This window comes from Arenicella sp. 4NH20-0111 (genome assembly GCF_040366405.1).
GTDB lineage: Bacteria > Pseudomonadota > Gammaproteobacteria > Arenicellales > Arenicellaceae > Arenicella.
This window is the reverse complement of sequence record NZ_BAABWF010000004.1, coordinates 115,344-346,029: the sequence shown is the minus strand read 5'-3', so window position 1 is coordinate 346,029 and position 230,686 is coordinate 115,344. Positions and strand designations below refer to the sequence as shown.

Below are 230,686 nucleotides of genomic sequence, written 5' to 3'. Positions count from 1 at the left end.
AAGCTGGGTTAAGAAAATTCTTTCCTGTTCCACCAAAGACTTCTTTACCGATGACAATACCAAAAGAGATACCCAAGGCTGCTTGCCAGAGTGGCAACGTCGCAGGAACGATTAAGCTAAATAAGATTGAGGTAACAAAGAACCCCTCATTGATTTCGTGACCACGAACCGAGGCAAATAGGACTTCCCAAAAACCACCAACCACAAAAACGGTTGCGTAAATAGGGAACCATTGCCAAAACCCAAGCCAAAAATTGTCCATGATGCTGCTTGGATCATGCCCAAGGCCAAACATCGCTAAAATGTCAGCTCGCCATCCCATTGCGGCGACCAAATCAGGATTGTTAGCCAAAACGCTATTCGCTTGAAGGCCGACATTATAACAACCGATGAATACGGCAGGCATCGCAGCGAGCCACACAAAAATCATCACTCGTTTTAAATCGATGCTATCGCGAACGTGGTTACGGCCACGGTTCACGTCAGCTGGCGAATAAAATATAGTGTCTACCGCCTCGTAGAGTGCATAAAACTTTTGATACTTTCCACCTTCGGTAACGTGAGGGTGAATGTTATCTAATGTACGTCGCAGAAAAGACATATTAACCTTCCCTCTCGATTTGCGTTAATGTGTTGCGCAATACTGGCCCAAAATCGTGTTTTCCTGGATCGACAAAGGACAGCAGCGCGAGATCTTCCTCAACCAGCTCTAAACACCCGAGTTCTTGCGCAGAATCAGTGTCTTTTACTAACAGCGCCCGGATTAACGGCGTTGCCAAAATATCTAATGGCATTACTCGCTCAAAAACCCCGATCGGCACTATCGCTCTTGGCGAACCGTTCTGGGAGCTAGTAATATTGTAAGTCTTGGGCTTAATAAGGTTTGAGAAAAAGACACTGCTGGCAGAAAACTTATTTACGCCAGGGGCTATCCAGCCCATGAATTCTCGCTCTTCATTTTCTTCGATAATGGAGATTTGATTGTCATAACGGCCGATGAAGTCCCGTGCACCGTCAGCCACGTGACCATTGAATACCGACCCACTGATGACGCGCTTAGAACCGTCTGCCGTTCTACCGTCAATCAACTGACTGACATTAGCGCCCAAACGGGTCGAAAACACACGTGGAGAGTTCACAAGAGGACCGCCCAACGCGACGTAACGCGTGGCGTCCAAAGTGCCTGTAGTAAAAAAAGAACCAATGGCTATCACGTCCTGATAACCTAAGGTCCACACCGTTTTTTGCGAATGAACTGGGTCAATGAAATGCACGTGAGTGCTGGTCAAGCCAGCTGGATGCTTTCCAGCAAACTCAGTCGCTTTCACATTGCTACCTTCAACCCCAGGCAAATCGGCTCCGGGAGCCTTGCATACGTGAACCGGCACGCCAAACTTATTGAGGATGCCGAGCCCTAGCGAAAATTCAGCCGCTCGTTCACTAATTATCAAACTGGGGTCAACCGCCAATGGATTGGTGTCCATGGCGTTAACAAAAATGGAATTCGGGGAGGCCTCTAATGCCGGCACTTTACCGTATGGCCGCGTTCTAAAAGACGCCCAAACTCCGGCCTTTTGCATCGAGTCACGAATGGAATCCAGTTCGATCGTGTTCAGATCGGCACCTTTCGCCACCTCTTGCAATTCAGCATCATCGCCTTTGACATCAACGACAACGGAAACAAGGGCGCGTTTCGCACCACGATTGATCGCAGAGACAGTTCCAGCTGCTGGGGAGACTATCAGAACACCCGGGTTCTTTTTGTCTTCAAATAGCGGGGTTCCACGTTTAACAGTGTCGCCTTCTCGAACCAGCATGGTCGGCTTTAAGCCAACGTAGTCTTCACCGAGAACACCGACGGATGAAACTTCAGCCGCGGCATCTATGCGCTCATCTGGGCGCCCGCGCAAGGGAATATCTAGCCCTTTCTTTACTTTATAAAACAATGACTACCTCACCGTGTATATCAATTACTTGGTGCTCACTTCATCGTGGATTGAACGTTTATAAAAGCACTCATTTGAACGTAAAATCACCAATCTTCTGCAATACCAAGCATGTAGTTTTGGTCGAAGCTATGTAGCAACGAACTCGACAGCCCAAAACCGTCTGCGGGCGCGATATTATACAACTTTGAAGGCCTCAGCAATAGGCATATAACTCTAATGCACCCGACCGGACAATATTTATCATTTATAGACACAATGACAAATTAAATACGAATATTTTGCGGGTAAAAAATAACTCAACATCGCTCAACCCTCACGACAAGTCAGAAAACTGTGCTAATCTCATTTTTAACTTAAGACAACAAAAACGTTTCGCATTTCTGTCTGCTACTTCTATGATTGATGTCAGGAACACCAAACGACAAAACAGCCCCTTATGAATCTAGAAAAAGTCATCTTCGCTTTCTTTATAATTTTGGCTCTTTCAGTCAATACCAGCTTTTTTATCTCAGGCTTGGTTGCCCCAGACTTTCTTCAAGCCATTGAGTTGGCGCTAGCACTGGTCGTGAGCTTAATATGTACCGTGTTAAAGTTTGGTGATAGAACTCAATTCGGATCGACCGTTCTAGCATCGAGCTTGGTCGTGGATCTTCTGCTAATCGCCGCCGCTGTTTTATGGGGAGTCGCAAGCCAAACTGGTCATGAGTCTCTCTCTACCGCTCAAACCGCCACAATCCTATCGCTGGCCGGTGGTGCGCTGATAGCCAACTTATTGTCGGTCATTCTTCTTATCATAGAGACAAGCCAATTGCGTCGTTAATTCTGTTGTTCGGGCGTTAGTAATGGCAAATATCTTTTTCCTGGTTTTGCGGCGCATGCGTGTACCGCTGATCCTTCTGATTATCGTCTATTCTGTGGCCACCATCGGCATGACGCTGATTCCAGGTGTCACTCCTGAGGGTGAGACATGGCGGATGAGCTATTTCCACGCATTCTATTTTGTAAGCTACATGGGAACCACAATCGGTTTTGGTGAAATACCCTACGAGTTTACCGACATGCAACGAAGCTGGGTGTTAATGTGTATTTATACATCCGTTATTGCGTGGCTTTATGGAATCGGTAGTGTCCTGAGATTAGTTCAAGACGAAACATTCTTACGAGCCGTTTCAAGGCGTGTATTCCAACGTAATATAAAGCGATTAGACAGCGATTTTTATATCATTTGCGGATATGGAGAAACGGGAGAGATGATAAACCGAGGATTATGTAACCTCGGTATTCAAACGGTTGTCATTGATCAAGACGCTGAAAGAATTTCAAGCTTGGAGCTAGGCGACTTTTTAATTCCGCCGATCAGTCTGATCGCAGACATAACCAACCCTTCAAATTTGGTCGACGCGGGCATAAACAACCCGCACTGTTGCGGAGTAATCGCTCTGACAAATCAAGATCACACGAACTTACAAGCTGCGGTCGCGAGCAAGCTGGCAAATGAGTCTGTGAGAGTGATCTGTCGCTCCGAAATCGAGGATGAAGCCAAGAACATGGCGTCCTTCGGCACCAACCTTATTATAAACCCTTACCTTATCTTTGCTCAGCGGCTCAAATTACTGACATCGAGCCAACAATTGCATCAACTTCAAGGCTGGTTCATCAATCAATACAGCGACAAACAGACGCATTCGTTAGCTGATCAAGACGAAACATCCGCGCCAAAGACGGGCAAGTGGATCATTTGCGGTTATGGCCGACTCGGCAAAGCGATCCACAAGGCAATTGAGGAACTCGTGGATGACGTTACGATCATAGCAAGTGATCCCATCGCCTCCCGAGCACCCGATGGCGCGATAGTTGGAAGAGGTACCGAAGCCGATACGCTGCTCGAAGCGGGTATTGATAGTGCTGACGTTATCGTAGCGGCCACCAACGACGACGCAAATAATTTATCAATCATCATGACCGCCAAGCAAATCAAAAGCGATATATTCACGGTTGGCCGGGTCAGTAAGGAAACCAATCAAATTTTGTTTGACCGCGCTAATTGCCACTACGTAATGCGTCGGAGCCTTGTTGTAGCTAACGAAGTCCTCACTTCAATCACTCGCCCATTGGTGACCAAATTCATTAAGTTTTCAAACTCATTGACGGAAGATGAAACGGCCGAACTTGCGAATAGAATACAATCATTGTCTTCTCATTGTGAGCCAGTAACATGGCGAATGGAGTTAAACACAGATTCTTCACCTGAACTGGTAAACTTCATTAACAGTGGAACAAACATCACTATAGGAAAGCTGTGCGAAAACCCGAAGATTCCGAACTCCAGGTGCATTCCACTGCTTCTTCTAAGAAATGGGGTTAGCCAAGTATTGCCATCCGCTGATCAACTTTTAATGGAAGGCGATGACCTACTCGTGTGCGGACCTAGAGGTAAAGTGCTATTACCTCAACGACTCCAACACAATACTGAATTGCTGGATTCTTTAATCAACAATAATACTAAACACATACCTCTACTAAGGTGGCTTGCAAGAAGAAAAGCCAAGACCGACTAGAGCGAAATAGTGAGACACAACATAAAATGCAAAAGTTAGACCGCCTATTTGAAAACCTTAACCATGTCATTTTAGGCAATCCAGACGCAACGAAACTGGCCGTGGTCTGTCTTCTGGCAAGGGGACACCTGTTGATAGAAGATATTCCGGGCGTTGGTAAGACAACACTCTCGCACGCGCTAGCTAACCTATTTGGGCTTCCGTATAAACGTGTTCAATTTACCAGCGACTTATTGCCGTCCGACATTATCGGCATGACGATATTCGACATGGACAGCAAAAAGTTTCATTTCAAGCGAGGTCCCATTTTTACCTCCCTGTTGTTAGCGGATGAGATCAACCGTGCCACCCCGAAAACGCAAAGCGCTCTGCTGCAAGCGATGGAAGAACAACAAATTTCAGTTGAAGGAAAACAGATTGACCTAGCATCAGCTTTCTTTGTTATTGCTACGCAAAACCCACTAGAGCAGAGTGGCACTTTCCCACTACCAGAGTCTCAATTGGATCGATTTCTGATACGACTCTCTCTCGGATACCCAAGTGCAGAATTTGAACGTAAACTGCTTCTTAAACAAGGAGGCAAAGCAATAGCTGGTTCCCAAACTCCGGTGTTCTCGTCTGACGAGGTATCCCTGTTGTGTGAAGAGGTGGACAAAGTCCACGTGAGTGAAAACCTGGTTGTGTATTTGCAAAAAATTCTAGCAGGAACCAGAACCTCAGGACGATTTGTTAACGGTTTATCACCCAGAGCTGGTCTTCAATGGCTGCAAGCCGCGAAAGCACTCGCCTTCATTGAAGGCAGGGACTCAGTATTACCCGATGACATAAAGTTTCTAGCAACGCACACCGCCGCGCACCGCTTGCATTGCAATGATGGTGCGAATTCATCTGAGGAACTGGCAACTCTGATTTCCACCATTGACGTCATTTAAGTTAAAACACAAAAATGTCCGAGTTTAAAATTGGCCGCCGTGAATTGTATATACTGCCGACCAGAATGGGGTGGTATTTTGGCCTAATAATGACAGCTCTCTTTGGAATTGCCGTTAAATTCGACAACCAAGCCGCATTTATGATGCTGTTTGTTCTGGTGTCAGTTGCCCTGATTGGCATGATTTATACTCACAACAATGTCATCGGTTTAACGCTTTCTGGTCAATCCAGCCACTCAGTATTTCTCGGTGAACACGCCGAATTTCCGCTTACAATAAAAAACGAAGGCAATAAAGAAAGAAACGCTGTCTGGGTGGTAAGTGGCGGCTTCCATCAAGTAATGCAACTTACGCCGCATAGCGAGCAACAAGTAAGATTAAAGCTGCCCACCGTGCAACGAGGATACGTTAACTGTGACCCAATCAGCCTTACGTCTCTGTTTCCTATTGGAATATTCTTTTGTTGGACGAAACGCTTCGTTTCCCAAAAACGGTGTTTGGTCTACCCTCAGCCGTTAGATCTAATTTCTCTTCCAATCGATAGCAGCGAAGCGGGAAAGCAAGAAAATCAAAGCTCTGCTCGGCACGGAAACGACGACTATAGTGGTATGAAGCAATACCAACCTGGCGACAAAATTCGAGACATCCATTGGCCCTCAGTGGCAAAGACCAACAAATTGGTCACGGTTGAATACGAAACTCTCAGTCCAAGTTCTATTAATTTAAGTTGGAATGACCTACCCAAACACCTGTCGGTTGAAGATAAACTAAGTCAACTCTGTTTTTGGGTGGTTGAGTCAGAAAAAGTAAACGCGCGCTACCAGCTGGAAATGCCGAACAACACTATCGCCTACGATAACGGCAAAGCCCACTTTCATACTTGTCTTAGAACGCTTGCGTTATGGGGCTTGGATGAAATTAATGAAGAAACGCCGACAGCGACTAAGAAACCAAAAAGAAAAGCACGCTTTAAGAATTTAGCTCGCACGCGAAAGAGCAGTAGAGGTGCCTCGTTATGAAAAGCCTCCTGGCAAAGCTAAAACTAAAGCTGCCACCTTTACCAGCAACCCCACCAACTCACGCGCCTCACCGACAAACCTTAGCACAAATGGGAGTCGTGATCGCCTTAGCGCTTGCATTGCATTTTAGTATTGCCAGTCTCGTAATAGCGCTATTTTCATGCGCCGTATTCGCTGTTAAATGCGTGATAATTTGGCGAAATATGAATAACCCTCCTCAATGGATGGTCATGATTCTTACGGTATTCAGCGTAGGCCTCATTATTTTTTCATACGGTGGCTGGAACGGACAAACCGCAGGAATAAGCTTCTTAGTACTGCTCGTTTCCCTCAAGTTTTTGGAATCCAGAACCGTTCGCGACTACTTTGTCGTTTGCCTTATACTTTACTTTCTTGCGGCCTCTAGTTTTCTCTTTAACTCCTCATTAACCAATATTGTATTAGTCATAGGCTACACAATTGCGATAACAGGCCTGTTGTTTAAAATCACCAACCCTGCGCAAATTAGTACGATTAAAGCCGGGATGGCCGCAAGCAGCCTAATACTTAAATCAATCCCGCTCGCTTTATTCCTATTTTTCTTCTTTCCAAGAGTACAAGGTAGCTTTGGCTTTCTCCCCACTTTAGAAGATGGCAGGAACTCACTTGATAACGCCTTAATCGCTGGGGAAATGGCCAGCAGTGCATTCAGTAACGAACTTGCATTCAAGGCTGAGTTTTTAGGAGAAATACCACCAACTTCTCGTTTATATTGGCGTGCGAAAGTAATGGATGAAGAAGTTGATTTCGCGTGGAAGATTTCAGACAACGTTGATGCAGACATAGTCAGCCTTAACAATGCCCGCGAGATGCGAGAACAAAGTTCAAAAGTACCCGCTGAAACACGCTATGAAATCCTGCATGAACCTACCAGTGACGTGTATCTGCCTTATCTAGACTACGTTGCAAGCTATAGCAAAGGCCGACTAGGTCATGATTACACAATTAGGATAAATCAGGCCGACAATCGATCGTACAGCTACAGTGGTGCGTCAAACTTAAGGCCCTGGTACCAAGCCTCTCAGATAAATAACGTGTCGCTGCTAAGCACTAAAAGCCGTCCTAGCGCCCGGACTCAAGCCCTACTATCGAAAATTCAACAACAATGGACAAGCGAAGGTGAAAGAGCGGAAGCTGTTTTTAACCATTTTGCGGATAATGAATTCGTATACTCGTTGACTCCGTCGGCTCTTGATAGCGACGCTCCGCTGGATGATTTCTTATTTGACAGCAAAACCGGGTACTGCGAACATTACGCAAGCGCATTCACAACCCTACTTCGTTGGTTGCGAATCCCGTCCAGAGTTGTGGTTGGGTACCAAGGTGGAAACATAAATTCGACCGGAAACTTCGTTGAAGTACGATACTCCGATGCTCACGCTTGGAGTGAAGCTTATATTGATGGATCTTGGGTCAGGTTCGATCCAACCGCAGCCATCAGCCCAGAGCGCATAGAGTATGGCATGGAAGCCATTATGGAACTTTGGGACACGAATACTTTTGGAACCAACGCATCCGGACGCGCCCTAACCAACTTTTTAAACCCGACCGGGACCGCGCTAGCATGGAAAAAGCTTGCAGAATCTTGGTCTAACGTCCAATTTCAATGGAAAAAATGGGTTGTCGATTACGACTTTAATACTCAACGAGAATTACTTGAGAAATTTGGTATTGAAGCTCGAAACACTCTGCATATTTTGGTGATAATTCTGTCTTCAGGAGTTTTCCTAATACTTGGATTCTACTTTTGGCAGTTAATCCCTAAACGAGAAAAACGCTCTGAATTGCAAAAGCTTTACTTCCGGTTTTCAAAGAAAGCCAAGGGCGCAGGCATCGAGCGTCATGTCTCAGAAACACCCTCTCAATTAGCCAAAAGACTAATTACAAAATTTCCATTGCTGGAGTCACAAATTCAAAGTATCACAGACCAGTACCTAGCACTGACTTACGGTGCTGCACCCAACGACATGGATTCTGAAGTAAAATCCCTTCGAAAGTCCATTAACAAGTTAAAGCTATAATCATCCGATTCTTATCGATTTCAACATGAAAATCCTACATAAAAACCTACTTGTCGCTGGCCAGATTACCGCTGAAGATTTCAAATCATTCAACGAGTCAGGCATTACTACGATCATTAATAATAGACCTGACGGCGAAGAGCCAGGTCAACTACCTCATGTAGAAGCTGAGAGCTTAGCGAACGAGCATGGTATTAATTATATTTATCTTCCAATGGCAAATGGACAACCATTGGGCGAAAACACCGTTGGAGACTTCAGAAAAGCACTGCTGGAAAGCGATGGAAATGTTTTAGCACATTGCCGAAGTGGTATGAGGTCATCATTCATATGGGCATTGGGAGCGATAAGCGATGGGGAAGTTACCGTAGAGGACTCAATAAAGGCGGCTCAAACAGCCGGCATACCGCTGCAAAATGCTCGAAGTGTTTTAGAAAGCGTGCGACCACAAACGTAATTCAGACATCGTTATATATCCAGATTCACGCCCTCCCCCGGCAAAACCCAAGAAGGACGCTTTTTGAGCACTACGAAAACTAAGCCTGCGCCAAGCTCGGCTGCGGACAGACGACAGGCTATTATCTCGGCCCCCATTGGGCCAACTCTGGTCACCTTAACACTTCCCATGCTTTATGCCTTGGTAGCAATCATGAGTTTGGGGCTGGTTGATAGCTATTTCGTCTCGTTTTTAGGAACTCAAGAGCTGGCCGCGATGGGCTTTATCGTTCCGATCGCATTCACCATGACCAGTGTTTCGCTGGGTCTTGGCATGGCCATTTCATCATTAACTTCCAAGTTAATTGGAGCCAACCGAATCAATATGGCAGCGAGGCTAATAACGGACGGTTTTTATCTGACTATCATCACGTCAATTGCCCTGAGCGCTCTATTAGCTTGGCAATTGGAAGCCGTTTTCAGACTGGTTGGAGCAAATGAGGAAACCATGCCGGCAATCATGTTGTACATGAGAACATGGCTTGTTGGGTGTGTGTTTTTGATGTTGACTCAGGTCTGCAGCAGCACATTCAGGGCCATTGGTGACACTAAAACATCTGCCAGCATATCAATCATTCTTACACTGATTAACCTATGCCTCGACCCTTTATTAATATTTGGGTTTGGGCCGATCCCCGCCATGGGAATCAAAGGTGCAGCGTTAGCTACTGTAATTGCCGTCGCCATTGCGACGCTACTGAGCTTTTACTACCTAGGATTCAAAGAACGCCTGTTATTGTTAAAGCTTCCGATACTTACAGAATTTATGGAGAATCTAAGGCAACTCTCTCACATTGCGCTGCCAGCCATGCTGGCGAATGCCATTGTACCGATCACGGGAGCTGTCATTACCTCTCTTGTGGCTTTTTACGGCACACATGCTGTTGCAGGCTTTGGCGTGGGAGGTCGAATTGAAGCCGTTAGCTTAATGGTCGTATACGCGCTGTCTGCAACGTTACCGATGTTCATAGGACAAAATTTGGGGGCCGGTGAAAAAGAGCGAATATCCATCGCTATCACACTGTCATTCAAGTTTGTTTTTACCCTACAACTTCTCGTCTACCTGGTACTTGCACTCTTCGCCCACCCCATTTCGACACTTTTTTCTGATGAGTCTTTAGTACAAAACGTAATCTCTGATTTCCTAATTATCATCCCACTTAGTTATGGGTTTGGCGGAATGATCATATTGATTAATGTCGCAATGAACGTTCTAGGTAAACCCAGAATTGCATTGTATATAAATCTGATTCGGTTACTCCTAATTTATTTACCCCTTGCTTATTTAGGCTCTTATTTATTTGATTTAAAAGGGCTTTTAATGGGTGTGGCGTTCGGAAACATACTTGCTTTTGCTTTGGCATTTGCACTTTTAAAAAGCACATTAAAGGAGCTCGACATTCAGCTTTAACTCACTGTCCTGACCAGTGAGGGACTGAGAGGATGCGTCAGCATAGTTAAACCGTCGCAAAAAAAAGATTCTTTTTTTTGAATCCAATTCGAATCCAATGACATCTAAGTTTATAGAGACACCAATAACGGTGACCTCTAGACCTAACAGGAGTCATCATGAAATCGAATAAATTAAAAGCGTTACTTAGCATAGTCAGTATCAGTTCCACTCTTCTTATCGCATCAATGGCGACAGCGTCAGTGAGTAAGGTTTACCAACTCAAAGGAGAGGCCGTTTCGGGTTCTAAAATTCCGGTGATTGAAGCAATATCACCTGTTTCATTCAATAAAAAGTACTCTTCACTAAGTGACGCAGAGAAAGCAATTTTCAATGCCAAATTTCATGACCTTAATGCTAACGATACGCCCCCGTTTCCTAGCATGGGGTTGCGTTCTATCTATAAGCCGATTATCAAAGCAAACAAAAACATCAATGCAACCGGTTCACTACATCTTACAGCGACTATCAACGCCAATGGTTTCGTGGAATCCGTTAAGGTTTTAAATAGCCCTAACGTGAAACTAGCGGCACACGCGGAAAAGGTTCTCCGCAATACTCAGTTTGACCCCGCAAACTGCAACGGTATCGATTGTGAGATGACATTCCCATTTGAGATTACATTCAAGTAGGGATAAGCGGTGGGGCCGCGGCCAGCTTTTTAGCTGGCCGCGGCTATTTCCGTTTTAGAATTAAAAACTCCTGTTATTAGTTAAAAAGGCCCGCTAAAAGCGGGCCTTTTTAATTCTCTTAATATCGTCAGCAAACTTTACGAGCTCTCACCCTTGTGAAAAGCAACCGCCTTAGCCACAAACTTATTAGTCTGCTCGAAACCGGCCGTAATCATCTTTTCACCATCACGATTTAACAGCTCATCCATGTTTGCTCTTACGTTTTCAGGACTTTGCTGATCTGGACTCAGATAAATCCCATCTGTTTCAAAGATTTGAGTCGCCGCATACCCGCCCGCGCCTGCGCACAAAATCAAACGATTAGGAGACTCCTTGTCACACAGCGTGACCAATCCCGCTGTGACTGATTCTACCGACATGATTTCCATCACTTGTTTATCCTCGATCAAATCTTCCAGCATTCGAGTCCCAGCCGTAGGAGATAGAGTGTTCACCTTGATGCCGTACTTTTGCCCTTCAATGACAAGCGTATTCATCAAGCCAACCACAGCCGCTTTTGCTGCGCCGTAATTAGTCTGACCAAAGTTACCGTACATGCCACTTGAAGACGTGGTCATTACGATTCTTCCGTAATTTTGTTCACGCATTAAATCCCATACTGCTTTACAGCAATTTGCTGTCCCCATTAAATGCACATCAACCACGGTTTTGAAGTCATCCATCTCCATCTTAGAGAAACTTTTGTCGCGCAAAATGCCCGCGTTATTGATCAAGATATCAACTCGCCCCCATTTATCTTTGGCCTGTTTAACCATTTCTTGTACTTCGTTGAAATTGGCAACATTGGCGCCATTTGCAATTGCCTCACCGCCAAACGCTTCGATTTCAGAAACCACGTCCAACGATGCTTGGCTAGATCCCCCGGTTCCGTCTCTTGCCCCGCCTAAATCGTTTACAACCACCTTGGCACCGCGTCTCGCTAGCTCCAGTGCATGACTCTTACCTAGCCCATTTCCAGCACCAGTAACTATTGCAACTTGATCGTTAAAACTAATCGTCATTTTAATCTTCCTATTATTCTTTTAGCTCAATATTGTTTAGAGTATGACCATGGTCAACCATTCTGCGATTAATGCTGGGGTTTCTGATCCTTCTATTTCAACAGTCATATTACTCTTGAATAGGAAATGCCCAGGCTTTTTCTCGGCCACCGACATCAACACTGCGTTCCCTCGAATACGAGAACCTATGCGAACAGGCTGCAAAAAGCGCAATTTATCACACCCATAGTTAACGCCCATTTTTGCGCCTTCGACCGAGATACCACAACCGTTTTCGGAGAAATAAGACATCAGAGACATCGTATAAAAACCATGCGCAATCGTTCCCCCAAATGGTGTTTGGGCGGCCTTTTCCTCATCTATGTGAATAAATTGATGGTCTCTGGTGACGTCGGCAAAGATATTCACATCCTCTTGCGTAACCTCTAGCCAGTCAGAAGTTCCAATATTTGTGCCAACCGCACTCTCGAATTCGTCTTTAGTTAATATTTTTGCCATGTTTCCTCCTTAGCAATATTAAACAATAGGGACAATTGCCTTCAGCAATTGAGATTTAATTTCTTCAGGGATCGAGACCGACCGACCACTCTCTCGTTCAACAAATACGTGCGTAAACGCACCCAATGCGCAGGCTTGCTCTTTCTGAGAGAACACACCAAATTCATAGCTAACCGAGCGATTACCCAATTTTTTAACGCGGAACCCAACTTCGATATTACCCGGATAAGCTACCGGGCTATAGTATTCACATTGTGAGGCCACCACGTAAGCAATCACTGGGCTTGTTTCGATCCGTAGCCCGCATTCCTCTATCAAAAATCGGTTAGCTGAGGTATCAAAAAAGCTGTAATAAACCACATTGTTTACATGACCGTACACATCATTATCGTGCCAACGCGTCGTGATGGGGTACAAATGCGCGAAATGTGATCTAAGAATTTCCTGTGCCATATTCGATAAACTGCTTTTAACAATACCGATCAATACGCGTCAGCGTAAATATTAATCGCGTCGCTCATTTCAATTGAAACAGGATTATTAACCAAAAGTCGACCCTGTAACATGGCTTGTTCGGCCAATCGCTCCACATCCCCCAACTTTACACCTACGTCTCTAAGTCGAGTTGGTATACCGAACCTCTTCGCCAGACGGTTAAAGTAGTCGGCCAATAGGCCTCCTCCACCCTGTGTTATGGTTTCACCTAAAATCGTGCTTGCGACTTGGCTATAGAGGTCATCTGCAGAGTCGCTATTAAAATTGAGGACATGTGGCAGCACTAACGAGTTACTCAAACCATGGGAAACATGAAACAGACCACCGAGCGGATACGCCAAAGCGTGAACTCCACCTACCGGCGCATTGGCAAAGGCTTGCCCTGCCAGCATGGAGCCGTAGAGCATTCTTCCTCGTGCTTCGACGTCCTGCCCATTGCGCACTGCGTTCTCGATACTTGTTGACATCAATCCCAAGGCTTGAATCGCCAAAGCGTCTGACATTGGATTCTTTAATCGTCGGCTTGTATAAGCCTCTAACGCGTGAACCATGGCGTCAATACCGGTCGTCGCGGTAGTGTGTGCAGGCAAGCCCAGCGTCAATTCTGGGTCCAATATAACTCGATCAGCGTACAATATTGAATTTACGATGCCAGACTTTGTACTGTTACCGGTTGTTACGATTGACACCGCAGTGACCTCGGAGCCTGTGCCAGCCGTTGTTGGCACTTGTATTAACGGAAGGCGACCAGATCTAAATTGGTCTACGCCATACATATCTGAGAGCTGGAGCGACTGGGCAGATGGGTGTGCGAGCACTGAGGTCAACTTGGCAACATCCATCGGGCTGCCCCCACCAAATCCAATGATGGAATCGCAGCCTTTTGACAATGCGAGTTCAACGGCGGCAACAACTTGCGTATCCAGTGGATCAGGAGTTACAGAATCAAATATCTCCACCGTTATATCGGTATCCGCAAATGTTGATAAAGTTTCTTTTACCAGCCCCAGTTCAATTAACTGTTGATCCGTTATCAGTAGCGGCTTGCGAGAATTCAGTGCATCAACACCCTTAGCTAACAAGCGCTTAGCTCCAAGACCAAATTGAATGCTCCCAACGCTGCTAAAAGAAAAATCACAAACACGATTATCGAAATTCATACTTTAGTTTAAACAATATTGGGTTTGCATAAAAAAGGCCGGTGCGATATTTATCGCACCGGCCTCGATTGGTCCTAATTTAGACTAGAAGTCTTTAGTTACAGTTACACCATAAGATCTAGGTGCTGTGCGATAACCAGTGAAACTACCGGATTGAGCAACCGACGCAAACGCACTGATCAAAGACGTATGATCTGTTGCATTTCGTACCCATAGAGAGAATCCCCAATCATTTTGCGTACGTACACCCGCCGCAATATTCAAGTTCTCTGAACTACGAGTGAACTGTCTGATTGCTAAGTCACCAATTGGAGTATCGTCTTCGTAGAAAAAGTCAGCTCTAACGTAGGCATCGTTGTTACCCAACTGGAAGCGATAATTGGCCGATGCAGACAGGCTGGTGTCTGTAATGCCAGCTGGGTCTTCTCCGGTCAAATCAACAACCGCTCCAGTAAGTGGGTCACGACCCGCGCCTTCGAATGAATCGTAAGTAGAATCAAGTAACGTACCCGCTAACTTGAGCTCTAACGACTCAGTTGGATAGTACGTCAAATCAAATTCAACCCCTTTAGTGGACTGTTCACCGGCGTTTGCCAAGTTAAATCCCGTGCCAACGAAAGCGTTAGATTGAAAACCTTCGATTGATTGATCAAACAAGGCGACGTTAACCGCAAAACGATCAAATTTTGCTTTTAAACCAATTTCGTAAACGGTAGCTTCTTCAGGCGATGCAAACCGCGTTCCAGAGATTAGATTTGGAACACCTAAGCCCGCTGACGTTATCCTGCCGATATCAGATGCAAACGGACGTGAATCTCGGCTTAAGTTCCATGAGGTGGCTTTAAAACCAGTGGATACACCACCGTAAACATTTACGCTGTCACTAAGATCGTACGATAAGCGAACATTGTAGGTAAGCTCATCATCATCGGTTGAACCAGATTCCACTGAGTTAGGGAAATCAACAAAAGGCGTCTGAAACTGCAGAGCACGTAAGCCAGCTAATGGCGTTTGATCAGCAGGAACGCCCGCTGCGATTTGCGCAGCAGTGGCTACAGGAATGCCTTGCGCAGCCAAGGATTGAATGATCAAACCACGCCCAAGCGCAATCAAGTCAACCGAACCAAATAGGTCGGTTTTAGGCTGAGCGATTGTGACGTCTTTCTCATCTTTCGTGTAGTTCAAACCAACCGTCGCCGTTAACGAATCAGTGATGTTGAAATCGAGTTGGCCGAACAGTGAAATAGCTTGGTTATCCAGAGTGGAGTTTTCGATCGTGCCATCGCCTGGACGGTAAAAAGAACCTGAAGGTAAGCCAAGGGCCGCTTCGATACTGCCGATTGCACCCGGAGCTCCAGCTGCCGCAGACAATACGTCAGCGTACCCACGGAAACCATTACCCCACGTTAAGGTGTCTTGACTTTCAACGGACTCATCAAAAAAGAAGCCGCCAATCATCCAATCAAGCTTATCGCCATTGGTTGACGTAAAACGGATCTCTTGGGTCAACGTTTCAATTTGGCTGTCAGTCGAGTTTGACGCTAAGTCACCACTGGTGAAATCGGTATCAATGAAGAAAAATGTGTCTAAGTCACGAATCGAGGTAATTGACGTTAGTTGAACGTTCTCAAATTCCTTATCGATTTGCATCGACAGGCCTGCATTGTCTTGCTCATTCGTTGAGTCAACGTTACTGAAAAACGTTAATGCTTCAGGGTCGTTGGGGACGATATTGCCACCGACGGCTTGAATAGCGGCCACTGTGGGTCCAGCAACTAAGTTAGCCGCAAAACAACAACGTTCATCAATGGTGTCGAAATCAGCAATGAATCTAATTTCCGTTGTATCGCTAGGATTAAGTAAAAGTTGACCACGTACTGACTGACGGTCACGATTGTTCATGTCTTGGCCAGTTACCAAGTTTGTCGCATAACCATCTCTTTCATTATTGCTGGCAGCAATGCTGAACGCAGCGGTGTCAGAAAAAGCACCTTCATAGTAACCCTTTAGAACCAGCTGACTGTAATTGCCAACCGTCGCAGATACACGACCGCCTGATTCGCCAGAAGGCTTTTTAGTAACGACACTGATTACACCCGCAGAAGCGTTCTTACCGAAAAGTGTGCTTTGTGGACCACTAAGTACTTCAACCCGCTCTAGGTTAGGTAGATCAGAAATTGCGCCAGCGGATCTAGATCGGTATACGCCGTCAATGAAAACACCAACTGATGGCTCAATACCGGCGTTGTTTGCGCCGTTTCCGAATCCGCGAATAGAGAAGTTAGTATTCGTAGAGCTTTGTAGTTGGCTTACTCGTAGAGTGGGTACAACACTTTGCAGATCGCTGATATCAAGAATTTGAGCTTGTTCTATTGTTTCAGCCGATGTAACTGATACTGCAATTGGAATATCTTGAAGAGTTGCCGCACGCTTAGTAGCCGTTACAACAATTTCTTCAAACACGGTTTCGCCATCTTGCGCGATACCCGTGGTTGGTGCTACTACCGCTGAAACCGCTGCGGCAATTGCTAATTTACGGAATGAGATTTTCATTTACTACTCCTCCTAGATGGATTCGTTAAGTTGTTATTATGTTGCTGAGTACGGTGGAATACCGTCGCAATTATCGCGACAAACGGATTCAAGTGGAAAGACCCTGCCCGCAAAATTCGGCGCCCTATCTCTCATCGGACCCGATATGCAGAACTACCCTACCGCACCTCAACCTTCTTTTTACCATTTTTAACGTGAATTTCAAAAACATATTGTCCATTTTTTTTGTGAATACAGCACTTAAATCCAAAATATATGATTAATCATTTAAAACGCGCACGTTAATTAACAAACGTAAAGTAGTCGCATCTTTGTGTTGTTTATCTAAAAAGTACCGTAACACATTGAGAATACTAAACTGTTAGCTCTAGTCTACCCCTTGATTCATGAGCTATGCGTCATCATCGGCCTCTAACTCTTCCGTTAGCGCTGCAATATCCTTAACGATGTACTTGCCCGATCTTTTATAGTAGATGTCTCGCGCCTGCCACTCCCTAAAAATCTTATTGATTCGTTGGCGTGACCCCATACTCATCCGCGCAAAATCTTGTTGACTGAACTTCATGTCCAACACTAACCCTTCATCAGACGGCTTTCCAAACATCTCTAGTAGATACAATAAGCGTCCCGCAAGTCTTGCCCTAAGAGGGAGAAACAACATCCCAGCGATTAGCTCATAAAGTAACTGAACACGCCCCATGTGATCTTCTAGTATATTTTTATAGAAACTGGCCTCGGTACCGACTACCTGTTTGACGGCATTTAACGGCACGACCAACAACGTCGCAGGTGTTACGGTTTGAACCTCTATCACCTTTGTCATCCCAATGATGGCACCTTCGCCAAACCATTGGCCACTTTTCATGCTTGCGAGGATAAATTGACTGCCAGCGTAACCCACAATTGAAACTTGCACTGTCCCTGAAATGACGTAATATAAATTATCTTGTACATCGCCCGGCATGTACAAAAACTCTCGATTTTTATATTTTTTTTCCTGCGCTCGTTGCGCAATTTGATCTACTACTTCAGCGTCCAGTCCTTTGAACCAATCAGCTTTATTCAATATTCCTATAATATTCTCGCGATCCAAGTGAGCCTCGTGTTGCTATTCCTAAAAAGTAATCTAGGTGACATTAGCGAGTTATTGAGCTTGATGCAAGGCCGAATATCTTATTCGAAGAAAAGTCCCTGCCAACTCGCGGGCGCAATACAAAACGCAGCAACCTTCATTACTGATAAAACATCTATCCAGAGCATGGAAGAGTTAACGAACCATGAATACCTAAAGCGGAAAGCCAATCGTTCGATATTCCCACCACCTTAGCTTTAAGTCACAGACCAATTAGGTTACTAGCAAATAAATGAATTACCGTCGATGATGTTGACGAACAACAAGAAAAGAATGAAAAAACCACTCATATCTAATCATGCTCTACTGTCACTAGACATTTTCACTCTCAAGGACTCAACAAAAATGCATTCAAAGCTGGACCTTTTTGCCCATGGTCTTGCCCATTAAAGCCAGTTTACGCCTTACTTCCTTTGGATCGGCTGCCAAAGGTCGATAAATCTCGACGCGATCCCCCTCTTCCAGAAGATGGTCAGGCGCTATTTTTTGAGCATACACACCAAACTGAATTTTCTGGGGATCAATCTCGTTTAGGTCTGCGCACTCGTCTCTTAAGCCGGACTCCTCAAACAGATCCAAGGCACTGGTTCCGCGTGGCACGTTTTTTTCAATCAACCATTGCTTTTCTCGTTTGGCATACACTATTGATACGGATATTGTGTGTCGCATTACCTAGCCTCATCGTAAATATATTCCGCACGCTTCCTAAATGCATCGACTTGCGTGCTGACCACCGTTTTAAACACTTTTCCAAAGAGTCGATGGGTGATTGGATTTTCAAACGTAAATTCCATCGACAGTGATACCTTACATGCCTCATCGCCAAGCTCTTGGAGCAGCCACTTTCCAGATAGCTTTTTAAACGGGCCAGATACTAAACTCATACTGATGCTTTCATTTGGAATCAATAAGTTTTGAGTTGCAAACGATATTTTTAAATGTCCGTAAGCGATTTTCAGCTCGGCTTCAACTGAGTTAAAATCTTCATCCAACACGATCACTTCATCACACCAATTTAAAAACTCTGGGTAAGATCGTATATCATTTATCACGGCATACATTTGAGCCGCGCTATACGGTAGCAGGGCAGACCTTTGAACGTTCATGATAAATACTAGTCTGGGGTTAAATCAAATCGCTAGCTTGGATATGCCAAGACCAACAACAAAACGACGCCGATTATAATCGGAGCCAGCGTGCGACTGCAAAACCGCCACAAAGAAAAAGTAAAAGAATACCGTAAACGCATCGTTTCGCGAACTAGAGTTCTAGGCAACACCCAGGATACGAACAAAGTAATAAGTAACGCGGTCAGAGGAAGTAATAAGTGAGTACTAAGAATATTGAATAGGTCAAAATATCCGTGATAATACTCCTTAGAAAAGTAAAAGAATCCAAATTGGTTACCCTGCAACGCAAAGACCGATAAAAGGCCCAACGCCCAAGCCACAGACCCTGCTAACCAAGCGGCAGCTCTTCGGGGTAGATTAGTTCGATCTACAAGCATGGCAATGGTTGGTTCTAATAGCGCGAAGCCAGACGTCAAGGCAGCGATCAACAATAATAGAAAGAACAGGCTAGCTACCCAACTTTGATCTTGTGGCATCTGAGAAAATGCCACTGGCAAGGTTTGAAAAATCAAACCTGGACCCGCATTTGCCTGCAGCCCAAACTTAAAGACAATTGAAAATATGAATACAGCCATTGCCACAGCAAACAAGGTATCGAAAACCGCGATGGCCCCCGCCCCTATCAGCAGGGGCCTATCGTCACTGAGATAGGATCCGTACAGAATAAGTATGCCAATACCGATACTCAAAGAAAAAAGAGCCTGGGTTAGTGCACTTACCACCAGCTCCGGCGTTATGTTCTGCAGCGAAAAACTGAACATAAACTCCTTGGCCGCAGCAACGTTGCCCACGTCGCTAAGATTGAAATAAAGCCAGATAACGAATACAGCACACAGTGGCATTAAAAAGCGCACAGCCCTTTCTAAGCCTACCCTAACTGGTTGAGACAAAACGGAGACTACCATGAGCACAAAAACCGAATGCCAAAGGATCATTTGGTCGGAATTTCTAAGCAAAGCGCTGAAAGAATGCCGTACTATTTCCGCTGGCGCATCTATTAAGCTACCACCGAGCGATTGCATTAAATAGAACAGTATCCAGCTGGCAACGACACTGTAAAATGAAAATATCAGGAAGCCAGTGATAATGCCTAACCACCCTATGCCCTGCCAGAGGGTGGAATACCGATACTCTTTAACAATACCTGCAATACTTCGTATGGGGCTCTCCCGCCCCAATCGACCAATAGCCAACTCTGACAGCATTAATGGAAATGCCACCAGTACGACGCAAAACACATAAACCACTAAAAAAGTTCCACCGTGCAGACCTAACTCGTAAGGAAACTTCCATAAATTCCCTAAGCCGATGGATGATCCGACCGCAGCAAACAGAAATGCGGTGTATGAGCCCCACCCTCTTGAGCTACTGTTCTGTGAACGCTTACTTGTTGACAACGTAGTTATCCTAATTGGTTTTGTTTTTAGCCCAGTAACGCTATTATCGCCTGTCACTCACTAAGAGTTACTCCTAAAGGGTAACTCTTACAAGTCATCGCAGTATACCCCAGAGCAAAAATTAACCAAGTTATGGCTAAACAGAAGAAACAAGCACCCAACACAATCGCAAGCAATAAAAAAGCCCGCTTTGAGTTCTTTATTGAAGAAGAATTCGAAGCGGGCATCGCCCTGGAAGGTTGGGAAGTAAAGAGCATGAGAGCGGGTCGAGTTCAGTTGACGGAAAGTTACGTCATTATCGATAAAGGAGAGTTGTTTCTTTACGGAGCCCATATGACTCCATTGGCTACCACGTCAACACACAAGCCGGCTAACCCAACTCGAAATAGGAAACTGTTGATGAAACGCTATGAAATCGGTCGACTAATTGGCCAGGTAGAACGCGCTGGCTATACGCTTGCGCCATTGACGCTCTATTGGGTGCGAGGTAAAGCAAAACTTAAAATAGGCCTAGCCAAAGGTAAGAAACAACACGACAAACGTGCATCAATAAAAGATCGAGACTGGAAACGCGATCAGCAACGAATTTTAAAAGGCGGCTAGTTAATACACATTAAAAAAGGCTCCCTTGAACAGGAAGCCTTTTTTACAGGAAGAAAATCCTCAATACAGTTGCGCTACATATAATCCGTCAGACTAAACCCAAAGAACTTAATGCAGACAGTGTTTACAAATACAAGCAGGAGCACGAGAGGTATAACCGTACCCAAAGCGCCGTTTACGTATTTCTGAGTAAAGGACCCTTCAAATTTATCATCGCCTATTGCGAGTTCGGCATTGAGATTCGCTTTCTTCCAATGGAATATGGCGAAAAGGCAAATGATCAGCCCATTTAAGGGCAAAATCGTATCGTAAAAGACATCAATCACAATATCAAAGAAAGACTTAGTCGCGCCTCCATATGATGTGAATTCAGTAAAATACGTCACCATTCCAAACGACACGGTGCAAGCCAGTACCAACAAAATAGCGCACGCACCTAGGCTTAACACACTCTTAACACGACTGAACTTTAATTCATCCTGAAAAGCCGATAGCGGAACCTGAAGAATAGATACTTGTGACGTCAATGCGGCAAAGAAAACCAGCAGAAAAAAGGTGGCCGCAAATGCGCTCGCTCCGACGTAACCAATCAGAGACTGAAGTGACAAGAATATCTTGGGTAAAAAGGTGAACACCAAAGATACCGATGACGAAGACAGCTCACTCGTATCCGTGGCAGGGTTAAACACAAAAATGGCAGGTAAAATCAATAAGCCAGCAAAAAAGGCAACGGACGTGTCAACCAACGCAACCATCTTGGCTCCACCAGCAATACTTTCTTTGCGGCTGACGTAAGAACCATACGTAATTAAGATACCCATACCTAACGAGAGTGAAAAGAAAGCCTGCCCTAATGCATTACTGACAACCTCAGGGTTTATCTTAGACAGGTCAGGAATCAAGTAATACTTAACCCCAACCAACGCGTTGGGTAAAGTAAGAACAAAAATGGTGAGTATTATTAACATCACGAATAACGTAGGCATCAACGCCTTAGCCAATCGTTCAATGCCATTCTGCACCCCAGAATTCAACACAAAGCCAATAACCACGGTGAGAACAGCCAAATACCCAAACACTGATGGACCATTAATAAATGTTCCAAAAAAGGCTGGATCAGCCATTTGAGCTAAGTTCCCACTTACAGCGCCAACAAAATAAGCCAACAGCCAAACGGTCAAAACTTGGTAAAAAACGGCGATCATAAATGGCGTTATTAACGCTAGCCATCCACCGATTTTCCACAAAGGGTTTCCACCCGATACTGAATTATATGCGCCCAACGGGTTCCGTTGTGTATGCCGCCCTAATGACATTTCAGCCATCATAACGGGCAAACAAATGACCACGATAAAGAACGCGTAGACCAACAAAAATGCTGCGCCTCCACTTTTCGCTGCATTAACGGGGAAACCAACCAGGTTCCCTATTCCGACGGCTGAGCCAGCAGCCGCTAAGATAAAACCAAGTCGTGAGCCAAACTTTTCGCGTTGATTAGGCATTTTTATAGTCGCAAAGTTATTCAGTGATTTGTAGGTAGCCAAAGTCTAACTTTTGACTGAGTTGACCACAAGGAAGTTCTGCTTGGGATTCACACTTAATCATTTTCGAAACGCTTTAAATAGACACAAAGATCGCAAAGATCTTGTCAACTGCTTCGTACTAGACCCGAATGTTTGTTTGAGAGGCTCAAGGATTTTCGAATACGATAGGCCCACCGACGGCCTGAATTGGAGTCAACCTACCCGCTTTAGAAACCCACGCAGCAATCGCGAGCTCAGTTACGCTGACGTCAGGCTTCATTAATTGGCCTCTCCATTCATTCTCGCCAGAAGAAGCAAACGTCGCAAAATCAAGAACCACAAAATCGTGTGTCAAAGTCTTACCTTTGTTTTCGCCTCGCGTAACAGACTGTGTGAGTCCCATTCCCAACAATGCAATTGACAGCTGTACCCTCTCAAGCTCAGCCGATTGCTCGAATATAGCCTCAAAAGAACCGTCAGCGTCAAAGGTCAAAGTTAACTTTCCTGACAAAACCATCGGATCTATGGGCAGACCTGTCGATTTTCGCCAGCGTCGCCACTCTTTTCCATTTAAACGAAGACCTGGTGTGTACACCGTGTTTTCACCATACTCAACCGCGTATCGACGCTGTCGCTGGGAATTGGATCGCGAGGCATACGGGTCAGCCCACCCAATATAGTTCCAATAATCGACGTGAAATGCGACTGGAATAAATGATTTCCAAAGACCTTGTTGTGCTTTAAGTTTAGAAAGCCATCGATCAGCTGGCGGACAACTACTGCACCCCTCAGAGGTATAAAGCTCAATTAAGGAAACTTGATATTCAGAACTCTCGAAAACTTCACGCGCAGAAGCATCAATGCTCAGCAATGCGCCAGTAAAAGCAAACATAATGCTCTTAAATTTCATAAGAATTATTCTTAGAAACCGGTAACGCCGGAATTCGGTTGCTCAGGTAATGAGCTAGTGACGACCGACGCGGTAACGTCTGCAATATTTTTTAACGCCTCCATTCGAGCGCTGTTTTTTCGGGCCAGCATAATTATCTCACGTTCCGGACGGGGCTTATTGAATGGAAGAAAAGTAATACCATCAACTCGAGTCCTAGAGGCTAATTCCGGTATCAACGTCATGCCGGAACCCGTGGCCACCATATGCAGCAAAGTATCCATACTGGTTGCTCTAAATCGCTTATCTTCCTTGGCACCGGCCGAGAAGCAAACATCAATTGCTTGATCTCTCAGACAGTGCCCATCTTCTAACATCAGCACACGTCGATTATCCAGCGCATCCAAGCCCACGGGTTCAATCGCATTGCTAATCGGATCGGAGGAACTCACCGCCAACAACATCGTCTCCACATATAGGTCAAATTGCTTAAAAGGCTGGTCCCAGTCAAGCTTAGCCATTATGGCTGCATCAATCTCACCTCTATTCAATTTCGTCAGCAATTCATCGGTTCTTAACTCATAAAGATATATATTTGCGTCAGGATAGGATTCGGTGAGAGCGGGCATGATCAGTGGGAGCAAAAACGGCCCCACGGTCGGAATCAACCCTAAATGAAAATCACCAGACATCGGATCAATATTTTGCTTTGCCACTGAACGTATTTGATCGACAGTCTGTAACGCTTCTCGAGCATATTGGACTATTTCTTCACCGACTTTAGTAAAAAGAACCTGCCTGGTTGATCGCTCGATTAGTTCTGAACCAAGCTCGGTTTCTAACTTCTTAAGTTGGCCGCTCAAAGTTGGCTGACTTACAAAACATCGTTCGGCCGCTTTGCTAAAATTATTCAGATCATGAACTGCAACTAGATATTGTAGGTCTCGTATGTTCACCCTGTTTTAGCCTCGCATAATTTGTGTATTACGGAAAAAAGAAACTCAATTATGACTAAGGTTTTAATGGCTTAATGAGGCCATCAAGACCTTCGATTTTCAATGCTAAACACAATCCCATAAGCTCACCTAGCTCTCCGTTTGGAAACTCATTCTTTTGAAACCAAAATAAGTAGGCCTCCGGCAAATCAATGATAGGCCTTCCAGCGTACTTTCCAAACGGCATCTTCCAAGTTGCTAACTTCTTTAAATCCTCAGCAGTAAAACCGAGGGCAGCGTTTACTTCATTTATCGTATTTGTCATAAATTGAAATACCTTGGTAGGATCAATTGATCCTACCAAGCTTATAGAACGGGATATAATTACAAGTCTTTCAAATATTTTTCCAAGTCATCAGATCCACCGATATTGACCCCGTCAAAAAACACTTGAGGAACCGTCGAGTTTCCTGATATGGCCTTCACACTGACTGAAGTAGCGTCCTTCCCAAGCACTATCTCTTCAAACGGAATGCCTTTTATTTTCAGCAGTGTCTTTGCCTTCGAGCAATATGGACATCCAGGCTTGGTTATCATAGCCACCGACTGTGGCTTAACCGCCTCAGGGTTAATATACTCAAGCATAGTATCAGCATCTGATACCTCGAAAGGATCGCCAGGCTTGTTCGGTTCAACGAACATTTTTTCAACGACACCATTTTTTACCAACATTGAATAGCGCCACGAACGTTTCCCAAAGCCAATATCTTCCTTTCCAACGAGCATCTTCATACCGTCTGTAAACTCGCCATTCCCGTCTGGAATAACGGTTATATTCTCGGCCTCTTGATCCTCTTTCCAGGCATTCATCACAAACGTATCATTGACGCTCATGCAGATGATATCGTCCACTCCATTGTCTGATAAAGTTGAGGCTAATTCGTTATAACGTGGAAGATGAGTGGATGAACAGGTTGGCGTGAACGCACCTGGTAATGAAAAAACCACAACGGTCTTATCTGCGAATAAGTCGTCGGATGTTACGGCTACCCATTCGTCGCCGTCTCTAGTGCGGAAAGTGACGGCTGGCACTGCTTGACCTTCCATTTGAGTGGAAGGAGTGTATTGATCTGTCATAATAGTCTCGCTGTTCTATGTTGTTCTCGATAAAAGAATCATACGCAACAACAAACAATCAATACAATAGATTGTTTTTATAATATCGTTCAATAAAATAGATCGAATTAAAATTACTTGATCGATTGATAGGCAGACAAGGCCAATGTTCTAGCATCCTTATGGTCTACGATCGGTTTCGGATAATCCAAACCCAATGTAATTCCTGCACTAGCGAGAACCTGATCGGGTGCTGTCCATGGAGAGTGTATGTATTTATTGGGTAACGTGCTGAGTTCTGGTAGCCATTTCCTAACATAGACGCCATCACCATCGAATTTCTCACCCTGAAGTATGGGGTTAAAAATTCTAAAGTATGGCGATGCATCAACTCCGCATCCAGCAACCCACTGCCAACTGCAGGTATTGTTCGCGACATCAGCGTCAAGTAACGTATCCCAAAACCATTCGGCACCCAGCCGCCAATGAAGCAGACAGTGTTTGGTTAAAAATGAAGCTGCGATCATTCGAACTCGGTTGTGCATATATCCAGTATTCCAAAGCTCTCTCATACCGGCATCAACCACGGGATAACCCGTTTGGCCGCGTTGCCATGCCTCAAGAAGCTCATGATTGTTCCCCCACGGAAAACAATCAAACTTAGAATTAAACGGGTCTTCTAACATACTCGGAAAGTGCACTATCAAGTAACGACTAAACTCACGCCAGCCAATCTCTGATAAAAACTTATCCCCCCAAGATTGATCAATCGATTGTTCAGCAATACCTTGGTGAATATCAAAAAGTAGTTGATTCGGACCCATTTCGCCGAATGCTAAATGCGGAGATAATAACGACGTATTATCTTCACTGGGGATGTCTCGGCCCAGTTCATAGAACCTAATTTTTCTATCTAAAAAATCAGCCCATTTGATGTGCGCTCCCGTTTCGCCTGGATTCCAATGGTCGTCAAATCGAGATGCCCAATTGGGCGATTCTGGTCGCAATGCCCAGCTTTTAATGTCCTCAGATTCGATAGCATTGCTACCGCTCACAAACTCAGGGATTGGCTGAATAGGCCTGGGAGTTAGCTTAGTTAAGCAGTGTCGCCAAAATGGGGTAAATACTTTGAATGGAGTTCCTTGCTTGTTAACAACCTCTGTGGGCTCAATCAAAAGTTGCCCGTTGAATGACCGATTACTAACCTGTTTTTCTTCCAGGAGTGATTTTACGCGTTTACCTTGATCTATACCGCTGGTTGAGTAAACACGATTCCACGTAACTAACTGTGCATCAGTCTCTTCAACCAAATCAGTTAAAACACTAACCGGATCACCGGTGCGCAAGACTAACTGTGCACCTCGCTCCTTTAAACTTGACGACAAGCTTACTAGACTATGATGCAACCACCAATAACTTGCGCTCCCTAAGCCCTCTGGAAAAATAAAAACAAACGTAACTGGGCCGGACTGTGCGGCGAACGTCACTGCGGGGTTATCAAGCAAGCGCAGATCTTCGCGGAACCAATGTAGTGTATTCATCGTGTTGATTCTAAGAGTCTAAGATGAGACTAGCGTGAAGTTTCACCAGTTATTTTTGGCATAACAAAAAGAGAAATTAGAGAAACGATCAGCATCAATAAACCGCATAAGTAGAACAGTTCTTGCTTACCATAGTCTGTCCAAAGGTACCCACTTAGAAAACTGCCTATGGCACCGCCTAGCCCGAACGTAAGGCTACTGTACAACGCCTGCCCTCTAACTTGGTAAGCTCCGACAAAGAATCGATCTATCAGCTGAATCATCACGATATGATAAAGGCCAAAAGTAATTGCGTGCATGGCCTGCGTGACAAACACAACGATAGGAAGGTATGGAAATGAAGCTAACAAGGTCCAACGTACCATCGAAACGATGAATGTTAACGTCAAGAGAGAGGATAATCGAAATTTCTCGAGTAGACGAAAAGCTATGATAAATACGCCAATCTCAAATACTACCCCAGTAGTCCATAGCAACCCTATCTGAGAATTAGAGTACCCATACTCTAATAAATATAGGCTCAAAAAGGTTTGTAAAGGAGCATGGCTCACTTGCATAAGAATGCAAAAAAACATCAACACAAGTACTCGGAGATCAATAATAGCCAACAAACTAACCGGCTCATTGTCACTCAATTCCGAAGAACGGCTTGGACCATTCATCAACATGCTTGACAAAAACAACGCGCCTAAGGCGATGGCACCAGCGGGCAATATCGAGGATGGCCCGGTAAAATCCATTAAGACACCGACCCCAAAAACGGTAACGATAAATCCAACCGAACCCCACAAACGTACTCGACCATAGTCTCTTTTGTCATTAAGATGGTTCAATGTTGCCGCCTCTAGCTGAGGTAAAGAAGCATTCCAGAAGACACAATAGCCGAACATCACACCGGCAACTGGCCAGAACCCGTTAACAGAGTACATTAGCAGGTAGATTGCGAAAGTCATCAATGTTGCAACCTTCAGCAATACCAGAACATTGCCATTACGAATAGAAATTCGGTCAGCTAACGTCGCCCAAATGTTAGGCGCGACCATTTTTGTAAACAAAAATATGGCCATTAACTGACCAATATCCTTGGCAGAGAACCCCTTATGATCTAAATACAGACTCCAATACGGCATAATAATACCGATTGTCGCGAAGTAAAAAAAATAGAAGTTTGAGAAGTACCAAGTACGCATACTCGGAACCTTCAACACCAAAGCGGGTTTATATTCATACTCGCCAAGTCAACAACATAGCGTTCTCAATACAAACCTGAATTTAGCTATCTGCACTAAACTAGCTATCGGCACTAGTAGTCATAATCATCAGCTTCCATATCGAGCTGAATTAAATTGTCGCGATAGTAGCGAAGCTCTTCTATTGACTCCTTAATGTCTTCTAATGCCTGATGAGTAGCTCTTTTATCAAAACCATTAAGGATACTAGGAGACCATTGCCGGGCTACTTCCTTAAACGAGCTCACATCGATATTTCTATAATGCAGCCATTTGCTTAACTCAGGCATGTATTTGTAAAGGAAACGGCGATCTTGACAGATACTATTTCCGCACAAAGGTGCTCTGTTTTTTAAGGTATGACGTTGTATAAAATCCAACGTTTCGATTTCCGCTTGCCGCTCTGTCACACGTGAAGTCTTGACTTTTGTAACGAGCCCAGTACGGTTATGAGTTCGAGTATTCCACTCATCCATACCGTCCAATAATTCGTTTGGCTGATTTATTACTATCACGGGCCCCTCGGCGATAACACGCAGGTCGCCATCGGTGATAATGGTGGCCATTTCGATGATCCGGTCTTTTTCGGGCTCTAACCCTGTCATTTCGAGGTCCATCCAGACCCAGGCATTGTGATGTGGTGGCACTAGCCAGCTCCTAACTATGTAAAATAGTGGTATAGTTTTGATAAATATTAGGAGCCGAAGGATACTATGAACGAGAGTCTCGATAAACTGCTACACGCTCAGTGCCGTGCAATTAAACAAAATGAAAGCCCTCTGAATCTAACTGAAATTGAAGACCTACGAGAATTAACACCTCACTGGCAGTATTGTGCGAATGAAAATGTGTTATGCCAAACCTTCCGCTTCGAGAGCTATAGAGCAACCATAGACTTCGTTAACCTTGCTGCAGCTGTGGCTGATGCTCAAGATCATCATCCGGAAATGGAGGTTGGTTACAATCGCTGCAAAATCAACTATTCAACACACAGCGTGAACGGAATCACACTGAATGACTTTATCTGTGCCGCGAAGATAGACGAAAAGCTTTCCTAGAGTTTTCGGAGCTTCAACGTCGTTCAGGTAGACTTCGAATGCAATGAGCAACAACAGACAAATGCCAGCACCACCAATGTACTTGTCGCCACTGCCGCTCCATTATAGTCCGCCGAATTTTGATTATTGAAGCGCATTCCGTTCCCTTTTTAAATGCACAGGCACAAAGATTGAATCATCTCTTTCTAAAGACAACAAGCTTTGGCAGGGTCTTTTATTTTCACTTACGCTTAAGAACCTCTTAAGTACGCCCCACACTCCGCTGCCTAACGATCTCATATAAACAGACTCCCGTCGCAACAGAAACATTTAGGCTTGAAACGATTGAACCCGCCATAGGTAAGCTTACTAGAGAGTCACACTTTTTTTCAGTGAGTCTTCTCATTCCCTTACCCTCAGCTCCCATCACCAACGCCATAGGGCCGCTGAGATTTGCAGCAAAGATAGAGTTCGTTGCCTTATCAGACGTGCCGATTACCCAAACACCCTGCTGCCGAAGAGAATCTAAAGACCTCGAGAGATTGGTCACACGAAATATCGGCATTGTTTCTGCGGCACCACTGGCTACTTTTTGCACAACCGGCGTCATTGGACTGGCATTGTCCTTGGCGACAATCACACCGTGTGCACCGGCCGCGTCTGCTGTTCTTAAGCAGGCCCCGAAATTATGCGGGTCTTGAACTTGATCTAGCACCAAAAATAGGAGTTCCTTGTGACAAGGAAAATTATCAACGAACGACGCTAAATCTCGTTCGGAGCCGTCTTGCTTCGGAGTTACCTCTAAGGCAATGCTTTGATGCTGGTCAGTACCTGTCCGCTTAGCCAACTGCTTTTTATCCAAAGAGTGAACCACTATTCCTAGGGATTTAGCTCTTCCAATTAACTCATTCAATACTGAATTGTTTGGATTAAGTACGACCCACAACGCTATCGAACGCTGGGGGCTATACTCCAATACCGCGTTGACGGCATGATGCCCAGTAACCCACGTAGTTTGTTTTGACATAATGTAAAAATCGCTGCTATTTACGATGACGTTTTGATTTTCCAGCACCCAAATTATCCTTGCTTCCATGAGCATAAGAACGCTTAGATTTGGATGAAAACTTACTTTTATTCGACGAGCGCTTCTGCTTGCTAAACTTTTCGTTTTTGACTTCGGTTAGTGAAAAATCAATACGACCTTGCTCCATATCAACTCGCGAAACCTGAACTTCCAGTTTATCTCCCGTCCTATAAACCTTCCCACTGTGTTCGCCAATGAGTTGCCGCCTCTCGCTATCGTATTGATAGTAGTCTTGCCCGAGTGAGGTTATATGAACCAACCCATCTACGTAGAACTCTTCGAGTTCAACAAACAACCCAAATTCGGTAACACTACTAACCAATCCGACCAGACGCTCACCTATTTTGTGACTCATGAATTCACACTTTAACCACTGTATCGCCTCACGAGTGGCGGATTCCGCCCGGCGTTCGGCCATGGATGTCTGCTCAGCCGCTCGCACCATCGAATCAAGTTTTTCGTCAGTATCTATTAACTGCGGATCCGACAATAGACGACGAATTTGCCGATGCACCAATAAATCAGGGTAGCGTCGAATGGGCGACGTAAAGTGAGTATAGGAATCAAAGTCCAATGCAAAATGCCCAGTATTTTCAACATCATAGCGAGCTTGCTTCATGCTTCTTAACAGTGATGTCTGAACGATTTTTGCAGTAAGAGGATCAGATATATCCGAGATAACCTCAGCAAAATCCTTTGGCGTTGGCTGTTTCCCACCCTTGAGTAATAATTTGAATTGACGCAAGAATTTACGTGTATCTTCAATTCGGTCTTCATCGGGCTCATCATGAACACGGTACACGCCAACGGCGCCGGAGTCGTCCAACATCAGAGACGCGCAAATATTGGCAGCCAACATACATTCTTCAATCAACCGATGTGCATTATTACGAACTCTGGCTTCGACTCGTTGAATCTTGCGATCTTCATCAAAAATGATTACCGGTTCAGGAATCTCAAATTCAATTGCCCCAGTCAATCTTCGACGACTCCCGAGTAGCGTTGAAACATAACTTAGATCTTCGATCACCGGGTGCAGCGCTTCACTAATACCGCATTGAGATTTCTCGCCTTCCAACAATTGAGCGACTTGCGTATACGTTAACCTAGCATGAGAGAACATCACGGCTTGATAGAAATCATATGAATCAATTTCCCCTTCCGCGTCTATGATCATGTCACACACAAAACACAGTCTATTTACCTCAGGATTGAGTGAACACAATCCGTTAGAAAGCACCTCAGGTAACATGGGTATCACATTGTTTGGAAAGTAAACAGAGGTACCACGCTGCCATGCCTCAAGATCAAGCGGACTACCTTCAGTGACATAGCTGGAAACGTCGGCTATTGCCACAACCAATCGACTTGAACCGTCTTCGTTCCTTTCACAATACACCGCATCGTCAAAGTCTCGAGCATCTTCGCCGTCGATGGTGACAAGAGGCAATGATCTAATGTCTTTACGATTCGAAAACTCGTCTTCACTGACCTCAGTACTAAAACTTTTTATTTGACGCTCTACATTAGAAGGCCACAGATGAGGCAGTTGGTGCTTACGAATAGCAATCTCTATCTCCATTCCTGGCGACAAATAGTCACCAAGAACTTCTACAACTTCCCCTATTGGTTGAAAGTGCTTGGTCGGAGGCTTAGTAATCTTTACTGAAACAACTTGACCTGGCTCAGCGCCCTTTGTGTGCTCTTGCAATACAAAAATGTCTTGCCCAATACGTTGATCGTCTGGCACCACAAAATGCAGATTACTTTCGGTAAAGTATCTTCCAACTATCGTTTGATTACCACGGCTGACTACGTCAGTGATCAATCCGAACAATTTTCCTCGACGATCTCTGCCGGTAATCCTAACGTTGACCACATCGTTATGCAGAACTTCTCGCATTTCGTGTGAACGCAAAAACACTTTTTCTCTGGTTTGATCAGTGAGCACATAGCCATGACCATCTACATGCCCAACCACTCGTCCTTGGTGCTCAATGATTGCATGCTTCATTGCCCATCTATGCTTACTGAGCTGACTTACTTTCCCTTCATCTCTTAACTGCTCTAAGATGGCAAATGTTTCTTGCCGTCCTTCTTTTCCGACTCTCCCCAGCGTTTCAGCAATCGCTTTTGTGTTAGCAGGTTCAGTGCGGTTAGTTAGATACTTGAGCACTATTTCTGTGCTCAAGTTTTTATGTTTTCTATTTTTATTTTTTAATTTCTTTTTATTCAAATTCCATTCTTTTCCTAAACCTTAGATCACATTCACCGTTTTTGTATAAACGGCCTACTGTGCGTAAAGGTCTTTAAGTACGATTGTTTCTGACCTATCTGGTCCCGTAGAAACAATATCAATTGGCACCTCTACCAACTCGGCGAGGCGCGCTATATAATTCTGCGCGGCTTGGGGTAAGTCATCAATTGACTGACAACCCACCGTATTCTCTGTCCAACCAGGCACTGTTTCGTATACAGGCTCACATGCCTCAAGCGCGTCCGCGCCCACTGGGGCAACCTTCAACAGATCTCCTTTGTAACGGTAACCATTACAAATTTTTAGCTCTTTTAAACCATCAAGGACATCTAATTTTGTTAAACACAGTGACGTCAAGCCGTTTACCTGTCGCGAACGGCGCATCAAAACGGCATCAAACCATCCACAACGCCGCGATCTACCCGTTGTCGCTCCAAACTCATGACCTTTTGTTCCCAGATGGTTGCCTACTTCACACCCTAACTCCGTAGGAAATGGGCCTGCGCCAACACGAGTAGTATAAGCTTTTACAATACCTAGTACCTCGTCAAAAGAATTGGGTCCCACTCCACTGCCTGCTGCAGCAGACCCTGCGGATGTATTGGAAGAGGTAACAAAAGGATACGTACCGTGATCAATATCTAGCATCATACCTTGAGCCCCTTCAAACATCATAGGCCTTCCTTCTCTTGAATAATCATCCAACAACTGCGTCACATCAACAGTCAGGGGTGCTAACCGTTCTTTGAAGCCTAACATTTGATCAAGCGTTTCTTTAAAATCCAGTTCTTCAACTCCGTAATAATGTTTCAATGAAAAATTATGAAACTCCATCACTTCAGCTAACTTGCTGGAGAAATCGTTATCATCAATAAGGTCACCAAGACGAATACCACGCCGCGCTACCTTGTCTTCGTAGGCAGGCCCAATACCTCGACCTGTTGTTCCTATCGCCTTTTTACCCCTCTTAATCTCTCTTGCTTGATCCAGCGCAACGTGATGAGGCAAAATTAATGGGCAGGCCTCAGATATTCCAAGCCTTTTCGAAACGGGCACGCCATTCTTTTCCAGTTCATCGACTTCTTTAAACAGCGCATCGGGGGCCAATACTACGCCATTGCCTATCAAGCAATGCACTCCTTCTCTAAGTATTCCAGACGGAATCAAATGCAATACAGTCTTCTTACCATCAATAACTAAAGTGTGACCCGCGTTATGGCCGCCTTGAAACCGAACAACGATTTCAGCGGTTTCGGTCAGTAAGTCGACTATCTTTCCCTTACCTTCATCGCCCCACTGTGTACCGACTACAATTACTTTTCTACTCATTTTGATTCTTTTCTTTAATCTATTAACACGAAACAGCTCCTAAACTTCAGAGCTCGACTGCACTAAGCTAATTTAACTAACGTTTTAAGGTCTGCACTAAAACCGGTGGCTGGTCTGGAACGCCCAAAATGGGCCCCTATATGGTCGTAACGACCACCTTTCGCAACTGTTCTGCCGCGACCAGGGATATAGGCTGAGTGCTTAATACCCGTGTAATACCGATACCCTGCAACGTCAGCTAGATCTAGATGAACGCTAACTTTAGGGTAAGCACTTTTAATATACCCAACAACCTCATCTAATTCAGATATCGCATTAGAGATGGCAGGCAACTTAGGTAATTCGGCTTCCGCTTTTAACAGTATGGTTGCATCACCCTGTAATTTAATTAACGTTATAAACGCATCAAGCAAAGACTGACCAAGTTGACGGTTCAAATCGTTTAAGTCGGGTGTGGATTTTCTTAGAAGAACATCTCTGAGACGCATTTCCTCGGCTTCTGATATTTTAGAATCCTTGACCAAGGCACGATAAATATCAACGTGCGCAAGACTGATCGTAACGTCGTTAATATTAGCCAAAGCAAGCGTTTCTAACATAGCACTGATGACTTCCTTATCAGCACTTGTATCAGACACTCCGAATATCTCAACGCCACATTGCAATACTTCGCGCTGGCCACCCATTTCCGCAGGTTGCGCGCGTAATACCGTACTGGTGTAACACAGCCGATTAACGTCGTTATTGGAAAGGTAGTGGGAATCTATCCTGGCCACTTGAGGGGTGATATCAGCTCGAATTCCTAGCATTCGATTGCTTTGCTGATCCATAAACTTATAAGTTTGAGTATCTAGCTCTTTACCAGTCCCGGTTAACAGTGCGTCAACGAACTCCATCACTGGAGGCATGACAAGGGAAAACTCTTTTGCTGTAAAATCATCGACAATCTTGCGACGTAACATTTCCAGCTTGAGAGCCTCGGTAGGCAGTATTTCCTCAACACCTTCTGGGAGCAACCAGTTAGCGTTATTGACCATGGCTTATCGCCTTCTTATCGAGAGTCTGGTTAATTACGAGCGGATTATACTGATAAGTGAAGAGGTAATACAGTAGCAAGTTCGGGAAAAAACATAAAACGTCCCATCAAGATTGCTTCTTGATGGGACGCTTAAAGACAAATCTAAAGAGACTCTATTTAACTTGGCTGTTAAAGTGCTTGAAGAAATCAGAATTCGGATCTAGCACAATAAGATCACCCGACGAATTAAACGTTTCTCGATAGGCATTCAAGCTACGATAAAAATCGTAAAATTCAACATCTTGCCCAAAGGAATCAGCGAAAACCTTAGTAGCTAATGCATCAGCCTCACCTCTTATCAACTGGGCTTTCTTTTCAGCTTCGGCAATAAGTTCCACTTCAGTTCTTTGAGCACTGGCTTCGATAGCAATCGCTTTTTCTTCACCTTGCGCTCGACTTTCATTTGCGATTCGCTTTCTTTCAGATCGCATTCGGCTGTAAACATTTGATTGTATTTGATCAGCCAAATCAACACGTTTAAGCCTTACGTCGACAACTTCAACACCAATTTCTATCGCTTCTAAATCGAGCGCTTTTTGGACAACACTCATGATTTCGCTGCGATCACCAGCAACCACTTTCTCTGTAGTTCTTTTGGCGATCTGTTCTTTAAGACTATTATTGATCTTCTGTTCTAATCGATTTTCAGCATTTTCCTCGGTTCTAACTGCTTTATAGAATTTTTGTAAGTCCTTGATTTTCCATTTAACAAAACTATCAACGAGAATTTCTTCTTTATTGACTGTCAAAAAGCTCTCAGGATTACTATCCAATGACTGAATACGTGTATCGTATATTTTGAAGGTATTCATTAACGGAATTCGGTAGTTCAAGCCAGGCTGTATCTCCTGACCTTGGAACTGCCCAAACCGAAAGAGCAAACCACGCTCCCAATTCTTTACCGTAAATAAACTGCTGGCGATAACCGCTAAGCCGAGCAATACAATTCCTATAACTAAACTTTGTATATTTGATCGCATTATCGACCTCCTCTGCGAACCGACCCAGTCGAAATTTCATCAACTTCCGTGAGACTGCTCTGACGAGTGGCATCACTAGGCAAAATATTATCAGTAATGGAACGACGTTTTCCTGCATTACTAGAAGATTTCTGATCTATGATCTTATCTAACGGCAAATACGTTAGCGTATTTCCATTACCGGAACTTTGATCGATCATCACCTTACTACTGTCAGCAAGCACGTCTTCCATCGTTTCGATGTATAACCTTTTTTTCGTAATATCTGGGGCCTTCTTATATTCGGTCAATATTCGATTAAAACGTTCTGCTTCACCCTCGGCTTCAGCAACTACCTTAGCTTTATACGCTTCAGCTTCCTGCAAAATACGTTCCGCCCTACCCCGTGCTTTAGGAACAACTTGGTTAGCGTAGGCTTCGGCTTTATTTATGAGCGTAATTTGATCCTGATCAGCTTTAACTACGTCTGCGAACGCATCACTTACCTGCGTTGGTGGCTTAACATCTTGGATTTCAATAGATTGTATTTGAATACCGGACAGATAACGGTCGAGCACAATTTGCAACAATTCTTTTGTATCTCTATCTACTACGGGGCGATCGGTTGTCATTAGCGCGTCCATTTCGGTTCGGCCAACGACCTCTCGCAACGCACTCTCTGTCGCACTCCGAACAACCTGCTCTACAATCTGACTGCCAATTCGCGCATCGCCCTCAAAATTACCGACATTGAACAGCAAGTCCTCTAAGGACTTGATCGTGTATTGGACGGCCATGGTCACGTCAACCACATTTTGATCTCGCGTGAGCATTAAAGCTTCATCTGGTCTCGATGTATTTGCTCTGTACCCAACTTCAACGGTACGAACAGCCTGCGTATCAAAAACGACCTTTTGATCAATCGGCCAAACCATAAAGTTTAAGCCAGCCTCTTGGTGAGTTTCACTCAACTTCCCAAAGCGGAGCTCTATGCTTTGATGTCCCTCGTCTATTTGATAAAACGATTGAAATAGCCAATAAATAAATACAAATGCAATGAACATGAACAGCGGCAAAACTGTGCCGCCAGCACCTGAACCACCGGAGCCTCCGCCGCCAAATCGCTTTCGTAGATTCGTTACAATCTCGTCAATATCAGGGCTTTGCCCACCACTGTTTCGGTTACCGTTTCGATTACCATTTCCCCAAGGATCTTTGTTGCCATTGTTCCCTGAGCCCGGTTCATTCCAAGGCATTATTTATTCTCCGCAAAAGCGTGTTTGTTTAAGTCTGTATTCTAACAAAAGTAATACTGATTCACGTGATTACAAGCGTTTGATGTCATTAATATTAGGTTGTTTTTTCAACCACCCCATATCGGCTGGAGACAAATCACATTCAAGGTGAAATCCTCCCATGTCATCAACACTCTCTGTCTTTACTACATTTTTCTGGTACAACACAGCTCGTAGCTTACCATTATTCGCGGGTAACACTATCTCACATCGAATATGAAGCTTACCCAAATGCTCGGCAATCGCGCCGAGCAGAAGGTCTACACCCTCTCCCGTTTTAGCCGAGCACCAAACTCTCTCTATTTCACCGTCGCTATTTCGCACCACTTTTGGAGGCGAACCAGTAATATCAATCTTATTGTAAACCATTATTGACGGTATATCAGAAGCCTCAATCTCCTTTAATACCTTGTCTACTTCTGAGATGCATTCTTCTCGATAACTACTAGAGACATCCACTGTATGCAACAACAAGTGCGCATTAGCGACTTCTTCCAAAGTAGAATGAAATGCTTGAACGAGTGAATGAGGTAGATCCCTAATAAACCCAACAGTATCTGAAAGAATTGAAGCGCCAAAGTTTTCTAATTCAACTCGACGCATGGTCGTGTCGAGCGTAGCGAAAAGTTGATCTTCCGCATACACTTTAGCGTCAGTAATTCTATTGAACAAGGAGGATTTTCCGGCATTCGTATAACCCACCAACGAAACTGTAGGCACTGGCACTTTGGCGCGAGATTTTCTGCGCAATTGGCGTTGTGAAGACACCGTATCGAGACGTTTATTCAACGACTTTATGCGATGACCAATTAGCCGCCTATCAGTCTCGAGCTGCGTTTCACCAGGCCCTCTAAGGCCTATCCCACCTTTTTGTCTTTCGAGGTGAGTCCACCCTCGAACGAGGCGTGTGGCAATGTGTTGCAGTTGAGCCAGCTCGACTTGTAACTTTCCCTCGTGGCTGGTTGCTCTTTGCGCAAAAATATCAAGAATCAGTCCAGTTCTATCGAGCACCCTCACTTTTAGAGCCCGTTCTAGGTTTCGTTCTTGTATAGGAGAAACCGAATGATTAAGTATGACCAAATCGATATCGTCAGATTCAATTTGACTGCGAATCTCATCAACCTTACCTTTTCCAACAAATGTCGCGGGGTCAGGACGACGACGAAACGCCGTTAATGTGGTAACAACAACGGCCCCTGCTGACTGGGCTAGCAACTGAATTTCCTCTAGGATTTCCGTATCCTCATGAGAAGTGTCTCGTTGATAAATTATTAGAGCATTCGGCTCAGCTTTGCTCTTTGATATTTCAAACAAATTTAATGGAGCTCGTACTCTCTTTATAACGGATGATGGATGATGTCTTTGGGGTGACTTATTACTATCGCGGAGCTAAGCGAGAGAGGCTAGAGCCGCTTATGCGAAAACCTAACCTAATCGATAACAGACTAACCTGAGACATACTCAATCTGTTCGAGACAGAGTATGGGTAACCCAAAGTTGGCCCAGCCGAAAGCGCTTAATCTGCGTTTTCGAAATCTATCTTGACGGCCTTGGCCGGTACCACCGTTGAAACAGCGTGCTTATAAATCATCTGATTTACAGTGTTTCTCAAAACAATCACAAATTGATCAAATGATTCAACTTGTCCCTGGAGCTTAATACCGTTGACCAAGTAAATAGAAACCGGAATTCTGTCCTTTCTCAATGCGTTAAGGAAAGGGTCTTGTAGCGCTGTTCCTTTGTTCTGTGCCATTTTTATTTTTCTCTTTCTACAATTTTAGTTGGCGATAAGCCAAATATTACTTTTACAACCACTTGGTATCTAAACCCAAATACTTTCATCAACGTGTACTTTGCCACCTGAAGCTCGCTAAGCTACAGATTTCAACAGTTTTGCGTAAAGTTAAAACAAATCACCAGAATGACCAGAGGCAACTAAACGCACTAAAATAAACCCCCTGATGTGGAGCTTGATTATAATCTACCTAGACTGAACTTTTGTGAGTTTAGTCGATTTTATTTAAAATTTCTTTGTATTTGCTCTATAAGTGACTGAAAATTAGCAGTTTTCATTCCCACATCCATCCACCACAAAACATTCGACTGATTCCTCAACCAAGTCAATTGCCTTTTAGCGAGCTGACGAGTAGCTGCGACGCCTTTTTGCCGCATATCGTTATAACTAAGGTCACCTTTTAAATACTCAAGCATTTGGCGATATCCTATCATTCGCATTGCTGCGGAACTAGGGTCAACACCTGACGATAATAGACCGGCAACTTCGGCCTCGAGCCCTCGCTCCAACATCACATCAAAACGCATTTCAACACGACGATGCAGCACCGACCTCTCAGTAAACGCCAACGCTACCTTTATCATTGGATTGGGTATAGGCGGCTTGCGCAGCTTATTGTGCTCTGCAACCGGCTTTCCGCTACTGATAACAATTTCTAGCGCACGTTGAATACGCTGCGCGTCATTGGGGTCAATGCGCGCCGAACTGACAGGGTCGAGTTCAACTAGCTTTTGATGCTGCGCGGGCCATCCAGTATCTGCGGCAGCTTGCGATATTGAATCACGCAATGCTTGATCAGCTTTAGGAAGATCACTTAACCCTCTTTCAAGCGAACTGAAATAGAACATAGTGCCACCAGCAAGCACAGGAATATTTCCACGATCTGTTATCTCCCGAATTTCTCGTGTGCAATCCGCGTAAAAATCCGCTACTGAGTACGTGTCGTTTGGGTCTCTGACATCCACCAATGCGTGGGGATACTTGCGTAAAAAATCAGCGTCAGGTTTAGCCGTGCCAATATCCATACCACGATAAACTAAAGATGAATCAACGCTAACGATCTCAGACGGGAATGCGTCAGTGCACTGTGCGGCAGCGTCAGTTTTACCAGTAGCCGTCGGACCCATTAAGCAAACTATCGGCAATTGTTCAGCCGTCAATCCGTTTAAATCATTGACCACGCTTAAACCACCCATCTAATTGCCCAAGCGTCATTTGTATCCAGGTTGGGCGCCCATGGTTGCACTGCCCACTACGCTCAGTCGCTTCCATGTCTCTGAGCAAAGCATTCATCTCTGAGATAGACAATAATCGGTTAGCTCTGACTGAGCCATGGCAAGCCATAGAAGACAATATTTCGTGTATGGTGTCTTCGATTCTAGTGCTGTGCTCATGCGCCACTAGGTCCGAAAGAACATCTCTAACGAGCTGCGAAACATCAGCGTGCGCTAACATATCAGGCACACTCCGTATCACTAAAATAGTTTTATCCATTTGCTCGATTTCTAAGCCGAGCTCGCTAAACAAATCTTTCTTGCCTAACCAAGCTGTAATTTCTGACTCACTGACGTTAATCGTGACCGGCACCAGAAGCGGCTGTAAGACTACATCTGACCCTAGACGAGCTTCCTTTAATCGTTCGTACGTTATCCGCTCATGCGCCGCGTGCATATCGACTAGAACCAAACCCTCTTTGTTTTCCGCGAGAATATAGATGCCTTTCAATTGTGCTAACGCGTACCCTAACGGGGGAACATCTTGATTTACCGGGGCTTGCTCATTAGGCGATTGAGAGTAGTCAGCAGTTTGCTCTCGAAAGACAGAAGTAGCGCCTTCTCCTGAAGGTCGAAAAACCGAGTCCGCGATGGCACGGTATCCGGATACTTGTTCTCTGATCTGATTTTGTGTCAGACTCCCTACTCCTGAAACACGGCGATCACCTTCCACCAAACCAGTGTGATAAGAAAGCGTATTCTGTTGAGTAATTTGTTCGCTATGACCCGTCATCGTGGAAAAAACCGGCTGAGGGCTAGCCGCACCGTTCTCTGCATCCACCGACAAGCTTCCAGACTCACCAGCTGAAGCACCTACCTGCCTCTGCAATGCTCTAAAAACAAAACCATGAACGTTGCGACTATCTCTAAAACGAACCTCATGCTTGGTTGGATGCACATTCACGTCCACTCCAGCAGGATCCATTTCGAGATACAAAACATACACAGGGTGACGCCCATGGAACAGTACGTCTTGATACCCCAACCTAACTGCATGAATAATAGTTTTATCCCGAATAAGCCGACCGTTCAAAAAGAAATATTGCATGTCGGCTTGACTTCGCGAAAAACTAGGCAAACCAGCCCAGCCTGAAATTCGCATATCTTCGCGCTGATCTTCAAAATAGATACTGTTTTGAGGAACATTATCGCCACACACCATCTTCACTCTTCGAGGATCATCCGAGTCGACTCGAGGCAAGTGCAAAACGGTTCTCCCGTTGTGCGAAAGTTTAAACGCAACGTCAAACCGAGAAAGAGACATTCGCCTAACAATCTGATCTAAATGTTTAAATTCAGTATTGTCCGTCTTTAAAAACTTACGCCGCGCGGGCGTGTTGTAGAATAAATCACGAGTCTCTATCGTGGTGCCAACGGGGCGGGCAACCGGCACAGGGTCGCTGGTCACGTTATTACCATCGCTTGACACCATCCACCCTTGATCGGCGGATCGTTCCTTGCTCTTGATTGTCATCCGAGTTACCGACGCTATACTTGGCAACGCCTCACCTCTAAAACCTAGCGTCGCTATCTGCTCCAAATCCGTAAGGTTTTCAATTTTGCTTGTGGCATGCCTCGAAAGCGCCATAGCTAGGTCATGCTTTAGTATTCCATGACCGTTATCCGATATTTTTAAGCGCTTTACACCTGCGTTTTCAATTTCAATCTCAATATTAGTAGCCCCAGCATCTAGGGAGTTTTCGATCAATTCCTTAAGCATTGACGCAGGACGCTCAATGATCTCACCGGCCGCTATTTGGTTGACTAGTCGCGCGTCTAGCGCGTGAATTCGGTGTTGTAAAGTCTCAGCCGACATTCGTGATATATCTCAATGTTAGTAACTGGTTAACCCTAATTGGGTATCGTTAAAACTTGCCCAAGTCGAACGGTGTTGGTCTTGAGGCTATTTGCTTTGCGTATTTTAGCTACCTTTGAATTGTAAAGCTCGGCGATTTCAGACAAGGTATCTCCCCTGCGAACCTTGTGGGTTATCAACTTCACCGGCACGCGCTTTGATACACCAGGAATGAGCAGTTTCTGCCCTTTTCCGAGTGTATCTCCTGTGAGGCCATTGACGTTTTTAATTGCTCTAATGGTAACGTTATATCTCGACGAAATTTTCGATAGCGACTCTCCATTTTTAACAACATGAACATGTGGTTCTATTGAAGCAGATAAACTCTCGCCTGATTGTTTTTTAGCCGACGGCCCCGCTTTGCTTGGCACTTTAAGCTTTACCCCCAACATGGCCGTATTGTGAGAGATTCTATTTAATCGCTTTAACTCTCGAAGGCTTACACCATACTGTGCCGCTATGGTAGATAGGGTATCTCCTCGTTTTACCTTATGGCGTGAATAACGTTCTCCAGCTGGCACAGTTGACCTTTGAGGGGACGGAACGCTCTCAATAGCAGGTGAGTCGTAACGCTGATTACTTGCATAGGGTGTCTGCTCAAAATAACCTTCTACAGCCAAATAAATTGCATTTGCTATTCGAGCCTGATGTTTACGAGAGCGCAATTTACGTTCTTCATTAGGGTTAGTTATAAAACCTGTTTCTACCAAAATTGAAGGTACATCAGGAGATCTTAATACAGAAAAATTAGCTTGCTCCACTCGCTTGCTATGAAGCCGTCCATGCTTAGCAAGTTCCGATAACACCCTGCCACCAAGATTGACACTTTCGCTGATCGTGTTAGTCATCGAAAGGTCGACCAACACTTTGGCCAAAACATCATCCTTATCAGCCAGACTCACTCCCCCTATCAAATCAGACGCATTTTCCTTCTCAGCCAAGGTTGCAGCCATGGCGCTGGTCGCCCCTCGTTGAGAGAGAGCGAACACCGACATTCCATTCGCGCTTTTCTTACCAAAAGCGTCGGCGTGTATCGAAATAAACACATCAGCACCCAAGGTACGCGCTTTCTTACGTCGATCCTTTAGTTTTATATAGTAGTCACCAGTTCGCACCATAACCGCCTTCAAACGAGGGTTTTCATTAACCCGGCTAAACAATTTTTTCGCAATCGCGAGGGTTAGCTTTTTCTCGTAAGATCCGCGATGACCAATGGCACCAGGATCATCTCCTCCGTGTCCCGCATCAATTGCGACAACGAATTTACGATTTGAGGCCTTTTCTTTCCTCGTTACATCGCCTGAGACTTCAACAGACCTTGGATCCAGATTAGTTTTGCGCTCACGATCGGTCACCGGCGAATCAGCGATGTTGGACTGTGACTGAGGCATTTCGATCTTAGCGCTACCAAGATCTACGACAAGACGATGCCCATATAGCTCATTAGGAGTTAATACGAAGCTCGTGACCTTTAGCTCCTGCTTTAAGTCAAATACGACTCGGAGCGTATTCCCTGAAGGTGAACCAGACCTGATAGAACTTATATGCTTGTTAGCGCCATCTATGACAGGTATTCCACCCGTCAATACGGTATCCGCAAGATCCACAACCAATCGACTTGGATTTTCCAGCTTAAAGGTTTTATAAGCAACGTTTTCGGATACGTCAAATACGACGCGAGTACTTTCTGGTGAATGCCAGACACGTAAATTCCGGACTTCCTGAACCCCAAGAACCTCAAAAGAAGAAAGTGCAAGTAGCAATAAAGCCCAGACAGATAATAGATAGGCCAATGGTCTATGCGCCTGCATTTTTCGTTTTGATCGGTATTCGGTATTGCTAGCTAGTTTATGGCCTTGCACGGATCTTTGGCGCTAAAAGATAATTTTTATAGTACGGTAATTACAACAGCTTTTAGTAAAAAGCGCGAGCAATATGACATCCTTTAAATATTTAATTTTGATAAAAAAAAGCTGAGAGCCTAACTAGGCATCTCAGCAAAAGGAGTCATGCTGACCTTCACAAGGTCAGCTCAAAGAGGGTAAGTCTTTGACGTATCGCTTAGCTGCTAACCATTTCAACTCCGCGACATCAACAATATACCGCTTTTAAATTAGCAAAATGTCAATTAACGTCACATTTGTATGATAATTAAGAATATTTGAGAGAGCCCAATGCTTAACGAATAAAAGTTGGTAATTCACCAAAAACCCAACTATTAAATGGTCGATTCAGAGGGGTGCCCTTCACTAAAGAAGGCTTTCGGCAGCTCTGTAAGCCAATTAGGAACCGTTTAAGCCGCATTCAATATTTTACTGACTTTAGTAAAACTGAAAAACCGAGCTGGCCATAAGGGGATGAAGATTGGCCAGCTCGGCTCTGGGTCAAAAAGAGGTTTCAAACTAGAAACACTCTCAATCAAAAGAGGATAAGTCTTTTGACGTTGTCGAAAGCAACCATTCACCTTCAACAACTTGCTGGAGTGTACGTAGATTGGTTTTAGAATACAGCGCTCATACCTATTTATGCTAGACGTCCGGTGACTCGCTACATTTTCAGAACAATGTTTCGTTGCCCCTCAGATACTTCGCCAATAATTTTCAAATAAACGTCAACGTTAGCTGACGGCAGATGGCCTTGACCTTTTTCCGGCCACTCAACGATAAATAGAGAATCCGTATTCCACAAATCACCAAGAGCTAAGTATTCAAGTTCATCGGCCTCCTCCAACCTATAAAGATCCATATGATAGATTATTCCGTTCTTTACGGGGTACTCTTGGATTAAATTGTAGGTAGGGCTGGTTACATCAGACGCAACGCCTAATCCCTTGAGAATTGCCTTGGTTAACGTTGTCTTGCCAGAGCCCATTTGCCCATGAAGATACAAACACCCAGGGAAAGATAATCTAGATGCTATCTCCCTGCCCACCAATTCGGTTTCTTGGATAGATTTAGCTAAAAACTCATTTTTCATAATCGGCCACAAGACTAAGATACGTTATCATTCGAATTATGACAGGAACGCCAGAACGATCACAATCTAAACTCACTGAACTGGACCTACGCTCTCTTGCCATCGAAATCAAACGATGGGCAAAAGAGTTAGGCTTTGATGATGTGGGTATCACAGATACAGACCTGAAAACCCACGAAGCTCGACTGAACAATTGGATAGCCCAAGGAATGCATGGTGAAATGGACTACATGCACAAACATGGAACCAAACGAACCCGACCAGAAGAACTGGTGGAGGGGACCAAAAGAGTCATCTCCGTTCGCATGGACTACGCGCCAAGCGACATAAAACAGGCTGAAACTTACCTTTCGAAACCTAAAATTGGCTATGTATCTCGCTACGCACTAGGCAGAGACTACCATAAGGTTTTGCGCAACCGGCTTAAACACTTAGCAAAAAAAATCAATGATCGCATAGGTGAATTTGGGTACAGAGTATTCACTGACAGCGCCCCAGTCATGGAAAAGGCTCTGGCCGAAAAGGCTGGGCTCGGCTGGATTGGTAAGCACTCAAATCTATTGCATTCGAAAACTGGATCGTGGTTTTTCTTGGGCGAGTTGTACGTGGATCTGGCTTTGCCTATCGATAAAGCAGCCACCAACCATTGTGGAACTTGCACCAGCTGCATTGCCAGCTGCCCAACTCAAGCGATCGTTGGCCCTTATCAAGTTGACGCTCGGCGCTGCATATCCTATCTGACCATCGAACTAAAAGGGTCAATACCTGTGGAATTCAGGCCCATGATTGGCAACAGAATCTATGGATGTGATGATTGCCAAATTGTATGCCCCTGGAACAAATTTGCGCAGACAACAAAAGAGAAAGACTTCACACCGAGAGACAACCTAACGGATCGTGAGTTAGTAGAGTTATTTAATTGGACTGAAAATGAGTTTCTAAAGTCAACTGAGGGGAGCGCAATCAGACGCATTGGCTATCAAGCTTGGATACGGAACATCGCCGTCGCGCTGGGAAACATTGCGCCCTCCATAGAGATAATCGCGGCTCTAAAGAACAAAGCCGTCGAGCTAAACCTAAGCCCCATGGCGCTCGAGCACATAAATTGGGCACTGGAACGCCATGAAAATCCCCGTTGACCTAGTAAACTAAGCCAACTCTTCTTTCAATTTAAACTTCAAAACCTTTCCTGCTGGATTTCGTGGAAGCTCATCCACGATATGAAGTCGAAGTGGAAGCTTGTATTTAGCTAGTTGGTTCTCAGCGAATGAGCGCAACTCATCCAACGTCAGATCTTGGCCTTCGTGCAACGCAACAACCGCAGTAACGGCTTCACCCCATTTTTCGTCCTCCAAACCAATCACAGCAACTTCGGCTATTTTTTCGTGTTTGAATAGGACACTTTCCACTTCAGCTGGATAGACGTTCTCCCCACCTGATATCACCATGTCCTTCAACCTATCACAAATGTAGAGAAACCCATCATCATCAAGATACCCCACGTCACCAGAATGAAACCAACCCTCATCGTCAATAGCGCTTGCCGTTGCCTCAGGCCGATTCCAGTAGCCTTTCATGACATTCGCGCCCATTATGCAAATTTCACCACGCTCATTAGCCGCAACTGGCTTATTATCGTCATTAACCACTCTAACGTAAGTATGCATGGGTGCCTGCCCAGCAGACCCTAGTTTGGAAATGCTCCATTCTGGTGTCAAAAAAGTTCCAAAAGGAGATGTTTCAGTCAATCCGTACCCTTGGCAAAACGGCACACCACGTTCAGCGTAAGTTGTCAGCAACGACTCAGGTGGCGGCGCAGCGCCACAAATAAAGGTGGATACACTTTCGAAGTTGGTTTTCTCAAAATTTGGGTGCTGCATCATAAACTGAAACATGGCTGGCGCGCCGAACATATGTGTCACGCTCTTTTCGCTAATGGCATTCAAAACCGCTTCGGGGTCAAAAGCGCGCATCAAAACTAGCTTTGAACCGATGGAAAAATTTTGCAGCGACAGCACATTTAAACCACCTATGTGAAAAAGTGGTGCAACCGTCAAAAGTACATCATCTCTCGATCCGCCGAACGCTAATTGCGAGTTGATGTTGTTCCACATTATATTTCCATGTGAAAGCATAGCCCCTTTGGGAAGACCGGTCGTACCGGAGGTATACATGATTAGACAGATATCATCTTCACTCACGGTTACCATCTCATCGATGACTACAGCGTCATTAATGCACTCATCAAAATTAACCCAACTTTCTGCAGACTGAGACACCGATAAAAAGTTTCTACAACATAAAGAGTCTCTAGCACCTTCGACTACGGGCTGGAGCATTTCATCAACCACTAAAGTATGAATGCCTGCGTCGTTAATTATAAATCCCAATTCTTCTGCCGTTAGCCTGAAGTTTAGTGGAACGAAGATTGCTCCAATCGTATTAGCCGCAAATATTGTTTCCAAAAATGACGGTTGATTGAGTCCCAAAAATCCAACACGATCCCCCCGACACACCCCCTTTTCTTTTAAAACCGTCGCCGCCTTTCTCACACGCTCGCTGAATTCGCCATAGGTCCAAACACGACCTTCAAACTCCAAAGCATCTCTTTCTGGGTTGAGTTCTGCACGGCGCAATAATGTATGCGCTAAGTTATATTCTGGTTTAACAGAAGCCATTAACATCTCCTCCTCGGATTTCTGTTTACAATTAATTATTTTTAGTGATTTTGCTTGAAGGCAACAGTTCCAATAAAGCATGAACCGTAGCTTCCACACCAGTTTTTACTGCTGGTTCCGGCGTAATTTTAAAAAGTGGACTGTGGTGACTGGGTATTGGAGCACCACCCGCTTTAGCCGATTTAAAATCAGCTTCTGGTGTTCCACCAACACCAAAATACACACTTGGAATGTATGGCTCTGTCGTGAAAAACGGATAGTCTTCCGCACCCATCCCTTTGTTTGGTTTCTTACTAATGATTTCTTCGCCCATCTCTTTAATCCAAAGGGCTCGCAATCTTTGCGCTAACTCTGGGTTATTGTTAGTCGGAGGTACACTTTCATTAGAAACGATTACCTCAGGCAATTTATCATCAGGAAGACCCGCCACGCGCCCCATGTTCTCAGCAATACGTTTTATGCCATCAAGCAACACCTTACGCGTTGCTTTGCTGGTATTTCTTACGGTTAGCTGCAAAACTGCTCTGTCTGAAATGATGTTATGTTTCGTTCCCGAATGAAAAGAGCCAACCGTTACGACCCCAGGGTCTCGCGGCGGTAACTCTCTAGATACCAATGTTTGCAAGGCAAGGACAATTTGCGAACCAAGTACAATCGGATCTTTTCCAGCGTGCGGGCTGGCGCCATGAGCACCTACACCATGGATAATGATATCAACCGTATCAGCACCGGCATACGGACTTCCGTCTGTAACTGCTATTTTTCCCGCTTCCAAGCCAGAAGAAACATGAAATGCAAGCCCGAAATCCGGCGTTCCAAAACGCTCATACAAGCCATCATCCATCATGGCCTTCGCACCCAACACCCTCTCTTCAGCTGGCTGAACTATGAGCATTAACGTTCCAGACCATTCATCTTTCATGGCCTGCATACGCCTTGCGGTACCAACTAAACTCGTTATATGAACGTCATGACCACACGCGTGCATCACGAAAACATCATTACCAGTAATGGGATCTACTTGTTTTGCAGTTGAAGCGTATGGCAAACCCGATTTTTCTTCTACCGGCAATCCATCCATATCGGCACGCATACTGACCAAGGGACCATCTCCATTCTCTAATATAGCAACCACGCCCGTGCCACCTACATTTTCGGTAACATCAAAACCGGCATCCCGAAGCTCCTTAGCCATTCTGTCGGCCGTCTTATTCTCTACCGTACTCAACTCTGGGTTTTGATGAAAATGCTTAAATAAAGGCGCTAAGTGAACTTTGTAATCTGTATTTATTTGCTCAGTCAGTCCTGCATGCTCCCCACCATGTGCGAATATCGACCCTGACAACATTAGAGAGAAACCGACACTGGACAGTGTTACCAACCTACATTTTTTATTCACATCTATCTCCATTGTAATAAGTTAGACGCCACATACTGTTTGTGACACGCTCATAGCTTATATGAGCAGAAGGGATTGGTAAAACACGATTATTATTGTCGCCCTATTCATGAAATGAATAAATGCACAGAAACACACTCTTGCGGACAAAAAAAAACGAGTAGCTCACGCTACTCGCTTTTTTAAATCATGCTACCAGACCAATGTCCGGCAACCGGTTTAACCTACTCTGCCACAACAGTGACGGCAACCTTAAAGCTAACTTCTGAGTGAACAATCACATTAACTTCGTAATTGCCAATCATTTTAAGTGGACCGTCGGGCAACTGAACTTCAGCTTTTGCGATGTCCATTCCTTGGGCCGCAAATGCTTCGGCTATTTCAATTACACCAACTGAGCCAAACAACTTACCTTCATCACTAGCTAGGCCAGTGATTTCAACTGACTTTCCAGTTAGTTCTTTTGCTCTAGCTTGTGCCGCTTGAAGCTTATCAGCTGACGCTTTTTCAAGTTCAGCACGACGCTCTTCAAAGATCTTAATGTTTGCTTCAGTAGCGACTGTAGCAAGACCTTGAGGAACCAAATAGTTACGTGCGAAGCCTGGCTTAACATTTACCAGATCGCCCAAATTACCAAGATTCACAATCTTTTCTAATAGGATTACTTGCATGATGTTCTCCTATTTATGGCTGTCAGTGTATGGCAACAAAGAAAGATAACGAGCATTCTTAATCGCAGAAGCAAGCTGGCGTTGAAAACGAGCAGCAGTACCGGTGTTGCGACTAGGTATGATTTTACCTGACTCAGAAACAAAAGATTTCAAAGTAGCTAGATCTTTATAATCGATATGAGTTGCGCCTTCTGCCGTAAAACGACAAAAGCGACGACGCATTTGACGAAAACCGCCACGTCTTTTCTTAGGTGCATTACGTCTCATTACTCTGCCTCCTCTGTTGTGGTTTCTTCGGTTGCTTCTTCAGCTTCAGCGGCCGCTTTTTCAGCCTCTGCTTTAGCAGCGGCTGCCTTTTCGGCCTTTGCAGCTTCTTCTGCTGCTTTCGCTTCAGCTTCGGCGGCACGAGCAGCATCACGCTCTTCGTCACGCTGACGTTCTGCTTCGACTTCCTTCATCATTATTGATGGCTCGGTCTCAGCACCTTTCATCTTCAACACGAGGTTTCTGATGATTGCGTCATTAAAACGGAATAGATTTTCAATTTCATCCAGTGTTTCTTGGCTGATCTCTACATTCATCATAATGTAGTGAGCCTTGTGGATTTTGTTGATTGGGTAAGCTAACTGGCGGCGACCCCAGTCTTCATAGCGATGAACGGTTCCACCGCCCTGCTCAATAACGCCTTTATAGCGATCGGCCATTGCGCTGACCTGCTCGCTTTGATCTGGATGTACCAGATAAACAATTTCGTAATGTCTCATTTGAGCTCCTCACGGTTAAAAAGTTTCCCACACAAACAAAATGCTTACAAATTGCTTGGTAGTGAAACAAGGAGTATGACCATCCAACACCTAACATAAGATATTGAAAAGTCTAGAATTTTCATGAACACCATAAGACAACATTGTGCCTAAGGCGAACGCGAAGCCGGATTCTATCCGAACAAGTCTAAAACTGCAAAGAAAACAAAAGCAAAAGCTCGTAAAATAGACGATTATGACCATCCAAGAATTTCAACAGTCAATGCATACTTATTATAAATTGCCAGAGACCATAATTTTTACCGAGTTAGATGATGAGGCCGTGCTTCTGGACTTAACTTCGGGCAGTTACTTCGGGCTAAATCATGTTGGAGTGAGACTAATAAAGAGCATCGTTGACGGTATGAGTGCTGAGGATGCCATCGTCTCGATAACCAATCACTACCAAGCGGCCCCAGATACGGTCAAATCTGACATCGCGAATCTATTGAATGAAATGCTAGAAAAGAACTTAATTGTGATTTCTTAAATGACACGCACGTTACACACAGACAAAATCAAGCTCGAAAAATACGCTTTAGTTTTAAGAAGCCTTCAACATGACCTCAGTGATGCAGCGGCCAAAAGTAATGAATCAGTGAAGCTAAATATCACAGACCTGAAGGAGTTAGATTATCACGGAATAACGGCGCTTATATGTCATCGCCAATTACCATCCCACGTACGTATTTCTGACGAGCTGAAATCGACACTTAAGAAAAGGACGCCCTTAATGGTCGCCAATGAGAGCCTTAGAAATAGAGAGCTCGAAGTGCTATTTAGCGCATTGGATCGAGCTAAACTAACTAACTTCATCGTATTTAAGGGCGGAGCGTTAGCGCATACCATCTACGAACATTCCTGGGATAGAGCTAGAACCGACACAGATATTTTAATCGATCAAGCAGAGTTAACTCTTTTTTCAGCTGTGGTTGAAAAACTCGGCTATTCTCGGCTTTTCGCCATAAAAGGCAATTATGTGTCATACCAGTGCACGTTCGGAAAAAACCTTATTGGTTCCGCTACAATTAACATAGACGTACACTGGCGGATCAGTAACCGCCAAACACTGGCCAACGCTTACTCACTGGCAGATCTAACACTTGAAGGTCAACAACTGACGAATTTCCTCACCAATCCCATTATTCCAAGTTTTGTTGATTCATTGCTCATAGCCTGCTTACACAGACTTGGCCACCATCACACGGAAGAGAGATTAACCTGGCTATACGACATTCATCTCTTAAGTGCCAAGCTCAATCCCGAGGATTGGAAAGTCTTTGTGAGAAAGGCTCAACTAAAACAACTCACGTCCATATCCTTAAATGCACTGGATACCGCAATATCGTATTTCTCTACCTCAATACCCCACCAGGTGCTCGAAGAGCTCAATATTAACGCCGCAAAATACGAGCCAAGCCGAATATTTCTGAATAGAAAAGCATCAGCTCTATCACTCTTTATCTCCGATGTTAAAGCGGTAAAAGGCTTAAACGGTAAACTCGGTTTTATTTTTGAAACTTTTTTTCCTAGCCCTGATTACGTGAGAAAAAAAATGCGCACCAAATCAACCGTGAAAGCCTACGGCCTAAGGGCGACGCAGGGGATTAAAAGATGGTTCAGCACTCATTAAACACCGCGCACTGTTAAATGCACCATCAAAAACCACTGCTTAAGTGTCAGGTGACTAACCACTAAGCTAACTATTGCGCTAACAGTTTGGACAAATATTCAACTATTTCTTCTCGCAAGTCAGTCAACCCTAGCAGATCACGAGGATAGGACAACTCGATAACGGGTATCTTTGTCGCGACGTATTGCGCAAACTTCGAATGCCTTCGCATGATTTTCCTATCAAACAGCTTCACGCCAACGGTATGGCGTACAAACTGCAACATAGCCTCGGCCCGAGTGAGCTCTTTAAACGAGATGGATGACGACGGGGTCGGATTCAGCCGTACTATAAAATCCACGCTTGCCGCCTGTTCAATTTGCGTTGGAGCTATTGCATTTTCAAGTTTAAGCTGCGGAAACTCAGTTGACACTTGAATGCCTGCTCGTTTTGGATCATACAGAATCGGGGCGATATCATCAGATAACTGCTGCCACCCATCCCCAGCTTGCCAAGCCAGTGTCGACTTTCCGGCGCCGGACTCTCCGACAAACGCCACGACCCCAGCTTTTGTCCGAACCGCGCTAGCATGAAGGCAATAAGTCTTTAAATATGCCAACACGATCATCATTGCAGGACCGGTCACGAGTTCTACGTTCACCATATTCGCAAAGCCACCATCCCTAAGAAGATGAATATGCGAATTTTCTAAATTCATCTCGCACACCAATTCATCATCGAGTTCGATCGTAGCAAACTCATCGTCACGCCGATAGGTAACGTCTCTCTGCCGGTCACCAAACGGCGCTGGCCCCTGATACCCGATCGGAGGCCGGCTCGACTGAACGGAACGATCTAAGTGCTCCTGAACGGTCATCGAAGCTTGCACGACCGTCTCGACAGACGCTTCCTCAACGTGAAATGATGACAATATCTTACAAGGCGTTTGGAACACAACCGAGAAGCCGGCAAAGCGATACAACTGCGCTTGCGACCAATCATAGGTGTTTTGTGTACTGACTATTATCATTGCATTAGTATTAGCACAAACTGTGCGGTTATAGCTTGCCCTTCACCCTTCTTAGAATTATATTCACTTCGACCACTACAAAGCATAGCCAATTGAACATGGCATTTGAAGTTGTTTAGCTAAAACAAATTAATTATTAACTATATCTACTTGTTTATAATAAAGATACTTTAAAAAAACATTGTTTGATATCCGCTTTGATAACGCGGATAAAAGGCCAGCAATTAGATCAGTTTTCTGTAAAACCCCCACCAACCTAGACCTGCTACCTTCTAAACCTTCCTTTTTATGGCCACAATACTTGAACGCTACAACAAATTGAGCCGATTGCCCGGCGGTAAGTTTATCTTTGCAAGACTGGTTGGCCTCTCGGCCCCATTCTTTTCAAAAATAAAGCCAATATTCTTAGACCTAAAACCGGCATTCTGCAAAACACAGATGAAAGACCGAAGATCAGTCAGAAATCACCTGGGCACAATAAACGCGGGTGCACTTTGCTCACTGGCTGAAATGACTGGCGGACTCGCATTAGACACCACAGTCTCACGCTCGATGCGTTGGATCCCCAAGTCCATGACTGTCAACTATGTGGCCAAGGCGACAGGCACCATTACAGCACTGTGTGAGTTTGACCCCAAAATAGTTAAAGAAGGCGACGTTATCATTCCAATTGTCGTCACCAATACGCTGGGGGCTGTCGTTTTTACGGCCGACATCACTTTTTATATCAGCCTGAGAAAAGGAGGTTAGAATGACAATAGATGGATTAACCAATTGGGGCGTAATCGCTCCGGGTAAGATTGCTGAGAAGTTTTCCAAGGCACTGCAAGGAACGAACAATGCTAATTGCTACGCTGTCGCCAGCCGCAACCCCAGCAAAGCAGCCCGATTTGCCAATGAACATGGATTCAATAGAGTACACGACAGCTACCAAGAGCTCGCTTCGGATCCCTTGGTAGATGTCATATACATTGCGTCACCGCATAACTTACACGCAACCCAGACCATCATGTGTCTGAACGCCGGTAAACCGGTCATCTGTGAGAAGCCACTGAGTGTTAACCTAAAGGAGGCGCAGTCGGTGATCACCGCTGCAAGCCAAAATAACGTCTTTTACATGGAGGCCGTTTGGACCCGCTTTCTCCCAGTTTATAACGATATTAGACGTTGGATTGATGAAGGCAAAATCGGTGAGGTACAAATGATAGATGCCTCTTTTGGTTTTGCCATGGGGTACGACTCGAACCACAGAATCAACAATCCAAAATTGGCCGGCGGCTCTCTTCTAGACCTAGGCATCTATCCGATAACTTTTGCCGACTGGATTATGGATGCTCACCCAAATTCTATTTCCAGTGTGGCAAAAATTGGCCCCACGGGAGTCGACGATAAAAACGCAATTCAATTGTCGTACTCAAATGGGGTTATCGCCACTTTGAAATCGTCATCGACGACCATACTGACAAACCAAGCCTGGATCCTGGGAGATAAAGGACGAATTGAGGTTCCAGACTTTTGGTCCGCTGAGTCTGCAATCCTGACGGAGAGCAACGGACAGAAAACAATTGCATCGCACACTCACGATATCAATGGGTATGAAGGTGAGATAGGCGAGGTTCAAAGATGCCTAGACTTAGACTTGTTAGAGAGCCCAATAATGTCTCACACACATAGCTTGAGGGTAATTGGCATCATGGATGAGGTGCGACGCCAAATAGGTCTGTCCTACCCCTTTGAATAGATAAAACACACCAGGGACCACACCGAGTTCTCGCCAGTTAGACGGCTAATTTGGAAATAAAGATTGAGCGGGAGAACATCAACAACCGCAAAATGGAGCTACTTTTTGATAAAGCTACGCTTCATGGGTTGCATGTTAATCTCTTCCGTCACCACATGCCTGGGCTGCATCAGAGCGTGAATAATTGCTTGCGCGACATCATCGGGGTTCAAGGAAAAATCAGTTTCTCCCCGAGGTTCAAAATCAAGCTCATCGAAGAAATTAGAATCAACTGGTCCCGGGTTTACTAAGAACGTTCTGATATTGCTGGTCGAACAATCGGCCCTCAAACTTTGAGCAAATCCTCGCAGCGCAAACTTTGTCGCACAATAGACAGCACCCGCCCTTGCGCCATTTAAAGATGATTCGCTGCCTACTATCACGATATCTCCTTCTCCTTGGGTCTTCATTTTAGGCAGGTAATGCTTAGCCAACATGATATTAGCGATCAAATTCGTATCGACCAATCTCCTAATATCAGCGTATGAAAATTGTTCTAGGCCACCAAACTTCCCATAACCAGCATTCAGCACAAGTACATTAATGTCCTTCGGTAACCGTTCCATTTCTTGCGGTAAAGAATCCACATCCGACAAATCAAATTCATAACCCACAAAGTTTTGCTCGACATCAATTTGCTTTTCAAAGTGGCGAGCCACGCCGGAGACGCGCGCATTCGACTCCAGTAACTTTTCAGCAAGCGCTTTTCCGATCCCACGGCTAGCACCGGTAATTAGAGCGTTTGTATCAGGCAGATGACGTTCAAAATGATCAGCCATATTTAAATCAGCTTCCATAACTAGGGTATGTGTATATTGAGTCGCTCGGCATGTACGCTCTACACAGCGTTCGAACATACTCGATAACCTCATTCTCTATGCTTTCCCTATAAATGACCAAACCATCGCTTTCTGACAGGCCTGAGCTGAATAGCCAGTGCTCTGGATATAGCCGTAACATCGTTTTATAGAAGTCCTTGGGTAGCCGAAACCCGCCCAACGTGACACTGTCGATTTGAGTCGGATCCAATTCACTAAAGACCAAGTCTATCGCCGCTGTATAGTCAGTTTGGTAATCAGCGTGCCAAATAATAGGATCAAATCGTAAACCTACTCTCCAACCAGCTCGCTGAAGCTTTTGCATTGACTCGACTCTTTTTTTAAGACTAGGAGCGCCTTTTTCAACTTCTTTAGCAACGCGTTCCGGGCTTAAGCTGTATGCTACAACCACATTGTTTTGAGGCTCTATTTCTAATAGCGATCTAATTTGCGTACTCTTAGTTCGTAACTCTAATACGGCGTTACTCAACTCTTTAAACTTTGGAACAAAGAATTCCGCGAACTTAGTAACAGGCTCATACGCGAGGCTGTCACAGTCATAGCCAGAAAAAAACCAAACCGGCTTTTGATCATCCTTATGCTCAATCGCGATGGCCTTTATGTCTCGATAGAAGTCTTCGTAGTTAACGAATAAAAGATAGTTCGCGCTTCGTAGCATTCCTTGCAGGAAGCAATATCGGCAGTCATACACGCAGTTCAACATATGCGAAAAATAATAGTGAGCTCCGCCTCCTGTCTCATACTGTGCTGGAGTTGGAAGCACTCTTTTCCCTAATTTCTCAGCCAAAACCAACGAAGGATTTTTCTTCTGAATCCTAAAATTTTGACGAGTCGCATTAAACACCTCACCGTAATGATCAACCAGAACCCGATCAGCCTTTGGATATCGTGTCAGCACAGATGCCGCGCGTTGATTTTCGACTAATTTACTTTCGAGATAGACCGTATCAACCACATTAACCTCCGCCTATTTTCGGTGTGAATTTTAATAGGATATCCTCCAACATGCGAATCGCCTCACTAACGTTTGAAACACGATTCAAACGCTGCTCCAAAGAATTCAATTCAGATTGATTCAAAACATGACATACCTTAGACGATAGAGCATCAAATTGCTTCTTTTGACTGTGAGTAGCTCTAATATCAGGGAGCAATAACGGCGCGGGAAGATCTGGCATATCACGAACTAGAAAAAGCAACGACTCTAGAAAGCCAACGATTTCCTTAACACTACCATTCATCAGCTCCCCAATAACCTTTGCATTTAAGCCTTCCAAACTACTTTCTGGGTTGTCGGACACGACCTTCATAGACTGGACTAACTCTGTCGCTGAAAATCGTGCAGCTGATCGAAAGAAAGCTGCCGCCTCCATATCAAGCCCTCCATTATCTGGATACTCGCCACTTGGCGCATTAACGCTCAAACAGCCGGACGATTCACTTATCCGTTTTGCAACCTGAGGCGGATAGAATGTTTTCTGGCTAAATAGGTCTCGGCTAGACGTCACCACAAAAGTCGTACCCACTGCGAAATCCGAGTGTCCGGCAATTCCAACATTAAGCCAAATATTATTCCGAGAAATACCTCTGGCACCCAGCCACCCCACTGCAGAAGCCATGTCAATAGCTCCGATACCAGAAATCAACACGCAAACATTAACTTTGTCATCGCCGATTTTAGTTAACCCTTCATAGGTTGGAAAAGGCTTGTCGTTTGTCTTTTTAAGCCGAAAAGCATCCACCAGACATTTCACCTCGCAATTGAGGGCTGCAATCACATGGATAACAGGTGTGTTCTGCTTGATTGGATCGATCACAATTCGAATTCCTGAACTAACTCTTCACAATGAGATAAGAGATCAACATTTCTATGCTTTTCTGCGCCTTTCATCAATATATTCACCTTTTTTCTCAATATTTTTATCGTGCTTTCTCGTTGTTGAGATGTGATTTTGAGTAATGAAGAATCGGCTCTTAGCAACTTAGCCAAACTCTGCACACGAAATCTATCCATCCCCCAATGCGCACGCGAAAGTTGGTCCTCATGTCCCCCGTACTTAATAATGCTTGGGGTCTCGACGTAAGCAACCGGATAATGAGCAGTGATTCTAAGCCACAAATCGTAATCTTCACAGGCTGGTAATCGTTCGTCAAAATCGCCAACATGAGAGAATATAGACTTATGGATAGCAATGGACGATGGTGACATGGCGCAAAGAGGCAAGCATTTTTCAAAAATATGTCCACCGTTCTTTTGGTGCTTCGTCATTTGATTCACTCTAAGGCCATTACGAACCCATCTCTCTTCTGTGTGACAAACCAACCTACCGCTGTCCTTTATTTTCTCAAATTGTCGAATTAGCTTTTGTGGTAACCATTCATCATCGGAATCTAGGAGAGTGACCCACTCTCCGCGAGAAACGGCTAATCCTTTGTTTCTTGCTGCGCTAACTCCACGGTTAGTTTGGTAAAAATAACGAACTGCGGGATACTTTGCTTGAATCAATCTTTGAGTGTTATCCGTAGATCCATCATCCACAACTATTACGTCCAAGCCACTCACACTATCAGGTAATTTTTGAGAAAGAACAGACTCCAATGCTCTCGCCAAGGTCCGCTCTCGATTATAGGTCGGTATAATTACAGTAACAATCATTAACAAGTATCAACATTTTTACAACAAACAGTGAGCCCAAAATACAACAGTTGTTGTAAAAAACACACAAAGTACGGAATTTTGCACAACTTAAGTTACTTATAAGTTAACGGAACAATCGGTAATGAGGCAGAGGTTAAACTACTTGCATGAAACGTAAATGAGTATTTATTTTCATAACTCTCTCTTCTTTTTGTTATTTGCCGCTGCCTAAAAACAGCGGCATTTCTTTTTGTGTTGTCTAAATTAGAGTCCAGTGTAGAGTACCTAGACTCAGATTCAGACACTTTGCTCGGCCACTGAGCTTCCAGAAATCGCTTTCTAGAAAATACCTCCCAGATTAGTTTCAGTCGACCCACACGCGTGCGTTACGAAACATTCTCATCCACGGGCCGTATTCACCCCAATCATCACTTTTCCAAGAATTGGTTGCCGTACGAAAGATACGCTCGGGGTGCGGCATCATAATGGTAATGCGACCATCCGTGTTAGTTAACCCAGCAACGCCCAAGGGGGATCCGTTAGGGTTTGCTGGATAGGCCTCGGTAAGAGCACCGAGATGATCGACATAACTAAGAGCCACAGTAGACTGATTTGCGGCCCCAGCATACTCAGCCCGCCCCTCTCCATGAGCAACGACGACCGGCAAGACAGACCCTTGCATACCAGCCAAGAAAATCGAATTAGTGTCATCTGAAACTTTCGACTGTACCAGTCGGGCTTCAAACTGTTCAGATTCATTTCTAACAAACCTTGGCCAATGTTCAGCGCCAGGAATAATTTCTTTTAGAGTGGACATCATCTGGCATCCATTACAAATACCGAGCGAAAAGGCGTCTTCACGTTCAAAAAACGATGAAAATTCAGCTCTAATCATTTGATTGAATAAAATTGATTTGGCCCAACCTTCGCCAGCGCCAAGCACATCCCCATAGGAGAAACCGCCACAGGCCACTAAGCCCTGATAATCACTGAGCTTGACCCTGCCTGCCGCTATGTCACTCATTGTGACATCAACCGAGCTAAAGCCTGCTTGGCTAAATGCGGCCGCCATTTCAATATGCCCGTTGACACCCTGCTCTCTCAAAATGGCAACCTTAGGCAAAGTACCGCCGATGTAAGGTGCCGATATATCAGCATTTGTATCAAACGTGAGTTTAGAAAAGAGTCCAGTATCTGCCGTATTTAAAATACGATCAAATTCCTGTCGAGCGCAACTTGGGTTGTCCCGTAAGCTCTGCATATGAAAAGTAGTTTCGGACCATCGCCGGTGCAAATCAATTCTTCGACTCTGGAGCACAGCTTCACCGTTGAAGCTGATTTTCACATTATCTCCATCAACTGGATGACCAAGCGGCGTCACGTGCTCAGATAATCCGTGTTTTTCTACCACTGAATTAAATGCATCCTGTGAACCAACCGGCACCTCAACCAATGCCCCTAATTCTTCATTAAACAGTTCAGCAAGCGCATCATCACCTTTAACTGCCAAATCTAGGCCGCAACGACTTGCAAACGCCATCTCAAGAGCGGCGACAATCAATCCGCCATCGGATCGATCGTGATAGGCTGTAATCAAGGAGCCTGATACAAGTTCTTGTACCGCTAGAAAACCTTTTTTTAGCAGGCTAGAGTCGTCGACATCGGGAGTCTGAGTACCAACTTGATTGTAAACTTGCGCCAATGTTGAGCACCCTAAGCGCTTATTTCCGCCAGAAAAATCGATCAAATACAACGACGAATTATTCAAACTTAAAACGGGAGTAAGAGTCTTATTGGTGTCGACCACAGGTGCAAAAGCACTTATCACACAAGACACAGGCGATGTTACCGACTTGGTATCACCCTGATCATCTTGCCACACACTTTTCATCGACATAGAATCTTTCCCAACAGGAATAGAAATTCCTAGCTCAGGACACAACTCCATACCAACGGCTTCTACGGTTGCGTAGAGCGCCGCATCATCCCCTTCATGACCACCGGCCGCCATCCAATTTGCCGACAATTTCACCTCAGAAAGGCTTCTCACATTAGCCGCGGCTAAGTTCGTTAGCGCCTCACCAATTGCCATTCTGCCACTGGCTGGCGCATTAACCGATGCTATTGGAGTTCTTTCGCCAAGCGACATGGCTTCGCCAGTAAGGCCGGTATACGCCGAGGTCGTCACCGCCACATCAGCAACAGGAACTTGCCATGGACCGACCATTTGGTCGCGCGCTATCATCCCTGTGACACTTCTATCCCCGATGGTGATTAAAAACGTTTTATCCGCAACCGAAGGAGCCGTCAACACCTTATCTAAGGCTTGGGACACAGACACGTCAGAAAAATCCAATTCTGGTGCCTGTCTGTCAACACTATGCACTTCGCGCAACATTTTGGGTGGATTTCCAAAAAGCGTTTCCATCGGTAAGTCGATAGGCGTCTGCTGCCGTAGTGTTCCATCTTTAAAATGCGGGTCTTCTAAAACAAGTACTTCGTCATTAGTTGCTTGACCAACGACGCAATACAGGCAACGCTCACGCTCGCATATCTGCTTAAATTCATCAATACGGTCAGGCGAAACCGCTAACGTGTAACGTTCTTGCGCTTCGTTACACCAAATTTGCATCGGCGACATGCCTGGCTCTTCGTTTAACACTTCGCGCAGATCAAACTTGCCTCCGCGCCCGGCATCTCCTACCAATTCTGGTAAGGCATTGCAAAGCCCACCCGCTCCAATATCATGAATAGAAACGATTGGATTTTCATCACCGTATGCCCAGCATGAATCAATCACCTCCTGACACCGACGCTGCATCTCTGGATTCCCTCGTTGTACAGAAGCAAAATCCAATTGTTCGGAACTTTGACCCGACGCCACACTTGAGGCGGCGCCACCGCCCAAGCCTATCAGCATCGCAGGACCACCTAAAACGACAATATACGAACCATCAGGAATAATGTTTTTATTAACATGCTGGTCTCTAATATTTCCCAAACCACCTGCGAGCATAATAGGTTTATGATATCCACGGATATCATTTTTATCTTTTATCGCCTGCTCATAAGTCCTAAAATATCCCGCAATATTGGGCCGGCCGAATTCATTATTAAACGACGCCCCGCCGATGGGGCCCTCAAGCATTATTTGAAGAGGAGACGCAATTCGCGCGGGCTTTTCCTCCGGTAGCTCCCAACTCCTGCCTGCTCCTGGTATCCTAAGGTTAGACACTGAGTAGCCGGATAGGCCAGCTTTAGGTTTCGAACCACGCCCTGTTGCGCCCTCGTCTCGTATCTCGCCGCCAGAGCCGGTCGCTGCACCAGGGAAAGGGGAAATCGCGGTTGGGTGATTATGAGTCTCAACCTTACACAAAATGTGGATGTCTTCTTCGACAGATTGATACTCTTTGGTTGCCGGATTCGGAAAGAACCTTTTTCCACTAGAACCTGCCAAAACAGAAGAGTTATCAGAGTAAGCAACAATGGTGCCCTTAGGGTTCTGAAGATGAGTCTCTCGTATCATTCGGAACAAAGAATGCTCTTTTGATTCGCCATCTATTATCCAGTCTGCATTAAATATCTTATGACGGCAGTGCTCAGAATTTACTTGCGCAAACATCATCAATTCGACGTCTGTTGGGTTTTTAGCTAGTTGAGTGTATTGCTCTCGCAGATAGTTAATCTCATCACTCGATAAGGCTAAACCGAGTTCTGTATTAGCCGACTCTAGTGCTGAAATTCCATGCTCTAAAAGAGGCACCTCAAATAATGGAGAAGGAAGTTCTTGGCGAAACAGGCCTTCGGCCTCATCCAATGTTTTTACTACAGATTCAGTCATTGGGTCATGAATAAGCGCCGCCACACGCACCAATTCATTTTCATCTAAATCTGTTTCGCCATCAAAGTAAAATGCTATTCCGCGTTCAACCCGTTTAACTGAACTAATATTACAGTGCGAGATGATGTCCGTTGCTTTCGTAGACCAAGGCGAAATCGTCCCAAACCTAGGCAATACATACAGACGCTGCCCCTTATGCTCGACGTCATTCATTCGAGGGCCATAGGTGAGTAATCGACCAAGGTTTTCTGAATCGACATCAGACAAACTACTAACGTTTTCAGACAATTGCGCAAGATGTTGATATTCAGTATCAACTGATTTAACTTGCGGAAATTGAGATTGTATTGCATTCAACAACTTGTGAATACGGAAATCAGAATAGGCTTGACTGCCACGTAATCGCAACATGATTATGTCCAGAAATATAAAGTGGAAAAAATGCGAAACGCCAGATTGTCTTTAGACTAATCTGGCGTATCAAAAACATACTAAGACGTGGATATACTAAAGGTCTAATCCGAGTCTTTGAGCGACTTGCTCATAGGCCTCAACGACACCACCTAACCCCTTTCGAAAGCGGTCTTTATCTAGCTTTTCGCGAGACGTTGCATCCCAAATTCGACAACCGTCTGGCGTGAACTCATCACCAAGAAACACATTATCTCCTTGGCGGCCAAACTCTAACTTAAAATCGACCAGAATCATTCCAGCATCCGCAAATAACGTTTGCAACACATCGTTAACGAGAAACGTCTGTGTTTTCATTACTTCGATTGCTTCGTCATCAGCCCAACCAAAAGATCGAATGTGATATTCATTAATCATAGGATCATGAAGAGCATCATTCTTCAGAAAAAATTCAAACGTGGGAGGAGACAAATCCACGCCATCATCTAACCCCAAGCGCCTGCAAATAGAACCTGATGCAACGTTTCTGACAACGCATTCAACCGGGAACATGTCTAGCTTTCGCACTAACGCTTCAGTATCCGACAGAAGCTCAAGAAAATGCGTTGCAATACCCTGGCTTTCAAGGTGTTTCATGATGAAAGCATTAAACTTGTTATTCACCATACCTTTGCGATCTAACTGCTCAACTTTTTCACCGTCAAATGCTGACGTGTCATTCCGAAACTTGAGTATATATGCGTCTTCACGATCGCTAGCAAACACAGACTTGGCTTTACCACTGTAAAGTTCTTCACCCCTAATCATTGAGGACCTCATGAATAGTTTTCATGCACATTCGTGCAACTAATTATTTAAAATTTTGTTTAATACATTACGGCCATAGTCAGCCCCTACTTCTTGGCCAGATCGATTCAGCACACTGACTACAGTCTGCCCTTTTCTTTCCTCAGCCTGTAGCGAGCAATATTCTGAAGCTTGTGCTTTTCGCCGGTTAAATATGGACCAACCTCCTGCACGCTTAACTTCAACCTCGCCATTTTCAGCAATCTCACCGCAACCGATTGAAATTCTGCCGGCCTCTTTGTTTCGACTGAATACAGTCAGCTCAGACTCGACTAAGCTCTTAGTAAGGAATGCCCAGGCACTGTCAAAATCTGCTGGAATCTCGAGTTTGGTGGAATCATCAGACGACGTTAAATTAGCAGCTTCAAGTGAGTTCTCATCAGGAGACTTTGGCAAACTAGAATCAATGGCAGCTGCCAACGTGGGCTCGGATGTCGACTCAACTGAAATCGCTTCATCCACCTTCGAGGCGGTGCTCGAAGCATCATCATTATTTTGCATCTCAGCTGGTGACAGAACTAATGATTCTCTCGCAGGTGAATCTGGCTGTTGTTGCTGATCAGAAACTTCATTAGCGCTTTCCGCCGTCGTAGACTCCGGTGCCGCCACGGCCACTTCTTGTGCTACTGGCGCAACAACGTCTGTGTCTCTCGGGTCTGGTTTCTTAAGCGGCGGCAGAGCTCTCGCAGAACGGTAGTCAGCACTATCGTCAACCGTATCTATTTTTTTCCCAGATTGGCACGCGGTCAACCCGAGCGCCAAAGACACGATTAGGGCCCTGAAAAACAAGTTCATTGGCTCAGCTCGCACACTCAAAGATTTAACGTCTGAATCCCTTAATTTTAGCAGCAGTGTTTTCAATCTAGTTAACCTGTTTTCAATAATTATTGTTCTGTGTGTCAAACTCTTATTTTCATATTCACAAAGCTTAGCTACAAAACGCCAGCTCGAGCCATCGCATCATCAATGCGAGGTCTTTGTTCTTCAGAAACAGCCGTCAATGGCAAACGGAGAAAATTGGCTCCGAAACCAAGTTTCGCGACGGCGTATTTTACTGGAATCGGATTGGACTCTACAAATAAATCATTATGAAGACCACGCAAGGTCTTATCGATTCTTTCAGCTGTTTCAAAATCACCTTCCAAAGCGGCAGCACACATGTCAGCCATGGCCTTAGGAGCAACATTAGCGGTGACTGAAATATCACCCTTAGCTCCTAACTGCATATACTCAAGTGCCGTAGGGTCATCGCCCGATAATATTGAAATTTTATCACCAACAAGATCTAAAAGCTCCTTCCCGCGACGCAAGTCCCCAGTAGCATCCTTGCAACCCACTATATTGTCTATTTCTGCAAGACGAGCAACGGTATCATTATGTAGATCTGCCACAGTACGACCGGGCACATTATATAGAATTTGAGGTAATGGCACTGATTCAGCAATCAACTTAAAATGCTGATAAAGACCTTCTTGCGTGGGCTTGTTGTAATATGGCACAACTAAAAGAGCCGCATCGGCACCCAACTCATCAGCTTGCCTTGTCAAATAAATAGCCTCATGCGTGGAGTTCGCGCCGGTGCCGGCTATTACGGGCACCCTGCCAGCCACTAACTTCACCGTAGCATCAATCACTTCTAAATGTTCATTAGGACTTAACGTTGAAGATTCACCTGTGGTGCCCACTGAAACGATTGCGTGCGTTCCGCTGCTAATGTGGTGCTCTACCAATTTTCCAAGCGCCACAAAATCAATTGCGCCTGAATTATCCATGGGTGTAATAAGAGCGACGATACTTCCTGCTAATTTCATGTTTGAGATGCTAGTAGATACGTAAATATTAATTTCTATTCGTTACTTTCTTGCTTAGGTTCAACAGATTTGGCTGCGGCTTTACGACGAATCAAACGCAGCAAATAAGTAATCGCACCACTAACAAAGTAGATGCTACCTATTAAAAGAAAGAACATTGGCGGATCAAGATAGATGATTGCTATTGCAAGCACCGTGACAATGATGCCAACAAAAGGCATTTTATCCTTAAATTCGAAATCTTTAAACGAACGATATTTAATGTTACTGACCATCGCTAACGCCAGTAGTACCATCAATATGGCAAAAAACACATTAATATTTTTGACATTAATATACTCGCTATAATCGCTGCACACCCAAACCACCGATGCGACCATGGCCGCAGCACCTGGACTTGGGATTCCTGTGAAGAATTTTTTATCGCTCACCTTGGAAACGTTAAAGCGAGCTAAGCGCAACGCTGCGCAAGCGACGTAAAGAAAGGCGGCCAATGAGCCAAATCGGTGCAAATCAACCAGAGCAAACTCATACATAACCATTGCCGGAGCGACTCCGAACGACACCATGTCAGCCAAACTGTCGTATTCCGACCCAAAATCACTCATCGTATTGGTGAGCCGAGCCAATCTGCCATCCAGTATATCCATCACCATGGCCATATAGATCGCCAAACAAGCCGCTTCAAAGTGCCCTAGCCTTGCTTGCATGATCGCGTAAAAACCAGCAAACAGCCCCGCCGACGTAAAAAGATTCGGCAAGATATAAAAACCTTTGGCTGGCTTTTTTGTTTCCATAAGGATTGAGATCTCGTTTGAAAATCGTTTTGGACGGAACCTAGGGTTCCAATTAAGAGGCGAATTATACCCACAGTTAGCAAAATTTGCTGATATAAACCACCCAAAAAGCAAAAAGCTCGAGACCGAAACATTAGCCAGCTCGAGCCTTTTGAAAAAAAATAAAGAAAACCACTCAGAATCCACCGAAAACCAGCAACGCCAACAAGCTCTATTTATTCCAAGACAAGGTCTGGCGACGACGCCTACTCCGGCTTCAATTCGATGCCTGGCTGGATATCATTCGTTTTATTCAGAAGCTTTAACCCGCATCACATCCATAAAAAAGCCGGGATTGGGCCGTGCCTTTTGAGCCTCGTCACCAATTAGACTTTCATCAGAGTACACCAAAAGATTATTTAAAAAGCTGCTGATTTTAAACGTTTTTTATTAAGACAAGCGTTGCCAACAACCACCATAGAAAGGAGGATAACTCTACAGGGACGGTTAATACTCACTCCTCTTGAGCATCACATGGCAGAGTTCGCACCACAGAGATGGCGAAACAACAATCAGACAAATGCCGTCATCTCCAACAGCAATACCCCCCCCCTCATTCACCAAGAAGGGGCATGAGTCAAATTTTCAAGTTGACTCGAATAGAATTCAGCACTCACAAAAAGCTAATCTGGCACTACTAACGCTTGCTCTCCTGACGCCAAACCAATAGCCCCAGAACGCGCCACTTCTATAATCTCGCCATTTGAGAGACTGTTCAACAATTCGTCGACCTTTTCACAACTCCCGCTCATCTCAACGATAAACTTTAATTGCGAAACCTCACTTAGAGATGCGTTAAAACCGCGAACAATTCTTTGCAATGCGTCAACCTGGCCTTCTTCAACCTTGATCTTTACAAGCACCACTTCGCGCTCCAAATGTCCAGCAATGGTAATGTCTTGTAAGGCTGCGACATCAACGAGCTTATTTAATTGTTTTTCAATTTGATCAATCTTTCGGTCATCGCCCGTCGTCACTATTGTCATCCGAGACAAAGTGGAATCGTTTGTAGGAGCAACCGTTAACGATTCAATGTTATAGCCCCTCGCTGAGAACAAGCCCGCCACTCTAGAAAGTGCGCCAGATTCATTTTCCAGCAACACTGAAATTATATGTCTCATATCACACCTATTTTGACAACGTTTTTGAGCCAGGACGCATTCGCATTTCATGATGCCCTTTACCGGCCTCAATCATCGGGTACACGTTTTCTTTTTGATCTGTAATAAAATCCATAAACACAAGACGATCTTTCATTGAGAACGCTTCTTTCAACGCACCTTCAACATCGCTAGGTTTCACTATCTGCATTCCAACATGACCGTACGCCTCAGCAAGCGCCACAAAGTCAGGAAGGGAGTCCATGTAAGAGTTTGAATATCGTTTTTCATAAGAAAACTCTTGCCATTGACGCACCATCCCAAGGTAGCGATTATTTAAATTTATCACTTTCACTGGTAAATTGTATTGCTTGCAGGTAGCCAACTCCTGAATGCACATTTGTATGCTTCCTTCTCCGGTGATGCATGCCACATCTGAGTCACGGTGAGCAAATTTGACGCCCATTGCCGCCGGCAATCCAAAGCCCATGGTTCCTAAGCCACCTGAGTTTATCCATTTATGTGTATCGGAGAAACCGTAGAATTGAGCAGCGTACATTTGATGTTGACCCACATCTGATGTGACATAAGCCTCACCCCCAGTTACTTCATGGAGTTTTTGAACAACAAACTGCGGTTTAATAACGTCGTCTTCTTGCTCGTACCATAGACTGTCGAGTGACTGCCAATCTTTGATCAGCGACCACCACTCACTAATTAGCTCAGGATTTATGTCCTTAGCTCGGCGCTCAAGTTCAGTATTAAACGCCGTCAACACCTCCTTAACGTCCGCCACAATTGGAATGTCAGCCTTGATGTTTTTATCAATGACTGACGGGTCTACGTCAACATGAAGGATCTTTGCATTTGGAGCAAAATTACCGAGAGTTCCAGTTATTCTATCGTCAAAACGCGCGCCCAAAGCAACAATAAGATCAGCATCATGCATTGCCATATTAGCTTCGTACGTGCCATGCATCCCCAGCATACCAATGTAGTTCGGATCAGAATGCGGATAGCCTCCCAAGCCCATTAATGTATTTGTGCATGGAAAACCCAACCGTCTTACAAACTTTCGCAGTTCTTCCTGGGCGTTTGCCGCAACAATCCCGCCACCACTATAAACAATCGGACGCTTAGCATTTAGAACCGCCTCTATGGCTGTAAAAATTTCGTTCGGCTGCGACTTTCGCGCCTCTGGATAAGAACGTAATTCCAACGACTCTGGGTATAAAAACTCAGTTACGTCGGCGGTAATGTCTTTTGGAATGTCCACCAGCACCGGACCTGGCCGACCTGTGGTCGCAATGTGAAACGCTTTCTTAATGGTCTCGGCGATATCCTCGACTTTTTGAATCAAAAAATTATGCTTCACACAAGGCCGGCTTATACCCACTGCGTCAATTTCCTGAAACGCATCGTAACCGATCAGCGGCTTCATCACTTGTCCTGACAAAACAACCATTGGAATTGAATCCATGTAGGCAGTCGCTATTCCGGTAATCGCATTAGTGATACCAGGTCCCGACGTCACCAACACCACTCCAGGCAGACCTGTTGATCTCGCGTAGCCATCTGCTGCATGTGTCGCCCCTTGCTCATGGCGAACCAAAACATGCTCGACATCGTCCTGCCGGTGAAACGCATCGTAAATATGTAAGGCTGCTCCACCTGGATATCCAAACACGTACTCAACGCCCTCTTCTTTGAGGCTTTTAACTACTATATCTGCGCCGGTTAACTGCACGATGTCTCCGTCTAGGTTGGTTACGCATTTCACCCGCTGACCCGAATTAGCCGCTACGGAAATGCTTGTTGATGACACTTTTGAAAGCCGATACAAAAAGCGCCCTGAATCGGGCACGTTTATTAGAGGCGATTATAAACAGTGAATAGAATAAAACCCACCAAAATCGCATATTTTTTAACTTAAATCTTCTGCAAGAAAACAGACAAAAAGCCTGATAAAATAAGGCATTAAGGCCGATTTATTGCTAGCACAATATAAAACATTCATAACACCAATAAACCTAACAAGAAAAATAACCTAAAACGTCAATTTCAGATAGAGTCCTTACTGACCAATCGAACCAATAAATGAAGACATACTTTATATCAGACCTACATCTTACGCCCGAACAACCTCACGTCATCACGGCATTCACTAAATTCATGTCTGAGAGTGCGCCGAGCGCTGACAGAATATACATATTAGGGGACTTATTTGAGTTCTGGATCGGAGACGATGCCTCATCTCTACTCGGCGCACAACCAATACTGGATCTGATGAAATCGGTCAGCGAGCACACGCCCTGTTACTTTATTCCCGGAAATCGAGACTTTCTTGTGAGAGATCAATTCAGCCAAGACAGCGGATTTGAAGTACTTAAAGACGAAACAGTAATTGATCTATATGGAACGCCCACACTTCTACTACACGGCGACAGCATGTGCACCGACGATGTAAAGCACCAAGAGTTTCGCGACACAATGATGACCAACAAAGAATTTTGCGACCACTTTTTGTCACTGCCCATCCAGGCAAGAATCGAACAAGCTAAGCAGGCTAGATCAGAGAGCCACGAACACAAATCTGAGGTGAGCATGGAAATTATGGACGTAACCTTATCGTCGGTCGATGAGCTTTTTAAAAGATACAACGTGACACAGATGATTCACGGTCACACTCACCGCCAAAAAGTCCATCAGCACAACAACAATACTCGATACGTCCTAGGAGACTGGGGCACGACCAACAGCGTACTGACGGCGACTAACGAAGGCCTAATCATTGAAAACCACCCAATTTAAGCTTCAATGAAAATGAAAATCACCATGAGATCCTCGTCATCGACTAAGGCGAGCTCTCAGTGGTTGGGTTCGCGGGTATTATTCGGTAAAACTTCTCGCCGTCCTTAATAAAGCCCAAATGGCTTCTGGCGCGTTCCTCCAGCGCTTCCTTTCCCTGCCTTAGCTCTTTTACTTCCGCATGCAAGCGCTCATTTCGATGCGTCAAATCATTATTTTTTACTCGCAACCCCTCAGTTGTTCGCTGTAACGACCACAACTGAAAAACGCCATGAGACCCAAACCATAGCTGCGCTTGCAAAACTATCAACAAAAAAAATAAAACGCTGGCCAAAATTTTCATGACGTAATTGTACAGCGATGTACTATGGAGTTATAACCCTTAAACGTGAAACATAGTTAAAGGCGAAAAGGAAATCAAAGAACGAATTAAGAAAAACCTTAAGGAAACCAGCTCAACTTATTGAATAAAAATAGAAGTTAAGCTAAGCTCGGAGGGTTAATGTCGCCAGACTGTGGGCTTTACCCATTCTCTCCTGAGATTCTTCGAGCACCCTAAAACTCTTCAGTTTTAGATAAATGTAGAATTATTGCGGCTTGAACCTATTTTTCATACACAGACAACAACTAACCATTCGCTAGAACATATTAAGGAGCACCTCATGTTTTTATCCGGCTTAAGTAGATTTGCCACCACACTGGCTACAGCGACAATTTTGCTGAGTTCATCAAGCATTCAAGCAAGTGAAGATGGTCCATTTTTTGGTAAACGAGCAACTGGCAAATGGACAATCGGAGCCAAAGCCGTCAACATTGACCCACAAGAACCTGCCGCAAACGACGCAAGCGGAACAGGCATTGTATTGGGGTACGAGTTCGACAAAAAGGTAGCGGGTGGCACAACTTCGTTTGAACTGGAACTGATATCAGGCGACGAGGAGCAAATCTCTCTTATAAATGGCGTTAATGAGCTACCCACCTTTCCTTTTCCCACTACTAATGGCCCTATATTGGGGACTTATGAAGCACAAATTGTCAACGCATTCTTCACCTACCGAAGTGCTGGAGACTTGTATTTCAAACTTAAAGGCGGACTTTCATATGTCGACTTGGACATAGATTTCGGCCAATTTGTGATTGACCGAAGCAGCGAAGATACCTCTCTAGCAGGAGGCATAGGCATAGGTTATCGCTTTGGTGACCGAGGAATGATTGAACTGGATTACTATAAGGATTCTGGAAACGTCGACTTAGGCGTTGCCAGTTTAAACGCCTTACTCACTTTCTAAGAATACGCGAACCATCTTGCGTTACTAACGACAGTTTAGATAAAAAAACCGCCATCTTGGCGGTTTTTTTATACTTCTATCCTTTCGGCGAGCTTAGAGCTTTAAATCCTCGATTATATCCAGAGGGTCTTCCAATCCAACTGCGATTCTTATCAATCCCTCGCCTATCCCCACGGCCTGTTTGTCGTGATCGGACCAACGAGCATGCGTGGTCGTGTAAGGGTGAGTTATGGTGGTTTTACTGTCACCCAAATTGGCTGTAATGGAAATTAGCTCAGTGTCGTTTATTATAGAAAAAGCTCTATCTCGTCCGCCCTCAACTTCAAACGAAACCACGGCGCCGCCTTTAGATTGTTGTTGTTGAACTAGCTCGCGCTGAGGATGACTATCCAATCCAGGGTAATTAACCTGCCTAATCCCTTTGTGTCCGTCTAAGAACTCAGCCAGCTGTAAAGCGCTGGCGCATGCGTGATTAACTCTAAGACTTAATGTCTCAAGTCCTTTGGCAAACACCCAAGCATTGAATGGGCTCATCGACGGTCCGGCGGTTCTCATGAAACCTAACACCTTTTCGCCGACAAATTCGGAATCGCCGACGATGGCGCCACCAACACAACGCCCTTGACCGTCAATAAACTTGGTTGCTGAATGTAAAACAACGTCGGCTCCCAGCTTCAATGGTTGTTGCAAGATGGGCGTACAAAAACAGTTATCTACAACAACTCTGATATCAGGGTTATGGTCGTGAGCAATCGTAGAAATTGCAGAAATATCGCCAACTTCCATTAATGGGTTGGTCGGCGTCTCGAAAAACACCATTCTGGTATTCGACTTAAGAGCCTCTGACCATTCTTCCAAATTTGTAAGCTCTACAAACGTAACTTCTACGCCGAAACTGGTCAACAGAGAATTCAAAAGAACCTTGCTAGCACCAAAAATAGAATGAGACGAAACGATATGATCGCCGGCACTTAACCCAGCCATGCAGACTGCCAACATCGCCGACATTCCGCTGGCGGTTCCAATACAGCTTTCACCGCCCTCTAGAGCGGCTAACCTGTCTTGAAAAACACTGAGTGTTGGATTGGTAAAACGAGAATACACATTTCCTGGCTCTTCATAGGAAAAACGCGCTTTCGCCTGCTCGGCTGAATCGAAAACGAAACTCGATGTCGCAAAAATAGGCTCGCTGTGCTCGCCAAATTGTGAGCGTTCATGCCCAGATCTTATCGCCAACGTTGCTGGCCTATACGTTTTTCGACTCATAGAAGATTAACCAATTATAGAAATCATATGGAGATTCTAAGACGTTGAGTAAACAAGCTTTCTTGTCTATTTCATTAGAGAGTACGGTTAGCTGGACTCGTCCATCTGGCTCATGTCTCTCAACCTCGAAGGCATTGCTTCATCTGCACGCTTAGCATCATCACTTCGAAGTAGCTCTAACGCAGAAAAATACTCGTCATCAACGTCTCCAGTAACGTACTCTTTACTAAAACATGATGTATCAAACTTTGTGATCTGCGGGTTGCCTTCTGACGCAGCGGCGATTAAATCGTGAAGATCTTGGTAAAACAATCTGTCAGCGCCTATGCTCTGCTCCACTTGTTCAACCGTGCGATTGCTTGCCATAAGCTCATCGGCCGCAGGCATATCGATACCATACACATTTGGATATCTAACAGGCGGGGCAGCAGAAGCAAAATAGACATTATTTGCGCCCGACTCTCTTGCCATCTGAACGATTTGCTTGGACGTTGTGCCCCTCACTATTGAGTCGTCTACCAACATCACATTTTTGCCTTCGAACTCTATACCGATCGCGTTCAATTTCTGCCGAACTGATTTTTTTCTCTCTTCCTGGCCGGGCATGATAAACGTTCGCCCAATATACCGATTTTTAATAAACCCTTCTCGATAGGTAACACCCAATACTTGAGACATTTCAAGAGCCGCAGTTCGACTGGTATCGGGTATAGGGATCACCACGTCAATGTCGTGATCTGGCCACTCGCGCGCAATTTTTTTTGCTAACTTTTCGCCCATTCGCATGCGTGTTCTATATACGGATATGCCATCGATCATTGAATCTGGGCGAGCAAGATAGACTTGCTCAAAAATACAGGGCGCATAGACAGCATCGTCGACACATTGATGGTTAGCAATCTCACCGTCAATGGGTAATATAATACACTCACCAGGCCTTACGTCTGCTAAGACTGTGAACCCTTGACTGTCGAGCGCAACACTTTCTGAAGCAACCATATACTCGCGGCCATGAGCCGTCTCTCGATACCCATAAATCAACGGCCGAATACCAAACTTATCTCTGAAGGCTACAAGTCCAACGCCCATGACGAACGCAACAACACCGTAGCCGCCATGACAGCGTTTAAAAACCCCTTCAACAGCTTTAAATATATGCTTGTTTTCTAGTTTGTAAGAACCTTCACCAAGGTTTCGATAAATCTCATGGGCAAAAACATTAAGCAAAATCTCTGAATCTGAACTTGTGTTCACGTGTCGAAGATCGTCACGAAATATACGAGAGCGAAGCTTGCTTGCGTTTGTCAAATTGCCGTTGTGGCCCAATGCTATTCCGAACGGGGAATTTACATAAAATGGTTGTGCCTCGGCGGGAGAACTTGAGCCTGCGGTTGGGTAGCGACAGTGCCCGATACCAATATTTCCTGTAAGGCGCTGCATATGCCGCTTAAAGAAAACATCCTTAACAAGGCCGTTATCTTTGCGCATATTGACGAATCCATTCTCATCACAGGTCAGTATACCAGCAGCATCTTGCCCCCGGTGTTGTAGTACAGTAAGACCATCATACAAACTTTGCGCAACCGGGGATTTCCCGACAATGCCTAATACACCACACATAGAGCGTTTCTCATTTTGTGCCTTAGAGGCTACGTTGATCAGTTTTGACCTCAATCATCACATTACATGAGCTGAGGAGTGCGCCGAATCTCGACCGCGCGAATTTTAACCTATTTATTACAGGTTTATAACGAATAAAACAGATCAGGCGAAAAAAATTTAAATCTCAGCACCACCGGTCTTAATGTGCTCTACGCCTTTATCAATTAATTTATCTTTTAACTCACCGTCTTTTAGCGGCTCGTCACTTTGCCAGAGTTTGGGCAATACTTGTTGTGCGAATTTAACAGCCGGCATCAAGTGTGGAACGAGCCTCGACTCATTCCAAAAGGCACTTGAATTCATGCCAAGAGCTTGCATTAACACCAACATAACGGCCGATATTGCGATTGCTCTCACGAATCCGGTTGCAATACCGAGGACTCTGTCGACCCCTTTGATCGGCCCGCGCACCACAATTTTAGTTACCACATAGGAAATTAAGGCGAAAACAAACAGCGTACCGATAAACACCAAGGCAAAGCCAGCTGAATTTCTGATTCGCCCTTCACCTAAACTCGCAAATTGAGCCAACCACTCCCCTGCTTGCACACAATAAGTATAGCCAAGCCAAAACGCCAAAATCCAAGATATGATTGATAAGGCTTCTTTCACAAATCCACGCATAACGCCAACGACGGTCGAAATGATAAAAATTGCGAGTAGTATTAAATCAAAAGCAGTCATAGATAATCTATCAATATATTTAAAGAGTGCAATGGTACAGACCTTGCCAGGGGGAAGGCTACAAAAAGAAGGTCAATTTTCAAAAACTATTCCAAGAACAACCGAATTCACTGCTAAGGGTAAACACGAATAAAGCCGCGCTTACCCATTATTTTTTCAAGTCTGTCATTCTCATTTCCAGCCTTATTTCGTGACTCAAATGGCCCAAGCCATATTCGAGTTCCGGTTTTCTTTCCCCTATTAGTATCTACGATCGTAGTTTGCGGAGAAAACCCTTTGGTCTTTAACTCACTCACTAACTTTGAAGCGCCATTTTTGTCAGTCAAAAGCTCAACTTGAACCACCCATCCTACATCAAGCTTTCGCACAGGTGATGACGAACTAACAACCTCGGGCTTTTTACTTTGATGGGTGCTTTTGGCTACCTTATTGCTATTAGCATTGTCTTTAGCGCCGCCATTCTCTGCCCTCGCTTGTTGAGGTTTTTCGGCCTGACTCTTTGTCCCGCCCCCACTGTCTGCAACTTTGGTTACCACAGCCGCTGCAATCTTACTTTCAGCTGCCTGATCTTTGGCCTTTTCAGGGGGCTTCTTCTCGTCTAGTTTTTCTGGCTTATTAGGCGAACTCCCTACAGGAGTAATTTTTGACACGTAGACCGATTCTTCAGGCTCTTCAAAAATTTCATTTTCCCCCTCTAATTCGGCTAGCACTTCATCTTCAAATGTAGATCGAAGTACGGCTTGATTATCAGCTGACGTAACCATTTCATCGGCAGGACCTTTTTGCGCCTCGCTGGGGGGGCCAAGCAGCCAGGGCAACACCAACACTCCAAAAAATATCAGAACCCCCGCACCAGTGATCCGATGCTTTAAATTTATTTCGTCGGCAGACGCACTCTTGGATTTGGTCTTTTTTTCCATTCGCTTACAAATTCTAATTATCATTATCGTCCGCGGACAATAAGTCCGAAGAACACCTAATTATATCACCTGCGATATAGAATGATCCAAAAACAACCAAACAGTCATCCTCTCGCAACTGAACCATAGCCGCTTTATACGCTTGGGTCACATTATTATGAATCGAGGCTGAACCACCACTGAACAGAGAACGGCTGCCTCTTAACACAGATAACAAATATTCGGCACTTGCCCCGCGGGGTGCGTCGATCCCTGCGAAATGCCAAACATCGATCTGATCGGATAAAATCTCAAAACAAACACCAATTTCTTTATCCTTAAGCATCCCACACACACCAACAATACGGCCAGCAATATTTCGAGCAGCAAGAAAATTCGATAACCTCTCGACCGATGCTTCGTTGTGAGCGACATCCAACACAATCAGTGGATGTTCAGAAATAATTTGACAGCGGCCAACAAGTGCAGCGCGACCGATTCCACTAGCAATACTTTCTGTGTTTGCTAACAAATGCGGATCTAAAAGCTCCAATGCTCTTATAGCTAGGCATGCGTTATCTAACTGGACTCCTGACTGTCCAAAAGGAAGAGGTAAATTCCCAACCGTAGAATGCTCAGAGCTATACTCCCAACTATTGGTCTCTACTAGACTGCCTCTGAACTCCTGTTCGAGCACATTCGGAACGGCCTTTATCGACGCAAGGTGGTTCATCATTGACTTTTGCGGTTTCCTGACGCCAACGACACAAGGCGCCGATTCGCGGGCAATACCTACCTTCTCGAAAGCAATTTTTTCCAAGGTGTCGCCCAACCAGTCCGTATGATCTAATGAGATACTGGTAATGATAGCTATGTCTGAATCGACAACATTCACCGCATCAAGGCGCCCCCCAAGCCCCACTTCAAGAATCGCTATATCAACATTGGCCTGTGCAAAGATAATACAAGCCAAAAGCACACCGTACTCGAAATACGTTATCGCAACGTCGCCTCTCGTTTCTTCAACCAACCTAAACGCCGACAGTAACGCCTCATCCGCCACATCGATCCCACCAACATTAAATCGCTCATTAAAATGTGATATGTGCGGAGATGTAAACTTAGCTGCGCAAAAGCCAGACTCAAGCAGCAGGCTCAATAACAATTCAGACGTTGATCCTTTGCCATTGGTGCCAGCAACGCTAATCACTTTGAACGGCACACCTGCTGGAAATAATGACCTATAGACGAGATCTACACGCTCTAGTGACAGGTCAATTTCCCGCGCGTGTAATGTCTGGATATAGTCGACCCATGCTTCGACCGAATCTGAATCAAACATGAGGTTGCTGGTCTGCCAGAACTGAATTCCGTTCCGCGTCGGAGATACCTACTTGCCTTACGAGATTGGCTAATTTCTCCATAGACTTTCGACCAGGGCTCAACTCTACACCGCTGTTTACATCCACAGCATAGGGTTTTAGAGAACCAACGCGGTTACCGACATTATCTGGGCTCAAACCACCAGCAAGGACTAATTTTTGCTTCAAGGACTGCGTCGGCCACAAATCGGCACTCAATACTTTGCCTGTTCCTCCGTGCACTCCACTGACAAATGGGTCCAATAAAATCGCCTGGGCTCCCGGGTAAGCCTGAGCTTCTCGCTCTACCTGGCCGCGTGACTGAGCTCGAATAGCTTTTACAAAAGGCAAATTAAGAGCCTCAATCATGTCAGGAGATTCACAGCCATGATACTGAATAAGATCTAAACCAATGTCGTTGTAATAATCGCTAACTAAGGATTCATCAGCGTCTACGAACACTCCCACCAAAGTCACAAAAGCGGGAACTACCGCTCGGATGTGTTTAGCTTCCTCTACCGTGGCTAATCGAGGACTGTTGGCGTGCAATATGATTCCGACGGCATCAACACCTAACTTTATCGCTGACTGGACCTCATCTGGGCTTTTCATCCCACATACTTTTATTCTGGTTCTTATACTCATCTAAATTATCAAGTTACACACGCGAGGAAGCCTACCAATACGAAACTGTTTTGAATGCACTCGGCAGGTTGTGTTCAGCTGGGTAGTCTACTCCGGTCAAATACAGCCCATGAGGAGGCGCTGTAACGCCCGCCTTTCTGCGATCTCTTACCTCCAGTAACTCTGTGAACCAAGCTTTCTCACGCTTAGAACACCCTACCTCAATCAAGCTACCTGCGATATTACGAACCATGTGCTGAAGAAATGCGTTCGCTTTCACATCAAACCACACCCAATCGCCGGATCGAGCCAACTTAAATGACTCAATCGTTCTCACGGGCGAATGCGCTTGACAACCTGCGGCTCGAAATGACGTAAAGTCGTGCTCACCGATCAAGTATTTACCAGCATTTGCCATCAATTGATCATCCAGGGGCTTATGTTCATGCGTAGCTAGATTTCGGTATAACGCGCTCTTTATTGGTGAGTTATAGATCACAAACCGATAAGAACGACTTAAGGCAGAAAATCTGGCATGAAACTCCTCAGACACCTCCTTAACCCAAAGAATTCGTACATCTTCTGCCATAAAACGATTCGAGCCACGACACCAAGCAAAAAGAGGACGCTCCACTTGCGTATCAAAGTGTATTACTTGATGGCGGCCGTGCACACCGGTATCGGTTCGTCCCGCTGTAATTATTGATACTGGCTCAGAAGCGACCTTACTCAGAGCTGCTTCGACTTCTTCTTGCACTGTTCTGACATCATGCTTTTGGGCCTGCCATCCACTGAAGCGGGAGCCATCGTATTCTACACAAGCTGCAAACCTCATTCAAAACCCTCTCTCTTTCACAATAGTGCGCGACATAGACGAAAAAAGAGCTCATAACCCTTTCGGATAGGAGCTCTTTTTATAAACTAACACACACTCAATCCTAATTAAGGTGTATGGACGTAAAGTTTACTGACTAGCTGTTCATTGAGTCCAACAATTCCTTAGAATTAGCAATCAACTCATCGCTATTTTCGGGATTTGCAACTAACTCTTCTAAAATTTTACGAGCACCATCGTCATCACCTAGATCGACAAACACTTTAGCCAACTCATACTGAGTTTGAGCCTCATCGTAATCCGGATCAATAACTAAATCGCTCACTTCAGGAACTTCACTAAACTTCCGTTCCTCACCAGCATCATCTAGATCATCGTCGACACTTTCGAAATCCAGCACTAAATCATCCTCGCTCAACTGCTCTATATCGTCAGCGTCGTCGGACAAATGTAATTCCACCACGTCTTCATCATCGCCACTGTCGGTGTTGAACTCCAAAACGCTACCATCATCGCCCTCAACGGCCAACGCATCAATTTCGACCTCATCCAACTCGCTGATTTCCGATCGTCCATCATCAAAATTAATCAATTGAATCGACTCATCTTCATTAAGCGAATCAACCACTAATTCAGAAAGTTCAGGGTCTTCCGCTTCCGACTCATTTGAACCTAAAGCACTAGGAGTGGCCTCTTTTGCTGCAGAAGCACCCGTTTCGCCGACTGAATCAAAGGCTAGAAGGTCGTCGTCACTTCCACTGGAGTCCGGAGACTCTGTTGGACTCTCGATGTCAGCAGCCAATTGAGCGTCGGAATCGCTGTCACCAGCATGATCTACAACATCAAAATCATCGCCTGAAAGCGAGAACAAGGGGTTCTCTGGGACCAACTCCTTACCCATGTCACTTATTTCCTGCCACTCATCACCCGACATGGTGTCGCGATGCGCAAAAAGCTCTTCAGCAATACGTTCGAATCCTTCCGCGTTCTTATTCTTAAAGTACAATCCTAACAGTTTACGCTTCACATCCAATCGATCAGGGTGAGCAGAGATACCGTCCAGTAGCACTTCTTCCGCCTGTTCATCACGTCCATAGGCAATGTAAACGTCAGCTTCTGCAATTGGGTCTACTTCATCGGCTTGTACAACCGCATCACTGTCGCTGTACACAGTCAAAAAGGACGTTTCTTTATCGGCTGAATTTTCAGAGTCTGGGCGGACACTATCAATCATAGAGGCGGTCCTTGATGTCGACATTGAAGCTGACATCCCAGAAGCCGTGTCCAAATCCACGCTCTGTGAATTACTTTCAATCGACAGCATGCTTATTTCAAATTCTTCATCGGCTCTACGTCGTCTCCACAAAAACAAGCCCAATCCACCGGCAAGCAAGGCCCCTAAGCCGCCCAATACTGGCACCAATCCACCAATTTTCTCGAGAAAAGACTCCGAATCACCTGGTGCGTTAGATTTTGTTACAGGCGCTTGAGTTACTGGCTCGACGTCTTCTATAACTTCTTCGATAACACTTTTAGTTTCGTCACCACTTGCTTCGCCTAAGTCGTCAAGCGTACTTTCAATTGAACCATCTGCGTCCGCGAGCGCGTCGGTACTTTCGCCAATTGTCGCCTCGTTCGATGTCTGATCGTCATCTAAAAATTCACTAAGTGCGTCATCAACAGAACCACTCGCGTCTTGTGTGCCCTCCGTCAAGAATTCATCGATATCAGAGGTAGCATTAGCTAATGGCGCTTCTTCGATCGACTCATCAAGAGCGCCACTTTCGTTTTGACTAGCTAAGGTGGATTCTAGGCTGGCTAGCTCGGTGTCTTCAACATTTAGACTCATCAGCCTATTCATGTCATCCAACTGGCCTTCTAGGATAGAAATTCGCTCGGATAGTTCCTGATTTTCCAGCTCACTTGACGCAAGTGAACTTTGAAGTTGAGATATCTCTTGTCTTAACGCCACAACTTCGCCATCTGAACTGCTTCCTTCCGATGAAGAGACAAACGCGTCTAGATTGTCCGAAGCCCCGACTTGAAAACTATCACTGCTTTCACTTGAACCACTGCTTGAGCTATCAGACCCAAAGAGGTCTGAATCAGACGTGTAGGTGTCTTGACCTACGCCAATACCAGAGTCACTTGATTTTGAAACCAGCAAGCCTGGATCCCATTCGTTGACTTGGTCACGAAAAAACGTTTTGGCGGCGGCTACGTCCGTTGCTCGGATTTGATCTAGATCCCCAATCTTAAGAATAGAACCTTTGATCAATCCATTTATATTTCCACCGATGAAAGCATCCGTATTTTCTTCGAATAGAACCTTCATAATGGAATAAATGCTCAAATCAGGAACTTCTCGTTGCAACTCCTGAGCAATCAGGCTCAATGACTCTCCGGCTGCGACAGGACCATACTTGGCGTCATTGCCATCATCTTGAGACCCGTCATCTTGATAGCTAGGCTCGGCAACGGTTTCGGTCGGCAAAACCGGCGTTTCAACGACTTCCGGACTTGCATCTTCATAGCTCTGACTACTTGCTTCAGAATCATCGTATGTTTCATCGACCCCGACCGTACGAGGTTGTGAAATAGATCTCGGCGTTTCCGCAGCATAGACTGGTGGATCTATGAGTGCTGTGTATTCACGTAAGAAATTACCGCCAGACCAACTGACCTTGACTAAAAAGTGGATAAACGGCTCTTTTATAACAACATCATCGCTGGAAACACGAAGTACGGCATCTCCACCGCTTCGCTCAACATCTAATTTTATGTTTTTTAAGTATTCTGGATAATCAACACCTAACTTTTCAAACTCATCACGGCTAGCCAATTCAGCCTTGAGAGTGGAAATATCGTCACCGGGCCCGACACTCACGGCAATCACACCATCCAAGGGTTGATCTAAGTTTGATGAAACATCCAACACTCCCAAGCCTAACGCGTGCACGCTAGTCGAAGCTAAGAACAATGATGCAGCCAACCCTGCTGCTCGAACTGTGTGCTTCGCTTGTTTGCTAACGGAGTCGAACACCGAGCTAGCGATTTTGGAGAAAGATGGATGATTTTCGAGTTGTGCCATATTGCCTTCCGACCACTTTGCCTCCTTGGAGCTGTAGTGCTCCGAGGTAAGGTTATTCCGGTCCTGTCTTTGGTTGGGTTTGGTGTTCATCTTATTGCCTATTGCCATTCTGCACTCAAAACTCCTGGTTTCATCTGTTGCAAGCCTTTGAATCAGTTGGGTAAAAGATTGTTTTTGATACTTTTAAAATTATTATTTCCCATCAAAAGCAATCATCCGATTTAGTAAATGCAACCGCAGAAGTTCAATTTTTATTTTATGTTTTAGGTAGTTAGCGACTTATTGTAACAATTTACATCACTTATTAGCAACTTGTACAGTGTCTTCTTACAACACTGGGCATTAAATGCGAGTGACAAAGTGCTCGAGAGACCACTTTGTCGCACTCTTAAATGACTTAATTAAATATGATCACGAATTAGACACTCAGCGATTTGAACACTGTTGGTGGCTGCGCCCTTGCGAACGTTGTCGGCGACGACCCATAAATTAATCCCATTTGGATGAGAGATATCCTCTCGAATTCGCCCTACGTAAACCGGATCGGTGCCTGCAGCTTCAGTGACGGCCGTTGGATAGCCACCATCCTGACGATCATCGAGCACCACAATACCGGGTGCATCCTCTAACAATCTAGTAACTTCTTCTGCGGTGATCTTAGATTTGGTTTCAATGTGGCATGCCTCAGAGTGGCCATAAAACACCGGGATTCGTACAGCCGTCGGATTTACTTCAATGGATTCATCGCCCATGATCTTCTTGGTTTCCCAAACCATTTTCATCTCTTCCTTGGTATAACCGTTATCCATAAAGACATCGATTTGCGGAAGCGCATTGAACGCAATCTGTTTTGGGTAAACGTCAGTTTCAATCTTTTTAGCATTCAAAAGGCTAGCAGTCTGCCCAGCCAGTTCTTCCATGGCATCTTTTCCAGTCCCAGACACCGCTTGATAGGTACAAACATTAACGCGCGTTATGCCCACTGCGTCATGAATTGGTTTCAGGGCGACCAGCATTTGTATTGTCGAACAATTGGGGTTAGCAATAATATTAGTTTCTCTGTAATCCGCTATCGCATGAGCATTGACTTCAGGAACAATCAGAGGCTTATCTGTGTCGTAACGAAAATGAGATGTGTTGTCGATCACCACGCAGCCAGCAGCAGCGGCCTTTGGCGCGTACTCCGCTGATATTGATCCGCCCGCAGAAAACAGACCTATATGAACTTGAGAGAAATCGAAATCAGCAAGATTTGTGACGCGAATACTTTTCCCCTTAAACTTCTTCGTAGTTCCAGCAGAACGTTCGCTTGCTAGAAGGTACAACTTATCAACAGGGAAGTCGCGCTCCTCGAGCACTTCCAATAGTGTTTCGCCAACAGCACCTGTAGCCCCAACAATTGCAACATTAAACAGGCGTGAATCGGATTTTTCGCTCATTGTTCTCTCTTATAAATTAGGTAGTTATATCCAAATAGAATTGCCTTATACCGACCTACTACCAAAACAATTAAATTGACAGCAGAAGTGCTGCGCGCTACGGTGAATGCACGAAGGTGCAGACTTTAGGCGGACAAAGCTGCGGGATTTTATCACGCAGCGCTAACCCAAGGTAGGCGCTGAAAGACTAAACACGAATAAAAAGAGAGGTAAATGAGCAAGCACATTCCGCGCAGCTGCCAAGGATTTGCACAAAGACCAAAATTCAAGGCTTTTTGGACGTTTATTGCGTCTGAACTAGGGTCATCGCAACTATCTTTAAATGACTCTGCAACAAGACTGGATGAACTTTTTCTAACCAGCTCCTCGCATACCATGTTTCTTAAAGGCCTTATTAAGGGAAGCTTAAAGAATCCAGGCGGCAACTTAAACCAAAGCATCGACATGCATCAGCTTTTAGACAGTTTAGGCGCAACCGCTTATTCATTGAGAGCTGAAGAAAATGACGACTTATTCGACATTGAGCTGCTAGAAGAGATTGCTTGGCTAATTTCAACGCATTACTCTCATTGCTTCGCAACAAAACTGAACAGAGATAAATCTAATCAACAAGCGAAAAAGCACAAGACAACGGCGCAATTGATTTTTATTAAAGACTATCTAATAGCCCGCTAATAGCCCGACGAAACCGAAAAGTTTAATCGAAATCAGAAAACAGTTCAGTAAGTTGAGCTTCATCAATCATCGCGACACCGAGAGCCTCGGCTTTGTCAGCCTTACTGCCAGCATCAGTGCCGACAACAACGACTGATGTTTTCTTTGACACACTACCCGTAACCTTAGCACCCAATGATTGAAGCTTTTTCTTGGCATCAGTTCTTCCCATGGATGAAAGCCCACCAGTTAACACAAAAATTTTGCCCGATAAGGGCAAGTCATCAATGTCGGGGAGAGTAGAAACGTCTATTTTTTGATACCTTACGCCGTTGTCTTCTAAGTCTTTGATCACTTTTCGATTATTTACATCACCAAAAAATTGCACAATATTCTTTGCCACAATTGGACCAATATCGGGAAGCGCCTCAAGCGCAGCTTGATCTGCATCAGATAAGGCCTCTAAACTTCCATAGGTTACAGCTAACTGCTCAGCCGTTGTCTCTCCAACCTGAGGCACACCCAAGGCAAAGAGTAGCTTGGCAAGCTCCGGCTTTTTACTGCTCGAGATGGCTTCCAGCAAATTCTCTGCCGATTTCTGAGCAAATCCATCCAACGTCAACAATTGCTCAATATTAAGTTTATACAGGTCGGCTACCGTCTTGACGAAAGACGCGTCAACAAGCATTTCAACGATTCGCTCGCCTAACCCATCAATATCCATCGCCTTTCTCGATACAAAATGAGCAATTGCCTGCTTAACCTGCGCACCGCAAATCAGACCACCTGAACATCGAGAAATAACGCCCTCACCTTCTAAAACCACATCCGAACCACACTCTGGACAATGACTTGGGAAGGTGAACTCCACTGAGTCACTAGGGCGCTTCTCCAAGTTCACCTTCACAATTTGTGGAATAACATCGCCGGCTCGTCTGACGATTACGGTATCGTTGACCCTGATGTCTAAACGCTTAATCTCAGACCTATTGTGCAGAGTCACATTTGATACTGTGACCCCTCCGACAAACAGTGGCTCTAAACGCGCGACCGGCGTGATTGCCCCGGTTCGACCCACCTGAACCTCAATATCGCGCACACGAGTACTCTTTTCTTGAGCTGGGAACTTATGCGCCAAGGCCCAGCGAGGAGCTTTCGCTATAAATCCTGCCGACCTTTGCAAATCCAGCCGATCGAGTTTATAAACGATGCCATCTATCTCGTAGTCCAACTCAGCTCGCTCATCGGAAAGACGTGAAAAATAGTCTAAGCAGCCATCGACACCGGCAACCTGTTCTATCAGCGGGCAGATAGGAAAACCCATTTCACCCAGCTTTTGCAAAGATAAAAAGTGTGTTTCTGCAAACGAAACATCACTATTGCGACCAATTGAGTAGATAAATATATCGAGTGGGCGTTGCGCTGTTATGCGACTATCAAGTTGTCGTAAACTTCCCGCTGCGGCGTTCCGAGGATTGACAAACACTTTCTTGTTTTCACTCGCTTGCACTCTATTAAGCTCGGCAAACCCGGCGTGCGGCATGAATATTTCACCACGCACCTCCAACTCATCAGGGGCCGTACTGGGAAGGCTTAGCGGCACAGAGCGAATAGTCTTAACGTTCTTTGTGATGTCCTCCCCAACCTTACCGTCGCCGCGAGTGGCGGCATAAACAAGCCTGCCATGCTCATACATAATACTAACCGCCAACCCATCGAGTTTCGGCTCAGCAACGTAGTCCAAACGCTCAGCTTCATCGAGGCCAACTTCCTTTAATAGTCGCCTATTAAAATCATGTATGTCCTCATCTGAAAAACCGTTACTCAACGACAGCATTGGTAAGCGGTGTTGTATTTGAGTAAATGACTCTAAAGGCGACGACCCAACGCGTTGACTAGGTGAGGATTCGGAACGTAACTCAGGGTATTGCTCCTCCAGTTCGAGTAGCCGCTGCATTAAGCGATCATATTCGAAATCCGAAATCGAAGGATTATCTAGCGTGTAATAGAGGTTATTGTGCCGCTCTATTTTTAACACTAGATCACCATACTGCTCATTTATTGCAGCAGGCACATTAGAATTTTCACTCATTTCATTAACCTAAATAAGAACACCAATAACTCTTTAAACCATCAAAGAATTAGCCAAACTAACGCGTCATCAGGGCTAAAACAGTTTTTTAGCAACCGCATCACCCGGCGATAGGCCATCTTGCTGCATGCTATACGCAATATCAGATATTTGCTGCATTAAGGTTGAATACGTGCGCTGTGTCATGCCCTTACCTGCACGATCCACTACTTTTCCATCTAACCAGACAGCCAAATCGTTAGCGTCCTTTACCATCTGCTGAAACACAACCTCAGGATCTCTGGTCCCTGGCACATTCATATAGACAACCAAATCGTGAACCGGAGTTGCGGACGCCTGACCAGTTGACTGAATGCCAAAGTGTCCGTCGCCGTCAGTACAGGCAAGCCTATACAGCACCGTAATGTTGTTTTTCTGGCCCTCTGTCTTCATGAATATTCCATTTTTATCATTCGACATCATAAGGTCGCGAGCACAGCTCTGAATGTCCGCCATTCGAAAACCAGCCTTTGATTTGGGCACAACGTTCAAAACAGCCATTGAATCATAACGACGGCCTATTTGATCCAGCGCTTGAGCCTGCTTTAATGCCGAATCGATATCCATGGAAAATTCGAACGGAGCATCGTAACGATCACAGAATTGAAGGACCATTTGCTGAAAATCATGAAGCTCCTTATCGTTCATTGCGCCTTCTCTGTCGCACAACTGAATTGAAATTCCGAGTTCGAGAAAACGCGCAGTTGGCAATTCGAACTCCACGTCTCGCCACATGTCAGTAAGCTCATTCAAGCCATAAATATGTACTTTTCTATGAAACTTAAAATCGTGTTCCCGAAACAATGAAATCAATCCGCTCTGCTCAATCGGATTAGGGTTGAGTACTTTCGCAACCAAATCAGTAATGACGGAATCCGCGTCAGAAAACACTTCCGCCACAACCTCCTTCTGAGGCTCATCGTTTGTCGGCGCAGGATCCGAGGGCGGGAGTTTCGGCTCCAGCTTTTCAAAACCTACGTCAGAACCTTCAGGCTGCTCACTTAACGGTTCAGATTTTGCGGCGCTCGGACGAGGGGCGTTTAATGAAGGCTTCTTTAATGATGAAATCGCGGTCTTGGCTCTATTGAGAACCGAGTTCGACTTGGTAGGCGTATTTTCTTCCGAGACGTTAGCGGTAGACGTCTTAGTTCCAGTCGACAGTGAGGGAGACCCGTCGTCTGAACTCTCACTGCTCTCTGGGGACGATGAATCATCAACAGTAGGTGCAATAGGCGTATCTGCAAACTCATCGTTTTTTCGAGCTCTGGCAGGAGACCGTTGTTGATAAATCGAGTACGCCACAATCGCCGCGAACAACAATAGTCCAACCAAAAAGAATATTAAATATAGATCTGTCATGCCTAGGAGTGAAAATTCATTAGATTACAAACACCCTTGCCTATTGAGCAACCATGGCCGCTGCTTTCGCAACATCCACGGCAACCAAACGCGACACCCCTGGTTCAGCCATGGTGACACCGACCAGCACGTCAGCAACCTCCATGGTAATTTTGTTATGCGTAATAAAAAGCAATTGGGTTTTCTCCCCTAACTGCTTCAGTACGCCAGCGTAGCGCTCTACATTAGCGTCATCCATCGGCGCATCAACTTCGTCCAACACACAAAAAGGAGCCGGATTAAGTTCAAAAAATGCAAACAGTAGGGACACCGCCGTTAACGCTTTCTCACCTCCAGAAAGAAGATGAATGGTACTATTTCTCTTGCCTGGTGGGCGCGCCATAACCCCAACACCGGTATTCAGAAGGTCGCTTCCAGTAAGCTCCAAATAAGCACTGCCGCCGCCAAATAGCTTTGGAAAGAACTCTTTAAAGCCCTCGTTCAATTGGTCAAACATATCCTTAAAACGAGTTCGAGTTTCCTTATCAATCTTATTGATGGCAGCTTCAAGGGTCGCCATCGCTTCAGTCAAGTCCGCATGTTGCTTGTCAAGATAGACTTTCCGTTCCAGGCATTCTTCATACTCATCAATCGCAACCAAGTTGACCGCGCCAATGCGTTCCACCTTGCGAATAACGTCCTGTAACGTTTTTTCGATCTCTATTAAATCAAAATCTTCAGGCAAATTCTGCTGCAACAAAAGCATGGCTTCTTCGTCTTTATCAAGCCCTTCAGCGATCGTGTCACGTCTGACCAGCAACTCTTGGCGAGACATACGAATTTTTTCCAAGCTATCACGAACGCTCTGAGATTGGCGATCAAACCCCAATCTCGCTTGATCCGCGTTCTTCATCTGGTTTTCAAACTCGGAAGCGTCATTACGAGCCTTGGTCAATTCACTCTCCACACCCAGTCGTCGCTCTAAAAGACTCTGAAGTTGCTCGCGAAGGTCTGTCGTGGGGTCCTCATCAGACTCAATTAAAGCAGACAATTCAACCCGCCGAGCCGACTGACCAGCTAATTGTTGAGTTAATCGTTCAATACTTTCCAACAAACTAGCCTTACTCGATTGAGCTCGTTCTAACTCAATTTGCTTTGATTGTCGCTGATCTCTGGCTGCCTGCTCTTGCCCTCTGGAAATATCAAGCTCAGAGCTTAAGGTTGACCGTTGATTTGTCAGTTCTTCTCTGCGGACTTCAAAGTTCATCGCCAGCTCTTTAGCGTCTTCCATCAGCTTTTGTGCATGGCTCACGGCATCTTTTGCTGCAGCCAGTTGATCAGCCAAACCCTGCTGCTCTAACACCAAGTTATCTCTCTGCGTAAGCAGTTCCGCGCTTCGAGCCTCGATCCCACTTAATTTATTTCGAAGCTCACTACGTTGATGGGACTTACTGCGAAAATCGTTCCGACTTTGCTCGCGAGTAACTTCCAACTCTTTGATCTGAGCTTGCGCAGTTTCGACTTGAGATTGTATGTTCTGCAAATCATGGCTTGCAATATCAACTGAGTCGCCTAGTTTTTCTATCTGTGCTTCCCGTTGAAGTAAACCGCCTTCGGCTTTATCAACACCAAAAGAGGCCCAATTTGTTCCAATCCAACACCCTTCACGGGTCACTATCGATTCATGAGAGCTCAATAAATGCCGACCTTCAAGCGCGTCTGCCACACTGTCCGCGGCGTATACGCCATAAAACCAGCCTTCAACCTGAACATTGTTTCCGCTTACCTTTTCGGCCAGCAAATCGAGTTTTTTAGGGCCAGGTTCTGTTGGTGCAGAACTGTGGTCTACCAACCAAACTCGGCCATCTTTAAAATCTTCAAAGTCGTTTGCTAACGCCTCCAACTTCTGAACTGATACTGCGTTTAGCTGACGGCTCAACACGGTATCCACCGCTAACTCCCAGCCAGTTTTTACCACCAATTGAGATGCCAAACGTTGATTGTCCTTTATCCCCCTCAGTTGCATCCATTTATTGATCTCTTTATTGTTTTCTCCGAGCGCAGCAGCTTGTAACGCTTTTAATGAATTGAGTTGAGCTGAATCATCTTGAAGTTTGTGTCGGACAAGGTTATAGCGTTCACGATTATCATCAAGTTCAACACGCATGTTGACAACTTGCTGATCCTGCTCTTGAAGAGAACTCTCTAACTCAGAGCATTCACTGTCGATCAGTTCAACCGACTCCTTTAACTGCTGTATTTCTTCGATATTTAACTTTTCATCAATGTCGCCTAACGTAGAGGCTACCTGTTCGCTTCGTTGTGAAAAATGATGTATCTGGCGTTGCTGTTCCTCAATCCTAGTCGATTGCACTTCACGTTCTCGCTCTGGATCGGCAGCGTCTCGGTTAAGTTGCTGCCATTCCTCTTGCCAGGCCTGAAATTCTTCGTCAGCTTGCTGGAACTTAGCCAAAGCGACTTCGTACGCGTCTGACAACTCTTCGACCATCGGTTCTAACTCAAGCTGCGACATTTCAGCTTGCTCTAACCGAGTTTGATCCATCTCCAGATGCTGTTGAGCCTCACGCTCAGTCTCTGCCAAACGATCGAATTCCTCTTGCTGTTGCTGCCGTGTTACCCGAGCATGCTCTATAGACTGTTCTAAAGCGGCGATCTCCCCCCCCACACCATAATATTCAGCCTGTACAACATTGAGTGCCTCAGTCAACTCCGCTTGTTGTTGACGCATCGCTTCTATTTGCGATTCCACATCTCTTTGCTCAGAAACTTGAGCCTCGAACTCTGTTTGCAAGCGCTCCAGCTCGACATCCTTGGTTTTAACCTGATCGTGTAGGGTGGACCATCGGAGTGTTTTAAGCGTGGTATCGAGTTCTCGTTGCTCTTCCTTTAATTTTTTATATCGTTCTGCTTCATTGGCTTGCCGCTTCAGTCGCCTTAACTGCGTCTCCAATTCAGAAATAATATCTTCAACACGACTGAGGTTGTCGCGTGTGTGACGAATTCTATTTTCAGTTTCGCGCCGCCTTTCTTTATATTTGGAGATACCGGCCGCTTCTTCGATCAACACTCGAAGATCTTCTGGCTTGGATTCGACAATACGCCCGACCATTCCTTGCTCAATAATCGAATATGAACGCGGCCCTAACCCGGTACCTAAAAAGATGTCTTGAATATCTTTGCGACGGCATCGGCCTTTGTTAATGAAGTACTTCGATCCCCCTTCTCTGGTTAGCTCACGTCGAATGGCAATTTCCGCAAACTTGCCGTAAGAGCCCGGCGCCTTTCCATCTGAATTATCAAATACGAGCTCGACATACGCTCGGTTTACAGGTTTTCGCGCAGCGGAACCGTTGAAGATGACGTCATCCATGCTGTCACCCCTTAGGTTTTTGGCGGAAGATTCACCCATCACCCAACGAATCGCGTCAATTACGTTTGACTTACCACAACCATTAGGCCCAACAATGCCTATAAGATTATTGGGCACGGACACCTTTGTGGTGTCTACAAATGATTTAAAGCCCGAAAGTTTAATGTGTTTTAAGCGCATTAATGGTCCTTAGCCGACCCTAAAATTTCACTGATTACTCAGACTGAATAGACCCTAAAGCTAACTCAGTCGCTATTTCAAATTGACCAAAATTACAGTGGCGTAATACCGATCTAGGCAGACAGCGCAATGATCGGAAGTAAATCCTGTAATACAGCTGTTTTCAATGAAGAGTTGGCGTACGAATTCTTATTTATTATTGGCTCACCGCAGCCGCGACAAGCCTATATTATGTTTAGGTTAATGCGTAAGAGTAAGTTAAAATTGTCTGAGTTGAAACCATTGTTTTGTGATTGTTCACTATTTTAACTACTCAGATACCGTCGAAAATCACCAGAGTATCAAACTCCTCAATAATTAATCGTAGATCTCATGCTTAGCCACGCTCAAATTCAGCAATTTAAGATAGACGGGTACCTAGTTTTACCCAACATACTGGACAAAAAGACATTATCTTCATTGAGAATGACCACTGAACAACACCTGACTGACAGGGTGCAACCCTATGAGCTTGAAACTGACGTTAGCTACCCTGGCGCGCCACTTTCCGTTAGCTCTAAGGGAGGACAAACAATCAGACGCCTAAAGATGGCCTATCAACGCTCTGAAGTGTATGCGCAAATAGCACAGCACGAAGCGGTTACTTCAGCCATTAGACAAATAATAGGAGGAGATAAACTGCTGATCAATCCGAATCATCACAACTGCATTATGACCAAGCTACCAGAGTTTAGCTCTGTTACACATTGGCATAGGGACACCCGCTACTGGAACTTCAATAACAAGTATCTAGTTAATGTTTGGGTCGCACTTGGGCGAGAATCCTTGGATAACGGCTGCATGAAGATTCTTCCCGGCTCTCATCGCTGGGATGTCAGAAAAGAAGCTCTCGATGAAGCACAGTTCCTGATTCAAGATCACCCAGACAACGCCTCTAGACTGGAAACGCAAAGACTCGTTGAGCTAAATCCTGGAGATGTCTTACTGTTCAGCGCTCATTGCTTCCACGCGGCCGGTAAAAACACCACAAGAGCGGCGAAATACTCACTCGTATTCACCTATCACAATGAACTGACTACACCAATTGTAAACACACATTCTGCGAGCAGTCCCGCGATCGAGCTCTAACGAATTAGGAAAAACAGTACACTGACGTTACTTCGCCACCAAAAACCTATTTGAGCCCCGCATCACTCTTCTTAACTTTGGCCAAGAAAGGAGCGGTCAAACTTGTCACGTAAAGATAGTCGTCGGTTTCAACTAAGCCGGTAGTCGCATACAACCTACCGCTGGGTGCCTGTAAATTTTGAAGTACTTCTCCATCTGACGAAATACCGATAACCATGCCGTAGTCCTGAGGTTTCGGCTTCATGAATTCAGGCAGTCGTATGATGACCTTTCGCCAGAAGGGCTTTGCGGCGTATTTATCAATGTCTTTCGATCTCGGGCTCATCACGCCAACCCAAAAAACGCCCTCGCGCCCAGCACTTATATTATCTGGAAACCCAGGAAGCCCATCGAGTATGACCTCTCGATCTCCCTTTTTAGGCCCATCAACCCAAAGTTTCCATACCCTATATTCACCGGTTTCGTTCACCAATATAAATTGGCCATTAGGATCAGAGGCCACGCCATTAGCAAAGTTTAAGCCCTTTAAGACAATTCTGGATGTATTTGAAACAGGGTCATATTCCACAATTCTGCCAGTCTTTCCATGCTCAACTATGTCTAATATGCTGGCAGGGAGAGTACCACCCCATTTCTTTGCTCGAAAGCGTGTTGTCGCATCACTAAAATAAATTTTTCCATTTTTCGACACGGCAACGTCATCTGCATAACCGATGAGAGACCCATCAACCTGATCTACTGCGATGCTGACGGCCCCCTCAGGCGTTACTTTCTGAAGACCTAGGTACGCATTAGCAACCCAAATATTTCCTTGCTCATCTGCATCTAATCCAAGAGGGCGACCTTTTACATCAATCCACGGTTCAGAGACACGCTCATTCTTCTGAAAGCGAACTAACCACCCTTCATGAGATGTGGCCAATATGGAACCATCAGCTTCCAAAATTGCCGCCTCAGGACCCGTTTGTCGGCCCATGGTTAGAGACTCAAATTCCTCTAGCCGTGTATTACTAGCAAAGTACCCGGTAAAACCTGGGTCAATACTCGGCTGCCAAACATGAGGCGTTATCGGTACGGGCCAAAACGAAAAGTAAGCAATTGCGAGAGCGACGACCAGTGATATTAACGTTGGAATTTTAAACATAGTCTGCTCTCAATTTGTAAATTGCTTCGCTCAATCAAACGGACCGAATGGAACGAACATGGTTAATCTGTATTTGATAGTAACACCAGATAATTCGTCTCTCTAGACGGTAAACCCTCCATCGACCACTATCGACTCTCCAGTCGTATAACTGCTCGCCTGTGACGCGAGATACAAAACAGTACCAGCCATTTCCTCAGGCTCTGCATGTCTGGCCATGGGAATAGCAGACATCGCCATTTTGTGCATTTTTTCATTTTCGAACAGTGCGCCAGCGAATTTTGTCTTCGTCAAACCCGGCAACAGCGCATTTACTCTAATATTGTACTGAGCACACTCTTTTGCAAATGACTTGGTCATATTAATAACCGCGGCCTTAGTGATGGAGTAGATCCCTTGATTCATACCTGGTTGCAAACCATTGATCGAAGCCGTATTGATGATGCTTCCACCGCCACCTTCACGTATAAGTTTGGCGCCCTCTATAGACATAAAAAAGTAGCCTCGAATATTAACGTCTACTGTTTTATTGTAAGCGCCGAGATCGGTATCAAGAATATGCCCAAAATACGGATTCGCTGCTGCGTTGTTAACCAATATATCGAGTTGTCCATGTCGATCCTTAATCGACCTAAAAGTCTCATTGATATTATCCATATCACCAATATGACACGCCATGGTTTCCGCCGAACCCCCAGCTTGTTTAATTTCTTCCACTACGGCATCGCAAGACTCAGCTCTACGACTAGATACAATAACGTGCGCTCCGTGCTCAGCCAATAATTTAGCAATCGCTTCGCCAATGCCTCGGCTGGCGCCAGTAACCAAAGCGACCTTGTTAGACAAATCAAATAAATCTGTACTCATCATTACTCCTAATTATTACTCTTTAGTGTTTTCTGTTAAGTGCCTAATCTCATTCGTCCCAAATAATCAGCTTTCGTCAACGGCACCCCTTGAGCTCTCAATAAGTCATAGGCCGTGGTCGCATGAAAATTAAGGTTAGGGAGCGAAAACGACATGATGAAGTTTTCAGCCGTAAAAGGCATTTCCAATTCACCCATCTTGAATAGGATGTTTTTTCCACTCAAAGAATTAATGTAGTCTGGCGTAAATTGTTTGAGAGCCGCCTCTGTCTCTTCGACTATGGCTTGCAACCCGGCATAATTAGTCTTTTCTAAGTCTTTTGGGGGAGTAAAAACACCCTCTTCAATTCCTTTGATGGCCTTGGTGGAGTGCATGGGAATACAAACCACTTGAAACAACATAGGCAACATATCTTCATGAAGCCTCAGGCCCACGTAAGTATCGGGATCAATGTTGTTTTCTTGAGCGTAATCTGCGCCTCGTTTCAATACCCTTTTCACTCCGGAGACCGTCTGTAAAAATGATCCCACGCTTAGCTCGTACAATGATGTTGTCATGCTTCTTTCTCCTAGGTTTTCTTTACCACACTGGACTTTAACTTCATCGCACCAAAGCCCTCTATCTTACAATCGATATCATGACCATCAACTACGTATTCAGGATCCAGTATTCTGATGTTTTTCACTTTCGTTCCTACCTTAACAACCGACGAACTCCCTTTAACTTTAAGATCTCTAATAACAGTAACGGAGTCGCCAGAATTCAAAACGTTGCCGTTGGAACATTTGACGATCATCTGGTCGCCCACCTCGCTTTCATTCCATTCGTGTCCGCATTCCGGGCAAATGGTTAAGTCTCGATCTGCGTAGGTATAGTCACATTGGCATTGTGGGCAAGGGTTAGTCATAGAAACTCTGCTTGGGTGTCGGGCTCATAAACCGTTGAGCCATCGAGTAGAAAAATCCCAATCATCATAACCGATGAACCAAGACTTCACTCAATGAATAAACTTCACATCCTCCCTCAAATTGACTTCAACACTCTACGAAACGCTATGCAAAAAGCGCCAGACCGTTTCCGACCCAGCGCTTCGCGTTATTGAGGCTATTTAAGCACTAATTATCTAGCAAAGTAGGAAACCGACTATTAATCAGTTAAGCAATCTACGACTACCTGCTTTCTATGAGATTATTGACCACAGAGGGGTCTGCGAGTGTACTTGTATCACCTAGGTTGCTGTAATCGTCCTCGGCAATTTTACGCAATATTCTTCGCATAATTTTTCCTGACCTGGTTTTGGGTAAGCCAGGCGCCCAGTGAATCACATCCGGAGAGGCAACTGGACCGATTTCCTTCCTAACGTGTTTAACCAACTCGGCCTTTAGCTCGTCCGTGTAATCTACACCGGACATAAGAGTCACGTAAGCGTAAATACCCTGCCCTTTGATGTCATGCGGGTAACCAACCACGGCTGATTCTGCAACCGATTTATGTAAAACCAGCGCACTCTCAACCTCAGCGGTTCCCATTCGATGTCCAGACACATTGATAACGTCATCCACCCGTCCCGTAATCCAATAATATCCGTCTTCATCCCGGCGACATCCATCACCAGTAAAGTAGTAACCTGGATACATGGAAAAATAGGCTTCATGGAAGCGTTTTGGATTATTGTAAACGCCTCTCATTTGCCCAGGCCACGATCGAGGAATGGCTAAGTTGCCAGAAGCCGCCCCTTCGAGAACATTCCCTTCGTCGTCCAACAACACCGGTTCGACACCAAAAAACGGCAACGTTGCAGATCCAGGCTTAGCATCTGTCGCTCCTGGTAACGGCACAATCATGATGCCGCCAGTTTCAGTTTGCCACCAAGTATCAACAATGGGACAGTTTTCATGCCCCACTTTATGAAAGTACCACTCCCAAGCTTCTGGGTTTATGGGCTCACCAACCGTACCGAGAATTCTTAAACTACTGCGAGAAGTCGAATTTAAATACTCATCTCCCGCTCCCATCAAAGCGCGAAGCGCGGTAGGTGCGGTGTAAAATATATTGACCTTATGCTTATCTACAACCTGCCAAAAACGGCTGGCATCGGGGTACGTAGGAACGCCTTCAAACACCAACGTAGTCGCACCGTTAGCAAGGGGGCCGTACGTTAAATAGGAGTGGCCCGTGATCCAGCCGACATCAGCAGTACACCAGTAGACTTCCCCATCTCGATAGTCGAAGACATATTTAAACGTCATCATTGCGTAGAGTAAGTAACCTCCAGTGGTGTGCAGAACGCCCTTGGGCGTTCCTGTGGATCCAGATGTATACAGAATAAACATCGGATCCTCTGCCTCCATGACCTCGGGTTCGCACGTCAAATCTTGCTGCTTTGTAGCGTCTTCGTACCAGATGTCGCGACCATTAACCCAGCCCACCTGATTTCCAGTGACTTTACACACCAGTATCGACTCAACGGACGGGGTAGCTTCGCAGGCTTCATCCACATTTGCTTTCAACGGAATGGGTTTTGCTCCGCGTAACCCTTCATCGGCTGTGATCACCATTTTGCACTCTGAGTCGTTAATCCGGCCTCGTAAGGCTTCCGGTGAAAACCCACCGAACACCACGGAATGAACGGCCCCGATTCTCGTGCACGCTAACATGGCAAAAACCGCTTCGGGTATCATCGGCATGTATAAACACACACGATCACCTTTAGAAACACCTTGTTCGCGCATCGCATTCGCTAATTTGCATACCTCATCATGCAATTCCTGATAACTGATATTCTTGCATTGATTGGGGTCATCGCCCTCCCAAATTATGGCGGTTTGCGTCGCTCTCTGCGGTAAATGTCGATCAATGCAATTGACAGAAACGTTTAATTTTCCTCCTTCGAACCATTTGATATCGGCACTGTGGAAGTCATAAGAGCTAACCGTGTCCCACTTCTTGACCCAGTCTAAATTTTCTTCAGCTTGTTCAGCCCAAAAGCCATCCGGATCAGCTATCGAATGTTCATACATCCGCCGATATTGATCTTTGGTGAGCAGGGTGTTTTCTTTAATAGAGTCAAATACTGGATAGACTAAATTGTCAGACATGATCGTTACCTAAAATATGTGTGATCGGCATCAATGTATTAATGTGCCGAGTTTAATGGTTGCGTTTAATCAAACAACCAATTTATCAAATTTACTGTGCGCTTTTTCTAAAGTCTTTGTCAAATGACGTTGAGTACTCACTAAAGCCCATCGTGGTTTCAGCAAAGTAATACGCACCACTCGCTTCAACCGCGATCCGCGCTATGGTTTGAGTGTCTGTTTTGCTGGGAAGCTGCGTTTGCCACATCGTGTTAGAAGCATTTTCTGCGATCATTTGCGTCGGCGCAGACTCGTCACCATCCGAATGCAAAAATCCGATGGTTGCTTTTTGCAAAGCATGCGAGCTACTAAACAACACGAGGCCGTCGTCGTAGGACACTTTTAATGTTGATTTGAAATCCGCATTTTCTAGGCTGCACTCGCCGCTACTAAATCGACAATTTGATTTTGCAACCAATGGGTATGCCTGCCCTTCCTGCGCTATATGAGGACGCTCTTTTACAAGCCCATCGACCGCAAAATACGTCACCACGGCTAACACGGGCGCGACAATCAGAGCAATAATGACGTGCTTATTTTTGAAAAAACTCATTGACGGAAATTACCTTTTAAAAAGCTAAGTCTACCCTCTGTTTTACCAAAGGGTAGACTAATTAAACAACGTACTAACTGTAAGACTCGTGTTTGGGCTAAAACAAGCCTAGCCCCATACGGTCGACCTAGTGTGCAGCCGCTCCTCCGGCACCATGAGGAGATCTAATGTCATCGACCAAGTCCTGTATTTCCTTGGGCGGTTCAGCAGTCATCTTAGCGACTATCATTGCCACCGCAAAGTTTACCACTGCACCTACGGCACCAAAGGCATTGGGTTCAATACCCATAAACCAATTGGGACTCATGTCTCCTAGAAACGAGGTGCTCTTCACAAACATAATGCCTTTATGCTGGAAGACGTAAAATAGCGTGACGCCGATCCCTGAAAGCATTCCGGCAATAGCGCCTTGCGTATTCATGCGCTTATAGAAAATGCCTAACATCAGGGCAGGAAAGATAGACGATGCGGCCAAACCAAAAGCCAACGCCACCGTGCCTGCAGCAAAATCTGGCGGATTAAACCCCAGATATCCAGCAAGCAATACCGTGAAGGCCATTGCTACCCGAGAGGCATTAAGCTCAGCTTTCTCTGAAATATTAGGCTTTAACACCCCTTTTAAAAGGTCATGAGAGATCGCCGAAGAAATCGCCAGCAACAGCCCTGCCGCAGTCGAAAGTGCCGCAGCCAAACCACCCGCCGCAACCAACGCAATCACCCAATTGGGGAGTTGAGCTATTTCTGGGTTTGCCAACACAAGGATGTCATTATCGACCTTTACCATCTCATTAGATGCTTTATCGGCACTGTACTGAATTAAACCATCACCATTCTTGTCTTCGTATTTAAGAAGGCCTGTCTTTTCCCAATTTTTGAACCATTGTGGTCGTTCATCGTAAGCAAGATAAGACCCTGGCGTTGGTTCAAACGTACTCATGAGGTTCAAGCGAGCCATCGCCGCCACGGCGGGTGCAGTGGTGTACAAAATTGCGATAAATACCAAAGCCCAACCAGCTGACTTACGTGCGTCTTTGACGCTTGGCACGGTGAAAAAACGAATAATTACGTGCGGTAACCCAGCAGTACCAATCATTAGACTCATCGTGTACACAAACATGTTCAGGGTGCTTCCCCTGGTTGATGTTGTGTACTCCGCAAAGCCGAGTTCGGTCACCACTTGGTTTAACTTATCCAGCACATAGGTTCCATCTGAAAGCGTGCTGCCCAACCCCAATTGAGGGAATGGGTTACCGGTCAAGTTCAGTGAAATGAACACCGCAGGGATCGTGTAAGCAAAAATCAAGACCACGTATTGGGCTATTTGTGTATACGTAATTCCCTTCATTCCCCCTAAAACAGCGTAGATAAACACGATTATCATGCCCGCGGTCAGTCCAGCTTCATACGTCGTTTCTAGAAAGCGGCTGAACGCCACTCCTATCCCTTTCATCTGACCAATCACGTAGGTAACTGACGCTATGATTAGGCAAATAACGGCCACAATTCGAGCCGCATTCGAATAGTATCGATCACCGATAAATTCAGGCACGGTAAATTTCCCGAACTTTCGCAAATACGGAGCCAGACACATCGCTAACAGAACATAGCCGCCGGTCCATCCTAACAAAAACACAGATCCACCATAGCCCTGATAAGAAAATCCAATCAAACCAGCCATTGATATGAACGAGGCTGCTGACATCCAATCAGCTCCGGTTGCCATTCCATTTGCAATTGGGTGTATACCACCACCGGCGACATAAAACTCTTTAGTCGAACCCGCGCGCGCCCAAATGGCTATTCCAATATAGGTAGCAAAGGTAAAACCAACGACGATATAGGTTAGTAATTGTAAACTCATGCTTACTCTCCTCCACCAAATTGATCATCCAAATCTGACATCTTTTTTGCGTAGTAGAAAATCAAAACGACAAAAAGATATATCGAGCCCTGTTGAGCGATCCAGAAGCCCAAAGGATAACCACCTAGACTAATGGCATTGAGTGTATCCACAAAGACGATGCCGCCTAAAAAAGGAACCACAAACCAAATAATCAGCAGCTTGACAATCAAACTTACGTTGGCTTTCCAATAAGCCTCGGCATTGCTCTTCATGATAGCGTTCTCCATCCAAATTATTATAAGAATGCACAGTTTACGCCTGCATGAAGTGAGCGAGTATTCGACAATAGTCTTAGAGTTTAGCCATAACTTTGCCTTGCTTAAAAAGCCGCTTGATGGCTATAGTAAGTGCATGAATACTAAAGTGTTAATTGCCGACGATCACCCCTTATTTAGAGATGCCTTGCGCACGATTGTCAAATCAGCGCTGATCGATTGCGAGATCGACGAAGCGACGAATTACAAAGAGACGCACTGCGCCCTGGAAGAAGGTCAATACAGCATTGTATTTCTTGATCTCAATATGCCTGACTCCAGCGGCTTGTCTGATTTAGCCTTACTAAAAAAAACCAACCCTCAAACTCCAATTGTTGTTGTCTCCGCTCATCATGAAGCGGAAATTATCCGTGCTTGCCTAAACCACAACGCATCGGGCTATATCATTAAATCTTCAGCTCCTGAGCACATAAAGGAAGCTATTCAACAGGTCATGCAAGGCAATACCTATGTGCCTCCTGACGTATCGCTGGACCACAGTGGTGAACCGAATTTGGCTCAAAAATTAGACGCGCTCACCCCTTCTCAACTGAAAATTTTTATTGAAATGGGAAAAGGGAAACTGAATAAGCAAATTGCTTATGATTTGAAGATATCAGAGGCGACGGTCAAAGCGCATATAACCACTGTTTTTAAGAAACTCAGCATCAATAATCGTACGCAAGCCGTTCTATTGGCACAAGAACACCAAGCTAAAAATCCTGTTTTGCCTGGACAGTGACGTTAAAAGCTAGCCCCCTTATTCGTCGCACTAAATAAGTGGACTAGCGATTTAATATTAGAGTCGGTCTCTATAGATCTGTTGCCGGAACAGATTTAATGTCATTCCATTTACTGTCTGCGTCCGCGATATACTGCGCTTCGTCTTCAACCCAGGTTTCGGCGACATCCACATTTTTGTTTACGTAGAGCTTACCGTTTACGACCTTGAACGCTTTTCCATCAATTTCAAACTTTTTACCGTAAGCGGCGCCTAAAGCACAAAAGCCGCCAAATTGGGGCGCGTATTTTGCTGGTTGCAGATTAAACGTGTCTCGATTTTCAGCTGATTTGAAGCGATATATTGCGCCTTGATACACACTGGTAAAATCTTTATTTCCTTCTACTGCCATGTTTTCAGTAAAGTAGGCTACCGCGTCATGTCCCGCGAGGATGATTCCATTGTCGTCTACTTCAATGTCACTGCCAGCTAGCGCTAGCGAAAATGATGCTAAGAAAAAAATTGACACAAAAGGTACAACGATATTTTTAATATTCTTCATAAGGTCTCAAAATAGTTTATTTGTAAAATGCTTCGCGAATTCGATTCTCGAAACCATGCCCTAAAGAGAGCACAGCCTTTAGACCCAGTCAGAAGACAATCCGTTACAAAAACTTGACTAAATAAACATCCTTATTTTTGAACTCTACCCTAATGGGCTTGATAGACGCGATCAAACCCTGCGCCAGTCACAAGAACACTGTGGACACAAAGGAGTCAGCCTTTTGAAATGTTGAACAAACTTAAGCATTCACATCGATCACAACTCGACCATTTAGTTTTCCATCAAGCAATTGATCAGCTAAGCTCGGAAACTCACTCATCCCTTTAACAGTACACAATGAGTTCAAATCCGTTGTTGTTAACAATTGCGACAATGAGGCCCAAGCTCTCTCTCGATCTGCCATAGGCGCCATCACGGAATCAACCCCTTTGAGCGTTACCCCTCTTAGAATAAACGGCATCACAGTACACGACAAATCAAGACCACCAGCTAGACCGCACGCAGTAACAATGCCGTTGTACTTTGTTTGAGCGAGTAACGTGGCAAGTGTTGAACTGCCTACTGAATCAATACTTGCACTCCACCGTTCTTTTTCAAGGGGGCGTGACTTACGACTGAATTCATCTCGAGATAGAACGCTACTCGCTCCGAGGCGCATTAAATAATCGTGCATAGATTCTCGACCGCTCACGGCAACCGCCTCGTAGCCCAATTGGCTCAACAAGGAAATCGCGACGGAACCCACACCGCCAGACGCGCCGGTCACTACCACGGGGCCGTCCTCGGGAGTCACTCCATGATCCTTAATCGCATTGATACAAAGCATGGCCGTATAGCCAGCCGTTCCAATCGCCATGGCCGCCTTTGAATCAAAATTGGGAGGAGTCCTAATAAGCCATTCTGATCGAACGCGCTGGTATTGGCTATATCCTCCCCAATGAATTTCCGACATTCCAAATCCATTGACCAGAACTTGGTCACCAGCGGACCATGCGGAGGTCTTAGATTCAACCACCGTTCCTGCAAAGTCGATACCACACACCATCGGGAGGTTTCGGCAGATCTTCCCACGCCCACTGACCGCCAAAGCATCTTTATAGTTTAACGTGGAGTAGTCTATCTTAACTAAAACGTCATTGTCTGGAAGCTCGTTAATAGAAACGTCTTTAAGCTCTGCGGAAAAACCCGCGTCACCATCAGACGCAACCAACGCGGTAAACTTATCTGGATACTTCATATTCTTCTCCTTTGAGTTGATGTTCCAACTCCGTTATTACGCTCGGATCGTCGATCGTAGGCGGTACAGAGTAAGCTTCATGATTAAGCATCGACTTTAGTGTCTTGCGAAGAATCTTGCCAGAACGCGTTTTAGGCAAGCTATGCACAATGTGAGTCTGTTTATAACACGCAATTCCTCCCACTTCCGAACGTACCAAGTCAACTAACTCAGACGCCACATTTTCTGGATTATCGTGCGCTGAAAGAACAACAAACCCAACTGGCACTTCTCCTTTTAATTCGTGCCTCATGGCAACCACGGCACACTCGGAAACCGACGAATGCTGAGCGAGAACTTCTTCCAGATCACCCGTAGACAGCCTGTGACCGGCCACATTAATTACGTCATCCACGCGTCCCATGATGAAAACATAGCCTTCATGATCTACATATCCCCCATCACCACTTGAGTAGTAACCCAGGAATTGACTTAGGTAGGCGTCCTGAAATCTAAGATGATCGCCCCAAACCGTCATCAAACAGCCAGGGGGCAACGGTAATTTTATGACTACTTTACCCTGTTCTCCGGCTTCGCAACGCTGGCCTGACTCATCTAAGACTCGAACATCAAACCCAGGCACGGGTTTAGTGGCAGACCCGTATTTAACCGGCAAATCTTCCACGCCCGTCAAATTCGCGCAGATCGGCCAACCGGTCTCAGTCTGCCACCAATTATCAATAACACCAACACCCAACTTCTCCCCCATCCAAACCTGTGTTGGTGGATCGAGTCGCTCACCCGCTGCGAATACTCGACGCAAACTTTCTGTATTATATTTTTTGATCAACACGCCATTCGGGTCCTCTCTACGAATGGCCCTGAATGCCGTAGGTGCACTGAACAACGTGTTTACATTGTATGCTTCAATCACTCGCCAAAATGCACCGGCATCTGGGGTCATTATTGGCTTTCCTTCAAAGAGAATTGTGGTACAACCCCGAATCAATGGCCCATAAACAATGTAGCTATGGCCAACCACCCAACCAACGTCTGACGCCGCCCAAAACACATCGCCGGCATTCATATCAAACACCGACCCCATACTGTAGTTCAATGCAGTGGCATGACCTCCGTTGTCCCTGACAATTCCTTTAGGACGCCCGGTTGTACCAGAGGTGTACAAAATATACAGTGGGTCACAGGCATTCACAGGAACGCAGTCCACCGGGCCTGACCGCTCTAACAGCGTTTTCCAATCGAAGTCACGCCCTTCGTGAAGAGGCGCTGAGGCCGCTTCACGTTGCAACACAACGCAGGCACTCACTTCGTGCTCACACAACCGCAATGCTTCGTTAATGAGCGGAGCGTAGGGAATAATCCGCTCGACCTCTATTCCGCACGATGCGGTTAAAATAACACTCGGCTTTGCATCAGCGATGCGTGATGCTAGCTCCGGTGCCGCAAAGCCGCCAAAAACCACAGAATGTATAGCGCCTATTCGTGCGCAAGCCAACATTGCTATCGCGGCTTCTGGGATCATCGGCATATAGATAATCACCGTATCGCCTTTGCTAACACCTAGATCGATCAGCATACCGGCCGCCCTAGCGGTTAAATCTAATAAAGACTCATAACTATAAGTGAGTGACACTCCGCTAACAGGAGAATCGTAAATAAGCGCTGCTTGCTTTGCGCGTCCATTGAGCACGTGATGATCCAGAGCTAAGTAGCAAGTGTTCATTGTTCCATCTGCAAACCATTGTGATTGGCCATCGACTGATTCATGACCTACCGTTGGTTGGTTATACCAAGCCAACTTCGAAGCCTGCTGTCTCCAAAATTCATCAGGCGTTCTCAACCACTCATTGTATTCATTTTCGTACGTCATTAGCGGGCCATGCTTTAGTTAGGATGTGGCCACTATCACACAGTAGCCAATCCCCTCACAATTCGACAATAGTCTGACACCAGAGTGATTTGATGCCAGAGCGTCGGAGAGCCAAACTTGCTAAATATTCGACACCAAATACATCATCAATGATTTTAACGCCGCTGGCTCGATTGGCTTTGCCATATACAGTAAGTCATTATCTGCCGCTTTATTTTTTAAGGTCTTGTCTTGTTCTGCCGTGATTAAAACTCCTTGCAACGGCTTAGAACTGCCGCGGCACTTTTCAAGAAAGTCCAACCCTGTTGCATCGCCGTCTAACCGATAGTCAGCCAACACAACATCATATTCGTTGTCGTCAAACTGTTGCTTAGCCTCCTCAAACGACACCACGCATGAAACCTCGCATCCCCAGCCTTCGAGTAATGTTTCCATAGCGGCAAGCACGTTATCGTCGTTATCCAAACACAGAACGCGGGTGCCAATGAGCTTCATATCCATCATTGGAGGTTTGTTATCCACCGACCGAGTCATTGAAGGCAATGATTTCGTTTCAGGCAGAGTGATGGAAAATGTACTGCCCTTTCCCACTTCTGATTTAACATCAAAATCAACCTCTAACAGAGAACATATACGTTTAACGATGGATAGCCCCAAACCTAAGCCACGACTTGATCTACGCTTTCCGTCATTAACCTGATAAAATTCGGTGAAAATGTGATCAAGATGCTCCTTAGCGATACCCAAACCAGAATCAACAACGCTAATTTTCACCCGACCTAGCTCGGAGCGAAAAGCGCGAAGTGCGACGCTCCCTCCCTCAGGCGTATAACGAAGCGCGTTTGCAACCAAATTGAGCATCACTGAAAACAGCAATTGCCGGTCACTAAAGATAAACAGAGGGCTGGCATCAACCGTTAACGAAACTTGCTTATCATTGGCGCTTGCCTGCATTTCGGATTCTATGCCACGTAAAAATTCTTGAACCGATAACACCTTAGGCTCAGGCTCAATGCCGCCAGCGTCCAATTTTGATATATCCAACAAAGCCCGCAGCAATTCATTGGCCGTCGTCAAAGATTGATCAATACTCTGAGATAAGCGAGCCACTTCGGAAGGGTCATTAGAGCGCTCCGAAATGCTGTGTGTGAACAATCGGGCCGCGTTAATCGGTTGCAGTAAATCATGACTCGCGGCAGCTAAAAAGTGTGTTTTACTTCTTGTGTTACGCTCTAATTCCTTGGTGATAGCCTCAAGTTCAAGTGTTCTCTCTTGTACTCGAGTTTCCAGCTCTTCGTTAGCTTCTCTTAGTAACTTTGCCGCATTAACACTCTCTGTTATGTCTTCGTAAGTGGTCACAAATCCGCCGTCCGGCATGGGCACGCCAGTGGCTTTCAATATGACCCCACTGACGGTTTCCCGAACAGTGGTGTATTTGGAGCGCTGTTGTAAATATTTAATCCGTTTTGCGATTTCGACTGCTGCGTCTTTACCTGCAAAGTCCCCTCTTTCGGCACTGTACTCAAAAACAAGTCGAATGGGTTTACCCACGTAAATCATGCTTTCCGGGTAATTGAACATCTTCAAATAATTGTCGTTCCAAACAACCAAATTCAAATCATCGTCCACAACAGCGATGCCATGAGTGATATTTTGCAATGTCGTCTGGAGCAAATTACGATTAAATTTTAAGGCGGTCGACGTTTCATCAACCAGGTGCGTTAGCTCACCAATAAACTCCTCATCACCAAGCAATGTATCGGATATCACACGTTGGGCCGATGCGGTCCCAATCACGCCAGCAATGGCCGTTTGCACCGCCGCAATCAAGCCTTGGTCTGCTTCTGTCTCAATAGATAGATCCAATCCTGTTCTCTGCTCATACTGAGAAAACAAAGCTCTAGAGCTTTTAGCGCCTATGATTCGTTCAGCAACAATATGTAATGCATCAGGGCTCACTTCATACACATTTGTGGCTGCGCCTGACGATTTCGACGTCCGACTAGAAGCGCCAGCATAGAAGAAACGACTGGCCTGCAGCTCTTCAATCACGGATTGCGACTCGCGAAAACTAAACACCACGATCATTAGAACATTCACACCCAAACTCCAGACCACGCCATGAGTTAGTGAATTATCAAAGCTAAAGCCAAATAGATTCTGAGGGTGGAGTACTGAGTCGGCAAATACTGAGTCGATGGAACCTTGCGACAAAATAGTCGGAAGGACCAGTGTATAGGCCCAAAGTAAAAAGCCGCCAGCCAGACCAAGAAAGACGCCTTCGCTATGAGCTCTTCGCCAGAATATAGCGAACAGCGTCGCGGGTAAAAATTGAATGATTCCGGCAAATGACACCAGGCCGATATTCGCCAGCTGCTGGTTGCTATCAATCATTTTAAAGTAGCCGTATGCGCCCAGCATTAAACCCAAAATTGCCAACCTTCTGATCGTCAAAATGACGTTATTCAAATCGTCTCGCTTAAGGAAACTAATGCCATTGCGCCGAATCAACAGCGGCATGACTAGGTCGTTACAGATCATCGTACTCAAACTAATTGCCGCAACCACAACCATGCCAGTCGCCGCTGATAATCCACCGATAAACGCCACGACCGCTAAGGTGTTATTTCCTGCCGTTAACGGAAGCGAAAGAACGTACATATCTTCTGGAGAATTAGGCAGTAATACCATGCCAGACAACGCAATTGGGATAACGATGACGCTCGTGAGCACCAAATAAACGGGCATTACCCACATCGCGGTCTTAAATTGAGTGTGATCCCTCGCCTCAACAACGGCCACCTGAAACTGCCTCGGCAATAAAATAATGGCTGACATACTCAACAGCAGCTTGGTTGAGAAACTAGTCCAGGTCGAGTTGCCTCCTCCGAACGCCTCTTTTAGCGGTTGGCTGTCAACAAAATCACCAAACCCGCTGTGCGCACCCGCGTCGAGCAGTAAGTACATGGCGTAATAGCCAACGGCCAGAATAGCAACCAGCTTTACGATAGACTCAAACGCGATGGCCAGAATCATGCCCTTATGATGCTCTGTCGCATCCAAGTGCCGTGTACCGAACAATATGGTAAAAAGCACCAACCCTGCCGCGACGATCAGAGCCACGTTATCAGAAATAAACCCCCTTGCCTCGACATGAGAGCCCAGGCCATCGTTGCTCAGAATCGAGTAAGAGCTTGAGATGGCTTTCAACTGTAATGCAATGTAAGGCAGAGAACCGGCAACCGCTATCACCGTAACCAGCATGGCTATCTTTCGGCTCTTTCCGTAACGACTTGATAAAAAATCTGAGATCGTGGTAATGCTGTTTTGTTTACAGATCAGTATGATTCGTCTGACCACCGGATAACCGAATAAAAACACCAAGCAAGGCCCAAGATATATTGCCAAATAATCCAGGCCATCTACGGCCGCCGTACCCACCGCGCCATAGAAAGTCCATGAAGAACAATAAACGGCCAAAGACAAAGCGTAGACAAAGTTACTGTTATAAGGCTTACCAGCCTTTAAAGAACCACGATCACCAAAATACGCGATCAAGAACAGCAAAAAAATGTAGGCAAATCCGATCAGCGCTATGGCGTCGACATTCTTCATTGAAAGCCCTCCGTTTTGATAGTTATTATTGTTTTTGCACTGATCTCACGCTGCGTTGTGTTGAGCATCGTTTAGATTGCACATAGTAGGACAAAACACCAAGCAAAAAAACCGAAGCAGCAATTACGCTGCTTCGGCAAAACATAGGCCATAGCTCACATGGCCAATACTACTATGAGGTTACCCTCATTCCGAACTGTTCTAAAAACCGTATTTAGCCGTTAACTGGAGGCGGGTCAAATCCCCATCCGTCCCATTTTCCAGCTCGCGGTTTGCTTGGATTATCGCCCCACCAAAGGTTATCTTTGGCGTAGGGGAATAAAACAAATTTAAATTAAAATTTGAGACAGACTCAGTATTCGCCGAGGAAAGCCCATTTGCTAAATCAGCTGATGAATAGGAATATTGAATAGTAGAACGTAATTTTTCATTCCAGTGATGGCGATAAGCGACGTACCCGCCTGTAACACTGGTCAAATCAAGGTTGCCCGCAGCATCAATGCCTCCATCTCGAAACGCGTTCAAGGCGATATACCTTCCTAAATTACCGTGCGCTATGGAATATTTTAGATCATCACCGTTACTGAACACGATTTTTCCGGCGAGGTTAACGGCAAAACCAAAGTCGCTCTCATCATTAGCACCATCGTTATAGGCTATTTCACGCCCCATTGCCGACAATGCAAACGAGTGCCCTCCGCTTTTCCCGTTAAACCGAGCAATCACGTCAGGAACGCTGTTGTCATCGAAATTACTTGCCGCGATACCAGAACCTGCATCGGCTAAGCTGGTTGACGGATTTTCAGCAGCCAGCATGAACGAGGATCCTCCGCCTAGCTTTTTAGTCCATCGGATCTGTTGTTGGCGATTAAAGATCGTCCCGGATGTGGGGCCAATGAACTCGACCGACTCCGGTAGAGCCCCGACATTAAAAAAGGTACTCCATGTTTGACCGACTAATAACGACGCATCGTCGGCATAATCCCACGCAAGGTAAGCGTGCCTCATTCTGGAGTTGTTCGAATTAGAAACACGTTCGTCACCACCGCCACTTAAGAAATCCATTTCGATATGGGACTTAATCTTACCTACCGCCGTATCGGTTGATGTTTTGAAATACAAGCGGGAAGTTGCCACATCAGAATTGAACTCAGCCCCCTCACTCGATGCTGAGTCACCGACAGGTATTAGACTGGGAACTAGAATACGAGAAGCCACCGAAGCACTGGGAGCAGCACCATCTTGATAATCGTCAAACATGCCATTTACCTTGATAAACCCACCATAACTTAGGCTGGTGCCCTTACTCAGGTTTACGTTATGGCTGCTCGCGGACACACGATCACTCACCTTACTTACTTCAGAAGCCAACGACTTTGTTTCGTCTTCGCGGTGCTGTTTTTCCTGCATGACCAAGTTCTTTAGCTGCTCAAGCTGTGCCTCTAGCTGTTTGACTTTAGCCTCTAACTCTGGGCTCGCGAAGGCTGCCTGTGGGGCCATTGAAATGGCGACCATACCCGCACAAAAACTGGATACTAGTTTTCTCTTCATCCGTCTTCTCCTCACATCATTATTATTGGTGAGGTCGAACTATCGCAATCTTCAACACCTACAGGTATTAGCCGATAGTCTAATTACGACTAAAGTCGTATCCGAAACCAGTTGACATGATCAGCCAGGAACGGCAGTTATAAAGAGTCCAAAAATGACTTAGCGTACAAAGTAATGAACTCTGAATTCCCACCAGAACATAGAGAAGCCGGTCGGTTTCTAGAAACAATCAAACCGTTTGATTCGCTAAGCCAAAAACAATTACTCTTTTGCGCCAGCAACCTTCTTACTACGTATCATCGGGCCTTTATTGACGAACAACAGACGGCGGCCGTGTTGGACTATAAAAACCCATCACTTTTTGTTGTTCGTGCAGGCGTATTTGATATCAGAACGGATAACGACGAGTTGGTAGAGCGAGTGTCCGAAGGTGGCTTCTTCGGGTTTATCTCTTTATTAACAGGGAAGAACACAAAACATAAATTGCATGTGGTGGAAGACGGGCTGCTCTATCGTTTAGACAAAAAAGCCTTTAAAACAATACGCAATCAAAGCTCTGAGTTCGATCATTTTTTTAACCAAGCGTTTGCTCAACGTCTGCGAGTCGGTTTGCGCAAAAGACCCGAAAACACAGCCTTGGCCACGGTAGTTCAGGAAGTGATGGCGAAAGGATTAATAGCGGTAAACCCCGACACCACAATCAGAGAATCAGCGCAGCGCATGTGTGACCATAATATCGCGTCATTAGCGATTATTGATGATCAGAAACAATTAGTTGGCCTATTCACTGACAGCGACTGTAGAAAAAGAGTAGTGGCTGAGAGCATCGACATTTCGCAACCAATAGAACAAGTGATGACCTCTAGCCCGATCACGGTTGATCAACATGCCATGGTGCACGAAGCTACCTTAATCATGATTAGACATAAAATAAAGCACCTACCCGTCACAAACATGGGTAAGCCTGTCGGGATGTTGACGTTAAGCGACCTAATTAGACTTCAAGCCTCTGACCCCGTGCTCATCATTAATGACATACATCGCTCTAAGTCAATCGACGAGCTGGCAAAACTATTTGAGAAAATACCTGAATTGCTATTACAGCTTATAAAACAAGATGTTAGAGCAGACGATTTAGGTAGAATACTAACCTCGGTAACCGGAGCGTTGACCCGTCATTTGATCCACCTGGCCCAGCTAAAACTGGGGAAAGAGCCCTGCCCGTTCGTCTGGCTGGCCTTCGGTTCACAAGGCAGACAAGATCAGTCCGCTAAATCAGATCAGGACAATGGCTTATTGATTGCAAACAATCACAATTCAGACAACGATGGCTATTTCTATGAGTTGGCTCAGTTCGTAAATCGAGGCTTGGATGCTTGCGGGTATGTTTACTGTCCGGGCGACATTATGGCGAAAAACCCTCAATGGCGCATATCCTTAGATGCGTGGAAAAGTACGTTTCACAAGTGGATATCAGAGCCCTCGGAAAAGGCGTTAATGCACACAAGTATCTTTTTTGACATGCGCCCAATTCACACAAGCCAAGGCGCGGAAGACCTTTTTGAGGATCTGCAAAAGCACGTACTTAAGTTAGCCAAAGACAACGGCATATTTTTGGCTCTTCTTACCAACAATGCACTGGGGTTAACACCTCCACTGGGGTTTATTAAGCAACTGGTGGTTGAAACCAGCGGCGAACAAGAAAACACCTTTGACATCAAAAAGAGAGGCATTATGCCGATTACCGACATCGCACGAATTCACGCTTTGTCGGCGGGAATGAGCACGGTTAATACTCGTGAGCGTATCAAGGCTTTAATAGAAAGTGGGCTAATCAGCGATGTCGACGGGAAAAACTTATTGGATGCGCAAGAGTTCATATCCCATCAGCGCCTGCTGCATCAAGGCTTACAACTAAGCCGAAGTCAATCGCCTGATAACCATATAAACCCCAGCAGTCTTAGCCAATTGACTGCGCGCCAGCTAACCGACGCATTCAAGGTAGTTAGAGACCTACAGCGCGGCCTTAAATTGTCATTTCAAAGAGGCTTACTGTGATTATCACTGGAGCCATCAAAGACAAAATACAATCCGCCGCACAACGTAGGCATGCAAAACTGTGCAAAGATGGGCCACTAAAAGAGCTTCTGTCCTCTGACCCGCCTTCTCGCCGCCTTGACCTCAGTGCTATCTCCTATTTGGTGGCTGACTTAGAGATGACAGGCTTAAACTCGAGCAAAGATGACATTGTAAGTTACGGATTTACGGTAATTGAAAATCTGGCTATTAATCATTCCTTATCGCAACATCACACCGTTTCGCTATCAAACGCAAACCTCGCGCAATCAGCGCCGATACACGGCCTATTTCACAAAGATTTAGCGCACGGTTTGAGCCCTAAAAAAGCACTCGATGTCTTTTTAGAAAACCTAGCTGGCCATGTCCTGGTACTGCACAACGCTCATCTAGACAGAAAGTTCATAAACGCCGCATGCCAAATTCATTATGGCGCGGACTTAGTATGGCCCACTATAGACACGATGCAGATTGAGGCAAAACGTCTGAACTTAAAAGGCAACGTTGCGCATAAGATAGACTTAGCAAACAGTCGTAAACGTTATGGGTTACCAAATTACGCACAACATAACGCCGCTGCGGACGCGCTTGCCACAGCCGAATTGTTTTTAGCGCAACTAACCCGGATCGATTCAGATAAGCAACGAAAACTACATGAAGTCATCTAAGTGATGAAAATTAGCTGATAAATATCAAGGCCTTATCACAAGGGTTTCAGAAATTTTATCTTGTATGGCTTGCCTGTTGGCATCCCAATAAATCTGCAAAAAGCCTGATAAGCCCGTAGCCAACCCAGCACTGTATCCGCCGTATCGGCCTATGCTCTCCCAGAGATCGATATCCCCTCCATCGATCCGCACAACCTTGATACCAAGGACTCGTTTACCAACGGTCTGACCTTGCCACCAAGCGGTTAACACGCTGAAGTACACCGACGCCCACCCAAAGCTCCAGCCTAAGTCGCCCAATCGACCTTCAACCCACTCCATGAAAGAACCAGCCCCGGATGAATTCCCGGTAATTGAATGAGCTTTGCTGAACCTAGATTCGTATACGCTCTGGCCCAAGCTTACGTTTGATGAGTCAGAATCCAATCTGTCGTGCTTTTCTAAAAAGGCCCTGACGTCTTCGTAAATTTTGTTAGCCTTCTTAAACTTTATGCCTTTACTGATAAGATCGCTTGATAGCGCCTCAAAAAAACGAGTATCGCAAGCAGACTCCTCTTTACAAATCGCCTTTTTGTCATCATCCAGCAGCGATGAGATTTCCAGTTCATACCCTCGGCCATCAAACGTTAGCACGGGCTGCTTCTGCACTAATTGCTGAACCTCGACGCCCGCTTTGTCGGCATCTGTTGCTGCCTCATTGCTATTAATATAGCCGCTCAACCAGGTCTGCAAAAACAACAGCAACAAAGCGAAAACCGAAATGCCCCCCAAAGAAAACTTAATGAGTTGTTTGCCCTCATCCTTGCGTATACGAATAAACGTTTTAACGGCAATTAAAAACACAATTAAGGTTAACCAATAGCTGTCCAACAAGGTGAGTAAAGCTATGCAAATAAAATCGATAAGCAAGGCCATCAGCCGCCTCATAGGACTGGCTAAGCGCACTCCCAAAAGAGACTCGTGCACACCAAAGGCAAATGGCGTGACGACCTTTCTTGTTTCTTTATCTTCTGTAAAATTGGCGTTAGGAGTTGGATCTGTCATTCTAAGTGTAAGTAAACGCGTTTTTAATAACTGAGTATTATGCCCAAATAGCGTTAATTTTGTTTGATTAGTAAAAAATAGCCCCATATACTCCTCAGCCGCTGCTAAACTAGCGGAATCGAAGATTTACCCAAATTCGCGATTTAGATTTAGATCTCAATTGCAATCGAAAATGGGGGCGACATGGCTTCGACATGGGTCGCGAAACCTTCGGTGCATGTAGAGCATTGCAGACTAACTCTTAAAACTAGCTGCAAAAGTTATAGTTGCAAACGACGATAACTACGCACTAGCAGCTTAGAGCCGCTAGGGTCTCGCCGGAGTTGTTCATGGCTTTGGACTTTGAGATCTCATCTCACATGTAATCGCGAGTAGCTTGTGTCGATTAAGCTGCCGTTAAAACGCAATTCGACCCGCCCCGCACCGAGTGCGTTTGTCCAGTTGGAAGGGGTTAAACTAAAGACAAACTAAACATGTAGATCCGTAGAGCGGAGGGCTTGTGGACGCGGGTTCGATCCCCGCCGCCTCCACCAAATTAAAAAGGTCACCTTATTGGTGGCCTTTTTAATGCTTTTAAGTCCTAGAAACCGAACCTGGGTTTTCTGTAATGCAAGATAGCGAGATTTCCCATGCTGATGTCTCTCTTATGATCAAGAGTGTGCCAATATCGAGATCCAAATCACAAAATAGCTTATAGCTAACAGCCACTTAGAGCCTCAACTTAACGACTAAGATCACAAACCAGGCGCCTGTCTCAGTGAAAAATCGACTCTGCCCCCTTTTCTTAAATTATCTCCAGCTCGTTTCGCCAAAGATCTAGCAAGGATAAGCAAATGGGCAACCTCTAAAATAAATTCATGAAACTCATCAAAGTAACTATTGTAATTTCTATTCAGGTGGCAGGTGCACTCATAGCTATTGATAAGTTAGCCCTACCCGAGAGAACTGGACAAAAAGATATAGGTTTGGAGCGAACTAATTGCTGGTTTGACAAAAAGCTATGGGGAGTATTCACTTTTTGCTACTACATGAACGTTCCAGAGGATCATCAACAACCTGCCGGGCGGCAAATTAGGTTCCCGGTTGTCTATTTTAAAACTACAAATGTACTTTCTAACAAAGCTCCGGTTCTTCATCTAGGAGGCGGAGGACCTGGCGGGCCGATGTATTTGGATTCCCATGAAGGAGTTAAAAATATAAAGGAAGAGCACGATGATTTCTCTCTAAAAAAAGACAGAGACTTAGTCGTTATCGATGTTCGAGGAACCGGATTAGCAAAACCTTCCCTAGCTTGTCATCATTTCGTAAAACTTCAACTCAATATCTTAGAGCAGAACCTATCATTCGCTGAGGAATTTGCTTTAGACGAAGCCTCAATTTTAAAATGCATTAATGAATATAAAAGCCGTGGAATTGGCTTAACTCATTACAACAGCGCCTCGATCGCAAAAGATATTGATCTTCTAAGAAAATCACTAGGGACAAAACAACTAGTCTTATTTGGCGTCTCCTACGGAGCTGTCTACGCGCAGGAAATGGCAAGAAGCAAGCCCGAAGTTGTCGAGAGCATGATCCTCGACAGCGCCGCATTTCCGCATATTTCTCTAGATGAAGACCTTGTTAAAAAGACACTGGCTCCATACAGATCACTCTATACCCACTGCGCTATAAATCGAAGCTGTAACATCACAATTAATAATACTAAAAAGCGTATTTGGACTATATATCGACAGCTTAAGCTACATCCCATTGAGATGACTATAGAAAATCACAATACAGGAGAAAACCTAACGGCTTTGCTAAATGGTAATCGCTTTATCGCCTCGTTGATCAATGCTAGTTACAGTATGGATATTTATGATGATTTAGCCCTCATAATTGATCAATTAGAACAAGGAAATACTCAAACAATGGAACCCTATTTTGCAGACTATGCTACGTATATGCTTGACCCTCAATGGGGTGATGTTAATGCTCGAGCACACTACTGCTATGAAACCAAGCCATTTATCGATCTGAAAAAACTTCGCTCAAGTATCGACCGTCTACCCAGTGGTTACATTCGAGATTCAGCATTACTCTCCACCGAGTCCAACGACTTTTGCAAGGAAATGGATGTGTCAGCCGCAAAAGAGTCTTTGGGAGAAGAGCAGCCGATTAACGTGCCGACTCTGTTTTTGCAAGGAAGGTATGACTCAATTACTCCCTTGTTTGATGTTGAAAATTCAAAGAGGTTGTTCCCAAATAGCAGGCTGCTAACATACCAAACAGCACATTCTGTCATGACCGCCAATCAATGCGCCGAAATATCAGCAGGAAAGTTCGTTGCAAATCCGAATGCGCAAGATCTGAGCTGCTAGTAGGACTGCTTATAAGTGTACATGAAAGCCTAGTTACACAATACGAAAAGCAGAATGCAACCAACTCCAATGTCTCAAGCCGCGACTTCTCCTTTGACTCTAAGCTTTGGCGCACCTAGCGCAGTATGCCCACCCGCTCTTGCATATCGATTTGTTTAAAACCGAGAGCTAAACGCCTTTTTTTGATTTGATTTAACAAAGACCTCATTACCAATACTCACCACACAAAACAATAAAGAAGCATATTGGCTTCACTCACACAGAAATGAAACCTAAATGGTTCTTTTTTTATACCAGAATGAATCATTTATGCTTCTTTATAACCGTAAAGGCCAAAGATTCTTCGATGCTTCTATTTGATAGACAGTTTAAATAATGCTGTATTTTGGCATCAGGAATACCAATTTATGACTATTTTTAAACCGGTATGTGAATCGGCATTTTGGTACCGAAACCACAGAAGTAAGACCTACGTTCCGATGAACAATTGATTTAGCCAGCAAATCTCACAAAATGACAACAAGATAAAATCTTAGGCGCCGCGCTCAACACGAAGGTCAAGCACGGAAATCGAGCTCGATTATGCCTACAGGGATGCAGCTAAGGGGAGTGAGCAGGAGCGGAAGCTTTGCCTTCCAATTAGCACGCAAACTCACCTTTCACGGCTTGATTCTCTGAGCAGCGGTCACCTTAAGCCAGACGATGTAAGCAGCCATATCATCTTCCCCACCAAAACAAACTTGACGGTTATTACCTCGCTGAATCACATGCTGCGTCACGCCAACTGGTGCCACTCTAGGTAATCTCGACATTACTACCTCCTTGTAGTGTTCCATCTATCGTTAGCATACCATAGCGATTAGCTCGTTAATTTTACTCTGACCCCGAATATTACATAGAGGTTAAAAATCCGGTCTACATGTTGGCAATCTTATGGTGTTTTTAAAGGAGGTAAATGGGTTAGGATAGAATACTCGGGCCGGACTTTAAAAATACAAAATTACGTAGCCACGTTCATCTTAAAGTTCTAGGCTATTAAGATTAAATCTAGTCTCTCAGCTGAACAAGAGAAGGCCCCTTAAAACATCATTTCCCCAAAGCCACAGAGTGGTGTTAGTCAATTGTCTAACTAATTGCATTTGAAATGCAAAAAAGTGCATATTTTGTATTTCGAGCAATCATTAACGTATCTTTTCCATGTGTAATCACCCAGAATAGCCGCCGATAGTTCGGGTCAGGTCTCACTAAATCGGCTTTGTCAGCCAAACGCTATCGTCCAAAGCGTCATTGGCGAAAGCAGGGGTTATATACATGAAATGTTCTAAATTGATTTACGTCAACATAGGTTTAGCTTGTTGTTTTTTATTCACAATCGTCAGTTTTGCTAATGACGATATTGTACCGATTCCCACGAAGGTTAAAACGAATAAGGATTTGGTTGAGGTCGGTAAAAAATTATTTTTTGACACTCGACTTTCAGCGAATGATGAGCTGTCATGTGCGAGTTGTCATAATGTTGTGGATGGTTGGGGCGCCGAACCATCCGCGGTATCAACGGGAATTCGACAACAATTGGGAAAAAGGAATTCTCCAACAATTTTCAATTCCGTTCTTAACTTCAAGCAATTTTGGGACGGGCGCGCAGATAATCTTAGCCATCAAGCAAGTTTCCCAGTTACTGATCAAGTGGAGATGGGTATGTCTTCATGGGATGAAGTTATCGTAAAGCTAAAAGGAGATAACTATTACACTGCTGCATTCAAACAGCTTGGGTTTGACGGAGTCAATAAAAAGGCGGTGGTAGAGGCGATAGCGGAATACGAAAAAACGCTACTGACACCAAACTCTCCTTTTGATCAATTTTTGAATGGTGATGTTGGTGCACTAAATCAACAGCAAATTGACGGCTACCGGCTGTTTAAAAGTTACGGGTGCATTTCATGCCACCAGGGCGTGAATGTCGGTGGTAACATGTTCCAAAAATTTGGAGTATTGGAAGACATCAGCCTCCACAACGGTTCGCTAAGTGAAGATTTAGGGAGGTACAACGTCACAGAAAACGAATGGGATAAACGGGTTTTTAAAGTTCCTAGCTTGAGGTTGGCCGCGGTTACACCTCCGTATTTTCATGACGGGTCAGTTAAGACATTACAAGATGCCGTAGAGATTATGATTGAGTTTCAACTTGGTCGAGGAGTTCCAGACGAAGACCGCGACGCGATCATCTCTTTTTTGGGGTCGCTAGTGGGTGAAAAACCGCAGGGAGTAAAATAGTATGAAAAATCTACTTATTTTTCTTATTTGCCTATTATTTTTCACTCTTGGGGGCGTTTATGTATACCTCGAATACAAGGCTTTGCCAAACATAGAAGCTAAAGCAAACGAGCTAAACGCAGATCTGCTTCGGATTGAAAATGCCAATACTCGCCTTAATGAGCTGCTGTTACGCAGTAGAGCTAACATGGACACAAATTACGACATGTTGGTGCGCGCCAGTGCTGAGATAGAGAGTCTTTTGGACAATTTAGAAGAAGGTTATTTGACTGAGGGGGCCGATGAAAGTAGTGTTTTTTCAAATCGTCTCAAGACCTTAAGAGCTGCATTTATCAATAAGCTCGACAGTGTTGAAAAATTCAAGACTAATAACTCAGTACTTCGAAACTCCGAGCGCTATGCGCCAGAGATTGGGCAAGAATTAACTTCTTTAGCAGATTCTTCTGGTCAACCCGATGTCTCAAAGTTGTACAGTAACGCGGTGTTTGACTTGCAAAATTTCAGCAGGCAGGCCAGCAATATAGAACCAACTAAACTCAAACAAATGGCTGTACAACTTCGCCAGACCACTGGGCTAATGCCTGAGTATCTAGAAATCGAAATTGCGCAATTTGCTACTCACGTAGAGACCGTCGCATCGGTCAAGCCAAAAACCGATAGATATCTTAGCGTGGCGCTTAATTCTGCACTTGATAAAACTGATTCTGTAGCCAGTTCATGGGTGCCGATGGGGTCTCAAAGCCAAGCACACACCAATTTCAATCTTTTGTGTGTCTTTTACCTAATTGCATTAACGCTTTTCTTTCTGATTACTACGGCCTTGGTATTCCGTCGAATACATAAGTTGAATCAACACAATCGAAATCAATCAGGTGAAACACTCGCTGCGAACCTAAAGGTCTCAGATTTACAAGAATCATCGAGTAGGAATGAAGAATTAGCTTTATTGGGCGAGAGAGTAAGACAGAATCAACCTGAATTGAGTTCTTTCATCAATCAGATTCGAACTGGACTCGAAAGCTTGGACAGCGGGCTTAGTGATTTGTTAAAGGTGCATGGTAATGCTGTTTATATCTCGAGCCATGCTCAGTCCAAATCTCCGGATAAGGCCACAATCTCTGCGCTTCTTCGAGAACAAATTAGGTTGGTACGGTCAACCAATACAGACTCCACTGAAACCATCAAAGTGTTGCAGGACACCCAGAGAAACGCTCGCGAAGCCAGTGATCTGATCAGTAAGGTGATTATGGAGCCCGCTTCGTCTGAATGACAGTAGAAGTAGTTGGGCGTTTAATCGCTTCGTAGTGGTAAGTGGGAGAGGCGCGTGGAGGCTTCACATTTAGCAAGAACTACGTCTCAAGAATTGGGGTCAGAGTAAAATTACGATGTCGCCTGCGTTCAGCGATCTAGTCTAGTGCGACCAACCTGCTTTGCTCGTAAACGTCTACCCGACAAAGCCTCTATCTGATCAATAAAGGTATCGCTCCCCAAAGCCAAGCAAGAATTAGTGGCTTTACGCAGGTCAGCTAACAGCTTATTTGAGACATGTATTTTAAAAAGGTCTCGATAAGCTTGCTGCCTTTGCGATTCACTCTCACCCAGCTTCAAATACAGAGCGTGTGGTGTTCTCAAATCCGACACCTTACCCAATGTATTACACTGATAACTTGACCATTGATATTCGCTAGGTTCATTTACCATAAAAGCCCTAACAGGGTTCAGCTCGATATACCGATACACTTCAAGAAGGTAGCTTTCGCTATTAATTAAACATGACTTAAATCTCCCTTCTCACAAGGTTCCTGAACGGGCATAACTATAGTTGAAATATCGAACGTAAGAACGACCTAGCGACTGCATCATTTTGCTAACAGCATATTCTTTATTGGGAGTGCATAACAAATGTACATGATTACTCATTAATACCCAGGCATGGATATCAACATCAAACTTACGAGAATATTCCTTAAGCCAGACGATGTAAGCAGCCATATCATCTTCCCCACCAAAACAAACTTGACGGTTATTACCTCGCTGAATCCCATGCTGCGGCACCCCAACTGGTGCCACTCTACGTAATCTCGACATTACTACCTCCTTGTAGTGTTCCATCTATCGTTAGCATACCACAGCGATTAGCTCGTTAATTTTACTCTGACCCCGAATATTACTGACACCATCAATTTAACGACTAAGATCTTATACCAAGCCCTTGTTTCAGTGAAAAATTCGACTCTCCCCCCCCCTTTACTTTTGTGGGACACTCACCGGCTCTATTGGGATACAGGCACGCTCAATAAGGGCAACTAATAGCTCAAAGAGACTATTGAAATGGAGTGCCATCTATTTGATTGTTTAGAGGGGACTTACAATTTTGAGGTTTAGCATGAACAGGAAAATACCTTTGATCGGTTTTGTATCGACGATACTAGCGACCATTTCGTTGGTGATCGCATGCTTTGTTCGATTTCGGCCCGATGGAGAAATTCCCGACTGCGCATACTTTGTATTAGGCTTTTGGGTGATCGCGCCTCCCGTTTGGTTTTTATTTGAGTATTTTTATTGGCCGCCTAACGGTACGGGCGAAGTAGATAAAATTAAGCACTTACACGATCTGGCAAGGAATATCTGGGTAGCACTCGTCGTAATACTCGCTGCTATCATGGGCGTTAAATGGCCTATAACCCCTTAAGCGAGACTGATTCTGGCTTGTTATTTAGCGTTTATTACCGGACCGTTTTTCTAATTACCTCTGCAACGTGCGAACAACAGGGTCGTAAGAAACCATTTATTCGCCCCCTTTACGATCCAGAGAACACAATGGGCTTTACCGGTTGCTCGCACGATAAAGGTCTTGACTTACTTCTACCCATAAAACCAAGCCAGCTCGCTCGAGGTATCGCCCTGCTCGAATCTGATCGCGCCTTGACCTAAGATGATGAAGCCATAATTCAAGTCTATTATGAGCCGACTACGGCGCATTATTAGAATCACAGCAAATCACACCTGTTGTAATTCTCTTCTTAGCTCTAGTCCATATTTGTTATCGGCGATCACGCTCGTTCTGTGTTAGGTTTAAGGATTAAATCGCAAAGGCTAAAGGAACTAAGCAGCGCCAAGATACACTGTAAACGTTCTGAATAGATTTCTATCGAGTGGGGTTGGAAGAAACATTATGAGCAGCAATAGAAACGTTGGTAAGTTAGTCGTATGCAGTGTCATGGTAAAGCCCGTGCGCGAACTGATGACGGATACGATTCGAACTTGGTTCGACCAAATAGTGCGTGTTCCCGTCCACACTTTCTTAGTCGAAGAATCAAAAATCCCATTAAACCCTAGCAGCATTGATGGCTATTGGTATTGCGCAGGAGACTTCTGCAACATAGATGAAGCTGGCGTCTACCAATTCATTGACACTGCAGACATCTCTTATGCTAGGTGCTTAGTCGCTCCAAACATTAGGGACAGCGACCCAAACCGTCCTAAGTTGGTAATTGAAGGCACCTATGGAGTTAACTATGTTTGCCACAACATAACAAACAGAGTGCTTTACGCCACAAAAGCTAAGAGCACATTGGGTACGATTGGAATTCCCAATACGGGTTATGCGGCGGTTGTAAAAAGTGCCCTAGGCGTTTACGGGCAAAACCAAGTTGAATGGGAGCGGAGAAAAAAGCGTTGTTCGCCCGGAGAAAGCAACGAGAACCACTCTTATGCATCCTCGCCTAATGCTGGTGAATCAGAGGTTCGGAATAGAGAAGTCAGTAATATTCATTTGGTTGCCTCAGGAGGAGACACTGTCAAGGCGGCTAACGTCACTCATGCTTTGAGAGATGTTGACTCTCAATACCTACACTCAACAATCGAAGCAAACTCGCGCTTCACAGAGGGGTCCATATCCTTAGAGGCCTATAATCAAGAAATGGTTAACGCATGTGCAAAATTATTTTCACAGACGAAACAAACAATCGGGGTCGCGATGACAGAGCGAATATACCCAGGATGCAACTTAGAAATCGAATCACATGAAATCGACGCAACTGCAGAAACCGAAGAAAGGTACATGACGGCTGGCGGGTAGCGGGCTTAAATATGAGACATAGAAGAAAACCGATTTTGCCATGAGCATGTTGGCATCGCCTTATTACGGAGTATGAATCACCTCCGACTCAACGTAAATTGGAGAAAAATGGAGTTATCTATCGTTTTGGCCTTTGTTAAGGAAAGTTAGCACTTCCTACTGGTTATAGCCGCTTCAGTGTACGGAATCACTAATTGGATATTGAAGTACTATCAAATTCAAAAGCTTAAACTGGAGATTGAAGCTCTTACAAGCTAAGGCAATGCAATCGACTTGGCTTAAGCATTTATCTGATCTCGTTTTCTCTCAGCAAACAATAACTGAGACACTATATGTACGATTCTTTCAACATCTTAAATATCTTGCTTGTCATCATATCACCCCGGCTAAAGGCGTAATTAATCTTGGCTTTCTTGACGCGAATTCACGTGTTCAGGAAAATTTGATTTTTTAACGAACTAAGATCGATTAAATCACTCTACCCTTCTAGCACCTATGAAAAGAGAAATAGGGATAGAGCCAACCCAAACACGTGCATTGGCTTGAAAATGGGCCTGCCTGATTTGGCTTTACTTTGGTTTTCCCGCTAACGCGTCTAGATCTTTCAGTACTGACTCCGCTTGGTTGGTCAAACTGGAGTACGTTCGAATATCTCCATTACGTTGAGCCAGCATGGCTTTCTCAAGAAACTGTGAATGTTGTTTCTTAAGCTTGTCGGCTGGATTGGATTTAAAAATGGAAAACATGTCATGCCCGCTTGTGGATATATGGTCGCTCATCTTAACTGCCCTACGTGAAGGCACGTTACACAACCACACAACACACTAAGCTAACGAGCCCTAGGATAGAGTAGAACTCGATCAATGTGAATGAGCCCCTCGATGAACAGACTATTTTTAATCATTGCGCTTTGCATGACTTATTCCCACCCATACCGTGCTCAAGAAGCCAACCTTGAATATAACTTCGGCTCCAAAGGCTGTGGTGACTGCGGCTGGTTTGTGGTGGTGGACTGCGTGATGGGTGGATTATCTAGCGGGTTAATTAATGTAAATGATTCGGGGATTGTGATGCGCGGCGCTATATCACTGGAGAATAACGGCGGCTTTGCCTCCTTAAGAACACCCTTCGATACGCTTGACCTAAGTCAGTACAAAGAGCTTGTCATCCGATACGCTTCATCTGGTCAAGACTTCTCATTTACCTTAAATAATTACCGGCGCTTTTGGCAACCTAGATTTAAAGCAACGCTGCCTGTTACCGAAGGGGAATGGAAGACTGAAACCGTTACCTTCGAATCGTTTGCGCAGTATCGATTCGACGAGCAAATTGGAGGCGCGCCGTCGCAAACGGCACTACAAAAAATTCTTCGTCTGGGTCTGATATCAAGCGATAAAGTCGCGTCTGAATACATGATGCAGATTGACTTTATACGCTTTCAGTAGAGGACCAGCAGATTTACCTTAGATAGTCAGATTGCAAGCTTGGGCTGATCGTTTTAATGCACAAGAGGTAATTGAAACGCTCTCCTTTGTGTTCAGAGCCCATTAAATTCGACTCTGACCCGATTATTCATTGAGCTGTGCTTCAGCCTCTCTATATAATCGCCCCCTATCCGTTTGCTTTTAACCTGGTCCCAAAATGTCTGATAACGAAATTGTGTATTTTAATAGGTCTACCCAAAAAAAGGAGACTGAACTTGTATACGGTGACAGTGCGATTAAGTTTATTTACGACAATTGGCTTGGTCAAATCCTCGCACCAATAATAGCGTCTAAGCCCATTAGCCAACTGTATGGCGGCTATCAAGATTTGGCGGTGTCTAAAAGTAAAGTGCCGCCGTTTGTTGAAAAGTTTAATATCGACTTATCAATTTACAAGGCCGGGTCTGTATCAAGCGAACAGAAAGAGAACTCTTACAAAACATTCAATGAGTTTTTTATCAGAGAGTTTGAAGCTGACCAAAGAACGTTCGTTGACGACGAAAACAAGATGCCTGCGTTTTGTGAAGCGCGCTATTTCGGCCATGAAGCAATCAACGATGATGTTAGCATTCCTGTCAAAGGCAAACTGCTTAATTCGAGAGACCTTCTCGGAGGGTCTGAGTGGTCCTCTACCTTTGAAGGCGGCCCACTTTTAGTCGCCAGGCTTTGCCCCGTAGATTACCACCGCTATCACTACCCTCTGTCAGGAACGACTCTGGATAGCTTCGACATCAAAGGTCAATATCACTCGGTTAACCCGCTCGCATTAAAGTCGAAGCCTGAAATCTTCATCATAAACGAACGAAGAGCGTCGATTCTTGAAACTGAAAATTTCGGCAAGCTCGCTTACATAGAGGTGGGCGCCGCCATGGTTGGAAAAATCATTCAACATCATGACGAAACTACACCACACGAACAAGGTGATGAAAAAGGTCACTTTTTATTCGGCGGTTCAACGGTAATTCTACTGGGTGAGAAAGGCAGGTGGAGCCCGTCTGAAGACATACTAAGCAATACCCAAGATGGCATTGAAACCTATCTGCACTTGGGAGAAGAAGTCGCCCTATTGGATGATAAATAGATCATTTTAGAATCTGGCATGACCTCAACGGCTTCAGCTTGATCCTAGCACTTGTGTTATCGCGCTTTTTCCATAAGGATAATGCTCATTGACACCACGCTAAAACTTATTGTAAATGCCCTTGCCTCTCCGAAAAATTGTAAGTCGACTGCCAAACCCGGTTCAGGTGGCGATTAGGCGCTTGTTTCAAAAAACGCGTTTATTAACGTCTTTGTTTTATAGAGGCAATGCAAGGTCTTGCTCGGTCTGTGATTTTAGAGCGCGTAAATTCCTTGATGCGGGTGCAATTACCAGAAAAGGAGCCATGTGCCCTCGCTGCGGATCGTTAGAGCGACAACGCCTGTCATGCTTATTTTTGTCACAAAAAACCTCACTATTCAAAAAGCGCGATAAACATGCTTCAGCTGCCACTCCCAAACTCCTTCATGTTGGCCCCGAAGCCTGCCTTGAGGAACGTTTCAGGGCGTCTTTAGGCGAGGGTTACTTGAGCGCCGATTTACATAACCCAATAGCCATGACCTCTTTCGATGTATGTGAAATACCACATAAAGATCAGTCATTTGATGCAATCTATTGCAGCCATATTCTCGAACACGTTCAGGATGACGTTAAAGCAATGAGAGAGTTTCACCGAGTGTTAAAAACTGACGGGTGGGCTATTTTATTGGTTCCTATTAGCGCCAAGAAAACCATCGAAGACCCCACCATTACCGACCCTAAGGAACGCCTACGTTTGTATGGTCAAGAAGATCACGTTCGTCGGTATGGCCCAGACTATGTAGACAGGTTAAGAGGGGCCGGATTTAATGTAGGTACATTTAAGGTGAGCGACCTAGTAACCCATGATGAGGCCATTAAAATGGGGCTGGAAAAAACTCGCGGTAGAATAGTATTTTGTACCAAATAAGGCTTGGTTAGAGGTCATCAAGTAAAAGGTTTATTCGCCACAGATGGGCGTCTACCGATACTAAAGCTTAAGCGATTCAAACAATTCCGCTGGCTCATCCAACCATCCTATTCTATATATCTCTTGCTGTGCTAGTGATTTACTCACAACAACATACTAGACTGTTGGTAAGTAAAGGAGAAAAACATGGCTAAACCAATCATTAAGACATGGGGGCCAATCAAGCTCACCAAGACCTTGATTGACAAAACTGACGCTAGCTTGACGGCGCTAGATAAAGAAGAGTGCTTTAAGCTCATCACAATAGATTGCTTTCCACCACCAAAAGCCATTACACCCTATAAGCCACCTAAACGATTTACACCGACGATTCAGCTCAGCTCGCTTCAGAAAAGCGAGAAAGCCAGCCTAGCGAGAATCAAAGACTTGTTTGGAGGCACGCCGTCAACGCTAACCGGCATCCAAACTGCCATTGAGACAAAACTGGAATTAGACGCCAAGCTGGTGTCCTATTCCACTAAGAAACTCAGAGCCTTGAAACAAAAAGTCGCCTGTTTCACAAACGATGTTTACTTAAGAGTAAGGTACGAAATTTTCGAGATAAAAGTAAGTGCCATAAAAACAGTGACACTTGGGGCTGATCAATTTCCACCTGGAGACGAAATAGCCACCTATCGAATAAGAGAACTTAAAGAGTACCGATTTGAGTCACACCTTACCTGGAACAAAAAATGCTGTGAACGCGAACCGACGGAAACGCCCACCCCGCCGCCTACCGAGTACTTTACGGCATTGTCTGAAACACTAATCGAAGAAATAGTGGTTACGGGTAATCGATTAAAGCCCCCCCCTACCCCAAAGCCCGAAAAGAAACATCACGAGAGCTGGGAACTCGGCTTAAAACTCGGCTACGACACAGAAGACTGGGGGGTGGATTTAGACTGGCGTAAGGTTCTAGAGCAAGATTAAGCGCAAGGAGTTTCTAAACCAACCTAGCAAGCTGACTGCATTAACGATGGCAATATTCACTGATGCGGAAAAGTCTAAACGAGATTTAATACATTAATGAATCGAATCTAGATTCAGTCTGACAATAAGTGTCAGCTTTTGCCTACAACAGGCTCCGCTTCAAAACTAAAGTTCAATGCTAAATTACTGCACATCAAGATTTTTCTTGGACCTTTCTATGGTGTGCCCACCCTGCCATTTATAAATAATTCGACTAGGCCACTGTTTTTCAATTGATTCAATGAAAGCGGCTACTAATGACTGCCATTCATCTAACTCATTTGGGGAGTAGACCTAAATCGATACCCCTACGAGAGATGGAATCGGATGTTTGTAATCTTGTGAAGCGAGGCATCGGTATCAATTAGCTACTTAAATAGACGCTGGATTGCGCATTTCGGACTTAATAGGTTCAAGTATTAATATGATTGATTTGGCATAAGACCATCCTATGTCCCAATTTATTTCTAGCGCCGTTCTAGATATTTTTAATTATTCAACAAAAAGCTTATTCGAAAGTTATGGTCTTTAAATTCAACACGTTCTCCGTTTTTTATGAAGGGGCCATATATGTAGCCCTTTGCTGCCTCTAACGCAGCTTTATCAAACATCTTTCGCCTGCTCGAGTCAGTGATGCGAATATTTTTTGTTTTCCCAGAGACATCAATGTCCACTATGAGGTCTACCCATCCTTCCAGAAGTCTTTTTCTCGCACGATAAGGGTAATTAGGAGTAGGCCTATAAATTGGCAACGGAGGACCTTCCGAATTCCAAACGACGAGTTTATCATTTTTGTATCCGGCAAGGCCCTTGTCTATAAGTTCTTGGCGGAACGATTGTGCTCTTTCTTTCATCCCTAAATCATCATAGTACTGAGCAATTCTCAACTTGTATTTTATGGTCGGATTGAAGGCGTTCATTGAATCAACAAATGCCAAAGCTTCTTCTAGTTTATTTAGAGCTTTATAAGTTTTAATAAGAAAATAGACCCACCTACTGTCTAGAAGTTGGTTGCTAGGAACCATATCCAGCCGAGCTAAAACAAATGAAAGGGCCTTCTCATAGTTTTGCGAAGCAAAATACGTCTTCCCAACCAACAGTTCTTTGCTGAGCCTATCACTAGATAATGCAGACAAATATTCATCTGCATAGGCTGAAAACTCCGAATAATTCTCTTCGTTAAAATAGAAGTTAGCTAATGAGCGCAGTGTGTTGAGATAGAACGTTTCTGGAATGAAAGCTTTTCTCTCTAGAATTTTTTTGTGTTCTGAAACAGCACATTCTAGATCGTTATTGTAAGAGCAAATAAAGCTGCGAAAGTTTGCGATGTAGACCCGTTCAAGGTTATTTAATTTCGTTATACTCGCTAGTTTATCAAGTTGTATCGACGCAGTTTTATAGTCTTTACGATCAATGCTGTCACTAATTTGCTCAAAGGCCTTTATATTTTTGCGATGTATGGCCTTGTCTACTTTAGCTGCCCAAACTGCTTGATTTTTAAGGAATAAAGGCTCCACTAACGTAACAATCATTAATGCTGCCAGCAAAAAGCACTGATTCATGCATTTCATATTCTATCCAGCTTCTTTGTGAATTCGTTCGAGATAATACGACAATTTTGATAGTGACGAATGCCTCTTTTTGAGTATCCTAAAGCCATTGTTATATTTTATTGAATTCTGGTTTTCGAATTGTCACATTAAATACCAACAACGTCAGTCGGTACTTAGGTACTTAAAGATTAGTTTCTTCAATCCTTGTTCTAACGCGCCTCATTCTGAAACAACTAATTTCCGCACAATAAAGCCACCACCACGGTCATGATACAACAGATAAGGCTCTCTGCGCTTTAGCGCCTTTTACACGGCTTCGCGGGCTTCTTCATCTAATTGTTTTAACACGTTGATGAACGTTTCTTTGGGTTGCCCTCCAGAAACCATGTATTTGTTGTTGAAGATAAACGCTGGAACCGAGCTTATGCCCTGTTGTTGTGAAAGAGCTTGATCTGCCCTCACCTCTTTTTCATATAGATTTGAACCCAACACGCTCTTCGCTGACTCAGCATCTAACCCAACGGCCGCGACCACGTCTAACAGCTGGGCTTCGTCGCTTGGGTTACCGCCTTGCTGAAAAAACAAATCAAAAAGTGCCAACTTTAATTCAGTTTGCAAACCAAATTCAGCTGCCCAATGGATGAGACGGTGCGCATTGAAGGTATTGTAGACGCGCCCATTTTTCGGGAACTTAAACTCATACCCCTCAGCCAAACCACGATCTTGTATGGCTTGCCTATTCGCGGCCATCTGTTCTTCTGTGCCGCCGTATTTCTGCTGGAGGTGTTCGGCTCGGTCCTGCCCCTCTAACGCCATAGTTGGGTTTAATTCAAACGGCCTCCAATGCAAATCGACAGTGTTGCTGGCACCTGACTCATCTATTGCCGCCTGCAAGGATTTATACCCGATGATGCACCAAGGGCATGAAACATCTGACACAATTTGAATGGAGATACTATTTTTCATGATTATCTGGGTCGAGTTGATGATAAAAAGGTGCACTGGCTTACGCGGCCGACTTGCTCCCCACAGTATTTTGGGGCAAGAACCCACTATTCAAGGCACGACATCTAGAGCACACGAGAATATGGTCATTCTAATCGGCGCCCTCACGTCGGTAAAATGTTAAGTCAAAACCGTAAAGACAAACAACTCAACCCGCCATCGAGTTTCTGAAATTCAGACATTTCCACAACACGAACTTGATAGCCAAGGGCTTGTATTTTTTCCACGGTACTATCAAAACCAGCAGGCACCAACACAGTACCGTTTATCCACACGCTGTTTGCTGAATAGGCATCGTCCATTGGAATTTCAAGTCGATTAAATTTATCAAACTCAACCTTGGAAACGAATTCTCCGCAGACCAGCAAATTATTATTTTCCAGAAAACTCAAACCCGTTTTTAGATGCAACATTTCGGACATCTCAACAACCGAACCTTGCATGCCGTTTTCTTCCAGGATTCGAATCATTTGATCAGCGCCGTCAGCATTAGTACGATCTGAGAGACCAATATAATAATGATTGCCAACCATCATAATATCACCTGCCTCAATCGTGTCTGGCGATTGGATCGTATACACCGCGTCGTAATGCGATTTCACCGCGGCCTCAATCAGCGCCACCTCACCCTGACGAGTTGTGGCTCCGGGGCGAGTTAAAATAGCGCAGTCTGGCGTCATTAACGCGGCGTCCTCAACAAAACAACTGTCTGGGTAGCTTTCTTCACTGGGCAGTACTAGGACGTTAAGTCCACATTCTTTCAACGCCTGAACGTAGTCGGCGTGCTGCTGACAAGCAAGTTCATAATTAGGAGCCCCTAAGCTAGCGGAGGTTAAGCCGTTAACCATGGAGCGAGCGGGCTTTCGAACAATCGCATTCTTAAACATGTAAATACTCATCACGGTGATGTGATTCTAGGTTAGTTATATAAAGACCAAGCACCAAACAACGCAAATGCCGAAAAAGCACTGGCCAGTAATGAATTAGCAAAGGTAACCGAATTAACAGCCACACCCTTTTCTCGATCAGCCCATTGTAGTTTCACGCTGGCTAAAGCGGCACCTAAATAAGCGATTAAAACTGAAAAAGTAGAGACTAAGATCATCAGCTCGAATGACTTTAGTAAACCTTTGTGTGCATTCGTCATGATTAGCAGTGTGGCCAATGTGCTAGAAAATAGGATGGCTCGCCTGCCAATGGTGCCCTCTTCAGCTCCTTTATTCGAGCTGTCTTCACTGCCGCCACTTCCCTCATCGCCCAACCAACGTGGAAACAAACGGTCGTTAGCGCCCGCAGAGGGCACCACGCCGGTTAAAAACACGCAGGCGTTCAACGCCCCACCAATTGAAATTAACGCCCCGACGGCGATAAACCAAGCGCCACTTGCTCCAAATATTGATTTAGCGGCGTCTGAGAATGGGTGCTGAGATGAGGCCAATTCATTCATCGGTAGTAGCGACATCACCCCAAGCAAGGAAATCACGTACACCGCGGTTGCGGTAAGCGTGCCCGCGAGCAAGGCGCGTGGAATAGTCTTTTTAGGATCTATCGTGTCTTCAGCTGGTATCGTCGCTGATTCGATGCCGATATAAGACCACATAATGAGCAGCAGAATACCGGAGATCATTGTCGGAAAAGACTCTTGCTTTGGATTGCCGTTTTCAATAGAACTGAAATCACCCAGCGCCAAACCACACACTCCGATTAGCAGCAATGGCAATATCTTTAAGATCGAGGTGACCAGTTGCACGATACTGGCTTCTTCCGTACCTCGCAGGCTTATAAGCGTGAATATCCATACCACAACGATGGCTGCCGCCGAGCTATACAACTGATTAGACTCCAGTACAGGCAGAAAAACCGCAAGATAGCCCGCAAAAGACAAGGCAATAGCCGCTACCGCCACTAAGACTGAAATCCAATAACCCCAAGCAACAATGATGGCCGCTTGCCTTCCAAACGCCTCTAGTACAAATGCCTGCGGACCACCCGCGCGAGGGTTTCTCGCCGACAAGTAACTAAGCGAAAAAACTAAACTTAATGCGCCAACCACTGCGACGGCCCAAGCGATAAAGCTGTTACCACCGTATGGGGCCAAAACCGCTGGAAGCGTGAAAATACCTGAACCGATCATCATTCCCACAACCAAGGACCACGATCGCCAAAAACCCAACGTCATACACTTTCCTGTTTCATTGTTTTAATCACTCTACAACGATCCGTTTAGGATCGACCCCATAGACACGTTCACTGAATATACATTCACTGCTTTACCGACCACTAGGTATCAACCGCGTGAGCTAAGTTAATGGCAACAAGAGCTTGCAATAGTGACCTAGGAAACTATGCCACGGCCGCGCTGATCCATGACTGTCTGCGTGATACAGCCCTACAATAGCATCCCAGTATGTGGTGTTAGGTCACAAACAGTCTAACTTTGGTTACAGATGTTTCGAAAGTCTCTCAGTAAGATCGGCTTTATTAGATCAATTCTCACGAGTTAAATACATTAAAACCACTATTACTGACAAATATGAAACATTACAGATCACTATTATCGTTTAGCACCGCATTACTACTTTCCACAACGCCAACGCATGTCCAAGCAAGCGATATTTCTGCGGGGCTCAACGTCGGGCTCTTTGGAACGGGCGCGTATGTTGCGGGCGACACAGGCTGGTCTTTCGGAGAAGAAGATAAAATACGCTGGAGAGCGTCTCTATCCAAAATAGACGAATCGGTTAAGAACGAACGGGTCTCGGATAACAAATACAGTGGAGATATTAAATCCACTGGCGGAAAAATTGGTTTAGATTGGTACCCTTTTACCAACCAATTTTTTGTCTCGGGTGGCGTCGCCTCCTTCGATCGTGAGTTTGATCTTAAAATCACGCCTCAAAAAGATTTCACAATCGGCAATCAACAAGTTGTCGTTGCTGACAAAGTCGGACTGAAAACAAAGCTAGACCACTCTTCAATTGCACCGTATGTAAGTATCGGCTTAGGTAATCGAAGTAAAATTGAGTCTGGCTTCGCGATATTTGGCGAAGTTGGCGTCATGTTCCCAACCGATGACGCAGACGTGAGTTTAAGTCTGACAGGCAACAATGGCATTGTTTCAAACGAAGACATTGCAATCGAAAGGCGGGATATAGAAGATGATCTAAACAAAGCACAACTCGTCGCTACGTTTGGCATCGGCTACCATTTCTAGCGATCAGTATTGTAACCTGAGCCTAGTTATACGATTTGGCGGGCCACATAAAGAACTTATGTGGCCTAATACTCCTATTCTTAAACAACTACTCAATATTCCCTTTCTCTATCAATCGTCCTAGGTATTTCGCCCACCACAAAGTATTTATCTAAATTAATCGCCACTATTCGAGACGCGGATCGTTTATCTGTTGGCGCGGCGATGTGCGGCCACACGGTGATTTGCTTGTGTTGCCAAAACGCATGACTTGGCTCTAAGGGTTCATGATCAAATACATCCAGTACCGCGTGATTGAGATGATCGCTATCAAGTAAGCCCAAAAGGTCTTGCTCTACGACTATCGGACCTCGTGCAAAGTTAATCACGCTCGCCCCTTTCGGCAAAACGCTCAGCTTTTTCGTATCAAGCAACCCGTGTGTTTCTTGGGTCAAGGGTAATAAAACGATCAAGATTTCTGACCGTCTTAAAACCTCCATCAATCCGTTCTGTCCATGAAAACATTCTACCTCTGGTGCATTATCCCCTTTTTCGCCCGAGCGAACCGAGCGGCTCCAGCCAAACACATTAAAATTCAAAGTCGCTAATTGATTGGCAACGCAGGCTCCTAACGCACCTAGCCCAAGCACGCCAACTGTGCGCTCGCTGGCCAACGCAACGGGTCTTTGACTCCATTCACCGACGATCTGTTGTCGACGATAAACCGGGATTTCCCTATGCAGATAGAACGTACTGGCGATCGCAGCTTCTACCATAGTTTGACTGAGTCGTTCATCGGTAAGTTTTACGATCTTGACACTCATGTCGAGTTCGCTTTTGACCAAATTTTCAACACCCGCCCACAAACTCTGCACCCATTTAAGGTTAGGAAGTTGATCTACTTCGGCAATCGAGGGGTTTGCCACGATCGCGACGGTAGACTCCGTTTTATCATGAGATGTGAGTTCCGCGAACGGTAGGATTCGATAATTCGGCATTGCCTGCCTCAATGAATTCAACCACTCGGTCTGAGTGTCATTGTCGCTATTGCTGATAAAGGGAATGATTTGTTTCATAGTTTAAAAATCTGATTCGAGTTCTGAACGCCTTTTAGCTCTATTGGATTACCGAAAGGGTCGAGGAAAAACATCGTACACTGTTGCCCGCTTTTACCGGTAAAGCGCTCAGTCGGTTTAATTACAAACTCAACGGACCGGCTGATTAGCTTGGTGGATACGGCTTCCCAAGTAGACATTGGCAATATGGCACCGAAGTGCGGCATCGGCACGGCAACGCCATCTACGAACCCAGTATACGCTGATGGAAAAGGCTGGCCGAGGTGTAACGAAAGTTGGTGTCCAAAAAAGTTGATATCGACCCAAGTCTCTGCACTGCGACCCTCAGCACAATTGAGTATTCTCAAATAAAAGTCTCGTGCCTCATCGAGGTTAGTCACGTTAAAAGCAAAATGAAATACAGGTAGCATATAAAAGAAATCGTAAATGAATTGAACGCTCAATTTATCAGCCATTCTTCAAATGATAAACTGTTGTTATATTGTTTCAAATCTAACATTTTGTTATGGATATTCTATTTATTAAAAGCCTTCTTGCCGTTCTTGATCACGGCTCGATAGCCGCTGCGGCTAGAACCGAAAACATCACGGCTACCGCGATTAGTCAACGAATTAAGACGCTTGAGAGCCAACTAGAATGCCAACTCTTATCCCGAGTCGGCCATAAAGCTCTGCCTACCGAAGAATGTTTACGGCTTGAGCCAACGGCGAGAAAAATAGTCTCTGAGCTGCAAATTCTCAAGCAAGAGGCTCTTAGCGGAGAACTAATGGGAACCTTAAAGCTTGGTGCCATATCAACCGCTCTGATTGACTTTGTACCCAATCTTGCGCAATCAATTCGTGAAGATGCACCACGGTCAAATTTGATGGTGATACCTGGTACGTCCAGCGAGCTATATGACCGCCTATTACGCGAAGAAATTGACGGCGCCTTGTTGGTTGAACCCAATTTTAAGCTACCAAAATTCCTTCACTCCACGCTCATTTCTAGCCAACCTCTGTGCTTTATTTCAAAACACAACACGGCACCAGACACTATAAAACACAACCTAGAGAGCAAACCGTTGATCGTCTATGACCGGGAATCCTGGGGAGGAAAACTTGCCTGGGAGTGGATATCCAAAACTTCAAACAACAACAAAATACTCTGTGAGATTGACTCCTTAGAAACCATTGCTTGCATGGTAGAAAAAGGCTTAGGGGTGGCCGTCATTCCAAAATGGAGTGATTTGACAACCCGCTATGATGTCGCTATTTGCGATACGAATAACAGCACAAATTTTGATCGAGATATCGTGTTTGTTTCTAGTCGTGCGTCGCCCTTTCAGGGGTTGATCTCTGTTTGTAAAAATAAACTACAGTCTCTTTCTTGATCAAACATTAGCCCAATAAAAATACTAAAGACAAATCAATGCCAGAGCACGTTCGGACTTGATAGGAAAACATAAATCACGATCTCGTGTATCGCCAATTCGAATAAGCGAACCATCTACTGCGGAGGCCGAGTGTAAACCCACCACAAGCGCATATAGTTCATCATCGCCACCTTGAATCAAATATTTGATGCGCGTACCTGTTGGTAACGTCGTCACCAGTTCAGTCACACTTCCATCTTCGTCTTGATAGTAAATACGGCCATTGTCATCTGCAAACGTATAGAATCCGTAGAGTGCACTTATGTTAGATCCCCTGTACACATGCCCACCAACAACACGACTACCGTCATCTCGGTCGTATTCCATAATCGGGTCAATGAGATCCGCGGGAAGGTCGCTATGAGGCTCGTCGCTAACGTACCCTTGAATCGGACCATTTGGGTAAAAATAGAACGAGCCCTCTTTGCGGTTCCAGCCATAGTTCCCTCCCTTGGAAACTAGGTTGATTTCCTCAATCAGATATTGTCCATGATCCGCGGCGTAAAAATCGCCAGTAACACTATCAAACGAAAAGTGCCTGACGTTCCGAAACCCATGAGCATAGATCTCGTCCAGACCGGAGCCATCAATGAACGGGTTATCCAACGGAACCCCATACTGGCCGTTTTCAGAGTTTCGTGCATTAGGATCTATCCTTAGAATCGCTCCGAAGGGGGTTTCATTGTTCTGACCATTTCCATCCCTGCCGTGCCCTACCTCTTCGTCATCTTGATTTCCTCCATCGCCAATGGATACATATAAGTACCCATCGGCTGGATTAATACCAATTGCACCGCCATTGTTATTGCTTTGTGGCTGATCAACGCGCATTAAAACTCTACGACTCTCTATGGACGAAGGTTGGGAAAAAAGCTGTCGTGGGTCTGAAATCAAACGCCAGCTGGATACAACTGACTGATGGTCTGGATCCACACCAACCGGCATGGTACTAAAATCCGCGACAAAGTCACCAGCAGGTTCGGATTGGTGAGTATAGAAAATGCCTGTTTGAAGAAAGTCGGGAGCAAATACCATCCCGATCAATCCTCTCTCTCCTAAGTCCTGTTGAGAAACCAAATTGTCTCTTACGTCTAGAAAAAGTCTTCGTTGACCTGACTCAACATTGACCGCCCAAACCACTCCTCTTTGTTCAACAACGAATACAACATTTCGTAAGCCGATTGCTCGAGCACCAATAAATGGTTTTTGAAACCCACTTGCTATCGTTGAATGATCAACTTTGATATCTCCTAAGAGAATCTGAGGGCTAAATGGGTTACCGATAGGGACAGGTGGATCAACGTCTATCGAACTGTCAAATTCTTGAGGTGGAAGCTGCATTAACAATATCGAGCCGCTCCTAAAAAAAACCGTGTTACGTGCTCCCACGGTCCAACCGGGCTGCGTCCCCAACTCTATTTCGGTTATTGATAGTGTATCGGTAGGATCCAAATCCGGATTTAGGCCTTCCAAAATTTCAACCGCCGTTTCAAAAGGACGGCCAGACAAACTCATTTCGGTGCGTAGTCTCCACCCATAGGCATTCCACCCATCGCCTCCGTCTTCTCTTTGATGGCATAATTGACACCCTGCTTCTTGAGCCTCCGATTCAGGGTAACGACTTGACCAGCGATCTAGAAAGCCCCCCATGGCACAAGCCTCGCCATAAAGAAAAATCAGAATGATGATCGCAATTTTAGACATAAAAATAAGCTAATCAACAACAAATACAGAGCGCTAAGCAAACAGGTTGTCTAACGAAACGCCGGCCTCTAAATCGGCGTTAGCGTGATTCGGAAAAACTATATCGCCAGCGCCGGGCACTACCCAGTCACACACCGGAGCGAATATACGATCGATTTGAGTCAATCCTGTAATTTCAGGAGTAAAGCCTCCGTTTTCATAACGATCAATTTCGGCTTCTGGAAACATTTCGCCATAAACGCCACCATTTACCGCCTCACCGATAACAAACATAATGTTACCGCTCCCGTGATCGGTGCCATTATCACCATTATCTTTAATCTGCCGACCGAATTCTCCAGCCAATGTGATCACCATGCGATCCTTATCAGATTGGCTCAAACTCTGCCACAACGCGGAGAAACCGCTGTGCAGATCGTTAGGCCGTCCATTGGACAATGTTCCATATGGACCACCAAACAAGTCTTTGACATTATTTTCGATTCCCCGCTCTAGTTCGGGGTCGTTAAAATCACTAGAACCGTCTGGTATCACGGTTTGTTCGGCATGAGAATCCCAATTCCCATAGGCCATCGATGCCACCCGCATATTAAGCAAGTCATTGCATGCAATGCAGTCTGCCAAATTTCTGATTTCGCGTCCAAATTGCCCAAAGTTTAAAATACGGCGAGGCGTTCCGCCTTGGTCAAGATTAATACCATGCCCGGAATTAGAATACAGTGCTCGGATAAACTCATTTTCTGCAAAATCAATCCGTTCATTGATTAAGTCGCCAAAGAGTCTGATTTTTTGCTCATGACTCTGCGCTTTATCGTATAAATCACTCACCTGCTGAGCTCGAAGCGAGTCATAGTAACCAGCTAAGGAACGCGCCATTCTTTGACTGGAACTCGTGTATTGCTCAATTTCGGGGTCAAAGCCATGAAGTCCCACGGCGCGAGTGTCTGGAATTGAAAGCAAGTCACGGTTATCAATATGATAGTGATCTAACGTTGGACTGTTGCCACTCGGTCCAAAACAAAAACCACTTGGTGCTCTGGACACGGAAACGATATTTGAATTAGCGACCCTGGCCAACCGACCACCCCAACCCGAATGCTCAAAGTCTTGACTGCCTGCAGTTAGGTCGCCTTGATTTAGTATGAGCGTTGAATGGTCGTGTGCTCGATTAAGTCCGCCTACCGCATTACAAATGATCGCCACATTACCTTGTTCAAACATATCAATCAGCCAGCCAGCTTCATTCCATATGCCAAACGTAACATTGTGGTTAGGTGTTCCAGGAGAATCGATTGTTATTGGATAGTAGTATTGGCTCCAACGTTCAGCCCACGCGGCCGGATTGTCGCCAGTGCGATGAGTTCTTGTTCGGTTACTCCAGTATTGATACGCAAAACTACTCGTATCACTATCGTATTCAGGCACGATGAAGTGCCGACAATCTGGACCACCGTCTAACGTTACATTAACCAATAAATTATTTTGTAAGGGAGCTGGGGCTGCGCTCGCCTGAGGTACGAATGATGGTAAGCCACCGGCACCGTAAAGCAACGAGGTGTATATGGAGTTTTTTAAGAAATCACGTCTATTCATTATTGCTTCTCCTCGGCAAACATAAAGGGCGTTGAAAATATAAAAGCGACCGCTTCTTGAATACGACGGTTGGCCTCCAACCTAATCTCGTCATTGGCGTGTGCAAGGGGTATTTCGGCCTCACCAATTTGTCGAAGTAGCTCTCCTACATGGCCGCTACTTCCAAGTTCGGCTAATGATAGACTTCGTGTTAAGGACGCACGTTCAGCAGCAGTGTATGGATGAACACAATAGTTTCGCCATGAGTCAGGACTCACAAGATCCTGCAGGCCATTATCGGTCTCTCCGTCAAGTATTCTCTCAGCTCTTATACAAAGAAGCTGAGCGAGATCAAAATGGCGATCATAAGCTCTAAACTCGTTGTATTCGTGACCAGCCGGATTTAGAGCACCGATGATTGGAATCAAATGTGCGCGTTCAAGCTCGGTGTAATTATCTAAATTGCCAATAATGTGAATCCATAACCACTCTGCCACGTCATCCACGACGTAGCGCCCATCTTTGTTTGGGATCACGGCGCCCCAATCTTTTTGCCAGGGCTGACCGAAATCGCAATCAGAGCATGAGGCCCCTCTTGTAAAGTCAATTATATTGCGACTAGCAGCATTAAAGTTACGCTGAAACACCTTGGCCGAATTAGCCGCTTCCAACGCCGTCTGACCACCAAATACATTATGCGAAGGATAGAATATTTGTAAGTCTTCGCCCGTAAAAACTGAAGTCAAATCGAGTGCAATATTATCCGTTTGCAATAAGGCTTCGGTATTATCTAGGGTGATTTTATTCTGTTGGTATATCGCTCGCTCAAAAGAAGTTAAGTATTTACGCTGGCTTTCACTGTGAAACAGAGTTGAAATTGCGTAAGCCCGAATAAATGCCAAAAAGTCCTTGTCCCTACCCATGAGAGCCCATGCTCGTCGCAATTGATTTGACTTTTCTTCATTGAGATTATCGTCGGCGAGACTCGCGATAATTTTAATCGGAAGCGACTCAAGACTCTCCGGGTGTTGCATCGAATATTCGAACAAATTATCGATTTTTTCACTAGCAGTTGCGCCGTCGATGGTTTCTCCTAGAATTTGCAGCGGCTCAGTATGGTGGAATTGCGTGGAAAACCGAATCTCATCAGCCAAGCCCGTGGTCGGAGAATAATCCAGGTTCATCCCCGTCAGTAACTTTGAAGTATTGCGAATTGTTATGTTTTCGTGCGCGTCTGGATCGGCCACTCCAAAAATCCCGAAGTAGAGCTGATGTATTTCGCGCGCAAAATCATCATTACAAAAGCAACGAAACACACCCGTATTTGGGTCGTATCGCCATTGATTAGAACGATGACCGTATTGCAAAGCTACTGCGGCTGACTTTGCGGCCGTCGCCATGACTTGCTGATAGCTCAGGCCAGATTCATGAGCCTCCATTACTTGATCATAAAATCGCGTCATTTGCTTATACTCGACGGCCGTACCCAGATTAACCGCTAAGTGATAGTTGGTCTCCCATAGGCCAATTCGTTGTCGAAATGGATTTAGACCTCTGACGGTCGCCATACGCACGAACACACCTTGGTGGTCTCCACCTAATGATCCATTAAAGCGCCCTCTCGAGTAAGGACCAATAGGTATTGGTAAATTGGAACTACTTTGTGATAAATAGTCGTGCGCAAATTCTCTAAAGGTGCCGAACATAGTCGCTGGTTCTGAATACCTTTCACCATCCGCCAACGGCGATAACAACGCGTTGTGTTGCGAAAAGTTAAGCATCTCAACAATTGCATCGTTTGGTCTCTGACTGGCCCAGACGTCGATTTGTTGATCCGTTGCATGACCACCAAACGCAAATATTTTCAATACTTTACGGACTGCGCTGGCATTCCATTGAGACGCGTTAACGGTGGGAAGTCCTAGCACTTCCTGTGAATCCAATACCAACCTAAACCCCGTCACGCCCCAACGACTGCCAGGGTTGTTATGCCGCAAAACAAGTGTGTTATGACCAACGTTTTGTAGATCCTGAGATAGGGAAACACAATTATTGCCTTCAACAACAAATCCAAACTCTTGCCCATTAAAAACAATAGAAAGTTCTTCGGGCTGAATATCGATTGCTGTAAAACAAAGAATTAGATCAGACGACTGAGTTACGAACCCAATATTTAGTCCATCACGATGAATTCCTCCCCCATAGCGAAAACCATATTGTTCATTCAGGGTCGATTCTAGCATTAGCTCTATCGGTTGCTCTGGATCATTTGACTCGTCCAGCAATAGCATTATGATCGCCGCAATAGGCGACTTACTTGGCTGCTGTTGAGCATGTGTGTCTAAACTACAGAAAAGAATCAATGAGACAACGACCAGCAGCTCAAATTTCATTTTGCTACCAACACAGCCATCATTGGTAATCGTTTTCATTTTAAAGTACAAAGCCATAATTTTTAATGGTGGTAGGGATTAAAATAACTAATCAAAACTCCTTCCAAACTATCTGAAAGGGTGTTCAGTTAGACGTACCTTCGGAGCGTTTTATCTCATACAAGCTGGCGGCTCTCAATTCCCTGATTGGGAATCGGCGAACAATCGACAACGACAGACCAAGAAGAGAGCGTACGAATCTAACCTGGCAATCACATTAAAAATAACCATAGAAATCAAAGTTGGTTGAGGGCCAAACTGACGTCATTGCTATTCGCCGATCACTTTTACTGGCGCTTCGAATCGATCCATTTTGTGGAAATATGATTTCGCGTCTTCATCATTAGGATGAAAGAACGTCAACCGAATTTCTTCTAAGTCGCTGTGGTGTATCACTTCGTTTCTCAAAACTGTCGCATACATTGAGACTCTGGTTCCTCCTACTAAGAAAACCGGGTAATACGCCATAGGGCTGTGTTTCTTAGCAGTGCGGGCTTCAGGCCTGGGAATTCCTTTCATATAACTCATGGCTCGTTCGGCCATGGCTTTAACCCTCGGATCTCCACTGGTTGCTAGATCTATATTTCGCCTGTCTATGAAATACCATGCTATTTCGGCCCAATTTTCAACGACGGTCCTCATTCCATTGGGTCCAAAAAAGTCATCTATTGATTGCTCCTCTGTTCGATTAGTCAGGCCCGGCAGCAGAGTTTCAAACGCAGTATTTGCGAATAAAATCCGACTTGACGTGTCCGAAGCACAGGCAGGATAAGGTGCATGACTTGCCAAAATTCGTTGAATGGACTCATTAAATTGCTCATTATTAGAGTCGCTGACACTTAATTGTCTGCTGCTAATTCGCTGAGGTGGAAACCCAGCTGATTCTAACAATCGATTTACATTAACTTGTGTCAGGTTTAACGCTGCGGCCAGCCTAAGTACAATTTCCCTTCCAGGCCGAGATTTTCCGTTTTCGAGATACGAAATATACCGAGATGTGGTGTCAGCAAGATCTGCTAAATGCATTTGAGAGAAATGATTTTGAGTCCGCCAAATGCGCAAAAAGTGTCCAAAAGAGTTACTGTGTGTCATTGGTCTCAGAAGATAATACTAAAAATCAACTCGTCCCAAATCCGATTAACCTGAAACAAACTAAGGACTACTAAATCATCATTTTCGGCACAGTATCACATTCTATTCCAACCCAAAGTACACTGAAGCCGAGCGGTTCTTTCCCTAATATTAGCGGCGCTAATCCGTAGAAGCCTATCAATGCGACCAAAGCGGTTGGCCAAGTTATAGGACCAATAAGACAATTTTATGTAACAGGAGCACATCAACAATAGGTATGATTGGCCGTTATGAAAGAATGCAACTCTTGTGGCAAGTGCTGCACAAAATACGGTGGCGGTGATTTGTCGGCATCGAAAGCTGACATTGAATTGTGGGAAGTAGATCGACCAGAAGTTTTTAACTATGTCAGTGAAGGCAAGATATGGGTAGACCCTGCCTCAGGCAAGACACTCGATCATTGCCCATGGTTACAAAAAGACCCTTCACGAAATCACTACACGTGCGCCATCTACTTTGACCGCCCTGAAGATTGCCGTGTCTATCCGGTGCACGTTTCAGACATGATTAAAGACCAGTGTGAAATGTTAGAAGCCAAAGACCTCAAGAACTTAGCCCACGCACAACACACACTTGAGCTTAAATACAAAGACTAAATGACACTGTAGTATCGACCACAGTGTCATCAAAGTCCGCCAAATAATTCTAGAGGACAGACGTCGTACTGTTTAAAATTTAGAACATCCCCGCGGGTTGCCACCTAAGGAATCCAACATCCGGTTCACTTCCTCCCGAACTACTTTGCAGCTATAAAAACTATCACGCCCCTTAGAAAGCCTTAACATATCCGATCGAATCGCAACGACTCTCTTGTCGTAACAATCCGCGGATGACCCCACTAAACTGATAGTGCGCAGGAGTTCACTGCGACGCCGTTCCATGAATTTTGCAAACCGTGTTTTGTTTGACTCCTTAGTTGGAACTTTAGAAAAACGAGTGCGGGCGCTTTTTGCCAATCCCGATAGATCGGATTTATACTTCCTAAAATTGTAGAACGTCTTTTTGTTCATCGGTTCGTTCAGGGCCTCATTGATCCCTTGGACAGTAAAGTACTTTGAATCAACGTCCTTATTTTTGAGCTTTTTTGCCATACAGACGGTGGCTTGACTGTCACTCGTTTTCACCACATGGTTCAACAAAGAATCAAGCTTGGTCATTTTATTTGCTGAGCCGTTAGCTTCTTTTTTGCTTTTTCCCTTTTTGCTTTTTCCTTTCTTCTTAATTTGTCCCAAAAAGATCTCTACTCTTCGATTTTTCTCTCTCCCAGCTGTCGTTGCGTTGGTGGCTACAGGGCAATTAATGCTAACGCCTTTTGTTGAGATACGAAATTTGGAGGGATCAATTGATTTATTTTGAAACGAACTTTCGAGTTCGTTCAATACTACTTTTGCGCGATTCAGAGAAGTAGACTGAAAATCACTATTACCGTATTTCGCAGCATGCCCTACTATTCTGATCGATGAAAACTGTTTCCCCTTCTTCTTTAGTTGCTTTACACGCGTAGCAAGTCTCTCCAATTTTACTATTTCCGAGTTCGGTAAAGCGGACTCATACGGTTCGAAGTTGTTAATGATAATGTCCGCGCCATCTTCGCACAGTCCCTCAGCATTTGATGTTTGAGTAAAGATAATCATCAAAGACATGATCGCCGTTTTGTATATTGAGATTTTCATATTGTCTATTTTCCCTTTTAGTGAATTTTAATTGCCATTTCGATGACAATTCAGCCAGCCGCAACCCAATCAAATCGACGGAAGATTTGACCCGTCGTGGGGCCAGAAAGCCCTTGTCATGACCTCTACTGTAGGTAAACAGAGAATTGGAAAATATCAGGACACGTAAAAACCAATTTAGTCTGATTTTGGCTTTTTCGAAAGTTACACGGCCTAAGTAAGGCTCTTCAGCACCTTGGTTTTCCTATTAGTAAAACAATTAGAACTGGAGATCTGAGCACTCTGTAATGGCTTGTAATACATCCCACCTACGGTCATACAGAATAATGAAGCGGTTAAAGGAAAAGACACAACCAACCAATCAGAGGACGCAAAATGACCCCGCAATATACGCAACAACAAATAATCTTTGCACTTAACTCGATAGCCAACGCCCCTTCTGGGAGGCATGGAACCGTAGAGCAATTGCAGTCTTATGCTCAAAACGTAATCAAACAAGTCTTCGCTAATGCCGAAGTCGAAAAGCTCATTGGGCAATGGGAGTTGGTATGGGGTACTCAAGTATTCCAAGCATCGCACTCCACCGTCGCTGATAACGCAATGTATGTGGCGCAAAACAAGACTTCGCCGACAGAATTTGTTGTGGCCATTTCAGGGACAAACCCCATTTCGGCTTATGGATGGATTATCGAAGACGCAAAACTGTTGCCGACCGTTCCTTGGCCATATAGCAAACCAGGTAAGCCGGCTGGAAGCATATCCAGCGGTACCAACACTGGCCTTAAAGTTCTTATGAACACTTTAACCGATGAGGGTCAGAGCCTGAGCAATTACCTACAACATCAAGTGGAAAAATCCTCTGATCCAATATCAATCACAGTCACCGGACACAGCCTAGGTGGCGCTTTATCGCCGGCAGTTGCTTTAGCGCTACTGGATAGCCAAGGGGTTGAATCCGGTTGGGACCCTAAAGGAACCGCTGAAATAAGCGTTCAACCATCCGCGGGCCCTACTCCGGGTGACGAAGCCTGGCGAAACTACTACGATGATAATCTAGCCACAAAAACAACCAGGCTTTGGAACAAGATCGACATCGTACCTCATGCGTGGCAACTGTCGATGCTTGCCGAGATTCCTACACTTTATACGCCAGAGATTCCTGAAAATCTGTTGATAGAAAAACTGGTTGAGTTGGCGGAGATTAACTCAAAGTTGGCAGGAAACATGCAGCAAATTTGCCCAACCGCAGAAGGCCTACCTGGGTCAATTAACACGTCGGCAGAAATCAATATTCAAGAACTGCGTGAAATATTGGAGACCCTGATTGCAAATGGCATAATAGATCGCTTGGGCTTACCTTCCGCCTTAAAGGAGCTAATAAAGAATGTTGTCGACGAATGGATCAAACACCTCAATAAACAACAGGACGTAACGGTGAGCGTCCACAAAAAAACAAGCCTTTGGTCAGAATTAAAAGAGAAAGGCGAAAACCTACTTAAAGATGAATGGAGTGGGTTCGATAACTTTATTAACTTTTTAAAACAAGCCGCGTATCAGCACACAACGGCCTATTCAGTATTACTTGGTACGGTTCAATTTTCCGATCTGGTTAGTGAGATTGAAAAAACAGTAGTATAAATGTGGTTAGTTTAAAGGCGCTGGATACCCAGTGGCTGTCACTGACACGATGTCTTTACTTAGCTCGTTCAATTAAGGATATCGTGTTTGCGCTTTCTGATTCATGTTTAGCTTGGCCCCTTGTGCGACCTATCTCGTCATGACTAATCGTTATCAACGTCAGGATTGCTCCGATAGCCAGCCACTTTAGATGCTGCAGTGTTAGTGCTTGGCATCAATTTCTAGAAGTCGTTTATCAATGATTTCATTGTATGAGAAACAACTTTGCCTTGGGTGGCACTGGCGAAGCCGTCTTGTGCCTCCATGCCATTAATTTGAGATTCAATTACTCGAAGCGTCAAATCTAACTCGCTCTTCATCTGCTTGGGCATTTCGCCTTCCACCACACAAACCAACATTAACTTTGAACCATGGGCGACACAAATTGAGAAGTCCCCGACCGTCAGATCTGTAAGGCGCGATGAACTGTCTCTTGAGAAAGCATCTTGAACAAAACTCTGAATCACTGAGAACATAGCGCTTATTGCATCACCGTTTAACACCACAACGTCATTAGCCGTCACCTGTTCAATCTGGATCCCAGACTCTCGGTCGATCAGGAATACATGCCTCACTTCAAACGCTTTATTGGTACTAAAGTATCGATCTAATACCAGTGTAGACCCCCCATTATTTTTTTGCCTCCAAGACGTGACTGAGTAAAGGATCGTCGAAAGAATATGGCGATTTGGCGTCCCGAAGATTCCTATCGTCATCGGATTTCGTGACAATATTACGCCGTAAACTGTCGCTGATAACGTCGCTAACCCCACCACTATCTCTAAATCTGTCATTGCCAAATGCCCTCTTTAAATGCCTTCCCCTGTTTCATATTTATCATTATTATCATTTATAGCGCAATGTCAATTCTAAAATAGCATTTTTATCGTTTTTATCATATTGGTTCTGAGATCGTTGTAAGACCGCGTAATACCTTGTAGTGATGCTGCTCGGTACGCTGCATTGCATTAGACGCTAACCACTTCAACAAGGAAGAAAACATGACCGACACAAGTAGCAAGAAAACAGGAAATCAACCCAACGTACTATTCATTACCGTCGACCAGATGCGCTACCCCGACTTCAGTGAAGAAAACGCGGGCATGATAAAGCCATTGAAAGAGATATTCAGCTTCTCTGAGTTGAGTTCGGATAACCCCTATATCGACACATTTCCGGGCTTTATGCGACTCCGAAAAAACGCCGTATCCTTGCAAAACCATCATATTGCAGCGTCGGCGTGTGTTCCGAGTAGAACCACCATCTACACTGGACAGTACGGCACAAGGACGCGAGTCATGGAAACAGACAGCCTTTTTAAATATGGAAGTGACCCAGATTTTCCGTGGCTCGACCCAAGAGGAGTACCAACCACCGGAGACTGGTTCCGTGCGGCCGGCTACACCACGCATTACTTTGGGAAATGGGACCTATCCTACGCGGATGTTGAAGGGCCACAAAAAGGAGACATCAATTCATGGGGCTTCTCAGATTGGAAGCTGTCATCACCCGATGCTCAAGGAGGTCAACTTAACCAGCTAGGCGTATTTCGTGATCCTGGCTACGCTGACATGGCAAGTTCTTTTATCAAACGTAAAGGAATGAACTATGAAGACACACCAAATGAACCAAAGCCATGGTTTGCGGCTGTTTCTATCGTAAATCCGCATGATATTGCTTCAGCCTACCCCATCAGCTGGTGGATGCCAGAGAGCTTAGATGGCGATAAAACACCCAATGGAGAAAAGCTCAGAAAAAACTTTGGCGTTCAAACTATCCCGAAAAATAGCGACTTCGATACCCCAGATACGCCAAAACCCATACCCGAGATGCATTCTCGTTCTAACGCGTTGCCCGGCGGCAAATCGACCATTCCATTAAACCCTACTGGATTTGGAACCGAAGAAGCCCTGTTCAGTAATCCTAGCAGCCTGACTGATCAATTAACCGACAAACCTGACTGCCAATTTGATTACAGCTACAAAATGGGATTAGCCCTAAAATCCAGGCGTCCAGAAGCCATACAAGAATGGCAAACCTTACCCTTTCAAACCTACTCAGATCAAGGTGACCCTGAAAAAACGGCTGAATGGTTTCAAGCCTATGGACAATTCTACGCCTATTTACATTCTTTGGCCGACGCGCAAATCAATCAAGTTCTCGAGACTTTGGATGAATCAGGGCTAGCGGAGGATACCGTTGTGGTGTTTTTATCCGATCATGGTGAATACGGCGGAGTACAAGGCGGTATGATCGAAAAGTGGCACACAGCGTACGACCAAATTTTGAGAGTTCCAGTCGTATTCTCCAATCCAAGCCTCAACTCTGATAAGCAAATGAAGTCAATCGATCAATTGACCAGCCATATAGATATACTGCCAACTCTACTCGGCTTCACTAACTACGGCAGTGATGAAGATCGACATAAATTAGGAATAGATATTAAGCAAAACTACGATCAAACATACATTCCGCTACCCGGCGTTAATTTGGTTCCTACCCTAAAAGACCCAACTAACACGATTTGCTCTCCAAACACAGGAAAACCTAGAAGCGAAATTTTGTTCATCACCGACGATACAATAACTGAGCACTTAAAGGGCCAAGCGCCCTCACGTCCGTATATCAAGTTTCTAGAAATGGTCGATCAATATCGTGAAATAAATCCTAGATTACATCCTGGCCCAGTTGTTCAGCCCAATCACATACGGTGCGTTAAACTCAAACTAATTGATGACACCGACCAGACGTTGAATGACACAACGTGGAAACTGGCACGCTACTGGGATCCAGAAGGAAACGAAGCCGATCAATGGGAGTTTTACAGCAACGATAACGATCCTAGCGAGCGAAATAATCTAGTAACTTGGGAAAATTCAAAACCAATATTAGTTCCGGATCGAATACCTTCATCTTGGAACCTAACCGCAAACGACGTTGAAAAGGCGTTGATCGAGTCGATGAACCGACTTATTCAATTGCAAGAAGACTATCTCCAACCGACATCACCAATCGAAGAAGCGTACGTTTTGGAAAACAACTAGTTAAATTTACCGTGATAGACTGGTAAGGTCACATTAGTATCGGCGTTGCTCTCTGCCATAATAGTGTGACCTTTCATAAATACGCTACTCACGTAAAGCCCAATACGCATGATCCAAAATCATTGAGTTCAAGTTAACAGCAACCTAAGAAGAATGACTTCATGCCTATTCCATTAGGTTACACTGAGAATCTCATCACCCCAAAGTCCGATAGAAATGTCGAAGCTTATTGGACCCACGTAGCCAAAGGTTCAGGGGATTCGTTGATATTGCCTGATGGCAGGTGCGATATTATTTTGCGGTTTAATGAACATCATTCAAAACCTCCAACACCGATTGTTACAGGCCCAAGCACCATACCTTACACGGTGAGTTTTAGCACCGGAGATACTTGGTTGGGTATGCGCTTACGACCAACTAGGGGCGCGCTTTTATGGAAGAAGAGGATTCTAATGTCGGAAAACAGCGTTCTCAGAGAACAGGACGCGATTAAACTGGTTCCTGAGCTCTTCCAACTGAATCGCGTAGGACTCAACTACAGCGACTTTAAGCGAGTGTTAGAACCTATATTCTCAGTTAACGTTGTTTCAACTAATCAGCCAATGTTAGACGCCGCGGTGGATCTTATTCACTTAGGCGGAGGGCGCATGAACATCGATGACCTAGCTACTCATGTAGGATGCTCAGCTCGTCATCTGAATCGATTGTTTCGCCAATCAAACGGACTCTCTGCCAAAGCCTACTCTCAACTGGTGCGATTTCATCGAGGTTTGAGGCTTATTGTTCAAGAGCGCCACGCTATTAGCCATGCCAGTATCGAAGCCGGTTATACCGACCAAGCGCATTTAACGCGCAGTTTTAGACGGTTTGGTGGTTTTACGCCGTCAAACCTACCCTCAGATCTGTCTATCCCAACTCTCTTTTAACGTTGTGTCCGATTTATTCAAGACACTGAAAAATATTGGCGGTAAAGTCGCTCCATGAAACTCGGATACACAATAATATACGTCGCCAATGTGGTGGAAGCAGTTAAGTTTTATGAAGCCGCATTTGGCATCAAACGTCAATTCATACATGACAGTTTGCTCTACGCGGAAATGAATACAGGGCAAACGACGTTAGCCTTTGCAGCAAACGAAGCCGCGGAAATGGGTGGCCTGGCGATACAGCCAAATACGCTATCGTCGTTGGCGGCCGGCTGGGAGATTTGCTTTGTAATTGATAATGTACAAGAAGCGTATGACCACGCTATCGCACAAGGATCTCAACCGGTAATCAAACCCACGCTCAAACCTTGGGGACAAACGGTGTCCTACGTTAGAGACATCAATGGTTGTCTTGTAGAAATAGCCTCACCTGTTACCTCCTAGATCGTACGTAACACTCGAGCATATCCCGTGAACATCATTTCCGACTCAGACATCGTCAATCGGATAATTGAACTGGTTTACGAGATCAATCCGGACGTGTCGTTTCAAACAAGGTACGGCGGCATTGTATTTGAATTATGCAACAACGGTCATTGCCGTCTTTTAGGGGGTATTTACCGGTACAAACGTCATGCCTCGTTAGAGCTAAGTCAGGGGAGTTCACTCATGGACCCTAGTAGGGTCTTAGAAGGGACAGGTAAATTTAGAAGGCATGTCAAACTGAAGTCAGTCGTAGAAATAGAATCCAAAGGATGCCATGCACTCCTGTTGCAAGCCATGCTTCAAGCAACAATTGATCGTGATAGTGAGCCCCATAGTAAAACGGATCAACCTTAACCGTATTCTTTTCAAAAGAACTAATTGAGCGCGCATGAGTCTAATCGCTGGTTGCTGCTGTATGCACCAATATATCGCCTGGCTGACAGTCTAACACTTCGCATATTGTATTGAGTGTCGCAAACCTTACGCCCTTTACCTTGCCGGTTCTTAACAAGGAAAGGTTTTGCTCAGTGATACCCACTTTAGCTGCGAGCTCTTTGCCACTGATCTTTCGCTTGGCAATCATCAAATCAAGGGTTACTTCTATGGTCATAACGCGTCTTTAAATAAAGTGTTTGTTTTCGACATCTAACTCATTGCCAGCAACCAGCATGTCACTCATCACCCAAATAATTAGACCTAGAATCAACGTTGAAACCTGTTCGCTGCCGACTGAGATGACCAACATTTTTTGGCCTGCGGGGTGATTCCAAGACAATATTATTATGGCAAGCGTAAAGCACATTGGCTTAAGGATGACTTGAGACAACGCTATGAGGGCGAACCGTCTCAAATAGACGCTATTTTTCAAATCGAAAAGGCCCGCAGCTGAAATGCCTCGAACGCTGAGAAATAAATAGTAGACTCCGCAAAGGCCGAACAATAAAAAGGCCGTGGTTAGTCCCCATAACGAATACCATTGCCATCGCTCTACGGTATGCCACTGAATTGGAACATCAATGTTTTCTTGAATGACTAATTCAAACCAGGAAAAATTAAATAGGCAAATAAGGATCAGTATTACGCCACCGATCATGCTCGCAAGGCAAAGGATTGAAATAGCATTTAAAACAGTTTTGCTCATTGGGTTTACCCTTGACATTATTATAAAACAGCAATAGATTATCGTTTTACAATAATTTATTCAAGAGTGAAAATCATGAAATCTCCAGCGACCACGTACCTTTTAGGGCTCATTTTGTTCATTGCATTCCACAACAGCTCGTTTGCTTTAACAGCACAAGAGTTTCATTCCATCTGTGGTTCATCCAATCAACCGTGCAATCAAAATGGCATTCTGCAGGCCTACATTGGTGGAGCTCTCGATGCGATAGCGGTGTTAGACGAACAAACTGACTACCTTGACAGCATTTACTGCAAGCCTCCAAAACAACTATTTAGTGTTGAAAAAATCATAGTCTATATCAATGAAAACAGTCACAAACATCCAGACCGAAATGCAATGATTCTGCTGGTGGATTATTTAGAGAAAAATGGTGGCTGCTGAAGGTAGTCCTAGTATAACCAGCCTTTAAGGAGGAACGTTCAGTGAACACAAAGATATTACTCATAATCAGTCTCAGCATGTCGAGTTGCAGTCACCAAGCAATGTATGAGTCAATTCAACAATCCGAATACCGTCAATGTCAAAAACTGCCATCATCCGAGCGCGAGTCCTGCTCGCGAGCGTTAAACCAAAGCTTCGAAGAATACGATGCAGAACGCCGCCGTTTACTGAAGAGAAACTCTGATTAACTCATCAAACTCTATTTCAAAATGCTGGCCCTTAATTTGCCTAAGGTGGCACTAAAAAGACGGCCGTTAATCACCTTGCAAACTATCAGGTAAAACCTCATTCTTAAGGGCAATATAGCTTCCTCAGCCCCCCGATCTGAGAGCCCAATCGATCAATGGGCCCCTAATCGAGTGTGAGCTGAATAGCAGACCTAATTGACGTTAATCAAAGGCCCATCATGACTCTAAAGTTGTCCGTGCTAGACCAATCTTTCACGCGAGCGCCCGCTGCAGCCTCGCAAGCGTTAAATGAGACCATACAAATGGCAAAGCTGTCGGAAAAACTCGGATACGAACGTTTTTGGGTTTCAGAGCATCATGCGTTTGCCACGCTTGCTGGCAGTGCACCTGAAGTTTTGCTCGCCGCAATTGGCGCCGCGACAGACCACATAAGAATTGGCTCAGGAGGCATAATGCTGCCTCATTACAGCGCTTACAAAGTAGCTGAAACATTCTCTATGCTAGCAAATCTCTACCCTGATAGGGTTGATCTGGGTGTAGGGCGAGCGCCAGGCGCTGATATCAGTACGGCGGTGGCTCTGGCTACCGACGGTAAACCAAAATTTGAACGTTTCCCTGAACTGGTGGCAGAACTAACTACCTTCCTTCAAGATAGTAGCGCGACACCATTGGTAAGCCCAAGGCCTCCAAAAAATTTGCCCATTTGGATGCTAGGAACCAGCCCTGACAGTGCGCAACTTGCTGCTGAGCGTGGACTTCCGTATAACCTTGCCCTCTTCATTAACCCACAAGCACACGATGAACTAGTCAGCCTTTACAAGCGCTATTTTCAATCACCCTCCCACGGGCAGAAGCCCTACGGGGTCGTGACCATGTCGGTTTTTTGTTGTGAGAACGAGGAGGAAGCTAAGTTGCAACAACTGACTTTCGACGTTAACTTTTATCGATTTGTCACAGGACAACGAGATTTGACTGGCAGCGCGGATTTATTACCCCCTGAGCAAGCCAAGAAATACCCTATGACGGCCCAATTAGACGCTTTTATATCCCAACGTTCTCAAAATAGAGCCGTTGGCACCCCGACACAGGTAAAGGAAAAAATAGTGGAAGTGGCTCGAAAATTCAACGTAGACGAGGTGATGATCGTCACCAACATGTTCGATTTCTCGGCCCGAAAACGATCTTTTGAATTGATTTCATCCGCCTTTGATCAATAATTTTTATGCCCCCGAGTGACGCAGTTTGACTGACTCAATTCCACCCACCGTTTTTCGAGATAACCTCATCCGTATGTTGGCCTAGCAGTGGAGGTGCCCTGTGGTAAACCACCGGTGTTCGAGAAAACTTAAGCGGACTGCCCACTAAGTTGATCTTTCGGTTGTGCGGGTGAGCCATCGTAATCTTCATTTCGCGCATGATCACTTGAGGGTCCCTAAATACGTCGGCCATCGTATTGATAGGCCCTGCAGGAACGTCGGCGTCGCTTAACAAGGACAGCCATTGTTCACTCGTCTTAGATTGCATCACATTGGAGATTAACTCGACTAATTGTTTCCTGTTTTTTACGCGAACACGGTTGGTTCTGTAATGCGTATTCAACGCAAGTTCAGGTAAATCGATCGCCTCACAAAAACGTGCAAATTGGGCGTCGTTTCCAACCGCCACGATACAATGCCCATCTGACGTAGCAAAACATTGATAGGGAACAATATTGGGGTGGGCATTGCCCATTGCTTTCGGGGTAACTTCGCCTATCAGGTGGTTTGATGCTTGGTTAGCCATTGCGGCAACGGACACATCGAACAATGAAAGGTCTACGTGTTGGCCTAGCCCAGAATTCTCGCGTTCAGATAATGCCGCCAGAATACCAACAACGGAATAAAGTCCCGTGAGCAAGTCGGTAACGGCCACGCCAACCTTCTGGGGCTCACCATCGGGAGAGCCAGTCACACTCATTAAGCCGCTCATTCCCTGGATCATAAAATCATAACCCGGACGATTTGCGTAAGGCCCGTGTTGCCCGAAACCGGTAATGGAGCAATAAACCAGACGTGGATTTAAGCTCGACAGCGTTTCATAATCGAGTTTGAATTTCCGTAATTGACCAACCTTAAAGTTTTCAATAAGAACATCGCATTCTGATACAAGCCTCCGCAATTCTAATTGACCTTGATCACTGCTTAGATCAAGGCATATCGATCGCTTCCCACGGTTAGCACATAGAAAATAAGCACTTTCACTGGTTTGTTCATCGTTCTCATCTTTTAAAAATGGAGGTCCCCAAGTCCGTGTATCATCGCCCTTTCCAGGTTGCTCAACCTTAATGACGTCAGCCCCCATGTCAGCTAAAGTTTGCCCGGCCCAAGGTCCGGCCAACACTCTTGTCAGGTCTAATACCTTTATGTGTGATAATGCACCTTTAGAAATCATGAGTTCCTCCAATTTGTGTGCCCGTACTCTACCTAAGGGAGTGCTACGCGTCACTGAAAATTTTCAGCGATGAGTCATCACAATAAAACAGACTGATGCAGCTAAGCTTAGTCTTTCGACATGATTTTACACCGAGCGGCCTAAGCCGTAAGTCAGATGGGCCTACAATACGAACCATTCGAAAAGCGGATGATAAGCAAATCATGAACGATACAAAAAATGCAGTCGGTGGCGGTTTTAAGAAGATTTTGTACGCTCTTAAAACGCTTAAAGGTATCGGCATAGGCAACGCATCTAAGGCGCTTAGAGCCAATAATACTTGTAAGGCATGTGGCCTAGGCATGGGAGGCCAATCCGGTGGGATGACTGACGAGCAAGGAATGTTTCCCTCGGTATGCAATAAAAGCGTTCAGGCTCAATCCACTGATATCCAACCTTCGATTCCAGATGAGATATTTACGTATTCATTAGAGGACTTTCGCGAACTGACTCCCCATGAGCTTGAGCACATCGGTCGATTGGGTAAGCCCATATACAAACCATCAGGGGCTTCCACTTATCGCATTGTCGACTGGGAATGGGCACTCGATCACGTTGCTGAAAAACTGGAACATACTGACGCCGACAAAAGTTTTTTCTACAGTTCTGGAAGATCATCAAATGAAGCTGGCTTCGTATTTCAACTTCTAGCGAGGCTATATGGCACGAACAACGTAAACAACTGTTCGTATTATTGCCACCAAGCGACTGGAGTCGGTCTAGGAAATAGCATTGGAACAGGAACTGCTACGGTAGAATTAGAAGATCTGGACAAGTGCGACACAATCTTTCTAATTGGCGCAAACCCAGCGTCAAACCACCCGCGCCTTATCTACAAACTCAAAGCCTGTCGTGAACGAGGCGGTAACATTATCGTCATTAATCCGGCTAAAGAACCCGGTCTGGTGAAGTTTGCGGTTCCTAAAAGTGCAAAATCCTTGTTGACCGGAGGATCAGACATAGCCACACACTATGTTCAATTAAACATTGGCTCAGATCATGTATTGCTCGATGGCGTCGCCAAAGCGTTGATCGAGAAGAAAACGACCAACCAGAATTTTGTAGACCTCTATACTGAAGGGTTTAATGAGTATAAAGCGCATATTTGTGACTTAGAGTGGGACACCATATGCTCACTAACCGGTTTACCCAAAGCCACTATTGAAGACCTAGCAAAGGCCTACGGCAACTCCACTAACACAGTATTCGCATGGGGCATGGGAATAACTCACCACACTAATGGGGTAGAAAACGTAGAGGCAATAGCCAATCTGGCTCTATTAGGCGGCATGTTAGGCAAACCAGGCGCGGGCTTGCTGCCCCTTCGTGGCCACAGCAATGTACAAGGCATTGGCACCATTGGTGTGAAACCCATTCTCGCCGATCGAATTTTTGATCGAATGCAAGAGACTCTCGGCATTAGGTTTCCCAAAGCCAGAACTGATTCTGGGTTAGACACTCTTGCCTGCTTAGAAGAAGCTCACGCGGGCAACATCGAAGCGGCGATGATCATGGGAGGAAATCTGTATCAAGCCACCCCGAATACCCAGTGGGCTGGTCAAGCGCTCGATAGAGTTGGCTTTAAATGCTATCTCACAACAACACTCAATTATGGCCACATTAATGGATGCGACAACAGTGATGTTTTAATCTTGCCGGTCTGCGCACGGGATGAAGAACCGGATGCCACAACTCAGGAATCAATGTTTAACTTTGTTAGGTTAAGCGACGGCCGCATATCACGGGTTTCGGACGCAAGATCAGAGACTCACATTCTGGCTGACATAGCCCATCGGCTGTTGGGCGACGCAAACCTCGACTTCACTAAATTCAAATCCTATGACACGGTCAGAGCAGCCATTGCTGACATCATACCGGGAATGGAGGACTTAAAAGATATCTCTATCGCCAAGAGAGAGTTTCACGTAAGAAACCGAATACAACACACCCCCGAATTTCATACTGAGTCTGGCAAAGCGCAGTTTTGCGTAACTAAGGCCCCACGTCACACTATTGAACAAGATTACCCCTACAAACTCGCCAGCGTTCGCAGCGAAGGTCAATTTAACTCCATTATCTACGAAGAAGAGGACAGTTATCGAGGCACAAAAAAGCGATGGTCTGTATTAATGAACTCCAGCGATATTGAGGCGTTGGGTAAACAAGCCGGCGACCACGTCACTCTAACCTCTGCTGTTGGTGAAATGCAGAATGTGACGGTGTATGCTTTTGACGTGGCGCCCGGTAACGTTTTGGCTTATTACCCTGAAGCTAACTGCCTCATCGGTCTCGATCGCGATCCACGCAGCAAAACGCCAGCGTTCAAGTCGGTGTCAGTAAAAATCAGTTAGCTTATCAACCGCTAAAGTCTAGGATTTATCAACCACGTCAACTTCAGAAAGAAGTAACAATGAGTAGTCTGTTTTGATGGCTATCTTTCCGTTTTCTACCACCGCGGTGTGTCCGGAGTACCCGTCTTTCAACACTGAACCATCTTCATAAACGCCATATACCGAAATTTGTTTTTCACCTAAATTTAGCCCTAAAGCAACCAATACCGAGTCGGTTAAGAGACCGTTTTTATCTTTTAGCTGTCGTGCAAAAATATAAGGCTCGGCTTGAAGCTCTCTATGATGTCCAATCGCAATCGAACGATGTGCTTGCCTAAACTGCCCTAACTTTTGCCAATGTCTCAGCAAAGCTTGAGTATTGGAACCGTCTAAATCAGACCAATTCATTGGCACTCGCCAATGAGCGTCACCAATCGCACCCTTAGCGAACAGTGGGCGAGCTAATTCATCACCATAGTAGATTTGAGCGGCCCCGGGAGCCAACATCAATTTCAACGCCGCTTCGTAGGGGCGCTTGCGTTCGCGATCGTAGGGTTCAGGGTCATCATGAGAAACAAGGTAGTTTAATACGCCCTTTCCAATAAAGGCGTCGCTTCTCAGCTCATCAGCATAAAGCTGGAACAGCTCTGGCATCGGCTTACTAGCATGAGATGCAAAACTCATATTAATGAGAGAATCAAAGCCGTAATCGTAAAAGTCGACTTGAACGTCACCATAATCATAAAGACTTGTGCCCTTTGGGGTATACCTAAAGCCATCTAAACCAAACTCAAACACTTCACCCATCATAAAAAATGGCTTTTTGTCGATCATCTTGTCTGGATGATTTAATCTCCACTCAGACAACGCACTACTGGCTTCCTTTTTGACCACAGCCCATATGGCCGGTTCTATATGTTTTGCAGTATCGACCCTGAACCCGTCGATACCGTAATCTCTCACCCAATCGGTCACCCATTTGATAAGGTAGTTCTTCGGAGCTTTGGGAAGTTTTGTCCGTTTAAAGAACGACTCCAGTTCTTCAAGCTCCGTCATTAGCCTCCCGTCTTTCTCCCATTTTTTCAATAAAAACGGAGGCAAGGTTACCGGGAGTTCTGACTCTGTTCTAATATCAGTCAGACTCGGAGACAGCGCGCACCGAACGGTATTTTCAAAATTGTGTTTTTTCCAATCACACAAAGGCCGGGTTCGAATCCATGCATCAGGCCATGCTTTGTCTAACTCAGTCTTGGGACCTGTGTGATTAAGTATGATGTCGGCCAAAACGCGAATGCCCTTTGAATGCGCCGCATCGATCATCTCTCGCATTTGTTCCTCTGTTCCAAAATTTGGGTCAACTGAGGTCCAATCCTTGGGCCAATAGCCATGAAATGGGTAGCTATCACCCCAATCGTCTTGCCAATAGCCATGAATTTGTTCATTGAGAGGCGTCATCCACAATACATCTACCCCCAAGTCGGAAAAGTACCCGTCATTTATTTTATCCGTGATGCCTTGAATATCGCCTCCCATAAAATTTCTCATGACGGCGCCGTTTTGACCTCGGTTAAGTACTCGATCATTAGCCGAATTTCCATTTTTAAAACGGTCGGTCATCATGAAGTAGACGGTTGCCCCTTGCCAAAAGGGATCGATGGGCTCACGAGAATCTTCACCTCGGGCATTAACAACGTTGACGAGAAGGAGTGACAAAACAGCCACCAATGAAAATACATAGGTTTTCGATTTCATGATTGCGATTATTAGATTGATTTATTTATTCAGTCCGAAGTCCTTTTCTAAAAGGCACTTCTACATAGCGATGCGATAAAAATGCTAACGGAAGCGTAGTAGCAATAAATACGCCCCAAATAATGAGATGTTGATATGCCCCCAGTTCGTGAGTGGGATCAGCACCCACGATAGTCGGTAGAACATACCAAGCGACCATAAAAACGACACCGTGCATCAGGTAGATTGAGTATGAAATTTCCCCTAAGTATTGTAGGGGCCTTAGCTGTAAGACCGCTGAGACAGATCCTTTTCCTGCCGCCCCCAAAAACACCAAACACCCCATTGAAATCGCAACAATGTAATCGTTGCTCCCTAGGTGTAAAAGCGCGACAAGTAGAAACACATTAGCCAAAAGTAGTAGGTCAGAGGTCAAGAGCCAATGCTCACGAAATCGACAAAACACTGACCGCAAACCTATACCCACCATAAACCCGATCAGGCACCTTACTACTCCAAAATCATGAGTGATGTCTAAGCTATTCCCTCCAACACTCATGGCCAGTAACACCAAAAGCAGATAGCCGAGTATGATGATTGCTAAACTAGCACCAACGCTGGCGCGTCGTAAGTACGGGTAAAGCGGTATCGCCAACACATAGGCCCACCACTCGGCGCCGATCGACCAAGAGACCATATTCCAAGACAAATACGTGTGTAGACCATGTGCATTAAGCAGAGTAAGCGAGTGAAGCAGTGCCGACCAATCGAAATAAGTAGCCCAGCTACCATCACTCAAAACAGCCGGAAAAATGACCGGAAACGCAATCACAAACAGTACAAGCACGAGCAGACACGCCAGGTGTAGGGGATAGATGCGCCAAAAACGGTTTGCAAGATATGACCTGATATTGAGCAAACTCACTCCACCCGAAAACGAATTACCGGATGAGTGCATCATTACAAACCCGCTCAACACAAAGAAAAAGTCTACCCAGAGATAGCCCTTAGTAATGATTTGTGTCTCAGTGTGGGCTACTAAGGTACCTAAGCCTCGATAGTACGTGAGTACGTCAATGTGAAACAGCATGACGAGAACCGCAGCAATACCCCGCAAGGATGTCAGTGACGCCAAATATTCAACGTTGTCTTTCTCCGCCCTAAATGATTCCATTCATGTGCCTGCCAATTTGACATAGCTGCTCTGTTTTTCCGTCAGCTCGATATTCGATTTGCTGTATGAAAGAACTATAGTTTGAAAAAGGACATCGGCTCAAGCTTGCGCATACGTATTCATTCGAACATCGTTAAGAGTTGCAGAACTACTTTCTCATTATCTGAGTTTGCGTATATCAAAATACTGGATTAGTCTTCATATCGATTTAGTACCCAGAGCGAAGTGCGCGTAGACACTATTTAGAATGCAAAAAAATTTACTTAACATCGCGATTGCCGTGTGTGCAATCGCCGCCATTTCCGCTAGCTACGCCGATGACCTTCGTTGGTTCTGGGTACTTAAGCCACTGACGACCATTTTGATCTTTTTACTGCCATTGTTATTCACCGACGGACTGCCATCAAATTTCTCACATTTTAGAAAGAAAATATTAGTTGCGTTACTATTCTGTTTGGCCGGTGATGTGTTCTTGCTTAATGATGAGTATTTCGCTCTCGGTTTAGGATCGTTTCTAATTGCCCATGTACTCTTTGCCTACGTGTTCTATAAGCTTTCGAATAAGAAGCTGTATCTTTTACCTCTGCTGGTTTTATTAGCAATCGCGCTCACTTACTATTCGATTTTATTTCCCAAACTAGGATCATTAGCGTTACCCGTGGCCGTCTACTTCTGTTGCATAATCGTGATGTGCTGGCAAAGCTTTAGGCTGGGCCTGAGTCTAAAAAATGCCAAAGGGCTCGGCTTTATTATCGCCACAAACTTGTTCGTTATTTCAGACTCGGTGATCGCAGCGAATAAATTTTTAGTACCCTTCAGTGCATCGAGCATTATTGTTCTTGCATTGTATTGGTTATCGATCACCTTGCTCGCCAATCTGTTTTCTGGGCCTGATATTCATTCAAAAATGACGCCTTCTGCCGAAGCCTAACTCATTTTGTCAAGAACTAGAGAAAGAGCCCTTTCGTGGCGCTAAAGACGTAAATCTTCGCGTCTACTGATGACCCTAGTTCCATGATTTGGACGACTTGATGTCGAGCTCGATTCGGCCAGTTCAGATTCAGGTGCGTGTTCATTATCACCAAAACGTAAAGGATCAGAGAGCGTTAAATCTGAAAACGACAGACCCGTTAGGTACTCAACTGTCGTCAATCTAACCTGCTCTAAGACTGGGTCAAACTCAACAGGGTTGGCTGAAGCGTGATCTCGTTGCCAAGTAATAAAGGCGGCGGCGCGCAGTCGACCATTGACATTGAGTGCCGCTACTTTCCAGTAGCCAGCCGGAATTCTTACGGGCTTCTGCCCGACTATATTGACTATTTGAGGGTCGTGCGGCGTAAAAACCGGACCAACAAACACACTCATCCGTTTCTGATTGGTACCCACCAAATCTAACAACCAGTCTTCGATGCGGCCCCAAGCACTGTCATGTAGGCCTTCATGTTGAGGAGCGATGTTAGACCAATAGGATGATTCTCTGTCGGCCTTCTCGGCCGAGGCAAGATCTCCCCATTGTAGGGCACGACGGCGAGCCAGATGCCCTCGATCCCACGGGTTATTTCGATAGCCTTCATCGTTATCAATCTGGATCCTGCTTGGTAATGAGGGATCATACACAAAACTCTTGCGCTCGATAGTACCCGCGGGAATCATCGTTGAACCGTCGACGTTATACGCGCTCATAATTGCTAAGTGACGCCCTTGATGAAAATAGATTGAAAATTTTTCATGATCAATAGTCGCTCCGGCACCGTAGCTAACAGACATGAGTTCCTCAGACATAAGAGGCATTCTGATTCGATAGCTGGGTATAAAATCCACATCATAGGGCATGATCATTCACCTCACTATCGCATGATCTGAGGCCTCAGACGCCTCTAGTCGTGTCGCACCCAACAATCCTCCAATTTTCCAACAGCTTGGAACCGTCTCAGGAAAAGAGGATCTAAACATTGCCCATGCAATCCCAGCATCCCCCATCATCAATCCTGGTGTTGACGGCCCATTAATGACGCCACTTCGCAACCCCTCGCCTGCGCGTGCGTCATCTTTGACTATGTGCGTGGCCTCCCTAACAAGCTCGAGTAAGTCAGGATGTTGAGTGTGTGACCAAGCATCGATCAACAGATCAGTAAAACTGGCGATGCCATGGCACTGAGATCCATTTATATCATCTCCTCCAGCCGCCCCTCTGGGGCGCAATGTCAAACTCTGTACGTGAGACAAGACGCCTTCCATCGCCGCTATTTTGTCTGCTCTCGCGAGGAGATCAGATGAATCTGCCTCAAGTCTCTCTGCGGCAACCCCTACTGATCCATGACACCACATATGAGGATAAGACGCACTCGCTGGATTATTATCATCTAAGGCGTCACGGCGTAGGTCCGCCCAACTCCCGTGTTCAGCCGAATACCAACGTCGTTCGAAGTTTCTCGCCGCTTTTGCCGTATCTAACCATCGAGTTCTCTTTTGCGTTCCCTTTTGAGTATGTTTCGCAAGCGCTTCTAACGCCAACGCGACCCCGGAAGCACCGTGCGCTAATCCACACAGGTATTCGTCACTACCAGGATACAACGCCCAACTGTGATGGGGTACGCCGGCAACGCACTCTAATCTTCCAGAATCGACCAGATAGTCTGCGAGGATTGTTGCTTTGTTCAATAGAGAGTCATCAGGCTGTACCTTACACAACTGCGAAACACCGTAGATCACGCCAGCCACTCCGGAAAGCAGATCAGCAGGCGCAATATCCAATGATCGAATTGCATCATCCAATGATGCGTTCACAAGATCTAGGCCTGTTTTTTGAAACTCTGTGTATCCCGTTTCCAGAGCAACTAAGCCAACGCCCATCGATCCAGAATACAGAGAGAAACCCTCATGGTTGTTTACTGCAAAGCGCAATGCGCCGCAAATAGTCTTGCGGTAAATCTCCTTCGGGCATAGTTTGTTGGCCAAAATCAAAAGCCTTGCAATGCCTGAAGCGCCCTCATAAACGTCTCCTTGAAAGCTACAGTACTTCTCAGGAAGACCCAGCTCATCAGGTGCTACCGCACCAATAAAAGTACATTGATCATGGCTCCAAATGGCGTCGTTAACCAACGCGTCCGCAATAGTCAGCGCGGCATTGTAGTCTGGCATTTTATGGAGATCAGCACTATTAAACTTACTCAATCCGAAAGCGTCTCTGCCTCCTTGCTGGGCTAGCGTTCGCCCACATAAGCAGCTGTGTGAATGACTCATTATGTTTCCCCCTCAATGACGTCCAAAAGCGCTTGCTGTGATTTTTCAATCCATAACTCCGTGTCTTCTAAAACATCATTTTGCTTGCCTAGCAGCATCAGTCGTTGACACAAAACTTGGCCAAAGCTATGCGAACTAGACAAGTCAGGTGCCCAATACACTCCTGAGATCAACTTTTTGGTTACGGGCGGCCCTTCACCATCCACTAGATGAGCAATAGCCTTCAATAAATCGCCAAACCAGCCATGCTGAATATCCAAGCTCATTGGAAAATACGCGACAGCAACATCATGCCTTGGCCCTTCGGCTCGTCCACACAGTATTTTAAATGACCAGCAGTCCGACCTACTCGAGAGAGAACAAACTGTATGAACAAATTCTCTTTCCATCCCACGCTTGACGTTAAAATAGATTCTCTGACGTTCTTCCGGCAACCCGTTAGCTATCCACATCGGTGAAAACACATGCCAAAAGCCGTGTATTTCTTCCGCTTCGAACGGGTTTACCAAAACGCGATCACCAACTTCAAAACTCAATGTATTTGCGTTTTCAGGGACCACAAGAGGCGCGGAGATAAATCTAGACCTGCCCTCTTTGGTGACTTCTACAGAAGCTGACAATCCGGCAATGCGGGTTCGGCGAACAACCCAGCCTCCCTCGTAGTTAACGGATTGACAAAGAGATGCCTTATAGTCAGAAGCCAGCGGGTAATCCAAAACCTCTTTCATTCCGCCATGAAACCAGTTTAAGTAAAGACTGTTTTCAATCTCTTCGTTATTGTGTCCATGCTCTCGGTGTTTGATGAGAAGCTGCTGGACGTTCATAAGGTCTGAAAAATTCATATTCTAATCTCCTAGCCGACAATTCCTTGGTCGGGTACATACATTTACGTTTTCCCAAGATCAATGTGTCTGAGGATGTGTTCTTCTATAACTTGAGCCTGCTGGAATGTCGCTATCGACTTCTGAAGCATTGATGCACTTGATTTGGACAATTCATTCGAGTTCAACGTTGATTGGTGCTGAATTGCAGCCATAAAAGTCCATGCTCCTATATATTGCAGTACCCTTCGAGTGAGGATCACCCTGTCTAATCCGCTTTGGCTTGCGTAGATGCTTACGAGTAAGGCAATACAACGATGCTCTAAATCACTCCAGCCATTGCCATGAGAGGCTATGAGCAAAAAGCGACTGCACAGCCCCGCCAGATCCCATGCAGGATCTCCCACTCTGGCCATCTCCCAGTCAATAATAATTGCTTTAGTGTCATTCAATACGATATTGTCGTGCTTCAAATCAGCGTGTATCACACACATCGGCCTCCAAAGACGACGAGCGCACCGAATACCACCTACCAAGGCAGGCGTTTGGCTTGCATCAGATAATAAAGAACTTATTGTTGGTGTCTGCCATAGCTCCTTTGGTGTGTCACCATTAAATAGCTTCAGCGCCCACGGTACTTGATTGGCCAAGGCTGGGTAATCCTTGCCGTTATTCTCGGCTATATCACGCGTTGCCCGATGAAAATTTGAGAGACGCGTTAATACACCTGCGCACAACTCAGTCCAAGCCTGCTCTACAGACAATGATCCTCCACCAGGCTTATCCACCTCCCATGCCGACTTGCCTATAACCGGTTTGGTTGCCAATTCCATGCCATTTGGCTTCCATTTTTGCTCGGCTGCGACAAGCTCCTTAACCGGTTGACGAGAACGAGCAAGTTCAATAATTGCTCGTTCCCTAGCGATGTTTCCATCGGTTTCACCTCTGGTTTCACCAAAGCTTTTAATGAAAGCAAGAGGCTCTCCCGCTAAAGACAGCTTAAACACAGAATGACTTCGACCGACTTGCTCCACGTCGACCCCGCGATTAATCACATCATCGGCCGAGATTAACTCGGCCGACAATGCTGCTCTGATTACGCAATTTGCCGACAACGGCTCCCTGTTGCTGTGATTAATCAAAACAGTCCCCCCACACTATTCGTCGAACCAAGAATCGTCATAATCGAAATACCCTTTTTCAGGTACTGATGATTGCGATTCTTCGATTTCGGCAAATAGTTGATCGTTAAGGTCCTCGTAATGGCCCGATTCAACCTCATAGTCATAATCATCGTAACTTTCCATTTCGAGAGCGCTAATATCGGCCTCTGTCAGACCGTCGGCATTTTCATGAGATGACGACATCTCTTGTCCAACAAATCGACCATTGAAAGGACGAAAACGACCTGGATCTATGACTGTACGCCTGAAACCGCCAGGGTCCGTGTGGCATCCTCCTGGCGTACTTGGACATCCATCAACCACGCTGGGGCACCGAACAAGTGACTCTCTTGGTCCCCCTCCAGGACAATTAGGAGTAACGATGGATTGCGTTGGGCACGCCGGTCCAACCACACTGCGAGTGGGGCAAGCTGGCCCTACTATCGTGCGCGTGGGGCACAACGTAACTCGACTCTTAGTCGGGCATATCGTAGTCACGCTTTTTGTAGGGCAAATTGTGACAACGCTCTTGGTAGGACAAAGCGTAACCCTGCTCTTAGGTGGGCACAGTCTGGTAATAACCGTTGGAGGAAGGCAAGCTGTTACGACTGATCGTGTACCACAGGCTACGCGCGGCACACTGATTCGAAAACAGCCACTCGCGGGTACCGTTCTAATGGGCCTAATTGGTCCAATAACCGCAGGAGTACAATTTACCGCTTCGTTGGCATCTAACTTGCCCGCTCCCCAGGCGGTGTTTGGCACTGGACCGGTATTTGCGTCTTCGCGCGCCGACGTCTCCAGACACCTCTTAATTTGCGCCTGCGTCCGATCGGGGTTTTTCTGTAACATGAGAGCAATGGTTCCTGTGACGTGAGGCGCCGCCATTGAAGTACCGGACATGGACTGATATGGGTCTCCGTTTGATCCGGCGTTTGCAGACATTATGTCAGTCCCAGGCGCTGCCAATGTAGGTGCCGCTCGACCATCTCGAGTCGGCCCGCGACTGGAACTTGAAGCAAGGGAGCCTGCTCCAAACCCACTCACACTGTAATTGGCAGCGGTGATCACCTCACGAGCATTTCCGGGAGTCGAAATCGTCATTGAGCGATTTTGATATGGCGACAGAAACGACGGCACGATTCGACCTCGTTGTATCCAAGCATCAAACCGACCTCCAGATCGCGAATTCAAGCTTCGAATCTTGATCTGCCAGTTTCCGGCCGCAATACTGGACGCCGTACCTCGGCTGAAAGTCATGAATACACGCTTATCTCCATTAAACGCATCATTGTCTCTGTGGTCTATACGCACTCTATTACCACCGGCAAACGTAAGATTTCCTACGTTACCAACATTCACGGGACCAACTTCATTCCCGGATGGATCTATGATTGAAATTCTGAATCGATCAGCACCTTCGTACCACATATCAATTTGATTAGACCAAACGTCGCCGGAAGGCTGATTAAATCGTACATTCTCGGTACGCCCCGTTACTACATTCCCTTGAGCATGGATGCGTGCGGCACCTGCGTTGCCTGCGGATTTAACGAAACACCTTCCCTGACGACCCAGTAAATTATCTAAGCCACGCTCAAGCAAAGAGGTTCCATCGTGTGGCCCCAAATTATCACCCAGGCTCATGTTAACAACGGCCGCTTTATCTAGCTCCGCCGCTTTCCGGAAAATATAATTTACCGCATCCAGGGTGTTTGAAGATGTGCCTAACCCCTCGCCTCCGTTGGATCGATTGGCCACCACAATAATGTCAGCTTCTGGCGCAACGCCAACAAACGAGTTAGCCGGCACACCTCGACCAGAGTCAGAACCATCACCGGCCGCAATACCGGCAACATGAGTTCCATGTTCACCTAGGTCCTGATGGCGTACACTGTTAAACGGATTAGCCGTTCGTAAAGCGGCATCGATGTTCGATTTTGAATACTCAACACCGTAATTGAAACCAGTTGGCGAATTCTCACCCCGCGCCTTACTGAGGCCTTGATCCCATATAGACAAAATACGTGTTGACCCATCACTGTTTCGAAACGAGCCATGAGTGAAGTCGCAACCCGTATCAACAATGCCGACAATAACGCCTGCGCCTTTCCTTCCTGGTGGTCCAGCATGCACTAAATTTGCTCGAATATCCCGAACAGACAGGTCAAGTTCTGGGTGCATTGATCGTGAAGACTCTATCCTTTCCAGATCCGCCATTTTAGACAGTTTCTCAAGTTTATTGAGATCGATTTTGCCTGTCACCACGTCACCCGCGATGGTTCCGATAATCAGTCCTGCTTTTTCTAATTCTTCTGGTTCGCCTGTATATTGAACTAATACATTCACCTCAACTTTAGGCTTCTTGCCTCTCGTTTTAGATCTTGTGGCTTCTATTCCAAACCTGTTAAGTTCCGTCTCATCAGCGAACCCCAACGTGTCTTCGACCTCGTTTTCCATGAGGAACTCTAATTGTGGATCGATTTTTCTCATAGTTTTCTCCTAAACTAATTGGTTGATTAATACTGTTTCCCTACCCAACCCAAATCCTTTGCAAAAGAGCACGACACATCCCTGTGCGCTAACCGCTCACTCTAGGATGTTATCGAGTGAATCGATGTCCATTTCTCGGCTAGCCTCAACCTTGAGGACATACTCTAAAGCTGCAATTTTACTGAGATGCTTGATTTGACTTTGCCCGGTTACAATATCCCCAATCACTGACCTGACTTGCAATCCGGACTCTTTCAGCTCCTCTATTTGCTTCTCATCAACCACCTCAGATAGGCCTAAAATTAGACTTATCGTAGTATCTTCTGCCTTCGACTCCGTGAGTTGCAGAAGGTTGGGGTCATACTTTACTGTTGTGTTATCTGACATCTTGCATCCAACTAAAATTACGGTAGCCGCAGTCAGTGCTAACCACCTTTGTTTTGTTCTCATACCTGTTTGACGACGAACACCGCACTATCACGACACGATTTTTAACATTTTTATTAAAAAAAACGCCGCTCAATTGAGCAGCGTCTAAATTAGTTTGTTTTCACCTTCTCACAAAGGTCAGTGGTAATAGCTTAGTAAGTTGTTCTAAATAGAGTTTCCGCCTGGCTGTGTATTGCCTATCGCCGATTTGCAGGTCTGTTCTATCTCAGGTTGATTGGCGGCAAATACGTCCTCCAAAGGCTCCTCACCAGAACCGACATCAAAGGTTCCTCCGCACCCTTCGTGGCGACTTCCAATCCCCGGCTCGGTAACCTCACAGGGGTTTTGAATTTGGCCACATATTAAAAAGGTATTACTTCCACTGCCGGACGATACGCGAACTAATGCCACGTCATCCTCTTCCTGGTTTGATACTAAAGAGTTACTCGAGCTCCCTGATGAACCCCATTGAGCCTTTTTATACTTCCTATCTAACTTTACTTTCTTCTGGCGTGTAACAATAACAATCGCTTTATGCGCTCCTAGCTTAGATTTTACGATTTCTGTTCGACCTAAATCATCTATAACCAGTACGGGTCGGCCCTCAAACTTGCTGAACCTAATCCCCTGTTCTCCTTTTACTTCCTGTTTATTTTGTTTTAACTTGGGCTTCCTGTCGATCATTGTTTCAGCGTGCGAACAAGCAAATAACGTGGATAAAAGTACTAAAATTCCAATTTTCTTCATGATTCATCCTCAAATATGGTTAGTAAATATAGGAGCGACCCAGCTGTCGCAGATCCAACCCTATATTAAAACGTGGAAATTGCAAAGACGCGCTAATAGGCCCTCCAAGCCAAGCTAGCGGCGTCTCAAGTAATCAGACGACGCATTTATATAATTCACTACATTTTTTACTTTTGTTGTAAAGAAATCGTCATTCCCGTCGTCTACCTAACTATGAAGAACACGACTAACAATTGCTTTAGTAAAATGGCCACGCTAATTATGCTAGAATTTTGGTCTAATCCTACCAAAGCTTTCCGTCCATGGCGTATAACGAACAAGCCGAGCAAAAAGCTCTGCTCGCGATTAACAACGCAGCTCACGAAACTGCGCTTAAAATTTTAATGAACGCTTACGGAACGGACATTTTGCGGTTTTGCGACTCCTTGGTAAAGAACGAGTCTGACGCACAAGATATGCTGCAAAACGTGTTCATACAAGCCCACAAAAATTTCTCAACATTCAAGGGTGAATCCCAGATTCGAACTTGGCTATACACCATCGCACGCAATCGTTGCCTAGATTTGATTAAGAGCAGGAAGCGTATGAGTAATTATCTTGAATTCGTTGACGAGGTACCGGAATCCTCAGGCGCTGAAACTGAAGAAACCTCTGACATGCTTGCCGCAAAGATTATCAGGGACTGCCTTGATAAGCTTTCAAACGACGTAAAGCAAGCGATGCTATTACGCTTTCAGTCTGACCACTCGTATGAAGACGCAGCAAAAATTTTACAGCAAAAGCCCGGCACCATTCAGGCCAGAGTCACACGTGCTCTACCGACACTTAAACGGTGTGTCGAGGAAAACGGTGTCACTTTATGAGTAACTCAAGCAATCACTCTCAGGTTAACTGCAATCGATTTGAAAAAGAAGCAATCAACTTGATCGAAAACGGGCAGCCACTAGACTCTCACTTCGAAGACTGTGCCGATTGCGTTAGTGCGAAACAAAAATACCTACGATTGATTTCTCTAATTCAAGAACAAAGCCAACTTAACCCATCCGAACACTGGCAAGACTCCGTTCTACAGAATATAGCCAAATCAAAAAGTAAAAAGCTTTTCAGACGCGTCAGTGAAAAAATGGCCATCGCCGCCAGTGTATTAGTCGCGGGGATAATCACATTTAACCTCTACAGTCCGGCGCTACAGCACCAGAGTTCAAACAATACCTCGGTACTTTCGGTATCGATAATACCGAGCGATCAACAGTATCGAGGCGATTTTGTAAAGCCAGGTGACGTGCTTTCGGTGTCGGCAATTATTGACCCTAAAACTGAATCAGAATTAAGGATCTATCGTAATGGAAAGTTGGTCTACTCATGTGATTCAAGCAGGCAAAAAGAGTGTGCATTCGGTCGAAACAAGGTCGAGACAAGTTACCCAATGAATGCCGTAGGCGAGTACCAGGTTATGATAGTGCAGCCCCATTCTGCCAACGACACTGATGCAAAACCAGGCACATCGCTCTCGGGCCGACTGAGCGCAGATACGGCAGACTTATTAAAGTCCAAGGCCGAAATGACATTAAGCAAAGCAACCGTGGTTAGGTAAACGCTTCTCAAGCGTTTAACAACGTCAGACCACCGACAACGAAGGTTTTGCTTATGGGCAAGGTGATCTATAACTCGGCATACCTTCTGTCTACAGGTTACCTGTCCAAACCTCTAACGGCCGTGTATTTATCTGAGAGCACGGTATCGTGCAATCCCAAAAGTGTGTAAGCCGACCAGTCACTTACGGACACCCCTCGTTTTTGAGCCTGATTTTGCGCAAGTCGCAGCGATTCTGCCGCCGTTTCACCGGCCACATAATATCGATAAAAATCTAAAACAATTTGTTTGGTTAAACTATCTTCAACAGACCTAAGGGTAACTAAAACCGTATCCGCGCCATTACTCAATAAAGCCCCACCTAGAGAGCCCCAAAGATACTTCCCTTGCCCTGAACCAGAAGCACAACTCGCCAATACGGCTATTTTAGGTTTGATCCCTTTCGCAATGAGTTCGACGCCAGACACACGAGAGTCGGCCATCGCAAGCCAAGGGCCCAGATGATTGACGCCAGAATGCGTCGCAATATGCAAAATTTCCGGGCGAATATTTGAGAATAGAGACCTAACATTTGCTTGAGAATTAACCAGTGGTTCAGAATTGAAAATATCACCAACAAGGCTCAGCTCGATATTCGCTGCAGGTAAGCTACCATCCGCGTCTCCCAACAAATTCACGCCTGTGGCATCGGGCGCCTGGGCACGATTTAAAATCATATGCGTCAATGCGGAAGCCCCAGGAACCAACGTGATTGTATTTTCATCACCAAGATAACGATCTTTGGCTCGTAAACTTAAGAAAGAAATGCGGTTAAGGAGTGAATCACTCGATACATAATAATGCCCACCCTTTAAGGCAATATCGGACGGTAATAATAAGCGACCCAATTGAGACAAATACTGGTGATTATTAGGGTCCGACTCCACCATAAAGATTAAACTTTCTAATTCTACTCTTGAGGTTTCGAGTTCAATCGGTTTAATAACGCCATCACTTACTAAGAACAGGAATACCCTTTGCTGAGCGATAAAGTAACTCAAGAGTTCTACCTCAGATAACGTTAGAAGCACGTTATCTAAATCAAAGTTATCACGATCATTGTCCGTTGATATCGGCGAGTCGTTCATTAATCCTAGGTACTCTTCAAGGACGTCGACTCGTTCAGATATCGTTTTATCCAAAGGAAGCTGTTCTGAATTAATGGTAGACAACTCTCCTGATTTGACGTACGAATCTAGAAAAGCACTGGCTTTAGTTTCTTCAGCAATTTCAAACGCATCGCTATATTGCTCGTTATCATATAACTCGATAAAGAGGGCTTCATGAGCCTCTCTCTTTCTGGCCATCATGTGCGCTTTTAACTGGTTCAAGCCCATCGACATTCTGAGGCTCTTGGACGACGCAATTGATCGCTTGTATTGGACCAATGCATCATCAACACGGCCCAAACTATGAGCCGCGTTACCCGCCCATAAGTGCATTTCCCAAGCCCAAACATCAGGTAGGTCGGGCTGCGATAACGCATTCTCCATGGTCAATAACGCAGAATCATGACGACCCATTTTATGTTCTAGAAGAGCTTGATAAAACAGCAGTGCGTATTTAGCAGAGCCATCCTCATTGGCGTAAGACCAAGCAATCTCAAGATGCTTTTCAGCCTTTCTAAATTGCCCCAAAAAGGTATTCGCGCTCACAATATTTAGGTGAAGCCCCCGTAACGCAGAACGATTTTTTGAGTTCTTCGCCAACGATAACGCTTTCTGAAAGTTATGTTCTCCTAAGGCATACTCTTTCCGACTCACGTGCAACCTGCCTTGAGCGATGGAAGCATTGATCGAGTGCCTGAGCGAAACACCTTCACTCATTTTTTCAGAGATAAGCGATAACGCTTGTTGAGCTGGTCCTAAGCTCCCCACTTCTTCAAAGACGTTAAAGAACGCATTCAATGCCTCAATTTCGGCATTTAGATCATTGCCACTAACGGACGCACGCCTAGCTTTAGAGGCCCAAGCCAACGCACCTTGGTAGTTTGATCTACGCCAATCAATCAAATACAAGCGATGATAAGCGTTGGCTTGTCTTGAATGGTCGCCATCTCGAGCAAATAAGTCGGCGCTCTTAGACAGGTAATCTATGGTCATTTCGAGATCTTCTTCACGATTAAAATAACCGGAGGACTCTAGCAATGCATTGGCTAGCAAAGGAGATCCTTCAAGTGAGTCAACCAATTTTTTGAGCTCAACCACATTACTTGACTGACCCAACTCCTTAATCAAACCCGAAAGCTCTAGCACGCCATCATCGGAACTAAATGCCCACTCACACTGATCATCAACGGCCTTCGAATCCGCTGTTATGGAGCTGGAGCAATACAAAAGAGTCGGCTCAGGACGGCAGGCGCCAAGAAAAACAAAAACAAAAACAAAAATTACACGCAATAAACGTGACAGACGCATAGTTTTATATCACACAGGCTAACTTTATAGGTAAGCCTATCATGCATCCGATCTGCTCAAAAAAACAGCATTGTTTAGAAGCAGCGCAATCAACATTGGCGCGTTGTTACGTAATTTGAGATGTCCAACATTATCAAATAAACGTTGAATTACTTAATAAGAGACAATTTTTCTAATACAAAAAGACTATTAATCCCACTTAAGTGACAATTTCACCCCTTTTTTATGCATATTAGTGTGAATGTTTGCCTACTTTTTGCTACAGTCCAGCGCAATCTGAGTCTGGTCAGCTCTTTGCGTGAAACAGGGTAATCACGTAGGCTAGCGTCAGAGCGGTCTTATCGGTCATTTTTTAACCATTACTTTCGCGCCTTATCAGTATTGTAAAAGCAAGGAAGTAAGTGGCTGGTAATTAAGAAATTAAAACAATAAATATTTCTGGGGTCTTCTCGTCATGAGTTCTCGATATAGCAAGGTGCTGCTAATTGCAGTAGCTATGGTTTTCTCTATTGTATTCAGTTCAAGCGTGTTCGCTACCTACCACTCAAAGTGGAGTAAAAGCAACTACAGCAGTTATTCCTACAGTAAGAGTTATCAATATTCATCTAAGCACTGTCACTCTGGGTACGGCGGTCATTACCAATACCACAAACGTTCGAAGTACTCGTCGTACAAAAAACACAAGTGGTCAAAACACAAAAAACACTGGTGGAAAAAGAAGCATCACAAGCCGCAGGATAAAAAGCCTGTTGCAAATAATGACGAGTATTCGATTAAGAAAGGAAGTCTCCTGACACAGAATGTCGTTGATGAAAACGACACACAAGGTGATGGCGAAGCAACCGCTAAGCTTGTCTACGGGTCCCTTCCAACCGGAATCACATTATCCGAGGACGGATCTTTGGCTGGGTCAACGACGGAGCTCGGAACCTTTAAAGCCTATTACAAAATCAGAGATATCGATGGGGATTACTCAAAAGCAAAGATCGTTATTCATGTATCTGAAGACATAGCTTATTGTCCTCAACCTGCCCTGTCTGACGAACTACATGGCGGGAACAGTATTCACGCAATATGGGTTCCTGAGATATCAAAATCTCTGAAATTCATCGAGACGCCGACCACCGTTCGCACCATACCAAGTGGCGACATGACCATTACGGGTCTTGTGGCCGATGAGAATCATGAGTTCGCCGTTAATATGACTTTTTCTGGTTACCAGGATCATTCAGATTCGCCGAAGTTAGAGCTAAAGTCAGAAGCTTACTTAAACAACGGCGGAACCATAGATCCTTCGACTTGGGAATACTATGATCATTTAAGTGGCTCTTTAGTCGGCGTGCAAGGCCCCTGGGCTGGCGTAACATTAAGCGCTACGATCAGAGGCCCTAAAGGACAAATAGGCTTCGGCGCCAGTGGAAAGAATCAAAACTTTGGTTTTGCTAGCTGGTTTGATTTAGCGATTGCATCAGCTACGAGTGAACTTCCTGAAGGATTCCAATTAGGGCAAACATTATATGGCGACGTAAATATAGACTTGCCAGATGAATGCCCTTTGATACGAGAAGTCGTTTCGACCCAATGTTCTATCGCCGCTGACGTTGATTCGTATGCGCAATTTAGCGGAGGTCATGCGATAACCCTCTTCAGTTTCGCGTCCGAGGACTTTATATTTGAACCAGCAGCGCAAGTACTAAACTACAACACGGGTGATATAGAAATATCCGGTGTCGCGTTAAATTCAGCCGGCCAAGGTTTTGACGTCGAGTTGATTTATTCAGGATCCGACACGGCCGGTACGCCAAAACTAGAACTAATCGATGCCGCTTATCTAGACATGGCTGGCCCTATCGACCCATCAAGTTGGCGCTTCCTAAGTGAATTTACAGGCACCATGACCGGGCGCGCTGGAGATTTCGCAGGCATTATCATTGAGTTAACTCCTCGCGGACCGAGTGCACAAATTGGCGAAGGCGCAAACGGTAAAAATGTCGGCTTTGGGCTTTCAAATTGGTTAACAGCCACCGTAACGCAAGGCAGTTTCTTATCGGGTATCAGTACAGGTACTGTGTACGATGGGGATATTAATATCGACATAAGAGACGACTGCTCTATTGACGTAAACCTTCCAGTTGACGCGGTCGACAATGGTTATGTTTTAAAGCCGAACGAGGTACTTGACGTCAATATTTTAGACAATGACCTACTTGGTGACCCCGAGACGACGTTAACGTTCAATTCCTTTTCTGTTCCGTTTGGTTTTACATTATCTCCAACCGGTCAGCTTGTTGGCAGTTCGACAGCGGTCAACGTTGTGTTCCAGTTCGATTACACAATTACTGATGCGAATGGAGATACCGATACTGCAACAGTCACCATCGAGCTCCAAGGGCTGGGTGACGCCTAGGTAGGCAGGAAAAAAGACGATTAAGTCAATGTGATTAGCTAACTCGTTAGTATCGAGTTAGCTAATTGCTATCGGACGATAAACACGGAAGATTTAGTCATAGAGAACCATTTGATCAGAAGGGAATCGAGGAGTTAAGTAATCTCAAAGAGACTCTGACCCTTATCCGCCCGTGCGGGCGCTTTTCTTTCTACTACCACGAAACTTCACTTTATCCTTACTCTTTCTAGATGGCTTCTCAGAAGCATCATGGAAAGGGTTGTCTGAGGTCTTAAAGCTGAGTCGAACTTTAGTGCCTACCATATCGAACGCTTTTTCAAACGTATTGGACAAATATCGCTGATACGTTTGCGGCAGCTTATCCAATTGATTCCCATGGATAATTACGTGGGGCGGGTTCATTCCGCCCTGATGACCAAACTTAAGCTTGATTCTAAAGTTACCAACCATAGGAGGGTTACGTCGTTCTTCAGCATCCTTCAATATCGTATTGATACGCCCTGTGCCCATGTCGGTCATGGCACTGTCATAGAGTTTATCAACCAACGGCATAATAATATTGATGCCCTTACCATACTTAGCGGAAATAAACTCAATGGGTATATTGCCCATATGACCGAACTTACGGTCGATTTGAGCTCGAATTTGCTCTCGATCGTATTTGCTCATACCATCCCACTTATTGACCAGAATCATCAATGAGCGGCCGCTGTTGAATACCAAGTTAATCAACCGGTTATCCTGATCAACAATGCCTTCTCTGGCATCCAGAACAACCGCAACTACTTGGGCCAACTCAACAGCTCGTAAGGTTTTCATGACAGAAAATCGTTCGACTCTGTCGTCTATGCGCGACTTTTTCCTCATACCAGCGGTATCAATCAGTACGTATTCTTTATCGTTAAACTGAAACGGAACATGAATACTGTCGCGAGTTGTGCCCGGCATGTCATACACGACAACGCGGTCTTCCCCGACTAAACTATTGAGCAACGTTGATTTACCGACATTAGGACGACCAACGATAGCAAGCCGAGCGACTCCAGATGGAATCTCATAAGAACTTTCTTCTTGGATTCTGCCTTCAGTTTCCGTAAGGACACTGTTAAGCAGCTTATGAATGCCATCACCATTCTTGCCTGACACAATAATGGGTTCATCCAAGCCCAATTGGTAGAAATCGGCTGCCACAATACCTTTATTAAGGCCCTCTGATTTATTGACCGCGAGGTAAACCTTTATGCGCTCATTTAGGCGAAGTTGTTTTGCTATTTCGAAATCAACTGGCGTGGCGCCATCGCGACCATCAACGATAAAAATAACCGCGTCACTATCTTCCAAGGCTTGATCTACCTGGTCCTTCATCAAAAGGTGAATACCTTCGTCATCGGACTCTATACCACCCGTATCGACAACCCAATAAGGCTTCTTACCAACGCGACCAACACCAACCATGCGATCACGCGTTACCCCTGGCCTATCGTCGACGATGGCGTCTCGGCTTCGGGTCAGGCGATTGTAAAGAGTTGACTTGCCTACGTTAGGTCGGCCGACAATTGAAATAATAGGTTTTGGATCTTCCTCTGATGGTGCGTCTTCTACGAGCGACTTTTCTTCTTCGCTTAGCGCGCCCAAATCATCGACCGAGTGGTCATCCGAGAGGCTGTTGTTACCTGAGTTTGGGTCTTGCACAATTTTTACCTGTAAACGCCCTTCCTAAAAGGACTACTTAAACATACACCACAACGGAGTGGAGCATCTAGTCTTGTTTACTAGTCAAAAATAGCCCTCGTCCGTCCAAATAATACGAAATTAAACACCTTGTTCGTTAGCTGCTTTCACCTATTGAAATAGACTGCACCGAACCATCGCTGTCTAAGAAATACACATTTCCATCATCTACAATGGGTTGGCCTATAATAGATTTCGCGCCTAACTTATGCTTGCCAACGAGCGACCCATCTGATTTACGGAGCACATACAAGCCACCGTCACCTTCACTCACGACAATATACTGTCCAATCGAGGCCGGTGCACTGGTCGTAAAAAGACGCAAGGCTTCTTGCTTCCATCGCTGCTCACCTGTCTTTCGATCTAATTGGTGAATAACACCATGCCTGTCACTGATGTACAAATTTGCAGCATCGTAAGCCATCGCATTGAAAGAAGATACTTCCGCACTCCAATCTATCCGCTGAGCTTGAATATTCAACGCATGTGTCACTTCACGATAAGAAGTAACATAAAGATACTCTCCAACCAACAGCGGATCAGTATCAACGTCAGCTAGTCGATCTATTTCATTCGTTCCTCTAGCAAACGAAATAGGAAAGTCCCATAGCGCTCTGCCTGTTTTCGCCTCGAGAGCGGCCATATTGCCATCTGAAAAGCCGGAAAAAACCACCCCTTGAGTAACAACTGGCCGAGACTCACCACGGAGAGTCAATTTTGGGAGCTGACGACTAATAGTCCAAAGTATCTCTCCATCAAACGTATCCAAGCCATAGACTTTACCGTCTCCAGAGCGTGCTACCACGACATCACTGCCGACAACGGGGCTTGCGAGCACTTCGCTATCGAGTTGAGTTTTCCACGCTTGACTGCCATCGCTTTGCTTAAACGCGTGGACATACCCATCATTAGTTCCCACTAAGACTAAGCCGCTACCAACCCCAACACCGGCGGTGATGCGCTCCTTATCTATTTTTGCGCGCCAAACCCTCTTACCGGTACTAGCGACAACTTTATCGACTTTTCCTTTGACTGTTGCTACATAGATATTGTCGCCGAACAACGCCGGTGACAAAACCGCATCGCCGGGCCTGATTTTATCACCTAAGCTCAGCCGCCAATTTCGCTTAAGCTTGGTTGTGGTATTAACCTTTGGTTTAACTGCCTCTTCTTCTACACCAAAAAAATCGGTTTTCGTGGTCTTTCCGCATGCAACTAAAGTCAAAATAACGAAGCCAGCAAGGAGTGAACGAATTGTTTTCATAATTGTCATGCGTTGAAGTATGTTAAGCAATAAACGAAGTAATTGTCGGACCCAATACGAATATGATCTTTAGTCAGATTCTGTATTAGAATCAGATTCCGTTACAGGCACGGTTGAACCTGATTGGTTATCAGACGTTTCGGGAACCGGCAGTCGATCAATCTTCAATGACAAAACCTGGACGTAGTTATCTTGCTGACCATCCAATGCATCAACGGCAGATTGATAATATGCCCTCGCCTTAACCTCATCGCCTTCTTTAAGAGCAATATCGCCTAATATCTCTTGATAATGTGACTCAAAACCCTGTGTCGGGGTATAGCTAGCAAGCTTTTTAGCCACGCCCATTTCATTAAGGGCCAATTTAATCTTTGCTTGACGAATACGAGCGGTGTGTTGAAGACCGTTTTCGGGAGAGTTATCAACAACCCATTGTAATTCATTAAAAGCAGCAGCCAGGTCATTTACCGCTGTTTGCTTAGCTTTAACCAATACGGCCTTTGAAGCATAAACAGTGCCTGAATGATCCGACTTTAACGTGTTCACTTGCTCATCAATGTTGGACAACGCGGAATCATTAATTTCCGCAACCGTTTGCTGGAACAAAGACGAGGCCTGTTCAGCGTTAACCTGAAGGTTCTCTTTGTACTTATTGTAACCTACGATCGCAGCCAAGCCTAAAGCAATGCCAATAGCCAACGCAGGTCCATTGTCTTTAAACCACTGACGAGCTTTCTCGTCTTGTTCTTCTGGTGAAAGGTAAATATCGTCAGCCATTATTTTCTCTAAAACTGTGTTTTTGCTTGGCCAGTTATAAAAACCGGCTCGTTATTATATGTAACGCCGAATTATAGCGAATCCAGCAGATTAGTCACGACATTGACAACATCATCTTGTGAAACTGATCGCTGTTGCTCCATATCCGTCTTTTGTGCCAATTCCTTTCGCAAAACCTTTACGTTAACTTGATTCGATTGTGCTTCAGCATCGCCAATGACCAACCCGATCAAAGCCAGGCTCTTATCAGCTTTTTTGAACTGGTTTTTCATGCTACCAGCCCCCATGTGGCATTGCACACTGAGGCCTTGTTTTGTTAGAACATCTTGCAATTTAATCGCTTGTAATCGCGCTTTATCACCGACAGAAACGATGAACACCTCACAGGACTGAGATATTTCCAGGCTGCTAGCATTCTGCTCCTGAAGCATTTCGATCAGCCTTTCCAGCCCCATACCAAAGCCAAATGCGGGCGTATCCTGCCCTCCCATTTGCTCAACCATGGAATCGTAGCGTCCGCCGCCGCACACGGTTGATTGCGCACCATAGTCGTGATTGATCCACTCAAAAACTGTGTCGTTATAATAATCAAGACCACGCACTAGCTTAGGATTAATTTCAAATTCTATACCCAAGGTTGTCAGATAATCTTGCAATGTTGCAAAATGCAATTTGGATTCATCGGACAAATAGTCGAGTATCACCGGTGCATTATCCAACAGAGACTGAACTTTCTCATTTTTCGAATCCAAGATACGCAATGGATTCGACCCTAGACGGCGCACGCTATCTTCGTCTAACTGATCTTTATATTCATTAAGATAATCGACCAGCGCGTCGCGATAAGAGGCTCTTGAAGCGGCGTCACCAAGACTGTTGATATACAGTGTGGTATTCGTTAAGCCTAGCTCTGAAAATAACTGCTCAACCATGGCAAGAACTTCAGCTTCAATGTCTGGCGTACTCCAACCGTAACTCTCAACACCAACCTGATAAAATTGGCGATAGCGGCCCTTTTGAGGTCGTTCATGCCGAAACATAGGACCGGTATACCATAGACGTTGTTGTTGGTTATAAAAAAGCCCATTTTCTATACCAGCACGAACGCAACTTGCGGTTCCCTCGGGCCTTAGTGTCAGGCTATCACCATTTCGATCCTCAAACGTGTACATCTCTTTAGAAACGATGTCGGTTTCCGCCCCAATTGATCTAGCAAATAAATGAGTACTTTCGAGCATAGGAGTGCGGATTTGCCTATATCCTCGACGTGAAAAAATGTCTGCACACATTGACTCCACCATCAGCCATAAATGACTGTCTGAGGGCAATATGTCTTTCATGCCTTTTACAGCTTGAATCTTACTTTTTTTACTCATGTTTATTTAATTTGACGCATAGATAGAAACATCCCCCCTGAACTTCGCCCCAAAACAGAAGCGAATATCTATTCAATTGAATCTTCAGATTCGAGGAATGCCGTTAAATTGTAATGGGGTTATGGCGCTACGTCGCCCACCGTAAACTTCGCATACACGCCCTCGGTGTGCTGACTAAGGTCATAGTCCTGACCGTTCACCATCATTTGTACGCCCTTTGCATTACCAATTAAGACGCTCAGGGCTCCTTCTGCACTGACATCCAAAGTTTCACCACTAGGGTAACTTTGATAAGCGAGTCTATTTTGCTGCTCATCTCTAATATCCACCCAAGAAGTTTCGGTGAACGTCAACACAACATTAGTTTCTGTCGAAATCGGTTCTGGAGCATCATTGATAGGCTCTTCTTCCGACAAAGCCTCCTCTGCGGCAGAAGCACCAGCTTCGGAGTCTAGTAATGGTCCTGCACTGCTTTGAATTTCTGTCTCAATAGGTCCCTCTGAAGCAGAAATATCTTCCGACGTTAGCACTTCTCCACTTACCGTTTCAACAACCTGAGATCGAGAGCTATTGGCGCCCTTAAGCAAGGAAGTGAGCGAACCGGACATCCACAAAAACGCCACGATACCCGCGATAGAAATAAAAACGATCACCTTGACTGGGCTGAAGGTACTAGACTCGGCAGTATCAGCATCACCGATACCTCTCGGCATATCATCAAGATTTGCTGATTTTTGCCAATTTTTATTCAAGTAGTGTGATAGTACTTCTTCGGCATCTAAGCCCAACAACTTCGCATAAGACCTTATGTAACCACGCACGTAGGTGGGTTCCGGAAGACCTTCACTTTGATCTAGCTCAATACTTCGTATTTGCGTCAACGAAAGATTTAGCTCATCGGCTATCTCCTCAATGCTTTTATCTTGCTTCTTTCTAGCGGCGGCCAACATAGCCCCGCTGCCCAATTGGGGAGCCAATTCGCGCTCTTCTATTTGTGTCGTTTTTTCTTCCATCAGAGAGTCTCGTACAACCCAACCCCAAGCTTGTTAAACATCAATTATTCTTAAACAAACAAAGCACCAATAAGCGCTTTGATTACGCTAGCTATTTTCGATCGCTATTTCGAATTTGGTCCGCTGCTTTCGAACCAGGAAAGTCTTCAAGGATGCGCTTTCTATAGCTTTGTGCCACATCAGTCGCGTTCAAACTGGATTCTATTTGATATGCAAGCAATAGCGCGTCAGGTTGCGGTTTAGTAATGGCCATATAGCGTTCAATATAAGCTCTTGCATTCAAATTTTGGCCACTTTCACGCTTAATCAATGCCAATCGAAACAACGCGGGGCGAAGACGTGGATTGGTTGTTAACGCCTTTTTTAGAAAGTTCTCAGCTCGCGGATCCTTAACTCGAGCCAAACACTCGCCTGCGCGCATATAACTTAACTCTGAGCGATCAAACAACGGATTTGACGCCGCAATTTCGAAATATTCAACGGATTTCTTTTCTTTTCCCGTTTGACACAAAAACATGCCAAAGTCATGCGCAGCGGAAGAATTTTCCCGATCATGACGCACCGCTTGCTCTAAATAATATTCAGCATCTTTACTGTTTTCCAATCTAATCATGAGCAACCCCATGACGTAATTGCTGTCCGATTGCGTCGGATCTAATCTCAATGCTTTTTCAAGCTCAGTTCTCGCGGTCGCTAGCTGGTTTTGTTCCATGTATCCGCGCGCTAGGCGAGTATGTAATAAAGCACGCTCGGCGTTTGGTTTGACCTCTACAGCGTCAATTTTGGGTTTGCTCGAGCTCGTCGCGCAACTCGAAAGTGCAGCACATATCACAGTAACTAGGAAAATTTTGGGTAGGTTTTTTAACACAATCAATAGCTTCGCTTAAATGACTCGGAAGATCATTGTATTTTTTCAGCGCGGCTTTGTCTAAATTTTTCGGCACGTCGTGTTCGATCCATCACATCTCCAGCCAATTGGCCACAGGCGGCTTCAATATCATCACCTCTGGTTTTTCGAATAGTGACTATCACGCCATTATTATGGAGTATGTCTCGGAATCGATTAATTCTTGAATTTGAAGACCTCTTGTAGTCTATTCCATCAAAAGAATTAAAAGGAATAAGATTTACTTTTCCTGGTACCGTTTTCATCAAACTAGCCAGCTGGTGGGCGTGTTCCAGTTCATCATTGACTCCCTCCAACATCACGTATTCAAACGTAATTCTGGCTCGTTGAGAATCAGCAACATAGCGATTACAAGCAGCCAACAGCTCCGATATATTGTATTTACGATTCAATGGCACTAAGACATCTCTCAGCTCGTCATTCGGCGCATGTAAGCTGACCGCCAACGCAACCGGGCATGCTTCTTTTAACTCATCTATTTTAGGAACAACCCCAGCCGTGCTCAAGGTGATACGCCGCTTAGATAGCCCAAAACAAAAATCATCCTGCATGATCTTCATGGCCGACACAACGTTATCAAAATTCATCAAGGGTTCACCCATCCCCATCATAACGACATTACTGACTATCCGATTATCAGTTTTATATTGCTCAGCAAGCAGATGTTTTGCGAGCCAGACCTGACCAATGATCTCCGCAGTCGTTAGGTCTCTATTATACCCCTGCTTACCGGTCGCACAGAATGAACAATTTAGTGTGCATCCAACCTGAGAAGAAACACACAATGTTCCTCGCGTCTCTTCAGGAATAAAAACCATTTCAATGGCGCTCTTACCCGGAACTTTAAGCAGCCATTTACGTGTACCATCTTCCGAAAGGTTATCTGAAATAATATCTGGCACTGAAATTTCAGCGTTTTCGGATAAGCTCAAGCGTAGTGTTTTACTGAGATTTGTCATCTCAGCAAAGTCACTGACTCCAACTTGATGAATCCATTTCATCACCTGAGAAGCACGGAAAGACTTTTCACCTATCGAGGCAAAATATGCTTCCATTGCATCTCGATCCAAACCCATGAGGTTTATTTTCGGCACGTCGACATCAGATGTTGAACTTTCCAGCTCAATCTCTAAATCATTTAATTTGCTCATGACTGGATCTCTCAAGTGTTTAACGAAAACAACACCTACCAAATAAAGCCGGTAGGTGTCGGTCTACAAAACGATACTAAGAAGCTTAACGCGTACGTGCACACACACCGTCATCGCCAAAGAAGAACTCAATTTCCTGAGCGGCTGTCTCAGCTGCATCTGAACCATGACATGCATTTTCATCAATGCTGCTGGCGAAATCGGCACGGATCGTTCCAGCCGCTGCCTCAGCAGGGTTCGTTGCACCCATTACATCACGATGTGCTGCAATGGCGTTCTCTCCCTCTAATACTTGCACAATCACTGGGCCAGACGTCATGAATGACACTAAATCGCCATAAAATGGACGCTCTTTATGCACTGCGTAAAATTCGCCTGCTTGCTCATCGGTCAAATGCATCATTCGAGCACCAACGATGTTTAATCCAGCTTTTTCAAAACGAGAATATATTTCGCCGATAACATTTTTTGCTACAGCATCTGGTTTAATAATTGAAAGGGTGCGTTCAACAGCCATTTTAGACTCCAAAAAATAAAAATTAAATTCAAAACAATAGGTTAGAAACCTTTGTATTTAAAAGATTTAGGTCGCGAGAACAAATACTACGTAATTCAATTCTCACACATAGCCCACCCCGCTGCCATGTTTCACGAAGGTGCTCAAACTCATTTAAATACAAAGGTTTCATCAAGCCAAAGCTTACACTCTGACTTCGAGGGCGCATATTCTAACGACCTTGCGTTACAAATACTAATTTCTACTCGAAAAAAAGACTCATTCTAGAAAATAGCCGCTAAAACACGATAAATTGCATAGCCACTCAGAACTCACCCTACCAAAAGGAACTCCCCTTCGACACTGGCCACCCTAACCTGTAGCCACCGCCCCATTTGCACCTGATTCTCAGGAACAAGACAGGGTAGATAATCTTCCGAGCGACACATGACGTAGCCATCACGTTTTGATTCCGATTCAGGCAAAACCCAAATGGTCTTATTGATTCGTTCTTGTCTGGTTGCTGCCTGTAACGACTTTGCAGACTCTCTGAGGCGAGAATTTCGATCTTTTCGATCAGCGACACTCACTTGGCGATCCGACGGAATATTGGCAGCAGGAGTGCCGTCCCTCTCAGAGTAAGAAAAGGTATGTGGAAACGCGACACCTATATCTTGCACCATCGCCACGGTATCCAAGAATTGAGCCTCAGTTTCAGTAGGGAAACCTACCATTACATCCGCGGAAATAACCAAACCAGGCACCACTGAACGTAATTTGCTAATTCGCTCTCTCACGTGCTCGGCATCATATCGTCGCTTCATTCTTTTAAGGATTAACGTATTACCGCTCTGCAAAGACAAATGCATATGCGGACAAATTCGTGGCTCTTTTGCCCATAAGTCAATCAATCGATCGGTTATGTGAAACGGGTCTAACGAACTCAATCTTATCCTAAAAGGATTACTCTGATCATGCTCCAGCTCAAGAAGCTCTTCCAGTAAGTCGACTAAATCAAACTGTTTGTCGCCCGCATTCAGATCAGAACCATACGCGCCAAGATCAACACCGCAAATAACAATTTCAGGATAACCATTTAAAACCAATCGCTGAACCTGCCGCTTAATGATACTAGGCGTAAGAGACCTGCTTGGCCCTCTGGCGACATGTATGATGCAAAAAGTACAACCTTGATCGCACCCTTGCTGAATTTGAACGAACGCTCTGGTATAGGCTTCATAACCTGTTATCAACTGGTCTGGCAAACTTACGTGCTGATCCAAATCACCGACCATCACTTTGGGAAGCGCACCCTTCTCCAACTCTGGCATCAATTTATGCATATCAAGCTTGCGATCATTTCCTAAAACCAGATCAACGCCTGGTATTTCTGAACACGCATCTGGGTCCATCTGCGCGTAGCACCCAGTGACCACCACAAGGGCATCAGGGTTTCTCTTTACGGCTTTACGCACTTCCTGTCTCGCTTGCCGATCAGCTTCACGTGTAACTGTGCAGGTATTAATCAAGTATAGGTCTGCGGGCTCAGAACTTTCGACAATCTTCCAATCATCCGTTTTTAACGTCTCGCCTATCAACTCAGACTCATAGGCATTAACTTTACACCCCAAGGTCTTTATGCCCACCTTCTTCGCATGGGGAGAGACTGGACGCTCTTTTAGCTCTAGACTGCTGCCTGCGTTCATTCTACCAATCTGGTTGAGGCTAATTTCAATTGATTTTGGCTTAGAGCTTGTCACGATAGATGATTAAATTGTGAAGTTATTCGAATGATCGACATGGTCATTTCATGGGCGCGAGTTTGACACACCTTGGAAGCAAAAAAAAAGCGGCTTTAAGCCGCTTTTTCTCCTTTTTAAACAAAAGCGCTCAAATAACGAGCCTATTTGATCAAGTAACGTATTCCAGCACTGACCATTTTGTTATCGGAAAGTGAGTCGTGATTTTGAGAATCACTATCAAACACTCTGCCTTCCAAAAACCATTGCAACTTACTTTTACCTATATCGCCGCCAACCAGTCCATAGACTGAGGCATCCCGGAAGTCACTATCATCAACATTCCATGCCCCGATACCTCCGCCGATGAACGCTCTTTCGCTCAGCTTACGCTCAACTCCAAAGTCAATAGCAAAGTTATTTTCGGGATATTCATTACCACCGTTTATACCGTTACGGTCATAATAGGAAAGCACGCCTGACAGTGAGGTTTTCTCGCTTAAAGGCTTAAGTAAGCCGGCTTTCAAGCCAACCAAACCAGATGAATCGCGCATATCCATTTGCCAAGCCGTCTCAAACCTTGGCCGTGTTTCAGTACCAACAAAGGCACCAAAAAACGGAACCAATGCCAATGGGTCTACTTTAGCGACGGGTTCTTCAGCAATCGCTGGAGCGACCTCAACAGGAGCAACGGCAACCGGCTTAGGTGCACATTCAGGACTTGTTGTATCCTCAGAAACAGAAATGAGGCTTACATTACAGCACGCCTTAGGTATCGCCAGCTCATAAACACGACAACTGTCATTTAGCTTCAATTCAAACCCAGAGAAAGACTGTTTCCCAGCCCACTCTCTGTAAGGTAGAGCGACATATTTACCATTTTTCTTTGAGCCCATCCAAGCTAACTTTGTGCCAACCGGGAACGCCTTCTCGGTCATTTCACCATTAGCAACGGCAGCCAGCAAGGCATCTGCATCGCCAGACCAACCTGAGTCAGTCAAGATTGAGCGGACCTTCTCGGGGTTATTTGCAAAGAACGTTTGTAATTCGGCAGCGGTTTCTACCCCGCCTTCACAAACAGACTGAGACGTACCCAGACGAGTAATTTTCTTATATTCTTGAGCCTGAGCAACGCCATTGACAGACATTGCCATCACAGCGGCCAAACTCACGGATAAGGCGGGAAACGTTTTAGCCAACTTCTTGTTGGAAAAAGCGTTGGAAACCGATTTAATCAAAATCACGACAAAAACCCTCTGTTTTCAATTTGTATTAAACAATTGCAAGCAAGACATCGATACCCTGCTCATACTTTGCGTAGTTTAGGCGTTTTCGACCGCAATAACACAAACTTATCTATAAAATTTGTTAACAAGTTAGAAATAATTGAGAGAAAAACTGAATTCTCAAGCTCTATCCTTGAATTGCGAAGCTTTCGCCACAGCCACACTCATCCGTTGCCTTAGGGTTTGAAAACTTAAAAGTTTGGTTTAAGCCTTCTGAAACATAATCAATCTGGGTTCCAGTCAATACTTTAAGGCTTTTAGTATCAACAAAGATTTTGACTCCAAACTGTTCAAAAACCTCATCATCACTTTCTTTTTCATTCGCAAAATCAAGCACATAAGAATAACCAGAACACCCTGACTCTTTGGCAGCAAAGCGAAGCGCCATGGCATTATTTTTAGTGACTTGACCCGCAATTCTCTCTGCGGCATTTTTCGTTAATGTAATCATAAAACTTACTCCCAGACGACACCGACCTAAGCGCGTACTATATATTCTCGATTTTTTGACTGACTACAGGCTCAAGCTCGATGCAGTCTGTTTTTACTTCTGGCAATTCAACATCACTAACATCCACACCAGATCTATTCAATTTGTCGACTAAACTACGATTATACTTATCAAGCGCTTGCAATTGTTGGCACAAGCCATGTATTGCAACGGCAACAGGATCATCGGTTAACGGTTGATGCCCATAAGCGTCAAATCCACCATTCGCTCGCTTGTATTCGGCTGATCCTACTGCATGAGCGGGAATGCCGACAACGGTGGTGTTATCTTCTACCGATTTTACCACAACTGAGTTAGAACCTACTCGAGCATTATCGGCAATCGTAATCGGACCTAGGATCTTAGCCCCAGCCCCGACAACCACATTATTGCCTAGTGTCGGATGCCGTTTACCTCCGTCCCAGCTCGTCCCCCCGAGAGTGACACCATGATAAAGCGTACAATCGTCGCCAATTTCAGCGGTTTCACCAATCACCACACCCATCCCGTGATCAATAAACAGTCTACGCCCTATCTTCGCGCCAGGATGAATCTCAATACCGGTGAACCATCTCGCCAAGGTAGAAATGAACCTCGCTAACCATTTAAGACCAACTCCCCATAGCCAATGAGTCAATCTGTGGAAAAAGACAGCGTGGACGCCTGGATAGGTGGTCAGTATCTCTAGAGTGTGCCGCGCAGCAGGGTCGCGCGCAAACACCGTTTGAATATCTTCAATAAACCGTTTAAACATAACTAACTCTTTCGATCAAAATTTGTACTCAAACTAGACCGCGCAATTCATAAATCTATCTCATACTTAATCGAGGCATTAGTCGCGATTTGGTGTATGTTGCTGTGTTGCTGACAATATACCACGCAAGATTTGTATCTCTTCCACGGAAAGGTCAGCCTTATTGTACAACCTCGTCAACTTTCTCATTAACACGGTTGGAGGTTTCACCTTCACAAAATCTAGTGACTCTATTGTCGATTGCAAGTGCTGTAAATGCCCTTCTTTTTGTTCTTTGGTGGCCCGTTGCTGACGAAGCTGCCCTGGCGAGAGTTCTAATTCTGATTTATTTGCTTCACCAAGAGCACTCAGCGCATGCATTCTCATTTCATAGGCGATGATTTGAACCGCGCTGGCTAAATTCAGCGAGCTGTAATCAGTATTTGCATCTATGCGTATTTGAGTTTGGCAGAGATCCAGCTCTTCGTTGGTTAAACCGCTGCTCTCGCGCCCAAAAAGAACGGCGACTTCACCATTAGTTGTGGAACCTAAATGCTCAATAACCGTATGAGCTGTCTTTTTAGGGTTCATGGTCGGCCAACTCACTTCACGATCCCGCACGGAAGTTCCAAGCACCAGAGTACTTTCTTTTACCGCATCGGTGACGCTGTCTAGAACAAGAGCTGCCTCCAACACACTGTCTGCTCCAGCGGCAAGTTTGGTAGCTTCGGCGTGCGGAAATTTTTTTGGATTGACCAGCACAAGCGAAGAAAGCCCCATTGTCTTCATCGCTCGTGCTACTGACCCGATATTCCCAGGATGGCTCGGCTCAACCAAAACAATTTTGATGTTTGACAGCAATGTGCTTTTGAGTTCTATCGGTTTCAAATGGTTCCCCTTTTCAGGCGGCTAGTCTATTAATCTATTAACCGGGCATTTTAACTCATCAGATGATTTATTTATTCACAATTTGTCTCGCTTTAAGTGTGACTATAACTTTAAATCTGGGTGCCACCCCGTTACACTACGCGCTGGCTTTTTTACAACTTGTTTCTGGGACATCTCTATGGATTCCAACCTTCTTACTGGCGCGGTAAACGTTGCCACTGCGGCTGCTCGTGAAGCAGGAAAAATAATTTCGCAAAACATCACACAACTCGACCGCATCAAGGTCAGTGTGAAATCGAAAACTAACAATCGAGAAGAACTCGTCTCAGAAATAGACCTCTTAGCAGAACAAACTATTATTGAAGAGCTCACATCGAATTTCCCCGACCACAATACCCTGAGCGAGGAATCAGGGAATGCGGGAAAGCAAAGCGACTATTGTTGGATTATCGACCCGCTCGATGGCACACATAATTTTCTGCATGGTCATCCTCATTGTTGTATATCCATCGCACTCACCTTTCAAACTGAGATTGTTGCCGCGGTTGTCTACGACCCTATCCGAAATGAATTATTTTCAGCCCGCAAAGGTGGCGGAGCGCAACTTGACGGCCGTCGAATCAGAGTCTCACAAAACAGTCGCTTGAAAGATAGCCTCTTGTGTACAGGCTTTCCTTATCGAAGCGGAAGCCATTTGAAAAAATGGATGAAAACATTCGCAACCCTAATGCCACGAGCGCAGAGCATACACCGAACAGGGTCTTCAGTGCTTGATCTAGCTTACGTAGCCTGCGGCCGTTACGACGGCTTTTGGGAGTTTGGCTTAAGTGATTGGGATATCGCAGCGGGAGCATTATTGGTTAAAGAAGCGGGTGGCTTAATTACTGATGAAAACGGCGGCACTGACATCATGAAAACCGGCAATGTCATTGCCGGCAATCCAAAAGTTCATGAGAAAATTCATCATATGATCAGCAACACACCGAGTTAAATTCATCGCAAGCCGAATAGCGACCTATTTCGGCTTACGATCTAAACATTGTTTAACAGATTTAATTGACCTTCAGTAACACGTGACAGCTTCCACCGCCCAGACTCAACACACGCCAATGATGCAGCAGTATCTTCGCATTAAGGCCGACTACCCAGACACACTCGTTCTATATCGAATGGGGGACTTTTATGAAGTGTTTTATCGAGATGCCGAGCTCGCTGCGCGGTTATTGGATATCACGCTTACTCAACGAGGAAAGTCCGGCGGTGAGCCAATTCCAATGGCGGGTGTCCCCTTTCACAGTGTGGACCAGTATCTGGCAAAGCTGGTTAAACTGGGTCGTTCTGTCGCAATAGCTGAGCAAATAGGCGACCCTGCCACCAGCAAAGGCCCTGTTGAACGCAAAGTCGTCAGAGTAGTGACTCCCGGCACACTCGTGGAAGACAGCCTGCTGGATGAACGACGAGATAATATTCTCGCCTCCGTCTACGAAAATAACGGCCATTATGGAATCGCGACTCTAGAACTCTCACTAGGTCACTTTAAGGCCCAGCAACTCGATGACTTTGATCAGGTTCTATCTGAGCTAAAACGACTACAACCCGCCGAACTACTGATAGCCGAAACCACGAGCGCGCTTTTGTGCGAACTTTCAAACACAGCTAAGTCAGTGCCTAATTGGTATTTTGATTACGATGTGGCACAAGAAGCACTTTGCAAACAATTTGACACCAAAGACTTAGTAGCCTTTGGCTGCCAAGACTTCCCATTCGCAGTCAGCGCTGCTGGGGCACTCCTTCAGTACGCTAAAGACATGCAGTACGATGCCATGCCTCATATTAACGACATTGGCATCACCCAAAAGAGCGATCACTTAATCATCGATGCAGCGAGTCGTCAAAACTTAGAAATAGAAGTAAACCTATCGGGCGGCAGAGAGTTTACGCTCATTTCGCTAATGGATAAATGCGCCAACCCGATGGGAGCTAGACTTCTGAGGCGGTGGCTACATGGGCCCATCACCGATCAATCAAAGATCGAGCAACGTCAGCAGGCCGTTGCTAACGTAATCGATGACATTGATACGTATGAACTGGCCAAATTGCTACGTAGCTGTGGTGATGTGGAGCGAATTCTAACGAGAATCGCGCTGCAAAATGCACGACCAAGAGATTTGGTGCGATTGCGTCAAGCCTTGCAATGTCTACCTGCACTGAATAACACGCTCGCCGGCTCGAAGACCACGCTGTTAACCCAGGCCACCGACAATTTAGGCCCATTTCCACGCGCGCAGCAACTTCTTGAAGACGCAATCCTGGATGAACCAGCATCGGTAATTAGAGATGGCGGGGTAATTCGTCCGGAATTTGATGCCGAGTTCCACGAACTACATACCCTCAGTAAGAATACAGGGGAATTTTTAATACAGCTTGAGCAGCGAGAACGCGAATCAACCGGCATCAGCACTCTAAAGGTTAAATATAACCGTGTTCACGGCTTTTATATTGAGGTCAGTAAAGCTCAAGGTGAATCAGTTCCCGAACATTATATTCGTCGGCAAACGCTTAAGAACGCAGAAAGATACATAACGGAAGAGCTCAAAGACTACGAAGATAAAGTGTTAAGTGCCAGAGAGAAATCTTTGGCCCGAGAAAAACAACTTTATCAAAATGTCATTGACGACTTACAACCACAGCTACAACAGTTACAAGCGATGGCTCAGTCAATGGCAATGATCGACGTTATTGCCAACTTCGCTGAACGTGCAGTGACACTGAACTTCACTCGCCCCTCAATGACACAAAAAGCGGGCATTAATATTTCCGAAGGTCGTCATCCAGTAGTAGAAGCAAACCAGTCTGCCCCGTTTATCGCCAACGATCTCGTTCTCAATGAATCGACCCGCATGCAAGTTATCACGGGACCCAATATGGGTGGCAAAAGCACGTATATGCGTCAAAATGCACTCATCACACTTCTTGCGCATACTGGGAGCTACGTTCCTGCAAAACAGGCTCAAATTGGCCCTATAGATCGAATCTTTACGCGCATAGGAGCCGCTGACGATCTCGCAGGTGGCCGTTCTACGTTTATGGTCGAGATGACGGAGATGGCAAACATTCTACGTAATGCCTCGCCACAGAGCTTAGTGTTAGTGGACGAAATTGGTCGTGGCACCAGCACCTACGACGGACTCTCACTTGCATGGGCTTGTGCGATCGACTTGGCTAAACGACTTAAAGCTTACAGTTTATTTGCCACCCATTACTTTGAAATTACTGAACTGGCTGACCAACTTGATGACGTCAACAATGTTCACCTAGATGCTGTTGAACATGGTCAGAATATCGTATTTATGTATCATGTTAAGACAGGCCCAGCAAATCAAAGCTACGGTATTCAAGTTGCTCGACTGGCTGGAATTCCGGACCAAGTGCTGTCTGCTGCAAGCTCAAAACTCAGTGAATTAGAATTGGAACAATCAAGCGCTGTTAATCAAGTGAGCAACCAGATAAGCCTAGACTTTGCGACACACGCAGCTCCTCAATCAGAAAACGAAGTTATTAAGAGACTGACGGCACTTGATCCAGACAGTCTAAACGCCCGAGAGGCATTAGATTTGATGTATGAACTCAAAGAAATCGCTCTAAATAAGACTTGAAAACCTTTGTTTAAGCCTCACCATTGATTTGCTTGATTTGAACACATAAAATACGCCTCTTTTGATGGGCGTTGGCCTGAGCTTTTTCATAACAGTAGTATGAAGGGCAAATAGAGTAAGAGAGAATCGGAGAACCGAATGACATACGTAGTTAAAGAAGAATGCATTAAGTGTAAATACACAGATTGCGTTGAAGTGTGCCCAGTAGACTGCTTCCATGAAGGTCCGAACTTTCTAGTGATCGATCCTGAGGAATGCATTGATTGCAGTTTATGCGAACCTGAATGTCCTGTAGGCGCCATCGTTGCGGACGATGATCTGGAATCCAAAGACGAACACTACTTAGAGCTTAACGCCGAGCTGTCGGAGATTTGGCCAGTTATCACTGAGAAAAAACCCGCACTTGAAGATGCCGATGAGTGGGCTGAAAAAGAAGGCAAACTTGAATTGCTGGAACGCTAATAAACAGACCCTAAGCAACGCGTTTTAGCCGTTGCTATTCATTGTTTTATACAATGAACTTGAACAAAAAAAGGAGCCTCTCGGCTCCTTTTTCTTTGCTCGCGCTTTGAGCACCTGAATACTATTCAGCACCCTCGCTACTAATCCCCATTCGGCCAAGTAATTGCGCACTAGGCAGGTAACCTGGAGCACGCGTACCGTCAGCAAAAATAATGGTAGGAGTTCCACTAACGGCCGACTGACGGCCGAGATTGTAAGTGTCTGCAATTGGGTTATCGCAATTTGCGGGCTCGACAAAACGTCCTGACTTAGCATCAGTGAGCGCTTTCTGAGGGTCATCATTACACCATACCGAAACGTATTTCTTGTAACTTTCAGAACCAACGCCTGCACGTGGGAACGCCAAATATCGAACTTGGACACCAGCCTTAGTTAAATCAGGCACCTCTTGATGCAACTTGCGGCAATAACCACAATCAATATCAGTAAAAACCGTGATGTGGTGCTTAGCGTCCTTTGGGCCAAACACAATCATTTTGTCCTTAAAACTATCAAGCTCTTTAGACAGAAACTCTGCCTGCGCAACATCACCCAAATTATCTTTCGTTTTCGAATTATAAAGATCGCCGATTAGAATGTGATCCCCAGCCACATAAGCATACGCAAAGCTTCCTTGGATTCCCAATCGATACACTCCCTCAGCCTCAGTAGAGACAATGTCAGCATCAGTAGCTGCAGGTATCATCTTACTTAATTCTGCACGCACTTTTTCAATATCCGCATCGGAAGCCTTCGCATCTGAGGCGTAAATTGATCCGGCCAACAAAAATAAGCTCGTGACAGCGGATGTGATGATTTTTTTCATATTTTGGTCCTACCTAATAGATCTGTGTGTTTATCTAATTCCTTAATAAGCATAGCTCGGGCTACGCTACTAATCTCTGAAATTGTTAAATTGTAACGGTATACCAGTATCTTCATTACGAAGAAATGCCATTACCGCCTGTAAATCGTCACGCTTTTTGCCAGTGACTCTTAATTGTTCGCCTTGGATCGCCGTTTGAACCTTTAATTTCTGGTCCTTAATTTTTTTAACCAGCTTTCTGCCAAGATCACTGCTTATTCCTTCTTTCATTTCAATAACTTGTTTCGCCTTGTCCATCCCAATTTCTTGAATTTCATTGTAATGCAGACAAGCCAAATCAATACCTCTGCTGGCCAACTTGTTGCTTAATACATCAACAGCTTGCTTTACTTGAAAATCATTATCAGCAAAGACGGTTAATACGCTGCCGGAGAGTTCAACGCGAGCGTCGGTTCCCTTAAAATCAAATCGAGTACTCAGCTCTTTATTAGCTTGGTGCAGCGCGTTACTTAGCTCTGGTTTATCTATCTCGGAAACAACATCAAATGAAGGCATAAGAAAAAGGATTTTTATCGGTTAAAATTAAACGTCTAAGTTTCTAGAATGTATCACAAAACGATTTCGCGACCTACCACAAGGCAAACATACAGAACGACTATCAATGAGACCGAAATTATATTATTTTAATTACCGTCCCTATTGAAAGATTTTGCAAATTGACTAATTCAATGTATTGTTCTGGCGCTGAAACCGCAAGTTCAAGGCTCAACATTTCCATGGCATTTAAACAGACTTATCACTTACTCGTTACCACAAGCTTTGTGCTTTTATTCGCATTAGTGAGTCCTGCGTCAAATGCCGCGGTTTACGTCTATATCAAGCCAGATGGATCAACTCTGATCACCGATAAACGAACAAATCGTAAAGGCTACAAGTTAAAGCGCAGCTATAAGACCAAGCCATATCGCTCTGGTGGAAATAAATCGCCCTATTTTGCTAAACCAATACGTTCGCAATACGACGCCCTTATTGTAAACACCGCTTTAAAATATGGGCTGGAGCCTGCCTTCATCAAAGCAGTGGTTCACGTAGAATCAGCGTTCGATCACATGGCCTTATCTAAGGCCGGTGCCATGGGGTTGATGCAATTAATGCCCGCGACTGCCGCCAGTTATCAGTTAACAAAAAATACTTTCAAACCTGAACCCAACGTGGAAGCTGGTGTTCAACACATGAGAGACCTGATGGACCGTTACAACAATGACATGCGTCTATCGCTTGCAGCCTATAATGCTGGTTCGGGAGCCGTTAGCAAGTACAACGGAATCCCCCCATATAAAGAGACTCAGAATTACGTAGTGAAAGTAATGAAGTTGTATCGCCTCTATAAAAAACAAATATAGTCGCTCAATTTATTTGAATTTTTAAAGCCCATTCCCTTCCGACTCTAGCCTCGCTCCGTTCATTAACTGCTTCATGGCAAACACCGCCTCATAGAAACCGGTTAATGCTGCTCGAGCCACAATTGAATGTCCAATATTCAGGCATTTCAGCTCAGGAATCGCAGCAACAGAAGCCACATTTTGATAATGAAGGCCATGTCCAGCATTGACTTGAAGCCCTAGTTTGGCGGAAAGCTCAGCGCCTTGACGAATTCTGTTGAGCTCCGATTCACGACTCCGCTCATCACACTCTGCATACGTTCCCGTGTGCAATTCGACAATGTCGGCTCCAACGTCGTGACTGGCGCGAATTTGAGACTCATCTGGATCAATAAACAAAGAAACCTTAATGTTTTTTTGTTTTAGACTCGATATATAAGCTGAGAGATGACTCTGTTGATCCACAATATTCAAGCCACCCTCTGTTGTAAGCTCTTCACGCTTCTCAGGCACTAGACAACATTCATATGGCTCAACTTTTAACGCAATCTCTAACATTTCCGCAGTCGCTGCCATTTCAAAATTCATTGGTAACTCGACGCCAGAGCGGATATTAAAAACATCAAAATCTTGAATGTGGCGACGATCCTCACGAAGGTGAACTGTAATGCCATCTGCACCCGCTTTGCGCGCTATTTCAGCGGCTTGCATTGGGTCTGGATAGCTCACGCCTCTCGCTTGCCTTAGAGTCGCAATATGGTCAACGTTAACGCCCAATTCTATACTCTGATGTTCAGTCATAAGATTCTTATTTTAAATAACGTATATACAAAAGATTATCACCTAATCTTGGTGCCGACGGGGAAAGAATAAGTCTCGACTGACAATTCTTTTTTTACCCAAAGTTTGAGCAAGAACCTCTCGCATAAGCAATTTAGCTTGTGATGAATCCGGGTTGTCATCAGCAGAAAAACCGTGCAAGGACTTAATCACTCTCCCGTTGACCGAATTAATTTCTTGCTTAACGAGTCTTACGAACCCCATTCCCGCCTGAAAACGATAAAAAGCATCGTCGTCGATTAATGTCTTACCATCGGACTCCAGTAAAAAGCTAACCTCATAGCCGGTCTCTTTCATCACTACCTGTTCAAAGGCTCGAAGAGTTTCGGCGATTTCCAAATTAGTCTCTAAGCCGTATAGCGCTAATACTGTTTTGTGGTAAGTATCATAAAGCTCACAATGCGGATCATGACGATGCAGCAAATTAACCAACAGCTCATTACAGTAAAAGCCACATACAAGTGCATCTCCTCTTAAGTCCTGACTGAATAAATCAAAACCATTCAAGTCGATTTCCGCAGACGTCAATGTGGGCACCTCGCCTTTCCCCGACCAACTGACTAAAATAGGCTGAAATGCTTGAAGAGCCCCTTTGAGCTTTGATTTCTGACGCCGCGCGCCTTTCGCCATCAAACCGACTCTACCAAAGTCTCTTGTAAAAACCTCGGTTATCCAAGAAGTCTCGCTGTATGGCCGATTTAAGAGGGTGTAAGCGGGCTGTTGAAATACTCGCATGAAAGGGCTCTTTTTATCTAGCTACCTTCATCGTAGCCCAGGCTGTATAAATCTCTGGCGTTGTCCGACCAACCAGATCGCACCTTCACAAAAAGCTCCAAAAACACCTTCTTCTCCAACAATGATTCGCAGTTAAGTCGGGCTGAAGTGCCTATTGCCTTCAATGCCTCGCCCTTCTTACCAATAACCATGGCTTTGTGGGTATCTTTTTCAACCCAAATGTCGGCGTGTATTTGAGCTTTGTCCTCAATCATCTCGAATTGAGTCACTTCCACAGCCGTAGCATATGGTAATTCATCACCTAGACGCCTAAATAACTGCTCTCGAACCAACTCTGAAACTAAAAAGCGAAAACTCCGATCCGTAATTTGATCCTCATCAAAACCTGCCTCGGCTTCAGGTAAATAGTTTTCTAACACGTCCATTAAACGATCGACATTACCGCCCTGCACTCGCCCCATCGCGCAGACAGGCACAATTTCAGCAAACTCAGCCAACTCGTTCGATTCGGCAATCAACGGCAAAACATCATTAATGGACTTCAGCATATCGATTTTATTAATCACCAAAACGATCGGCGTACTAATTTCCTTTAGCGCATTCAAAACAAGTTTGTCGCCCTCCGTCCACCCAGACGCCGTGATCATCATACACACGACGTCCACGCCATCAATGCTGGCTATCGCGGTTTTATTAATCACCTTATTGATGGTCTTTCGGTTAGACTTTTTAGTGACAGAATGAATGCCTGGCGTATCCACAAAAACGATCTGTTTTTCCTCATCAGTGTGAATTCCTAAAATCCGATGCCGAGTAGTTTGAGGTCGATGAGAGGTTATGCTGATTTTCTGCCCGATGATTTGATTCATCAGCGTTGATTTTCCCACATTGGGCTTACCAACAATGGTGACGAATCCAAATTTATGGCTCATAGTAAAACGTCTCTCTTTCAGTAAATAATTTAATTAAGGTTAGCCAGCCTACTTGGCCAACTTACGCTGTTGGTTGATGTAATCAACAAACAAATCTAGTACTTTTTCGGCCGCCGCTTGCTCTGCTGAACGACGTGAACGAGCGGTAGATTTGGCCACTAAGGACAAGCTTTCAAGCCGACACTCAACCGTAAATTCCTGATTGTGTTGGGCGCCTTTGGTATCCACAATTTCGTATTCAGGCAACTCCATCCCCTTTTTCTGCATTGCTTCTTGTAAGCGACTTTTAGGATCCTTATGGGTAGATTCAGCGGAAATAGTTTGAAAATGAGGTTCGAAACGAGTGTAGATAAACTCGCGAGCTCGCTCAAATCCATCGTCCAAATACAAAGCGCCAATCAAACTTTCTACCGTGTCGGCTAATATCGAGTCGCGATTAAAGCCGCCACTCTTCAATTCTCCTTCACCAAGAATCAGGTAGTCCGATAAGGATAATTCTCTAGCAACGATAGCCAGGGTTTCTTTACGAACTAAACTTGACCTCATGCGACTTAGCTTTCCTTCAGCTAAATCTGGATAGTTATGGTAGAGCCAATCAGCAATCACAAACCCGAGAATACTATCCCCTAAGAATTCCAACCGCTCATAGTTTTTCGAGCCACGACTGCGGTGTGTAAGTGCCAGTGACAGTAAGCTGGAGTCCGAAAAGTGATATGCGAGCTTACTCTGTAACGTGTCTAAAGTTTTCACGCGTCAAATTGCAAAAGGAACATAGTAATAATCACTTTTCGCAGCGACCAGTCAAGTCACACTCAACTTTCGGATTGAACTTGGCGACCAGTACTAAGTTGGCTACCAGAGGAACTTCACGCTGATACGCGACTTCCAACGTAAACGTATTTCGACTGCGAGTCATTTTAAGGTCTTTTTTGTAATTGAAAAGTCCACTAGAACCGTCCAAGTAAAGTTGATTTTGCATCCCTTGAACAATTCTGGCTCTGGTTATTCGCTGTAAGTTCTTATCTTCAAGACTGACATACATTGCGTTCTTTACACTTTCATTCCCAGAATAGATTGGCACCAACTGCATAAGAATATAGGCTGCGATAAACACGACGCCCATCACAAACATCATGCTCCACATGGTCCATCCACCCTGTGCGCCAATGTTTGTTAGCTGCTGATTCGAGGTTCTAACTTTATTTGAAATCATTAATCACCACACACATGTATATAGTTATAGCAAATTGCCATTTTGCTTCAGATCTAATTGAATTCTAGACTATCTCAGTTTGCGTAAAGGAACCAGCGGAGAATTTATTGTCACTCACGCAAGTCAGATTTGGCAAACGCTAGTTAGCCGCCTCGACTTCAACAGCCGTGATATTGGTTCCTATTCTTGATGGTTCAAACCCGTCTCCACCAAACCCGTAGTGCATCCAGATGAAAAAAGCCTTACCAACTATATTTTCATCGGGCACGAAGGTGAACGCAGGGCTTCTGCTGTCAGCGCTATTATCGCGATTATCGCCCATGACAAAATAATGGCCTTCTGGCACTACCCACGTTCCAGAAATGCTAGTCCGGCGAACGTATCGACCGTTGGCATTGAGAATAGGAAATTTAACTTTGGTGCCATCAGTTCGAGCTATTGTTTGATCAAACGTCAAACTTTCCTCGCTCTCACCGTATGGGAGGTAAGTGCCGGTCGCCGTCTTTTCAACCTTTTTACCATTAACGTACAGCTGTTTACGCCGCTCATCATATCGTATGACGTCGCCTGGCACACCGATAAGCCTCTTTATGTAGTTCAAACTTGGCTGTGGAGGATACCTAAACACAACAATATCACCACGATCGGGCTCATTCATGTCTAACACCTTTTTATGTAGAATTGGCAACCTGACACCGTAGCTGAACTTATTAACCAAAATAAAATCGCCAACCTCTAAGTTCGATAACATGGAACCTGAGGGTATTCGAAACGGCTCAGCAACAAACCCTCTCAATAAAAATACCAATAACAAAACTGGGAAAAATGAACGCGCGTAATCCAGCGCCACGGGTTCTGGGTCTTGTTGTGCTGGTTCTGGGTTAATAAAGCGGTAATAGAGCATCACTACCGCGCAAACGCAGATTACTGAAAACAGTATAATTTCAAATAGTTGCATTAGTCGTCCGTTGTTTTTAGTACAGCGAGGAAAGCCTCTTGAGGTATTTCAACAGAACCAATTTGCTTCATTCTCTTCTTACCTTCTTTTTGTTTTTCTAACAGTTTACGCTTACGCGACGCATCACCACCATAACACTTGGCCGTCACATTTTTACGAAGTGCTTTAACCGTTTCACGGGCTATTACTTTAGAACCAATTGCAGCTTGAATTGCCACATCAAACATTTGTCGTGGTATCAACTCTCGCATGCGTTTTACAAGTTCCCTACCCCGATAAATAGACTGTTCACGATGCACAAGAATGGCAAGCGGATCCACAGGATCACCATTAATCAGAACATCAACTTTAACCATATCTGACGCGCGATACTCCTTTACTTCATAATCAAGCGACGCATAACCTCGGCTCACTGACTTAAGTCGATCAAAGAAATCCATCACCACCTCATTTAGCGGCAATTCAAAGTTCAACATAACTTGTCGACCGAGATACTGAATATTTTTTTGTATCCCTCGTTTTTCAATACACAGCGTCATGACGGCCCCAATATATTCTTCGGGCATCAGCATATTTGCTTCAATGATGGGCTCTCGGATCTCCTCAATTCTAGACAAATCGGGTAAGGCAGACGGATTATCCACCTCGAGCTCGTCACCATTCTTTAACAATACGTCATACACCACGGTCGGCGCCGTAGTGATCAAATCCATGTCATATTCGCGTTCAAGACGCTCTTGAATGATCTCCATATGGAGCATTCCTAAGAAGCCACAACGAAACCCCAAGCCTAACGCATCAGACACTTCTGGATCGTAAATTAGAGAAGCGTCATTCAAGCTCAATTTGCCGAGGGCATCACGAAAAGAATCGTAGTCGGCCGAGTTGATTGGGTATAAGCCTGCGAAAACTCTTGGCTGAACTTCTTTAAAGCCAGGTAAAGCCACATCAATACCATGTTTGGCATGCGTAATCGTGTCACCGACCTTCGCCCCAGAAATGTCTTTTACACCGGAGATCAAATAACCGACTTCACCGACAAGCAATTCATTTTTCGGCACGCGTTTAGGGGTAAATATACCAAGGTCTTCTACTTGGTATTCAATTCCCGAGGACATCATCTTGATTTTTTCACGCTTTTTAATGGATCCAGAAATAATTCGAATAAGCGCAACGGTTCCAAGGTAGTTATCAAACCATGAATCCATGATCAATGCTGACATAGGAGCCGCCATATCACCCTCGGGCGCTGGCAGTTCTTTAACAATTTGCTCAAGCAAGTCTTCTATGCCAATTCCATTCTTGGCGCTGACATGCAAGGCACCGGAGCAGTCGATGCCCACAACGTCTTCAATTTCCTCGCTTACTCTGTCCACATCAGCCGCAGGCAGGTCAATTTTATTCAATACCGGTAGAACTTCTAAACCGAGATCAACAGCGGTATAACAATTAGCCACCGTTTGAGCCTCGACTCCCTGTGATGCATCCACCACCAACAACGCACCTTCACAAGCGGTTAGCGATCTGGAAACTTCATAAGAAAAATCGACGTGCCCTGGCGTGTCTATCATGTTCAGCTGATAGGTGTGCCCGTCTACCTTAGAGGTGTAGTCCAAAGCCACACTTTGCGCCTTGATCGTGATACCGCGCTCTCGCTCAATATCCATTGAATCTAAGACCTGATCGGCCATTTCTCTATCACTTAAGCCCCCACAATGAGAGATAAAACGATCCGCAATGGTCGACTTGCCATGATCAATGTGCGCGATAATGGAGAAGTTTCGAATTTTACTTATATCGTGCGACATGGCGCGTTTGAACCTGTTTTCATAGCTGTGAAAATAAACAAAACGAGCACCGAGATGCTCGCGACGGAGTATTTTAGCAAACCACGTTAGCGAACACACTCACTTTAGTCACCAGAAGCAAATTTTCGACTTTGTTTTGGTATACTGCCCGGCCAACAGAGCATTTAAAAGCATCATCACCGACACAATGAACAAAAATCACAGCGATGTATTGATAATTGGCGGAGGCGCGGCAGGGTTAAGCTTAGCGCTGCAATTAGCTGAACAAGACATATCCATCACGTTACTGTCTAAGAGCGATCTGACGGAGGGGTCAAGCCTGTATGCGCAAGGTGGAATCGCCGCTGTTTTAGACAAAGACGATAATTTTGAAAACCACATTAGCGATACTCACGTTGCTGGCGCTGGCTTGTGTAAAGATGATGCTGTACGTAAAGTGGTTGAAGGGGCACCAGACGCAATAAACTGGCTGATAGATAAAGGCGTTAAATTCACAATTGAAGAAGGGCCTGAATACGATGGTGTCGATGGAAACTACCATTTAACGCGCGAAGGCGGCCACTCTCACCGACGCGTTATTCATGCAAAAGACGCCACTGGTAGAGAAGTGGAAACAACACTCGAATCGCATGTTCGCCAGCAACCAAACGTAACGATTCTTGAGAATCACATAGCCATTGATCTTATTACTTCTCAAAAACTGAAGAAAAAGGATTCCTCTCGTTGTTTTGGCGCGTATGCGCTGGATATTGATAACAATAAAATCGAAACCTACTCAGCACGCGCTGTCATCCTATCGACTGGCGGTGCTTCGAAAGCCTATCTGTACACTACAAACCCAGACACTTCTACTGGCGATGGCATAGCCATGGCATGGCGTGCTGGCTGCCGTATCGCAAACATGGAATTCGTTCAGTTTCACCCTACTTGCCTCTACCATCCTTACGCCAAAGGGTCTCTCATTTCAGAGGCGGTGCGCGGTGAAGGTGGTCTACTGCGGCTTCCAAACGGTGATCGCTTTATGCCTGAGCACCATCCGCAAGAAGAGCTTGCTCCTCGTGACATTGTTGCCAGAGCCATCGATTATGAAATGAAAAAAGGTGGTTTTGATTCGGTGTTTTTAGACATCAGCCATAAGGATAAAGACTTCATTCTCGACCACTTCCCCAACATCGCTGAAAGCTGCGAAAGTTATGGCTATGACATGACGAGCCAACCCATTCCCGTCGTGCCTGCAGCTCATTACACATGCGGCGGCATTTTAACCGACCTCAATGGTCGAACAGACTTAAAACGGCTCTACGCGGTTGGAGAAAGCAGCTGCACTGGCCTACATGGAGCAAATCGACTTGCTAGTAACTCGTTACTAGAATGCCTAGTGATTGCAGAATCAGCCGCCAAAGATATCGCCACGCGTTTAAACAGACCTGAAAAAGAACAATTCCCCATTCTCCCGGAATGGGACGAAAGCAAGGTCTCAGACCCTGACGAGCGCATTGTGGTATCACACAACTGGGACGAAACGCGACGATTTATGTGGGACTACGTTGGTATTGTTCGCACTAAAAAACGCCTCGAGCGAGCGCAAAATCGAATCAAACTATTGCAAGAAGAAATTGTCGAGTACTACGGCAATTTCAGAGTCAACAGTGACTTAATCGAACTCCGAAACTTAGCCACCATTGCCGAGTTGACGATTGAATGCGCCATGACTCGCAAAGAAAGTCGTGGGCTGCACTATACGTTAGACTATCCTGAGATGAGCGATTTCGCCACTGACACCATACTGACTCCCAACAACTTCGTTGGCCACGCCCCTATCAGAGAGTGGAGTAGCTCTTAGATAGACATTTTTACGGCATGATTGAGCGCGGCGACCAGCTCGCCGCGCAATCTAAGTAACTATCTAAGTAACTATCTAAGTAACTATCTAAGTAACTATCTAAGTAACTATCTAAGTAACTATCTAAGTAACTATCTAAGTAACTATCTAAGTAACTATCAATCAATCGTCGCCGTTGCGGCAAACAATTTAGTTTGAGTACGTTTACTAGGGCGTCGATATATTAGTTTCTTGAAGCCCGCAATGTTAAATCTAGACCAATTCCCTTCTGGCTCGGCCAATCTATTGGCGACGACGTAAAGCGCAAGAGGATTAACCCCTATCCCTAGATGACTTGCGGGTACTTCAACGTTTTCTGTAAACTCGCCGCGTTTTTGCACCGAACCTTCCCACGCCACAATACCGTCGGTTTTTGAATAGATAGATGTCGTGGGCACATCGGGCGGCGTATTCAAACTCAAATATCGAGTCACATCGATTTTATTCGGCTTTCCATTTAACGCTTGGAACAGGCTATGCGCGTTAGAGTGCTTAGTATTTCCAGATATAGGGCTACCGAGTGTAATCACACATCGAATCTTGCCTTTACAAGCCTTCGCAACCTCGCGTGCATAAATGCCACCCAAGCTCCACCCCACCAGAGATACTTTTCGACCGCTTTTCTCGTAAACTTCATTCACAAGCGCAATCATTTCAGCCTCTAGGCTTTCGTTAAATAATAAATTTGTCCCTAAGCCCCACCCATAGGTTCTATAACCTAAATCTTTAAGAAAGCTTCGCAGCGGCCGCGTTGCGCGGTCACTGGATACGAACCCAGGAAACACAACAACAGAATGACCATCACCTTTCTTTAAATATTTGAGAATCGGCTTAAATGCAAAGAAACTCTGCCACTCAAACAGCGCTCGAGGCTCTAATAGACGATACAATCTAAATTGAGCCTGGCGAAACTTACTAAAAGCCATCTGGCACCCCTACCATTATTGTAATTATTACCGCACTATTGTAATTATTACCGCACTTTACCTGCGTGAGCGTTAAAATACGACTTTAATCTTAATCATAGTGTATTGCTCACAAGAACTAAGCCACCTAGGTGTCTTGTTTTGTTACAATATTGATCAGAATAAAGCGATTAGAAAACGATTATGACCGTATCAATTAAAACGCCTGAAGAAATAGAAAAAATGCGCGTTGCTGGACGCCTAGCGAGCGAAGTCCTCGACATGATTGAAGAGTATGTTGTAGCTGGCGTAACCACAGACGAATTAAACACAATTTGTCACAACTACATAGTGGACGTCCAAGGTGGAATTCCGGCCCCTCTAAATTATCGTAGTTTTCCAAAGTCGATCTGCACATCGGTCAACCACGTAATCTGCCATGGTATTCCCGGAACCAAAAAACTAAAAAAGGGTGACATCATTAATATCGATGTCACCGTCATCAAAGATGAGTACCACGGCGATAACAGCCGGATGTATTACGTTGGCAAACCCAGCATTCTAGCTAAACGATTGTCTGAAATTGCCAAAGAAGCAATGCTCATAGGAATCGATATGGTAAAGCCAGGAATTCAGCTCGGCGACATCGGTCACGCCATTCAAAAACACACTGAAAGTAACAATTTTTCTGTTGTTAGAGAGTATTGCGGTCATGGCATAGGCAAAGTGTTTCATGAAGAACCTCAAGTATTACATTATGGTCGACCAGGCACTGGCTTGACTTTACAAGAAGGAATGACATTCACGATTGAGCCAATGATTAACGCAGGCCGCAAAGAAACTAGGCTCCTTTCTGATAACTGGACAGTCGTCACTAGAGATCACTCTCTTTCGGCTCAATGGGAGCACACGCTTCTTGTTACCAGCGATGGATATGAAATTTTGACCAATTCCGAAGGCGCTGTCCTGCCCTAGGTCCTCGTCAACCTCGTCAACACGTAAGGTCATCAAATGCATTTTGCCAAAAGTAAACTGTTAAACCCCGCGCTCTTTAAAAACAATTTGGCAAAAGAGCTGAAGGGTGACAAACCAGACCTTCCCATAGCGCCATTTAAACAAACTATAAAAGGCGCGCTAGAACACTTACAGGTTCATCAAAACGCAGGTGTCTCGTCGGCAGACCTCATCGATAAATTCACCTGGATGATCGATGAATTAGTCCGCATAGTATGGGATCACTACTACGCCCAGTCAGCAGACGGTAAAAAGATAGAACTGGTCGCCGTTGGCGGGTATGGTCGACGCGAACTGCATCCCAAGTCCGACGTAGACCTGCTCATATTGCTAGGCGACAATGACTACGATAGCATTTCGGAATTCGTTGAGCGCTTTATCAGAATGCTTTGGGATATCGGTCTTGAGATTGGCCATAGCGTCAGGTCAACTAAGGACTGCGTGAAGGAAGCACGGGGCGACCTTACGATCATGACTAACCTGTTGGAAGCAAGACACTTAGCTGGCAGCAAAGGCTTGCTGTCTGCACTAGATGAAAAAATACGCGGAGCACGAACCTGGTCTCCAAATGTGTTTTTCAATGGCAAAGTCGATGAACAAACGGCTCGGCACAAGCAATTTCAAGACACCGCCTATTCATTAGAGCCCAATATTAAGGAAAGCCCAGGAGGCCTAAGAGACCTTCAAACGATACTTTGGGTTTATAACCGGCACTACGGCACCCGTTCATTCAGAGAAATGAATGAGCAAGGACTGATCAATAACAACGAATACCGGATCTTAATACGAGCTCGTAACATTCTTTGGAAAATGCGCGCAGGACTGCATTTGATAACAAACCGGCACGAAGACCGGCTTTTGTTCGACACGCAAAGACAACTGGCGGATGAGTTTGGGTATATCGACACCAATGCACATTTGGCGGTAGAGCAGCTGATGAAGCGGTTCTATCGAACGGCGAAAGACGTTATCTACTTGAACGAATTGTTGTTGGCTAACTACCGAATAACAAACAGCAAACGCTTTAAATTAGCCGTCGGTCGCACCATAGATGAAAACTTTGTGCTGCGAAGCAAGCTTATTGAGCAACGGGACCCTCAGCTATTCAAAGAGCAGCCATCACAGATGCTAAAGCTGTTCACCTTGATGCAAGATCATAAGATAACTGGAATTCACCCAGATACCATCCGATCAATCCGAGCAAATCTGGATTTAATCAACAACCAGTTTCGCAACACGATTCAAGCCAAAGAATTGTTCCTAAAAATGTTCAAACATGAAGGGATAGGTCTGACTAACGCATTGGCTCGAATGAATGCTTATGGACTACTCGGAGCGTATCTTCCCTCTTTTGGTGCCATCGTTGGCCAGATGCAACACGACCTTTTTCACGTATACACCGTCGATGGCCACACTTTAAAAGTAATCGAAAACATAACTCGGCTAAGAAAGTACCCAGAAGAATTTCCCATTGCAAGTGAGATACTCTCAGGGCTATACAAACCGGAAAGGCTATTCATTGGCGCCCTCTTTCATGACATTGCGAAAGGCCGCGGAGGAGATCACTCAGAACTGGGTGAACCAGACGCCTACGAATTTTGCATCAATCATGGCTTAACCGAGTACGATGCCAAACTGGTCGGATGGTTAGTATTGAACCACCTTCGCATGTCTCACTTCTCACAACGGCGAGACACCTCAGACCCTGAAGTGATCAAGGAGTTTGCCGACATCGTTGGAGACCAAGAGCACCTCGACAACCTATACCTTTTGACCCTTGCCGATATTCGCGGCACCAGCCCTAAAGTCTGGAACGCTTGGAAGGGGCAACTCTTGCTTGACTTATACACGGCAACAAGAACTGCCTTACGCCAGGGTGTGGCACAACCACTTAACGCAGACGAACACGTTGCGGACGACAAAAAGGCTGCGGTAGAACTACTTAAAGTACAGGTTGGCGAAAAGTCGATAAACGAAGCCACGCTAAATCAGTTTTGGAATACACTTCCCAAAGACTATTTTATCCGTAATGAGCCCTACTACATAGCTTGGCACGCCGGCAGCCTAATAAAATCTTCGGCTATCAACGTACCACTGGTCTCCGTGAGGTTCAGCGAACGGCTTCAGGCAAACATGTTTTTCGTCTTCGCGCCTGAGACAAACCGCCTTCTTACGCAGGTGACTGGCTCCTTTGACGCCTTGGAACTCAATATTATTGAAGCACGCTTACAACTCACCAACAACGGCTTTGCGCTTTACACATTTAATGCTGTTGCCCCAGAATCGGAGTTAGCGGTAAAGCGCGACTACATGCGTCACCTCGAGTCCACATTAAGAGGCTTGATACTTGAGCACGATCAAGGGGATGCGATTTCAAGACGTAACACCTCAAGAGCACTCAAACACTTTCCAATTAAACCCAGTGTACGTTTTCTATTTAATAACAACAGCTACACCGCAATGGAAGTTATCGCTCAAGACCAACCGGGCTTATTGCATAACGTCGCTGTCATATTAAAGCTACACAATATGATTTTGTTAAGCGCTCGAATCGCAACATTCGGCGAACGCGCTGAAGACGTCTTCTATATTAGGCACGGAGATCATAGTCCGGTGACTGACAGCGGCATACTTAAGAAGCTTGAGCAACAAATTTGTGAAGCTCTGGACCGACGTCCCGCCTCCGCAAAATCTGCATAAAACAATCTAAAAACAGAATATTTAACACAAACCTCATAGCGTATTAGCTCGTGATAGTTGATAATCGCGCCACGTATTTAGCACCCAAAACTAGCAAAAAATAAAGATCATGACTGCCCAATTACAAACAATTATCGAACAAGCGTTTGAGAACCGTTCTTCACTCTCACCCAGCACTGTTGACACCAAGATCAAGGAAGCGGTTGAATCAGCCATTGATATGTTAGACCGTGGACAAGCAAGGGTGGCGGAAAAAGTGGATGGCCAATGGGTAGTAAACCAATGGCTCAAAAAGGCCGTGCTTCTGTCTTTCGCCATTAGAGATAACGAACTAATGCCAGGCGCCGAAACTAACTATTTCGACAAAGTGCCATCAAAATTTGCTGATTACGATGAAGCACGTTTTAAACAAGACGGTTTTCGCGTTGTTCCTCCTGCTGCGGTACGCAAAGGTTCTTACATAGCCTCAGGCGTCGTACTAATGCCGAGTTATGTCAACATTGGTGCATACGTTGATTCAGGCAGCATGGTAGACACCTGGGCCACCGTAGGGTCGTGTGCGCAAATTGGTAAAAACGTACACCTTTCTGGAGGCGTTGGTATCGGCGGCGTATTAGAGCCGATTCAAGCAGGCCCAGTGATCATTGAAGACAACTGCTTTATCGGCGCTCGTTCTGAGATCGTAGAAGGTGTTGTAGTAGAGGAAGGGTCGGTCATTTCGATGGGAGTATATATTGGTCAAAGTACCAAGATTCTAGACCGTGAAACGGGTGACGTAACTTACGGCAGAATTCCAGCCGGGTCGGTGGTTGTTTCAGGTTCAATTCCAAGCAAATGCGGCACTCACAGCCTCTACTGTGCGGTTATCGTTAAAAAAGTGGATGCGAAAACACGCAGCAAGACGGGCCTAAACGAATTGTTGAGAGTCGACTAATAACATGAGTAATCCAACGCTAGAGCTTACCAAAGAGCTCATTGCTGCCCCGTCAGTCACGCCATTAGACGCAGGCTGCCAAGAATTGATGTCAAAACGCCTTGAAGCATGTGGTTTCACAATTGAAAGCCTCGATTTCGCCGATGAACACGGAGCGGTTAAGAACTTCTGGGCCAAACGTGGCACAAGCAAACCTGTGTTAGCTTTTGCGGGCCACACAGACGTCGTGCCAACGGGCGAGCTCAAGCGTTGGAACACACAACCATTTGACCCCATCATTAAAGACGGCATGCTTTACGGACGGGGTGCGGCGGACATGAAAACATCTCTCGCTGCCTTCATTACCAGCATCGAAGACTTTGTCAAAGAGCACCCAGACCATAACGGTACCATCGCACTGTTAATCACCTCAGATGAAGAAGGCCCTTCCACGTGTGGCACGGTTAAAGTGATTGAAACTCTAGAGGCTCGCAATGAGAAGATAGATTATTGTTTGGTCGGCGAACCCAGCTCTACCGATGAGTTAGGAGACGTGATAAAAAATGGACGTCGCGGCTCTGTCGGATGCATTCTTAACATTATTGGCACACAAGGGCATGTCGCGTACCCTCATCTTGCCGACAACCCCATACATCATGCTGGTGACGTCATCAATGCGCTAAAGCAAATTGAATGGGACCAAGGAAATGAGTATTTTCCACCTACAACCTTTCAAATCTCAAACATCGCTGGTGGTACTGGCGCAACCAACGTCATCCCGGGAGACGTGACTATCACGTTTAATCTTCGCCATTCCACAGAAATTGACGCGGACCAAATCGAGCGAATCGTCACTGAAAAGCTACAAAGCTTAAATGTCCATTTTGAAACTAAGTGGACCACATTTGGCCTACCATTCCTCACTGAGCGCGGAAAATTAGTTGACGCCTGTATTGACGCAATTAAGTCTGAGACAGGCATCGAAGCCAAGCTCTCGACGAGCGGAGGCACATCAGACGGTAGATTCATTGCACCAACCGGCACTCAAGTCGTGGAACTCGGCCCAGTCAATGCGACAATTCATAAAGTAAATGAATGCGTAAGTGCAGAAGCGCCAGGACAACTGTCTAAAATCTATCAAAAAATACTGGCGAATGTTTTAGCCAAAACGTAGTTTTTGCCTTACTTAGGTCTCTTTATTTTACAGCAAGGGGCCAGTTTAAAAAGAAACAGAAAAATGTCTTTTTGTACGCAAAAAACCGTAACTTTGCTTGACTATAGTCGATGCTAAGTGTAAATTCTCGCCACCTCGGAAACGTGTTTATTCTGAGGCCTAAGATGCAAAAGATGGCTATGTAGCTCAGTTGGTTAGAGCACAGCATTCATAATGCTGGGGTCACTGGTTCAAGTCCAGTCATAGCTACCATCTTGTTCCAATTCTTAGCTAAAAAAAACCAGCTGTATGTAGCTGGTTTTTTTATGCCCAAGCGTTATAGAACAATCATTGAAGGTAATAATTCTAATCAGTTGCGGCAGCTGCTTGGCAATACAGCCACCCTAACACCCTCACTGGAACAACCCCAATTTAAGACGCCACCTTCGCTAGCATCCGGTGTGAGAAAAATATAACCACCGTCGAGTTCTGGCACCGTTACGCCAAGATCTATCACAATTTGCTCACGCTCTACGTCAAACCACGCTCCATTGTCATTTTGAAATGCACTCGACGCATTACCGGTTGGAAAACGACCGTTATCGATGAAGTACTCGGCAATTCCCACCTTGACAGCCGATGCCGACATCAAGGAGGAACCGACCTTCGCTCGGATTGTGTAATCCTGATACGCTGGAATGGCCACCGCAGCTAATACGCCTGTCACAGCGACCATTGCCATGGTATTTCCACCAAATAGAAAGTCTGCGGGAGATTGTGAATAGTTTATGACCAAAGAGAGCTCCTGCTCTCCAGTCTGAACCAACGCGCCAATCCGCCCGGTATCAGCCAACGCGAGATCCTCTGCAAGCGGAAGACTGACCAAATTGGGCTCAATACCGGCGATATCACTCAATGATTGAATGCCAGAAAGGTACATATGATAGGCTTTCGTTGGCAAGTCTTGCACCTGTGCCGTGAACGAAAACAGGCTCGTGGAGTTATGCGTGCGTTGCTTTTCAAACCAGTCTGCCACGGTGTCTTTGCCCTTGTGGCGTTCGCGTGCAATCAATACTTGCGGCAAGGTTGCAACTATCATGTTGCTGCCTTCGCGAGTCATATACAGATGAGTGTTGCTTCCAGCAATAATTTGCAATAAAGCCTCTGGAACCTGTTCCGATTCAGCCGCGTCACTTTGAGTCAACATCGCCAATTTGCCAATACTCGGAAATGTGTAATGAGCTATGTCTAAATCGCCGACAGAGCTGGTTTGAAACTTAGCGCCAAGCTTTTCAGTGCTTAAGGAGATCAAACCTTTAAACGCTTCTTGATCTTTGATCTGCAGGCTACCCCATACACCAGACGCGTCCTTGACGACCGTGATGCTGGGTCCGAACGTTCCCACCAATTGATCAAAATCAACGCCCAGTTCCGACTTAGCAGTTCTTCGAATGTCACCCACTGACGACTCTAAGGACGGTGATTTACTGAACTGGTTATCAATGGCAATCAGCTGCTCTACGTTTTCACTACTGATCATCGGCAAGGTGGCAGCATACTCTACCTGGCCAACGGTTTTCGCGTTAGAGACTGAATTCGATGGCAAGAATCTAAATGGGCTGGACTTCCCCTCTTTATATTGCAAATGCAATCGGGAGCTTCCAACGCCGTCTATAGCCCCAGTCCCCAAATACGCGAATTGAGTGTCTTGAACTTTAAAGCTCGTCAACATAGCCATAATCTCTGGCGGCGCCATTGGCGCGGCTAAGGTCCATAATTGAGACACATCCGCCCATAGAGCCAGTCCGGCTCCAGCGCTGTCGAACCGTTGCTCGAACACATGCAGATGGTCATGAGACTCCAGACTTTGGCTACGATATTGAGCCAATTTTGACTCAATCGCGGTTGGTCCACCAAAAAGTAAAAAGTCCTTAGTGGCAGAATCGAAGTGACCAAAGACAGCCATTCCGCTTGCGCTCAACTGAAACTCCCCGTTCTCAGGCGCTTTTGTCACCTCAACCAATCCCTGTGCACTTTGAACAACCCCGCTTAAGAACGACTCTAGCTCAGCTTGATCTTCGATATTGAGCTTAACCTGCAGTAAGACCTCCGGAGTCATCAAACCCGCGACCCCAGCCATGATAGCGACTTCAATCGGCGACTCCTGCTTGGCGAGCAGCAGGCGCAAAATGGACTCAATGGCAGGGTCATCCAATTTAGAGATTAGATTTTCATCAATCCCCTTAATAATCTCTTTAGACTGAGCCTGAACAGCGGAATCAGATATCGCCGAATAAATAGCGTCAGCCTGCGGAGTGGTGATGTATCCCGCAAGATGGGGAATCCTTAAGTAGGCCACTGTTTTATCTGGGAGAGCCCGAGCCAAACTGGCTCGGTGTTTAACCTGATAGTCGGCCTTTTCTCCGGCCGCCGTCTTTGTAACTGGCGCCGTTGGAGCGGCCGAGGTGTCAGTGTTGGTATCGGCGTTATCACCACAGGCGGTGATAAACAATAAAGATGCACACAGAGCACCATTTAATATTTTTTTCATAGTAAATTACGAGTCAATGTTGGTTAGGTACGAGGCGCGACGAACAATACTCATCCTTGAACGCGCAAGTCATCTTAATGAATCTGACGCTCAGCCACAAGCAAGAACACCACGTTTAAGGCTTAATAAAATTAGCTTCAACCGCGAAGAATCGTTGTTATCTATATAGGCCGCCGAAAAAAACAAGAGCCTAGGTATCGACTGAGGAGCGTGCGTGCGTTTTCAATTAACGCGTTCATACACAGAGTAATTCTCGCGCTGCTCCAACCAAATCAATGCAAAAAATAGGGCTATTCGATGCAGATCCACAAATATCAGAAATACAGGCACTTCGTCTTTTAATTTAGATAAACATTCATCACAATTACTCACATCAATCACTTAAGACCCGAAGCGCACGCATGAGCAACGTAACTCCTCAATGGAACAAAGAACGATTTAATCTGTCTGGCTCCGAAGTCACCATGAAAGCGGTTATCACCTTAGCGAACGGAGGATATGAAAAGCTCCGGTATCAAGACGTGCCTATTCCCTCTCCGGGCGAGAGTGAAGTCTTAGTGCAGGTCTTAGCAGCGGGAGTCAATAACACTGAGATCAACACACGGTTAGGATGGTATTCATCTAAGGTCACCGAAGGAACCGAAGCGTTGAGCCAGAATAACAGCGAACAAGAGCATGCCGCCGATGAGTCAGACGGAGGTTGGAATGAACAAACTCCCTTCCCGTTTATACAAGGCACCGACTGCTGCGGCAAAATTGTCGCCGTGGGTTCCAAGGTAAATCCAGATCGAATCAATCAACGAGTACTGATTCGATGTTGCATCCGCAACCAAGGATGGGAATCCCCAGAAAACATCTGGATGGCATCTGATTTTGATGGCGCGTTTGCTCAATTTGTCAAAATCCCAGCCAGTGAAGCGTTTTCTATTGATTGCGACTGGAGCGATGCAGAGTTAGGCACAATACCGTGCGCCTATGGAACCGCTGAAAATATGATTCATCGATCTAACGTTAAAAAGGACGATCAGGTCCTAGTTACGGGGGCGTCAGGAGGTGTTGGTTCGGCCGTCGTTCAGCTAGCCAAAAGGCGTGGTGCGATAGTCACCGCAATCGTTGCTAGAGAGAAATTTGACGATGCGGCGATACTCGGCGCTGACAGACTGATTGCCCGCGACACAAATCCAGTGAAGGAGCTAGGAGAATGCTCGATGGACGTTGTTATTGATAACGTCGCAGGCGACTCGTTTGGGCAAATGACCCAAGTTCTCAAACGAGGAGGCCGATACGCGTCTTCAGGGGCCATCGCCGGTCCATTGGTAAGCTTGGATATGCGTACCCTGTATTTAAAAGACCTGACCCTGATTGGCTGCACCGGGTGGGACGAACCAGTGTTCCCAAATTTAATTTGCTATATAGAGCGCGGCGAAATCAAACCGCTTCTCGCAAAAACCTTTCCATTGGAGAATATTGTTGATGCCCAAAAGGAGTTCACAACAAAAAAACACGTGGGTAAGTTTGTTCTAATACCACCACAACTCACCGCCGAACAAAAATCCAAATTTAGCCTACACCGGGCCTAAGCAATGGCTGGTTCATCCTTTTCGGAAGAGAACAAATCAGTGTGGGGACGGCTCTATACCATTCGTCACGATGATGAAACCTTAAACGCAGACACTTGGTTCACCGTTCAGCCTTGTCGCCGTTTCCATTACTTTGGGAAACAAATAATCATTACTCAACCGAGTTCCACATTTTGGGTGTATTTACTTGGCGTGCTCACTTCCGTGCTCGGAGGTTATTTTGTATTACAGGATCACGGACAAATATCACGACTGATGTGGGGCGTATCTCTTCTTTTGTGGGGAATCGGCGCGCTGATCGCGGGTACCAGCTATCAAGCTTTTGGCTACCAACTTAAATGCGCTAACCGTAAACACGTTGCGTGGACGAGCTGGTGGGAAGTGATCTATTTAATCTTTCAACAAGTCAGCATCTCATTCATGCTCATCGCTGTTGCGCACTCTTGCCTAGGCGATAAAGGACAGAATCTTGCCGTTACTGCGGGCGTTGCTTTGTCGGCAATGTACTTCGTCGTCGTTGCAATCGGCGCGTTTAAGCCCGTAAAGTTGTTGATTACTTTTGAGCTAATGGTGCATTTTTGCACGCCAGTCATACTGTTCTTCATTGGGCTCAATGCATGGCGATATTGGCAACTTAGCAACGATCTGGATCTCGCGCTACTTGGCGTTTGGTTTGGACTAATAGTCACCATGTGGGCATTCAATAAATACCAATCACTGGGGTTGACGGAAAAACTTTGGAACAAAGGAACTTGGTTTTCAGAAAACGACGTGCTTCATGTCGCATTGATCGTTTGGGTTGTCTACATCGCGCTCATAGTCCAACCGTTAATTCGAGACACTGGAACATACTCATAACCGAACTGAACACCCGAAGAGTAAGTTGATTAATTATCACGATTCACTAAGATGGCCTTAACCACGATACGCAGTTTAGTTTTTCCATGAGCAATCGAGTACAAAAAGAACAAGAATTTCATGACCACCGATTTGGTGGCATTGATCCTCGGACCACCACTCAAAAGTTTTACGCGGTTAAAAAGCACGTAAACGCTTTCTTTTATGATGCCGTTTTCAAAAACTGCGAAGGAAAAAAGCTGCTAGAGTACGGATGCGGCGCAGGCAATTCCTCGTTGGCTTATTTACATAATGGCGCTCAACTTACTGGTATCGACATCTCCGTCGAGGGCATCGAACGTGCCAAGGAGACGGTCTCCGAACATGGATTTGACGCAAAATATCTTGTGATGAACGCCGAAGAAATGACGTTTGAAAATAACTCTTTTGACATCTGCGTTGGATCCGGAATATTGCATCATCTTGATATGGATAAATCAATTTCTGAAATATCACGAGTTCTAAAAAAGGAGGGATCGGCCTACTTTATTGAACCAATGGGTCACAACCCAATCATAAATTGGTATCGAAACAGAACCCCTTCCATGAGAACTGATGATGAACACCCTCTGCTTATCAAAGACATCGAGAACCTGAATAAGTACTTCAAAACCGTCAATGTCAACTATTTCGCCCTTTCAACTTTAGCGGCGGTTCCATTTTTTAACACCAAGTCGTTTAACGCCATTTACTCCGGCTTGCAAAAATTAGACTCACTCCTACTAAAATCTGAATTTATTGGCAAACACGCTTGGACCGCCGTCATCGAATTGTCGGATCCGATACGCCAACCTAACTGACCAACACGGTTTCAGCACCAAAATTTGTGCACGACAAACATGCAAAACCAGTTTATCGTGCACTTTTAATGATCTAGATTAGCTCGCCGGCAAACAATCCCCAGTCGCCAAACAACGGAGCATCTTATATGTAGAGGAATCGCAATCCGTCCTGGAGTACGCTGCTGAGTTGTTCCAAATTGCAACGCCCTTGTGTTTCTTATCTAACACAAAGTCGTAGACCTCTTTGGATTTATCCAAAGAAAAACCACCGAGGCCCACAATAACGTAGAGCTTTTGTCGATTAACCCACTTGTTATACTCACTGTTGACGGGCATATACAGACGAGACTGAGCGTACAATTCGCTGGTAACATCGCTTGTTTTCGAATAAGCAAATAGTGCCACTTCATCCATTTGCTCAAACACTAGCGGTGCATTGCCACTTGGCCCACCGGTAAAACCGCTTTTTAACCATCCTGCGCCACCAGGAGGGTTGGTCCATAAAATTGCCTTCAGACCACGACTCTTTACATAACTGCTGTGGCGTGTAAGAAAATTCGTCGTGGTGTTCACGTGTCGATTGTCTTGCACTTCATAGTCAAGAACTAAGCCATCTATATCTTGACTAAGATCAGTCCCATAGATATAGCACACGTCCTCGAACTGAGCGTTGTTTGCAAGGTGCTGATCTAACTCAGACTCAGAAAACATCACGTCAAATCCCCATTGGTTTGAAAGGTTCAAGATATCGGTATCGTCGCTGCCCAGCAATCGGTAAGACTGCGCCAAAGTACACATATTGGCCTTAATATGAGTGCTAAAGAAAAAGCGATGCTCCACACCATTATGCGAATACTTTGGTAGATTTCCCTTCGTATTTCCGTTTGCCCCACCACAACCGGAGCCTCCGATATCATGGCAACGGTTTGCCCATTGAAAAAAGTACCCATCTGCGGCACTTGAGGTCGCTGTCAGCTTATCCATATTCGCCTCGCCAGTGAAATAGCCTGAGCCAGGGTAATAGAGATAATTGGGGTTATCATCACGGTCTGGGATAAATGCATTACGATAGAATTCGTAATGGAGTCCCGAGAAGTTTTGATCTTCACAGTTTTGAGCAACCAAGTGATTAGACATTGTAAGAAGTAGGGACAATGCCATAAGTCCGGATTTGGGGTATTTCATAAAAGTTCCTGGTTTTAGAATAATTGATGGAATTAAGCTTAGCGCCGGCCTTGATAATGATGAGTGTTATCAAAACTTAAAATTAAACAGGACACTGAGCCGACCTTTCTAACGCCGTGTGATAACCCATTCACTGAAATTCCTTTTCAAAATCTGAACGCACAATAAGCGTTTGGTTGTTCGTTAATCTATCCAAAACCTCAACAGGATCGATCTAAAAACCAAGTTTTTTCCAATAAAATCTAAGCTAACACACAGTTCGGTCAAACAAGGCAGAACCGTACGCGACGCGTTAGACTAGTGTAGCAAAATCCAGCGTAGGTAACCTCGATAGTCAGGCTTCAGTCCATCAAATTATTCTTACGACTTACTAACGATTTCCAACATACATTGAGTTCTATTTTTCCTATCGGCACAGAGCAAAAGCTCGTTCGATGGCACGTGACTGAGCTTCAGGAACTGTGAAACGTCAACTTAGAGAATGAGAGAGATATTACGATCCTCGATTTGACTACTTGGCAATCCCTTCAATAACAATTGGTGCATTTGCTGGACTGCCATTGGCGGGTTCCTTGGCCAGCGCGGAGTCTTCGTCGTTAACTCGTCCTTGATTAAAACTGCTTGGCCACGTACGAAGCTTGAAAGCCCAACTGTAATCCAAGTCAGAAGCACCATAATGGCACCCCATGCAACTGGTGTTTTCCATTGGTTGCGGCCCGTTATCCAAGGGGTTTTGAAAATACGTTTCCATCACGGAATTGAGCGCCCCTACTTGTGGAATCGGCAAACCCGACCACCTTGGATACGCGGCTTTTGCATTCACGTTAGCGCGGTTATAGGCATCTTTAATTGACTGCGGTTGTTCTGGGTCAATTTTTGAGAATGGTCCGAAGCCACGAGGGTAATAAAATGGACTTGCGTAAAAACTAGTGGGGTCAGTAGGCCACTGTGTGATTACTAACTGATAATTTTCCCATACGGTTCCTTTTAGCAACGATTGATATTGCTTGTTCATGCCAACGGTTGAGATGCCCATCGGGAAATTATCGGGCTTTGCGACCGGGGTTTGAGGAATTTTGTATACGCGGCTCACTTCCACTGGTTTGCGCTTTTTCTCGGGCACGGCATCGGTAGGCTTCATGATGCTTTTTGGCACATAGGAGTAGCCTTGTGGCCAAAATTTGTCGTTCTTCTTAAACGATGCCCGCCCACCGGTCGGCGCCGTCAAATTGTCCACATGCTCAAAACTGGACCATAAGCCCTGAGTAAACTGCGGTGTCTTGGCTACAATGTGTAAGCCGACCAACCCCACCAACCTGCCTTGCTCAACTTTTTCGGTGATCGGGTTATAAATATTCGCTTTTGAAACAAAGTATCGAGATAGATCATCGACTTGTCGCCAAGGCTTCTTAGGATCTAAATCTGCCTCGGTAATCATTACCCTCCAAGCGGCTTTCAACTCGATTGAATTACCATTCACCGGTTGTATGACCGTGGTATTTGTCTGCGGTTGACTTACCTGTGTGTATGGCTCTGGCACTGTCCTCACGTTGGTACCTATTGGAACCGGCAATGGCGGCAGCGTGGCTTGCGTCGGCGCCTTTGGCAGGTTCTCTTTTAGATACCATTTGTTTTGCCGAACAAACTCATACATAACTTCGTTTAACTGTAAGTTGTAACGCACGTATTGGCGATTTTGGTCAATTAAGGGCGATGAGAACGCTTCATTAAGGCCCTTTGGCGCTTTACCTTTGCTAACTAAGTCCAAATTGAATGGCCGCGCGTAGGGTTCAGCATTCCAAGCTTTGGGCTGGGTCGGTGGCGCCATTGAACCATTGACGCCTGGAAATGCGGCATCAAACGTATGCATTGTTTCCAGTACAATCGGTGGGTTCACACCCTGTTCATCCTGTTGGCTGGCGGCAACAAATTCCTCAGGAGTCTTAACTCGTACGTCGTGCTTGCCTCGATAGTTTTCGTCGGCTGGCCAAATCAAGCCAATGAATGCCTGCCACCCAAAATAGTCAAAGAACGGGCGGTCTTCAATGTCACTGAGAACCAATCTAGAATGAGGCTTTACGTTGACGGGCACAAAAGGCGACAGCTTTGGAACCAACAAATGATACGGATCGGCTATGCGAGTATTATGTGGTTCCTGAAAATCCTTTCGCTTCGCGTTTGTCACCTCATAGTTCGTATTCGGATACCGCGTCACCCCAGCCCCCAGTGGTTTTTCATACTGTGGTTCGACCGCGTTAACAGAGAACGAAGACATCAGCACGGCGACAAGAGAAACTCTGTATAGGGTATAAATACAAGATCTAAAATTCGAAGTCGTCATGCCATTCTCCAATATCCATTCATAGTCAATTTGATTGCGTTAACCCATTAACGCCCGTCGTAAGAGTCCTTGTGTTTCACGTTATAAACGATGAGCACCCTGTTTCTCTTTGGGTTACCTGTCAAACAGTATACGCAGAGCTGATATTGCGATATTACGTCGTATTACAGTCACACCAATTGCAGTCCAATCTATTGAGTCACACATTGCACGAGCAGTTTTGAGGTACTTTCAGTGTAAGAATTAATACAAGCGGATTAAATAATGCAGCGGTTAGTGTTATAACCGTTGTTTGATTTTTTTACGTGATAGACAAACAACGTATGACACAAACAAACTTAAGTAGCAGACCAGACCAGAAAGGGTTTTTAGGATGGATCGAACGCACCGGTAATGCCCTACCAGACCCAGTGTTTTTATTCGTTTACCTGATTCTCGGTGTCATCGTCATTTCCGCACTGACCTCTTTTTTCGGCGTATCAGAAGTGTTAAGCCCTCAAATTCTGTCGGGCATGCCAGAAGCGCAGAAAGCGCGGTTTGGCATCGGGCCCGATGGCGCAATAGCTGCTCAGAGCATGCTCTCGTCCGCCAACCTGCAACGTTTGTTTGTTGAAATGCCAAAAACCTTCACGCATTTCCATCCTCTTGGCATGGTGTTGACCGTAATGCTCGGAGCTGGCGTCGCTGAACGAACAGGTTTGTTTGGTACGGCCATGCGTGCTGCCGTAAGCAAAGCTCCTCAGTTTCTACTCACCCCGTTGGTCGCATTCATAGCAATGATGGGTAACCTGGCGGCAGACGCGGCCTACGTGGTACTCATTCCTCTAGCGGCGCTGATGTTTGCAGCAGCTGGGCGTAACCCAATCGCGGGTATTGCCGCGGCATTTGCAGGCGTGTCTGGCGGATTTTCGGCCAACTTACTAATGGGGCAATTAGATGCCCTATTGCTCGGCATAACCAGTGAAGCTGCTAATATTCTTGTGGCTGACTACCCAATTAACATCGCTGGGAATTGGTATTTCATCGCCACCATGCTCTTTATCTACGTGCCGGTTATATGGTTCGTAACCGATAGAATCATCGAACCCCGCCTTGGCCCATTAAACGCAGAAGACGCAGCCGCAAACAACGCTGAGCCACACGCTAAACAAGAATTGGACGCCACAGAGAAGAAAGGCCTCAAACTTGCCGGCATTTCGATGTTGGTTGTTTTTGCAGTTTGGGCGGCGTTGGTGTTCGGACCAGATACCCCGCTAGTTAATGAAGCCGCTTGCCCAGATGCAGAACTTGCTGCCGGTAACTGTTCATTTCAAGCCAGGTTAACGCCTTTTTACCAATCATTGATCGGCGCGTTTTTCATTCTCTTCATCGTTACTGGTTGGGTCTACGGCAAAGCCGTTGGCACAGTAAAAAGTCATCGCGATATCGTAAAAATGATGTCTGAATCCATGCAAGACATGGGCTATTACCTAGTGTTGGTTTTCGCAGCCGCACACTTCGTAGCCATGTTTAACTGGTCAAACCTAGGATTAATATTCGCCATTAAAGGCGCTGCGGCAATTGAAGCATCACAGTTACCCCTGTACGCCGTCCTAGGAATGATGGTCCTGTTCGCCGCTTTACTGAATCTATTCGTTGGCTCGGCCAGCGCTAAATGGGCCTTTTTAGCACCGGTTGTGGTACCCATGTTAATGCTCTCTGGTATAAGCCCAGAAATGGCCACCGCAGCCTACCGAGTTGGAGACGGTGCAACAAACATCATCACTCCACTCATGTTTTACTTTCCATTAGTCTTGACGTTTGCTAACCGATGGCAAAAAGACTTTGGTATTGGTAGCCTGACCGCCACCATGATTCCATATTCAATATGGATGCTGATTACAGGCCTTGTCTTAACCATGCTCTGGGCCGCTCTAGGCTTACCATTGGGTGGTGGCGCAACCGTTGAATTCGCCATGCCTTAACAGGCAAACGAAAATAACCGAAACCGGGGTGGCATTTAAAAATGCCACCATAAGGACTAAGATGCGAATCTGTCTGCGATAGGCCGTCATCGGCATAAATCGAGTTGCGCAGCGACCGGGTAGCCAAAAACAAGGAGTCTGGTGTCTAAATCGATCGAGCTGATACTACATTGGAACCTCTTACGATTGAGGATAGCTCCATCTCCGTTACAGAACCTCTAGTGCATTGGCGTACAATCCAGTCAAGACCACCTCTTGCCCTGTGAGCTCCAGGAACCTAAGCTGTAGCTGCATCAACGTGTCTTCTATATTTTCCGGTGAATGGGTTGATGGCTGAAAGTAAAAAGTCACGATGCTTTGTATTGTTCTGTCGTTTATCACTTCCTGCAGTTCATAGACCTGTGTGATGATCTCTAGCGTTTGGTAATCGACCTTTTTCAGAATGCCAACGTTAATAGCGGTTTGCCACGATGCGTCAATTAATGTGGCGTCAACTAATGAGCCCTCATTACTGATTTTGGAAAAGTCGAAATAGCCCGATTCGGTGATCGCTTGCTTTACCGCGATCTCGTCGCTTTGATTGTACTCCACGATTTTCTCTAACATCGCTTTGTGAGAGGTCGTCCAAGAATTCACGATAGCCTGATTCCGAAGTATTTCCTGTTTGATGCTCTGCAACGCCTCTTGAGCGCGTTGTTCTTGTTGATAGTCATCAAAGAGTTTGTTGATCAACAATGCAAAAAGTACGCTAAATACAATTAAAGCGCTTTCAGCGACGTACTTTTTCATTTGAATATCTAGTGAGAGTGATCGAAAGACTCTATGCTATCTTTATAAGATTAATCCCTCAACTACAGCTTGGCAAAATTGGAAAGTGTCAGAGCGGATTTTTAATTCCACTCTGCATCGACTTGGCGTTGCCCCCTAAAAATAAATCTTCTCTGAGGTTTTAGGCTCTTTTGAGGCTCTATCTATGGCACTATCGGTATCTTAATTCAATTCTAACCGTGAGCCTATTATGGTATTGCAACGCGCAGCGTTAGTGGCGGTGGCCTTCCTTACTCATATTTCCAGCTCCCAAGTTTTAGCTGATAAGCAAACCTTACTGGACGAAGAGTTATCTAAATGGGATATCTACTTAAGCTATGCGCATTCGCCTAATTATGCTGGCGAGATACCAAAAGATCTCCATGGCAATGACATTCCGCCTATTGGCCTGAACCCCAGCGATGGTTTGGGGGTCTTTACTGTATTGACCCAGCCCGAACCCGTTTTGCGTGTGAGCGGCGAATATTACGGGGCGCTGACGACAAAACAAGAATTTGATAATTATCACTTTAGTCTCAAAGTAAAGTGGGGCGATAAAATTTGGCCCGCCAGAAAAGGCAAACTTAAGGATACGGGCATTTTGTATCACGCCATTGGTCCTCATGGCGCGGAGTATTTTCGCAGCTGGATGCTGTCGCATGAGTTTCAAATCATGGAGGGACACATGGGGGACTACTGGGTACAAGCGAACGGGGCCATCGATGTGCGCGCCTACCCCAGAGAGTACGTTATGAGCCCCGTGGCCGACCCTCGTGCCCCTTGGCTTAGCGTCGGCAAAGGTGCCGAGCCCTTTGTGATGCGCTCGGTCAATCATGAAAGCCCGCAAGGCGAATGGACCCAGTTGGACTTAATCAGTGTTGATGGACAAAGCCTGCACATCGTGAACGGCCAGGTCGTAATGGCACTTAAAAACTCACGTTATATTGAGGAGGACGGCACGTCTACGGCATTGAAGAAAGGTAAGATTCAATTGCAAAGTGAAGCTAGCGAAGTGTTTTTCAAAGACATCATCATTCAAACCATTGAGACGCTACCCAAGCAATACGCCTTTTATTTTGAGTGATTAATCAAGGGCGCTGTTCGATTAATTTGGCTCTGACGCCTTTAATTATTTTATTTTTCCCATGTGTGATCATTACCGTTGCCCAGGTACCTATAATCATTTATCTCATTTAGAGCAAAACCGTCATTATTAATGTCCTTGATTTCAGCACCATAAAACCCAGTAGCTTTGAATCCAGACGCAAAGATGCGGCCTTTATACTCTTTTATATCAACAACGGCTACCCCTTGAAGTTCTTTAATAAATTCAAATTTGACTGTGTCAATTCCATCTTTAACTCTATAGAATCTTGAATATGTTGGATACCCCTTATGTGCGGTATTTCCATCATTAAGGACTACCCACTTACTTCTACCAAACTCAGCATAGAAGCCTTGCCCACCAGTTATGATTGGCACAGTATTTTCTAGGCTATCATTGAAAACACCATTTATATATTTTTGAACACGGCGATCAAAGAGGCTTCCGATAAAGTATTCATTTCTATTGACGCTAAACTTAACATCTTTATATATTTGGAAGTCATCATCAAGATAGTAATCCTCTGAACGCGCAAGATCGACAACCAATCTCATACTCAGACCATCTACTTGAAATTCTGCATAGCTAATATAGCTATCATCTGCTTTTAGACAAAAAGTAATAACAGTTAAACAAATTAGTATAAGAAAATATTTTTTCATCATATTAAAGCCTAATCTTAGACGGACCGACCGTACTTCTATTTACTCCGACAGTATGCCCGACTCTAACACCAGCACGATCAGCAACTCCTCTACTCTCAGCATCTTGAAAAACAGCTCTATTAGCACTTTGCGCAGCAAACGTTTCACTCAATCTATGAAGAAAAGGGGGCAGAGCCGATTTTTGAACCAACTCTCAATTAATTCGGCTCTGACCCCATAAAATTCGTGACAAAACTCAAGCCGGTAAATTCGAAAATTTCGATTATTGAAACGATGAATTAATCGCTAATGCGGGCGAATGTGGCAACAGTTAACTCGTTCCAGTTCCGATTTTAATCTAATCAAGCCGCGCTAATCGGTTGTCTCGCTAAAATCTCTGCTTTTCTCAATCACTTCTTTCGCAACTCGCATTGCAGACAATGCCGCAGGGTAGCCACAATAAACCGCAGAATGAATGATTACTTCCCGTATCTCGCTTGGCGTGACGCCGTTATTGAGCGCGCCGCGCAAATGCCCTTTGAGTTCTTCAAATGCTCTTTGTGCTATCAGCATGGAGATGGTTATCATACTGCGCGTCTTTAGATCTAACTCATCACGAGTCCAAGCCACACCCCAAGCGTGCTCCATGGTCAGCTCTTGCAACGGAAGTTCATAGTCCGACGCGCCCTCCAATGCCGCATCAACAAATTCAGCTCCCATCACACGGCGTCTTGCCTGCTCGCCAGCAGTTCTCTTTTGATTGGTCATACGTGTACCCGAATTTTCTATTGATAGAGCAAAACGCTCCGAATGCCTTACTCTATCGGCAATAGCTTCGTATGAATACCGCACGGTCAGTTTGGCGGCTATTGATGCAAATTATAGACACGCTAAGCCACAAATTTTGCAGGTAACAAGTGAACGCTAGACGGACATTTCCGGCACATTGGCGGGTACGATGAGTTCACCTTCGGTAAGCTGCTGAATTTCTTCGACACTGACCCCAGGTGCACGCTCACGCAGTACAAATTTTCCATCCTCAATATCCATTAACGCTAAATCAGTGAGCACCCGTTTAATGCACCCCTTTCCCGTCAATGGCAGCGTGCAATTGGACAATAACTTAGATTTTCCGGACTTAGAGGCGTGAGTCATGGTCACAATAATATTATCGGCTCCTGCCACTAAATCCATCGCCCCGCCCATACCCTTAATCAATTTCCCGGGGATCATATACGATGCAATGTTGCCTTGGCAGTCAACTTCGAAGGCGCCTAAGACTGTAAGGTCTACGTGCCCTCCTCGGATCATGGCAAAGGATTCGGCCGAAGAAAAAATAGACGCGCCTGTCACCATCGTCACGGTCTGTTTACCCGCGTTAATAAGGTCAGCATCAACTTCTTCTTCAAGGGGAAACTGCCCCATTCCAAGAAGGCCGTTTTCGGATTGCAACATGACGTCCATGCCTTCGGGTATGAAGTTCGCCGCTAAGGTGGGTATTCCAATACCAAGATTTACATAGAAGCCATCTTGAAATTCTTGCGCTACGCGTTGAGCTAATTGTTCTCTGGTTAGTGCCATAATAGTTTCTCCTTACGCCGAACGAACAGTGCGTTGCTCAATGGTTTTCTCGAAAGTGCCTTGAATGAGTCGATTCACGTAAATTCCAGGCAAATGAATTTCGTCAGGGTCGAGGTCACCAACTTCGACGATTTCCTCCACTTCCACCACTGCGACTCGGCCGGCGGTGATGGCCATAGGATTAAAGTTTCGCGCTGTTTTACGAAACATCAAATTGCCATGGCGGTCTGCCTTCCAAGCCTTAGCGATTGAAAAATCACCCACCAGCGACTCTTCTAAAATGTAGTTTCTACCTGAGAACTCACGCACTTCCTTGCCTTCACCCACCGGAGTGCCGTAACCAGTAGCAGTATAGAAAGCAGGAATGCCGGCTCCACCTGCTCGCATTTTTTCAGCCAAAGTGCCTTGAGGAGTCAATTCCACTTCCAATTCGCCACTCATCATTTGGGCTTCGAACAGCGCGTTTTCACCGACGTAGGAAGCGATCATTTTCTTAATTTGTTTATCTTCAAGCAATAAGCCCAAGCCTTTACCATCGACGCCAGCATTATTCGACGCAACGATTAAGCCAGTGGTGCCTTTACGCTTTATCTCTTTAATTAGATTTTCAGGAATACCACAGAGCCCAAATCCTCCGGCTATGACGGTCATATTATCTTCAAGGCCAGCCATGGCTTCCTCGTAACTGCTCACCACTTTGTCGAATCCAGACATCGGGGTCCTCCTCACTATTTTTTATTTAACTTATGCCTAGATTGCAAGAAAACGTTATATTTATCAAATTGTAATTTTTAATAGATTAATTTATATTTTTTATTAATGAACATACCTTTAAATCAAGTATTAGCGTTCACAACGGTTGCGAAAACAGGCAGTTTCGCCGAGGCCGCCGTTCAACTCCACTTGTCTCAACCAGCCTTAAGTATTTCGATCAAAAACTTAGAAGCGGCGTTGGGCGGAAAGCTTTTTTCTCGTAGCACACGATCTGTGGCACTTACCCCTGAAGGCAAGGCCTTTTTTCCTGTGGCTAAACGCTTGCTGTCAGACTGGGATAAATCCCTACAAGATGTTCGAAATCACTTTGATCTAAGCAAAGGGAAATTGGACATCGCAGCGATGCCCACCTACGCAACCAATCTATTGCCCGATGTTCTAGCGAAATTTCATACGCAGTATCCGTCTATTAACATAACCGTACATGACGTGATTGCCGAAAGTGTCGTAGATATGGTCAGAGAATCTCGTTGCGAACTGGGAATAACGTTTAAGCCCGATAGCGCTCCAGATCTGAATTTCAAAGCCCTTTTTAAAGATCGCTTTTTCGCAATACTGCCAAAAGAACACCCCTTACTGGTAAAGCCTCGGTTAACCTGGAAAGAGCTAACTACCTACCCTCACATTAGTTTGCAATACCCTGCTGGCACTCGAACACTGATTGACCGCGCTCTAAACGATAAAGGGCTCACTCTGCGCCCTGCTTTTGAATCGCACCAACTTGTGAGCATTGGGAGAATGGTGAGTAAGGGCTTAGGTTTGAGTGTCGTTCCAAACACCAGCCGAGCCCAGATGAACGAAATGGGGTTAGAATCTCGCGAAATAAATTCTCCGGTCATTACGCATGAACTCGGGGTGGTCACTCGCCGACAAGATACTCTTTCGGTAGCGGCGCAAGCCATGTTAGAGACTATATTTGACATGAGCCCTAAGTGAGGTGAAAGGCCCTACCACAGGTTACCATTTAGGATCCTACTCCACGTTTGCAAACGTATCGCGTAATGTGTTCTTTTGAACCTTGCCCATTGCGTTACGTGGCAGTTGATCCACTTGATAGACATATTTAGGGACTTTGAAACCAGCAAGGTTTTTACGACAGTGCTCCACAATCTCTTCGCATTGAAAGTGCCGGCCTGAAAAAACCACCACGGCAACAACGGCCTCACCAAAATCCGAGTCTGGAATACCAACCACGGCCGATTCAACCACACCCACTATCTCATCTATCACTAATTCAACTTCCTTGGGATAAACATTAAGTCCGCCCGTAATGATCATATCTTTTGCTCGACCCACAATCGATACGTACCCGTCTTGATCAATTTGCGCCTTATCTCCGGTATCAAAGTAGCCGTCGTGCGTGAAATCGCGTTTAGTCTTATCTGGTTTTTGCCAATAGCCAATAAACACATTGGGACCTTTTATCTGCAAATCCCCAGTCACACCGACCGACACTCTGTTGAGAGTTTGGTCAACCACCCTGACTTCAACACCTGGCAATGCCAAACCTACGGTTCCTGCGCGACGCTCACCACTCAGTGGGTTAGACGTATTCATACCCGTTTCTGTCATTCCATAGCGTTCGAGTATCGTGTGTCCAGTCAACGCCTGAAACTCAACGAAGGTTTCTTCAAGTAAAGGCGCCGAGCCCGAGATGAACAACCGCATATTTGAACAATCAGATGCGCTAAATTCCGAGCGTGTCAAAAGACGTGTGTAGTAAGTGGGTACACCCATCATCACCGTGCAATTAGGCAAGGCGCGCACAGCGCGGCCCGCATCGAACTTCCGATACCAGTGTATTCTTGCTCCGCTCAACAAGGCACACCCCACGCCAACGAACAATCCGTGCACGTGATACATCGGTAACATGTGAAGTAAACAGTCTGATTTGCTAAAACCCCAAGCCTGCACCAGTGCTCTGGCGTTTGTTAGTAGGTTTTCATGGCTCAACATAATGCCTTTAGGTTTCCCAGTGGTACCAGAAGAATAAAGAAGTGCCGCCAATTCAGTCTTACTCACATCAACCGTTTTGTGAGTGTGCGACTCACGATGTACATCACGAAAAAGTGATCCTGAGCCATCGTCGTTAAGTGTGAGGATCTTGATACCGGAATCGTCTGAATCTGTTAACGAATCATCGTTCGCGCTCGACGTAATTCGAATAAATTCCGTTTCCGAACTGCCATCACAAACAATTAACGACGGGTTGGCGTCGCCCACCAAGTAGGCCAGCTCAGCACTTTTGTAACTTGTGTTTAATGGATGATAAACAAATCCGCCACGCAAGCAAGCTAGGTAGAGAGAAAGCGATTGAGGGGACTTTTCAACTTGGACCGTAATGCGATCACCAACCTTTAAACCAAGGTTTTTCAGCAAGTTCGCTAGCTTGGCGCTCGAAGTCTCAAAATCACGATACGAGTAGGCTTTTTCCCCCTCGTCGAACAAAAGGGGCTCATCGAGGTTTTCTGGGAAACTATTTCTAAAGTTCTCGTACAAATTATGTTCGGCAGTCATTCTTTCGATCTGTGTGGATTAATTAGGATGAGTATATCTTTGATCATTTAGCGTTAAACATCATTGATACCGTAGTTGCAACGATACTTCATATTACCGAAGCGGTTCTATTGCACCCGGAGACCTAAGGGCATCTTGTCTACTTATTTCACTCGCGTTCTACTCCGCTGGATTTTTTTCTCTATGCTGCGCTCTGAACTCAGATGGTAAAGAAGAGAACTTTCTCTTAAATCTGCGCGCGAAGTAACTTGCGTCCTTAAACCCACTTTCATAGCCAACGTCCGAAACAGGCAGAGTGGTTTCAACCAACAATCGACGGGCATTTTCCAAACGAACATCAGTTAAGTATTGCAAAGGCGTTCGAGAAAGATGCTTTTTGAAGCGACGTTCCAATGCGCTGATTGATAAATGCGACTCTTTCGCTAAGTCTGGCAACGTTATTTCGTCGGCAAAGTTCTCTCTTATATAGGTCATTGGCACCTTTAACGCTTCTACCCCGATCAACGCCACAGACATTTTCTCCAAGTGCCGAGAGATTCCAAAAGACCCAACAATGCTTCCATCAGGACCAAGCAATGGACGCTTAGACGTCGTAAACCAAGCCAATTTCCCTTTCTCATCTATGTTCATTTCCAAACGATCGGTGACCAATTGCCCTGCTAGAACTCGCTTGTCGTCTTCGACGAATTGTTTAGCAATGTACGCTGGAGAGAAGTCATAGTCCGTATGACCAACAACCTGCTCTAGAGACTGAGCGCCGACATGCTCCAAGAACCCTCGATTAACGTGAATCAAGCGCCCCTGCGTGTTCTTCACCCAAAACATCACGTCAGGTAAAAGATCGTACATATCAAGCAATTGTTTATGAGATTCTGAAATATGCAAAGTAGAAGACCGCGTTAGAAAATTAAAAACTCCATTAATAGTTCAATATATATAAGTAATTAGAAAAGTAAAAATAGTTTATACGCCGATTTTGTACTATCTAAAACCGATTTTCACTTACCAGTCTGATCCGCCTGTGATTTAACCTAAGTGCAACAAATAAATAATAATAATGACAAGCTATATTGTAGGAGATATGGAAATGCGTAAATTACGCATGGGTATGGTTGGTGGCGGTGAAGGTGCCTTTATTGGTGCCATTCACCGAACCGCCGCTCTAATGGATGGCCAAATAGAACTCGTTTGCGGGGCGTTTAGTAGCGACGCTCAGCGATCTTTGGAGTCGGGTAAAAAATTAGGCCTTACTTCAAATCGATGTTACGCCAGCTACGACGATCTGTTCAAACTCGAAGCGGCGTTGCCAGCAGATCAGAGAATGGATTTTGTCAGCATTGTCACGCCCAACCACTTACATTTCCCCGTTGCCAAGGCGGCTTTGGAAGCCGGGTTTAACGTGATCAGTGATAAACCCGCCACATTCTCCTTAAAGGAAGCGCTTGAGCTGAAAGAGCTGGTAGAAAGTTCCGAGTTAGTTTATGCACTGACGCACACTTACACAGGCTACCCTCTGGTCAAAGAAGCGCGTGATCTGGTAGCGCGAAAGAAACTGGGCGCCATCAAAAAAATTGTCGTTGAATACTCACAAGGTTGGCTTACTGACTTAGACACCAAAGGCAATAAACAAGCCGCTTGGCGACTCAACCCACAAACGTCCGGCGTAAGTTGCTGCATGGGCGACATTGGCGTTCACGCCGCAAACCTAGCCGAATACATCTGTGAAGATGAAATTACCGATGTATGTTCCTTACTTGATTCAGCTGACACAAGCCGTCTGCTTGATGATGATGGAACCGTATTGTTTAAAACAGCAAAAGGTGCTTCCGGAGTGCTGCTTGCCAGCCAAATCAGTGTTGGTGAAGAAAACAACCTGCGAATCAGAGTTTACGGCGAAACGGCCAGCCTGGATTGGCATCAACACGAACCGAACACACTATGGTTTCGGCCGCTCGATGATTCTGCTGTAATGATTAGAACTGGTGTGGGTTCACTCTCAGAGCAAGCTACGGCGGCCACTAGAACTCCCGCCGGGCACCCCGAGGGGTATCTAGAAGCCTTCGCTAATCTTTATCAGAGTTTTGTCGCGCAGGTTCGATTGAACATAGATCAAACGCCCTTGCCTGCCGGGGTTGAGCGTGCTCCGAGTATTGCTGATGGT

At 45.2% G+C, this 230,686-nt stretch carries 198 protein-coding genes, 1 tRNA gene, 1 other RNA gene and 1 pseudogene (2 of these 201 only partly in view); 65 read left to right on the top strand and 136 right to left on the bottom strand.

Annotated features, from left to right (window positions below):
• Both ABWW54_RS11400 and ABWW54_RS11395 read right to left on the bottom strand, forming a co-directional pair.
• On the bottom strand, positions 1–601 hold the beginning of the coding sequence (locus ABWW54_RS11400) for an NADH:ubiquinone reductase (Na(+)-transporting) subunit B (protein WP_353412379.1). The gene continues 623 nt to the left of window position 1, outside the view; the window shows 601 of its 1,224 coding nt (coding positions 1–601); its start codon is at positions 599–601; the stop codon falls past the left edge of the window.
• A 1-nt stretch (position 602) separates the two neighbouring features.
• Complete coding sequence (locus tag ABWW54_RS11395) at positions 603–1,946, bottom strand: Na(+)-translocating NADH-quinone reductase subunit A (RefSeq protein WP_353412378.1); 1,344 nt, start codon at positions 1,944–1,946, stop codon at positions 603–605.
• A gap of 439 nt (positions 1,947–2,385) precedes the next feature.
• On the opposite strand from ABWW54_RS11395, the gene ABWW54_RS11390 reads away from it, so the two are divergent.
• The 8 genes from ABWW54_RS11390 to ABWW54_RS11355 all read left to right on the top strand — a co-directional run bounded on the left by ABWW54_RS11390 (position 2,386) and on the right by ABWW54_RS11355 (position 11,095).
• Positions 2,386–2,769 carry a DUF6394 family protein gene (locus ABWW54_RS11390; protein WP_353412377.1) on the top strand — a complete coding sequence of 128 codons (384 nt, stop codon included), beginning with the start codon at positions 2,386–2,388 and terminating at the stop codon, positions 2,767–2,769.
• Positions 2,770–2,791: 22 nt separating this feature from the next.
• Positions 2,792–4,507 carry a potassium channel family protein gene (locus ABWW54_RS11385; protein ID WP_353412376.1) on the top strand — a complete coding sequence of 572 codons (1,716 nt, stop codon included), beginning with the start codon at positions 2,792–2,794 and terminating at the stop codon, positions 4,505–4,507.
• A 26-nt stretch (positions 4,508–4,533) separates the two neighbouring features.
• Positions 4,534–5,439, top strand: coding sequence for an AAA family ATPase (locus ABWW54_RS11380; RefSeq protein ID WP_353412375.1), 906 nt, complete (start codon positions 4,534–4,536; stop codon positions 5,437–5,439).
• A gap of 14 nt (positions 5,440–5,453) precedes the next feature.
• Positions 5,454–6,458 (top strand): DUF58 domain-containing protein, encoded by a 1,005-nt coding sequence (locus ABWW54_RS11375; protein WP_353412374.1) that lies wholly within the window; start codon positions 5,454–5,456, stop codon positions 6,456–6,458.
• Positions 6,455–8,518, top strand: coding sequence for a transglutaminase TgpA family protein (locus tag ABWW54_RS11370; protein ID WP_353412373.1), 2,064 nt, complete (start codon positions 6,455–6,457; stop codon positions 8,516–8,518). Before ABWW54_RS11375 ends, ABWW54_RS11370 begins: the two co-directional genes overlap by 4 nt.
• Positions 8,519–8,543: 25 nt before the next feature.
• Entirely contained in the window at positions 8,544–8,975 is a 432-nt protein-coding gene (locus ABWW54_RS11365) for a protein tyrosine phosphatase family protein (RefSeq protein WP_353412372.1), read from the top strand.
• Between the two features lie 63 nt (positions 8,976–9,038).
• Entirely contained in the window at positions 9,039–10,424 is a 1,386-nt protein-coding gene (locus tag ABWW54_RS11360) for an MATE family efflux transporter (RefSeq protein ID WP_353412371.1), read from the top strand.
• Positions 10,425–10,582: 158 nt separating this feature from the next.
• Positions 10,583–11,095: an energy transducer TonB family protein gene (locus ABWW54_RS11355; protein ID WP_353412370.1), complete on the top strand. Its 513-nt coding sequence runs from the start codon at positions 10,583–10,585 to the stop codon at positions 11,093–11,095.
• Between the two features lie 137 nt (positions 11,096–11,232).
• Here ABWW54_RS11355 and ABWW54_RS11350 read toward each other — a convergent pair whose 3' ends face one another.
• From ABWW54_RS11350 to ABWW54_RS11310, 9 genes are all read right to left on the bottom strand, one after another.
• Positions 11,233–12,156: an SDR family NAD(P)-dependent oxidoreductase gene (locus ABWW54_RS11350; RefSeq protein WP_353412369.1), complete on the bottom strand. Its 924-nt coding sequence runs from the start codon at positions 12,154–12,156 to the stop codon at positions 11,233–11,235.
• Between the two features lie 36 nt (positions 12,157–12,192).
• Entirely contained in the window at positions 12,193–12,654 is a 462-nt protein-coding gene (locus ABWW54_RS11345) for a MaoC family dehydratase (protein ID WP_353412368.1), read from the bottom strand.
• Between the two features lie 18 nt (positions 12,655–12,672).
• Positions 12,673–13,107 carry an acyl-CoA thioesterase gene (locus ABWW54_RS11340; protein WP_353412367.1) on the bottom strand — a complete coding sequence of 145 codons (435 nt, stop codon included), beginning with the start codon at positions 13,105–13,107 and terminating at the stop codon, positions 12,673–12,675.
• Positions 13,108–13,136: 29 nt separating this feature from the next.
• Complete coding sequence (locus ABWW54_RS11335) at positions 13,137–14,309, bottom strand: iron-containing alcohol dehydrogenase (protein ID WP_353412366.1); 1,173 nt, start codon at positions 14,307–14,309, stop codon at positions 13,137–13,139.
• A gap of 84 nt (positions 14,310–14,393) precedes the next feature.
• Positions 14,394–16,862, bottom strand: a complete 2,469-nt coding sequence (locus ABWW54_RS11330; protein WP_353412365.1) for a TonB-dependent receptor — start codon at positions 16,860–16,862, stop codon at positions 14,394–14,396.
• A gap of 391 nt (positions 16,863–17,253) precedes the next feature.
• Positions 17,254–17,928, bottom strand: coding sequence for a Crp/Fnr family transcriptional regulator (locus ABWW54_RS11325; protein ID WP_353412364.1), 675 nt, complete (start codon positions 17,926–17,928; stop codon positions 17,254–17,256).
• Positions 17,929–18,345: 417 nt separating this feature from the next.
• Positions 18,346–18,663: an RnfH family protein gene (locus ABWW54_RS11320; RefSeq protein WP_353412363.1), complete on the bottom strand. Its 318-nt coding sequence runs from the start codon at positions 18,661–18,663 to the stop codon at positions 18,346–18,348.
• A complete protein-coding gene (locus ABWW54_RS11315; protein ID WP_353412362.1) occupies positions 18,663–19,100 on the bottom strand; it encodes a type II toxin-antitoxin system RatA family toxin in 438 nt (145 codons plus the stop codon). The genes ABWW54_RS11320 and ABWW54_RS11315 overlap by 1 nt, the downstream gene beginning before the upstream one ends.
• 32 nt (positions 19,101–19,132) lie before the next feature.
• A complete protein-coding gene (locus tag ABWW54_RS11310) occupies positions 19,133–20,521 on the bottom strand; it encodes a sodium-dependent transporter (RefSeq protein ID WP_353412361.1) in 1,389 nt (462 codons plus the stop codon).
• A 132-nt stretch (positions 20,522–20,653) separates the two neighbouring features.
• Between ABWW54_RS11310 and smpB the strand changes: the two genes are divergently transcribed.
• The gene (smpB, locus tag ABWW54_RS11305) at positions 20,654–21,124 is read left to right on the top strand and encodes an SsrA-binding protein SmpB (RefSeq protein ID WP_353412360.1); all 471 of its coding nucleotides are present in this window, start codon (positions 20,654–20,656) and stop codon (positions 21,122–21,124) included.
• Positions 21,125–21,198: 74 nt separating this feature from the next.
• Here smpB and ABWW54_RS11300 read toward each other — a convergent pair whose 3' ends face one another.
• From ABWW54_RS11300 to orn, 8 genes are all read right to left on the bottom strand, one after another.
• Positions 21,199–22,626: a sodium-dependent transporter gene (locus tag ABWW54_RS11300; protein WP_353412359.1), complete on the bottom strand. Its 1,428-nt coding sequence runs from the start codon at positions 22,624–22,626 to the stop codon at positions 21,199–21,201.
• A gap of 187 nt (positions 22,627–22,813) precedes the next feature.
• On the bottom strand, positions 22,814–23,557 hold the full coding sequence (locus tag ABWW54_RS11295) for a DUF1223 domain-containing protein (RefSeq protein ID WP_353412358.1): 744 nt from the start codon (positions 23,555–23,557) through the stop codon (positions 22,814–22,816).
• Positions 23,558–23,568: 11 nt separating this feature from the next.
• On the bottom strand, positions 23,569–24,492 hold the full coding sequence (gene oxyR, locus ABWW54_RS11290) for a DNA-binding transcriptional regulator OxyR (RefSeq protein WP_353412357.1): 924 nt from the start codon (positions 24,490–24,492) through the stop codon (positions 23,569–23,571).
• Between the two features lie 55 nt (positions 24,493–24,547).
• Positions 24,548–24,796, bottom strand: a complete 249-nt coding sequence (locus tag ABWW54_RS11285) for a DUF3820 family protein (RefSeq protein ID WP_353412356.1) — start codon at positions 24,794–24,796, stop codon at positions 24,548–24,550.
• A gap of 59 nt (positions 24,797–24,855) precedes the next feature.
• Positions 24,856–25,608, bottom strand: a complete 753-nt coding sequence (locus ABWW54_RS11280; protein ID WP_353412355.1) for a glutathione peroxidase — start codon at positions 25,606–25,608, stop codon at positions 24,856–24,858.
• A 113-nt stretch (positions 25,609–25,721) separates the two neighbouring features.
• Positions 25,722–27,128 (bottom strand): cryptochrome/photolyase family protein, encoded by a 1,407-nt coding sequence (locus tag ABWW54_RS11275; protein ID WP_353412354.1) that lies wholly within the window; start codon positions 27,126–27,128, stop codon positions 25,722–25,724.
• Between the two features lie 29 nt (positions 27,129–27,157).
• Positions 27,158–28,318: an MFS transporter gene (locus tag ABWW54_RS11270; RefSeq protein ID WP_353412353.1), complete on the bottom strand. Its 1,161-nt coding sequence runs from the start codon at positions 28,316–28,318 to the stop codon at positions 27,158–27,160.
• Positions 28,319–28,431: 113 nt separating this feature from the next.
• Entirely contained in the window at positions 28,432–29,004 is a 573-nt protein-coding gene (gene orn, locus ABWW54_RS11265) for an oligoribonuclease (RefSeq protein ID WP_353412352.1), read from the bottom strand.
• Positions 29,005–29,070: 66 nt separating this feature from the next.
• On the opposite strand from orn, the gene ABWW54_RS11260 reads away from it, so the two are divergent.
• Positions 29,071–29,415 (top strand): 4a-hydroxytetrahydrobiopterin dehydratase, encoded by a 345-nt coding sequence (locus ABWW54_RS11260; protein WP_353412351.1) that lies wholly within the window; start codon positions 29,071–29,073, stop codon positions 29,413–29,415.
• Positions 29,416–29,656: 241 nt separating this feature from the next.
• Here the strand turns inward: ABWW54_RS11260 and rlmB are convergent, their stop codons facing one another.
• The 12 genes from rlmB to tsaE form a co-directional block, all read right to left on the bottom strand.
• A complete protein-coding gene (gene rlmB, locus ABWW54_RS11255; protein WP_353412350.1) occupies positions 29,657–30,421 on the bottom strand; it encodes a 23S rRNA (guanosine(2251)-2'-O)-methyltransferase RlmB in 765 nt (254 codons plus the stop codon).
• Positions 30,422–30,437: 16 nt separating this feature from the next.
• On the bottom strand, positions 30,438–32,717 hold the full coding sequence (gene rnr / locus ABWW54_RS11250; RefSeq protein ID WP_353412349.1) for a ribonuclease R: 2,280 nt from the start codon (positions 32,715–32,717) through the stop codon (positions 30,438–30,440).
• Positions 32,718–32,771: 54 nt separating this feature from the next.
• Positions 32,772–34,067 (bottom strand): adenylosuccinate synthase, encoded by a 1,296-nt coding sequence (locus tag ABWW54_RS11245; protein ID WP_353412348.1) that lies wholly within the window; start codon positions 34,065–34,067, stop codon positions 32,772–32,774.
• A gap of 62 nt (positions 34,068–34,129) precedes the next feature.
• Positions 34,130–35,104: an ATP phosphoribosyltransferase regulatory subunit gene (locus ABWW54_RS11240; RefSeq protein WP_353412347.1), complete on the bottom strand. Its 975-nt coding sequence runs from the start codon at positions 35,102–35,104 to the stop codon at positions 34,130–34,132.
• A 154-nt stretch (positions 35,105–35,258) separates the two neighbouring features.
• On the bottom strand, positions 35,259–36,125 hold the full coding sequence (gene hflC / locus ABWW54_RS11235; protein ID WP_353412346.1) for a protease modulator HflC: 867 nt from the start codon (positions 36,123–36,125) through the stop codon (positions 35,259–35,261).
• Positions 36,125–37,360, bottom strand: a complete 1,236-nt coding sequence (gene hflK / locus ABWW54_RS11230) for an FtsH protease activity modulator HflK (RefSeq protein ID WP_353412345.1) — start codon at positions 37,358–37,360, stop codon at positions 36,125–36,127. The genes hflC and hflK overlap by 1 nt, the downstream gene beginning before the upstream one ends.
• 69 nt (positions 37,361–37,429) lie before the next feature.
• Positions 37,430–38,713, bottom strand: coding sequence for a ribosome rescue GTPase HflX (hflX, locus tag ABWW54_RS11225; RefSeq protein WP_353412344.1), 1,284 nt, complete (start codon positions 38,711–38,713; stop codon positions 37,430–37,432).
• A gap of 202 nt (positions 38,714–38,915) precedes the next feature.
• A complete protein-coding gene (hfq, locus tag ABWW54_RS11220; RefSeq protein ID WP_353412343.1) occupies positions 38,916–39,152 on the bottom strand; it encodes an RNA chaperone Hfq in 237 nt (78 codons plus the stop codon).
• Positions 39,153–39,415: 263 nt separating this feature from the next.
• The gene (miaA, locus tag ABWW54_RS11215) at positions 39,416–40,390 is read right to left on the bottom strand and encodes a tRNA (adenosine(37)-N6)-dimethylallyltransferase MiaA (protein ID WP_353412342.1); all 975 of its coding nucleotides are present in this window, start codon (positions 40,388–40,390) and stop codon (positions 39,416–39,418) included.
• Positions 40,365–42,284, bottom strand: coding sequence for a DNA mismatch repair endonuclease MutL (gene mutL / locus ABWW54_RS11210; protein WP_353412341.1), 1,920 nt, complete (start codon positions 42,282–42,284; stop codon positions 40,365–40,367). The genes miaA and mutL overlap by 26 nt, the downstream gene beginning before the upstream one ends.
• Positions 42,285–42,319: 35 nt before the next feature.
• Complete coding sequence (locus ABWW54_RS11205; RefSeq protein WP_353412340.1) at positions 42,320–44,134, bottom strand: N-acetylmuramoyl-L-alanine amidase; 1,815 nt, start codon at positions 44,132–44,134, stop codon at positions 42,320–42,322.
• A gap of 736 nt (positions 44,135–44,870) precedes the next feature.
• The gene (tsaE, locus tag ABWW54_RS11200) at positions 44,871–45,299 is read right to left on the bottom strand and encodes a tRNA (adenosine(37)-N6)-threonylcarbamoyltransferase complex ATPase subunit type 1 TsaE (RefSeq protein WP_353412339.1); all 429 of its coding nucleotides are present in this window, start codon (positions 45,297–45,299) and stop codon (positions 44,871–44,873) included.
• A 38-nt stretch (positions 45,300–45,337) separates the two neighbouring features.
• Here tsaE and queG point away from each other — a divergent pair, with 38 nt between their 5' ends.
• A complete protein-coding gene (gene queG / locus ABWW54_RS11195) occupies positions 45,338–46,438 on the top strand; it encodes a tRNA epoxyqueuosine(34) reductase QueG (protein WP_353412338.1) in 1,101 nt (366 codons plus the stop codon).
• Between the two features lie 9 nt (positions 46,439–46,447).
• Here the strand turns inward: queG and ABWW54_RS11190 are convergent, their stop codons facing one another.
• The 5 genes from ABWW54_RS11190 to rpsF all read right to left on the bottom strand — a co-directional run bounded on the left by ABWW54_RS11190 (position 46,448) and on the right by rpsF (position 50,811).
• A complete protein-coding gene (locus tag ABWW54_RS11190; protein ID WP_353412337.1) occupies positions 46,448–47,977 on the bottom strand; it encodes an acyl-CoA synthetase in 1,530 nt (509 codons plus the stop codon).
• Between the two features lie 31 nt (positions 47,978–48,008).
• The gene (locus ABWW54_RS11185; protein ID WP_502907802.1) at positions 48,009–49,388 is read right to left on the bottom strand and encodes an amidohydrolase; all 1,380 of its coding nucleotides are present in this window, start codon (positions 49,386–49,388) and stop codon (positions 48,009–48,011) included.
• Between the two features lie 212 nt (positions 49,389–49,600).
• On the bottom strand, positions 49,601–50,047 hold the full coding sequence (gene rplI / locus ABWW54_RS11180; RefSeq protein ID WP_353412335.1) for a 50S ribosomal protein L9: 447 nt from the start codon (positions 50,045–50,047) through the stop codon (positions 49,601–49,603).
• Positions 50,048–50,056: 9 nt separating this feature from the next.
• Complete coding sequence (rpsR, locus tag ABWW54_RS11175) at positions 50,057–50,269, bottom strand: 30S ribosomal protein S18 (RefSeq protein ID WP_502907807.1); 213 nt, start codon at positions 50,267–50,269, stop codon at positions 50,057–50,059.
• 44 nt (positions 50,270–50,313) lie between these two features.
• The gene (gene rpsF / locus ABWW54_RS11170; protein ID WP_353412333.1) at positions 50,314–50,811 is read right to left on the bottom strand and encodes a 30S ribosomal protein S6; all 498 of its coding nucleotides are present in this window, start codon (positions 50,809–50,811) and stop codon (positions 50,314–50,316) included.
• Between the two features lie 235 nt (positions 50,812–51,046).
• Here rpsF and ABWW54_RS11165 point away from each other — a divergent pair, with 235 nt between their 5' ends.
• Both ABWW54_RS11165 and ABWW54_RS11160 read left to right on the top strand, forming a co-directional pair.
• A complete protein-coding gene (locus ABWW54_RS11165; RefSeq protein ID WP_353412332.1) occupies positions 51,047–51,340 on the top strand; it encodes a PqqD family protein in 294 nt (97 codons plus the stop codon).
• The gene (locus ABWW54_RS11160) at positions 51,341–52,483 is read left to right on the top strand and encodes a nucleotidyltransferase family protein (protein ID WP_353412331.1); all 1,143 of its coding nucleotides are present in this window, start codon (positions 51,341–51,343) and stop codon (positions 52,481–52,483) included. It begins immediately after the preceding gene.
• Between the two features lie 70 nt (positions 52,484–52,553).
• On the opposite strand, the gene ABWW54_RS11155 is transcribed toward ABWW54_RS11160, so the two are convergent.
• The gene (locus ABWW54_RS11155; protein WP_353412330.1) at positions 52,554–53,492 is read right to left on the bottom strand and encodes a hypothetical protein; all 939 of its coding nucleotides are present in this window, start codon (positions 53,490–53,492) and stop codon (positions 52,554–52,556) included.
• Positions 53,493–53,780: 288 nt separating this feature from the next.
• Here ABWW54_RS11155 and ABWW54_RS11150 point away from each other — a divergent pair, with 288 nt between their 5' ends.
• On the top strand, positions 53,781–54,242 hold the full coding sequence (locus tag ABWW54_RS11150) for a hotdog fold domain-containing protein (RefSeq protein ID WP_353412329.1): 462 nt from the start codon (positions 53,781–53,783) through the stop codon (positions 54,240–54,242).
• A 1-nt stretch (position 54,243) separates the two neighbouring features.
• On the top strand, positions 54,244–55,233 hold the full coding sequence (locus ABWW54_RS11145) for a Gfo/Idh/MocA family protein (protein WP_353412328.1): 990 nt from the start codon (positions 54,244–54,246) through the stop codon (positions 55,231–55,233).
• 98 nt (positions 55,234–55,331) lie between these two features.
• On the opposite strand, the gene ABWW54_RS11140 is transcribed toward ABWW54_RS11145, so the two are convergent.
• The 11 genes from ABWW54_RS11140 to ilvB all read right to left on the bottom strand — a co-directional run bounded on the left by ABWW54_RS11140 (position 55,332) and on the right by ilvB (position 69,341).
• Positions 55,332–56,051, bottom strand: a complete 720-nt coding sequence (locus ABWW54_RS11140; protein ID WP_353412327.1) for an SDR family oxidoreductase — start codon at positions 56,049–56,051, stop codon at positions 55,332–55,334.
• A gap of 7 nt (positions 56,052–56,058) precedes the next feature.
• On the bottom strand, positions 56,059–57,066 hold the full coding sequence (locus tag ABWW54_RS11135) for an SPL family radical SAM protein (protein ID WP_353412326.1): 1,008 nt from the start codon (positions 57,064–57,066) through the stop codon (positions 56,059–56,061).
• 1 nt (position 57,067) lies between these two features.
• Entirely contained in the window at positions 57,068–57,928 is an 861-nt protein-coding gene (locus tag ABWW54_RS11130; protein WP_353412325.1) for a hypothetical protein, read from the bottom strand.
• Positions 57,925–58,767, bottom strand: a complete 843-nt coding sequence (locus tag ABWW54_RS11125) for a glycosyltransferase family 2 protein (protein WP_353412324.1) — start codon at positions 58,765–58,767, stop codon at positions 57,925–57,927. The genes ABWW54_RS11130 and ABWW54_RS11125 overlap by 4 nt, the downstream gene beginning before the upstream one ends.
• Positions 58,768–59,113: 346 nt before the next feature.
• On the bottom strand, positions 59,114–63,001 hold the full coding sequence (purL, locus tag ABWW54_RS11120) for a phosphoribosylformylglycinamidine synthase (protein ID WP_353412323.1): 3,888 nt from the start codon (positions 62,999–63,001) through the stop codon (positions 59,114–59,116).
• A 96-nt stretch (positions 63,002–63,097) separates the two neighbouring features.
• Complete coding sequence (purC, locus tag ABWW54_RS11115) at positions 63,098–63,808, bottom strand: phosphoribosylaminoimidazolesuccinocarboxamide synthase (protein WP_353412322.1); 711 nt, start codon at positions 63,806–63,808, stop codon at positions 63,098–63,100.
• Positions 63,809–63,847: 39 nt separating this feature from the next.
• A complete protein-coding gene (locus ABWW54_RS11110; protein WP_353412321.1) occupies positions 63,848–64,642 on the bottom strand; it encodes a hypothetical protein in 795 nt (264 codons plus the stop codon).
• A 137-nt stretch (positions 64,643–64,779) separates the two neighbouring features.
• Positions 64,780–65,658, bottom strand: coding sequence for a 4-hydroxy-tetrahydrodipicolinate synthase (dapA, locus tag ABWW54_RS11105; RefSeq protein ID WP_353412320.1), 879 nt, complete (start codon positions 65,656–65,658; stop codon positions 64,780–64,782).
• Between the two features lie 35 nt (positions 65,659–65,693).
• Entirely contained in the window at positions 65,694–66,455 is a 762-nt protein-coding gene (pssA, locus tag ABWW54_RS11100) for a CDP-diacylglycerol--serine O-phosphatidyltransferase (protein WP_353412319.1), read from the bottom strand.
• A gap of 662 nt (positions 66,456–67,117) precedes the next feature.
• Positions 67,118–67,615: an acetolactate synthase small subunit gene (gene ilvN / locus ABWW54_RS11095; RefSeq protein ID WP_353412318.1), complete on the bottom strand. Its 498-nt coding sequence runs from the start codon at positions 67,613–67,615 to the stop codon at positions 67,118–67,120.
• A gap of 7 nt (positions 67,616–67,622) precedes the next feature.
• Positions 67,623–69,341, bottom strand: a complete 1,719-nt coding sequence (gene ilvB / locus ABWW54_RS11090; protein ID WP_353412399.1) for a biosynthetic-type acetolactate synthase large subunit — start codon at positions 69,339–69,341, stop codon at positions 67,623–67,625.
• 350 nt (positions 69,342–69,691) lie between these two features.
• Between ilvB and ABWW54_RS11085 the strand changes: the two genes are divergently transcribed.
• Positions 69,692–70,405, top strand: coding sequence for a UDP-2,3-diacylglucosamine diphosphatase (locus tag ABWW54_RS11085; protein WP_353412317.1), 714 nt, complete (start codon positions 69,692–69,694; stop codon positions 70,403–70,405).
• Between the two features lie 43 nt (positions 70,406–70,448).
• Here ABWW54_RS11085 and ftsB read toward each other — a convergent pair whose 3' ends face one another.
• Positions 70,449–70,745 (bottom strand): cell division protein FtsB, encoded by a 297-nt coding sequence (ftsB, locus tag ABWW54_RS11080; protein WP_353412316.1) that lies wholly within the window; start codon positions 70,743–70,745, stop codon positions 70,449–70,451.
• 319 nt (positions 70,746–71,064) lie between these two features.
• On the opposite strand from ftsB, the gene ABWW54_RS11075 reads away from it, so the two are divergent.
• Positions 71,065–71,691 (top strand): outer membrane beta-barrel protein, encoded by a 627-nt coding sequence (locus ABWW54_RS11075; RefSeq protein ID WP_353412315.1) that lies wholly within the window; start codon positions 71,065–71,067, stop codon positions 71,689–71,691.
• Between the two features lie 93 nt (positions 71,692–71,784).
• On the opposite strand, the gene ABWW54_RS11070 is transcribed toward ABWW54_RS11075, so the two are convergent.
• The 9 genes from ABWW54_RS11070 to ABWW54_RS11030 form a co-directional block, all read right to left on the bottom strand.
• Positions 71,785–72,957 carry an O-succinylhomoserine sulfhydrylase gene (locus ABWW54_RS11070; protein ID WP_353412314.1) on the bottom strand — a complete coding sequence of 391 codons (1,173 nt, stop codon included), beginning with the start codon at positions 72,955–72,957 and terminating at the stop codon, positions 71,785–71,787.
• 87 nt (positions 72,958–73,044) lie between these two features.
• The gene (purF, locus tag ABWW54_RS11065) at positions 73,045–74,577 is read right to left on the bottom strand and encodes an amidophosphoribosyltransferase (protein WP_353412313.1); all 1,533 of its coding nucleotides are present in this window, start codon (positions 74,575–74,577) and stop codon (positions 73,045–73,047) included.
• A 159-nt stretch (positions 74,578–74,736) separates the two neighbouring features.
• A complete protein-coding gene (locus ABWW54_RS11060; RefSeq protein WP_353412312.1) occupies positions 74,737–75,303 on the bottom strand; it encodes a CvpA family protein in 567 nt (188 codons plus the stop codon).
• 113 nt (positions 75,304–75,416) lie between these two features.
• Positions 75,417–76,223 carry an SPOR domain-containing protein gene (locus ABWW54_RS11055; RefSeq protein WP_353412311.1) on the bottom strand — a complete coding sequence of 269 codons (807 nt, stop codon included), beginning with the start codon at positions 76,221–76,223 and terminating at the stop codon, positions 75,417–75,419.
• 13 nt (positions 76,224–76,236) lie between these two features.
• A complete protein-coding gene (locus tag ABWW54_RS11050; protein ID WP_353412310.1) occupies positions 76,237–77,544 on the bottom strand; it encodes a bifunctional folylpolyglutamate synthase/dihydrofolate synthase in 1,308 nt (435 codons plus the stop codon).
• Positions 77,537–78,208, bottom strand: a complete 672-nt coding sequence (locus ABWW54_RS11045; protein WP_353412309.1) for a phosphoribosylanthranilate isomerase — start codon at positions 78,206–78,208, stop codon at positions 77,537–77,539. The genes ABWW54_RS11050 and ABWW54_RS11045 overlap by 8 nt, the downstream gene beginning before the upstream one ends.
• A gap of 31 nt (positions 78,209–78,239) precedes the next feature.
• Entirely contained in the window at positions 78,240–79,022 is a 783-nt protein-coding gene (gene truA, locus ABWW54_RS11040) for a tRNA pseudouridine(38-40) synthase TruA (RefSeq protein ID WP_353412308.1), read from the bottom strand.
• A 136-nt stretch (positions 79,023–79,158) separates the two neighbouring features.
• Positions 79,159–82,203, bottom strand: a complete 3,045-nt coding sequence (locus tag ABWW54_RS11035; RefSeq protein ID WP_353412307.1) for a FimV/HubP family polar landmark protein — start codon at positions 82,201–82,203, stop codon at positions 79,159–79,161.
• A 311-nt stretch (positions 82,204–82,514) separates the two neighbouring features.
• Positions 82,515–83,552: an aspartate-semialdehyde dehydrogenase gene (locus ABWW54_RS11030; protein WP_353412306.1), complete on the bottom strand. Its 1,038-nt coding sequence runs from the start codon at positions 83,550–83,552 to the stop codon at positions 82,515–82,517.
• Between the two features lie 213 nt (positions 83,553–83,765).
• On the opposite strand from ABWW54_RS11030, the gene ABWW54_RS11025 reads away from it, so the two are divergent.
• The gene (locus tag ABWW54_RS11025) at positions 83,766–84,227 is read left to right on the top strand and encodes a hypothetical protein (RefSeq protein ID WP_353412305.1); all 462 of its coding nucleotides are present in this window, start codon (positions 83,766–83,768) and stop codon (positions 84,225–84,227) included.
• 22 nt (positions 84,228–84,249) lie between these two features.
• Here ABWW54_RS11025 and ligA read toward each other — a convergent pair whose 3' ends face one another.
• From ligA to smc, 3 genes are all read right to left on the bottom strand, one after another.
• Positions 84,250–86,298 (bottom strand): NAD-dependent DNA ligase LigA, encoded by a 2,049-nt coding sequence (ligA, locus tag ABWW54_RS11020; protein WP_353412304.1) that lies wholly within the window; start codon positions 86,296–86,298, stop codon positions 84,250–84,252.
• Positions 86,299–86,373: 75 nt separating this feature from the next.
• Complete coding sequence (locus ABWW54_RS11015) at positions 86,374–87,696, bottom strand: cell division protein ZipA C-terminal FtsZ-binding domain-containing protein (RefSeq protein WP_353412303.1); 1,323 nt, start codon at positions 87,694–87,696, stop codon at positions 86,374–86,376.
• Positions 87,697–87,736: 40 nt separating this feature from the next.
• The gene (smc, locus tag ABWW54_RS11010; RefSeq protein ID WP_353412302.1) at positions 87,737–91,246 is read right to left on the bottom strand and encodes a chromosome segregation protein SMC; all 3,510 of its coding nucleotides are present in this window, start codon (positions 91,244–91,246) and stop codon (positions 87,737–87,739) included.
• Positions 91,247–91,618: 372 nt separating this feature from the next.
• Here smc and ABWW54_RS11005 point away from each other — a divergent pair, with 372 nt between their 5' ends.
• Positions 91,619–92,374 carry a phytanoyl-CoA dioxygenase family protein gene (locus ABWW54_RS11005; protein WP_353412301.1) on the top strand — a complete coding sequence of 252 codons (756 nt, stop codon included), beginning with the start codon at positions 91,619–91,621 and terminating at the stop codon, positions 92,372–92,374.
• A 46-nt stretch (positions 92,375–92,420) separates the two neighbouring features.
• On the opposite strand, the gene ABWW54_RS11000 is transcribed toward ABWW54_RS11005, so the two are convergent.
• The 8 genes from ABWW54_RS11000 to ABWW54_RS10965 form a co-directional block, all read right to left on the bottom strand.
• Complete coding sequence (locus ABWW54_RS11000) at positions 92,421–93,518, bottom strand: SMP-30/gluconolactonase/LRE family protein (protein WP_353412300.1); 1,098 nt, start codon at positions 93,516–93,518, stop codon at positions 92,421–92,423.
• A 102-nt stretch (positions 93,519–93,620) separates the two neighbouring features.
• Positions 93,621–94,385 carry an SDR family oxidoreductase gene (locus ABWW54_RS10995; RefSeq protein ID WP_353412398.1) on the bottom strand — a complete coding sequence of 255 codons (765 nt, stop codon included), beginning with the start codon at positions 94,383–94,385 and terminating at the stop codon, positions 93,621–93,623.
• 35 nt (positions 94,386–94,420) lie between these two features.
• Positions 94,421–94,942, bottom strand: coding sequence for a DUF1993 domain-containing protein (locus ABWW54_RS10990; protein ID WP_353412299.1), 522 nt, complete (start codon positions 94,940–94,942; stop codon positions 94,421–94,423).
• 11 nt (positions 94,943–94,953) lie between these two features.
• Positions 94,954–95,292, bottom strand: coding sequence for a zinc ribbon domain-containing protein YjdM (locus ABWW54_RS10985; protein WP_353412298.1), 339 nt, complete (start codon positions 95,290–95,292; stop codon positions 94,954–94,956).
• A 262-nt stretch (positions 95,293–95,554) separates the two neighbouring features.
• Positions 95,555–97,483 (bottom strand): acetate--CoA ligase, encoded by a 1,929-nt coding sequence (acs, locus tag ABWW54_RS10980; RefSeq protein ID WP_353412297.1) that lies wholly within the window; start codon positions 97,481–97,483, stop codon positions 95,555–95,557.
• A gap of 91 nt (positions 97,484–97,574) precedes the next feature.
• Positions 97,575–98,075, bottom strand: a complete 501-nt coding sequence (locus ABWW54_RS10975) for a hypothetical protein (protein WP_353412296.1) — start codon at positions 98,073–98,075, stop codon at positions 97,575–97,577.
• A gap of 127 nt (positions 98,076–98,202) precedes the next feature.
• Positions 98,203–99,936: a sodium:solute symporter family protein gene (locus tag ABWW54_RS10970; RefSeq protein ID WP_353412295.1), complete on the bottom strand. Its 1,734-nt coding sequence runs from the start codon at positions 99,934–99,936 to the stop codon at positions 98,203–98,205.
• Between the two features lie 2 nt (positions 99,937–99,938).
• On the bottom strand, positions 99,939–100,190 hold the full coding sequence (locus ABWW54_RS10965; protein ID WP_353412294.1) for a DUF4212 domain-containing protein: 252 nt from the start codon (positions 100,188–100,190) through the stop codon (positions 99,939–99,941).
• A 31-nt stretch (positions 100,191–100,221) separates the two neighbouring features.
• Between ABWW54_RS10965 and ABWW54_RS10960 the strand changes: the two genes are divergently transcribed.
• The gene (locus ABWW54_RS10960) at positions 100,222–100,974 is read left to right on the top strand and encodes a response regulator transcription factor (protein ID WP_353412293.1); all 753 of its coding nucleotides are present in this window, start codon (positions 100,222–100,224) and stop codon (positions 100,972–100,974) included.
• A gap of 70 nt (positions 100,975–101,044) precedes the next feature.
• On the opposite strand, the gene ABWW54_RS10955 is transcribed toward ABWW54_RS10960, so the two are convergent.
• The 5 genes from ABWW54_RS10955 to ABWW54_RS10935 all read right to left on the bottom strand — a co-directional run bounded on the left by ABWW54_RS10955 (position 101,045) and on the right by ABWW54_RS10935 (position 109,791).
• On the bottom strand, positions 101,045–101,515 hold the full coding sequence (locus ABWW54_RS10955) for a YHS domain-containing (seleno)protein (protein WP_353412292.1): 471 nt from the start codon (positions 101,513–101,515) through the stop codon (positions 101,045–101,047).
• A gap of 241 nt (positions 101,516–101,756) precedes the next feature.
• Positions 101,757–102,755, bottom strand: a complete 999-nt coding sequence (gene acuI / locus ABWW54_RS10950) for an acrylyl-CoA reductase (NADPH) (RefSeq protein WP_353412291.1) — start codon at positions 102,753–102,755, stop codon at positions 101,757–101,759.
• Entirely contained in the window at positions 102,739–104,625 is a 1,887-nt protein-coding gene (locus ABWW54_RS10945) for an AMP-binding protein (protein WP_353412290.1), read from the bottom strand. Before ABWW54_RS10945 ends, acuI begins: the two co-directional genes overlap by 17 nt.
• A gap of 120 nt (positions 104,626–104,745) precedes the next feature.
• Entirely contained in the window at positions 104,746–108,240 is a 3,495-nt protein-coding gene (locus ABWW54_RS10940; protein WP_353412289.1) for a hybrid sensor histidine kinase/response regulator, read from the bottom strand.
• 201 nt (positions 108,241–108,441) lie between these two features.
• Entirely contained in the window at positions 108,442–109,791 is a 1,350-nt protein-coding gene (locus ABWW54_RS10935) for a DcaP family trimeric outer membrane transporter (RefSeq protein WP_353412288.1), read from the bottom strand.
• A 174-nt stretch (positions 109,792–109,965) separates the two neighbouring features.
• On the opposite strand from ABWW54_RS10935, the gene ABWW54_RS10930 reads away from it, so the two are divergent.
• Entirely contained in the window at positions 109,966–111,849 is a 1,884-nt protein-coding gene (locus tag ABWW54_RS10930) for a DUF294 nucleotidyltransferase-like domain-containing protein (RefSeq protein WP_353412287.1), read from the top strand.
• A complete protein-coding gene (locus ABWW54_RS10925) occupies positions 111,846–112,535 on the top strand; it encodes an exonuclease domain-containing protein (protein WP_353412286.1) in 690 nt (229 codons plus the stop codon). Before ABWW54_RS10930 ends, ABWW54_RS10925 begins: the two co-directional genes overlap by 4 nt.
• A 24-nt stretch (positions 112,536–112,559) precedes the next feature.
• Here ABWW54_RS10925 and ABWW54_RS10920 read toward each other — a convergent pair whose 3' ends face one another.
• Positions 112,560–113,579 carry an RDD family protein gene (locus ABWW54_RS10920; RefSeq protein ID WP_353412285.1) on the bottom strand — a complete coding sequence of 340 codons (1,020 nt, stop codon included), beginning with the start codon at positions 113,577–113,579 and terminating at the stop codon, positions 112,560–112,562.
• Between the two features lie 174 nt (positions 113,580–113,753).
• On the opposite strand from ABWW54_RS10920, the gene ssrA reads away from it, so the two are divergent.
• Both ssrA and ABWW54_RS10910 read left to right on the top strand, forming a co-directional pair.
• Positions 113,754–114,112, top strand: a transfer-messenger RNA (tmRNA) gene (gene ssrA, locus ABWW54_RS10915).
• 324 nt (positions 114,113–114,436) lie between these two features.
• Entirely contained in the window at positions 114,437–115,939 is a 1,503-nt protein-coding gene (locus ABWW54_RS10910; RefSeq protein WP_353412284.1) for an alpha/beta fold hydrolase, read from the top strand.
• 659 nt (positions 115,940–116,598) lie between these two features.
• Here the strand turns inward: ABWW54_RS10910 and ABWW54_RS10905 are convergent.
• The gene (locus ABWW54_RS10905) at positions 116,599–116,751 is read right to left on the bottom strand and encodes a hypothetical protein (protein ID WP_353412283.1); all 153 of its coding nucleotides are present in this window, start codon (positions 116,749–116,751) and stop codon (positions 116,599–116,601) included.
• Between the two features lie 499 nt (positions 116,752–117,250).
• Here ABWW54_RS10905 and ABWW54_RS10900 point away from each other — a divergent pair, with 499 nt between their 5' ends.
• Together ABWW54_RS10900 and ABWW54_RS10895 are read left to right on the top strand one after the other, a co-directional pair.
• Entirely contained in the window at positions 117,251–118,213 is a 963-nt protein-coding gene (locus tag ABWW54_RS10900; RefSeq protein ID WP_353412282.1) for a cytochrome-c peroxidase, read from the top strand.
• A 1-nt stretch (position 118,214) separates the two neighbouring features.
• Complete coding sequence (locus ABWW54_RS10895) at positions 118,215–119,483, top strand: DAHL domain-containing protein (protein WP_353412281.1); 1,269 nt, start codon at positions 118,215–118,217, stop codon at positions 119,481–119,483.
• 128 nt (positions 119,484–119,611) lie between these two features.
• On the opposite strand, the pseudogene ABWW54_RS10890 reads toward ABWW54_RS10895, so the two are convergent.
• Positions 119,612–120,301: pseudogene (locus ABWW54_RS10890) on the bottom strand (transposase).
• 298 nt (positions 120,302–120,599) lie between these two features.
• Between ABWW54_RS10890 and ABWW54_RS10885 the strand changes: the two are divergent.
• The 3 genes from ABWW54_RS10885 (at position 120,600) to ABWW54_RS10875 (ending at position 122,294) form a co-directional block, all read left to right on the top strand.
• A complete protein-coding gene (locus ABWW54_RS10885; protein ID WP_353412280.1) occupies positions 120,600–120,905 on the top strand; it encodes a hypothetical protein in 306 nt (101 codons plus the stop codon).
• Positions 120,887–121,147, top strand: coding sequence for a hypothetical protein (locus ABWW54_RS10880; protein WP_353412279.1), 261 nt, complete (start codon positions 120,887–120,889; stop codon positions 121,145–121,147). Before ABWW54_RS10885 ends, ABWW54_RS10880 begins: the two co-directional genes overlap by 19 nt.
• Before the next feature lie 241 nt (positions 121,148–121,388).
• Positions 121,389–122,294: a hypothetical protein gene (locus ABWW54_RS10875; RefSeq protein WP_353412278.1), complete on the top strand. Its 906-nt coding sequence runs from the start codon at positions 121,389–121,391 to the stop codon at positions 122,292–122,294.
• A gap of 569 nt (positions 122,295–122,863) precedes the next feature.
• On the opposite strand, the gene ABWW54_RS10870 is transcribed toward ABWW54_RS10875, so the two are convergent.
• On the bottom strand, positions 122,864–123,073 hold the full coding sequence (locus ABWW54_RS10870) for a DUF6435 family protein (RefSeq protein WP_502907801.1): 210 nt from the start codon (positions 123,071–123,073) through the stop codon (positions 122,864–122,866).
• Positions 123,074–123,175: 102 nt separating this feature from the next.
• Between ABWW54_RS10870 and ABWW54_RS10865 the strand changes: the two genes are divergently transcribed.
• The 4 genes from ABWW54_RS10865 (at position 123,176) to ABWW54_RS10850 (ending at position 126,735) form a co-directional block, all read left to right on the top strand.
• On the top strand, positions 123,176–123,739 hold the full coding sequence (locus ABWW54_RS10865; RefSeq protein ID WP_353412277.1) for a CIA30 family protein: 564 nt from the start codon (positions 123,176–123,178) through the stop codon (positions 123,737–123,739).
• Between the two features lie 196 nt (positions 123,740–123,935).
• Entirely contained in the window at positions 123,936–124,859 is a 924-nt protein-coding gene (locus ABWW54_RS10860; RefSeq protein ID WP_353412276.1) for a phosphatidylserine decarboxylase, read from the top strand.
• Positions 124,860–125,214: 355 nt separating this feature from the next.
• The gene (locus ABWW54_RS10855) at positions 125,215–125,766 is read left to right on the top strand and encodes a class I SAM-dependent methyltransferase (RefSeq protein WP_353412275.1); all 552 of its coding nucleotides are present in this window, start codon (positions 125,215–125,217) and stop codon (positions 125,764–125,766) included.
• A 186-nt stretch (positions 125,767–125,952) separates the two neighbouring features.
• Positions 125,953–126,735, top strand: coding sequence for a hypothetical protein (locus ABWW54_RS10850; protein WP_353412274.1), 783 nt, complete (start codon positions 125,953–125,955; stop codon positions 126,733–126,735).
• Positions 126,736–127,262: 527 nt separating this feature from the next.
• On the opposite strand, the gene ABWW54_RS10845 is transcribed toward ABWW54_RS10850, so the two are convergent.
• The 4 genes from ABWW54_RS10845 to ABWW54_RS10830 form a co-directional block, all read right to left on the bottom strand.
• Positions 127,263–128,345: a TonB family protein gene (locus ABWW54_RS10845; RefSeq protein ID WP_353412273.1), complete on the bottom strand. Its 1,083-nt coding sequence runs from the start codon at positions 128,343–128,345 to the stop codon at positions 127,263–127,265.
• Positions 128,346–128,633: 288 nt separating this feature from the next.
• Positions 128,634–129,293, bottom strand: coding sequence for a DsbA family oxidoreductase (locus tag ABWW54_RS10840; RefSeq protein ID WP_353412272.1), 660 nt, complete (start codon positions 129,291–129,293; stop codon positions 128,634–128,636).
• Between the two features lie 164 nt (positions 129,294–129,457).
• A complete protein-coding gene (locus ABWW54_RS10835) occupies positions 129,458–130,219 on the bottom strand; it encodes a dimethylarginine dimethylaminohydrolase family protein (protein ID WP_353412271.1) in 762 nt (253 codons plus the stop codon).
• 32 nt (positions 130,220–130,251) lie between these two features.
• Positions 130,252–131,511, bottom strand: a complete 1,260-nt coding sequence (locus tag ABWW54_RS10830; RefSeq protein ID WP_353412270.1) for an APC family permease — start codon at positions 131,509–131,511, stop codon at positions 130,252–130,254.
• A 354-nt stretch (positions 131,512–131,865) separates the two neighbouring features.
• On the opposite strand from ABWW54_RS10830, the gene ABWW54_RS10825 reads away from it, so the two are divergent.
• Positions 131,866–132,546, top strand: coding sequence for a hypothetical protein (locus tag ABWW54_RS10825; protein ID WP_353412269.1), 681 nt, complete (start codon positions 131,866–131,868; stop codon positions 132,544–132,546).
• Positions 132,547–132,638: 92 nt separating this feature from the next.
• On the opposite strand, the gene ABWW54_RS10820 is transcribed toward ABWW54_RS10825, so the two are convergent.
• On the bottom strand, positions 132,639–133,601 hold the full coding sequence (locus tag ABWW54_RS10820) for a 2-hydroxyacid dehydrogenase (protein WP_353412268.1): 963 nt from the start codon (positions 133,599–133,601) through the stop codon (positions 132,639–132,641).
• Complete coding sequence (locus tag ABWW54_RS10815) at positions 133,598–134,056, bottom strand: VOC family protein (protein ID WP_353412267.1); 459 nt, start codon at positions 134,054–134,056, stop codon at positions 133,598–133,600. The genes ABWW54_RS10820 and ABWW54_RS10815 overlap by 4 nt, the downstream gene beginning before the upstream one ends.
• 50 nt (positions 134,057–134,106) lie before the next feature.
• Here ABWW54_RS10815 and ABWW54_RS10810 point away from each other — a divergent pair, with 50 nt between their 5' ends.
• A complete protein-coding gene (locus ABWW54_RS10810; protein ID WP_353412266.1) occupies positions 134,107–134,973 on the top strand; it encodes a LysR family transcriptional regulator in 867 nt (288 codons plus the stop codon).
• Between the two features lie 24 nt (positions 134,974–134,997).
• On the opposite strand, the gene ABWW54_RS10805 is transcribed toward ABWW54_RS10810, so the two are convergent.
• From ABWW54_RS10805 to ABWW54_RS10790, 4 genes are all read right to left on the bottom strand, one after another.
• Positions 134,998–136,719, bottom strand: coding sequence for a PQQ-dependent sugar dehydrogenase (locus ABWW54_RS10805; RefSeq protein ID WP_353412265.1), 1,722 nt, complete (start codon positions 136,717–136,719; stop codon positions 134,998–135,000).
• A 33-nt stretch (positions 136,720–136,752) separates the two neighbouring features.
• Positions 136,753–138,312, bottom strand: a complete 1,560-nt coding sequence (locus ABWW54_RS10800; protein ID WP_353412264.1) for a DUF1501 domain-containing protein — start codon at positions 138,310–138,312, stop codon at positions 136,753–136,755.
• Positions 138,312–140,723, bottom strand: a complete 2,412-nt coding sequence (locus ABWW54_RS10795) for a hypothetical protein (protein ID WP_353412263.1) — start codon at positions 140,721–140,723, stop codon at positions 138,312–138,314. Before ABWW54_RS10795 ends, ABWW54_RS10800 begins: the two co-directional genes overlap by 1 nt.
• Before the next feature lie 270 nt (positions 140,724–140,993).
• On the bottom strand, positions 140,994–141,815 hold the full coding sequence (locus ABWW54_RS10790; RefSeq protein ID WP_353412262.1) for a helix-turn-helix domain-containing protein: 822 nt from the start codon (positions 141,813–141,815) through the stop codon (positions 140,994–140,996).
• 269 nt (positions 141,816–142,084) lie between these two features.
• Here ABWW54_RS10790 and ABWW54_RS10785 point away from each other — a divergent pair, with 269 nt between their 5' ends.
• The gene (locus ABWW54_RS10785) at positions 142,085–142,450 is read left to right on the top strand and encodes a YkgJ family cysteine cluster protein (RefSeq protein ID WP_353412261.1); all 366 of its coding nucleotides are present in this window, start codon (positions 142,085–142,087) and stop codon (positions 142,448–142,450) included.
• A 72-nt stretch (positions 142,451–142,522) separates the two neighbouring features.
• Here the strand turns inward: ABWW54_RS10785 and ABWW54_RS10780 are convergent, their stop codons facing one another.
• A complete protein-coding gene (locus tag ABWW54_RS10780; protein WP_353412260.1) occupies positions 142,523–143,527 on the bottom strand; it encodes an OmpA family protein in 1,005 nt (334 codons plus the stop codon).
• 375 nt (positions 143,528–143,902) lie between these two features.
• Here ABWW54_RS10780 and ABWW54_RS10775 point away from each other — a divergent pair, with 375 nt between their 5' ends.
• The gene (locus tag ABWW54_RS10775) at positions 143,903–145,165 is read left to right on the top strand and encodes a lipase family protein (RefSeq protein WP_353412259.1); all 1,263 of its coding nucleotides are present in this window, start codon (positions 143,903–143,905) and stop codon (positions 145,163–145,165) included.
• 221 nt (positions 145,166–145,386) lie between these two features.
• On the opposite strand, the gene ABWW54_RS10770 is transcribed toward ABWW54_RS10775, so the two are convergent.
• Entirely contained in the window at positions 145,387–145,998 is a 612-nt protein-coding gene (locus tag ABWW54_RS10770) for a hypothetical protein (RefSeq protein ID WP_353412258.1), read from the bottom strand.
• A gap of 207 nt (positions 145,999–146,205) precedes the next feature.
• Between ABWW54_RS10770 and ABWW54_RS10765 the strand changes: the two genes are divergently transcribed.
• The 4 genes from ABWW54_RS10765 to ABWW54_RS10750 all read left to right on the top strand — a co-directional run bounded on the left by ABWW54_RS10765 (position 146,206) and on the right by ABWW54_RS10750 (position 150,014).
• A complete protein-coding gene (locus ABWW54_RS10765; protein WP_353412257.1) occupies positions 146,206–148,248 on the top strand; it encodes a sulfatase-like hydrolase/transferase in 2,043 nt (680 codons plus the stop codon).
• A gap of 161 nt (positions 148,249–148,409) precedes the next feature.
• The gene (locus ABWW54_RS10760) at positions 148,410–149,174 is read left to right on the top strand and encodes a helix-turn-helix domain-containing protein (protein WP_353412256.1); all 765 of its coding nucleotides are present in this window, start codon (positions 148,410–148,412) and stop codon (positions 149,172–149,174) included.
• Between the two features lie 54 nt (positions 149,175–149,228).
• Positions 149,229–149,618: a VOC family protein gene (locus ABWW54_RS10755; protein WP_353412255.1), complete on the top strand. Its 390-nt coding sequence runs from the start codon at positions 149,229–149,231 to the stop codon at positions 149,616–149,618.
• A 27-nt stretch (positions 149,619–149,645) separates the two neighbouring features.
• Positions 149,646–150,014, top strand: coding sequence for a DUF1801 domain-containing protein (locus tag ABWW54_RS10750; RefSeq protein ID WP_353412254.1), 369 nt, complete (start codon positions 149,646–149,648; stop codon positions 150,012–150,014).
• 40 nt (positions 150,015–150,054) lie between these two features.
• On the opposite strand, the gene ABWW54_RS10745 is transcribed toward ABWW54_RS10750, so the two are convergent.
• Together ABWW54_RS10745 and ABWW54_RS10740 are read right to left on the bottom strand one after the other, a co-directional pair.
• Complete coding sequence (locus ABWW54_RS10745; protein ID WP_353412253.1) at positions 150,055–150,270, bottom strand: helix-turn-helix domain-containing protein; 216 nt, start codon at positions 150,268–150,270, stop codon at positions 150,055–150,057.
• Between the two features lie 9 nt (positions 150,271–150,279).
• Complete coding sequence (locus tag ABWW54_RS10740) at positions 150,280–150,801, bottom strand: hypothetical protein (RefSeq protein WP_353412252.1); 522 nt, start codon at positions 150,799–150,801, stop codon at positions 150,280–150,282.
• Positions 150,802–150,876: 75 nt separating this feature from the next.
• On the opposite strand from ABWW54_RS10740, the gene ABWW54_RS10735 reads away from it, so the two are divergent.
• Positions 150,877–151,224 carry a hypothetical protein gene (locus ABWW54_RS10735; protein ID WP_353412251.1) on the top strand — a complete coding sequence of 116 codons (348 nt, stop codon included), beginning with the start codon at positions 150,877–150,879 and terminating at the stop codon, positions 151,222–151,224.
• A gap of 466 nt (positions 151,225–151,690) precedes the next feature.
• The gene (locus ABWW54_RS10730; protein WP_353412250.1) at positions 151,691–152,689 is read left to right on the top strand and encodes an LLM class flavin-dependent oxidoreductase; all 999 of its coding nucleotides are present in this window, start codon (positions 151,691–151,693) and stop codon (positions 152,687–152,689) included.
• Positions 152,690–152,723: 34 nt separating this feature from the next.
• Here the strand turns inward: ABWW54_RS10730 and ABWW54_RS10725 are convergent, their stop codons facing one another.
• Positions 152,724–153,902: a CaiB/BaiF CoA transferase family protein gene (locus ABWW54_RS10725; protein WP_353412249.1), complete on the bottom strand. Its 1,179-nt coding sequence runs from the start codon at positions 153,900–153,902 to the stop codon at positions 152,724–152,726.
• A 203-nt stretch (positions 153,903–154,105) separates the two neighbouring features.
• Here ABWW54_RS10725 and ABWW54_RS10720 point away from each other — a divergent pair, with 203 nt between their 5' ends.
• A complete protein-coding gene (locus ABWW54_RS10720) occupies positions 154,106–156,292 on the top strand; it encodes an FdhF/YdeP family oxidoreductase (protein WP_353412248.1) in 2,187 nt (728 codons plus the stop codon).
• Between the two features lie 18 nt (positions 156,293–156,310).
• Here ABWW54_RS10720 and ABWW54_RS10715 read toward each other — a convergent pair whose 3' ends face one another.
• Entirely contained in the window at positions 156,311–158,023 is a 1,713-nt protein-coding gene (locus tag ABWW54_RS10715) for an alpha-amylase family glycosyl hydrolase (protein WP_353412247.1), read from the bottom strand.
• A 25-nt stretch (positions 158,024–158,048) separates the two neighbouring features.
• The gene (locus tag ABWW54_RS10710) at positions 158,049–159,176 is read right to left on the bottom strand and encodes an acyltransferase family protein (RefSeq protein WP_353412246.1); all 1,128 of its coding nucleotides are present in this window, start codon (positions 159,174–159,176) and stop codon (positions 158,049–158,051) included.
• A 247-nt stretch (positions 159,177–159,423) separates the two neighbouring features.
• Between ABWW54_RS10710 and ABWW54_RS10705 the strand changes: the two genes are divergently transcribed.
• A complete protein-coding gene (locus ABWW54_RS10705) occupies positions 159,424–160,107 on the top strand; it encodes a lysoplasmalogenase (protein ID WP_353412245.1) in 684 nt (227 codons plus the stop codon).
• 41 nt (positions 160,108–160,148) lie between these two features.
• Here ABWW54_RS10705 and ABWW54_RS10700 read toward each other — a convergent pair whose 3' ends face one another.
• The 7 genes from ABWW54_RS10700 to ABWW54_RS10670 all read right to left on the bottom strand — a co-directional run bounded on the left by ABWW54_RS10700 (position 160,149) and on the right by ABWW54_RS10670 (position 168,072).
• Positions 160,149–161,015, bottom strand: coding sequence for a DNA/RNA non-specific endonuclease (locus tag ABWW54_RS10700; protein WP_353412244.1), 867 nt, complete (start codon positions 161,013–161,015; stop codon positions 160,149–160,151).
• Positions 161,016–162,419: a lanthionine synthetase LanC family protein gene (locus tag ABWW54_RS10695; protein ID WP_353412243.1), complete on the bottom strand. Its 1,404-nt coding sequence runs from the start codon at positions 162,417–162,419 to the stop codon at positions 161,016–161,018.
• Positions 162,419–163,261, bottom strand: coding sequence for a hypothetical protein (locus tag ABWW54_RS10690; protein ID WP_353412242.1), 843 nt, complete (start codon positions 163,259–163,261; stop codon positions 162,419–162,421). The genes ABWW54_RS10695 and ABWW54_RS10690 overlap by 1 nt, the downstream gene beginning before the upstream one ends.
• Before the next feature lie 44 nt (positions 163,262–163,305).
• The gene (locus ABWW54_RS10685; RefSeq protein WP_353412241.1) at positions 163,306–164,382 is read right to left on the bottom strand and encodes a phosphotransferase; all 1,077 of its coding nucleotides are present in this window, start codon (positions 164,380–164,382) and stop codon (positions 163,306–163,308) included.
• A 15-nt stretch (positions 164,383–164,397) separates the two neighbouring features.
• Positions 164,398–166,896, bottom strand: a complete 2,499-nt coding sequence (locus ABWW54_RS10680) for a S8 family peptidase (protein ID WP_353412240.1) — start codon at positions 166,894–166,896, stop codon at positions 164,398–164,400.
• A 96-nt stretch (positions 166,897–166,992) separates the two neighbouring features.
• On the bottom strand, positions 166,993–167,283 hold the full coding sequence (locus tag ABWW54_RS10675; protein ID WP_353412239.1) for a hypothetical protein: 291 nt from the start codon (positions 167,281–167,283) through the stop codon (positions 166,993–166,995).
• 207 nt (positions 167,284–167,490) lie between these two features.
• Complete coding sequence (locus tag ABWW54_RS10670; RefSeq protein ID WP_353412238.1) at positions 167,491–168,072, bottom strand: hypothetical protein; 582 nt, start codon at positions 168,070–168,072, stop codon at positions 167,491–167,493.
• Between the two features lie 302 nt (positions 168,073–168,374).
• Here ABWW54_RS10670 and ABWW54_RS10665 point away from each other — a divergent pair, with 302 nt between their 5' ends.
• Together ABWW54_RS10665 and ABWW54_RS10660 are read left to right on the top strand one after the other, a co-directional pair.
• Positions 168,375–168,935, top strand: coding sequence for an RNA polymerase sigma factor (locus tag ABWW54_RS10665; RefSeq protein ID WP_353412237.1), 561 nt, complete (start codon positions 168,375–168,377; stop codon positions 168,933–168,935).
• Complete coding sequence (locus tag ABWW54_RS10660) at positions 168,932–169,666, top strand: hypothetical protein (RefSeq protein WP_353412236.1); 735 nt, start codon at positions 168,932–168,934, stop codon at positions 169,664–169,666. Before ABWW54_RS10665 ends, ABWW54_RS10660 begins: the two co-directional genes overlap by 4 nt.
• A gap of 97 nt (positions 169,667–169,763) precedes the next feature.
• On the opposite strand, the gene ABWW54_RS10655 is transcribed toward ABWW54_RS10660, so the two are convergent.
• The gene (locus ABWW54_RS10655; protein ID WP_353412235.1) at positions 169,764–172,121 is read right to left on the bottom strand and encodes a CHAT domain-containing protein; all 2,358 of its coding nucleotides are present in this window, start codon (positions 172,119–172,121) and stop codon (positions 169,764–169,766) included.
• 454 nt (positions 172,122–172,575) lie between these two features.
• On the opposite strand from ABWW54_RS10655, the gene ABWW54_RS10650 reads away from it, so the two are divergent.
• Positions 172,576–174,528 carry an SP85-like N-terminal domain-containing protein gene (locus ABWW54_RS10650; RefSeq protein WP_353412234.1) on the top strand — a complete coding sequence of 651 codons (1,953 nt, stop codon included), beginning with the start codon at positions 172,576–172,578 and terminating at the stop codon, positions 174,526–174,528.
• 162 nt (positions 174,529–174,690) lie between these two features.
• On the opposite strand, the gene der is transcribed toward ABWW54_RS10650, so the two are convergent.
• The 13 genes from der to ABWW54_RS10585 form a co-directional block, all read right to left on the bottom strand.
• Entirely contained in the window at positions 174,691–176,094 is a 1,404-nt protein-coding gene (gene der, locus ABWW54_RS10645; RefSeq protein WP_502907806.1) for a ribosome biogenesis GTPase Der, read from the bottom strand.
• A 262-nt stretch (positions 176,095–176,356) separates the two neighbouring features.
• Positions 176,357–177,523 (bottom strand): outer membrane protein assembly factor BamB, encoded by a 1,167-nt coding sequence (bamB, locus tag ABWW54_RS10640; protein WP_353412232.1) that lies wholly within the window; start codon positions 177,521–177,523, stop codon positions 176,357–176,359.
• 69 nt (positions 177,524–177,592) lie between these two features.
• Complete coding sequence (locus tag ABWW54_RS10635; RefSeq protein ID WP_353412231.1) at positions 177,593–178,300, bottom strand: YfgM family protein; 708 nt, start codon at positions 178,298–178,300, stop codon at positions 177,593–177,595.
• Positions 178,301–178,371: 71 nt separating this feature from the next.
• Positions 178,372–179,676 carry a histidine--tRNA ligase gene (hisS, locus tag ABWW54_RS10630; protein ID WP_353412230.1) on the bottom strand — a complete coding sequence of 435 codons (1,305 nt, stop codon included), beginning with the start codon at positions 179,674–179,676 and terminating at the stop codon, positions 178,372–178,374.
• Positions 179,677–179,795: 119 nt separating this feature from the next.
• Complete coding sequence (locus ABWW54_RS10625; protein WP_353412229.1) at positions 179,796–180,689, bottom strand: helix-turn-helix domain-containing protein; 894 nt, start codon at positions 180,687–180,689, stop codon at positions 179,796–179,798.
• Positions 180,690–180,780: 91 nt separating this feature from the next.
• A complete protein-coding gene (pilW, locus tag ABWW54_RS10620) occupies positions 180,781–181,557 on the bottom strand; it encodes a type IV pilus biogenesis/stability protein PilW (protein ID WP_353412396.1) in 777 nt (258 codons plus the stop codon).
• A gap of 32 nt (positions 181,558–181,589) precedes the next feature.
• Positions 181,590–182,747, bottom strand: a complete 1,158-nt coding sequence (gene rlmN / locus ABWW54_RS10615; protein ID WP_353412228.1) for a dual-specificity RNA methyltransferase RlmN — start codon at positions 182,745–182,747, stop codon at positions 181,590–181,592.
• A gap of 85 nt (positions 182,748–182,832) precedes the next feature.
• A complete protein-coding gene (gene ndk / locus ABWW54_RS10610) occupies positions 182,833–183,264 on the bottom strand; it encodes a nucleoside-diphosphate kinase (RefSeq protein WP_353412227.1) in 432 nt (143 codons plus the stop codon).
• 311 nt (positions 183,265–183,575) lie between these two features.
• On the bottom strand, positions 183,576–184,949 hold the full coding sequence (gene mtaB, locus ABWW54_RS10605) for a tRNA (N(6)-L-threonylcarbamoyladenosine(37)-C(2))-methylthiotransferase MtaB (protein ID WP_353412226.1): 1,374 nt from the start codon (positions 184,947–184,949) through the stop codon (positions 183,576–183,578).
• A gap of 197 nt (positions 184,950–185,146) precedes the next feature.
• Positions 185,147–186,226 (bottom strand): hypothetical protein, encoded by a 1,080-nt coding sequence (locus tag ABWW54_RS10600; RefSeq protein WP_353412225.1) that lies wholly within the window; start codon positions 186,224–186,226, stop codon positions 185,147–185,149.
• 169 nt (positions 186,227–186,395) lie between these two features.
• A complete protein-coding gene (locus tag ABWW54_RS10595) occupies positions 186,396–186,719 on the bottom strand; it encodes a HesB/IscA family protein (RefSeq protein WP_353412224.1) in 324 nt (107 codons plus the stop codon).
• Between the two features lie 37 nt (positions 186,720–186,756).
• A complete protein-coding gene (cysE, locus tag ABWW54_RS10590) occupies positions 186,757–187,512 on the bottom strand; it encodes a serine O-acetyltransferase (protein WP_353412223.1) in 756 nt (251 codons plus the stop codon).
• Positions 187,513–187,590: 78 nt separating this feature from the next.
• Positions 187,591–188,379 carry an RNA methyltransferase gene (locus ABWW54_RS10585; protein WP_353412222.1) on the bottom strand — a complete coding sequence of 263 codons (789 nt, stop codon included), beginning with the start codon at positions 188,377–188,379 and terminating at the stop codon, positions 187,591–187,593.
• Positions 188,380–188,557: 178 nt separating this feature from the next.
• Here ABWW54_RS10585 and ABWW54_RS10580 point away from each other — a divergent pair, with 178 nt between their 5' ends.
• The 3 genes from ABWW54_RS10580 (at position 188,558) to fdxA (ending at position 192,497) form a co-directional block, all read left to right on the top strand.
• Complete coding sequence (locus tag ABWW54_RS10580; protein WP_353412221.1) at positions 188,558–189,370, top strand: inositol monophosphatase family protein; 813 nt, start codon at positions 188,558–188,560, stop codon at positions 189,368–189,370.
• Between the two features lie 82 nt (positions 189,371–189,452).
• Positions 189,453–192,035, top strand: a complete 2,583-nt coding sequence (gene mutS / locus ABWW54_RS10575) for a DNA mismatch repair protein MutS (protein WP_353412220.1) — start codon at positions 189,453–189,455, stop codon at positions 192,033–192,035.
• Positions 192,036–192,173: 138 nt separating this feature from the next.
• The gene (gene fdxA / locus ABWW54_RS10570; RefSeq protein WP_353412219.1) at positions 192,174–192,497 is read left to right on the top strand and encodes a ferredoxin FdxA; all 324 of its coding nucleotides are present in this window, start codon (positions 192,174–192,176) and stop codon (positions 192,495–192,497) included.
• Between the two features lie 121 nt (positions 192,498–192,618).
• Here the strand turns inward: fdxA and ABWW54_RS10565 are convergent, their stop codons facing one another.
• Both ABWW54_RS10565 and ABWW54_RS10560 read right to left on the bottom strand, forming a co-directional pair.
• Positions 192,619–193,362 (bottom strand): DsbC family protein, encoded by a 744-nt coding sequence (locus ABWW54_RS10565; protein ID WP_353412218.1) that lies wholly within the window; start codon positions 193,360–193,362, stop codon positions 192,619–192,621.
• Positions 193,363–193,431: 69 nt separating this feature from the next.
• Positions 193,432–193,917, bottom strand: coding sequence for a YajQ family cyclic di-GMP-binding protein (locus tag ABWW54_RS10560; RefSeq protein WP_353412217.1), 486 nt, complete (start codon positions 193,915–193,917; stop codon positions 193,432–193,434).
• Positions 193,918–194,138: 221 nt separating this feature from the next.
• Here ABWW54_RS10560 and ABWW54_RS10555 point away from each other — a divergent pair, with 221 nt between their 5' ends.
• The gene (locus ABWW54_RS10555) at positions 194,139–194,765 is read left to right on the top strand and encodes a lytic transglycosylase domain-containing protein (RefSeq protein WP_353412216.1); all 627 of its coding nucleotides are present in this window, start codon (positions 194,139–194,141) and stop codon (positions 194,763–194,765) included.
• A gap of 21 nt (positions 194,766–194,786) precedes the next feature.
• Here ABWW54_RS10555 and pdxJ read toward each other — a convergent pair whose 3' ends face one another.
• The 7 genes from pdxJ to lepA all read right to left on the bottom strand — a co-directional run bounded on the left by pdxJ (position 194,787) and on the right by lepA (position 201,218).
• Complete coding sequence (gene pdxJ / locus ABWW54_RS10550) at positions 194,787–195,545, bottom strand: pyridoxine 5'-phosphate synthase (RefSeq protein WP_353412215.1); 759 nt, start codon at positions 195,543–195,545, stop codon at positions 194,787–194,789.
• A 42-nt stretch (positions 195,546–195,587) separates the two neighbouring features.
• On the bottom strand, positions 195,588–196,319 hold the full coding sequence (gene recO, locus ABWW54_RS10545) for a DNA repair protein RecO (RefSeq protein ID WP_353412214.1): 732 nt from the start codon (positions 196,317–196,319) through the stop codon (positions 195,588–195,590).
• Between the two features lie 17 nt (positions 196,320–196,336).
• Positions 196,337–197,251: a GTPase Era gene (gene era, locus ABWW54_RS10540; protein ID WP_353412213.1), complete on the bottom strand. Its 915-nt coding sequence runs from the start codon at positions 197,249–197,251 to the stop codon at positions 196,337–196,339.
• Between the two features lie 48 nt (positions 197,252–197,299).
• Positions 197,300–198,001 (bottom strand): ribonuclease III, encoded by a 702-nt coding sequence (gene rnc / locus ABWW54_RS10535; RefSeq protein ID WP_353412212.1) that lies wholly within the window; start codon positions 197,999–198,001, stop codon positions 197,300–197,302.
• A gap of 31 nt (positions 198,002–198,032) precedes the next feature.
• A complete protein-coding gene (locus ABWW54_RS10530; RefSeq protein ID WP_353412211.1) occupies positions 198,033–198,464 on the bottom strand; it encodes a DUF4845 domain-containing protein in 432 nt (143 codons plus the stop codon).
• A 139-nt stretch (positions 198,465–198,603) separates the two neighbouring features.
• Complete coding sequence (lepB, locus tag ABWW54_RS10525; protein WP_353412210.1) at positions 198,604–199,422, bottom strand: signal peptidase I; 819 nt, start codon at positions 199,420–199,422, stop codon at positions 198,604–198,606.
• On the bottom strand, positions 199,422–201,218 hold the full coding sequence (lepA, locus tag ABWW54_RS10520; protein ID WP_353412395.1) for a translation elongation factor 4: 1,797 nt from the start codon (positions 201,216–201,218) through the stop codon (positions 199,422–199,424). The genes lepB and lepA overlap by 1 nt, the downstream gene beginning before the upstream one ends.
• Positions 201,219–201,417: 199 nt before the next feature.
• On the opposite strand from lepA, the gene nadB reads away from it, so the two are divergent.
• Positions 201,418–203,073: an L-aspartate oxidase gene (nadB, locus tag ABWW54_RS10515; protein ID WP_353412209.1), complete on the top strand. Its 1,656-nt coding sequence runs from the start codon at positions 201,418–201,420 to the stop codon at positions 203,071–203,073.
• 158 nt (positions 203,074–203,231) lie between these two features.
• On the opposite strand, the gene ABWW54_RS10510 is transcribed toward nadB, so the two are convergent.
• Entirely contained in the window at positions 203,232–204,038 is an 807-nt protein-coding gene (locus tag ABWW54_RS10510; RefSeq protein WP_353412208.1) for an esterase/lipase family protein, read from the bottom strand.
• A gap of 183 nt (positions 204,039–204,221) precedes the next feature.
• Between ABWW54_RS10510 and map the strand changes: the two genes are divergently transcribed.
• The 5 genes from map to ABWW54_RS10485 all read left to right on the top strand — a co-directional run bounded on the left by map (position 204,222) and on the right by ABWW54_RS10485 (position 210,070).
• Positions 204,222–204,992 carry a type I methionyl aminopeptidase gene (map, locus tag ABWW54_RS10505; RefSeq protein WP_353412207.1) on the top strand — a complete coding sequence of 257 codons (771 nt, stop codon included), beginning with the start codon at positions 204,222–204,224 and terminating at the stop codon, positions 204,990–204,992.
• 36 nt (positions 204,993–205,028) lie between these two features.
• A complete protein-coding gene (glnD, locus tag ABWW54_RS10500) occupies positions 205,029–207,731 on the top strand; it encodes a [protein-PII] uridylyltransferase (protein WP_353412206.1) in 2,703 nt (900 codons plus the stop codon).
• Between the two features lie 109 nt (positions 207,732–207,840).
• The gene (gene dapD / locus ABWW54_RS10495; RefSeq protein WP_353412205.1) at positions 207,841–208,665 is read left to right on the top strand and encodes a 2,3,4,5-tetrahydropyridine-2,6-dicarboxylate N-succinyltransferase; all 825 of its coding nucleotides are present in this window, start codon (positions 207,841–207,843) and stop codon (positions 208,663–208,665) included.
• Between the two features lie 4 nt (positions 208,666–208,669).
• A complete protein-coding gene (dapE, locus tag ABWW54_RS10490; RefSeq protein ID WP_353412204.1) occupies positions 208,670–209,818 on the top strand; it encodes a succinyl-diaminopimelate desuccinylase in 1,149 nt (382 codons plus the stop codon).
• Between the two features lie 175 nt (positions 209,819–209,993).
• Positions 209,994–210,070: transfer RNA gene (locus ABWW54_RS10485), tRNA-Met, on the top strand.
• A gap of 97 nt (positions 210,071–210,167) precedes the next feature.
• On the opposite strand, the gene ABWW54_RS10480 is transcribed toward ABWW54_RS10485, so the two are convergent.
• Entirely contained in the window at positions 210,168–212,348 is a 2,181-nt protein-coding gene (locus ABWW54_RS10480; protein WP_353412203.1) for a pilin, read from the bottom strand.
• A gap of 401 nt (positions 212,349–212,749) precedes the next feature.
• Between ABWW54_RS10480 and ABWW54_RS10475 the strand changes: the two genes are divergently transcribed.
• From ABWW54_RS10475 to ABWW54_RS10465, 3 genes are all read left to right on the top strand, one after another.
• Positions 212,750–213,928, top strand: a complete 1,179-nt coding sequence (locus ABWW54_RS10475) for an alcohol dehydrogenase family protein (RefSeq protein ID WP_353412202.1) — start codon at positions 212,750–212,752, stop codon at positions 213,926–213,928.
• 3 nt (positions 213,929–213,931) lie between these two features.
• Positions 213,932–214,786 carry a hypothetical protein gene (locus tag ABWW54_RS10470; RefSeq protein ID WP_353412201.1) on the top strand — a complete coding sequence of 285 codons (855 nt, stop codon included), beginning with the start codon at positions 213,932–213,934 and terminating at the stop codon, positions 214,784–214,786.
• A gap of 86 nt (positions 214,787–214,872) precedes the next feature.
• Positions 214,873–215,625, top strand: coding sequence for a class I SAM-dependent methyltransferase (locus ABWW54_RS10465; RefSeq protein ID WP_353412200.1), 753 nt, complete (start codon positions 214,873–214,875; stop codon positions 215,623–215,625).
• 78 nt (positions 215,626–215,703) lie between these two features.
• Here the strand turns inward: ABWW54_RS10465 and ABWW54_RS10460 are convergent, their stop codons facing one another.
• Both ABWW54_RS10460 and ABWW54_RS10455 read right to left on the bottom strand, forming a co-directional pair.
• Positions 215,704–216,792, bottom strand: a complete 1,089-nt coding sequence (locus tag ABWW54_RS10460; RefSeq protein WP_353412199.1) for a hypothetical protein — start codon at positions 216,790–216,792, stop codon at positions 215,704–215,706.
• A gap of 511 nt (positions 216,793–217,303) precedes the next feature.
• Positions 217,304–219,133 carry a hypothetical protein gene (locus ABWW54_RS10455; RefSeq protein WP_353412198.1) on the bottom strand — a complete coding sequence of 610 codons (1,830 nt, stop codon included), beginning with the start codon at positions 219,131–219,133 and terminating at the stop codon, positions 217,304–217,306.
• A 323-nt stretch (positions 219,134–219,456) separates the two neighbouring features.
• Here ABWW54_RS10455 and ABWW54_RS10450 point away from each other — a divergent pair, with 323 nt between their 5' ends.
• Positions 219,457–221,097, top strand: a complete 1,641-nt coding sequence (locus ABWW54_RS10450) for an AbgT family transporter (RefSeq protein ID WP_353412197.1) — start codon at positions 219,457–219,459, stop codon at positions 221,095–221,097.
• A gap of 207 nt (positions 221,098–221,304) precedes the next feature.
• Here ABWW54_RS10450 and ABWW54_RS10445 read toward each other — a convergent pair whose 3' ends face one another.
• Positions 221,305–221,886: a hypothetical protein gene (locus tag ABWW54_RS10445; RefSeq protein ID WP_353412196.1), complete on the bottom strand. Its 582-nt coding sequence runs from the start codon at positions 221,884–221,886 to the stop codon at positions 221,305–221,307.
• A gap of 229 nt (positions 221,887–222,115) precedes the next feature.
• On the opposite strand from ABWW54_RS10445, the gene ABWW54_RS10440 reads away from it, so the two are divergent.
• Positions 222,116–222,988, top strand: a complete 873-nt coding sequence (locus tag ABWW54_RS10440) for a 3-keto-disaccharide hydrolase (protein WP_353412195.1) — start codon at positions 222,116–222,118, stop codon at positions 222,986–222,988.
• 50 nt (positions 222,989–223,038) lie between these two features.
• On the opposite strand, the gene ABWW54_RS10435 is transcribed toward ABWW54_RS10440, so the two are convergent.
• The 4 genes from ABWW54_RS10435 to ABWW54_RS10420 all read right to left on the bottom strand — a co-directional run bounded on the left by ABWW54_RS10435 (position 223,039) and on the right by ABWW54_RS10420 (position 225,948).
• Entirely contained in the window at positions 223,039–223,674 is a 636-nt protein-coding gene (locus ABWW54_RS10435; protein WP_353412194.1) for a hypothetical protein, read from the bottom strand.
• Between the two features lie 351 nt (positions 223,675–224,025).
• Positions 224,026–224,421: a carboxymuconolactone decarboxylase family protein gene (locus tag ABWW54_RS10430; RefSeq protein WP_353412193.1), complete on the bottom strand. Its 396-nt coding sequence runs from the start codon at positions 224,419–224,421 to the stop codon at positions 224,026–224,028.
• Positions 224,422–224,577: 156 nt separating this feature from the next.
• The gene (locus tag ABWW54_RS10425) at positions 224,578–225,234 is read right to left on the bottom strand and encodes a CoA transferase subunit B (protein WP_353412192.1); all 657 of its coding nucleotides are present in this window, start codon (positions 225,232–225,234) and stop codon (positions 224,578–224,580) included.
• Positions 225,235–225,246: 12 nt separating this feature from the next.
• On the bottom strand, positions 225,247–225,948 hold the full coding sequence (locus tag ABWW54_RS10420) for a CoA transferase subunit A (protein ID WP_353412191.1): 702 nt from the start codon (positions 225,946–225,948) through the stop codon (positions 225,247–225,249).
• A gap of 105 nt (positions 225,949–226,053) precedes the next feature.
• On the opposite strand from ABWW54_RS10420, the gene ABWW54_RS10415 reads away from it, so the two are divergent.
• Positions 226,054–226,944, top strand: coding sequence for a LysR family transcriptional regulator (locus ABWW54_RS10415; protein ID WP_353412190.1), 891 nt, complete (start codon positions 226,054–226,056; stop codon positions 226,942–226,944).
• Positions 226,945–226,980: 36 nt separating this feature from the next.
• Here the strand turns inward: ABWW54_RS10415 and ABWW54_RS10410 are convergent, their stop codons facing one another.
• Together ABWW54_RS10410 and ABWW54_RS10405 are read right to left on the bottom strand one after the other, a co-directional pair.
• Positions 226,981–228,525 (bottom strand): AMP-binding protein, encoded by a 1,545-nt coding sequence (locus ABWW54_RS10410; RefSeq protein ID WP_353412189.1) that lies wholly within the window; start codon positions 228,523–228,525, stop codon positions 226,981–226,983.
• Positions 228,526–228,684: 159 nt separating this feature from the next.
• Positions 228,685–229,374 carry an AraC family transcriptional regulator gene (locus ABWW54_RS10405; protein ID WP_353412188.1) on the bottom strand — a complete coding sequence of 230 codons (690 nt, stop codon included), beginning with the start codon at positions 229,372–229,374 and terminating at the stop codon, positions 228,685–228,687.
• Between the two features lie 232 nt (positions 229,375–229,606).
• On the opposite strand from ABWW54_RS10405, the gene ABWW54_RS10400 reads away from it, so the two are divergent.
• Positions 229,607–230,686, top strand: the 5' portion of a protein-coding gene (locus ABWW54_RS10400; protein ID WP_353412394.1) for a Gfo/Idh/MocA family protein. It continues 87 nt past the right edge of the window; the window shows 1,080 of its 1,167 coding nt (coding positions 1–1,080); the start codon lies at positions 229,607–229,609; its stop codon lies off the right edge, out of view.

Excerpts from the sequence above, each read along its gene's own strand:
- ABWW54_RS11390 (WP_353412377.1), top strand. The coding sequence starts at position 2,386 with ATGAATCTAGAAAAAGTCATCTTCGCTTTCTTTATAATTTTGGCTCTT.
- ABWW54_RS11385 (WP_353412376.1), top strand. The coding sequence starts at position 2,792 with ATGGCAAATATCTTTTTCCTGGTTTTGCGGCGCATGCGTGTACCGCTG.
- ABWW54_RS11380 (WP_353412375.1), top strand. The coding sequence starts at position 4,534 with ATGCAAAAGTTAGACCGCCTATTTGAAAACCTTAACCATGTCATTTTA.
- ABWW54_RS11375 (WP_353412374.1), top strand. The coding sequence starts at position 5,454 with ATGTCCGAGTTTAAAATTGGCCGCCGTGAATTGTATATACTGCCGACC.
- ABWW54_RS11370 (WP_353412373.1), top strand. The coding sequence starts at position 6,455 with ATGAAAAGCCTCCTGGCAAAGCTAAAACTAAAGCTGCCACCTTTACCA.
- ABWW54_RS11365 (WP_353412372.1), top strand. The coding sequence starts at position 8,544 with ATGAAAATCCTACATAAAAACCTACTTGTCGCTGGCCAGATTACCGCT.
- ABWW54_RS11355 (WP_353412370.1), top strand. The coding sequence starts at position 10,583 with ATGAAATCGAATAAATTAAAAGCGTTACTTAGCATAGTCAGTATCAGT.
- ABWW54_RS11350 (WP_353412369.1), bottom strand. The coding sequence starts at position 12,156 with ATGACGATTAGTTTTAACGATCAAGTTGCAATAGTTACTGGTGCTGGA.
- ABWW54_RS11345 (WP_353412368.1), bottom strand. The coding sequence starts at position 12,654 with ATGGCAAAAATATTAACTAAAGACGAATTCGAGAGTGCGGTTGGCACA.
- ABWW54_RS11340 (WP_353412367.1), bottom strand. The coding sequence starts at position 13,107 with ATGGCACAGGAAATTCTTAGATCACATTTCGCGCATTTGTACCCCATC.
- ABWW54_RS11335 (WP_353412366.1), bottom strand. The coding sequence starts at position 14,309 with ATGAATTTCGATAATCGTGTTTGTGATTTTTCTTTTAGCAGCGTTGGG.
- ABWW54_RS11330 (WP_353412365.1), bottom strand. The coding sequence starts at position 16,862 with ATGAAAATCTCATTCCGTAAATTAGCAATTGCCGCAGCGGTTTCAGCG.
- ABWW54_RS11320 (WP_353412363.1), bottom strand. The coding sequence starts at position 18,663 with ATGCGACACACAATATCCGTATCAATAGTGTATGCCAAACGAGAAAAG.
- ABWW54_RS11315 (WP_353412362.1), bottom strand. The coding sequence starts at position 19,100 with ATGAACGTTCAAAGGTCTGCCCTGCTACCGTATAGCGCGGCTCAAATG.
- smpB (WP_353412360.1), top strand. The coding sequence starts at position 20,654 with ATGGCTAAACAGAAGAAACAAGCACCCAACACAATCGCAAGCAATAAA.
- ABWW54_RS11300 (WP_353412359.1), bottom strand. The coding sequence starts at position 22,626 with ATGCCTAATCAACGCGAAAAGTTTGGCTCACGACTTGGTTTTATCTTA.
- ABWW54_RS11295 (WP_353412358.1), bottom strand. The coding sequence starts at position 23,557 with ATGAAATTTAAGAGCATTATGTTTGCTTTTACTGGCGCATTGCTGAGC.
- ABWW54_RS11285 (WP_353412356.1), bottom strand. The coding sequence starts at position 24,796 with ATGACAAATACGATAAATGAAGTAAACGCTGCCCTCGGTTTTACTGCT.
- ABWW54_RS11280 (WP_353412355.1), bottom strand. The coding sequence starts at position 25,608 with ATGACAGATCAATACACTCCTTCCACTCAAATGGAAGGTCAAGCAGTG.
- ABWW54_RS11275 (WP_353412354.1), bottom strand. The coding sequence starts at position 27,128 with ATGAATACACTACATTGGTTCCGCGAAGATCTGCGCTTGCTTGATAAC.
- ABWW54_RS11270 (WP_353412353.1), bottom strand. The coding sequence starts at position 28,318 with ATGCGTACTTGGTACTTCTCAAACTTCTATTTTTTTTACTTCGCGACA.
- ABWW54_RS11260 (WP_353412351.1), top strand. The coding sequence starts at position 29,071 with ATGAACGAGAGTCTCGATAAACTGCTACACGCTCAGTGCCGTGCAATT.
- rlmB (WP_353412350.1), bottom strand. The coding sequence starts at position 30,421 with ATGTCAAAACAAACTACGTGGGTTACTGGGCATCATGCCGTCAACGCG.
- ABWW54_RS11245 (WP_353412348.1), bottom strand. The coding sequence starts at position 34,067 with ATGAGTAGAAAAGTAATTGTAGTCGGTACACAGTGGGGCGATGAAGGT.
- ABWW54_RS11240 (WP_353412347.1), bottom strand. The coding sequence starts at position 35,104 with ATGGTCAATAACGCTAACTGGTTGCTCCCAGAAGGTGTTGAGGAAATA.
- hflC (WP_353412346.1), bottom strand. The coding sequence starts at position 36,125 with ATGCGATCAAATATACAAAGTTTAGTTATAGGAATTGTATTGCTCGGC.
- hflK (WP_353412345.1), bottom strand. The coding sequence starts at position 37,360 with ATGCCTTGGAATGAACCGGGCTCAGGGAACAATGGCAACAAAGATCCT.
- hfq (WP_353412343.1), bottom strand. The coding sequence starts at position 39,152 with ATGGCACAGAACAAAGGAACAGCGCTACAAGACCCTTTCCTTAACGCA.
- miaA (WP_353412342.1), bottom strand. The coding sequence starts at position 40,390 with ATGGGTGGTTTAAGCGTGGTCAATGATTTAAACGGATTGACGGCTGAA.
- mutL (WP_353412341.1), bottom strand. The coding sequence starts at position 42,284 with ATGTCGGCTGAGACTTTACAACACCGAATTCACGCGCTAGACGCGCGA.
- ABWW54_RS11205 (WP_353412340.1), bottom strand. The coding sequence starts at position 44,134 with ATGCAGGCGCATAGACCATTGGCCTATCTATTATCTGTCTGGGCTTTA.
- tsaE (WP_353412339.1), bottom strand. The coding sequence starts at position 45,299 with ATGAAAAATGAGTTTTTAGCTAAATCTATCCAAGAAACCGAATTGGTG.
- queG (WP_353412338.1), top strand. The coding sequence starts at position 45,338 with ATGACAGGAACGCCAGAACGATCACAATCTAAACTCACTGAACTGGAC.
- ABWW54_RS11190 (WP_353412337.1), bottom strand. The coding sequence starts at position 47,977 with ATGGCTTCTGTTAAACCAGAATATAACTTAGCGCATACATTATTGCGC.
- ABWW54_RS11185 (WP_502907802.1), bottom strand. The coding sequence starts at position 49,388 with ATGGAGATAGATGTGAATAAAAAATGTAGGTTGGTAACACTGTCCAGT.
- rplI (WP_353412335.1), bottom strand. The coding sequence starts at position 50,047 with ATGCAAGTAATCCTATTAGAAAAGATTGTGAATCTTGGTAATTTGGGC.
- rpsR (WP_502907807.1), bottom strand. The coding sequence starts at position 50,269 with ATGCGTCGTCGCTTTTGTCGTTTTACGGCAGAAGGCGCAACTCATATC.
- rpsF (WP_353412333.1), bottom strand. The coding sequence starts at position 50,811 with ATGAGACATTACGAAATTGTTTATCTGGTACATCCAGATCAAAGCGAG.
- ABWW54_RS11165 (WP_353412332.1), top strand. The coding sequence starts at position 51,047 with ATGACCATCCAAGAATTTCAACAGTCAATGCATACTTATTATAAATTG.
- ABWW54_RS11160 (WP_353412331.1), top strand. The coding sequence starts at position 51,341 with ATGACACGCACGTTACACACAGACAAAATCAAGCTCGAAAAATACGCT.
- ABWW54_RS11155 (WP_353412330.1), bottom strand. The coding sequence starts at position 53,492 with ATGATAATAGTCAGTACACAAAACACCTATGATTGGTCGCAAGCGCAG.
- ABWW54_RS11150 (WP_353412329.1), top strand. The coding sequence starts at position 53,781 with ATGGCCACAATACTTGAACGCTACAACAAATTGAGCCGATTGCCCGGC.
- ABWW54_RS11145 (WP_353412328.1), top strand. The coding sequence starts at position 54,244 with ATGACAATAGATGGATTAACCAATTGGGGCGTAATCGCTCCGGGTAAG.
- ABWW54_RS11140 (WP_353412327.1), bottom strand. The coding sequence starts at position 56,051 with ATGGCTGATCATTTTGAACGTCATCTGCCTGATACAAACGCTCTAATT.
- ABWW54_RS11125 (WP_353412324.1), bottom strand. The coding sequence starts at position 58,767 with ATGATTGTTACTGTAATTATACCGACCTATAATCGAGAGCGGACCTTG.
- purL (WP_353412323.1), bottom strand. The coding sequence starts at position 63,001 with ATGTTGCGATTACGTGGCAGTCAAGCCTATTCTGATTTCCGTATTCAC.
- purC (WP_353412322.1), bottom strand. The coding sequence starts at position 63,808 with ATGATTAGGGGTGAAGAACTTTACAGTGGTAAAGCCAAGTCTGTGTTT.
- ABWW54_RS11110 (WP_353412321.1), bottom strand. The coding sequence starts at position 64,642 with ATGAACTTGTTTTTCAGGGCCCTAATCGTGTCTTTGGCGCTCGGGTTG.
- dapA (WP_353412320.1), bottom strand. The coding sequence starts at position 65,658 with ATGAAATTAGCAGGAAGTATCGTCGCTCTTATTACACCCATGGATAAT.
- pssA (WP_353412319.1), bottom strand. The coding sequence starts at position 66,455 with ATGGAAACAAAAAAGCCAGCCAAAGGTTTTTATATCTTGCCGAATCTT.
- ilvN (WP_353412318.1), bottom strand. The coding sequence starts at position 67,615 with ATGAGACATATAATTTCAGTGTTGCTGGAAAATGAATCTGGCGCACTT.
- ABWW54_RS11085 (WP_353412317.1), top strand. The coding sequence starts at position 69,692 with ATGAAGACATACTTTATATCAGACCTACATCTTACGCCCGAACAACCT.
- ftsB (WP_353412316.1), bottom strand. The coding sequence starts at position 70,745 with ATGAAAATTTTGGCCAGCGTTTTATTTTTTTTGTTGATAGTTTTGCAA.
- ABWW54_RS11075 (WP_353412315.1), top strand. The coding sequence starts at position 71,065 with ATGTTTTTATCCGGCTTAAGTAGATTTGCCACCACACTGGCTACAGCG.
- ABWW54_RS11070 (WP_353412314.1), bottom strand. The coding sequence starts at position 72,957 with ATGAGTCGAAAAACGTATAGGCCAGCAACGTTGGCGATAAGATCTGGG.
- purF (WP_353412313.1), bottom strand. The coding sequence starts at position 74,577 with ATGTGTGGTGTATTAGGCATTGTCGGGAAATCCCCGGTTGCGCAAAGT.
- ABWW54_RS11060 (WP_353412312.1), bottom strand. The coding sequence starts at position 75,303 with ATGACTGCTTTTGATTTAATACTACTCGCAATTTTTATCATTTCGACC.
- ABWW54_RS11055 (WP_353412311.1), bottom strand. The coding sequence starts at position 76,223 with ATGGAAAAAAAGACCAAATCCAAGAGTGCGTCTGCCGACGAAATAAAT.
- ABWW54_RS11050 (WP_353412310.1), bottom strand. The coding sequence starts at position 77,544 with ATGTTTGATTCAGATTCGGTCGAAGCATGGGTCGACTATATCCAGACA.
- ABWW54_RS11045 (WP_353412309.1), bottom strand. The coding sequence starts at position 78,208 with ATGAGTATAAGAACCAGAATAAAAGTATGTGGGATGAAAAGCCCAGAT.
- truA (WP_353412308.1), bottom strand. The coding sequence starts at position 79,022 with ATGAGGTTTGCAGCTTGTGTAGAATACGATGGCTCCCGCTTCAGTGGA.
- ABWW54_RS11035 (WP_353412307.1), bottom strand. The coding sequence starts at position 82,203 with ATGAACACCAAACCCAACCAAAGACAGGACCGGAATAACCTTACCTCG.
- ABWW54_RS11030 (WP_353412306.1), bottom strand. The coding sequence starts at position 83,552 with ATGAGCGAAAAATCCGATTCACGCCTGTTTAATGTTGCAATTGTTGGG.
- ABWW54_RS11025 (WP_353412305.1), top strand. The coding sequence starts at position 83,766 with ATGAGCAAGCACATTCCGCGCAGCTGCCAAGGATTTGCACAAAGACCA.
- ligA (WP_353412304.1), bottom strand. The coding sequence starts at position 86,298 with ATGAGTGAAAATTCTAATGTGCCTGCTGCAATAAATGAGCAGTATGGT.
- ABWW54_RS11015 (WP_353412303.1), bottom strand. The coding sequence starts at position 87,696 with ATGACAGATCTATATTTAATATTCTTTTTGGTTGGACTATTGTTGTTC.
- smc (WP_353412302.1), bottom strand. The coding sequence starts at position 91,246 with ATGCGCTTAAAACACATTAAACTTTCGGGCTTTAAATCATTTGTAGAC.
- ABWW54_RS11005 (WP_353412301.1), top strand. The coding sequence starts at position 91,619 with ATGCTTAGCCACGCTCAAATTCAGCAATTTAAGATAGACGGGTACCTA.
- ABWW54_RS11000 (WP_353412300.1), bottom strand. The coding sequence starts at position 93,518 with ATGTTTAAAATTCCAACGTTAATATCACTGGTCGTCGCTCTCGCAATT.
- ABWW54_RS10995 (WP_353412398.1), bottom strand. The coding sequence starts at position 94,385 with ATGAGTACAGATTTATTTGATTTGTCTAACAAGGTCGCTTTGGTTACT.
- ABWW54_RS10990 (WP_353412299.1), bottom strand. The coding sequence starts at position 94,942 with ATGACAACATCATTGTACGAGCTAAGCGTGGGATCATTTTTACAGACG.
- ABWW54_RS10985 (WP_353412298.1), bottom strand. The coding sequence starts at position 95,292 with ATGACTAACCCTTGCCCACAATGCCAATGTGACTATACCTACGCAGAT.
- acs (WP_353412297.1), bottom strand. The coding sequence starts at position 97,483 with ATGTCTGACAATTTAGTCTATCCAGTATTTGACTCTATTAAAGAAAAC.
- ABWW54_RS10975 (WP_353412296.1), bottom strand. The coding sequence starts at position 98,075 with ATGAGTTTTTTCAAAAATAAGCACGTCATTATTGCTCTGATTGTCGCG.
- ABWW54_RS10970 (WP_353412295.1), bottom strand. The coding sequence starts at position 99,936 with ATGAGTTTACAATTACTAACCTATATCGTCGTTGGTTTTACCTTTGCT.
- ABWW54_RS10965 (WP_353412294.1), bottom strand. The coding sequence starts at position 100,190 with ATGAAGAGCAATGCCGAGGCTTATTGGAAAGCCAACGTAAGTTTGATT.
- ABWW54_RS10960 (WP_353412293.1), top strand. The coding sequence starts at position 100,222 with ATGCACAGTTTACGCCTGCATGAAGTGAGCGAGTATTCGACAATAGTC.
- ABWW54_RS10955 (WP_353412292.1), bottom strand. The coding sequence starts at position 101,515 with ATGAAGAATATTAAAAATATCGTTGTACCTTTTGTGTCAATTTTTTTC.
- acuI (WP_353412291.1), bottom strand. The coding sequence starts at position 102,755 with ATGAAGTATCCAGATAAGTTTACCGCGTTGGTTGCGTCTGATGGTGAC.
- ABWW54_RS10945 (WP_353412290.1), bottom strand. The coding sequence starts at position 104,625 with ATGACGTACGAAAATGAATACAATGAGTGGTTGAGAACGCCTGATGAA.
- ABWW54_RS10940 (WP_353412289.1), bottom strand. The coding sequence starts at position 108,240 with ATGAAGAATGTCGACGCCATAGCGCTGATCGGATTTGCCTACATTTTT.
- ABWW54_RS10935 (WP_353412288.1), bottom strand. The coding sequence starts at position 109,791 with ATGAAGAGAAAACTAGTATCCAGTTTTTGTGCGGGTATGGTCGCCATT.
- ABWW54_RS10930 (WP_353412287.1), top strand. The coding sequence starts at position 109,966 with ATGAACTCTGAATTCCCACCAGAACATAGAGAAGCCGGTCGGTTTCTA.
- ABWW54_RS10920 (WP_353412285.1), bottom strand. The coding sequence starts at position 113,579 with ATGACAGATCCAACTCCTAACGCCAATTTTACAGAAGATAAAGAAACA.
- ABWW54_RS10910 (WP_353412284.1), top strand. The coding sequence starts at position 114,437 with ATGAAACTCATCAAAGTAACTATTGTAATTTCTATTCAGGTGGCAGGT.
- ABWW54_RS10905 (WP_353412283.1), bottom strand. The coding sequence starts at position 116,751 with ATGTCGAGATTACCTAGAGTGGCACCAGTTGGCGTGACGCAGCATGTG.
- ABWW54_RS10900 (WP_353412282.1), top strand. The coding sequence starts at position 117,251 with ATGAAATGTTCTAAATTGATTTACGTCAACATAGGTTTAGCTTGTTGT.
- ABWW54_RS10895 (WP_353412281.1), top strand. The coding sequence starts at position 118,215 with ATGAAAAATCTACTTATTTTTCTTATTTGCCTATTATTTTTCACTCTT.
- ABWW54_RS10885 (WP_353412280.1), top strand. The coding sequence starts at position 120,600 with ATGAACAGGAAAATACCTTTGATCGGTTTTGTATCGACGATACTAGCG.
- ABWW54_RS10880 (WP_353412279.1), top strand. The coding sequence starts at position 120,887 with ATGGCCTATAACCCCTTAAGCGAGACTGATTCTGGCTTGTTATTTAGC.
- ABWW54_RS10875 (WP_353412278.1), top strand. The coding sequence starts at position 121,389 with ATGAGCAGCAATAGAAACGTTGGTAAGTTAGTCGTATGCAGTGTCATG.
- ABWW54_RS10870 (WP_502907801.1), bottom strand. The coding sequence starts at position 123,073 with ATGAGCGACCATATATCCACAAGCGGGCATGACATGTTTTCCATTTTT.
- ABWW54_RS10865 (WP_353412277.1), top strand. The coding sequence starts at position 123,176 with ATGAACAGACTATTTTTAATCATTGCGCTTTGCATGACTTATTCCCAC.
- ABWW54_RS10860 (WP_353412276.1), top strand. The coding sequence starts at position 123,936 with ATGTCTGATAACGAAATTGTGTATTTTAATAGGTCTACCCAAAAAAAG.
- ABWW54_RS10850 (WP_353412274.1), top strand. The coding sequence starts at position 125,953 with ATGGCTAAACCAATCATTAAGACATGGGGGCCAATCAAGCTCACCAAG.
- ABWW54_RS10845 (WP_353412273.1), bottom strand. The coding sequence starts at position 128,345 with ATGAAATGCATGAATCAGTGCTTTTTGCTGGCAGCATTAATGATTGTT.
- ABWW54_RS10840 (WP_353412272.1), bottom strand. The coding sequence starts at position 129,293 with ATGAAAAATAGTATCTCCATTCAAATTGTGTCAGATGTTTCATGCCCT.
- ABWW54_RS10835 (WP_353412271.1), bottom strand. The coding sequence starts at position 130,219 with ATGTTTAAGAATGCGATTGTTCGAAAGCCCGCTCGCTCCATGGTTAAC.
- ABWW54_RS10830 (WP_353412270.1), bottom strand. The coding sequence starts at position 131,511 with ATGACGTTGGGTTTTTGGCGATCGTGGTCCTTGGTTGTGGGAATGATG.
- ABWW54_RS10825 (WP_353412269.1), top strand. The coding sequence starts at position 131,866 with ATGAAACATTACAGATCACTATTATCGTTTAGCACCGCATTACTACTT.
- ABWW54_RS10820 (WP_353412268.1), bottom strand. The coding sequence starts at position 133,601 with ATGAAACAAATCATTCCCTTTATCAGCAATAGCGACAATGACACTCAG.
- ABWW54_RS10815 (WP_353412267.1), bottom strand. The coding sequence starts at position 134,056 with ATGGCTGATAAATTGAGCGTTCAATTCATTTACGATTTCTTTTATATG.
- ABWW54_RS10810 (WP_353412266.1), top strand. The coding sequence starts at position 134,107 with ATGGATATTCTATTTATTAAAAGCCTTCTTGCCGTTCTTGATCACGGC.
- ABWW54_RS10805 (WP_353412265.1), bottom strand. The coding sequence starts at position 136,719 with ATGTCTAAAATTGCGATCATCATTCTGATTTTTCTTTATGGCGAGGCT.
- ABWW54_RS10800 (WP_353412264.1), bottom strand. The coding sequence starts at position 138,312 with ATGAATAGACGTGATTTCTTAAAAAACTCCATATACACCTCGTTGCTT.
- ABWW54_RS10795 (WP_353412263.1), bottom strand. The coding sequence starts at position 140,723 with ATGAAAACGATTACCAATGATGGCTGTGTTGGTAGCAAAATGAAATTT.
- ABWW54_RS10790 (WP_353412262.1), bottom strand. The coding sequence starts at position 141,815 with ATGACACACAGTAACTCTTTTGGACACTTTTTGCGCATTTGGCGGACT.
- ABWW54_RS10785 (WP_353412261.1), top strand. The coding sequence starts at position 142,085 with ATGAAAGAATGCAACTCTTGTGGCAAGTGCTGCACAAAATACGGTGGC.
- ABWW54_RS10780 (WP_353412260.1), bottom strand. The coding sequence starts at position 143,527 with ATGAAAATCTCAATATACAAAACGGCGATCATGTCTTTGATGATTATC.
- ABWW54_RS10775 (WP_353412259.1), top strand. The coding sequence starts at position 143,903 with ATGACCCCGCAATATACGCAACAACAAATAATCTTTGCACTTAACTCG.
- ABWW54_RS10770 (WP_353412258.1), bottom strand. The coding sequence starts at position 145,998 with ATGACAGATTTAGAGATAGTGGTGGGGTTAGCGACGTTATCAGCGACA.
- ABWW54_RS10765 (WP_353412257.1), top strand. The coding sequence starts at position 146,206 with ATGACCGACACAAGTAGCAAGAAAACAGGAAATCAACCCAACGTACTA.
- ABWW54_RS10760 (WP_353412256.1), top strand. The coding sequence starts at position 148,410 with ATGCCTATTCCATTAGGTTACACTGAGAATCTCATCACCCCAAAGTCC.
- ABWW54_RS10755 (WP_353412255.1), top strand. The coding sequence starts at position 149,229 with ATGAAACTCGGATACACAATAATATACGTCGCCAATGTGGTGGAAGCA.
- ABWW54_RS10745 (WP_353412253.1), bottom strand. The coding sequence starts at position 150,270 with ATGACCATAGAAGTAACCCTTGATTTGATGATTGCCAAGCGAAAGATC.
- ABWW54_RS10740 (WP_353412252.1), bottom strand. The coding sequence starts at position 150,801 with ATGAGCAAAACTGTTTTAAATGCTATTTCAATCCTTTGCCTTGCGAGC.
- ABWW54_RS10735 (WP_353412251.1), top strand. The coding sequence starts at position 150,877 with ATGAAATCTCCAGCGACCACGTACCTTTTAGGGCTCATTTTGTTCATT.
- ABWW54_RS10730 (WP_353412250.1), top strand. The coding sequence starts at position 151,691 with ATGACTCTAAAGTTGTCCGTGCTAGACCAATCTTTCACGCGAGCGCCC.
- ABWW54_RS10725 (WP_353412249.1), bottom strand. The coding sequence starts at position 153,902 with ATGATTTCTAAAGGTGCATTATCACACATAAAGGTATTAGACCTGACA.
- ABWW54_RS10720 (WP_353412248.1), top strand. The coding sequence starts at position 154,106 with ATGAACGATACAAAAAATGCAGTCGGTGGCGGTTTTAAGAAGATTTTG.
- ABWW54_RS10715 (WP_353412247.1), bottom strand. The coding sequence starts at position 158,023 with ATGAAATCGAAAACCTATGTATTTTCATTGGTGGCTGTTTTGTCACTC.
- ABWW54_RS10710 (WP_353412246.1), bottom strand. The coding sequence starts at position 159,176 with ATGGAATCATTTAGGGCGGAGAAAGACAACGTTGAATATTTGGCGTCA.
- ABWW54_RS10705 (WP_353412245.1), top strand. The coding sequence starts at position 159,424 with ATGCAAAAAAATTTACTTAACATCGCGATTGCCGTGTGTGCAATCGCC.
- ABWW54_RS10700 (WP_353412244.1), bottom strand. The coding sequence starts at position 161,015 with ATGATCATGCCCTATGATGTGGATTTTATACCCAGCTATCGAATCAGA.
- ABWW54_RS10695 (WP_353412243.1), bottom strand. The coding sequence starts at position 162,419 with ATGAGTCATTCACACAGCTGCTTATGTGGGCGAACGCTAGCCCAGCAA.
- ABWW54_RS10690 (WP_353412242.1), bottom strand. The coding sequence starts at position 163,261 with ATGAATTTTTCAGACCTTATGAACGTCCAGCAGCTTCTCATCAAACAC.
- ABWW54_RS10680 (WP_353412240.1), bottom strand. The coding sequence starts at position 166,896 with ATGAGAAAAATCGATCCACAATTAGAGTTCCTCATGGAAAACGAGGTC.
- ABWW54_RS10675 (WP_353412239.1), bottom strand. The coding sequence starts at position 167,283 with ATGTCAGATAACACAACAGTAAAGTATGACCCCAACCTTCTGCAACTC.
- ABWW54_RS10670 (WP_353412238.1), bottom strand. The coding sequence starts at position 168,072 with ATGAAGAAAATTGGAATTTTAGTACTTTTATCCACGTTATTTGCTTGT.
- ABWW54_RS10665 (WP_353412237.1), top strand. The coding sequence starts at position 168,375 with ATGGCGTATAACGAACAAGCCGAGCAAAAAGCTCTGCTCGCGATTAAC.
- ABWW54_RS10660 (WP_353412236.1), top strand. The coding sequence starts at position 168,932 with ATGAGTAACTCAAGCAATCACTCTCAGGTTAACTGCAATCGATTTGAA.
- ABWW54_RS10655 (WP_353412235.1), bottom strand. The coding sequence starts at position 172,121 with ATGCGTCTGTCACGTTTATTGCGTGTAATTTTTGTTTTTGTTTTTGTT.
- ABWW54_RS10650 (WP_353412234.1), top strand. The coding sequence starts at position 172,576 with ATGAGTTCTCGATATAGCAAGGTGCTGCTAATTGCAGTAGCTATGGTT.
- bamB (WP_353412232.1), bottom strand. The coding sequence starts at position 177,523 with ATGAAAACAATTCGTTCACTCCTTGCTGGCTTCGTTATTTTGACTTTA.
- ABWW54_RS10635 (WP_353412231.1), bottom strand. The coding sequence starts at position 178,300 with ATGGCTGACGATATTTACCTTTCACCAGAAGAACAAGACGAGAAAGCT.
- hisS (WP_353412230.1), bottom strand. The coding sequence starts at position 179,676 with ATGAGTAAAAAAAGTAAGATTCAAGCTGTAAAAGGCATGAAAGACATA.
- ABWW54_RS10625 (WP_353412229.1), bottom strand. The coding sequence starts at position 180,689 with ATGGAAGAAAAAACGACACAAATAGAAGAGCGCGAATTGGCTCCCCAA.
- rlmN (WP_353412228.1), bottom strand. The coding sequence starts at position 182,747 with ATGAGCAAATTAAATGATTTAGAGATTGAGCTGGAAAGTTCAACATCT.
- ndk (WP_353412227.1), bottom strand. The coding sequence starts at position 183,264 with ATGGCTGTTGAACGCACCCTTTCAATTATTAAACCAGATGCTGTAGCA.
- mtaB (WP_353412226.1), bottom strand. The coding sequence starts at position 184,949 with ATGAACGCAGGCAGCAGTCTAGAGCTAAAAGAGCGTCCAGTCTCTCCC.
- ABWW54_RS10595 (WP_353412224.1), bottom strand. The coding sequence starts at position 186,719 with ATGATTACATTAACGAAAAATGCCGCAGAGAGAATTGCGGGTCAAGTC.
- cysE (WP_353412223.1), bottom strand. The coding sequence starts at position 187,512 with ATGTTTAAACGGTTTATTGAAGATATTCAAACGGTGTTTGCGCGCGAC.
- ABWW54_RS10580 (WP_353412221.1), top strand. The coding sequence starts at position 188,558 with ATGGATTCCAACCTTCTTACTGGCGCGGTAAACGTTGCCACTGCGGCT.
- fdxA (WP_353412219.1), top strand. The coding sequence starts at position 192,174 with ATGACATACGTAGTTAAAGAAGAATGCATTAAGTGTAAATACACAGAT.
- ABWW54_RS10565 (WP_353412218.1), bottom strand. The coding sequence starts at position 193,362 with ATGAAAAAAATCATCACATCCGCTGTCACGAGCTTATTTTTGTTGGCC.
- ABWW54_RS10560 (WP_353412217.1), bottom strand. The coding sequence starts at position 193,917 with ATGCCTTCATTTGATGTTGTTTCCGAGATAGATAAACCAGAGCTAAGT.
- ABWW54_RS10555 (WP_353412216.1), top strand. The coding sequence starts at position 194,139 with ATGGCATTTAAACAGACTTATCACTTACTCGTTACCACAAGCTTTGTG.
- pdxJ (WP_353412215.1), bottom strand. The coding sequence starts at position 195,545 with ATGACTGAACATCAGAGTATAGAATTGGGCGTTAACGTTGACCATATT.
- recO (WP_353412214.1), bottom strand. The coding sequence starts at position 196,319 with ATGCGAGTATTTCAACAGCCCGCTTACACCCTCTTAAATCGGCCATAC.
- era (WP_353412213.1), bottom strand. The coding sequence starts at position 197,251 with ATGAGCCATAAATTTGGATTCGTCACCATTGTTGGTAAGCCCAATGTG.
- ABWW54_RS10530 (WP_353412211.1), bottom strand. The coding sequence starts at position 198,464 with ATGATTTCAAATAAAGTTAGAACCTCGAATCAGCAGCTAACAAACATT.
- lepB (WP_353412210.1), bottom strand. The coding sequence starts at position 199,422 with ATGCAACTATTTGAAATTATACTGTTTTCAGTAATCTGCGTTTGCGCG.
- nadB (WP_353412209.1), top strand. The coding sequence starts at position 201,418 with ATGAACAAAAATCACAGCGATGTATTGATAATTGGCGGAGGCGCGGCA.
- ABWW54_RS10510 (WP_353412208.1), bottom strand. The coding sequence starts at position 204,038 with ATGGCTTTTAGTAAGTTTCGCCAGGCTCAATTTAGATTGTATCGTCTA.
- map (WP_353412207.1), top strand. The coding sequence starts at position 204,222 with ATGACCGTATCAATTAAAACGCCTGAAGAAATAGAAAAAATGCGCGTT.
- glnD (WP_353412206.1), top strand. The coding sequence starts at position 205,029 with ATGCATTTTGCCAAAAGTAAACTGTTAAACCCCGCGCTCTTTAAAAAC.
- dapD (WP_353412205.1), top strand. The coding sequence starts at position 207,841 with ATGACTGCCCAATTACAAACAATTATCGAACAAGCGTTTGAGAACCGT.
- dapE (WP_353412204.1), top strand. The coding sequence starts at position 208,670 with ATGAGTAATCCAACGCTAGAGCTTACCAAAGAGCTCATTGCTGCCCCG.
- ABWW54_RS10480 (WP_353412203.1), bottom strand. The coding sequence starts at position 212,348 with ATGAAAAAAATATTAAATGGTGCTCTGTGTGCATCTTTATTGTTTATC.
- ABWW54_RS10475 (WP_353412202.1), top strand. The coding sequence starts at position 212,750 with ATGAGCAACGTAACTCCTCAATGGAACAAAGAACGATTTAATCTGTCT.
- ABWW54_RS10470 (WP_353412201.1), top strand. The coding sequence starts at position 213,932 with ATGGCTGGTTCATCCTTTTCGGAAGAGAACAAATCAGTGTGGGGACGG.
- ABWW54_RS10465 (WP_353412200.1), top strand. The coding sequence starts at position 214,873 with ATGAGCAATCGAGTACAAAAAGAACAAGAATTTCATGACCACCGATTT.
- ABWW54_RS10460 (WP_353412199.1), bottom strand. The coding sequence starts at position 216,792 with ATGAAATACCCCAAATCCGGACTTATGGCATTGTCCCTACTTCTTACA.
- ABWW54_RS10455 (WP_353412198.1), bottom strand. The coding sequence starts at position 219,133 with ATGACGACTTCGAATTTTAGATCTTGTATTTATACCCTATACAGAGTT.
- ABWW54_RS10450 (WP_353412197.1), top strand. The coding sequence starts at position 219,457 with ATGACACAAACAAACTTAAGTAGCAGACCAGACCAGAAAGGGTTTTTA.
- ABWW54_RS10445 (WP_353412196.1), bottom strand. The coding sequence starts at position 221,886 with ATGAAAAAGTACGTCGCTGAAAGCGCTTTAATTGTATTTAGCGTACTT.
- ABWW54_RS10440 (WP_353412195.1), top strand. The coding sequence starts at position 222,116 with ATGGTATTGCAACGCGCAGCGTTAGTGGCGGTGGCCTTCCTTACTCAT.
- ABWW54_RS10435 (WP_353412194.1), bottom strand. The coding sequence starts at position 223,674 with ATGATGAAAAAATATTTTCTTATACTAATTTGTTTAACTGTTATTACT.
- ABWW54_RS10430 (WP_353412193.1), bottom strand. The coding sequence starts at position 224,421 with ATGACCAATCAAAAGAGAACTGCTGGCGAGCAGGCAAGACGCCGTGTG.
- ABWW54_RS10425 (WP_353412192.1), bottom strand. The coding sequence starts at position 225,234 with ATGGCACTAACCAGAGAACAATTAGCTCAACGCGTAGCGCAAGAATTT.
- ABWW54_RS10420 (WP_353412191.1), bottom strand. The coding sequence starts at position 225,948 with ATGTCTGGATTCGACAAAGTGGTGAGCAGTTACGAGGAAGCCATGGCT.
- ABWW54_RS10415 (WP_353412190.1), top strand. The coding sequence starts at position 226,054 with ATGAACATACCTTTAAATCAAGTATTAGCGTTCACAACGGTTGCGAAA.
- ABWW54_RS10410 (WP_353412189.1), bottom strand. The coding sequence starts at position 228,525 with ATGACTGCCGAACATAATTTGTACGAGAACTTTAGAAATAGTTTCCCA.
- ABWW54_RS10405 (WP_353412188.1), bottom strand. The coding sequence starts at position 229,374 with ATGTACGATCTTTTACCTGACGTGATGTTTTGGGTGAAGAACACGCAG.